Source organism: Kluyvera sp. CHPC 1.251, assembly GCF_036759945.1.
Taxonomy (GTDB): domain Bacteria; phylum Pseudomonadota; class Gammaproteobacteria; order Enterobacterales; family Enterobacteriaceae; genus Kluyvera; species Kluyvera sichuanensis.
Map to the genome: position 1 here is coordinate 1 of NZ_JAPKIC010000010.1, position 178,684 is coordinate 178,684.

At 55.3% G+C, this 178,684-nt stretch carries 160 protein-coding genes and 2 pseudogenes; 68 read left to right on the forward strand and 94 right to left on the reverse strand.

Features of this window, described 5'->3' with window-relative positions:
- Positions 1-170 precede the first annotated feature (170 nt).
- Entirely contained in the window at positions 171-512 is a 342-nt protein-coding gene (locus V6940_RS17905; RefSeq protein ID WP_185669920.1) for a FlxA-like family protein, read from the forward strand.
- Here the strand turns inward: V6940_RS17905 and V6940_RS17910 are convergent.
- Entirely contained in the window at positions 503-1,429 is a 927-nt protein-coding gene (locus tag V6940_RS17910) for a LysR family transcriptional regulator (RefSeq protein WP_333496758.1), read from the reverse strand. The two genes, V6940_RS17905 and V6940_RS17910, sit on opposite strands and share 10 nt — an antisense overlap.
- Before the next feature lie 89 nt (positions 1,430-1,518).
- Between V6940_RS17910 and V6940_RS17915 the strand changes: the two genes are divergently transcribed.
- Positions 1,519-2,514 (forward strand): bile acid:sodium symporter family protein, encoded by a 996-nt coding sequence (locus V6940_RS17915; protein ID WP_052282372.1) that lies wholly within the window; start codon positions 1,519-1,521, stop codon positions 2,512-2,514.
- Here V6940_RS17915 and V6940_RS17920 read toward each other — a convergent pair.
- From V6940_RS17920 to zipA, 3 genes are all read right to left on the reverse strand, one after another.
- Positions 2,511-2,723: a DUF3820 family protein gene (locus tag V6940_RS17920; protein WP_035896906.1), complete on the reverse strand. Its 213-nt coding sequence runs from the start codon at positions 2,721-2,723 to the stop codon at positions 2,511-2,513. The two genes, V6940_RS17915 and V6940_RS17920, sit on opposite strands and share 4 nt — an antisense overlap.
- A gap of 1 nt (position 2,724) precedes the next feature.
- The gene (gene ligA, locus V6940_RS17925; RefSeq protein WP_333496759.1) at positions 2,725-4,740 is read right to left on the reverse strand and encodes an NAD-dependent DNA ligase LigA; all 2,016 of its coding nucleotides are present in this window, start codon (positions 4,738-4,740) and stop codon (positions 2,725-2,727) included.
- 70 nt (positions 4,741-4,810) lie between these two features.
- Entirely contained in the window at positions 4,811-5,821 is a 1,011-nt protein-coding gene (gene zipA, locus V6940_RS17930; RefSeq protein ID WP_333496760.1) for a cell division protein ZipA, read from the reverse strand.
- 230 nt (positions 5,822-6,051) lie between these two features.
- Between zipA and cysZ the strand changes: the two genes are divergently transcribed.
- The 5 genes from cysZ to crr all read left to right on the forward strand — a co-directional run bounded on the left by cysZ (position 6,052) and on the right by crr (position 10,907).
- The gene (gene cysZ, locus V6940_RS17935) at positions 6,052-6,813 is read left to right on the forward strand and encodes a sulfate transporter CysZ (RefSeq protein WP_333013095.1); all 762 of its coding nucleotides are present in this window, start codon (positions 6,052-6,054) and stop codon (positions 6,811-6,813) included.
- 156 nt (positions 6,814-6,969) lie between these two features.
- On the forward strand, positions 6,970-7,941 hold the full coding sequence (gene cysK, locus V6940_RS17940) for a cysteine synthase A (RefSeq protein ID WP_035896911.1): 972 nt from the start codon (positions 6,970-6,972) through the stop codon (positions 7,939-7,941).
- A 385-nt stretch (positions 7,942-8,326) separates the two neighbouring features.
- Entirely contained in the window at positions 8,327-8,584 is a 258-nt protein-coding gene (gene ptsH / locus V6940_RS17945; protein WP_002913505.1) for a phosphocarrier protein Hpr, read from the forward strand.
- A 45-nt stretch (positions 8,585-8,629) separates the two neighbouring features.
- Positions 8,630-10,357: a phosphoenolpyruvate-protein phosphotransferase PtsI gene (ptsI, locus tag V6940_RS17950; RefSeq protein ID WP_185669913.1), complete on the forward strand. Its 1,728-nt coding sequence runs from the start codon at positions 8,630-8,632 to the stop codon at positions 10,355-10,357.
- 40 nt (positions 10,358-10,397) lie between these two features.
- Entirely contained in the window at positions 10,398-10,907 is a 510-nt protein-coding gene (gene crr / locus V6940_RS17955) for a PTS glucose transporter subunit IIA (protein WP_185669912.1), read from the forward strand.
- Between the two features lie 61 nt (positions 10,908-10,968).
- Here the strand turns inward: crr and V6940_RS17960 are convergent, their stop codons facing one another.
- Both V6940_RS17960 and pdxK read right to left on the reverse strand, forming a co-directional pair.
- Positions 10,969-11,208 (reverse strand): cytoplasmic protein, encoded by a 240-nt coding sequence (locus V6940_RS17960; protein ID WP_333496761.1) that lies wholly within the window; start codon positions 11,206-11,208, stop codon positions 10,969-10,971.
- The gene (pdxK, locus tag V6940_RS17965) at positions 11,205-12,071 is read right to left on the reverse strand and encodes a pyridoxine/pyridoxal/pyridoxamine kinase (RefSeq protein ID WP_333496762.1); all 867 of its coding nucleotides are present in this window, start codon (positions 12,069-12,071) and stop codon (positions 11,205-11,207) included. The genes V6940_RS17960 and pdxK overlap by 4 nt, the downstream gene beginning before the upstream one ends.
- Before the next feature lie 84 nt (positions 12,072-12,155).
- Between pdxK and ptsJ the strand changes: the two genes are divergently transcribed.
- From ptsJ to V6940_RS17980, 3 genes are all read left to right on the forward strand, one after another.
- Entirely contained in the window at positions 12,156-13,451 is a 1,296-nt protein-coding gene (ptsJ, locus tag V6940_RS17970; protein ID WP_333496763.1) for a MocR-like B6 salvage transcription factor PtsJ, read from the forward strand.
- A 13-nt stretch (positions 13,452-13,464) separates the two neighbouring features.
- Complete coding sequence (locus V6940_RS17975; RefSeq protein WP_333496764.1) at positions 13,465-14,169, forward strand: type 1 glutamine amidotransferase; 705 nt, start codon at positions 13,465-13,467, stop codon at positions 14,167-14,169.
- Positions 14,170-14,267: 98 nt separating this feature from the next.
- Complete coding sequence (locus V6940_RS17980; protein ID WP_333496765.1) at positions 14,268-14,669, forward strand: YybH family protein; 402 nt, start codon at positions 14,268-14,270, stop codon at positions 14,667-14,669.
- Here V6940_RS17980 and cysM read toward each other — a convergent pair.
- From cysM to V6940_RS18005, 5 genes are all read right to left on the reverse strand, one after another.
- Entirely contained in the window at positions 14,666-15,577 is a 912-nt protein-coding gene (gene cysM / locus V6940_RS17985; RefSeq protein ID WP_333496766.1) for a cysteine synthase CysM, read from the reverse strand. The two genes, V6940_RS17980 and cysM, sit on opposite strands and share 4 nt — an antisense overlap.
- A 113-nt stretch (positions 15,578-15,690) precedes the next feature.
- On the reverse strand, positions 15,691-16,785 hold the full coding sequence (gene cysA / locus V6940_RS17990; protein ID WP_333496767.1) for a sulfate/thiosulfate ABC transporter ATP-binding protein CysA: 1,095 nt from the start codon (positions 16,783-16,785) through the stop codon (positions 15,691-15,693).
- A complete protein-coding gene (cysW, locus tag V6940_RS17995; protein ID WP_185669905.1) occupies positions 16,775-17,650 on the reverse strand; it encodes a sulfate/thiosulfate ABC transporter permease CysW in 876 nt (291 codons plus the stop codon). The genes cysA and cysW overlap by 11 nt, the downstream gene beginning before the upstream one ends.
- The gene (cysT, locus tag V6940_RS18000; protein WP_185669904.1) at positions 17,650-18,483 is read right to left on the reverse strand and encodes a sulfate/thiosulfate ABC transporter permease CysT; all 834 of its coding nucleotides are present in this window, start codon (positions 18,481-18,483) and stop codon (positions 17,650-17,652) included. Before cysT ends, cysW begins: the two co-directional genes overlap by 1 nt.
- The gene (locus V6940_RS18005) at positions 18,483-19,499 is read right to left on the reverse strand and encodes a sulfate ABC transporter substrate-binding protein (protein WP_333496768.1); all 1,017 of its coding nucleotides are present in this window, start codon (positions 19,497-19,499) and stop codon (positions 18,483-18,485) included. The genes cysT and V6940_RS18005 overlap by 1 nt, the downstream gene beginning before the upstream one ends.
- A 197-nt stretch (positions 19,500-19,696) precedes the next feature.
- Between V6940_RS18005 and V6940_RS18010 the strand changes: the two genes are divergently transcribed.
- Positions 19,697-20,059, forward strand: coding sequence for an endonuclease domain-containing protein (locus V6940_RS18010; RefSeq protein ID WP_333496769.1), 363 nt, complete (start codon positions 19,697-19,699; stop codon positions 20,057-20,059).
- A gap of 84 nt (positions 20,060-20,143) precedes the next feature.
- Here the strand turns inward: V6940_RS18010 and V6940_RS18015 are convergent, their stop codons facing one another.
- From V6940_RS18015 to V6940_RS18030, 4 genes are all read right to left on the reverse strand, one after another.
- Positions 20,144-21,043, reverse strand: a complete 900-nt coding sequence (locus tag V6940_RS18015) for a Dyp-type peroxidase (protein ID WP_333496770.1) — start codon at positions 21,041-21,043, stop codon at positions 20,144-20,146.
- 96 nt (positions 21,044-21,139) lie between these two features.
- Entirely contained in the window at positions 21,140-21,715 is a 576-nt protein-coding gene (locus V6940_RS18020; protein WP_333496771.1) for an RpoE-regulated lipoprotein, read from the reverse strand.
- Positions 21,716-21,776: 61 nt separating this feature from the next.
- Positions 21,777-22,226, reverse strand: coding sequence for a DUF2919 domain-containing protein (locus V6940_RS18025; RefSeq protein WP_333496772.1), 450 nt, complete (start codon positions 22,224-22,226; stop codon positions 21,777-21,779).
- Positions 22,213-22,638, reverse strand: coding sequence for a GNAT family acetyltransferase (locus tag V6940_RS18030; protein WP_035891508.1), 426 nt, complete (start codon positions 22,636-22,638; stop codon positions 22,213-22,215). Before V6940_RS18030 ends, V6940_RS18025 begins: the two co-directional genes overlap by 14 nt.
- Before the next feature lie 213 nt (positions 22,639-22,851).
- Here V6940_RS18030 and amiA point away from each other — a divergent pair, with 213 nt between their 5' ends.
- Together amiA and hemF are read left to right on the forward strand one after the other, a co-directional pair.
- On the forward strand, positions 22,852-23,721 hold the full coding sequence (amiA, locus tag V6940_RS18035) for an N-acetylmuramoyl-L-alanine amidase AmiA (protein WP_185669899.1): 870 nt from the start codon (positions 22,852-22,854) through the stop codon (positions 23,719-23,721).
- Positions 23,721-24,623, forward strand: a complete 903-nt coding sequence (hemF, locus tag V6940_RS18040) for an oxygen-dependent coproporphyrinogen oxidase (RefSeq protein ID WP_333496773.1) — start codon at positions 23,721-23,723, stop codon at positions 24,621-24,623. The genes amiA and hemF overlap by 1 nt, the downstream gene beginning before the upstream one ends.
- A gap of 78 nt (positions 24,624-24,701) precedes the next feature.
- On the opposite strand, the gene maeB is transcribed toward hemF, so the two are convergent.
- Both maeB and V6940_RS18050 read right to left on the reverse strand, forming a co-directional pair.
- Positions 24,702-26,981 carry an NADP-dependent oxaloacetate-decarboxylating malate dehydrogenase gene (gene maeB / locus V6940_RS18045; RefSeq protein WP_220438257.1) on the reverse strand — a complete coding sequence of 760 codons (2,280 nt, stop codon included), beginning with the start codon at positions 26,979-26,981 and terminating at the stop codon, positions 24,702-24,704.
- Between the two features lie 245 nt (positions 26,982-27,226).
- Complete coding sequence (locus tag V6940_RS18050) at positions 27,227-28,138, reverse strand: LysR substrate-binding domain-containing protein (protein ID WP_333496774.1); 912 nt, start codon at positions 28,136-28,138, stop codon at positions 27,227-27,229.
- 215 nt (positions 28,139-28,353) lie between these two features.
- Here V6940_RS18050 and V6940_RS18055 point away from each other — a divergent pair, with 215 nt between their 5' ends.
- Positions 28,354-28,680 (forward strand): EthD family reductase, encoded by a 327-nt coding sequence (locus tag V6940_RS18055; protein ID WP_333496775.1) that lies wholly within the window; start codon positions 28,354-28,356, stop codon positions 28,678-28,680.
- Here V6940_RS18055 and V6940_RS18060 read toward each other — a convergent pair.
- The 3 genes from V6940_RS18060 to aegA form a co-directional block, all read right to left on the reverse strand.
- The gene (locus V6940_RS18060; RefSeq protein ID WP_333496776.1) at positions 28,677-29,726 is read right to left on the reverse strand and encodes a DUF1176 domain-containing protein; all 1,050 of its coding nucleotides are present in this window, start codon (positions 29,724-29,726) and stop codon (positions 28,677-28,679) included. The two genes, V6940_RS18055 and V6940_RS18060, sit on opposite strands and share 4 nt — an antisense overlap.
- Positions 29,727-29,828: 102 nt before the next feature.
- Positions 29,829-30,407 carry a GDP-mannose pyrophosphatase NudK gene (nudK, locus tag V6940_RS18065; protein WP_333496777.1) on the reverse strand — a complete coding sequence of 193 codons (579 nt, stop codon included), beginning with the start codon at positions 30,405-30,407 and terminating at the stop codon, positions 29,829-29,831.
- A 57-nt stretch (positions 30,408-30,464) separates the two neighbouring features.
- Complete coding sequence (gene aegA, locus V6940_RS18070) at positions 30,465-32,447, reverse strand: formate-dependent uric acid utilization protein AegA (RefSeq protein WP_333496778.1); 1,983 nt, start codon at positions 32,445-32,447, stop codon at positions 30,465-30,467.
- A gap of 328 nt (positions 32,448-32,775) precedes the next feature.
- Here aegA and acrD point away from each other — a divergent pair, with 328 nt between their 5' ends.
- Positions 32,776-35,889, forward strand: coding sequence for a multidrug efflux RND transporter permease AcrD (gene acrD / locus V6940_RS18075; RefSeq protein WP_333496779.1), 3,114 nt, complete (start codon positions 32,776-32,778; stop codon positions 35,887-35,889).
- 141 nt (positions 35,890-36,030) lie between these two features.
- Here the strand turns inward: acrD and ypfM are convergent, their stop codons facing one another.
- On the reverse strand, positions 36,031-36,090 hold the full coding sequence (ypfM, locus tag V6940_RS18080) for a protein YpfM (protein ID WP_001386977.1): 60 nt from the start codon (positions 36,088-36,090) through the stop codon (positions 36,031-36,033).
- A 357-nt stretch (positions 36,091-36,447) separates the two neighbouring features.
- On the opposite strand from ypfM, the gene V6940_RS18085 reads away from it, so the two are divergent.
- The 3 genes from V6940_RS18085 to V6940_RS18095 are packed head-to-tail and all read left to right on the forward strand — an operon-like array spanning position 36,448 to position 38,215.
- Positions 36,448-36,807, forward strand: coding sequence for an ArsC family reductase (locus V6940_RS18085; protein ID WP_185669890.1), 360 nt, complete (start codon positions 36,448-36,450; stop codon positions 36,805-36,807).
- Positions 36,808-36,861: 54 nt separating this feature from the next.
- Positions 36,862-37,989, forward strand: a complete 1,128-nt coding sequence (gene dapE, locus V6940_RS18090) for a succinyl-diaminopimelate desuccinylase (protein ID WP_333496780.1) — start codon at positions 36,862-36,864, stop codon at positions 37,987-37,989.
- Positions 37,990-38,014: 25 nt separating this feature from the next.
- Positions 38,015-38,215: a YpfN family protein gene (locus V6940_RS18095; RefSeq protein ID WP_333496781.1), complete on the forward strand. Its 201-nt coding sequence runs from the start codon at positions 38,015-38,017 to the stop codon at positions 38,213-38,215.
- Positions 38,216-38,305: 90 nt separating this feature from the next.
- On the opposite strand, the gene ypfH is transcribed toward V6940_RS18095, so the two are convergent.
- The 6 genes from ypfH to dapA all read right to left on the reverse strand — a co-directional run bounded on the left by ypfH (position 38,306) and on the right by dapA (position 44,936).
- Positions 38,306-39,004 (reverse strand): esterase, encoded by a 699-nt coding sequence (gene ypfH / locus V6940_RS18100; protein ID WP_185669887.1) that lies wholly within the window; start codon positions 39,002-39,004, stop codon positions 38,306-38,308.
- Between the two features lie 76 nt (positions 39,005-39,080).
- Positions 39,081-41,081: a tRNA(Met) cytidine acetyltransferase TmcA gene (locus V6940_RS18105; RefSeq protein ID WP_333496782.1), complete on the reverse strand. Its 2,001-nt coding sequence runs from the start codon at positions 41,079-41,081 to the stop codon at positions 39,081-39,083.
- Positions 41,082-41,097: 16 nt separating this feature from the next.
- Positions 41,098-41,970 (reverse strand): KPN_02809 family neutral zinc metallopeptidase, encoded by an 873-nt coding sequence (ypfJ, locus tag V6940_RS18110; RefSeq protein WP_333496783.1) that lies wholly within the window; start codon positions 41,968-41,970, stop codon positions 41,098-41,100.
- Positions 41,971-42,183: 213 nt separating this feature from the next.
- The gene (gene purC, locus V6940_RS18115) at positions 42,184-42,897 is read right to left on the reverse strand and encodes a phosphoribosylaminoimidazolesuccinocarboxamide synthase (protein ID WP_035891480.1); all 714 of its coding nucleotides are present in this window, start codon (positions 42,895-42,897) and stop codon (positions 42,184-42,186) included.
- A gap of 109 nt (positions 42,898-43,006) precedes the next feature.
- Positions 43,007-44,041, reverse strand: a complete 1,035-nt coding sequence (bamC, locus tag V6940_RS18120; RefSeq protein WP_333496784.1) for an outer membrane protein assembly factor BamC — start codon at positions 44,039-44,041, stop codon at positions 43,007-43,009.
- 16 nt (positions 44,042-44,057) lie between these two features.
- Entirely contained in the window at positions 44,058-44,936 is an 879-nt protein-coding gene (dapA, locus tag V6940_RS18125; protein ID WP_185668933.1) for a 4-hydroxy-tetrahydrodipicolinate synthase, read from the reverse strand.
- 154 nt (positions 44,937-45,090) lie between these two features.
- On the opposite strand from dapA, the gene V6940_RS18130 reads away from it, so the two are divergent.
- Together V6940_RS18130 and bcp are read left to right on the forward strand one after the other, a co-directional pair.
- Positions 45,091-45,663 (forward strand): glycine cleavage system transcriptional repressor, encoded by a 573-nt coding sequence (locus tag V6940_RS18130; RefSeq protein WP_035891472.1) that lies wholly within the window; start codon positions 45,091-45,093, stop codon positions 45,661-45,663.
- A complete protein-coding gene (gene bcp, locus V6940_RS18135) occupies positions 45,663-46,133 on the forward strand; it encodes a thioredoxin-dependent thiol peroxidase (RefSeq protein WP_333496785.1) in 471 nt (156 codons plus the stop codon). Before V6940_RS18130 ends, bcp begins: the two co-directional genes overlap by 1 nt.
- An 80-nt stretch (positions 46,134-46,213) precedes the next feature.
- Here the strand turns inward: bcp and V6940_RS18140 are convergent, their stop codons facing one another.
- Complete coding sequence (locus tag V6940_RS18140; RefSeq protein WP_333496786.1) at positions 46,214-47,287, reverse strand: AI-2E family transporter; 1,074 nt, start codon at positions 47,285-47,287, stop codon at positions 46,214-46,216.
- 216 nt (positions 47,288-47,503) lie between these two features.
- Here V6940_RS18140 and bepA point away from each other — a divergent pair, with 216 nt between their 5' ends.
- Together bepA and arsC are read left to right on the forward strand one after the other, a co-directional pair.
- On the forward strand, positions 47,504-48,967 hold the full coding sequence (bepA, locus tag V6940_RS18145) for a beta-barrel assembly-enhancing protease (RefSeq protein WP_333496787.1): 1,464 nt from the start codon (positions 47,504-47,506) through the stop codon (positions 48,965-48,967).
- A gap of 12 nt (positions 48,968-48,979) precedes the next feature.
- Positions 48,980-49,339 carry an arsenate reductase (glutaredoxin) gene (gene arsC / locus V6940_RS18150; protein ID WP_333496788.1) on the forward strand — a complete coding sequence of 120 codons (360 nt, stop codon included), beginning with the start codon at positions 48,980-48,982 and terminating at the stop codon, positions 49,337-49,339.
- 6 nt (positions 49,340-49,345) lie between these two features.
- On the opposite strand, the gene V6940_RS18155 is transcribed toward arsC, so the two are convergent.
- Entirely contained in the window at positions 49,346-50,203 is an 858-nt protein-coding gene (locus V6940_RS18155; protein WP_333496789.1) for an XRE family transcriptional regulator, read from the reverse strand.
- A 166-nt stretch (positions 50,204-50,369) separates the two neighbouring features.
- Here V6940_RS18155 and celB point away from each other — a divergent pair, with 166 nt between their 5' ends.
- Genes celB through V6940_RS18170 form a run of 3 tightly spaced genes read left to right on the forward strand, consistent with a single transcriptional unit; the run spans position 50,370 to position 54,108 of the window.
- Positions 50,370-51,686 carry a PTS cellobiose transporter subunit IIC gene (gene celB / locus V6940_RS18160; RefSeq protein ID WP_333496790.1) on the forward strand — a complete coding sequence of 439 codons (1,317 nt, stop codon included), beginning with the start codon at positions 50,370-50,372 and terminating at the stop codon, positions 51,684-51,686.
- Positions 51,687-51,693: 7 nt separating this feature from the next.
- Complete coding sequence (locus V6940_RS18165) at positions 51,694-52,647, forward strand: N(4)-(beta-N-acetylglucosaminyl)-L-asparaginase (RefSeq protein ID WP_333496791.1); 954 nt, start codon at positions 51,694-51,696, stop codon at positions 52,645-52,647.
- 3 nt (positions 52,648-52,650) lie between these two features.
- Complete coding sequence (locus V6940_RS18170) at positions 52,651-54,108, forward strand: leucyl aminopeptidase family protein (RefSeq protein WP_333496792.1); 1,458 nt, start codon at positions 52,651-52,653, stop codon at positions 54,106-54,108.
- Positions 54,109-54,197: 89 nt separating this feature from the next.
- Here the strand turns inward: V6940_RS18170 and V6940_RS18175 are convergent, their stop codons facing one another.
- The 5 genes from V6940_RS18175 to bglK form a co-directional block, all read right to left on the reverse strand.
- Entirely contained in the window at positions 54,198-54,899 is a 702-nt protein-coding gene (locus tag V6940_RS18175) for a DnaA inactivator Hda (protein ID WP_074398749.1), read from the reverse strand.
- A gap of 94 nt (positions 54,900-54,993) precedes the next feature.
- Entirely contained in the window at positions 54,994-56,283 is a 1,290-nt protein-coding gene (gene uraA / locus V6940_RS18180; protein WP_333013077.1) for a uracil permease, read from the reverse strand.
- Between the two features lie 87 nt (positions 56,284-56,370).
- On the reverse strand, positions 56,371-56,997 hold the full coding sequence (gene upp, locus V6940_RS18185) for a uracil phosphoribosyltransferase (RefSeq protein WP_035891452.1): 627 nt from the start codon (positions 56,995-56,997) through the stop codon (positions 56,371-56,373).
- A 186-nt stretch (positions 56,998-57,183) separates the two neighbouring features.
- The gene (locus V6940_RS18190; protein WP_333496793.1) at positions 57,184-58,614 is read right to left on the reverse strand and encodes a 6-phospho-beta-glucosidase; all 1,431 of its coding nucleotides are present in this window, start codon (positions 58,612-58,614) and stop codon (positions 57,184-57,186) included.
- Between the two features lie 12 nt (positions 58,615-58,626).
- Positions 58,627-59,517, reverse strand: a complete 891-nt coding sequence (gene bglK, locus V6940_RS18195; RefSeq protein ID WP_333496794.1) for a beta-glucoside kinase BglK — start codon at positions 59,515-59,517, stop codon at positions 58,627-58,629.
- 287 nt (positions 59,518-59,804) lie between these two features.
- Here bglK and purM point away from each other — a divergent pair, with 287 nt between their 5' ends.
- The 4 genes from purM (at position 59,805) to ppx (ending at position 65,343) form a co-directional block, all read left to right on the forward strand.
- The gene (gene purM, locus V6940_RS18200) at positions 59,805-60,842 is read left to right on the forward strand and encodes a phosphoribosylformylglycinamidine cyclo-ligase (protein WP_270503056.1); all 1,038 of its coding nucleotides are present in this window, start codon (positions 59,805-59,807) and stop codon (positions 60,840-60,842) included.
- Complete coding sequence (gene purN / locus V6940_RS18205; protein WP_220438277.1) at positions 60,843-61,481, forward strand: phosphoribosylglycinamide formyltransferase; 639 nt, start codon at positions 60,843-60,845, stop codon at positions 61,479-61,481. It abuts the gene before it with no gap.
- Between the two features lie 250 nt (positions 61,482-61,731).
- Positions 61,732-63,792 carry a polyphosphate kinase 1 gene (gene ppk1, locus V6940_RS18210; RefSeq protein WP_185668922.1) on the forward strand — a complete coding sequence of 687 codons (2,061 nt, stop codon included), beginning with the start codon at positions 61,732-61,734 and terminating at the stop codon, positions 63,790-63,792.
- Positions 63,793-63,795: 3 nt separating this feature from the next.
- The gene (gene ppx / locus V6940_RS18215; protein WP_185668921.1) at positions 63,796-65,343 is read left to right on the forward strand and encodes an exopolyphosphatase; all 1,548 of its coding nucleotides are present in this window, start codon (positions 63,796-63,798) and stop codon (positions 65,341-65,343) included.
- Here ppx and V6940_RS18220 read toward each other — a convergent pair.
- Positions 65,296-67,578 carry an EAL domain-containing protein gene (locus tag V6940_RS18220; RefSeq protein ID WP_333496795.1) on the reverse strand — a complete coding sequence of 761 codons (2,283 nt, stop codon included), beginning with the start codon at positions 67,576-67,578 and terminating at the stop codon, positions 65,296-65,298. The two genes, ppx and V6940_RS18220, sit on opposite strands and share 48 nt — an antisense overlap.
- A 353-nt stretch (positions 67,579-67,931) precedes the next feature.
- On the opposite strand from V6940_RS18220, the gene V6940_RS18225 reads away from it, so the two are divergent.
- Both V6940_RS18225 and mscS read left to right on the forward strand, forming a co-directional pair.
- Positions 67,932-68,135 carry a YfgG family protein gene (locus V6940_RS18225; protein ID WP_333496796.1) on the forward strand — a complete coding sequence of 68 codons (204 nt, stop codon included), beginning with the start codon at positions 67,932-67,934 and terminating at the stop codon, positions 68,133-68,135.
- Between the two features lie 368 nt (positions 68,136-68,503).
- Positions 68,504-69,382: a small-conductance mechanosensitive channel MscS gene (gene mscS, locus V6940_RS18230; RefSeq protein WP_333496797.1), complete on the forward strand. Its 879-nt coding sequence runs from the start codon at positions 68,504-68,506 to the stop codon at positions 69,380-69,382.
- A gap of 21 nt (positions 69,383-69,403) precedes the next feature.
- Here the strand turns inward: mscS and V6940_RS18235 are convergent.
- A pseudogene (locus V6940_RS18235) lies at positions 69,404-70,307 on the reverse strand (LysR family transcriptional regulator).
- Positions 70,308-70,379: 72 nt separating this feature from the next.
- On the opposite strand from V6940_RS18235, the gene V6940_RS18240 reads away from it, so the two are divergent.
- Both V6940_RS18240 and V6940_RS18245 read left to right on the forward strand, forming a co-directional pair.
- Positions 70,380-71,573 (forward strand): MFS transporter, encoded by a 1,194-nt coding sequence (locus V6940_RS18240; protein ID WP_333496798.1) that lies wholly within the window; start codon positions 70,380-70,382, stop codon positions 71,571-71,573.
- Positions 71,574-71,577: 4 nt separating this feature from the next.
- Positions 71,578-72,093 (forward strand): GNAT family N-acetyltransferase, encoded by a 516-nt coding sequence (locus V6940_RS18245; RefSeq protein WP_333496799.1) that lies wholly within the window; start codon positions 71,578-71,580, stop codon positions 72,091-72,093.
- Here V6940_RS18245 and V6940_RS18250 read toward each other — a convergent pair.
- The 3 genes and pseudogenes from V6940_RS18250 to guaB form a co-directional block, all read right to left on the reverse strand.
- Positions 72,090-72,200, reverse strand: a pseudogene (locus tag V6940_RS18250) (VapC toxin family PIN domain ribonuclease); the annotation flags it as partial. The gene V6940_RS18245 and the pseudogene V6940_RS18250 overlap by 4 nt on opposite strands.
- Before the next feature lie 121 nt (positions 72,201-72,321).
- Positions 72,322-73,899, reverse strand: coding sequence for a glutamine-hydrolyzing GMP synthase (guaA, locus tag V6940_RS18255; protein ID WP_185668911.1), 1,578 nt, complete (start codon positions 73,897-73,899; stop codon positions 72,322-72,324).
- Positions 73,900-73,967: 68 nt separating this feature from the next.
- A complete protein-coding gene (guaB, locus tag V6940_RS18260; RefSeq protein ID WP_185668910.1) occupies positions 73,968-75,434 on the reverse strand; it encodes an IMP dehydrogenase in 1,467 nt (488 codons plus the stop codon).
- Between the two features lie 160 nt (positions 75,435-75,594).
- Between guaB and xseA the strand changes: the two genes are divergently transcribed.
- Positions 75,595-76,971, forward strand: coding sequence for an exodeoxyribonuclease VII large subunit (gene xseA, locus V6940_RS18265; RefSeq protein ID WP_333496800.1), 1,377 nt, complete (start codon positions 75,595-75,597; stop codon positions 76,969-76,971).
- A gap of 95 nt (positions 76,972-77,066) precedes the next feature.
- Here the strand turns inward: xseA and V6940_RS18270 are convergent, their stop codons facing one another.
- The 4 genes from V6940_RS18270 to V6940_RS18285 form a co-directional block, all read right to left on the reverse strand.
- Positions 77,067-77,288 (reverse strand): zinc ribbon domain-containing protein, encoded by a 222-nt coding sequence (locus V6940_RS18270; protein ID WP_333496801.1) that lies wholly within the window; start codon positions 77,286-77,288, stop codon positions 77,067-77,069.
- Between the two features lie 51 nt (positions 77,289-77,339).
- A complete protein-coding gene (locus tag V6940_RS18275; protein WP_333496802.1) occupies positions 77,340-78,431 on the reverse strand; it encodes a Gfo/Idh/MocA family oxidoreductase in 1,092 nt (363 codons plus the stop codon).
- A gap of 89 nt (positions 78,432-78,520) precedes the next feature.
- The gene (gene metC, locus V6940_RS18280) at positions 78,521-79,702 is read right to left on the reverse strand and encodes a cystathionine beta-lyase (protein ID WP_333496803.1); all 1,182 of its coding nucleotides are present in this window, start codon (positions 79,700-79,702) and stop codon (positions 78,521-78,523) included.
- Between the two features lie 51 nt (positions 79,703-79,753).
- Positions 79,754-81,034 (reverse strand): amino acid permease, encoded by a 1,281-nt coding sequence (locus tag V6940_RS18285; protein ID WP_333496804.1) that lies wholly within the window; start codon positions 81,032-81,034, stop codon positions 79,754-79,756.
- A 385-nt stretch (positions 81,035-81,419) separates the two neighbouring features.
- Here V6940_RS18285 and V6940_RS18290 point away from each other — a divergent pair, with 385 nt between their 5' ends.
- Positions 81,420-82,397 carry a LysR family transcriptional regulator gene (locus V6940_RS18290; protein ID WP_333496805.1) on the forward strand — a complete coding sequence of 326 codons (978 nt, stop codon included), beginning with the start codon at positions 81,420-81,422 and terminating at the stop codon, positions 82,395-82,397.
- A 4-nt stretch (positions 82,398-82,401) separates the two neighbouring features.
- On the opposite strand, the gene V6940_RS18295 is transcribed toward V6940_RS18290, so the two are convergent.
- From V6940_RS18295 to V6940_RS18305, 3 genes are all read right to left on the reverse strand, one after another.
- Complete coding sequence (locus V6940_RS18295) at positions 82,402-82,647, reverse strand: DUF2543 family protein (RefSeq protein ID WP_123650323.1); 246 nt, start codon at positions 82,645-82,647, stop codon at positions 82,402-82,404.
- A gap of 45 nt (positions 82,648-82,692) precedes the next feature.
- Complete coding sequence (locus tag V6940_RS18300) at positions 82,693-83,169, reverse strand: cold-shock protein (protein ID WP_333496806.1); 477 nt, start codon at positions 83,167-83,169, stop codon at positions 82,693-82,695.
- A gap of 168 nt (positions 83,170-83,337) precedes the next feature.
- Entirely contained in the window at positions 83,338-84,321 is a 984-nt protein-coding gene (locus V6940_RS18305; protein ID WP_333496807.1) for a GlxA family transcriptional regulator, read from the reverse strand.
- A gap of 110 nt (positions 84,322-84,431) precedes the next feature.
- Here V6940_RS18305 and V6940_RS18310 point away from each other — a divergent pair, with 110 nt between their 5' ends.
- Positions 84,432-85,073, forward strand: coding sequence for an HD domain-containing protein (locus V6940_RS18310; protein WP_333496808.1), 642 nt, complete (start codon positions 84,432-84,434; stop codon positions 85,071-85,073).
- Between the two features lie 94 nt (positions 85,074-85,167).
- Here the strand turns inward: V6940_RS18310 and der are convergent, their stop codons facing one another.
- From der to V6940_RS18360, 10 genes are all read right to left on the reverse strand, one after another.
- Positions 85,168-86,643, reverse strand: coding sequence for a ribosome biogenesis GTPase Der (gene der / locus V6940_RS18315; protein ID WP_333496809.1), 1,476 nt, complete (start codon positions 86,641-86,643; stop codon positions 85,168-85,170).
- Positions 86,644-86,740: 97 nt separating this feature from the next.
- Complete coding sequence (gene bamB / locus V6940_RS18320) at positions 86,741-87,919, reverse strand: outer membrane protein assembly factor BamB (protein ID WP_185668899.1); 1,179 nt, start codon at positions 87,917-87,919, stop codon at positions 86,741-86,743.
- Between the two features lie 10 nt (positions 87,920-87,929).
- Complete coding sequence (locus V6940_RS18325) at positions 87,930-88,547, reverse strand: YfgM family protein (protein ID WP_185668898.1); 618 nt, start codon at positions 88,545-88,547, stop codon at positions 87,930-87,932.
- A 33-nt stretch (positions 88,548-88,580) separates the two neighbouring features.
- Positions 88,581-89,855, reverse strand: coding sequence for a histidine--tRNA ligase (gene hisS, locus V6940_RS18330; protein WP_333496810.1), 1,275 nt, complete (start codon positions 89,853-89,855; stop codon positions 88,581-88,583).
- 91 nt (positions 89,856-89,946) lie between these two features.
- A complete protein-coding gene (gene ispG / locus V6940_RS18335) occupies positions 89,947-91,065 on the reverse strand; it encodes a flavodoxin-dependent (E)-4-hydroxy-3-methylbut-2-enyl-diphosphate synthase (RefSeq protein ID WP_333496811.1) in 1,119 nt (372 codons plus the stop codon).
- A 26-nt stretch (positions 91,066-91,091) separates the two neighbouring features.
- Positions 91,092-92,111: a cytoskeleton protein RodZ gene (rodZ, locus tag V6940_RS18340; protein ID WP_333496812.1), complete on the reverse strand. Its 1,020-nt coding sequence runs from the start codon at positions 92,109-92,111 to the stop codon at positions 91,092-91,094.
- 279 nt (positions 92,112-92,390) lie between these two features.
- Entirely contained in the window at positions 92,391-93,557 is a 1,167-nt protein-coding gene (locus V6940_RS18345) for a bifunctional tRNA (adenosine(37)-C2)-methyltransferase TrmG/ribosomal RNA large subunit methyltransferase RlmN (RefSeq protein WP_333496813.1), read from the reverse strand.
- 167 nt (positions 93,558-93,724) lie between these two features.
- Positions 93,725-94,156 carry a nucleoside-diphosphate kinase gene (gene ndk, locus V6940_RS18350; RefSeq protein ID WP_035891385.1) on the reverse strand — a complete coding sequence of 144 codons (432 nt, stop codon included), beginning with the start codon at positions 94,154-94,156 and terminating at the stop codon, positions 93,725-93,727.
- 229 nt (positions 94,157-94,385) lie between these two features.
- The gene (gene pbpC, locus V6940_RS18355) at positions 94,386-96,704 is read right to left on the reverse strand and encodes a peptidoglycan glycosyltransferase PbpC (protein WP_333496814.1); all 2,319 of its coding nucleotides are present in this window, start codon (positions 96,702-96,704) and stop codon (positions 94,386-94,388) included.
- 1 nt (position 96,705) lies between these two features.
- Positions 96,706-101,652 (reverse strand): alpha-2-macroglobulin family protein, encoded by a 4,947-nt coding sequence (locus V6940_RS18360; protein ID WP_333496815.1) that lies wholly within the window; start codon positions 101,650-101,652, stop codon positions 96,706-96,708.
- Positions 101,653-101,855: 203 nt separating this feature from the next.
- On the opposite strand from V6940_RS18360, the gene sseA reads away from it, so the two are divergent.
- Positions 101,856-102,701, forward strand: a complete 846-nt coding sequence (sseA, locus tag V6940_RS18365; protein WP_333496816.1) for a 3-mercaptopyruvate sulfurtransferase — start codon at positions 101,856-101,858, stop codon at positions 102,699-102,701.
- Between the two features lie 97 nt (positions 102,702-102,798).
- Here the strand turns inward: sseA and sseB are convergent, their stop codons facing one another.
- The 11 genes from sseB to trmJ all read right to left on the reverse strand — a co-directional run bounded on the left by sseB (position 102,799) and on the right by trmJ (position 111,637).
- Complete coding sequence (gene sseB / locus V6940_RS18370) at positions 102,799-103,575, reverse strand: enhanced serine sensitivity protein SseB (RefSeq protein ID WP_333496817.1); 777 nt, start codon at positions 103,573-103,575, stop codon at positions 102,799-102,801.
- A 117-nt stretch (positions 103,576-103,692) separates the two neighbouring features.
- A complete protein-coding gene (gene pepB / locus V6940_RS18375; RefSeq protein WP_333496818.1) occupies positions 103,693-104,979 on the reverse strand; it encodes an aminopeptidase PepB in 1,287 nt (428 codons plus the stop codon).
- A gap of 52 nt (positions 104,980-105,031) precedes the next feature.
- Positions 105,032-105,232 (reverse strand): Fe-S cluster assembly protein IscX, encoded by a 201-nt coding sequence (iscX, locus tag V6940_RS18380; protein WP_185668888.1) that lies wholly within the window; start codon positions 105,230-105,232, stop codon positions 105,032-105,034.
- 9 nt (positions 105,233-105,241) lie between these two features.
- Positions 105,242-105,577: an ISC system 2Fe-2S type ferredoxin gene (gene fdx, locus V6940_RS18385; RefSeq protein WP_035891374.1), complete on the reverse strand. Its 336-nt coding sequence runs from the start codon at positions 105,575-105,577 to the stop codon at positions 105,242-105,244.
- A gap of 1 nt (position 105,578) precedes the next feature.
- Positions 105,579-107,429: a Fe-S protein assembly chaperone HscA gene (gene hscA / locus V6940_RS18390; RefSeq protein ID WP_333496819.1), complete on the reverse strand. Its 1,851-nt coding sequence runs from the start codon at positions 107,427-107,429 to the stop codon at positions 105,579-105,581.
- A gap of 15 nt (positions 107,430-107,444) precedes the next feature.
- Positions 107,445-107,960: a co-chaperone HscB gene (gene hscB, locus V6940_RS18395; protein WP_333496820.1), complete on the reverse strand. Its 516-nt coding sequence runs from the start codon at positions 107,958-107,960 to the stop codon at positions 107,445-107,447.
- Between the two features lie 78 nt (positions 107,961-108,038).
- A complete protein-coding gene (iscA, locus tag V6940_RS18400) occupies positions 108,039-108,362 on the reverse strand; it encodes an iron-sulfur cluster assembly protein IscA (protein ID WP_035891367.1) in 324 nt (107 codons plus the stop codon).
- 18 nt (positions 108,363-108,380) lie between these two features.
- Positions 108,381-108,767, reverse strand: coding sequence for a Fe-S cluster assembly scaffold IscU (gene iscU / locus V6940_RS18405; protein ID WP_004866383.1), 387 nt, complete (start codon positions 108,765-108,767; stop codon positions 108,381-108,383).
- A gap of 25 nt (positions 108,768-108,792) precedes the next feature.
- Complete coding sequence (iscS, locus tag V6940_RS18410; RefSeq protein ID WP_035891364.1) at positions 108,793-110,007, reverse strand: cysteine desulfurase; 1,215 nt, start codon at positions 110,005-110,007, stop codon at positions 108,793-108,795.
- Positions 110,008-110,171: 164 nt separating this feature from the next.
- Positions 110,172-110,663 carry a Fe-S cluster assembly transcriptional regulator IscR gene (gene iscR / locus V6940_RS18415; RefSeq protein ID WP_035891361.1) on the reverse strand — a complete coding sequence of 164 codons (492 nt, stop codon included), beginning with the start codon at positions 110,661-110,663 and terminating at the stop codon, positions 110,172-110,174.
- Positions 110,664-110,902: 239 nt separating this feature from the next.
- Positions 110,903-111,637 carry a tRNA (cytosine(32)/uridine(32)-2'-O)-methyltransferase TrmJ gene (trmJ, locus tag V6940_RS18420; RefSeq protein WP_333496821.1) on the reverse strand — a complete coding sequence of 245 codons (735 nt, stop codon included), beginning with the start codon at positions 111,635-111,637 and terminating at the stop codon, positions 110,903-110,905.
- Between the two features lie 121 nt (positions 111,638-111,758).
- Here trmJ and suhB point away from each other — a divergent pair, with 121 nt between their 5' ends.
- Complete coding sequence (gene suhB / locus V6940_RS18425; protein WP_333496822.1) at positions 111,759-112,562, forward strand: inositol-1-monophosphatase; 804 nt, start codon at positions 111,759-111,761, stop codon at positions 112,560-112,562.
- Positions 112,563-112,711: 149 nt separating this feature from the next.
- Positions 112,712-113,140, forward strand: a complete 429-nt coding sequence (locus tag V6940_RS18430) for an OsmC family protein (protein WP_333496823.1) — start codon at positions 112,712-112,714, stop codon at positions 113,138-113,140.
- Between the two features lie 55 nt (positions 113,141-113,195).
- Here the strand turns inward: V6940_RS18430 and V6940_RS18435 are convergent, their stop codons facing one another.
- Together V6940_RS18435 and V6940_RS18440 are read right to left on the reverse strand one after the other, a co-directional pair.
- A complete protein-coding gene (locus tag V6940_RS18435; RefSeq protein WP_333496824.1) occupies positions 113,196-114,176 on the reverse strand; it encodes a nickel/cobalt transporter in 981 nt (326 codons plus the stop codon).
- Positions 114,167-114,805 (reverse strand): DUF1007 family protein, encoded by a 639-nt coding sequence (locus V6940_RS18440; protein ID WP_333496825.1) that lies wholly within the window; start codon positions 114,803-114,805, stop codon positions 114,167-114,169. Before V6940_RS18440 ends, V6940_RS18435 begins: the two co-directional genes overlap by 10 nt.
- Before the next feature lie 116 nt (positions 114,806-114,921).
- Between V6940_RS18440 and csiE the strand changes: the two genes are divergently transcribed.
- On the forward strand, positions 114,922-116,199 hold the full coding sequence (gene csiE / locus V6940_RS18445) for a stationary phase inducible protein CsiE (RefSeq protein ID WP_333496826.1): 1,278 nt from the start codon (positions 114,922-114,924) through the stop codon (positions 116,197-116,199).
- Here the strand turns inward: csiE and V6940_RS18450 are convergent.
- A complete protein-coding gene (locus V6940_RS18450) occupies positions 116,196-117,332 on the reverse strand; it encodes a 3-phenylpropionate MFS transporter (protein WP_333496827.1) in 1,137 nt (378 codons plus the stop codon). The two genes, csiE and V6940_RS18450, sit on opposite strands and share 4 nt — an antisense overlap.
- Positions 117,333-117,535: 203 nt before the next feature.
- On the opposite strand from V6940_RS18450, the gene V6940_RS18455 reads away from it, so the two are divergent.
- Together V6940_RS18455 and V6940_RS18460 are read left to right on the forward strand one after the other, a co-directional pair.
- The gene (locus V6940_RS18455) at positions 117,536-117,730 is read left to right on the forward strand and encodes a ChiQ/YbfN family lipoprotein (protein WP_333496828.1); all 195 of its coding nucleotides are present in this window, start codon (positions 117,536-117,538) and stop codon (positions 117,728-117,730) included.
- Between the two features lie 200 nt (positions 117,731-117,930).
- Positions 117,931-118,353 carry a DoxX family protein gene (locus V6940_RS18460; RefSeq protein WP_333496829.1) on the forward strand — a complete coding sequence of 141 codons (423 nt, stop codon included), beginning with the start codon at positions 117,931-117,933 and terminating at the stop codon, positions 118,351-118,353.
- An 82-nt stretch (positions 118,354-118,435) separates the two neighbouring features.
- Here the strand turns inward: V6940_RS18460 and glyA are convergent, their stop codons facing one another.
- Positions 118,436-119,689 carry a serine hydroxymethyltransferase gene (gene glyA / locus V6940_RS18465; RefSeq protein ID WP_035891344.1) on the reverse strand — a complete coding sequence of 418 codons (1,254 nt, stop codon included), beginning with the start codon at positions 119,687-119,689 and terminating at the stop codon, positions 118,436-118,438.
- Between the two features lie 330 nt (positions 119,690-120,019).
- Here glyA and hmpA point away from each other — a divergent pair, with 330 nt between their 5' ends.
- The 5 genes from hmpA (at position 120,020) to dtpD (ending at position 128,299) form a co-directional block, all read left to right on the forward strand.
- Positions 120,020-121,210, forward strand: a complete 1,191-nt coding sequence (gene hmpA / locus V6940_RS18470) for an NO-inducible flavohemoprotein (RefSeq protein WP_333496830.1) — start codon at positions 120,020-120,022, stop codon at positions 121,208-121,210.
- 134 nt (positions 121,211-121,344) lie between these two features.
- Positions 121,345-122,850 carry a lysine decarboxylation/transport transcriptional activator CadC gene (gene cadC / locus V6940_RS18475; protein WP_333496831.1) on the forward strand — a complete coding sequence of 502 codons (1,506 nt, stop codon included), beginning with the start codon at positions 121,345-121,347 and terminating at the stop codon, positions 122,848-122,850.
- 353 nt (positions 122,851-123,203) lie between these two features.
- On the forward strand, positions 123,204-124,535 hold the full coding sequence (gene cadB / locus V6940_RS18480; protein ID WP_333496832.1) for a cadaverine/lysine antiporter: 1,332 nt from the start codon (positions 123,204-123,206) through the stop codon (positions 124,533-124,535).
- Positions 124,536-124,623: 88 nt separating this feature from the next.
- Positions 124,624-126,768, forward strand: coding sequence for a lysine decarboxylase CadA (gene cadA, locus V6940_RS18485; protein WP_185668936.1), 2,145 nt, complete (start codon positions 124,624-124,626; stop codon positions 126,766-126,768).
- 67 nt (positions 126,769-126,835) lie between these two features.
- The gene (gene dtpD, locus V6940_RS18490; RefSeq protein ID WP_333496833.1) at positions 126,836-128,299 is read left to right on the forward strand and encodes a dipeptide permease DtpD; all 1,464 of its coding nucleotides are present in this window, start codon (positions 126,836-126,838) and stop codon (positions 128,297-128,299) included.
- Between the two features lie 90 nt (positions 128,300-128,389).
- Here dtpD and glnB read toward each other — a convergent pair whose 3' ends face one another.
- From glnB to purL, 5 genes are all read right to left on the reverse strand, one after another.
- The gene (glnB, locus tag V6940_RS18495; RefSeq protein WP_002914032.1) at positions 128,390-128,728 is read right to left on the reverse strand and encodes a nitrogen regulatory protein P-II; all 339 of its coding nucleotides are present in this window, start codon (positions 128,726-128,728) and stop codon (positions 128,390-128,392) included.
- Positions 128,729-128,796: 68 nt separating this feature from the next.
- Positions 128,797-130,134 carry a two-component system response regulator GlrR gene (gene glrR, locus V6940_RS18500; protein ID WP_333496834.1) on the reverse strand — a complete coding sequence of 446 codons (1,338 nt, stop codon included), beginning with the start codon at positions 130,132-130,134 and terminating at the stop codon, positions 128,797-128,799.
- A complete protein-coding gene (qseG, locus tag V6940_RS18505; RefSeq protein ID WP_442910829.1) occupies positions 130,127-130,819 on the reverse strand; it encodes a two-component system QseEF-associated lipoprotein QseG in 693 nt (230 codons plus the stop codon). The genes glrR and qseG overlap by 8 nt, the downstream gene beginning before the upstream one ends.
- Before the next feature lie 17 nt (positions 130,820-130,836).
- The gene (locus V6940_RS18510) at positions 130,837-132,273 is read right to left on the reverse strand and encodes a sensor histidine kinase (protein ID WP_333496836.1); all 1,437 of its coding nucleotides are present in this window, start codon (positions 132,271-132,273) and stop codon (positions 130,837-130,839) included.
- A 592-nt stretch (positions 132,274-132,865) separates the two neighbouring features.
- On the reverse strand, positions 132,866-136,753 hold the full coding sequence (purL, locus tag V6940_RS18515) for a phosphoribosylformylglycinamidine synthase (protein WP_333496837.1): 3,888 nt from the start codon (positions 136,751-136,753) through the stop codon (positions 132,866-132,868).
- A 245-nt stretch (positions 136,754-136,998) separates the two neighbouring features.
- Between purL and mltF the strand changes: the two genes are divergently transcribed.
- The 9 genes from mltF to V6940_RS18560 all read left to right on the forward strand — a co-directional run bounded on the left by mltF (position 136,999) and on the right by V6940_RS18560 (position 148,527).
- Positions 136,999-138,540, forward strand: coding sequence for a membrane-bound lytic murein transglycosylase MltF (mltF, locus tag V6940_RS18520; RefSeq protein WP_333496838.1), 1,542 nt, complete (start codon positions 136,999-137,001; stop codon positions 138,538-138,540).
- A gap of 265 nt (positions 138,541-138,805) precedes the next feature.
- Positions 138,806-139,294 (forward strand): PTS N-acetylgalactosamine transporter subunit IIB, encoded by a 489-nt coding sequence (gene agaV / locus V6940_RS18525; RefSeq protein WP_333496839.1) that lies wholly within the window; start codon positions 138,806-138,808, stop codon positions 139,292-139,294.
- Positions 139,295-139,348: 54 nt separating this feature from the next.
- On the forward strand, positions 139,349-140,116 hold the full coding sequence (agaW, locus tag V6940_RS18530) for a PTS N-acetylgalactosamine transporter subunit IIC (protein WP_333496840.1): 768 nt from the start codon (positions 139,349-139,351) through the stop codon (positions 140,114-140,116).
- A complete protein-coding gene (locus V6940_RS18535; protein WP_333496841.1) occupies positions 140,106-140,984 on the forward strand; it encodes a PTS system mannose/fructose/sorbose family transporter subunit IID in 879 nt (292 codons plus the stop codon). Before agaW ends, V6940_RS18535 begins: the two co-directional genes overlap by 11 nt.
- 39 nt (positions 140,985-141,023) lie before the next feature.
- A complete protein-coding gene (locus tag V6940_RS18540; protein ID WP_333496842.1) occupies positions 141,024-142,073 on the forward strand; it encodes a glycoside hydrolase family 88/105 protein in 1,050 nt (349 codons plus the stop codon).
- A 59-nt stretch (positions 142,074-142,132) separates the two neighbouring features.
- Positions 142,133-143,617: a DUF2264 domain-containing protein gene (locus V6940_RS18545; RefSeq protein ID WP_333496843.1), complete on the forward strand. Its 1,485-nt coding sequence runs from the start codon at positions 142,133-142,135 to the stop codon at positions 143,615-143,617.
- Positions 143,618-143,801: 184 nt separating this feature from the next.
- Complete coding sequence (locus tag V6940_RS18550; RefSeq protein WP_333496844.1) at positions 143,802-145,355, forward strand: sulfatase family protein; 1,554 nt, start codon at positions 143,802-143,804, stop codon at positions 145,353-145,355.
- Between the two features lie 43 nt (positions 145,356-145,398).
- A complete protein-coding gene (locus V6940_RS18555; protein WP_333496845.1) occupies positions 145,399-146,109 on the forward strand; it encodes an oligogalacturonate-specific porin KdgM family protein in 711 nt (236 codons plus the stop codon).
- Between the two features lie 111 nt (positions 146,110-146,220).
- Positions 146,221-148,527 carry a polysaccharide lyase 8 family protein gene (locus tag V6940_RS18560; protein WP_333496846.1) on the forward strand — a complete coding sequence of 769 codons (2,307 nt, stop codon included), beginning with the start codon at positions 146,221-146,223 and terminating at the stop codon, positions 148,525-148,527.
- A gap of 63 nt (positions 148,528-148,590) precedes the next feature.
- Here the strand turns inward: V6940_RS18560 and tadA are convergent, their stop codons facing one another.
- The gene (gene tadA / locus V6940_RS18565) at positions 148,591-149,082 is read right to left on the reverse strand and encodes a tRNA adenosine(34) deaminase TadA (RefSeq protein WP_333496847.1); all 492 of its coding nucleotides are present in this window, start codon (positions 149,080-149,082) and stop codon (positions 148,591-148,593) included.
- A 65-nt stretch (positions 149,083-149,147) separates the two neighbouring features.
- Positions 149,148-149,783 carry a phosphatidylglycerophosphatase C gene (yfhb, locus tag V6940_RS18570; RefSeq protein WP_333496867.1) on the reverse strand — a complete coding sequence of 212 codons (636 nt, stop codon included), beginning with the start codon at positions 149,781-149,783 and terminating at the stop codon, positions 149,148-149,150.
- A 215-nt stretch (positions 149,784-149,998) separates the two neighbouring features.
- Between yfhb and V6940_RS18575 the strand changes: the two genes are divergently transcribed.
- A complete protein-coding gene (locus tag V6940_RS18575) occupies positions 149,999-150,847 on the forward strand; it encodes a MurR/RpiR family transcriptional regulator (RefSeq protein WP_333496848.1) in 849 nt (282 codons plus the stop codon).
- Between the two features lie 93 nt (positions 150,848-150,940).
- Complete coding sequence (locus tag V6940_RS18580; RefSeq protein WP_333496849.1) at positions 150,941-151,201, forward strand: YfhL family 4Fe-4S dicluster ferredoxin; 261 nt, start codon at positions 150,941-150,943, stop codon at positions 151,199-151,201.
- Here the strand turns inward: V6940_RS18580 and acpS are convergent.
- From acpS to rpoE, 11 genes are all read right to left on the reverse strand, one after another.
- Entirely contained in the window at positions 151,198-151,578 is a 381-nt protein-coding gene (gene acpS, locus V6940_RS18585) for a holo-ACP synthase (RefSeq protein ID WP_333496850.1), read from the reverse strand. The two genes, V6940_RS18580 and acpS, sit on opposite strands and share 4 nt — an antisense overlap.
- Complete coding sequence (pdxJ, locus tag V6940_RS18590; RefSeq protein ID WP_333496851.1) at positions 151,578-152,309, reverse strand: pyridoxine 5'-phosphate synthase; 732 nt, start codon at positions 152,307-152,309, stop codon at positions 151,578-151,580. Before pdxJ ends, acpS begins: the two co-directional genes overlap by 1 nt.
- Before the next feature lie 95 nt (positions 152,310-152,404).
- Entirely contained in the window at positions 152,405-153,112 is a 708-nt protein-coding gene (gene recO, locus V6940_RS18595; protein ID WP_185670086.1) for a DNA repair protein RecO, read from the reverse strand.
- Positions 153,113-153,124: 12 nt separating this feature from the next.
- Complete coding sequence (gene era / locus V6940_RS18600; protein ID WP_035891297.1) at positions 153,125-154,030, reverse strand: GTPase Era; 906 nt, start codon at positions 154,028-154,030, stop codon at positions 153,125-153,127.
- Entirely contained in the window at positions 154,027-154,707 is a 681-nt protein-coding gene (rnc, locus tag V6940_RS18605) for a ribonuclease III (RefSeq protein WP_015963393.1), read from the reverse strand. Before rnc ends, era begins: the two co-directional genes overlap by 4 nt.
- 220 nt (positions 154,708-154,927) lie before the next feature.
- Positions 154,928-155,902: a signal peptidase I gene (gene lepB / locus V6940_RS18610; protein ID WP_333496852.1), complete on the reverse strand. Its 975-nt coding sequence runs from the start codon at positions 155,900-155,902 to the stop codon at positions 154,928-154,930.
- 16 nt (positions 155,903-155,918) lie between these two features.
- Positions 155,919-157,718: a translation elongation factor 4 gene (gene lepA, locus V6940_RS18615; RefSeq protein ID WP_333496853.1), complete on the reverse strand. Its 1,800-nt coding sequence runs from the start codon at positions 157,716-157,718 to the stop codon at positions 155,919-155,921.
- 174 nt (positions 157,719-157,892) lie between these two features.
- Positions 157,893-158,369, reverse strand: coding sequence for a SoxR-reducing system protein RseC (rseC, locus tag V6940_RS18620; RefSeq protein ID WP_333496854.1), 477 nt, complete (start codon positions 158,367-158,369; stop codon positions 157,893-157,895).
- Entirely contained in the window at positions 158,366-159,319 is a 954-nt protein-coding gene (gene rseB / locus V6940_RS18625; protein WP_333496855.1) for a sigma-E factor regulatory protein RseB, read from the reverse strand. Before rseB ends, rseC begins: the two co-directional genes overlap by 4 nt.
- Complete coding sequence (gene rseA, locus V6940_RS18630; protein ID WP_333496856.1) at positions 159,319-159,969, reverse strand: anti-sigma-E factor RseA; 651 nt, start codon at positions 159,967-159,969, stop codon at positions 159,319-159,321. Before rseA ends, rseB begins: the two co-directional genes overlap by 1 nt.
- Positions 159,970-160,000: 31 nt before the next feature.
- On the reverse strand, positions 160,001-160,576 hold the full coding sequence (rpoE, locus tag V6940_RS18635) for an RNA polymerase sigma factor RpoE (RefSeq protein WP_035893821.1): 576 nt from the start codon (positions 160,574-160,576) through the stop codon (positions 160,001-160,003).
- Between the two features lie 416 nt (positions 160,577-160,992).
- On the opposite strand from rpoE, the gene nadB reads away from it, so the two are divergent.
- Entirely contained in the window at positions 160,993-162,612 is a 1,620-nt protein-coding gene (gene nadB / locus V6940_RS18640) for an L-aspartate oxidase (RefSeq protein WP_333496857.1), read from the forward strand.
- Here nadB and trmN read toward each other — a convergent pair.
- Positions 162,597-163,334 (reverse strand): tRNA(1)(Val) (adenine(37)-N(6))-methyltransferase TrmN, encoded by a 738-nt coding sequence (gene trmN / locus V6940_RS18645; protein ID WP_333496868.1) that lies wholly within the window; start codon positions 163,332-163,334, stop codon positions 162,597-162,599. The genes nadB and trmN overlap by 16 nt on opposite strands.
- A gap of 132 nt (positions 163,335-163,466) precedes the next feature.
- On the opposite strand from trmN, the gene srmB reads away from it, so the two are divergent.
- Both srmB and V6940_RS18655 read left to right on the forward strand, forming a co-directional pair.
- Entirely contained in the window at positions 163,467-164,801 is a 1,335-nt protein-coding gene (gene srmB, locus V6940_RS18650; RefSeq protein WP_185670079.1) for an ATP-dependent RNA helicase SrmB, read from the forward strand.
- Positions 164,802-164,859: 58 nt separating this feature from the next.
- Complete coding sequence (locus V6940_RS18655) at positions 164,860-165,579, forward strand: GntR family transcriptional regulator (RefSeq protein ID WP_333496858.1); 720 nt, start codon at positions 164,860-164,862, stop codon at positions 165,577-165,579.
- A gap of 1 nt (position 165,580) precedes the next feature.
- Here the strand turns inward: V6940_RS18655 and V6940_RS18660 are convergent, their stop codons facing one another.
- Positions 165,581-166,780 (reverse strand): enolase C-terminal domain-like protein, encoded by a 1,200-nt coding sequence (locus V6940_RS18660; RefSeq protein WP_333496859.1) that lies wholly within the window; start codon positions 166,778-166,780, stop codon positions 165,581-165,583.
- 272 nt (positions 166,781-167,052) lie between these two features.
- Here V6940_RS18660 and V6940_RS18665 point away from each other — a divergent pair, with 272 nt between their 5' ends.
- Complete coding sequence (locus V6940_RS18665; protein ID WP_333496860.1) at positions 167,053-168,420, forward strand: PTS transporter subunit EIIC; 1,368 nt, start codon at positions 167,053-167,055, stop codon at positions 168,418-168,420.
- Positions 168,421-168,506: 86 nt separating this feature from the next.
- Here V6940_RS18665 and grcA read toward each other — a convergent pair whose 3' ends face one another.
- Complete coding sequence (gene grcA / locus V6940_RS18670; protein WP_185670077.1) at positions 168,507-168,890, reverse strand: autonomous glycyl radical cofactor GrcA; 384 nt, start codon at positions 168,888-168,890, stop codon at positions 168,507-168,509.
- 319 nt (positions 168,891-169,209) lie between these two features.
- Here grcA and ung point away from each other — a divergent pair, with 319 nt between their 5' ends.
- On the forward strand, positions 169,210-169,890 hold the full coding sequence (gene ung, locus V6940_RS18675; protein ID WP_333496861.1) for a uracil-DNA glycosylase: 681 nt from the start codon (positions 169,210-169,212) through the stop codon (positions 169,888-169,890).
- Between the two features lie 104 nt (positions 169,891-169,994).
- Here ung and V6940_RS18680 read toward each other — a convergent pair whose 3' ends face one another.
- Positions 169,995-171,095, reverse strand: coding sequence for a tRNA/rRNA methyltransferase (locus V6940_RS18680; protein WP_333496862.1), 1,101 nt, complete (start codon positions 171,093-171,095; stop codon positions 169,995-169,997).
- Positions 171,096-171,299: 204 nt separating this feature from the next.
- Here V6940_RS18680 and trxC point away from each other — a divergent pair, with 204 nt between their 5' ends.
- The 5 genes from trxC to V6940_RS18705 all read left to right on the forward strand — a co-directional run bounded on the left by trxC (position 171,300) and on the right by V6940_RS18705 (position 177,021).
- Complete coding sequence (gene trxC, locus V6940_RS18685) at positions 171,300-171,725, forward strand: thioredoxin TrxC (RefSeq protein ID WP_123650357.1); 426 nt, start codon at positions 171,300-171,302, stop codon at positions 171,723-171,725.
- Between the two features lie 76 nt (positions 171,726-171,801).
- A complete protein-coding gene (locus V6940_RS18690; protein WP_333496863.1) occupies positions 171,802-172,500 on the forward strand; it encodes a tRNA-uridine aminocarboxypropyltransferase in 699 nt (232 codons plus the stop codon).
- A gap of 35 nt (positions 172,501-172,535) precedes the next feature.
- The gene (locus tag V6940_RS18695) at positions 172,536-175,187 is read left to right on the forward strand and encodes a bifunctional acetate--CoA ligase family protein/GNAT family N-acetyltransferase (protein WP_333496864.1); all 2,652 of its coding nucleotides are present in this window, start codon (positions 172,536-172,538) and stop codon (positions 175,185-175,187) included.
- A 108-nt stretch (positions 175,188-175,295) separates the two neighbouring features.
- A complete protein-coding gene (gene pssA, locus V6940_RS18700; RefSeq protein WP_333496865.1) occupies positions 175,296-176,651 on the forward strand; it encodes a CDP-diacylglycerol--serine O-phosphatidyltransferase in 1,356 nt (451 codons plus the stop codon).
- A gap of 43 nt (positions 176,652-176,694) precedes the next feature.
- Positions 176,695-177,021, forward strand: a complete 327-nt coding sequence (locus V6940_RS18705) for a YfiM family lipoprotein (RefSeq protein ID WP_220438339.1) — start codon at positions 176,695-176,697, stop codon at positions 177,019-177,021.
- A 4-nt stretch (positions 177,022-177,025) separates the two neighbouring features.
- Here V6940_RS18705 and V6940_RS18710 read toward each other — a convergent pair whose 3' ends face one another.
- Positions 177,026-178,324: an MFS family transporter gene (locus V6940_RS18710; protein WP_333496866.1), complete on the reverse strand. Its 1,299-nt coding sequence runs from the start codon at positions 178,322-178,324 to the stop codon at positions 177,026-177,028.
- Positions 178,325-178,684 lie beyond the last annotated feature (360 nt).

Sequence of the window (178,684 nt, forward strand, 5' to 3'; positions counted from 1 at the left end):
ACGGCCCGAAGGGCGAGCGAAGCGAGTCATCCTGCACGACCCACCAATGTAAAAAGGCGCCCTAAAGGCGCCTTTTTGCTATCTGCGTTTTATGTACGCCACCGGGAAAAGCTCAAGTCTCCTCCCGTTCTGCCGATACTCCTTATATTTCTCCCAATAAGGCGTATACCATGACCACCATCAGCGCTCCCTCTATCGCTTCACTCAAAACCACCACCAGCACTGCCGCACCGAGCGGTAACGACGCGGCATCACAAATGGCACGTATCACCCAGCAGATCGTTAAGCTGACTCAGCAGCTCAAAGAAATTGCGGACGGCAGCGGCAGCACGGAAGAAAAGCAAAAGCAGGCCGAGATGATTCAGGAGCAGATAGCCATGCTGGAAGCGCAACTGGCGCAGCTCCAGAATCAGCAGGCAGAAAAAGCACAGGAAAAACAGGAAGCCTCTTCTGCCGCCATCACCGGCGTGAACAAGCCCAGCGACGATCATCAGATTGATATTTACGTCTGATACAGCGGATCCTGTAGCCGCTCATCCATTAACTGCTGGCTTTGCTCCCGCACCACATCCCACAGCGCCTGGGCGGCGGTGGAAAGCGAACGATTTTTCCGTCTCGCCAGCATTAGCTGACGCTCTACGCCCGGCGACATCCGCTTCACCACCAGCGGGCTCCCCTCCGGCAATGGTAGCGCCAGCGCCGGAATGATGCTGATACCAATGCCCGCCGTCACCATAGGGAACAGCGTTGCCGGGTGACCAATCTCCTGTACGATGTCCGCTTCAATCTTATGCAGCTGGAGCGCCGCATCAATCAGCATCCGGCTGCCGGAAGCATAGTCCTGCAGCACCAGCTTCGCACCCTGCAACGCCTGCCAGTCGACCTCCGGCATAACGGCAAACGGGTGATCGCTGCGGCACAGCAGGAAAAATGGCTCAGAGAGCACTGTTTCGCACTGCAAATCCCCCACTACGCCGGGATCGATAACGATACCGAAATCAACGTCGCCCTGACGAATACTCTCCAGCACCCACTGCTGCGGCCGGTCATGCAGCACAAAGCGAATATCCGGATACCGACGGTTGCTTTGGGCGATACACTGCGGGATAAGATGCGCTGAAATCGTCTGACTGGCCGCCACCCTGACCGTTCCACTTAGCTGCTGTCCCGTGCGCCCGGCTTCCCGTAGCGTGCCCTGTAGCTCATCCAGTAACCGTTCCAGCCGAGCGGCAAGCTGCTGCCCCGCTTCCGTCAGCACCACTTCACGTGTGGTGCGGTCAAGTAAACGGACGCCCGTTTGGCTTTCCAGCTCCTTTACGCTGTGGCTGACCGCCGACTGGCTCAGGCCGATTATCTCCCCTGCCCGGCTAAAACTCTTCGCCTGGGCCACCGTTACAAACACCTTCAACTGTCGCAGCGAGTAATTCATCTGTTTTATTCATGAATGGATGCAATAAATCAATTTTATTTCTCAAAAATAAAAAAGCAAAATGTGTGCATCGATCTTCAGGAGTCTTTATGAAACTTTTCCGCATTTTAGATCCGTTTACGCTGACGCTTATTGCGGTCGTTCTGCTTGCCACCTTCTTCCCAGCGCGCGGCGACTTCGTTCCCTTTTTTGAAAATCTGACCACCGCCGCCATCGCGCTGCTGTTCTTTATGCACGGCGCCAAGCTGTCGCGTGAATCGATTATTGCCGGCGGCAGCCACTGGCGGCTGCACCTGTGGGTGATGTGCAGCACCTTCGTGGTCTTCCCGGTGCTGGGCGTACTGTTTGCCTGGTGGGCACCGATTAACGTCGACCCACAGCTTTATGCCGGTTTCCTGTATCTGTGCATTCTGCCCGCTACCGTGCAGTCTGCCATCGCTTTCACCTCGCTGGCAGGCGGTAACGTTGCAGCCGCCGTCTGCTCTGCGTCAGCGTCCAGCCTGCTGGGGATCTTCCTGTCGCCGCTGCTGGTTGGCCTGGTGATGAACGTCCACGGCGCGGGCGGTAGCCTTGAGCAGGTGGGCAAAATCATGCTGCAGCTGCTGCTGCCGTTTGTGCTGGGGCACCTTTCCCGCCCGTGGACCGCGGCGTTTGTGACCAAACACAAAAAATGGATTGCCAAAACCGACCAGACCTCGATTCTACTGGTGGTCTACTCCGCCTTCAGCGAAGCGGTAGTCAACGGTATCTGGCATAAGGTCGGCGTAGGGTCACTGCTGTTTATCGTGGTGGTGAGCATCGTGCTGCTGGCGCTGGTGATTCTGATTAACACCGTGGTTGCCCGTCGTCTGGGCTTCAATAAGGCGGATGAGATTACGATCGTCTTCTGCGGATCGAAAAAGAGCCTGGCCAACGGTATCCCGATGGCCAATATTCTCTTCCCGACGTCTGTATTGGGGATGATGGTGCTGCCGCTGATGATCTTCCACCAGATTCAGCTGATGACCTGCGCAGTGCTGGCCCGTCGCTACAAAGCGCAGGCCGAAAAACTGCAGGCCAAAGAGCAGGCCCGCGTAGGCAGCTAGCGCTTAAGGGGCTGAACCAGCTGGCTCAGCCCTTCTGTTTTGATGAGCAGCGTCAGCTGCATCAGCTCGCCAAGGTGCCCGGCCGGAAACTGATCCTTACGGGCAAACCACAGCAAATACTCTTCCGGCACATCAATGAGACGCCGTCCTTTGTACTTGCCGAACGGCATTTCGGTGTTGGCAATTTCAATCAGCTGCGCTTTATCCACCTCAGACTCCTAACAGACGCAGCATTTCGGCTTCATCGATCACCGCAATGCCAAGCTCCTGCGCCTTAACCAGCTTCGAGCCCGCCGCTTCACCGGCAATCACCAGATCGGTCTTCTTCGACACGCTACCGGCAACTTTCGCTCCCAGCTCAATCAGACGCGCTTTGGCATCGTCACGGGACATCTGGCTCAGGCTACCGGTCAGCACTACGGTTTTACCGGCAAACGGGCTGTCTATCTCTTCGGCGTTGATCACCACCGGCGCAGGCCAGCTCACGCCCTCTTTCAGCAGTTGCTGAATAACGTGACGGTTGCTCTCTTCGGCAAAGAAGTTGAACACATGATTCGCCACCACCACGCCGACGTCCGGCACCTTTTGCAGCTCTTCAATAGAAGCGGCTTCCAGTGCTTCAAGCGTACCAAAGTAGGCCGCCAGACCGGCTGCCGTTGCCTCGCCCACTTCACGAATACCTAACGCGTAGAGGAAGCGAGCGAAGGTGGTCTGTTTGGCTTTTTCCAGTGCGCTAACCACGTTCTGTGCCGATTTCGGCCCCATACGGTCAAGCCCGGTCAGTTTGCCTGCGGTCAGGGTGAAAAGGTCGGCCGGGGTATGGACGTATTCTTTTTCTACCAACTGGTCGATGATTTTGTCCCCCATGCCGTCTACGTCAAGCGCACGGCGGGAGACGAAGTGCTTGAGCGCCTCTTTACGCTGCGCACCGCAGATAAGGCCACCGGTACAGCGGGCTACGGCTTCACCTTCCACGCGCTCCACGTCGGAGTTACATACCGGGCAATGGGTTGGGAAGACGATTTCCTGAGTGTCATCCGGGCGCTCAGAGAGCACCACGTTGACCACCTGCGGAATCACATCACCCGCGCGGCGAATCACCACTTTGTCACCAATACGCAGGCCAAGACGTTCGATTTCATCGGCGTTATGCAGCGTCGCGTTGCTGACCAGCACACCGGCTACCTGCACCGGCTCAAGGCGCGCCACCGGTGTAATTGCCCCGGTACGCCCAACCTGGAACTCTACGTCGCGCACAAAGGTCATCTGCTCCTGCGCCGGGAACTTAAACGCCACCGCCCAGCGCGGCGCGCGGGCTACAAAGCCCAACTGTTCCTGCAACGCCAGCGAGTTCACCTTGATCACCACGCCATCGATATCAAAACCGAGCATCGGACGGTCAGTTTCAACTTTATGATAGTAAGCGAGTACTTCCTCCGGGGAGTCACAGAGCGTGACCCGGTCGCTCACCGGCAGCCCCCATTCTTTAAACTGCAGCAAACGCCCCAGATGGGTGTCCGGCAGCTCGCCCCCTTCCAGTACACCCACGCCGTAGCAGAAGAAAGTAAGCGGTCGCTTCGCGGTGATGCGCGGGTCAAGCTGACGCAGCGAGCCTGCGGCGGCGTTACGTGGGTTAGCAAACACCTTATTGCCGGTGCGACGGGCTTCGTCGTTGATTTTTTCAAACCCGGCCTGCGGCATAAACACTTCGCCACGGACTTCCAGACGAGCCGGGATATTGTCACCGCGCAGCTTCAGCGGAATGGCGCGAATAGTGCGAACGTTAGAGGTGATGTCCTCACCGGTGGTACCGTCACCGCGCGTTGCCGCGCTGATGAACACACCGTTTTCATAGAGGATGCTGACCGCCAGACCGTCCAGCTTTAGCTCACAGCACCAGGTTAGTTTATCCGTGCTCTTGAGACGGTCCTGGACGCGTTTGTTAAAGGCAAGAAAACTCTCTTCGTCAAAGACGTTGTCCAGCGACAGCATCGGCACTTCATGGCGAATCTGGCTGAATGCCGCCAGCGGTTCGGCGCCGACACGCTGCGTGGGGGAGTCGGAGGTAATCAGCTCCGGGTGCTGCGCTTCCAGCTCACGCAACTCGCGCATCAGACGGTCATACTCCGCATCCGGCAGCTCCGGGGCATCTAAAACATGATACAGATATTCATGATGGCGAAGCGTCGCTCGCAGTTCATTCAGTTGTTGTTCTATAGGTTGCATATCACACCATCAATGATAAAAAACCCCCGACAGGCGGGGGTTCAGGAAGGATTGGAAACGCGCGAGCCTATCAGGCGTTGGCGTCTTTAACTTCGCGGATGCGGTCCTGATACTCACGCAGTTTTTGCGGGGTCATCATGCGGCGTTGGTCATCCAGCACTACACCACCCACTTCGTCGGCAATGTACTGCGCCGACTGTAGCATCAGCTTGAAGTTTTGCAGCTCGTCGCCGTAGGACGGCACCTGCATGAAGATGGTCACGCCAGTGGTTTCCATCTCACCCATCGTTTCCGGGTCAAAGGTGCCAGGCTTGAGCATATTGGCCAGGCTAAACAACGCCGGCCCACTGCCGTCCGGGCTAAGATGGCGATGGAAAATGTTCATGTCGCCAAATTTAAACCCGGCCTGCTGAATGCTGTTCAATAGCAGTTCGCCGTTAATCTGCGTGCCCTGATGCGCAGAGACGTTCATGACGATAACCGTCTCTTTACGCTCTTTTTTCTCAGGCTGAGCTGGTTCAGGCGCTGGCTGTGCGGCAACCGGTTCTGGCTGCACCGGCTGAGCGACTGGCGCTTCTACCGGCTGCGGAGCCTGAGGCGCTACAGGCTGCTGAGCAACGTGCTGCGGCGCTTGAACTACTGGCTGAGGTTCGGCAACCGGCGGACGCGGAGGCTGCTGAACAGGCTGCGGCGGCGGTACCGGCGCGGGCTGTGCAGGCTGATAAGGCTGTTGCACATGCGGTTGCTGTACCGGCTCAGGCGCACGCGCAGGCTGAGGCGCCTGACGCTCATAAGGCGGCTGGTACTGGTGTTGAGGCGCGTGACGAGGGGCTTCATGCTCCCCAGCTGCCCCAGGGGCGTGATTGACCTTGTGGACCCGTACTTCACCCACGCCTTCAACATTGTCATCAGCATCGTCTTCCGACTCATCGTCGGCATCACGAGACTTCATTCGCTTTATTGGTCGATCGCGGAACATCGATGAACGTTCTTTACGGCTCGTCCAGAAACCATGAACCAGTAAAGCAAGTATGGCGATCGCGCCAACAATGATTAATATCAGACGCAAATCCTGCATCATTATATTCTCTGTTGTTCTAACACCTTGCCACCACGGCAAACATTTACTCACTAAGAGTATTTGCCCATCACGTCAAGTGCAAGTGTGCACATGACATTCACCGCATAAAGATGCGTTAAATCGTACTTTTTGCTGTTTTTTCGAACATTTCCTAACTGGTCATTGTCCAACAACCCGATAATATATAGTCGTCTTTTCAATGTAGTCCGTAAAAGGAGCTTCACCTGACCATGGTTTCATCGTCCACCCCTGCCGCACGTAGCGGCGTCTACTATTTCTCTCAGGGCTGGAAACTGATCGGCTTGCCGGGCATCCGCCGATTCGTCATCTTACCGCTGTTGGTCAATATCATCCTGATGGGCGGCGCCTTCTGGTGGCTATTCAGCAAGCTGGAAAGCTGGATCCCATCCTTAATGAACCGTATCCCCGACTGGCTGCAGTGGTTGAGCTATCTGCTGTGGCCGGTGGTGGTGATTTCAATTCTGCTCGTGTTTGGCTACTTCTTCTCGACCATTGCCAACTGGATTGCCGCGCCGTTCAACGGCCTGCTGGCGGAACAGCTGGAAGCGCGCTTAACCGGTGCGACGCCGCCGGATACCGGCGTGGTTGGCATCATGAAAGATCTGCCGCGCATCATGAAGCGTGAATGGCAGAAGCTGGCGTGGTATCTGCCGCGCGCGATAGTGCTGCTCCTGCTGTACTTTATTCCGGGCATTGGTCAAACGGTCGCGCCGGTGCTGTGGTTCCTGTTTAGCGCGTGGATGCTGGCTATCCAGTACTGCGACTACCCGTTCGACAACCATAAAGTGCCGTTTAAAACCATGCGCCAGGCCTTACGCACCCGCAAGGTCACCAATATGCAGTTTGGTTCACTGGTAAGCCTGTTCACCCTGATTCCGGTGTTGAATCTGGTGATTATTCCGGTCGCCATCTGCGGCGCGACGGCGATGTGGGTTGACTGCTATCGCGACAAACACGCGATGTGGAAGTAATCTTCTCCCCAGGCGGGGCTTATGCCCTGCCTTATTCCATCCCGCTTGCCATTATTTCCCTTCAGTATATAGATATGCGAAATCCTTACTTCCGCAGAATCTTTAAGCAGGTATGCTGGACCAGTACCCCAAATTTCATACAGTTAAGGATAGGCCATGAGTAAGATTTTTGAAGATAACTCCCTGACTATCGGTCATACACCACTGGTACGACTGAACCGCATCGGTAATGGGCGCATTCTGGCGAAGGTTGAGTCACGTAACCCAAGCTTCAGCGTCAAATGCCGTATCGGTGCCAATATGATTTGGGATGCCGAAAAACGCGGCGTGCTGAAGCCTGGCATCGAACTGGTTGAGCCAACCAGCGGCAACACCGGTATTGCTCTGGCCTATGTCGCTGCCGCCCGTGGTTATAAGCTGACGCTGACCATGCCTGAAACCATGAGCGTTGAACGCCGTAAGCTGCTGAAAGCGCTGGGTGCCAACCTGGTGCTGACCGAAGGCGCGAAAGGCATGAAAGGGGCGATTCAGAAAGCCGAAGAGATTGTTGCCAGCAACCCGGAAAAATTCCTGCTGTTGCAGCAGTTCAGCAACCCGGCTAACCCGGAAATTCACGAAAAGACCACCGGCCCGGAAATCTGGGAAGATACCGACGGTCAGGTTGACGTATTCATTGCAGGCGTCGGCACCGGTGGTACGCTGACCGGCGTAACGCGCTACATCAAAAATACCAAAGGCAAAACGGATCTGATCTCAGTCGCCGTTGAGCCAACCGATTCTCCAGTTATCGCTCAGGCGCTGGCGGGTGAAGAGCTGAAGCCAGGGCCACATAAGATTCAGGGGATTGGCGCAGGTTTCATCCCTGGCAACCTCGATCTGAAGCTGATTGATAAAGTTGTCGCCATCACCAACGAAGAGGCTATCTCCACGGCGCGTCGCCTGATGGAAGAAGAAGGCATTCTGGCGGGTATCTCTTCCGGTGCAGCAGTTGCCGCTGCGTTGAAACTCCAGGAAGATGAAACCTTTACCAATAAGAATATTGTGGTTATCCTACCATCTTCGGGTGAGCGTTATTTAAGCACGGCGCTGTTCGCAGATCTCTTCACCGAGAAAGAACTGCAACAGTAATGCCAGTTGGTTAAAATCGTGTAAAAAAGCACCCAAATGGGTGCTTTTTTGTGGCATGCATCAAACTTTTACCCCCCCTGGCATTGATTCACCTTCCTAGGTCTGGTATTTAACCTCTCATATTTATTTTGAGCCGCGAAATTATTCTTAACAGGTTTTCCATAAGCTGAATCGATTTTATGATTTGGTTCAAATCCTGCTTTCACGGCATAATGTTTAATGATAAGCGAAACGTCAAAGGCCAGAAGCGTCTGCGTCGGATGGTTTGTCGCCGATGGTAGTGCTGATTTTGTGGGCGTCGCTTGATTCGTAATACAGGCTAAAGTCTATCCACCAGGCTAGACTTTAGTTCCACAACACTAAACCTATAAGTTGGGGAAATATAATGTTCCAGCAAGAAGTTACCATTACCGCTCCGAACGGTCTGCATACCCGCCCTGCTGCTCAGTTTGTTAAAGAAGCGAAAGGCTTCACTTCCGAGATCACTGTGACCTCCAACGGCAAAAGCGCTAGCGCAAAAAGCCTGTTCAAACTGCAAACTCTGGGTCTGACCCAGGGCACCGTTGTTACCCTGTCCGCAGAAGGTGAAGACGAGCAGAAAGCAGTTGAACATCTGGTTAAACTGATGGCTGAACTCGAGTAAGTTCAACGAGTTCTTTTAAATATCAGTCACAAGTAAGGTAGGGTTATGATTTCAGGCATTTTAGCATCCCCGGGTATCGCTTTCGGCAAAGCACTGCTGCTGAAAGAAGATGAGATTGTCATCGACCGGAAGAAAATTTCTGCCGATAAAGTTGAGCAGGAAGTTGAACGTTTTCTGAGCGGCCGTTCTAAAGCGTCAGCTCAGCTGGAAGCTATCAAGACTAAAGCTGGCGAAACTTTCGGTGAAGAAAAAGAAGCCATCTTCGAAGGGCACATCATGCTGCTCGAAGATGAGGAGCTGGAGCAGGAAATCATAGCCCTGATTAAAGATAAGAACATGACGGCTGACGCAGCTGCGCATGAAGTTATCGAAGGTCAGGCAACTGCCCTGGAAGAACTGGATGATGAATACCTGAAAGAACGTGCGGCTGACGTACGTGACATCGGTAAGCGCCTGCTGCGCAACATCCTGGGTCTGGCCATTATTGACCTCAGCGCTATTCAGGATGAAGTTATCCTGGTTGCCGCAGACCTGACGCCGTCTGAAACCGCACAGCTGAACCTGAAGAAGGTGCTGGGCTTCATCACTGACGTCGGTGGCCGTACTTCCCACACCTCCATCATGGCGCGTTCCCTGGAACTGCCAGCGATCGTGGGTACCGGTAGCGTCACCACTCAGGTGAAAAATGGCGACTATCTGATTCTGGATGCCGTAAACAACCAGGTTTACGTCAACCCAACTAACGAAGAAATTGAGCAGCTGCGTGCCATTCAGGAACAGGTTGCCAATGAGAAAGCCGAACTGGCTAAACTGAAAGACCTGCCGGCAATCACCCTTGATGGCCACCAGGTTGAAGTTTGCGCCAACATCGGTACCGTTCGTGATATCGACGGTGCTGAGCGTAACGGCGCCGAAGGTGTTGGTCTGTACCGCACCGAATTCCTGTTCATGGACCGCGACGCGCTGCCAACTGAAGAAGAGCAGTTTGCGGCGTACAAAGCCGTTGCTGAAGCGTGTGGCTCTCAGGCGGTTATCGTCCGTACCATGGACATCGGTGGCGACAAAGAGCTGCCGTACATGAACTTCCCGAAAGAAGAGAACCCGTTCCTGGGCTGGCGTGCCGTGCGTATCGCAATGGATCGTAAAGAGATCCTGCGTGACCAGGTTCGCGCTATCCTGCGTGCCTCTGCTTTCGGCAAACTGCGCATCATGTTCCCGATGATCATCTCTGTTGAAGAAGTGCGTGCACTGAAGAAAGAGATCGAAATCTACAAACAGGAACTGCGCGACGAAGGTAAAGCGTTTGACGAAACGATTGAGATTGGCGTGATGGTAGAAACCCCTGCCGCTGCGACTATCGCTCGTCATTTAGCCAAAGAAGTTGATTTCTTTAGTATCGGTACCAATGATTTAACGCAGTATACTCTGGCAGTTGACCGTGGTAATGATATGATTTCACATCTTTACCAGCCAATGTCACCGTCTGTCCTCACCTTGATCAAGCAAGTTATTGATGCTTCTCATGCTGAAGGCAAATGGACTGGCATGTGTGGTGAGCTTGCAGGCGACGAACGTGCTACACTTCTGTTGCTGGGTATGGGTCTGGACGAATTCTCTATGAGCGCCATTTCTATCCCACGCATTAAGAAGATTATCCGTAACACGAACTTCGAAGATGCAAAGGTTTTAGCAGAGCAAGCACTTGCTCAACCAACTACAGACGAACTGCTGGCGTTGGTGAACAAGTTCATTGAAGAAAAAACAATCTGCTAATCCACGAGATGCGGCCCAAATTACTGCTTAGGAGAAGATCATGGGTTTGTTCGATAAACTGAAATCTCTGGTTTCTGATGATAAAAAAGACACCGGAACCATTGAGATCATTGCACCGCTCTCTGGCGAAATCGTCAACATCGAAGACGTGCCGGACGTAGTGTTTGCTGAGAAAATCGTTGGCGATGGCATTGCTATCAAACCGACCGGCAACAAAATGGTTGCGCCGGTTGACGGCACCATCGGTAAAATCTTTGAAACCAACCACGCTTTCTCTATCGAATCCGATAGCGGCATCGAGCTGTTCGTTCACTTCGGTATCGATACCGTTGAACTGAAAGGCGAAGGTTTCACTCGTATCGCGGAAGAAGGCCAGCGCGTTAAAGTTGGCGATACCGTGATTGAGTTCGATCTGGCTCTGCTGGAAGAAAAAGCCAAGTCTACCCTGACTCCGGTTGTTATCTCCAACATGGACGAGATCAAAGAACTGATCAAACTGTCCGGTAGCGTAACTGTGGGTGAAACCCCAGTTATCCGCATTAAGAAGTAATGCTTAATTGCATATAGAAATGGCGCCGATTGGCGCCATTTTTTTTTGCCTGTGAACCGATTTACAGCTGCGACGTCACCGGGCGGAAACACGGCTCGCGCATCAGAATTTTCATCCCTTCCGGCCCGCTTTCCAGCATTCGACGTTCAGAATCAGACACCAGCAGTTCACACTGATAGCCACCGGTCACGCCAAACATCGCCCGCGCAACGCAGGCATCTTCAAGGGCATCCTGCCCGCTGGTATCAAAATGCCCTACCAGACGGCCATTATGCCGAATAACCAGACGATAACACTTCATCGCACCTCCCCTGCCGGTGGCAGTATTAATTCATCACAACCGCGTTGCTGCGTCCAACTCATCACTGCCAGCACCCTTTCTGCCGCCGCATGCGCCGCTGCAGCCAGCGGCTGTTGCCGCACAATGCCGCTAATGAGCTCAGCGCAGAACAGATCCCCCGTCCCTTTCAGGTCCGTTTCCAGTCTCGGATGCTCAATCACCTCCGTCGATTCCGGCGTCACTACGGCGACCGTAATATTGTTATCCGTCTGCCCCGGCGCGCTGGTAATCACCACCCACTTCAGCGTGTCGCTGAGCAGTGATTTCGCCGCCAGAATCGCCTCATCCAGCGTACGGCACGGCTTGCCGCTCAGCATTTCCAGCTCGAACACGTTCGGCGTCAGCCCCTGGGCCAGCGGCAAAAGATGATTACGGTAGGCCTCCGGGATTTCCGCCTTCACGTAGATACCGCTGTCGACATCGCCAATCACTGGGTCGACCAGAATGCAGATATCCGGGTGCGATACCTGCACCGTTTTCAGCCACTCGGCTAGCAGCGCAATCTGCTCCGCGCTGCCCATATAGCCCGTCGTGACCGCCTTCAATTCGCGCAGCGCATCACGCTCATTCAGCGCCTTCAGATAGCCGCCGAACCACTCACCGGGAATGACGCCACCGTAGAACGTCTCGTAATGCGGCGTATTGCTGAACAGCACCGTCGGCACCGCGGTCACCCGCAGGCCGTGGGATTTTATTGCTGGCACTGCAATGCTGTTGCCTACGCTACCGTAGACCACCAGCGACTGAACGGCCACGATGTCCGTCTGTAATGCCCGGTGCGTATCGTTGAAGAGCACCGACTGTATTTCACTATCCTGCCCCATCTCCTTCTCCTCTGACTCTGGACAGCGGGCTAACGCCTCACTATTATCGTCATATGCTAAAATTCATTTTGTCATAGGTCAATAATGATCGACGGAAAAAGCGCCAACGAAATCTTTGACAGTATTCGTCAGCATATCACCAGCGGAACCCTAGCGAAGGGTGAAACGCTGCCGCCGGTACGTGAACTGGCCGCCCAGCTTGGCGTTAACCGTAATACGGTGGCGTCTGCCTATAAGCGGTTGGTCACCTCCGGGCTGGCGCTGAGCCTGGGTCGTAACGGTACCGTAGTTAAAGAGACCGCCGCTCCGGTGGCCCTGGAGGGCGGTAACCCGCATACACCGCTTACCGATCTCTCCAGCGGCAATCCCGCCACGGCACGGCTGCCAAACCTGGCCGAATATCTCTCCCACATCAGCAGCTCGCCGCGCCTGTATGGCGATACGCCGGTGTCGCCAGCGCTGGCTGACTGGGCGGCGAAGTGGATGCAGGACGCCATGCCCACGGCGGGAGAAATTGACCTCACCAGCGGGGCGATTGATGCCATTGAGCGCCTCCTGAGCGCCCACCTGTTGCCCGGCGATAGCGTTGCCGTTGAAGACCCCTGCTTTCTGAGCAGCATCAGCATGCTGCGCTACAGCGGTTTTGCCGCCAGCCCGGTTACCATCGACCGGAAAGGTATGCTGCCGGAAAAGCTGGAGCAGGCGCTGAGCAAAGGCGCTCGCGCGGTGATTCTGACGCCGCGCGCCCATAACCCTACCGGGTACAGCCTGAGCGCCGACCGCGCCGCCGCCTTACAGCAGGTGCTGAACCGTTATCCGCAAACGCTGGTGATTATCGACGACCACTTTGCCCTTCTCGCCGAAGCGCCCTGGCACCCGGTGATTGCAACGCAAACGCAGCACTGGGCGGTGGTGCGTTCGATGTCAAAAACGCTGGGTCCGGACCTGCGGCTAGCCTTTGTCGCCAGCGATAAAACCACCTCAGCGAAGCTAAGACTGCGCCTGAACGCCGGTAGCCAATGGGTCAGCCACCTGTTGCAGGATCTGGTCTACGCCTGCTTAAGCGACGCGGACTTCCAGCATTCCCTTGAGCAGACTCGCCAGTTTTACGCCGGGCAGCAACAAAAGATGGCCGAGGCGCTTCAGGCGCAAGGCGTCGCCAATATTGCCCCCGGCGACGGTCTGAACTTCTGGCTGCCGCTCACTGGTTACAGCCATGAAACGGCCTTTGCGCTTGCCAAATCCGGCTGGCTGGTGCGCGAGGGGGACGCTTTTGGTGTGCAGGCTCCAGCGCAGGGCCTGCGCATTACGCTTTCAACACTCAACGACAACGACATTAACCGGCTGGCTGGCGATATTCGTCAGGCGCTGGGCCACTAACAGGAGAACATCCGTGCGAGTCCATTTTGTTATTCATGAATCATTTGAGTCTGCGGGCGCCTACCTGCCCTGGGCTGCTACGCGCGGCCACATCGTGAGCGAGACCCACGTGTATACCGGGGAAGCGGTGCCGGAGAGCGCCGACGGTTTTGATATGCTGGTGGTCTTTGGCGGCCCGCAGTCGCCGCGTACCACGCTCGCCGAATGCCCTTATTTTGATTCAAAAGCCGAACAGCGGCTGATTCGTCAGGCGATTGAAGCCGGGCGTATTGTGGTAGGGATCTGCCTTGGCTCACAGCTGATTGGCGAAGCGCTGGGCGCAGAAGTGCAGCAGAGCCCGGATAAAGAGATTGGTCACTACCCGATTACGCTCACCGCAGCAGGTCTTGAACATCCGCTGTTCAGCCATTTCGGCTCACCGCTGACCGTAGGCCACTGGCACAACGATATGCCAGGCCTGACCGCAGAGACGGTGATTCTGGCCGAAAGTGCCGGCTGCCCGCGCCAAATCGTTCAGTATCGCGATAAGGTTTATGGCTTCCAGTGTCATATGGAGTTCACCGCCGATGCGGTTGAGGGGTTAATTCTGCACTCTGAACAGGAGCTGGCAGAGGCCAGGGGGAAACCGTTTATCCGTTCGGTGGAGGAAATGCGCGCGCACGATTATCGCGAAATGAACCAGAAGTTATGGGAATTCCTTGATAAGCTGACCCAGTAGTTCCCCGGAGTCAGCTTCGCCTCGTCCGGGCTACGCGTTTTCCCCTGTAGCCCGGCCAAGCGCAGCGCCGCCGGGGAAGCCCCAGCCAAGGAGAACCCATGTCTGCAACATCGCTAAAAGCCGTTATCGAAGCCTGCGACCGCGCTATCTCGCAGGAAGACTACGCCACGCTGATGGGATACTACGCCGACGACGCCACTCTGGTGGTTAAGCCGGGGATGGTCGTCAGCGGCAAAGAGAATATTCGCAAAGCGTTTATTGCCATCGCCGACTACTTTGAACATCGACTGGTGGTAACGCAGGGTCGGATGGAGATTATTGAAGGTGGCGATAACGCGCTGGTGATCATGGAAACCCGGCTGGATATTCCGCTAGCAGAGGGAGGGTCTACGCAGGTCACGCGACGCGCCACCTACGTTTTTCAAAAGCTTGCAGGCCGCTGGCTCTGTACCGTAGATAACTCTTACGGCACAGATTTGCTGGATAAGCCCGAGGTTTAGATCCCCGCCCCCTGGCTGAAGTGCTCTTCGCCAAACACGCCGGTTGAGAGGTAGCGATCGCCGCGATCGCAAATGATCGCTACCACTACGGCTCCAGGATGTTGTTCGGCTACGCGAATTGCCCCGGCTACCGCACCGCCGGAACTCACGCCGCAGAACACGCCTTCTTTCACCGCCAGCGCACGCATGGTGTTTTCCGCGGCGTTCTGGTGGATATCCAGCACCTGATCGACAAGACTGGCATTGAAAATACCCGGCATATACTCTGCCGGCCAGCGGCGAATGCCCGGAATACTGCTGCCCTCTTCCGGCTGCAGACCAACAATAGTGACCGCCTTGTCCTGCTCGCGTAAAAAGCGCGACACGCCGGTAATGGTGCCGGTGGTTCCCATACTGGAGACGAAATGGGTAATGCGCCCCGCCGTCTGCTGCCAGATTTCCGGGCCGGTGGTGGTGTAGTGTGCGTACGGGTTATCCGGGTTGTTGAACTGATCCAGCAGCTTGCCTTCGCCGCGCTGGGCCATTTCAAGCGCTAAATCGCGCGCCCCTTCCATCCCCTGCTCTTTGGTGACCAGAATCAGTTCGGCACCGTAGGCACGCATCGCCGCACGACGTTCCTGACTCATGTTGTCGGGCATCAACAGCTTCATCTGGTAACCCTTGAGCGCGGCAATCATCGCCAGCGCAATACCGGTATTGCCGCTGGTAGCTTCAATCAGCACGTCGCCCGGCTTAATTTCGCCGCGTTTTTCTGCTTCGACAATCATTGACAGCGCGGCGCGGTCTTTGACCGAACCCGCCGGGTTGTTGCCTTCCAGCTTGATCCAGATTTCGCTGCCGTTATCCGGCCCCAGACGTTGTAATTTGACCAGCGGCGTGTTGCCGATCGTTTGTTCTAATGTATTCACTTCTGCTGTCCAATAAAAAGCCCGGCTGCGTTTCGCTTACCGGGCCTGTCAATATTGTCTTGTAGGCCGGGTAAGCGTAGCGCCACCCGGCAAAACCACGTGCGATTAAGCTATCAGGCCGTTTCTGCCAGAGCAAGCGTCTCATGGGACTCAATACGCTGGTCGCCATGGTACAGGCGCGCATTCTGCAGACCGACAAACAGGCGATCGCCTCGCAGCGGCGCGTCGTCACCGCGCATCACCACCGTTAATGGATCCTGATACCACCCCAGAGGCTGAACAACTAATTGGGTGTAGTGACCTTTCGGGCTGGCTTCCAGCACCTGTACCGGCAGCGGAGAATCGAGGCTGGTACGACGGCTCACGTCCACTTCCCACGGGCGCAGGAACAGATCCACCGGCCCCTGATAGGACGGCGTATAGCCCAGCGGCCAACGGTGCGCGCCAACGTGGAACTGCCCGCCACGAATGGTGCCCTGCAAACGGTTCACTTCGCCCATAAACTCCAGTACGAAGCGAGTCGCAGGCTCGCGCCATACCTGATCCGGCTCATCAGCCTGTTCAATATTGCCCTGGCTCATCACCACCACGCGGTTGGCAACTTCCATCGCCTCTTCCTGGTCGTGGGTAACGAAGACGCTGGTGAATTTCAGCTCTTCATGCAGCTGGCGCAGCCAGCGGCGCAGCTCTTTACGCACCTGCGCATCCAGCGCGCCGAACGGTTCGTCGAGCAGTAAAATCTGCGGTTCTACCGCCAGCGCGCGGGCCAGCGCCACGCGCTGTTTCTGCCCGCCGGAGAGCTGTGCCGGGTAGCGGTCTGCCAGATGGGCAAGCTGTACCATCTCCAGCAGTTTGGTCACTTTTGCCTTAATGGTCGCGGCGTTCGGTCGTTCGCGACGCGGCAGCACGGTCAGGCCAAAGGCGATGTTGTCGAACACCGTCATATGGCGGAACAGCGCGTAGTGCTGGAAAACAAAACCTACCTTGCGGTCACGGGCGTGCAGACGACTGACGTCGGTACCGTGGAAGCGAATATGCCCGCTGGTCTGGTGTTCCAGCCCGGCGATAATACGCAGCAGCGTGGTTTTCCCGGAGCCGGACGGCCCCAGCAGCGCGACCATCTGGCCGGAAGGGATATCCAGAGAGATATCATTCAGCACCTGGGTGCGACCAAAAGACTTCTTAATATTGGCAATCTCAATGCTCATGATTTCCCTCCTGTTGCGCGCGTTTTTCTTGATTATGCAAACGCCACTGCAACGCACTCTTTAAGAACAAGGTCAAAATAGCCATCAGGGTCAGCAACGCGGCGGCGGTAAAGGAACCGACGGTGTTGTAGTCCTGCTCCAGCAGTTCAATCTGTAACGGTAACGACAGGGTCTCGCCGCGAATGGAGCCAGAGACTACCGACACCGCGCCAAATTCACCGATTGCGCGGGCGTTGGTCAGCACCACGCCGTACAGCAGCGCCCAGCGAATGTTCGGCAACGTAACGCGTTTAAACATCTGCCAGCCGGAAGCACCAAGCAGCACCGCCGCTTCGTCTTCCTGGCTGCCCTGGCTCAGCATCACCGGCACCAGTTCACGTACCACGAACGGGCAGGTCACGAAGATGGTGACCAGCACCATGCCCGGCCAGGCAAACATAATCTGCAGGTTATGCGCTTCCAGCCAGCCACCGAGCGGGCCGTTGGAACCGTAGAACAGCAGATAAACCAGACCCGCCACCACCGGCGAGACGGCAAATGGGATATCCAGCAACGTCAGCAGTAATTGACGTCCCGGGAAGTTAAAGCGCGTCACCAGCCAGGCGAGCAGCACGCCGAACACCAGGTTCACCGGCACGGTAATCAACGCAATCATCACCGTCAGCCAGATAGCGTGCAGCATGTCCGGGTCGGCCAGGTTATGCAGCACCGGCATCAGCCCTTTGCTGAACGCCTGGACGAAGATATAAATCATCGGCACCAGCAGGATAAAGGCCGAAACCACCATCCCGATGCCAATCAGCACCCATTTCCCCCAGTTGATGCGGGGGGCGTCATAGCGTTTCAATTGAGTAACTTCCGCCATTAGTGACCTACCACACGTCGACCAAAGCGACTTTGCAAGGTGTTGATGGAGAACAGCAGCAGCAGAGAGGCCGCGAGGATCACCGACGCAATCGCGCTCGCCGCCGGATAATCAAACTCCTGCAGGCGAATAAAGATCATCAGCGAGGTCACTTCCGTCTTCCATGCAATGTTACCGGCGATGAAAATCACCGCACCAAACTCACCGAGGCTGCGGGTGAACGACAGCGCCACGCCCGCCACCAGCGCCGGAGACAGCTCCGGCAACACCACTTTACGGAAGCTCTGCCAGCGCGTGGCGCCCAGGGTTTCCGCCGCTTCTTCATACTCGGGACCTAACTCCTCCAGCACCGGCTGTACGGTACGCACCACGAACGGGATGCTGGTAAACGCCATCGCCACCGCAATACCAAGCCAGGTATAGGTCACCTTGATATCAAACTTCGCCAGCCACTCACCGTAGAAGCCGTTCACTGAGAACAGCGACGCCAGCGTCAGGCCAGCCACCGCCGTTGGCAATGCAAACGGCAGATCCATCAGCGCATCCAGCAGCGTGCGGCCCGGGAAACGGTAGCGGGTTAAAATCCACGCCATCAGCAGGCCAAACACGCCGTTAAAAATTGAGGCCACAAACGCCGACAGCAGCGTCACTTTGTAGGCCGCTACCACCTGCGGGTTGGTGATGACTTCCCAGTACTGCGACCAGCTCATCTGCGCCAGCTGCATGACCAGCGCGCTCAGCGGCAACAATAGTATTAAACACACAAACAGCAGACTGGTGCCGAGGCTCAGGGTAAAGCCCGGCAGCACGCGTCTGGAGGAGACTGCAAACATTACTTACGCCCCGCCGCTAACAGCTTGTCTAACTCGCCACCGCTGGCGAAATGCGTTTTCATCACTTCAGGCCAGGCACCGAACTTGTCTTCCACGCGGAACAGCTCGGTCTGCGGGAATTTGTCTTTCAGCTTGTCCATCACCTGAGGGTTGTTCACGCGGTAGTAATAGTCAGTGATGATGGTTTGCGCCTGCGGGCTATACAGGTAATTCAGGTAGGCTTTCGCCGCCTTCTCGGTACCGTTAGCTTTGACGTTTTTATCCACCCACGCGACCGGGAACTCCGCCAGAATGTTGACCTTCGGCACCACCACTTCGAAGCCCTGATCTTCATACTGCTTACGAATGTTGTTCACTTCAGATTCAAAGGTGATCAGCACGTCACCGAGACCGCGTTCCACGAAGGTGGTGGTTGCCCCACGGCCGCCGGTATCAAACACTTCGACGTTTTTCAGGAACTGGGTCATAAACTGCTGGGTTTTGGCTTTATCGCCACCGTCGGCCTGATCCGCCGCGCCCCACGCTGCCAGATAGGTATAGCGGGCGTTACCAGAAGTTTTCGGGTTCGGGAAAATCAGCTTCACGTCCGGACGCACCAGATCATTCCAGCTCTCGATATGCTTCGGGTTGCCCTTACGCACCAGGAAGGCCATAGTCGAGTAGAACGGCGAACTGTTGTTGGGCAAACGAGACTGCCAGTCAGCCGGGATCAGGTTGCCTTTGTCGTGCAGGATCTGCACATCGGTCACCTGGTTATAAGTTACAACGTCAGCTTTTAAGCCCTGCAAAATCGCCAGCGCCTGCTTGGAAGAACCGGCGTGAGATTGCTTGATGGTCAGCTTGTCACCCGCGTTATCCTTGGCCCATTGCTGCTCAAACGGCGTATTCAGGGCGGCAAACAGCTCACGGGAGACGTCATAAGAGCTGTTTAACAACTCTGTCGCCTGTGCTTGTGCCACCAGCAGCATTGAAGCAGCCAGCGCCAGGTATCTTTTTTTCAGTAACGTAATAGCCATTGCGCACCCTATCGTTTGAAGACTCTTTGAGCATCAGTGTATTTATAACGGGGACGAAAGGAGTAACGGTTTTATATACCGTTTGGTGATTTGGAAGTTGAAAAGAGAATAAGCGCCAGGATGGTGCTTTCTGAAGCGAGATTCCAGAATCGTAACAGCATTCTGACAAAGCGAAAACATACAGGCAAAGTGCCTGAATGGAAAATACCTATGATTTTGCTCGTCAGTTAAGGCGAGGACTTACGCCCCATGAACGCCGCTTGTGGTATCAGCTCCGAGATCGTCGGTTTACGCAGTTTAAGCTCCGTCGTCAGCATCCGGTTGGGCCCTATATTCTTGATTTTGCTTGCTGTGCTGCTCGCCTGGCAGTGGAGCTGGATGGTGGGCAGCATGATGAAAGGGCGGGATATGATGCAAGGAGATCAGCATGGCTTGAGCGGCAAGGGTGGAGAGTATTACGGTTCTGGAATAATGAGTTGATGGGGAATGAGGAGGCGGTGTTGACGCAAATTCTGGAGGCATTGTTGTCGCAATTACCCTCACCCCGGCCCTCTCCCTGAAAGGGAGAGGGGGAATAGCAAACCGCACCTAACGGTCCCCTCTCCCCTGCGGGGAGAGGGTTAGGGTGAGGGGGCAGCACCAAACTACAACGCCACCAGCTTATCCAGCGAAGGCGCAAAGTAATACCCACCGGTCACCGGCTTAGTAAAGCGCAGCATCGCATCACGCTTACCGTCGGTGTCGCCAAACATGCTCAGCAGCTGCTGCTCAATGTTGTGCAGGCGCGCGCAGTAGGCGCAGAAATAGAGGCCGTGGGTGCCGCTTGCGGTGCCGTAAGGCAGGCTCTGGCGCACAATTTTCAGCCCTTTACCGTCTTCTTTCAGGTCAACGCGGGTCAGGTGAGAGGTTTCCGGGCGCTCGTCGCCGTCAATCTCTTCGTTGGCTTCTTTGGTACGGCCAAACATCATTTCCTGATCCGGCACGCTCATGCGATTAAGCTGCTTGAGGTTGTGCTCCCAGCGCTGTACGAAGACGTAGCTGCCGCCTGCATCAACACCATCTTTAATGACCGCAACTTCGCGGCGCGTCTCTTCACCCGCCGGGTTTTCGGTACCATCAACAAAGCCGCTCAGGTCACGCTCTTCAACCCAACGGAAACCGTGCACTTCTTCCTGCACGTCCAGGGAATCACCGAACGCCGCCAGCGCAGCCTGGGCAACGGAGAAGTTAACGTCGTGGCGCAGCGACAGAATGTGGATCAGCACATCAAACTGCGTGGAAGGCGCAAGTCCTTTACCGTACGGAGGGAAGTCTTTCAGCTCTTCTGCACCTACGCCGCCGCTCAGCTCACGCCAGGTGTTGTGACCAAACGCCACTACCGCGCCTAAATGTGCATCCGGGAATTTATCCTGAAACGCCGCCAGCTTTTCGGCAAAAATTTTGCTGCCAGCACGCAGGGCGTTTACGTCCCCTTTAACATTGGCTTCAATCCAAATCGCCGCACGGCAATGTTCCGGCAAAATGCCGCTCTGAACCTGAGACATCGCTCCTCCTGAAATAAAATGCCACGACATCGTGGCATATAAAAACCTCACATATTGTACCCGCTTTTGGCATCCACGGGCTATCTGGCGTCAAATTTAGCGACGCCAGATAATTTTCTTCAGCGTCCAGTTTTTCAGCGTATCGTCCGGCGGCATCAGACCCTGCGGCCCCTGCCAGTTGCCCGAGAACTGATAGCTGATGTGCTCACTACCTTTGGCCTTGCACTCGACGACGTTGCTGTCGTCTCCCGTTGTCGCCTGACAGTTGCCGAAGGCTTTATCGTAAACTTTATTGAACGGGGTGCCGACCTTCACGTCATCAGCGGCTTCAATACTGTCATCAAGAACATCAATACGGCTGACGGTGCCGCTATCGCCGTTAATCACCAGCGCCAGCGTATCGCCGCGCAGCGCTTCAAAGTAGTGAACGATATTTCCGCCGTTCGCTTTCATCCCGCTACGCAGACGGTAGCTGCTGCCGAGCGCGTCGCTAATCGCCTGCTCGTTCAGCGCCGTTGAGCCGCTAAGCCCGCCCACGCCCTGCTCCGTCACGCCGGCAGAGGAACCAAACCAGTTCCACGGATAGGCGGCAGACCAGTTCACCGACGACAGCGTAGAGCAGCCGGTCAGCGCCAGCGGGAGGGCACACAAGAGTAAACGCAGCGATTTCATTGATACTTCCTATATATTCAAGTCAGGCCTATTGGAGTCCAGTAAACACAAAAAGTGCCGTCTATTCTGCGACATCCGTAAAACAGGCGCGTAAACGCCGGTTGGTGATAAGCCACCATAAGGCAAAAATATCGAGTAAAAACAGGCTTAAGCCTATGCCAGAGAGCGTTTCACCGCTCAGCCAAAGGCAGGGCTGCCAGAGCAGCAAAATCAGCTGGGCGAAGATCAGCACCGGGCGCAGCCATTGCCAAAGGCGCGGATACAGATGCCGCCGCCCGCTCAGCAAAAAAGCCAGTACCGCCGGTACGCCGGGGATCAGACCAATCCAGAAAAGGCTATGGTCGGGATAAAACAGATTCAGCAGCGCATCGCCCTGGTCGCGCGATGCGCCCGCCATCAGGAACAGTACCCACGTCCGCGCCTGCAACAGCAGCAGGCACCAGAACAGGAAAGGCAGACGCAGACGGCCCTGCGGGTCGTAATCAGCGGGCGAAAACTCAGTACTCTTCATCTTCTATCAGGCGCTTACCTAAACTTTGTGCGTCGGCATGTTCATAGCCTAAACGCTCATACATCCCAAGCACCACGTCGTTTTCTTCGCGCACCATAATCTGGATTTTCGGGCAGCCGCGGGCAATCAACTTCTTCTCAAGGCGATTAAGCAGCGCGTTGGCGATGCCGCGCCCCCGGTATTCCGGGTGTACGCCGAGATAGTATGCAGAGCCACGGTGGCCGTCGTAGCCACCCATAATAGTGCCCACCACTTCACCGTTCACTTCGGCGACCAGGAACAGGCTGACGTCGTGGTTGACCTTGCGCTCAATGTCCATCTCCGGGTCGTTCCACGGCCGCAGCAGATCGCATCGCTCCCACAGGGTGATGACCTCTTCAAAGTCCGACTGGCGAAAAACGCGTATCTCCATGGTATTACCCGCCTTTTCAGGTTTAAAAACAGTGATTATGGCGTGAACGGGCAATTTAGCCAATATCTGACGCGGCACAGTGAAAAAAATGGCATAATACGGTACAGACACGTATTGAAATGAAAAGTAAAACAATTCTCATCACGAACAGTCGTAACGAAAATCGCGATACGATATAACATATGGATTCTTGTTTTTACAACTCAGGCCGGAATGAGCACTTTTAAACCCTTAAAAATACTGACTTCGCGCCGCCAGGTGCTAAAAGCCGGATTGGCTGCACTCACGCTGTCGGGGATCGCCTCCCAGGCAGTCGCTAAAGAGACCAATTTAAAAACCAGCAACGGTCACAGCAAACCGGCAAAGAAATCGTCGGGCAGGCGCTTAGTGATGCTGGACCCAGGCCACGGCGGTATTGATACCGGAGCCATTGGGCATAACGGTTCGAAAGAGAAACACGTGGTGTTGGCGATAGCCAAAAACGTGCGCGCTATTTTGCAGAAGAACGGTATCGATGCCAAATTGACCCGCTCTGGTGACACCTTTATTCCACTGTACGACAGGGTCGAGATTGCCCATCAGCACGGTGCGGATCTGTTTATGTCGATTCACGCGGACGGCTTTACCAACCCTTCTGCGGCGGGCGCATCGGTATTTGCTCTCTCGAACCGAGGGGCCAGTAGCGCCATGGCAAAATACCTGTCGGATAAAGAGAACGCCGCCGATGAACTCGCCGGCAAAAAGGCCAAGGATAAAGACCACCTGCTCCAGCAGGTGCTGTTTGACCTTGTCCAGACCGACACCATTAAAAACAGCCTGACGCTCGGCTCGCACGTGCTAAAGAAAATTAAGCCGGTGCACAAGCTGCACAGCCGCAGCACGGAACAGGCCGCATTTGTGGTGCTGAAGTCACCGTCTATTCCGTCGGTGCTGGTGGAAACCTCATTTATTACCAACCCAGGTGAAGAAAAGCTGCTGGGTACCACCGCGTTCAGGCAGAAAATTGCCGATGCGATTGCCTCAGGCATCATCAGCTATTTCCACTGGTTTGATAACCAGAAAGCCCACGCGAAGAGACGTTAATGACCATCAACGTACAGCAGGTGAAAGCCTTTCTGCTTAAGTTACAGGACGATATCTGTCAGCAGCTTGAGCGCGTAGATGGCGGCACCTTTATTGAGGATAGCTGGCAGCGTGAAGCGGGCGGCGGCGGTCGTAGCCGGGTGCTGCGCGACGGCAGCGTCTTTGAACAGGCCGGAGTGAATTTCTCCCACGTCCACGGCGACGCGATGCCCGCATCCGCCACCGCGCATCGCCCGGAGCTTGCCGGGCGCAGCTTTGAAGCGATGGGCGTGTCACTGGTGGTACATCCGCGTAATCCGTATGTCCCGACAAGCCACGCCAACGTACGCTTCTTTATCGCCGAAAAGCCGGGTGCTGAGCCGGTGTGGTGGTTTGGCGGCGGCTTCGATTTAACGCCCTACTACGGTTTCCAGGAAGATGCAGTGCACTGGCATACCGTCGCTCGCGACCTGTGTCAGCCGTTTGGCGAGGATGTCTATCCACGCTACAAAAAATGGTGCGACGACTACTTCCACCTCAAGCACCGCAACGAGCAGCGCGGCATTGGCGGCCTGTTCTTTGACGACCTGAATACGCCTGACTTCGACCACTGCTTTGGCTTTATGCAGGCCGTGGGGAAAGGCTTCACCGACGCCTACCTGCCGATTGTTGAACGCCGCAAGGCAATGCCGTACAGCGAGCGCGAGCGTGATTTCCAGCTCTACCGCCGCGGGCGTTACGTGGAGTTTAATCTGGTGTGGGACCGCGGCACGCTATTCGGCCTGCAGACCGGTGGGCGCACGGAGTCGATTCTAATGTCGATGCCGCCGCTGGTGCGCTGGGAGTACAACTACCAGCCGGAAGAAGGCAGCCCGGAAGCCGCCTTGAGCGAATTCATTAAAGTAAAAGACTGGCTCCTGTAGCCCGCCAAGCGAAGCGCCGCCGGGATCAGCTCGGAGCCACCCCGGGGTCAGCGTAAACGCCTCGCCCGGGCGACATGGTTACAGCGGCTGGGTTTGCGCTTCGACTACCGCCAGCGCCACCATGTTAACGATACGGCGGACGGAAGCGATCGGCGTCAGGATATGTACCGGCTTCGATACCCCCATCAGCACTGGCCCCACGGTTACCCCTTCTGAACTGGATACGCGCAGCAGGTTGTAGCTGATGCGCGCCGCTTCCATATTTGGCATCACCAGAATGTTCGCAGAGCCTTTCAGCGGGCTGTCCGGCATACGGTCATTGCGAATGCTTTCCACCAGCGCGGCATCGCCGTGCATCTCACCGTCAATCATCAGCTCAGGATCACGCGCCTTCACCAGCTCCAGCGCATCGCGCATTTTGCTGGCTGACGGGCAGTCGGACGAACCAAAGTTAGAGTGTGACAACAGCGCCACGCGCGGTTCGATACCGAAACGGCGCACGCTTTCCGCCGCCATCAGGGTGATTTCAGCAATCTGTTCCGGCGTCGGATCGTTGTTGACGTAGGTATCGGCAATAAAGGTGTTGCCGCTTGGCAGCAGCAGCGCGTTCATTGCACCGGCGGTATGAACGCCTTCACGGTAGCCAAACAGCGGCTGTACGGCGCTGAAGTGCTCGTGATAGTCGCCAATGGTGCCGCAGATCATGCCGTCAGCTTCGCCGCGCAGCACCATAATGGAGCCAATCGCGGTGGTGTTGCTACGCATTTCACGCTGCGCCTGCTCCTGAGTGATGCCACGGCGCTTCATCAGGTTGTAATATTCCTGCCAGTACTCTTTAAAGCGCGGGTCCGATTCGTTGTTAACGATTTCGAAGTCTACGCCCGCTTTGATTTGCAGCCCCAGCTTCTGCAGGCGCATTTCAATAACGCTTGGGCGACCAATCAGAATCGGCTTCGCCAGACCCAGCGTGATCAGCTCCTGCGTCGCGTGCAGTACGCGGTTATCTTCCCCTTCTGCCAGCACGATACGCTTCGGCTCTTTACGCGCCTGAGAGAAAATCGGCTTCATAAACAGGTTGGTTTTGTAGACGAACTCGCTCAGTTTTTCGATGTAGGCATCAAAATCGGCAATCGGGCGATTCGCTACGCCGGAGTCCATCGCGGCTTTGGCTACCGCAGGGGCGATCTTGACGATCAGACGCGGATCGAACGGCTTAGGAATAATATATTCCGGGCCAAAGCTCAGGTCCTGGTCGCCGTAGGCGGAGGCCACTACTTCACTCTGCTCAGCGTGCGCCAGTTCCGCAATGGCGTGGACTGCCGCCAGCTTCATCTCTTCATTAATCGCCGTTGCGCCAACGTCCAGCGCACCGCGGAAGATGAACGGGAAGCACAGCACGTTGTTTACCTGGTTCGGATAGTCAGAACGACCGGTACAGATAATCGCATCCGGACGCACTTCTTTCGCCAGCGGCGGCAGGATCTCCGGTTCTGGGTTTGCCAGCGCCAGAATCATCGGCGCACGCGCCATCTTCTTGACCATCTCCTGGGTCAGCACTTTCGGGCCGGAGCAGCCAAGGAAGATATCGGCATCGGCAATCACGTCGTCGAGGCTGCGTTTACCGTCATCTTTCACCGCATAAGCGGCTTTGGTTTCCGCCATATTCGGCTCGCGGCCTTCGTAAATCACGCCCTTCGAGTCGCAGACCACAATGTTGTGCTTCTGCATCCCCAGTGCCACCAGCAGGTTCATACAGGCGATCGCCGCCGCACCCGCGCCGGAAACCACCATGCGAACGTCGGAGATATTTTTCTCGACAACGCGCAGGCCGTTGAGGATGGCCGCGGTGCTGATAATTGCTGTACCGTGCTGATCGTCATGGAACACAGGAATGTTCATACGTTCACGCAATTTCTGCTCAATGTAGAAACATTCCGGTGCTTTGATATCTTCCAGGTTGATGCCGCCGAAAGTCGGCTCCAGCGCAGCAACCACGTCGATAAATTTGTCAGGGTTGGTTTCATCCACCTCGATGTCGAAAACATCAATACCGGCGAATTTCTTGAACAAAACGCCCTTGCCTTCCATTACCGGTTTACCGGCGAGCGCGCCGATATTCCCCAACCCGAGTACCGCGGTACCGTTTGATACCACCGCCACCAGGTTGCCGCGCGCCGTATATTTGTACGCCGCCAGCGGATCTTTTTCGATTTCCAGGCACGGGGCCGCTACGCCCGGAGAGTAGGCCAGCGCAAGGTCACGCTGCGTTGCCAGCGGCTTGGTCGGGGAGACTTGAATTTTTCCTGGGATAGGGAATTCATGGAAATCGAGGGCACTTTGTTTTAATTGGTCGTCCATTTAGGGTTCCTTTCACGTATCGAACTAAAAAGGTGAAGCGCAATTACGTTCCTGATGCACTCCCGAAGGAAGCGCCTAGTATCGCCTTTGGCAGCCCGGCAAACTTTGAAGGCCGCCATACTCTTGCGAACACGCTTTGCTTTGTTATTTATTTATTGCTCGCATGTTACCAACTATCGATAGCAAGATCATGATTTCCATCTATGCTTTTTCGTTATGTTCACCATAACCAAATCGTTATGGGCTTAATCCAACCGCCCCTCCTGACCCGCTCGTACCAGCTCATCCACCGCATAGCGAATCTTCGGCAACAGCTGGCGATTTTTCGGCCAGATGGCGCTGATGGGCATCTCCGCACCCGCGCTTTCCGCCAACACTTCAACCAGCAACCCCTGGGCCAGCGCATCTGCCACCAGCCAGCGCGGCAACTGCGAGAGCCCGCAGCCGGCAAGCGTTGCAGCTAACATCGCATCACCATCGGCCATCTCAAAGGTTGGCGGCGGCGTGAAGCGCGTTATCATTCCGTCCGCCGATTTTAGCAGCCATGAAATCGGCTGATTCCGCCGAAAACCAACCACGCAGCGATGGCGAGCCAGCGCTTCTGTGCTCAGCGGCTCGCCGAATGCCGCAAGGTAAGCCGGGGCCGCGCAGATAACCAGCTTCTGCGCCGTCAGTCGTCGAGCGACCAGCCCGCTGCTGTCGGCCAGCTCACCGATGCGCACCACCAGATCGATCCCCTCCTCAATCAAGTCAACAAAGCGCTCGCTGAAGGTCACCGTCAACGACAGTTCAGGGTAGCGTTGGGTAATGGCTAACAGGATCGGCAGCACGCGCTGGCGGCCAAAAGCCGACGGTAGATCAACCCGCAGCCGACCGGATGGATGAATCACGTGCGAAGTGAGCTCAGCTTCCGCCTGCTCAAGAATATCGATCGCCTGCTGACAGCGTGAAAGGAAGGCTTCGCCGTCGGGGGTCAGGCTCAGTCGGCGGGTAGAACGCTGAAACAGCGTTAGCCCGAGGCGTGCTTCGAGGCGGCTCACGCTCTTACCTACTGCCGATTTGGTCAGCCCCAACTGCTCTGCGGCGGCAGTAAAGCTGCCCTGCTGTGCCGTTGTCACAAAAGCGGTGATCCCGCCGAGGTTGTCGGTTTTTCGCATCGTTCCGCGTCCACTGAATTAAGTCCCCTCAAGCTGTAGCGCATTGGAGAATTTATGTCTACAAAGAAGCGACCGAAACCCCATTTATCGCCAGAATAAAATCAATCATAGTATTCAGCGTGATGACGAATCGCCATCATGTGGCAAAGCAGGCCTGTTAAGCCATCATCCGGAATCGTTAAATTAATCATTACGTTGATAAACTGGAGAATATTGTGACGACGGCAAATGGTTTTAAACACGTCGGTCTGCTGACGAAAAAAGAGACGCAGAGTTTTGAAGAATTTGTAGCCCACTGGCAGGCCGTGCACAGCAAGATTGCCCTGGCGTTGCCGGGTCTGCGCGGCTACGTGCTGAACCCTATCGATCGCCGCGTCTACCCTGACTCACCGATCGACGGTTTTTCCGAACTGTGGTTTGATTCGCTGGAAGATGCGGTGACGGCCTTTGCTTCCCCGGTGGGTCAGGAGGCGTTTGACGACGTGCCGAACTTTGCCGCTCACGTAGCCGTCACCTATATTACTGAAATCAGAAAGCGTTAACCGGAGACCCACTGCGTCGCCCACGCATCCGCGCTCTGCCAGCTGTCGCATTCCGGCTGCGCAGCATAGCGCACCAGGCGGAAGCGTTGGCCGTCGTAGCGCCAGCGCGTTTGCACGCCACAGTCGCCCAGGCCACGCCCTTTATCCAGCGTCACCAGCTCCCGGGCGTTTTCATTGAAGGTCAGATTGACCAGTTCAATATCACGGCTGTCGCTGCCGGCAGGCAGGAATGGCAGGCGCAGACGTATTGGCGTAGTGATGAACGGCTTCTGACGCGATACCAGCCAGGCGAGATAGATAGTGTTGTAGGCGCCGGATTCACAGCTGGTCATGATCAGCGCTTTATCATCGCTTAAGGCGGTAACCCACACTTCGCGGCGGATAGGGTCCAGAGAACACTGGTTGTTGTTCATGCGCCAGGTGGCGAAGTCGAGCAGATCGTTGTACTCATCATGGTTCAGCGGTACGGGCGCGGGAATCGCTTTCACCGCCGATTTCAGCGCCGGTGCCGGCGGCACGCTCATTGGCGGTTCGTCGCCTTTACGCACCCATGCGGTTTCATTACCCACGCGCTTTTGCTGAGCGTCGATAAACAGCAGCGCCGCCTTCAACCCCTTCAGCGACATCACCTGCACGCCTTTATCCAGCGTAATGGTATCGGCATCCTGAACCTGCTGGAGAAACGCATCGATGGTAACGCTATCGCCAGTAGTCAGAAGCTTAGGCTGCACTTTCCAATGTTCGCCGGAGAGCTTCAGCGGTTTACCATCCAGCAGCAGCCGTGGCTCAATCGCCGGGACGGCAGCTACTGGGTTCACCAGACCACCTAGTTCGATACGCAGTTGTGCGTCGGTGTGCGCCCCGGCGCTACGGCTTAACGTCATCACCAGACCGTGGTGCAGACCCACGTTGCGGGTGACGCAGAAATTCTGGTTATTACAGGTCACTAACCAGTCGGAAAACAGCTGCTGCGCTGGCGCGGCCCACGTCACCGACGTCGGGAGCCACCCGATGCAGAAGAAAAACAGGAGAACGTGGTAACGCATGGACGGTACAACCCCAGAAGAAAAAAGCATCAGCATACTGGGGGTATCTTCACTATCGAAGCGGCGAGGCTCAATCGGATTTATCGGATTGAGCATTGCCTCTTATTGCGCCATAAGGCCGGAGTTTTGCAGATACTGGAGCAAAATCACCGTCTTACCGTCGCAAATTTCGCCACTACGAATCATCTCAATTGCCTGTGTAAACGGCAGCTCCAGCACATCAATATCTTCATCTTCCACCCCACCACCGTCATTCTGCCGCAGACGTTCGTCATACTCGGCGATAAAGAAGTGGACGATTTCAGTGACGCCGCCCGGCGACATATACAGCTGAAACACTTTACGCACGTTGCTGACCTGGTAGCCGGTCTCTTCAATCGCCTCTTTACGGATGCAGGCCTCCGGCTCGTCATCGTCCAGCAGGCCCGCGCAGGTTTCAATCAGCATGCCATCGAGATTACCGTTAACCCAGGTGGCGACGCGAAACTGGCGCACCAGCACCACGCTCTGTTTCTGGCGGTTATACAGCAGTACCGTCGCGCCGTTACCGCGATCGTACACTTCACGCTTATGCTGGACGACCTCACCGTTTCGCTGGGTTAAGTTGTAGGTGATATTGCGCAGGATAAAGTAGTTTTCGGAGAGGATTTTATCTTTGATAACGGTGATATTCAGGGACATGCGGGCTCCACGGCGGAATACGAATAGCACATATTACGCCGCCGAGCCCGGCTACCGTCAATGCACTGGGGTGATTTTTACCCCCAGCCAGTCGAGAATCCCCTGCGCGGCGTGCCGCCCTTCGGCCATGGCGGTCACCACCAGATCGGCCCCGCGAACCGCATCGCCGCCGGCAAAAATCTGCGGGTTGCTGGTCTGATAGCGGTAAGGCGAATTGACGTTGGCGCGGATACGCCCCCAGTCGTCGACATCAACGCCTTTGGCATTAAGCCACGGCATACTGTGCGGATGGAAACCAAAGGCCATGATCACCGCATCGGCGGGCATCACAAACTCGCTGCCGGGGATCGGCATTGGCCGACGGCGGCCTTGAGCATCCGCCTCACCAAGCTGAGTGCGCAGCAGGCGAATGCCGCAAACGTGGCCTTTCTCATCCAGTTCAAGGGTTACCGGCTGAACGTTAAACTCAAACTCGGCCCCCTCTTCTTTGGCATTCTTCACCTCTTTTTTCGACCCCGGCATGTTGGCTTCATCGCGACGATAGGCGCAGGTCACCTTCTGCGCGCCGTGGCGCAACGCGGTACGCACGCAGTCCATCGCCGTATCGCCGCCACCGAGCACCACCACGTTCAGCCCTTTGGTATTGATGTAAGGCTCGTTCGGCAGCTCGCTGATGCCCATCACATTTTTGGTGTTAGCAATCAGGAACGGCAGCGCATCGTAAACGCCGGGCGCCTCTTCATTCGGCAAATCCGCCTTCATCGAGCGATAGGTACCGACGCCGACAAACACCGCATCGTAATCCGCCAGTAGCGTCTCCAGCGCGATATCTTTACCAATCTCGCAGTTCAGCTCGAAGCGAATGCCCATCCCGGTAAAGATCTCACGGCGGCGCGCCATCAGCGATTTATCCAGCTTGAAGGAGGGAATGCCAAAGGTCAGCAGGCCACCAATTTCCGGGTGGCGGTCAAACACCACCGGCTCCACGCCCTGACGCACCAGGATATCGGCGCACGCCAGCCCCGCCGGGCCAGCGCCAATAATGGCGACCCGCTTGCCGCTGCTGGCAACGTTACCGACCGTAGGCCGCCAGCCTTTGGCCAGCGCACGGTCAGAGATATAGCGTTCGATATTGCCGATGGTTACCGCGCCGTGTTCGTCGCGAATGGTGCAGGCTCCTTCGCACAGCCGATCCTGCGGGCAGACGCGGCCGGTAATTTCCGGCAGCGGGTTGGTTTGATGCGACAACTCTACCGCGGCGTCGATATCCCCGGCGTTCACGCGTTCAATCCACTGCGGGATATGGTTATGCAGCGGGCAGGTCCATTCGCAAATGCTGTGTTCACCGCAGGTCAGGCAGCGTGAAGCCGCCTGCTGCGCCTGCGCTTCTTTTAGCGGCAGATAGATTTCAGCAAAGCCCGTTTTGCGGGCGTCGATATTCAGCTTATCCGCCTCACCGCGTGCTGGCGTCTGCGCCATCTGCTCGACTTTACTGCGCGATACCTCAGGGGCAACGGCACGGCTGTCGCTGTGCCACGGCTGCGCTTCCCGGCAGGCGGTTTGCAGGCGGCGGTTTTTGGCGATATCGGTAAGCTGTTGGCTGGTCATCAATTGCAGCGCATCTGCCGGGCAGTTTTCCACGCACGCCGGCCCCGCCGCGCGGCCATGACACAGATCGCATTTGTGGGCACTGGCTTTGACGCGCCCCTCTTTGGTGGGCGTCAGTACCATCTGCATGGTGCCGAATGGGCAGGCCACTACGCAGGATTTACAGCCGATGCATTTTGCCTGATCGACCAGAATAGCGTCATCGCTTTGGCGTATCGCGCCGTTCGGGCAACTGCGGGCACAGGGAGCATCTTCACAATGGTGGCAGGTCGCCGCCCCTCGTTGATTATTCATCTTCACGGTGGTAATGCGCGGAATAAACTGCGCTGAAGTCAGCACATGTTGCTCGTCGTTATGCGACATTACGCAGGCTACTTCACACGCCTTGCATCCAATGCATTTTTGGCTATCTACCCTAATAAAACGGTTCATACATTCTCAGCCTATGGTTCAAATTAACCTTATATTTATAAGTCCTATTTATTAGCCGAGTATTCCTCACCCAGGCAATGTCCATTTGCCCAGAAACGGTGACTATTTATCAGTATGATGTGGCAGATCAAAAAATTTCAGCTTAAATGAAATTACGTTTCAGAGGACCGGAGGCCGATAGCGTAAGGATGTGCAAATCGTGTCAGAAAAGCGGAATGATAATTTACATTATCTCCTTATTTTCTCCACGATTGTTGGGAGCCTTACCGCTACAGTATTTCACGCAATTCAGTACATAAAAAATGAACAACACGAGGTTCGGATCCTGATGGCGAATTTCTTTATTGATCGCCCCATTTTTGCCTGGGTGCTGGCAATCCTTTTGTGCCTCACAGGGGCCCTGGCGATATTTTCTTTACCTGTAGAGCAATACCCTGACCTCGCCCCACCAAACGTGCGCGTCACCGCGAACTATCCAGGTGCCTCCGCGCAAACGCTGGAGAACACCGTCACGCAGGTTATCGAGCAGAATATGACCGGTATCGATAACCTAATGTACATGTCCTCACAAAGCAGCGCCACCGGACAGGCGACGATTACCTTAAGCTTCGTTGCGGGCACTGACCCCGACGAAGCGGTGCAGCAGGTACAAAACCAGCTGCAAACCGCCATGAACAAACTGCCGCAGGCGGTACAGACTCAGGGCGTCACGGTTCGTAAAACCGGGGATACCAACATCCTGACCATCGCCTTCGTCTCAACCGATGGCAGCATGGATAAGCAGGATATTTCCGACTACGTCGCCAGTAACATTCAGGACCCTATTAGCCGCGTGGACGGAGTGGGTGATATCGATGCCTACGGCTCGCAGTATTCAATGCGCATCTGGCTGGACCCGGCCAAGCTTAACAGCTATCAGATGACCACGGCCGACGTGACAAATGCGATTAAATCCCAGAACGCCCAAATTGCGGTCGGCCAACTTGGCGGCACGCCGTCGATCGATAAACAGGCGCTGAACGCCACGATTAACGCCCAATCGCTGCTGCAAACGCCGCAGCAGTTCCGCGACATTACGCTACGTGTCAACCAGGACGGTTCAGAAGTTACCCTTGGCGATGTGGCAACCGTCGAAATGGGTGCCGAAAAATACGACTACCTCAGTCGCTACAACCGCAACCCAGCCTCCGGCTTAGGGATTAAGCTCGCCTCCGGTGCCAACGAAATGGCAACCGCCGAGCGCGTGATTCAACGTCTGGATGAACTCAAGCAGTACTTCCCGCACGGGCTGGAATATAAAGTCGCCTACGAGACCACCTCATTCGTCAAAGCCTCAATTAAGGACGTAGTCAAAACGCTGCTGGAAGCCATTCTGCTGGTATTCCTGGTGATGTACCTCTTCCTGCAGAACTTCCGCGCGACGCTGATTCCAACGATTGCCGTTCCCGTGGTATTGATGGGCACCTTCGCCATTCTCTACGCCTGTGGATACAGTATTAACACCCTGACGATGTTCGCGATGGTGCTCGCCATCGGCCTGCTGGTGGATGACGCCATCGTGGTGGTCGAGAACGTCGAGCGAATAATGAGTACCGAAGGGCTCACGCCGCGGCAGGCGACGCGCAAATCAATGGGGCAGATTCAAGGGGCGCTGGTGGGTATCGCCATGGTGCTGTCGGCGGTCTTTATCCCGATGGCCTTCTTTGGCGGCACCACCGGGGCTATCTATCGTCAGTTCTCTATTACCATTGTTTCAGCAATGGTGCTGTCGGTGCTGGTGGCAATGATCCTCACCCCGGCGCTGTGCGCCACCCTTCTCAAGCCGATTCATAAAGGCGAAGTGCACGGCACCAAAGGCTTCTTCGGCTGGTTTAACCGTCATTTTGATGCCAGCGCGCGTCGCTACGAATCCGGCGTGGCCAGAATTCTCCATCGCAGTATCCGCTGGATGCTGATTTACGTGCTGCTGCTGGGCGGCATGGTGTTCCTGTTCCTGCGCCTGCCCTCTTCCTTCCTGCCGCTGGAAGACCGCGGCATGTTCACCACGTCCGTACAGCTGCCGAGCGGTTCAACCCAGCAGCAGACGTTGAAGGTAGTAGAACAAGTTGAAGACTATTTCTTCAAGAATGAGAAGGACAACGTAACCTCGATTTTTGCCACCATCGGCTCCGGCCCTGGCGGTAACGGCCAGAACGTGGCGCGTATGTTTGTGCGCCTGAAAGATTGGGACGAGCGTGACAGTAAAACCGGCACCGCATTTGCCATTATCGAGCGCGCCACCAAAGCGCTGAACAAAATTAAAGAGGCCCGCGTTTACGCCAGCAGCCCGCCGGCCATCAGCGGCCTGGGCAGCTCTGCCGGTTTCGATATGGAGCTACAGGATCACGCCGGTGCCGGGCACGACGCGTTGATGGCCGCCCGCGATAAGCTGCTGGAGCTGGCGGGTAACGACCCACAGCTGACGCGCGTACGCCACAACGGCCTGGATGATAGCCCGCAGCTGCAGGTTGATATCGACCAGCGTAAAGCGCAGGCGCTGGGCGTTTCTATCGATGATATCAACGACACGCTGCAAACCGCGTGGGGTTCAAGCTATGTGAACGACTTTATGGATCGCGGGCGCGTGAAGAAAGTTTACGTTCAGGCGGCGGCGAAGTACCGCATGCTGCCGGAAGACATGAACCTATGGTACGTGCGCAATAATTCCGGGCAGATGGTGCCATTCTCCGCCTTCGCCACTTCACGCTGGGAGACCGGTTCACCACGTCTGGAGCGCTATAACGGCTACTCGGCGGTTGAGATTATCGGTGAAGCCGCACCGGGCGTCAGTACCGGTACCGCCATGGACGTGATGCAAAACCTGGTGCAGCAGTTGCCAACCGGCTTCGGCCTCGAATGGACGGCGATGTCCTATCAGGAGCGGCTGTCAGGGGCACAGGCACCGGCTCTGTACGCTATCTCGCTGCTGGTCGTCTTCCTCTGCCTGGCGGCGCTGTATGAGAGCTGGTCGGTACCGTTCTCAGTCATGCTGGTGGTACCGCTGGGGGTTATCGGCGCGCTGCTGGCGACCTGGATGCGCGGGCTGGAAAACGACGTTTACTTCCAGGTGGGGCTGCTGACGGTTATCGGCCTATCAGCCAAAAACGCCATTCTGATCGTCGAGTTTGCCAACGATCTGAACCAGAAAGGGGAAGATCTGATGACGGCAACGCTGGAAGCCTGTCGCCAGCGTCTGCGCCCTATCCTGATGACTTCGCTGGCGTTTATCTTCGGCGTACTGCCGATGGCGCTCACCACTGGTGCAGGTTCTGGCGGGCAGCACGCGGTGGGTACCGGCGTGGTCGGGGGGATGGTTTCCGCGACGATTCTGGCTATCTTCTTTGTACCGCTATTCTTTGTGCTGGTGCGCCGCCGTTTCCCGCTAAAAGACAAGCCTGAATAGCAGGTAGAGGCCCAGAAACAGAAAAGGCGACATGATGAATGTCGCCTTTTGACCTTTATGTGATGCAACGACTCTGTACCGCAAACAACACCATCATGGTTATTGAAAGAACACAGCGCTTTTAAATCACATTGCTGAAAATTATTTACGAAGCATCACTTCAATAAAATCTTTCCAGTTCCCCAGTTCACGTTCGATCATAACTACCTCTCTTATTATTATGCGTATTTTACGTACAAATGTATGACCTGTGAATACGGTTAATCCGATTACTTTGATTGACGCTGCCAACCTTTGTTTACTGCTTGAGGTCACTATGGGCCGGAATTTTGACATTTAATGTGACCAACAGCAACATTCTGAAATAGTTATCAGAATGTGAATCATATGATACATATTTAACCTATGACAACGCAAACCCACTACGCCAAAGCGCGTAGACAGCATGATAAACTGTACGCTTTTCAGCCACTTTAGCCGGATAAAATTAAAACAGGCAGCCGCTGGAATTACGTGTATATTCGAGTCCCCTAAAACCTGCAGATATAAAGGTGCAACATGACCATCCTCTACGGAATAAAGAATTGCGACACCATCAAGAAAGCCCGTCGCTGGCTGGATGAGCATCAGGTTGAATATCGCTTTCACGACTATCGCGTCGATGGCCTGACGCCAGAGCTGCTGGCAACCTTTATTGGCGAGCTGGGCTGGGAAGCGCTGTTGAATACCCGTGGCACTACCTGGCGTAAGCTGGATGAACAGGTGCGTGCCGGCATCAACAACGCCGATGCCGCTGCGGCGCTGATGCTGGAAATGCCGGCAATCATCAAACGTCCATTGCTCTGCGCGCCCGCACAGCCTATGCTGCTGGGTTTCAGTGATGCCAGTTATAGCCAATGGGTCGCCCAAACGCGCTAACGCCGTTGGCCCTGTTGTACAGTTTCAGATAACGAAAATAACGAGGTCTAGTTTATGTCTTGCCCAGTCATTGAGCTGGCTCAGCAGCTTATTCGCCGCCCTTCTCTTAGCCCGGACGATGCGGGCTGTCAGGCGTTAATGATTGAACGTCTACGCGCAGCAGGTTTTACCATTGAGCCGATGGATTTTGGCGATACCCAGAACTTCTGGGCCTGGCGCGGCAAAGGAGAAACCCTGGCATTTGCAGGCCACACCGACGTGGTACCTGCAGGCGATGCTGACCGCTGGATTAACCCACCGTTTGAGCCTACGATTCGCGACGGCATGCTGTTTGGCCGTGGTGCTGCCGACATGAAAGGCTCGCTGGCGGCGATGGTCGTGGCGGCAGAGCGCTTCGTCGCGCAGAACCCGAACCATAAAGGCCGTCTGGCGTTCCTGATTACTTCCGATGAAGAAGCCAGCGCTACGCACGGCACGGTAAAAGTGGTTGAAGCGCTGATGGCGCGTAATGAGCGCCTGGACTACTGCCTGGTGGGCGAACCGTCCAGCACCGAAGTGGTTGGCGACGTGGTGAAAAACGGCCGTCGTGGCTCAATGACCTGCAACCTGACCATTCATGGCGTACAGGGGCACGTAGCCTATCCGCATCTTGCCGATAACCCGGTCCACCGCGCCGCGCCGTGGATGAACGAACTGGTGTCGATTGAGTGGGATCAGGGCAACGAATTCTTCCCACCGACCAGCATGCAAATTGCCAACATTCAGGCTGGTACCGGCAGCAACAACGTGATCCCAGGCGATCTGTTCGTCCAGTTTAACTTCCGCTTTAGCACCGAATTGACGGACGAGATGATCAAAGAGCGCGTTATTGCCCTGCTGGACAAACATCAGCTGCGCTATACCGTTGATTGGTGGATTTCCGGGCAGCCGTTCCTGACCGCACGCGGTAAACTGGTCGATGCGGTAGTGAACGCTATCGCGCACTATAATGAAATAGAACCGCAGTTGCTGACCACCGGCGGCACGTCAGATGGTCGCTTTATCGCCCAGATGGGCGCGCAGGTTGTTGAACTGGGTCCGGTGAATGCCACCATTCATAAAATTAATGAGTGTGTGAACGCTGCAGACCTGCAGATGCTGGCGCGGATGTACCAGCGCATCATGGAACAACTTGTCGCCTGACGGCACAACATAAGGGGTAATGCACATGGATTGGCTGTCAAAATACTGGTGGATTCTGGTGCTGGTGTTTCTGGTAGGGGTAATTATCAACGTGATCAAAGATCTCAATCGCGTCGATCACAAAAAATTCCTCGCCGATAAACCGGAGCTTCCGCCGCACCGCGATTTTAACGACAAGTGGGATGACGACGACGACTGGCCTAAGAAGGACCAGCCGAAGAAATAGTTCGGTGTCGATCCCGGCGTCACTTCGTTCGGCCGGGCTACCAGATGAGTAGCCTGGCCGAACGAAGTGACGCCGGGGAACACACAAGATTTACATCATCTCAATAAGATCGTCATTTTTCGGCGTACTGCCGCTCAACGCTTCATCGAAATAGTGCTTCGGCACGGTATAACGCAGGTGATCCAGTGCAAACTGCATGCTGCGATCGTCTATCGCGTGGCCTAAATCCTCAACGATATCCAGCGTCACATCGCCGCCTGCGGCCTGTAGTGCTTCCTGGCCTTTCACCGCCCAGGCAAGATCGATAACCCGGTCTTCCCCGCCGTGAATCAGGTGGATGGTCGTGGCAGTGTCCGCTTTTTCCGGCATCGTCGCGTAGCGGCCGTTAAAGGCAATCACCCGTGACGCCAGCCCCGGCTGTGCTTTAATCCCCTCAAGCGACATGATTGCCCCCTGAGAGAAACCAATTAATGCCGTCGCCTGTGGACTCACGCCGCTCTGTTTTTGCCAGTAGCGTACGGTCTCAATAAAGGTCGGCATAATGGCATCGATGCGCGCCTGACGGTTTTCTTCCGTCACACCCGCCACCGAGAACCACTGGCGGCCCGGTGCCGGACCACAAGGCTCTGCGCCGCCTACGCTAACAATGAGCGCATCCGGAAACAGCGGCGCAAACCAGCTGCCGATCTGGCCCATTGCCACCGGATTATCGCCCACGCCATGAAACAACAGCAGCAGCTGTTGAGCGGGCTTCGCGGGGCTTTGAACAACAAAATGATCGTGTGTCATGGCTGTCTCCTTGGTTTTGACGGTCAGTTTACGCCGCGCCAAAATAATGACCATGCCATTTAACTGAATGAGTCAGTTAAAAAAATTGCAGTTGTTGAACCTGTTTCATGAGCTGATTTGTCCGAACCTCGTCGAGGTTCAGCATCGCCAGCGCCGCTTCTTCCCGCAACCTGACCAGCAGCGCTTTCCGCCCATGCAGGCCCAGGCGATGACAGAGCACCTGCTCATTCTCACCGGATAAACGCCCGCGCAGCGCCGGAAGCGCCAGTTCGCAAGTGCCACAGAGCAGGTGCAGGCTCCCCAGCGCCGCCAGCATCGGGCGATGAGCAAAGGCAAACCCGGCCAGATCCCACCAGTCATTCTCAGTAAGAATAGCCTCTGACACCTCGGCTAGCGGCACTTTTTCATCGACCCACTGCGAGAGCCAGCGCCACTCACGACACAGCCGATGGTGCTCACGCAGCATCAGCGCTTCTCCCGCCGCCGTGAGTGGACGCAGCGCCATCGCCGCATAGCAGCCGCTGCTCGCCTCCCGCTGGGTGCCAATGCGCACCAGCGTAAAGCCACAGCGCTGCCAAAAGCGCCACAGTTCCTCGGTGTAGCCAAAACTCACCGACAGGTAATCGCATTCCGCCGCCGTTGCCCACGCCTGCGCAATCAGCCGCTGGCCTATCCCCTCGCGCTGACGCTGTGGATGAACCGCAATTCGGCTAATGCGCCGCCCGATAAGCGTCGCCGCCAGCGGGCTACCGCCGTGCGCCGCCATCGACTGCGCCACCAGATTCCCGCGAGGACGACGGTAGCCCGCCCATACGGCTTGACTCAGCTCAGGCGACAGTCCCCCTTCATCCACCAGCCATAGCGCACCGGCTGGCCCCTGAGGCGTTTGTGCGCTGATAAAATGCTGCCCCGGCGCATCCATCATCCGCCGAAGATCGAGCGGAGAGGTGCGGTAATGCGCGCCGGAAAGCAACTGGTACAGGGCGACAGGTTGTTCAGGATGGGGAAGCCAGGTTGATTGCGAAACGGGGAGCAGTGACACTTCGCCTGTTGGCGACGTGGTAAACGCCTCATCATGGAAAATCAGCGCATCGTTAACCAGCGCTTCCAGCGGGCATCCTACCGCCCAGCGAATAGGCTGGTTGAGGGTGAAAACGCGACGTTCGGGAAATGCAGCACAGAGTTTAAGTAAAAAACCGCGTCCGGTGCCCTCGTACCCCTGCACGGTGGTGGTCAGCAGCGTACGGGGAAAGCGAGCAATAAGCTTCTGGAGGAGTGGCGCAGGGATAGCGGCGGCTTCATCCACCACCAGCCAGTCGGCACATTCATCTGAGTCCAGCAGCGCATCGGGGGCCATAAAGCGAAAACGCTCACCGGCAAAGGCGGCAATCACCTCGGCCGAAGCCCGGGAAGGTGCAGTGACGATCGCCTCGCCGTGCAGGCGCTGAATATGCATCCCCGCCAGCGCAGACTTCCCTCGCCCGCGCTCTGCCGTCACCACCGATACGGGTGCGGTCGTCTCCTCCAGCGCCGCCAGAACCGCCTGCTGCTCACGCTCAGGCTCACCGCTGGCGCGATGCCAGTCAGGCCGTAGCGGGGACGCGAGGGTCGGCAGCGGTGCTCCCTGTTGCCAAAGTACCGTTTGCGGATGTCGAGAAAGCGCCCGGCAAAAGTGAGCGACAAAATTCGGTGCGGCAATCGGTTCCGGCGTATCGCTCCAGCGCAGTGAATCCGCATCGGCCTGATGAAGCCACTTCGCCCATTCCGGCACCAGCAGTATCAGCCAGCTACCGGCCCGGAGCGTGCCCGCCAGCGCGGCAAAGGCCGAGGCATCAAAGCCATCGCGGGCATCGAAGATTGCGTGCTGGAATTCGCGCCCCAGCAGCGTGACCAACTTAGAGGACGGGCAGAACGGCGCGGCGGCCGGGTTCAGGCCAACCCAAAGCACCTCTTCCCCCGCCGCTGCGCGAAACGCCGTGGCCTGCCGTTCGCTCCACGTGCGTTCGCCGCTTATCACCAGCAGGCGGCGAATGCCTTCCTGCGCCATGCGCTCAGCATGCGCCAGCAGTTCATCCATGACTCTGGGCCCGCCGTCAGAGTGATTTGCTAAAGGTGTTGCACTGCGCTGGGTCACCGCTATCAAAGCCGCGTTTCAGCCAGGTATAGCGCTGCTGCGAGGTGCCGTGCGTAAAGCTATCCGGCACCACGCGCCCTTGCCCCTGCTGCTGCAGGCGGTCGTCGCCAATGGCTTCGGCAGCATTCAGCGCCTCTTCCAGATCGCCAGCTTCCAGAATGCCCTGTTTCTGCATGCTATGGCCCCAGACGCCCGCAAAGCAGTCTGCCTGAAGCTCCATGCGCACGGAAAGTCGATTCACCTCGGCCTGCGAAGCGCCCTGCTGCATCTGGCGCACTTTCGGTTCGATACCCAGCAGTTTTTGTACGTGATGGCCGACTTCATGCGCAATCACGTAGCCCTGAGCGAAATCACCGCCCGCGCCAAGCTTGTTTTTCATGTCGTCGTAGAATGAGAGGTCGATATAGACCGTGCTGTCTGTTGGGCAGTAAAACGGCCCCATCACCGACTGCCCGGTACCGCATCCTGTGCGCGTCGCACCGCGGTACATCACCAGACGCGGCGGCTGATAGGTTTTGCCCATCGCCTTAAACTCCTGCGCCCAGGTGTCTTCCGTGGTAGCGAGGATTACCGAGGTGAACTTCGCGGCTTCGTCATCTTTCGGGCCGCTCACCCGCTGGGAAGTTTGCTGCTGGCCGATGGGTTCGCCGGTCATCAGGCCGGTCAAATCCACGCCGTAGTAGCCCGCCACCAGCACGATAATCAGCAGGACAATGCCGCCCTTACCGCTCGGGATGCGAAAACCTGGGCCACGTCCGCCCATCATCGGGGATTCAGAACTATTCCGCCGGTCTTCTACATTGTCGCTTTCGCGACGACCTTGCCAACGCATAACTACCTCAGTCTTATTCTCAGAAATACTGAGATGATCGTAGGCGGTTACGGGGGGGATTACCACTGGAAATGTTGTGCGGGGCTTTCCCGCGATGAGGATGTAGGCTTGATAAGCGCAGCGCCATCAGGCAAGCAACGCGCACATTGCCGGATGGCGGCGTAAACGCCTTATCCGGCCTACGCGCAGGGCGAGGCCGGGGAGTGCATCAACTTAGTCGAGCTTCACGCCTAAACGATGCGCCACTTCTTCGTACGCTTCAATCAGGCCACCCAGGCTCTGACGGAAACGGTCTTTGTCCATTTTATCCATGGTCTTTTTATCCCACAGACGGCTACCGTCCGGGGAGAACTCATCGCCCAGCACCACTTCGCCTTTGAACAGACCGAACTCCAGCTTGAAGTCGACCAGGATCAAACCTGCATCGTCGAACAGCTTTTTCAGCACGTCGTTCGCTTTGAAGGTCAATTCCTGCATACGCGCCAGGTTCTCTTTGCTCACCCAGCCAAAGGTTTCGCAGTAGGATTCGTTAACCATCGGGTCGTGCATCGCGTCGTTTTTCAGGAACAGGTCAAACAGCGGCGGGTTCAGCTCGATGCCTTCTTCGATTCCTAAGCGTTTCACCAGCGAGCCAGCCGCACGGTTACGCACCACGCATTCCACCGGCACCATATCCAGCTTTTTCACCAGACATTCGGTATCGGACAACAGCGCTTCCATTTGGGTTGGAATACCTGCTTCTGCCAGTTTGCTCATAATGAAATGGTTGAACTTGTTGTTCACCATGCCTTTACGATCGAACTGCTCAATGCGGGCGCCATCCCCTGCTGACGTATCGTTACGGAATTCGAGTACCAACAGATCCGGGTTTTCGGTGCTGTATACGGTTTTCGCTTTACCACGATACAACTCAGCTAGCTTTTGCATCTTTGTCACTCCAGTGATGATTACGATAAATATTTGTGCATTTTCTGCCGACGCACACGATTGCGTCACTATACAGAAAAAAGGGCCGGATTGCTCCAGCCCTGTTTAATTACTTGCTAAATGCGGCCTGGAATGCGGCTACCAGGGCGTCATTCTGCGACTGCGTCAGCGTATGACCTTTCGGATCGATGAACTGCAGGCTACTACGGTTGTCCAGGTCGCCGACCTGAAGTTTGTAGTCACCGGAGACCAGACCAGGATCGCTCGCGCCCAGATCTTTCCAGCTGCTGTCAGACAGCGGCTTGTAGGTCACCGCGATGCTGCCCTGAGAACGGGTGCTATCGGTCACTTTCATGCCCACTTTTTCCAGTGCGCCAGGCAGACGTTGCCATACCTGGTTAAACGGACCGCGTACCACCAGCATTGGCAGGCCGGTATCGTCGGAGGCGCTCTGCACGTCGAAGGTTGCACCAGCAGTGCCTCTGGAACTGTTCGCGGCATCCGTCGCGTTCTTATCCAGGCCTGCGGAAATCACGTTCAGCATTTCAGCGCTATAGCGCTGCAGAGAAGCACGGTCAGCAACCGGCTTGCCAGCCTGTTCCAGGTTAACCAGTTTCACCATGACGGCCTGCTGGTAGCCCTGCGGCTGTACGGAGATCTGATAGCGACCACGGTACTGCTGGTCTTCATCAAGACGGTTCCACTCAACCCAGTCTGTCGTCAGCGTCTGGCTCGCATCATCACGTTTGGTGATGGTGTAGTTCTTCGCCTGAACGATGCTGACAACCTGCGGCCACAGAGAACCGCTACGGCCATTTTCAACCAGCAGCATGGCGGTATCACCCGTGAACTGGGTACGTGCACCAGAAACCAGCGCCAGCGGCTGAGCCGGCGGACGGATATCCAGCGCTTTACCGACGGCACCGCTGCCGTTAGCGACCGGAATGTTATAGTCGCCATTTTCAACCGGCAGAATCATGCCCGCAGGGGCGTGAAGTTCACTCAACGGAGTGGCTTGCAGGTAGGATTCATCACCGCTGACCTGGCGCTTATAGCGCGAGTCGGAACTACAGGCCGCAAGCAGTAAAACCAGCGATACCCCCGCAACCTTCGCCAGGCGCGACTTCTGTACTGAGTAAGCCATCAAATCTCCCTAAACTTTACAGCAAACCGGCATGCTTTAATGCAGATGCCACAACATCACGACCGTGGTCGGTGATAGGGGTCATCGGCAGACGCATGGTGTCGGTCGCCACAAGTCCCAATTCCTTACATGCCCATTTCACTGGGATAGGATTGGGTTCGACAAATAATTTATTGTGCAGCGGCATCAAACGCTGGTTAATGATCCGCGCCTGGTCAAACTGGCCATCAGCTGCCAGTCTGCACATTTCCGCCATATCACGCGCCGCAACGTTTGCCGTCACTGAAATAACGCCATGACCGCCGAGCTGCATGAAGTCCAGACCGGTTGCATCATCACCGCTCAGCAGGATGAAGTCATCTGAAACCAGCTCTTTGATCTGATGAACACGGCTTAAGTTCCCCGTGGCTTCCTTAATCGCGATAATATTTTTAATTTTCGCCAGGCGACCTACGGTTTCCGGCAGCATATCGCAACCGGTACGGGACGGCACATTATACAGAATTTGCGGCAGGTCAGTATGCTCAGCGATCGTTTTGAAGTGCTGGAACAGACCTTCCTGGGTTGGACGGTTGTAATACGGGGTGACGGTCAGGCAACCCACCACGCCGGTATTATTGAAACGTTGGGTCAGGCTAATCGCCTCTGCGGTTGCATTTGCCCCCGTTCCTGCGATCACCGGAATGCGGCCGTCGGCCAGCTCCAGCGTAGTCATCACGACATCGCCATGCTCTTCGTGGCTGAGCGTCGCCGATTCGCCGGTCGTTCCTACCGAGACAATCGCCGAGGTTCCGCTGGCGACATGGTAATCAATCAGTTTTTTCAGGCTTGAACGGTCGACATTACCTTTTTCATCCATCGGCGTGACAAGCGCTACAATACTTCCCGTAAACATGGGCCATCCTCTGTGCTGACGTGCGGACATGAATCTCAATGGTACGTTTGGTCTTGTAATAAAAGCAAGAGACTGAGGGCCTTCAGGATGTTGTATGCCGGTTTTTTTTATGCTTTCCTAAGGAATACCGCACCTTTTTAAAGGAAGAACAGGTTTGACAGCCTCATTACAACACTATCTGGTCATTACAGCCCTGGGCGCGGATCGCCCTGGCATCGTCAATACGATTACCCGTCACGTGAGCAGCTGCGGCTGTAACATCGAAGACAGTCGCTTGGCCATGCTGGGGGATGAGTTCACTTTTATTATGCTGCTTTCCGGTTCATGGAATGCGATTACGCTGATTGAATCCACCCTGCCGCTGAAAGGCGCGGAGTTGGATCTGCTGATCGTGATGAAGCGCACCACCGCGCGTCCGCGTCCGGCGATGCCTGCTACCGTCTGGGTACAGGTTGAGGTGCCTGATTCACCGCATATTATTGAGCGCTTTACCGCGCTGTTTGATAGCTGGGAAATGAACATTGCCGAACTGGTGTCGCGTACGCAGCCTGGCGATAACGAAGGCGTCGCGCAGCTGTTTATTCAGATAACCGCCCACAGCCCCGCTACGAAAAATGCATCAAATATTGAGCAAGCGTTCAAAGCCCTATGTACAGAACTGAACGCACAAGGCAGTATAAACGTGATCAATTATTCACAGCATGATGAACAGGATGGAGCTGAGTAATGAACCCACTGAAAGCCGGTGATATCGCACCGAAATTTAGTTTGCCCGATCAAGACGGCGAGCAGGTAAATTTAACCGACTTCCAGGGACAACGTGTTCTGGTCTATTTCTACCCGAAAGCAATGACCCCTGGCTGCACCGTGCAGGCCTGCGGCCTTCGCGACAATATGGATGAGCTGAAAAAAGTTGGTGTGGAAGTGCTGGGCATCAGCACCGATAAGCCAGAGAAGCTCTCCCGCTTTGCGGAAAAAGAGCTGCTGAACTTCACGCTGCTCTCCGATGAAGATCACCAGGTTTGCGATCAGTTTGGCATCTGGGGTGAGAAAACCTTTATGGGCAAAACCTATGACGGCATTCACCGCACCAGCTTCCTGATTGACGCCGACGGTAAAGTCGAGCACGTCTTCGACGACTTCAAAACCACCAACCATCACGACATCGTGCTGGGCTGGCTGCAGGCAAACGCCTAACCCCATAATGTAGCCCGGCCGAGCGCAGCAACGCCGGGGTTCCCCCGGGGTCGGCGTAACCGCCTCGCCCGGGCTATACGTCAATTCGACACGTCCTCTTCCACCACCAGCCCATCCGGCCAGGCGTGTACTACCGCTTTGATCAACGTCGCCAGCGGAATGGCAAAGAACACGCCCCAGAAGCCCCACAGCCCACCGAAAATCACCACCGACAGAATAATCACCAGCGGGTGCAGGTTCACGGCTTCGGAGAACAGCACCGGCACCAGCAGGTTACCGTCGAGCCCCTGAATAATCAGATAGACCGCAAACAGGCTCCAGAACTCGGTACCAAGGCCAAACTGGAACAGCGCCACGCAGACCACCGGAATAGTGACCACGAACGCGCCAATGTAAGGAATAAGGACCGATAGCCCCACCAGCACCGCCAGCAAAAGCGAGTAGTTAAGGCCAAACATCAGGAAGCCAAGCCAGGTAGCAACGCCAACGACGATCATCTCCAGCACCTTACCGCGAATGTAGTTGGTAATTTGCTGGTTCATCTCTTTCCACACCTGCCCTGCCAGACCGCGGTTGCGCGGCAGCACGCGACGCACCGCGTTCAGCATCTGCTCTTTATCCTTCACCAGGAAAAAGACCATCAGCGGCACCAGCACCAGGTAGACTGCCAGCGTCAGCAGCCCCACCAGTGAGGCCACGGAATATTTCACCACCGAGTCACCGAGCGTCAGCATCCGGGTACGCATATTTTCGGCCATCGCATCAATGATCCCGGCGTCCATCAGCGCAGGATAGCGGCGCGGCAGCGTGGCAGCGAAATCAGAAAGTTTGTTCAGCATGCCCGGCATATCGTGGATAAGGTTAATCCCCTGCTGCCAGGCAATCGGCATCACCACGAAGGACATCAGCAGCAGAATGCCGATAAACAGCACCATCACCGCGGTGGTGGCCCAGGTACGCGACCAGCCCAGTCGCTCCAGGCGGACGGTTGGCCACTCCAGCAGATAGGCCAGCACCAGCGCAACCAGCAGCGGCGCCAACAGGCCGCTGAAGAAGAACAGAATGCAAAAACCTGCCACCAGAATGACCAGCAGCGCGATCGCCTCCGGGTCACTAAATCGGCGGCGGTACCACTGCATCAACATCTCGAGCATAAATCGATTCCCTGAACCCTTTGCTTTCATTGAGGGAATGAATTGTATCGAAGTGTCACAAAAAAGACTCCGCTTTTTATATTTATCCCAACAATCTCGCGATTATCATTTTCATCCCATGAGCAGATAGATACACTCCCAGAGCAGCGTAAAATGGAACGTAAGATTATGCTGTTGGTCAAAACAGGCACATCCCCACATTACAGGACAGAGGTTATGTTCAAGCAGTTGAAAAAAACGCTGTTGGCATCCCTTATTGCAACGCTTGCGCTCGGGCAAATCGCTCCGGCGTTTGCGGATTCGGCTGATACTCTCCCGGATATGGGCACCTCAGCAGGAAGCACGCTCTCCATCGGTCAGGAGATGCAGATGGGGGATTACTACGTCCGTCAGCTGCGCGGAAGCGCCCCGCTGATTAATGACCCGCTGCTGGTTCAGTACATCAATTCACTGGGGATGCGTCTGGTTTCGCACGCCTTTTCCGTCCGTACGCCGTTCCACTTCTATCTGATTAACAACGACGACATCAACGCCTTCGCCTTCTTTGGCGGCAACGTGGTGCTGCACTCGGCGCTGTTCCGTTACTCCGACACCGAAAGCCAGCTGGCGTCGGTGATGGCGCACGAAATCTCCCACGTCACCCAGCGTCACCTTGCGCGAGCAATGGAAGACCAGAAGCGTAACGCTCCGCTGACCTGGGTAGGCGCACTCGGCTCAATTTTGCTGGCGATGGCCAGCCCGCAGGCCGGTATGGCAGCGCTGAGCGGCACGCTGGCCGGTACCCAGCAGGGCATGATCAGCTTTACTCGTCAGAATGAAGAAGAGGCCGACCGTATTGGCATTCAGGTGCTGCAGCGCGCCGGTTTCGACCCGCAGGCCATGCCGGCCTTTATGGAAAAGCTTCTTGACCAGTCGCGCTACTCATCGCGGCCACCGGAAATGCTGCTGACTCACCCCCTGCCGGAAAGCCGTCTGTCGGATGCGCGTAACCGCGCCAACCAGATGCGCCCGGTGGTGGTGCAATCCTCCGCCGATTTCTACTTCGCCAAAGCGCGTACTCTGGGCATGTATAACTCCGGCAAGAACCAGCTTGGCAGCGACCTGCTGGATAACTGGTCGAAGGGCAATATTCGCGAACAGCACGCCGCACAGTACGGCCGCGCGCTGCTGGCCATGGAAGCAAAAAACTACGCCGAGGCGAGCAAACAGCTACAGCCGCTGCTGAGTGCCGAGCCGCAAAACGCCTGGTATCTTGACCTGGCAACGGATATCGACCTCGGGCAGAAAAAAACCGCCGAGGCCATTAGCCGCCTGAAAAATGCCCGTGAACTGCGTACCAACCCGGTGCTGCAGCTTAACCTGGCGAACGCCCTGCTTGAGGGCGGGCAGCCTGCTGAAGCGGCAACCATTCTTAATCGCTACACCTTTAACAATAAAGACGATACCAACGGCTGGGATCTGCTAGCCCAGGCGGAAGCCGCGCTGGGTAATCGTGATCAGGAGCTGGCGGCGCGCGCCGAGAATATGGCGCTGGTAGGAAGACTCGATCAGGCGATTTCCATGCTCAGCTCGGCCAGCGGTCAGGTGAAACTGCGCAGCCTCCAGCAGGCGCGCTACGATGCCCGTATCGATCAGTTGCGCGAGCTGCAGGAACGCTTCCGCCCTTATCAGAAAATGTAAACAGGAGAGACGATGACGGATTCGGTCACGATTTATCACAACCCACGCTGCTCAAAGAGCCGTGAGACCTTAACCCTGCTGAAGGATAACGGCATCGACCCTGAGGTGGTGCTGTATCTCGACACGCCGCCGGATGCCGCGACGCTCGGCAAGCTAATTAAGATGCTGGGTCTTGGCAGCGCGCGCGAGCTGATGCGCCAAAAAGAAGATCTCTACAAATCGCTGAACCTCGCCGATAGCCAGCTCAGCGAAGAGCAGCTTATCCAGGCGATGGTTGAGAACCCGAAGCTGATTGAACGCCCTATCGTTGTTCACAACGGGCAGGCGCGCATTGGTCGCCCGCCGGAGCAGGTGCTGGAAATCGTCCGCTAATCCCCCCTAAGGCCGCAGCGCTTCCAGAAAAGCCTGCGGCGTCATATTCCCCAGCTTTTTCTGCTCCTTTCCGCCGTTGAATAATGCACAGAGCTTCACCACAAGTTCATCCGGCGTCTGGGTTCGAAGCGCGGGGATAATCTCCACCAGCGGTACGGTTACCGCCACCGCCTGACGCTTTTTCCCGGTCATCGTGATGCTGACGTGTATCCCTCGTTCCGCCAAATGCTGACTTAGTGCGGTCACCTGCGCCTCGCTTAACCACTCGTCGCTTTTAATCTCAACAGATTGGATATCACCCGGACACTGCGTGAGCACCTCATCGAGCCAGTGAATGACCAACGGCGATGACATACCCGAGTATACGCGTGCCGCACACCAACCGCTCACGGGCTCCTGGGCCCACAGCAGATGGTGGTCACCGTCATCATCCATATGCAGCGACAAAAAACGATAATGCAGCGTCAGCGTCTGCGGCCGAACGCCCGCCTTAAGCGCCCTCTTGCCGTGCAGTATCGCCTCATTGTTTTTCGGGTACGACGGCATCAGATAGCGGCTAAGCGTTGCACGGGACAGCGACATGCCAAGCCCTTCCCCTGCAATCGACAGCAAATCGTCTAACGGCGCGCGGAGGATTTCGCGCAGAGCATTAATGAGCACAATTTGTTCTTGTCTCATCGCTTTGTGTACGACCTTCGGCATCGTACTTCTGTCAGCCGTCTGCTCGCGCTTGCGCCAGCGACGTACCGTTGTCACAGAGATCCCCAGTTCAAGCGCCAGTTCCCGGTCGCTTTTGTCCGAATCCTGGAGATATTTACGAATTCTCGGTGTCGTTGTGGCGTTAGCATGCAGCTTAATTTCCATGGCTTTCCTTAAGAAATTAATAACTAATCATATGAGATTTATATTGATTAAGTCGATGCATTGTGACCCGTTTCACCTTTCTGCACCAGGCTTTCTCCCATAATCCTTTCGTCGTTTTCTATTACATAACACACACAATGTCCGTTAATCTTATACGGAGTTCACAATGAACAATGTTCTGGGATTTTTAGAAGAGAAATTGATGCCAATTGCGGCAAAAACCGCACAACAGCGTCATCTCGGTGCCATCCGTGGTGCATATGTGTCCTTTATGCCGTTTATTATCGTCGGCTCTATTCTGCTGGTTATCTCGTCGTTCCCGAATCAGGGCTATCAGCAATTTATGTCCAGCACCTTCGGCGCAAGCTGGAGCGCCATTATCGAGATCCCGTTTAACGCGGTCTTCTCCACCATGTCGCTGTTTATCAGCTTCCTTGTCGCCTATCGCCTTGCGGAGCACTACGGTGATGATCGAATCTCCAGCGGCATTCTGGCGCTGGTCTGTTTTCTGATCCTGACGCCGTTTATTAAAGTTGCCGAAAACGGTGGCATTACCGTGATGCCGGTGGAGTGGATTGGCACCAAAGGCCTGTTCGTCGCGATGATTGGCTCGCTGCTGTGGACCGAGCTGTTCTGCTGGCTGAAGCGCAAAAAACTGGTCATCAAGATGCCAGAAGGGGTACCGCCTGCGGTACAGGAATCTTTCGCCGCGCTGATTCCAGCGCTGGTGGTGATGATTCTGGTGCTGGCAATTCGCATCGGCTTTGAAAATACCCACTACAACACCATTCACCAGTTTATTTATGACGTCGTCGCCACCCCGGTTCGCCACTTCGGCACCTCCTATTTTGGCGCGCTGATGACCGTATTCAGCATCACTATTCTGTGGTCAGTCGGGATCAACTCCGGCTCGATGGTCAACGGCATCATCCGTCCGCTGTGGATGGAAAACCAGACCGACAATATTGCCGCCATTCAGGCTGGCGTGACGCCGCCGCACATTATTACCGAACAGTTTTTCGACATGATCTGGATGGGCGGCGCCGGGGCTACGCTGTCGCTGGTTATTGCCATGCTGATTTTCGCCCGCAGTAAAAATATGCGCGAAGTGGCCCGTCTGGGCGCGGGGGCCTCCATCTTCAACATCAACGAACCGGTGCTCTTCGGCCTGCCGGTGATCATGAACCCGATCATGCTGATCCCGTTCAACCTGGTCCCGCTGGTGCTGGTGACCATCCAGTATCTGGCGATGAAAGTAGGGGCGGTCGCCGTGACCACCGGGGTGTTTATTCCGTGGACCCTGCCGCCGGTCATCAGCGGATTTATCGTTACCGGGCATATTTCCGGCAGCGTGATGCAAATCATTAACCTGCTGATTGGCGCGATGCTGTACCTGCCGTTTATGCGCATCGTCGATAAGCAGTACCGCAATGCGGAAATCAGTGCCGTTGAGGAATCCAGCACGCTAGCAAAACAGGAGTAACAACAAGATGTGGGGAATTATTGCAACCTGGCGTATGGCGCTGGAAGGCGTAGATGAGTCGGCGTCCGCGCTGGCTGCAGGCAGTGCGGCGGCGACATCCGTGGTGGATGCCGTGGTCGCGGTAGAAGATTTTCCGTTCTACAAATCGGTGGGTTATGGCGGCCTGCCGACTGAGAATGGCGAGGTAGAACTGGACGCCGCCTGGATGGACGGCGACACGCTGGCCTTTGGCGCGGTGGGCAATCTGGTCGATATCGCTAACCCGGTGAAAGTGGCGCAGGCGCTGGGTCGTCAGCGCTACAACTCGCTGCTGGTCGGTCAGGGCGCACGTGAATGGGCGCTGAGCCAGGGCTTTGCCGAGAAAAAAATGCTCACCGAACGCGCGATGCAACACTACCGTAAACGCTGTCGCGAGACGCTGGATAAAGGGTTAAGCCCCTACGACGGCCACGACACCGTCGGCGTTATCGCCCTCGACAAGCAGGGCTCGATGAGCGTCGCGACCTCCACCAGCGGCCTGTTTATGAAAAAGCGCGGGCGAATTGGCGACTCACCGATTATTGGCTCCGGCTTCTACTGCGACAGCCAAATCGGCGCAGCCACCGCCACCGGCGTGGGGGAAGATTTAATGAAAGGCTGCACCAGCTACGAAATCGTCCGCCGGATGGAACAGGGCATGACCCCACAGCAGGCGGCTGATTCGGTGGTGTATGAACTGGAAGATAAGCTGATGTCCCGCTTTGGCCGTGCGGGCGATCTGTCCGTAGTGTGCATGAACCGCAAAGGGGAGTTCGGCGCAGCAACCAACATCAAAACCTTCTCTTTTGTCGTGGCCACCGCCACTCAACCGCTGACGGTGTTCCGTGCCGAGCGCGTTAAAGAGAAGACCCATTATCAACCGGTAGACGACGCCTGGATGCAGGCCTACGCCGACCGCATTCGCGCCCCTATCGAGGAGTAAACGATGATTAACTACCGCTTAGTGACGGCGCTGCCCGGCGAACTGGCACAAAGTCACCTCATCACCAGACCTGACAGCCCTTTGCTTCAGCAGGAAGCGCTGCGTAATAACCCGCTGATTGCTGAGATGACAGCACGCGCGGCCCAGGGAACATTAGCAGACACCTGTTTCGGCTGTGGACCTTTCGCCCGTATCACGATAGTGCCGCAAAGCGCCTGGCAGGACAGCCTGACTGATGCGCTGCTCACCTTCCTGCGCCCACTATTTGCTACACCGATTTGCCGTGCAGTACTGCTCGACTGCACGCACATTCACAACGCCGTGCTGGCAAAAACGCTGCGTTTCCTGTTCAACCAGGACCACACATTGACCGACCTCGGGCTAAAAACATCGGCACAAAGCGACGTGCGCCTGACACGTATTGACGCTTTCTGCTCCGACGCTGAACGGGCAGGTCTTGAGACCCTGTTCAGTCAACAGCAGGCCATCGCCAACGGCATGATTGCCGCCCGCCGCCTGGCGGATATTCCCTCTGAACAGTGCACACCACAGTATGTGGTCGAAGAGGCCCAGCGTCTGTGCGCGGCCTTCCCTACCCTGCGTTGCGAAGTGCTGGATGAGCAGGAAATTATCGAGCAAGGCCTGGGTCTGCTGCACGCAGTAGGCAAAGGTGCCAGCCGCCCGCCGCGCCTGCTGGCTATTCATTACGAAGGAGCAAGCCATGGCCCCGTGCGCAGCTATGTTGGCAAAGGCATAACCTTTGACACCGGCGGCCTCTGGCTAAAAGAAGGCGCAGGCATGTACACCATGAAGTATGACATGTGCGGCGCGGCCAACGTCCTTGGACTAATGCTAAGCATCGCCCAGCTAGGGCTACCGGTACGAGTGATGGGCGTACTGGCGCTGGCCGAAAATGCCATTGGCCCCGATGCGATGCAGCCGGGCAGCGTGGCTCGAGCCTGCAATGGGATGACGGTAGAAATCAATAATACCGATGCCGAAGGCCGCCTGGTGCTTTCCGACGCCATCGCCTGGGCCAGCCAGCGACATGCGCAAACAGAATATATTATCGACCTCGCCACGCTGACCGGTGCGGTGGTGAAAGCGCTAGGTTATGAGCTGAGCGGGCTGATGACCCAGGATAATACGCTGCGTTCGGCCTTAACCATCGCCGGGGAACAGAGCGGCGATGAAGTCTGGTCTCTGCCGCTGGATGCGCGATTGAAAAAACAAACGGAGAGCGCCATTGCCGATCTCTGCAACACGCCAACCAACAACGCGGCCATCAGCGCCTCCGCGGCCTGGTTACTGCACCACTTCTGCCCTGCAGACATTCCGTGGGCGCATCTTGACGTCAGCGGCACGGCGCTGTGGCGCGAAGGGGGTAAAAGCGTGGCATCAGGCAGGCCAATTCCGCTGCTGATGCAGCATTTGCTGAACGATATTGCGAAGGGAGCGTAACGAAAATCGACTTCAGGTAGGCCGGATAAGGCAAAGCCGCCATCCGGCAATCAGCTCGGTTCCGCCTGATGGCGCTGCGCTTATCAGGCCTACAGCTTCAGAATCTCTTTCACAAATGGAATGGTCAGCTTGCGCTGGGCAGTAATGGAGGCGTGATCGAGCTGATCCAGCGTCTGGAACAGTGTGCGCATTTCGCGATCCAGGCGTTTAAGCATAAAGCGGCACACATCGTCCGGCATTTCAAAGCCGCGCAGGCGGGCACGCAGCTGCAAGGCCTGTAATTTATCTTCGTCGGAAAGCGGCTGCAGCTTGTAGATTTGCCCCCAGTCGAGACGAGAAGCAAGATCCGGTAAACCGAGATTCAACTGACGCGGTGGGCGATCGCCGGTGATCAGCAGGCGGGTATTACCCGACTCAAGGATCCGGTTATAGAGATTAAAAATCGCCATTTCCCACGGTTCGTCCCCCGCTACGCACTCGATGTTATCGATGCACACCAACGAAAGCTGCTCCATCCCTTCCAGTACTTCCGGAACAAACCAGGTGCGTTTATCCAGCGGTACGTAGCCCACGGCATCGCCGCGCTGCGAGAGTTCGGCACAGGCAGCGTGCAGCAAATGGCTGCGTCCGGCACCTTCACGTGCCCAGATATAGATGTATCCGCTGTGCTCCTGCCGCAGCACGTTTTGCAGTGCAGCAAGTAAAGAAGGGTTATCACCTGGGAAGAAACTCGCAAAGGTTTCATCATCAGGAAGATAAAGTGGCAAAGAGAGCTGTGCCGGTGCGTTCAGAGAGACCTCAACATGGGCTTACGAAAAAACGGGAAGAGTTTACCACAGAAAATAGCGGGGAGAGAACCGGGCGGCGATCCGCCCGGCTTGAGGATCACGACTTAGAGGTTTCACTCTCATCCGCATCCAGCACCACTTCTTCCGGACGCAGGACGCTTATCAGCTTGAAGACCAGGCTCAGACAGATACCAACGATCGTCGCCAGCGCCATGCCTTTCAGCTCAGCCGCGCCGATGTGCACTTTCGCGCCGCTGACGCCGATGATCAGAATGACGGAGGTCAGGATCAGGTTCTGCGCTTTGCTGTAATCCACTTTGGATTCGATCAGCACGCGGATACCGGAGGCACCGATTACACCGTACAGCAGCAGAGAAACGCCACCCATGACCGGCAGTGGGATAATCTGAATCGCCGCCGCCAGCTTGCCAACGCAGGAGAGCAGAATCGCAATGATTGCCGCACCACCGATAACCCAGGTGCTGTACACGCGGGTGATCGCCATCACGCCGATGTTTTCACCGTAGGTGGTGTTCGGGGTGGAACCAAAGAAACCGGAGATCACGGTGGAAAGGCCGTTGGCAAACATAGAACGGTGCAGACCCGGATCGCGAATCAGGTCTTTCTTGACGATGTTCGCCGTCACCACCAGGTGACCAACGTGCTCGGCAATCACCACCAGCGCCGCTGGCAGAATGGTGAAGATAGCAAACCACTCAAAGCGCGGCGTATAGAAGGTTGGCAGCGCGAACCAGTGTGCATTTGCAATGGGTGATGTGTCCACAACGCCCATCACGAAGGAGAGCGCGTAGCCTACCAGCACGCCGATAAGAATCGGGATAATCGCCAGGAAGCCGCGGAACAGCACCGAGCCAAACACGGTGACGCCCAGAGTAACCAGCGAGATAATGATGGTTTTGGTATCCGCAGACTGGCCGTCAGGCGGCAGCAGACCCGCCATGTTCGCCGCCACGCCCGCCAGTTCCAGACCGATAACGGCAACGATTGCGCCCATCGCCGCAGGAGGGAACATCACGTCAAGCCAGCCGGTCCCCGCTTTCTTCACGATGAAGGAAACCAGGCAGAACAGCACGCCGCACATAATAAAGCCGCCCAGCGCCACTTCGTAGCCTAACGGCAGCAGCAGCAGTACCGGAGAGATAAAGGCAAAGCTGGAGCCCAGATAGGCCGGGATTTTACCTTTACAGATGAAGAGGTACAGCAGCGTTCCGAGACCGTTGAACAGCAGAACGGTGGCCGGGTTGATGTGAAACAGGACTGGCACCAGCACGGTTGCGCCAAACATGGCGAATAAATGCTGCAAGCTAAGCGGGATGGTCTGTAAAAGCGGCGGTCTTTCACTTACCCCAATGGCACGGCGTGTCATGATGTTTTCCTCGAGTGTGTTATTAGCTTCGGTTTTTTTATTCAAAAAAAAGCCGACTCTAAAAGTCGGCTCTTTTTATTTTTTCGTTTACTTGGTACCAAAAATCTTATCGCCGGCATCGCCGAGGCCCGGAATAATGTATCCGTGCTCGTTCAGGCCCTGGTCAATCGACGCGGTGTACAGCTCGATGTCCGGGTGCGCTTTTTCCAGCGCGGCAATACCTTCCGGTGCAGCAACCAGCACCAGCACCTTAATGCTAGAGCAGCCCGCTTTCTTCAGCAGATCGATGGTCGCAATGACGGAACCGCCGGTAGCCAGCATTGGGTCAACGATCAACGCCATACGCTCATCAATGTTGGAGACCAGCTTCTGGAAGTAAGGTACCGGCTCCAGCGTCTCTTCGTCACGGTACATACCGACGACGCTGATACGTGCACTTGGTACGTTTTCCAGTACGCCGTCCATCATGCCCAGGCCTGCACGCAGGATTGGCACAACGGTAATTTTCTTACCTTTGATCTGGTCGATTTCTACCGGGCCGTTCCAGCCTTCGATAGTCACTTTTTCGGTTTCCAGACCGGCGGTAGCTTCATAAGTCAGCAGGCTGCCGACTTCGGAGGCGAGTTCACGGAAGCGTTTGGTGCTGATGTCGTTCTCGCGCATCAGGCCCAGCTTGTGTTTGACGAGTGGGTGTTTAACTTCCACAATCTTCATTCTCTTTCTCCTTTAGATGGGGCAGCCACAAAAAAAATCGCGGGATTATACCGCTTTTTTACGATTGCGCCATACCTGTGATGATTGACCGGGATCAAGCAAAGCGGCGAATGGGTCCCCAGAGAGTATAAGACAGGATAAAAATAAACCCCGACTCGCGGGGTTTTATTTTACGTATTCAGCGGGTTAGAGCTCTTCGCCGTTGGTTGCAATCACCTTCTGATACCAGGCAAAAGATTTTTTACGGCTGCGCGCCAGCGTACCGTTACCTTCGTTGTCTTTATCGACATAAATAAAGCCGTAGCGTTTCTTCATTTCGCCGGTACCGGCAGAAACCAGGTCGATGCAGCCCCACGGGGTGTAGCCCATCAGATCCACGCCGTCTTCCACGACTGCTTTTTTCATTTCAGCAATATGCGCGGAGAGATAGTCGATACGATACTGGTCGTTCACCGTGCCATCGCTTTCCAGCACGTCAATCGCCCCGAAGCCGTTCTCCACGATAAACAACGGCAGCTGATAGTGGTCATAGAACCAGTTCAGCGAATAGCGCAGGCCCACCGGGTCAATCTGCCAGCCCCAGTCTGACTTCTGTACGTACGGGTTGGAGACCAGGCTGGTGGTTTCGTCGTAGTCGAGCTGCGGATTATCGTCGGTAGCCTTAGTGGCAAACGACATATAGTAGCTAAAGCCGATATAGTCGACGCAGCCCTGGGTCAGCGCCTGACGGTCTTCGTCGGTAATATCCAGCTCAAAACCGCGACGCTCGAAGTAGTTCAGCAGATGCTGCGGGTACTTACCGCGCACGTGCACGTCGGTGAACCAGTAGCGACGGTGCATGGCGTTCATCGCCATCATCATATCGTTTGGCGCACAGCTCAGCGGGTAGATTGGGCACATGGCAATCATACAGCCAACCTGCAGCGCTGGGTTAATCTCACGCGCGGCTTTTACGGCCAGCGCGCTCGCCACCAGCTCGTAGTGCGCAGCCTGATACATCACCGGCTCACGGTCTTCACCCGGCTGATACTTCAGGCCCGAGTTGGTAAACGGCGCAAAATCTTCGTGAAAGTTCGCCTGGTTGTTGATTTCGTTGAACGTCATCCAGTACTTCACTTTGTGCTGGTAACGGGTAAACACCACGTTGGCGAAGCGGACGAAGAATTCAATCAGCTTACGGTTACGCCAGCCGCCGTATTCGGTGACCAGGTGGTATGGCATCTCGAAGTGCGACAACGTGATGACCGGTTCGATGCCAAGCTTGAGGCACTCATCGAACAAGTCGTCATAAAACTGCAGGCCCGCTTCGTTCGGGGTCAGCTCATCACCGTTCGGGAAAATACGCGTCCAGGCAATAGAGGTACGGAAGCATTTGTAGCCCATCTCAGCGAACAGCTTCAGATCGTCTTTATAGCGATGATAGAAGTCGATGGCTTCGTGGTTCGGATAGTTTTTTCCTGGCAGTACGCCGTTGGTAATTTCGCGCGGCACGCCGTGCGCACCAGCGGTCATCACATCCGCCACGCTCACGCCCTTCCCGCCTTCCTGCCAACCGCCTTCAAGTTGGTGTGCGGCTACCGCGCCGCCCCAGAGAAACCCAGCTTTAAATCCAGACATATCTTTCCCTCGTTAAACAGTAAGTTGTCGCTGCGAATAGTGCTGATTGAAATGGTAAACCGCGCCGATAAGCCCGGCGTCGTTGCCGTGGCTGACGGTATCGATGTAGTCGGCAATGCCGAACCAGGCTAGATGCTCACGCATCAGCGCCAGAAAACCAGGGCGCTCAACAATGCCCCCGCCGATAAAAACGGTCTGCGGGTCAAACAGGTTCACCAGGTTGTAAAGGCCGGTGCCTATATCGTTGAGAAACTCTGATACCAGTCGCTGACAGATGGCATCACCCGCGTCAAAGCGGTCAAAAATTTCCTCACCCGTGACCTCTTCCAGCGTTTTGCCGATGTGCTGCGCGTAGCGATGGCGCAGCACGCGCAGGGTGCAGTTTTCATTCATGGAGTAACGACGGACGTCGCGTGAACCGGGGCGCATGGTTTGCATATAGCCAAACTCACCGGCACGAAAACGGGCACCGTGCACCAGTTGGTTGTTGCAGAAGATAGCGCCGCCGATGCCGGTGCCGATGGTCATCACCAGGCAGTTTGCCATGTCGCGGGCCTTGCCCTGCCAGCGTTCCGCCAGCAGCACGCAGTTCGCGTCGTTTTCAATCGCCACCGGAAGGCCGGTACGTTCTTCCAGCCACGCTTTAATCGCAAAGTTGTCGAACCGACGAATGGCGCCGCCCATTTCGATAAAGCCGGTATGCGGATTAACGTAGCCCGGTGCGCTGATAGCAATCCCGGTGCAGGCTGGGTGAGCCGTAATCCAGCGCTCAATCGCCGCCAGAATCTCGTCGCCATCGCTGTTGCTAATCGGCTCTTTTCCCTTATCGAGCAGTTCACCGCTGGCGGCAACAACGCCCATTTTTAACGCCGTACCCCCAATATCAAAGGCAGCAATCTTCATTCCATTCATCCCTTGTAGCCGTTTTTACATCGGTGATTGGCTTCGCTGAAACAAAAACAGAAACCGGTTTCATTGATATGATGTGGATTGTGCTCAGTGGATGCAAGGACAAGGGTGTACCCGGTTTCATTTTCGTGAGCAGTATCATATTTGACCGATATATTGATGGAAACGATGGAAAAACCGGGAGGTAAAAATTGGGATCAGAATAGGCTCGCAAACGTTTGCCTGGACTGATAGAATTGCGCCGATTTTTCTTGCTATCGCAAACGCGTGGAGACTTAGCAGTGACCGACAAAACCTCTCTCAGCTATAAAGATGCCGGTGTTGATATTGACGCAGGAAACGCTCTGGTTGACCGTATCAAAGGGGTGGTGAAGAAAACTCGCCGTCCGGAAGTGATGGGTGGATTAGGCGGTTTTGGCGCACTGTGCGCACTGCCGCAAAAATATCGCGAACCGGTGCTGGTTTCCGGCACTGACGGCGTTGGCACCAAATTGCGTTTAGCGATGGATTTAAAACGTCACGACACAATCGGCATCGATCTGGTGGCCATGTGCGTGAATGACCTGGTGGTACAAGGCGCCGAGCCGCTGTTCTTCCTCGACTACTATGCGACCGGTAAGCTGGACGTCGATACCGCAGCAAGCGTTATCAGCGGCATCGCCGAAGGCTGCCTGCAGTCTGGCTGCGCGCTGGTTGGCGGCGAAACTGCCGAAATGCCGGGCATGTACCACGGCGAAGATTACGACGTCGCCGGTTTCTGCGTGGGTGTGGTTGAGAAGTCAGAAATCATCGACGGCAGCAAAGTGACCGACGGCGACGTGCTGATTGCCCTCGGCTCCAGCGGCCCGCACTCCAACGGCTACTCGCTGGTGCGCAAGATTGTTGAAGTGAGCGGCTGCAACCCGGATACCACTCAACTGGAAGGCAAAACCCTGGCCGACCATCTGCTGGCACCGACCCGCATCTACGTAAAGTCTATTCTGGAACTGATTGCCAGCGTCGACGTTCACGCTATCGCACACCTGACCGGCGGCGGCTTCTGGGAAAATATCCCGCGCGTTCTGCCGGACAACACCCAGGCAGTGATTGATGAATCCTCCTGGCAGTGGCCGGCGGTATTCAACTGGCTGCAGGATGCCGGCAACGTGAGCCAGCATGAAATGTACCGTACCTTTAACTGCGGTGTAGGCATGGTAATTGCGCTGGCGGCCGATCAGGCTGATAAAGCGATTGCGCTGATGAACGAAAAAGGTGAAAACGCGTGGAAAATCGGCTATATCAAAGCCTCTGATTCCGAACAGCGTGTGGTCATCGAATAAATGAAAAATATCGTGGTGCTGATTTCCGGCAGCGGCAGCAACTTACAGGCGATTATCGATGCCTGTGAGCAGAAAAGGATTCCAGGCACCATCCGGGCGGTATTTAGCAATAAGGCCGATGCATTCGGCCTTGAGCGGGCGCGTGAGGCGGGCATTCCCCAGCACGCGCTGGCTGCCAGCCAATTTGCCAGCCGCGAAGCCTTTGACCGCGAGCTGATGCATGAAATTGACGCCTATGCGCCCGATGTCGTGGTGCTGGCAGGCTACATGCGCATTCTGAGCGCGGAGTTTGTTCAGCACTATCAGGGCAAGCTGCTCAACATCCACCCCTCCCTGCTGCCAAAATATCCTGGCCTGAACACCCATCGTCAGGCGCTGGACAACGGCGATACGGAACACGGCACCTCGGTGCATTTCGTTACCGAAGAGCTGGACGGCGGGCCGGTGATTTTACAAGCCAAGGTGCCGGTTTTCGCCGGTGACGACGAAGCGGAAATCACCTCACGCGTTCAGGCCCAGGAACACGCTATCTATCCTCTGGTGGTGAGCTGGTTCCTTAATGGCCGTCTGAAGATGCAGGATAATCATGCCTGGCTTGACGACATTAAGCTGCCGCCGGAAGGCTATGCAGCAGAATAAATCATGTCACTGTAGGCCTGATAAGCGTAGCGCCATCAGGCACGCGGCGAGCACATTGCCGGATGGCGGCGTAAACGCCATATCCGGCCTACATGAATAACTAAAGAGGGCCTTATGGCCCTCTTTTTTATGCAAATCAGGATAACTGTCATACTTAGATGACACAGTTGGACATAGCCCGGCAAAGCTAGCAATATAATCAGTAGACGACGTTGCCGCGTCCCGTGAATAAACCGGAGTGTGAGTAGTAATGGGTCAGGAAAAACTGTACATCGAAAAAGAACTGAGCTGGTTGTCATTCAACGAGCGCGTCCTCCAGGAAGCGGCTGACAAAAGTAACCCGCTTATTGAACGTATGCGTTTCCTGGGGATCTACTCCAACAACCTCGACGAATTCTACAAGGTCCGCTTTGCGGAGCTAAAGCGCCGCATCATCATTAGCGAAGAACAGGGTGTCACCACGCATTCTCGTCACCTGCTGAGCCGCATTCAGGCCCGGGTGCTGAAAGCCGATCAGGAGTTCGATGGCCTCTACAACGAACTCTTGCTGGAGATGGCCCGTAACCAAATCTTCCTGATTAACGAACGCCAGCTTTCCGTCAATCAACAGGGCTGGCTGCGTCACTACTTTAAACAGCATCTGCGCCAGCACATCACCCCGATTCTGCTGAATCGGGAGACCGATCTGGTCCAGTTCCTGAAAGACGATTACACCTACCTGGCGGTCGAAATTATCCGCGGCGACGAGATCAACTACGCGTTGCTGGAGATCCCGTCAGATAAAGTGCCGCGCTTCGTCAACCTGCCGCCAGAGACGCCGCGCCGCCGCAAACCAATGATCCTGCTGGATAACATCCTGCGCTACTGTCTGGATGATATCTTCAAAGGCTTCTTCGACTACGACGCCCTCAACGCTTACTCCATGAAAATGACCCGTGATGCCGAGTACGACCTGGTGCACGAAATGGAGTCAAGCCTGATGGAACTGATGTCCTCCAGCCTGAAGCAGCGTCTGACCGCCGAGCCGGTGCGCTTTGTGTATCAGCGTGATATGCCGGATGCGATGGTGGAAATGCTGCGTAAAAAGCTGACCATCTCCCGCTATGATTCCATCGTACCAGGCGGCCGCTACCACAACTTTAAAGACTTTATTGGCTTCCCGAACGTCGGCAAAGCTAACCTGGTCAACAAGCCAATGCCGCGCCTGCGCCACCTGTGGTTCGATAAGTTCCGCAACGGCTTCGATGCCATTCGTGAACGCGACGTGCTGCTTTACTACCCGTATCACACCTTTGAGCACGTGCTGGAGCTGTTGCGTCAGGCCTCGTTCGACCCGAGCGTGCTGGCCATTAAGATCAATATCTACCGCGTGGCAAAAGACTCGCGCATCATTGATGCGATGATCCACGCCGCGCACAACGGTAAAAAAGTCACCGTGGTGGTAGAGCTGCAGGCGCGCTTCGACGAAGAGGCCAACATCCATTGGGCGAAACGTCTGACCGAAGCGGGCGTACACGTGATCTTCTCCGCGCCGGGGCTGAAAATTCACGCCAAGCTGTTCCTGGTATCGCGTAAAGAAGGTGACGACGTGGTGCGCTATGCGCACATCGGTACCGGTAACTTTAACGAGAAAACGGCACGTATCTACACCGACTACTCGCTGCTGACCGCCGATGCACGTATCACCAATGAAGTCCGCCGGGTGTTCAACTTTATCGAGAACCCGTATCGCCCGGTGAACTTCGACTATCTGCTGGTCTCGCCGCAGAACTCCCGTCGCTTGCTCTACGAGATGATCGACCGTGAAATCGCCAACGCGCAAAACGGCCAGGCTGCAGGAATTACGCTAAAACTCAACAACCTGGTGGATAAAGGGCTGGTCGATCGTCTGTATGCGGCCTCCAGTTCCGGCGTGCAGGTCAATCTTCTGATCCGCGGCATGTGTTCTCTGATTCCAGAATTAGAAGGGATCAGCGATAATATTCGTGTGATCAGCATCGTTGACCGTTTCCTTGAGCACGATCGCATCTATATTTTTGAGAACGGCGGCGATAAACGCGTTTATCTCTCCTCCGCTGACTGGATGACCCGAAATATCGACTACCGTATCGAAGTGGCGACCCCGCTGCTCGACCCGCGTCTTAAACAGCGGATCCTCGATATTATCGATATTCTGTTCAGCGACACGGTGAAAGCCCGCTTTATTGATAAAGAACTGAGTAATCGCTATGTGCCACGCGGCAACCGACGCAAGGTCCGCGCGCAGCAGGCGATTTACGATTACCTCAAATCACTTGAACAACCTGACTAACCTATGCCAATAAAAAGCAAAGCACCCCGGCCGCAGGAGTTTGCGGCGGTTGATCTTGGTTCGAACAGTTTCCATATGGTTATCGCGCGCGTCGTCGACGGCGCGATGCAGATTATTGGCCGTCTGAAGCAACGTGTTCATCTGGCCGATGGGCTGGATGAAAACAATATGCTGAGCGAAGAGGCAATGGAGCGCGGTCTGAGCTGCCTGTCGCTGTTTGCTGAACGCCTGCAAGGTTTCGCCCCGTCCAGCGTCTGTATCGTCGGTACCCATACGCTGCGTCAGGCAGCGAACGCCACCGAGTTTCTGACGCGAGCGGAAAAGGTCATTCCCTACCCTATCGAAATCATCTCCGGGAACGAAGAAGCCCGTCTGATTTTTATGGGCGTAGAGCACACCCAGCCTGAAAAAGGCCGCAAGCTGGTGATTGATATCGGCGGCGGCTCCACCGAGCTGGTGATTGGTGAAGACTTCGAGCCGAAGCTGGTCGAAAGCCGTCGTATGGGCTGCGTTAGCTTTGCGCAGCAGTTCTTCCTCGCCGGCACCATCAACCGCGAAAACTTCCAGCGCGCACGCCTGGCGGCGGTGCAGAAGCTGGAAACGCTGGCGTGGCAGTACCGCATTCAGGGCTGGAATTTTGCCATGGGCGCGTCTGGCACCATCAAAGCGGCCCACGAAGTGCTGGTTGAGATGGGCGAGAAAGACGGGTTCATCACCCCTGAACGTCTCGAGATGCTGGTGGAAGAGGTGCTGAAGTATAAAAACTTCAATAGCCTGAGCCTGCCGGGCCTGTCGGAAGAGCGTAAAGGCGTGTTCGTGCCAGGGCTGGCTATTCTCTGCGGCGTATTCGATGCGTTGGCGATTAAAGAGCTTCGTCTCTCCGACGGCGCGCTGCGTGAAGGCGTGCTGTATGAAATGGAAGGCCGTTTCCGCCACCAGGACGTGCGTAGCCGCACCGCGCAAAGTCTGGCAAACCAGTACAACATTGACCGTGAACAGGCGCAGCGCGTACTGGAAACGACCATGCAGATGTACGATCAGTGGTTGGAGCAGAACCCGAAACTGGGCAACCCGCAGCTGACCGCGCTGCTGAAATGGGCTTCGATGCTGCATGAAGTCGGGCTGAATATTAACCACAGCGGTATGCACCGCCATTCGGCCTATATTCTGCAAAACAGCGATCTGCCGGGCTTCAACCAGGAGCAGCAGTATCTGATGTCGACGCTGGTGCGCTTCCACCGTAAGGCGATTAAGCTCGATGAGCTGCCGCGCTTTACGCTGTTCAAGAAGAAACAGTTCCTGCCGATGATCCAGTTGCTGCGCCTTGGCGTGCTGCTGAACAACCAGCGTCAGGCGACAACCACGCCACCGACGCTGAAGCTAACCACCGAAGCGAATCACTGGACGCTCTGCTTCCCGCACGACTGGTTTACCCAGAATGCGCTGGTGCTGCTCGATCTGGAGAAAGAGCAGCAGTACTGGGAGAGCGTTACCGGCTGGCTGTTAAAAATCACTGAGGAGCGTGCGCCCGACGAAGTGGTCGCCGCCTGATTCACACGTCGCTGTTTCCGCTACCGCCAGCTCCTCCAGGGGAGCTGGCTTGCCAATGCCATATCCCTGCAGATAATCAATTCCCAGCGCAATCGCCGCCGTGCGGATCTCCTCGTTTTCGACGTACTCCGCCACCACACGCATTTTCTTCATACGCGCCAGATGGCAGATAGACGAGACAATCTGGTAATCCAGGCTGCTGGTCGCAATATTACGAATAAAGCTGCCGTCGATTTTCAGGATATCGGCGCTGATATGCTTGAGACGCGCATAGCTCGCATAGCCAGTACCAAAATCGTCAATGGCCACCCGGCAGCCCAATTCCTGAAGCTCACGCAGCGTTCGCCGCGCCTGCTCGGCGTTCACCAACGAGTGGCTCTCGGTTATCTCAAAGACCAGCTGCCAGGCCTCAATGCCGTACTCTTCCAGCAGTTCCTTCACCTGATGCGCAAAGCCTGCCCCGCTCGCCGTGGAAGGCGAGAGGTTAAGCGCCAGACGCATACCTGGATTACTTTCCCGACGACTCGCCATAAAGACCAGCGTATTTTCCAGCACCCAGAGGTCAATGCGCGAGGCCATGCCAAATTCATAGGCGACCGGTAAGAACAGCAGCGGCGAGATAAGTTCGCCATCATCACCAAGCATACGCAACAGCACTTCGTGATAATCATCGCCGCGAATACCGACAATCGGCTGCGCCATCAGCCGGAAGCGGTTATTTTCCAGCGCTTGCTGCACCCGCACCATCATGGCGATCTTATCTTTCAGCTCTTGCTGCAGATACTGCGCGCCGCGGCGCTGTAAGTTTTCCGGGCGATTCGTAGCAAGCGAAAGCTCCGCCACCGTATTCAGCTCCCCCAGCATCAGCGAGAGATGGGCCACCGGCGAATGGATATAGCAATAGCTAATGCCAATCTGTGGCTGCAGCGGCATCCCGTTCCAGGTGTAGCGGAACTGATTCAGACGGTCGTAGAGCTCTTCCACTCGCTCTTTATAGGATTCGGTATGCAGCAGCACCGCCAGGTCGCTACCGGTAAGCTGGTAGACGTTCTCGCCGGGGCGGAGCATGTCGCTAAGATACTTCGCCAGATTCTGCTTGTAGTTGATACGCAGCATAATGCCGTAGTGGCGCGTCAGCACTTCAAGATCCGGCATGCGCAAAAAGCACAGAACCGACCACGGCGTATTGTTCACTGCCCGACTCAGCGCACGCATATTGGGCAGGCTGACAACCGGGTCGATAAAGGCAATGCGGCGCACGCGTTCATGAATTGCGCGCTGGCGACTGGAGAGCATTGCCATATACGCAATAATAAACGAGAAGATCAGGTAACTAGACGAGGTTATCGCCAGCTGGACGCTATAGCCTGCGCTTTTAGGTACATAGTGATAGTGATAGTGGATGGCCACAATCAGCATCAGCGTCCAGATAACCGAGATAAAGCGGTAGCCAAAACGCATCGAACCCCAGAGCATAATCGGCAGCAGCAGCGACAGCGTATAGTTGGTGCTGAATATCGTGCTGCCTTTGGTCATCGGCACCATCAGCATCGAGAAAACGCCAATCACCAGGGTGCTCCAGGCCAGCATTTCCGGCCATTTCACCTTAGGATCAAAATCGCGGCGCACCTGCGATAAGAAGCTGCGAAGATAGTTGGGGTTACGGATTAAACGCACTATCAGATAGCATAGCGGCACGCCGGTCAGATAGCCCATCAGCAACGACTGATAGTTAATCAGATTGCGCTGAGTCAACGGTGAGGCCCACTCAGCATCCCCCAGGCTTGGATACAGCCCAAGATACAGAGCAAACTGTATCAGCAGCATGAAAATCGTCGATGGGACAAACATCTGCCAGAACAGCCGATGCGCCATTAGCCGCGTATCGCCGTGTGAAATCATCTTGCGTTGCTGGTTAAAAAACTGATACCCGCCCCACGCCACAATCGTCGGAATGAGGAACTGCAACGCAATACCCAGTCTTTCCGCAAAATGAAGATCGTCAGTAAGATAGCAGCCAATACCCGCAACAAGGCCAGGCAGCGCTTTCCAGTTGAAGAACAACATCATGCAAAGCATAAAGGGCAGCGGTAGGTAATAAAGGTAGGTTTTGCCGCCGCCAATATAGGTATATGTATTAGCAAATTTGATTATTGGTAACACAAGAAGAGGCAATATCAGGGGCAGTCCCCACCACTCATCTCGATATTGCTTATATATTTTACAGAAATTCATAGATGCTCTAAGGATACCCCAAATCCAGCTGGGTATTTTCAGACAGGCATCCAACCTGGCTTAAAAAAGGCCGCGAGAGAAGATATTACGCGGGTCAGGTGGAGATTTTAGTTATCGCTTACGAATGAAGTTTGATATGAGTCAAAAAATAACGCACATAAAAACACTAATTCTCTTTTCTTTGGTCTACCCCTCGTAATCAAGGCCTGCTTGTGAATACGAATAATATCTTATATAACATTAATTAATGTTTTATCTGACGGATTTTTACATTCATCGCAATTGACCCACGCCCCGCTCTGTGCCTTAATGTACGTACCGCCCGTCTATGGGTATAACATAAGGACCCCTTTGTGAGCCAGGTTACCAGCCTACGAAAACGACACCGATTTAATGGTCGAATGACCCGTATCGTACTGCTTATCAGCTTTATCTTCTTCTTCGGACGCTTCGTCTACTCCTCCATCGGCGCGTGGCATCACCACCAGGACAAAAAAGAGTCCCAGCAGAGCAGCCTGTCGCAAAAGACCTCCCCCGCGCAAACCAACGACCGTTAACGCCCCTTTTTTTCCGACACCGAGATTCCTTACCGAATGGCTAACAGATTGATTTTTAACCATCCGGTAAGGAATTTAGTCGTGTTTCATCCCCGTTCTGCCACATTAGTTTCAATGCGTACTTTATTAGCCAAAAAATAATTTCCCGCACGATTACACAAACTTTTCCTTTTCTGCTGCCGCAACATGCCGCGCTGATTTTTTGATGTAGCAATGAGTCGTCTAAAAAAACGGCGGTAAAAGCGCAAATAATCGCTAATACATAAATCTGAAAGCCTACTACTTATAAATATATAAATTTTTTGTATATATGTTGAATATTTAATTGAATCTTCCACCATTAATTTTAAAGCGGCAGGATTTTTACCATGAAAGGTTTTACGTTATTTCCCAAAATAAAAAGTGGATTGGAGTGGATGTCAGGTCACAGCGATGCGGTTATCCAGTTTGGCTGGAACATCGTTGCGGCAATTATTCTGTTATTTATTGGTAAATTTATCGCCCGCCTGCTCTCTCGTGGGCTGGAAAAATTACTGCTAAAACGCAAAGTGGATATCACCATCGTGCAGTTCTTTACCGCACTGGTTCGCTACATCACGCTCGCGTTTTCGGTTGTCGCCGCGCTGGGACGTCTGGGCATTGAGACATCGTCCATTATTGCCGTGATTGGTGCCGCAGGTCTGGCTATCGGCCTGGCGCTGCAAAGCTCGCTGTCAAACTTCGCGGCGGGCGTAATGCTGGTCTCCCTGCGCCCCTTTCGCGCAGGCGAAGTGGTGCAGATTGGCACCATGACCGGCACCGTTGAGAAGGTACATATCTTTTCAACTACACTGCTAACCGGCGACAGCAAAGAGGTCGTTATCCCTAACGGCAAGATTATTGCCGACAATATCATTAACTACTCACGACACCCGTTCCGCCGCATCGATCTGGTGATTGGCGTAGGCTATCAGAGCCGCATTGCCGATGTGAAAAGAGTCATCACCCAGCTCATCGAGCAGGATAAACGTATCGACCAGAAGCGCGGCTTCACCGTGCGTTTAGGGGAGCTGGGCGCTTCATCGCTGAACTTTTACGTTCGCGTATGGGTGCGCAACGCCGAGTACTGGAACACTTACTACGACCTACTGGAAAACATCAAAGAGGCGATGGATGCTAACCATATTGATCTGCCGTACCCGCAGATGGATATCCGCGTAGAGAACGTAGCCAACCGGCCTCAGCAACAGCTGCAATTGGTCGACTAAGCCCGGCGCTCCCCTTTTATCTTAGAGGGGAGCGTGCTGCTGCAACAGCCGGATAATTTCCGTCATTCCTTTGCTCAAAACTTTATCCTGCCGCATCACGATACCTAACTGACGATAGAGCGGCGGTGCCAGCGACCCTACCCGTAGCCCTTCGGCATCACGATGATGTTCCACCGCCATCCGCGGAATAATGCTGTACCCCAACCCCGCCGCCACCATACGTTTAATCGCCTCTATGCTGCCCAGTTGCATCACCGGCGTCACCTGAAGCCCAGCCTGCTGGAACCAGCTATCAATCAGGTCACGCGTTCCGCTGCCCGCTTCAAACGCAATCAGCGGCAGCGTCTTTAGCATTTCCAGATTGAGTTCACCCTGTGATTCGGCGCTGATAACGACAAATTCTTCACGTAAAACCGGCATGATATCCAGGCTGCGCCCACTGGCAGGTAGCGTGACCAGCCCTAAATCGAGGCGGTTTTCTTCTACTGCACGAGTAATATCCAGCGTATTACCGGTCGTTACCCCCACCGCTAGCATCGGGTGCTGCCCGCGCAGGTGCTGTAGTATAGGCGGCAAAAGGTGGATACAAGCCGTGGCGCCAGTGCCAAGCGTAATCGTGCCGCTTACGGTCTGCTGACAGTCGTTCACCGACTGCACTGCCTCACTGACTGCTTGCTCGATACGTTCACCATGCAGTAACAGCGCCAGGCCGGCTGCGGTAGCCTTTACCCCGCGTCCGGTACGTTCGATAAGCCTCGCCTGCAGAAACTGCTCAAGCTGACGCACCTGCAGGCTGACGGCGGGTTGTGAAATTCCCAGCACGTCCGCCGCCGCCGAAAAGCTGCCGCGCTGAACCACTAAACGAAACGTTGCCAGGTATCCCAGATTCAGCGTCGTCATTCAAAGTTTCTCTTATCAGGGTCATAAAGGGAGGGCTCTGCCTGCACAATAGCGCGCAGGTTATGCTGCCAGCAACTGCATAACCTACGAGAAGATAATGAAAATACCTGCCGCATCGCTCCCCATCACTCTCGCTGCCGGAGGCAATCAGCTGATCAACTGGGGGATTTCGTTTTATATGCCGGGCACTTTTGCCCGCGCAATTGCGCAGGACACAGGATGGTCAGCAGCGCATATTTACCTGGGCCTGACGCTGGCGATGCTGATGATGGCGCTGCTCTCCCCCTGGGTTGCCCGCCTGCTGGCGCATTTTGGCGGCCAGCGCGTGGTGGTCTGCGGAACGCTACTGATTGCCTTAGGTTGCCTACTGATGTCGGTGATTCACACGCTTTTTGGCTGGTACATCGCCTGGCTGATAACCGGTATAGGTATGCGGCTGGCGCTCTACGACGGGCTTTTCGCCGCGCTGGTCAATCTGTACGGGCAGCGCGCACGCGTGACTATCTCCCGCGTGACGCTTGCCGGTGGGCTTGCTTCCGCGCTGTTCTGGCCGCTGGGCGCTGCACTGCTGACGGTAACCAACTGGCGGGGAGCGCTGTTGATTTACAGCCTGCTGGGGATAGTGAGTGCACTGCTGCTTCTGCGCTTACCTAACCAGAAGCTGCCGCCGGTTCCCGCTCGCCGTGCTGCGTCTGCGTCTGCGCACGATCGCCGTACTGGTTTACTGTATGCGGCGCTGATAGCGCTGGTGACCTTTATCTCCAATGGCACCTCAACGCACCTGCCGGAGTTCATCGCCACACACGGGTTGCCCGTTGCCGTCGGTATGCTCTGGGGCGTCGGGCAGACCGGCGCGCGCTTTCTCGAAGTTGCCTCGGGTTCAGCGCTCACGCCGATAAAACTCACCCTGCTCACCACCTTTTTAATTCCGCTTTGCTTCGCCCTCGGCATTAGCAGCACACATATTGCCTGGGCCGCCGGGGGTTTTGTCCTTGGCTATGGCGCGATCAATGGCTTAACCACCGTTTTCAAAGCGACCCTGCCACTTCAGCTGTTCGCCGCCGAAGATTACGCCCGCCGCACCGGCGTGTTGTTGATCCCGGCGCAGGTGCTCGCCGCTGCCTCACCGTTTGCCTACGCGTGGCTGAACCACCGTCTGGGGATAAATGGCAGCCTGATGATCTCCGCTGTGCTTGCGTTGATCGTTGCCGGGCTGGCGGTGTCGATTGCGCTGTGCCAGGCTAGTCGCACAATAAAAACGCACGATAAACAACCTTTTCGACAAGGATAAGCCCATGCACCTGCAATCCGAACATCTCACCCTGCGTCCAGCGACAGCAGACGATCTCGACGATCTTTATCGCATTTACGGTGACCCTGCGACCAACACTTTTAACCCAGCAGGCCCGCATGCAGATCTCGCACACTCTTGCCGGGTGCTGGCAGGCTGGCTTGAGCATCTCAACGTTTATGGTTTCGGCAACTGGGCCATCAGCCTGCGGGAAAACCCGGAGCGGGTGATTGGGTTTGGCGGGCTACGTATCGTGGAATATCCCGACTGCACGGTAAACAATCTGGGGTATCGTTTGGCGCCAGAAGCCTGGGGTAAAGGGTTGGCCACGGAATTTTCACTGACGGCGATTGATTATGCGTTCAACGTGCTGAATTTTGATGACGTAGTGGGCATCGTGCGCAAGAACCATCTTGCTTCGCAGAAGGTGCTGCTGAAATGCGGGATGACGCTAGTACGGGAGATTGATGATGTGCCGGGGAAGGAACCGAGCCTGATGTTCAGGCGCTTACGTGGCTAGCTGACGCTCCACTCTTCGAGAGGCAGCCCACTGATACGCTCAAATTCACGGGTATTATTGGTGACCATAATCAGCCCTAGCGAACGAGCATGAGCGGCTATTTTTTGTACTCACGAATAGTCTAATGGCATTCTGGGATATGTCTATGGGATATACAAGGTAGAGATAAAGCTGCATAAAAAAGCCCCTGCATAGCAGAGGCTCTTTAACATCACGACCGCAGGGAAATTATTCCCACTCAATCGTAGCCGGTGGTTTACCGCTGATGTCATACACCACGCGAGAAATACCGTTGACTTCGTTGATGATGCGGTTGGATACGCGGCCGAGGAAATCGTACGGCAGGTGTGCCCAGTGTGCGGTCATAAAGTCGATGGTTTCCACAGCACGCAGGGAGACAACCCAGTCGTACTTACGGCCATCGCCCATCACGCCGACGGAACGTACCGGCAGGAACACGGTGAACGCCTGGCTCACTTTGTTGTACAGGTCGGCTTTGTGCAGCTCTTCAATGAAGATAGCGTCCGCGCGACGCAGCAGGTCGCAGTACTCTTTCTTCACTTCGCCCAGCACGCGAACACCAAGGCCTGGGCCCGGGAACGGGTGACGGAACAGCATGTCGTACGGCAGGCCCAGCTCCAGACCAATTTTACGCACTTCGTCTTTGAACAGCTCACGCAGCGGTTCAACCAGACCCATCTTCATCTCTTTCGGCAGGCCGCCCACGTTGTGGTGAGATTTGATGACGTGCGCTTTACCGGTTGCGGAGGCCGCAGATTCGATAACGTCAGGGTAGATAGTCCCCTGCGCCAGCCACTTCACGTCTTCCAGCTTCAGCGCTTCTTCGTCGAACACTTCAACGAACACGCGGCCAATGATCTTACGTTTGGCTTCTGGGTCGTTTTCGCCTTTCAGCGCGTCGAGGAAGCGCTGCTCGCCTTCAACGTGAACGATGTTCAGGCCGAAGTGGTCACCGAACATGTCCATCACCTGCTGTGCTTCATTCAGACGCAGCAGACCGTTGTCGACGAACACGCAGGTCAGGTTTTTACCGATTGCGCGGTGCAGCAGCATCGCGGTAACGGAGGAGTCCACGCCGCCGGACAGGCCGAGGATCACTTTATCGTTGCCAACCTGCTCGCGGATGCGGGCAACGGCGTCGTCGATGATTTTCTCTGGGGTCCACAGCGCTTCACACTGGCAGATGTCGCGTACAAAACGCTCCAGCATACGCAGGCCCTGGCGGGTATGGGTCACTTCCGGGTGGAACTGCACGCCGTAGAAGCGTTTTTCTTCGTGCGCCATAATGGCGAACGGGCAGGTCTCGGTGCTGGCAACGGTGACGAAGCCTTCCGGGATAGCGGTAACTTTGTCACCGTGGCTCATCCACACGTCCAGCAGCGGTTTGCCTTCAGCGGTCAGGGAGTCTTCGATGCCGCGGATCAGTGCGCTGTCGGTCTGTACTTCAACCTGTGCATAGCCAAATTCACGCTCGGTGGAGCTCTCAACGTGGCCGCCCAACTGCATTGCCATGGTCTGCATGCCGTAGCATACGCCGAATACCGGCACACCTGCGTTGAACACGTACTCTGGCGCACGTGGGCTGTTTGCTTCGGTGGTGCTTTCCGGGCCGCCGGAGAGGATGATACCGCTCGGATTGAACTCACGGATTTGCGCTTCAGTAACATCCCATGCCCACAGCTCGCAATAGACGCCCAGTTCACGTACGCGACGTGCAACCAGCTGGGTGTACTGGGAACCGAAATCAAGGATGAGAATGCGATGTTTATGAATATTGTCTGTCATTTGACGTTAATTCCGAGGCAAGTGAAACAATAACAAAGCGCCCGGTGAAAACCGGGCGCGGAAACTTATCAGGAGCCCATGCGGTAGTTCGGGGACTCTTTGGTGATGGTCACGTCGTGAACGTGGCTTTCCTGGATACCCGCACCGCTGATACGCACGAATTCAGCCTTCGTACGCAGCAGGTCGATGGTACCACAGCCGGTCAGACCCATACAGGAACGCAGGCCGCCCATCTGCTGGTGAATGATCTCTTTCAGGCGACCTTTATAGGCTACGCGACCTTCGATACCTTCTGGTACCAGTTTGTCAGCAGCGTTATCGCTCTGGAAGTAACGGTCGGAAGAGCCTTTGGACATCGCGCCCAGGGAGCCCATACCACGGTAAGATTTGTAAGAACGGCCCTGGTAGAGTTCGATTTCACCCGGGGATTCTTCAGTACCTGCCAGCATGGAGCCTACCATCACGGCAGCAGCACCAGCAGCGATCGCTTTGGCGATATCACCGGAGAAACGAATACCGCCGTCGGCGATAACCGGAATACCGGTACCTTCCAGCGCTTCAACCGCGTCGGAAACGGCGGTGATCTGCGGTACACCGACGCCAGTGACGATACGGGTAGTACAGATGGAGCCAGGGCCGATACCGACTTTAACCGCGCTGCAGCCAGCGTCTGCCAGCGCACGAGCGCCTGCGCCGGTAGCCACGTTGCCGCCGATGATCTGCAGGTCTGGGTATTTTGCACGGGTTTCACGAATACGCTGCAGAACGCCTTCGGAATGGCCGTGGGAGGAGTCGATCAGCAGGACGTCAACGCCCGCTGCAACCAGCGCATCAACGCGATCTTCGTTGCCCGCACCCGCACCAACCGCCGCGCCTACGCGCAGACGACCTTTCTCGTCTTTACAGGCGTTTGGTTTACGTTCTGCTTTTTTGAAGTCTTTAACGGTGATCATGCCCAGCAGGTGGAAGCTATCGTCAACCACCAGCGCTTTCTCTACGCGGCGTTCGTGCATCTTAGCGAAGACCACTTCACGGGATTCGCCTTCGCGAACGGTAACCAGACGATCTTTCGGGGTCATGTAGACGCTTACCGGCTGACTCAGGTCGGTCACGAAGCGCACGTCACGACCGGTAATGATACCGACCAGTTCGTTGTCTTCGGTCACAACCGGATAGCCTGCGAAGCCGTTACGCTCGGTCAGTTCTTTCACTTCGGCAAGCGTGGTGGTTGGCAGGACGGTCTGCGGGTCGGTAACCACGCCAGATTCGTGTTTCTTCACGCGGCGAACTTCTTCCGCCTGGCGCTCGATGGACATGTTTTTGTGGATAAAACCAATGCCGCCTTCCTGTGCCAGGGCAATTGCCAGGCGCGCTTCAGTCACGGTGTCCATTGCCGCAGAGAGCATAGGAATGTTCAGGCGAATTGTTTTGGTCAGCTGGGTGCTGAGGTCAGCAGTGTTCGGCAGAACGGTAGAATGAGCGGGAACGAGGAGGACGTCGTCAAACGTCAGGGCTTCTTTTGCGATACGTAGCATGGGCAATATCTCACCTGGGAGGTTATTAAATATTGCCGCGGCATTATACAGAGCGTAAGCGATTGCATCCACACTTTTTTGCACAAAATGCTTGCACTCACCTGTTAGCAGGTTACTATCGACTGAATAACCTGCTGATTTAGAATTTGATCCCGCTCACATGTTATCCTCACAAAGCCCCTCAATTTTTACCGTTAGCCGCCTTAACCAGACGGTGCGTCTACTGCTTGAGCAGGAGATGGGCCAGGTGTGGATTAGCGGCGAGATTTCGAACTTCACCCAGCCCGCTTCCGGCCACTGGTACTTCACCTTAAAAGACGATAACGCCCAGGTGCGCTGCGCGATGTTCCGCAACAGCAACCGTCGGGTGACGTTCCGTCCGCAGCATGGGCAGCAGGTGTTAGTCCGCGCCAATATTACGCTGTACGAGCCGCGCGGTGATTATCAAATCATCGTCGAAAGCATGCAGCCAGCGGGCGAAGGTCTATTACAGCAGAAGTACGAACAACTGAAGGCGAAGCTCCAGGCTGAAGGCCTCTTCGACCAGCAGTTCAAACAACCGCTCCCCTCTCCGGCACACTGCGTTGGGGTCATCACCTCGAAAACCGGGGCGGCGCTACACGATATTCTGCATGTACTGAAACGCCGCGATCCGTCGCTGCCAGTCGTGATTTACCCTACCGCCGTCCAGGGCGAAGATGCGCCGGGGCAAATCGTTCGCGCCATTGAGCTGGCCAACGCCCGCGGCGAGTGTGACGTGCTGATCGTCGGACGCGGCGGCGGTTCGCTGGAAGATTTGTGGAGCTTTAATGATGAGCGCGTGGCACGGGCTATTTTTGCCAGCCGCATTCCGGTGGTGAGCGCCGTCGGCCATGAAACCGACGTCACTATTGCCGATTTCGTCGGCGACCTGCGCGCACCCACGCCGTCCGCCGCTGCAGAAATGGTCAGCCGCAATCAGCAGGAGTTAGTCCGCCAGATCCAATCCGCCCAGCAGCGTCTCGGTATGGCGATGGACTACTACCTTGCCAACCGCAGCCGTCGTTTTACTCAGCTTTTCCATCGTCTCCAGCAGCAGCATCCGCAGCTGCGTCTGGCGCGCCAGCAGACGACGCTTGAGCGTCTTCGCCAACGCATGAGCACGGCGCTGGAAAACCAGATGAAGCAGGCCAATCAGCGCCAGCAGCGCATGATGCAGCGCCTGAATCAGCAGAATCCGCAGCCGCGCATTCATCGCGCCCAGTCGCGCATTCAGCAACTGGAATATCGCCTGGCCGAGAATATTCGCGCCCGCCTGAGCGAGCAACGCGAACGCTTTGGCAATGCGGTCACGCATCTGGAAGCCGTTAGCCCGCTGGCAACGCTCGCGCGCGGCTACAGCGTCACAACCGCCAGCGATGGCAAAGTGCTGAAGCAAACGAAGCAGGCAAAGGCGGGAGAGATGCTGACGACGCGTCTGGCCGACGGCTGGGTGGAGAGTGAAATCCGCACGGTCACCGCGCAGAAGAAAACGCGAGCGCGTAAAAAAGCGGAGTAAGAGGCCGATAACAAAGCCAGTGCCTGATGGCGCTTCGCTGATCAGGCCTACACGCTGAGAATGACCGGGCATTCACGCCCGGTCTGAGACATCCATTACTCGCCGACCGGCAGCCACTCCACCCGTTTTTTCGATATCAGGCCGTGGCCGTTCTGGCAGAAGTAGTCCACCGCGCCGCAGGCTTTCAACACCTCCAGTGGCTTATGACATTCCGGGCAGCGCGCCTCCAGCGTAAAATCATGCTTGCAGTGGTCGCAGTGGGCCTGGTTACCCTGCACCTCCAGCGAGGCCTGACAGGTCGGGCAGATGAATTCCATGACGACTCCTTAACTCGGTTCTTGTGCCGCTATTTTACCACGACTCACCGCTCAATGTTCCCCACGCAGCTGCTGCTGGATACGCAAAAGCGTCTCCACTTCCGCCATCCGGCGCTGCGTCAGTTTCGCCACTTCGTCCGGAGCACGGAAAAACAGGCTGCGCTTACCGAGGATGTGCTCCACGAGACAGTGCGCGTAAATGGCGCCCGGCCGCGTCCAGCGCATCACGCTATCGCCATCAATCAGCTCCACGCTTTCACCGCCAGGAGCGCGGGTCTGGCTGATAATCCTTCCGTCGCGCAGATAAATGCGGATCCCTTTACGCTCTACGCCCGGCCCGGCGTATTTGTTCAGCCACAGATTCACCGGAATATGGCCTAGCGTACCTTTGAGATGCGCCTCCCCTTCCGCCGTTTCGGTATCGCCGCGTGCAATAGGCCGCCCCAGCCGGTCCTTAACCTGCTCCGCCACCAGCTGAATATCATCGCTACCGCCGAGATAGCGCACCGTCTCACGCATCATGGCCAGCACGTGAGTGCCAATATCGACAATCACGCCGTCAGGATGGCGAAATTCACGGGTATCCGGCTCGCCGGTGGTAAAGTTCAGGGCGATAGGCTCCCCGGCGGCGTTAAAGCCGCTTGGCTCCAGCAGAAAGCCGTCGATGCCGGCAATATCGTCCAGCGAAGTGACCAGCGGCGCAGTCACGCTCGCTGAATCCTCCGGCTGCCAGCGCTCGTCCATTTTCCCCTGAGCCAGACACCACGCGCCATCGCGCGCCATCCAGTGGTCCAGCGCCAGCACGCGCTGGGCATTATCTTTATGGGCAAGCAATTGACGCAGGCTATCAATCTGCTCCAGGGTGGCAACGACCGGTTTTTCCACCACGATGCGCGGAATATCGGCACGCAAAGCCTGCTCCAGCGCAGGCAAATGCTGCAACGAAACGGTGGTGATAAACAGCACGTCGAGCGGCTTATCCAGCAGCTCGGCCAGCGACGTACAGGCGCTCACGCCCGGCAGCGTACGCTGCGAATTCAGGTCGTATCCCCACAGCGAGGAGATAGGGAACGACAGTCGTGCTAGCGCAGGAAGATAGGCGGTTTCCACCACCGCCCCCAGGCCGATAAATCCAATATTCATAATTTCCGACTCACGTATAAGTTAACGACATTTAGCGCCATTATGCGTGAAGCGCCATCGTGAATTATTGTTCACGATGGGCTATCGGGTTACAGAACCGCGCGCAATCGCGTAAAACCTTCTGCCAGATCGGTCTTCAGGTCATCCATATCTTCAAGGCCAATCTGGATGCGCAGCGTCAGGCCACCCGGCTGCCAGGTGGTGGCGGTACGATAATCAGCGCAGTTAAACGGAATCATCAGGCTTTCGAACCCACCCCATGAATACCCCATGCCGAAAATGCCCATATGATCCAGCATGTTCGCCACACCCGCTTTGGTAAATTCCGGCTTAAGCACGAAAGAGAACAGCCCGGATGAACCGGTAAAATCACGCTTCCACAGTTCATGCCCCGGGCATTCCGGCAGCGCCGGGTGCAGCACTTTCATCACCTCAGGGCGTTCGCTTAGCCAGTGCGCCATCTCCAGGCCACGTTTTTCAGCCTCTTTCAGGCGCAGATGCATAGTGCGCAAGCCGCGCAGCGCCAGGAAACAGTCTTCGGCACCGGGCAGCATCGCCATCAAATCGTAGGTCTGGCGAAGCTGTGGCCACCAGCTTTCATTGGCCGACACCACGCCCATCAGCAGGTCGGAATGGCCGCCGAGGTATTTGGTCCCCGCCTCCAGCGACAGGTCACAGCCGTGCTCGTGGGCGCGGAAGAAAATCGGCGTCGCCCAGGTGTTATCGATAATGGTGGCAATGTTGTGCTTTTTCGCCGCCTTGGTCATCGCCGGAACATCCTGAATCTCAAAGCTTTGTGACCCCGGTGACTCCAGGAATAGCGTGGTGGTGTTGGGCCGGAACAGGCTCTCAATGCCCGCACGAATCAGCGGGTCGTAATAGGTGGTTTCAATACCCATTTTGGTCAACATCCCGGCACAGAAGTTACGGGTTGGCCGATAAACACTATCGGGCATCAGCAGGTGATCGCCCGCTTTCAGCGTGGTCAAAAGCGACAGCGCAATCGCCCCCAGGCCAGACGGCGACAGCACCGTACCCGCAGCCCCCGCCAGCGCACTCCACGCATTCTCCAGGCTGGCGATAGTCGGCGTGCCCATGGTGCCGTAGTTAAACTCAGCGCGGTTATGTTCAAGGTCACTTACCGTCGGGAAAATTACCGTCGAGCCGCGATAGACCGGTACGTTCACAAATCCCGCCTGTTTGCTGGCATCCCTGCCAAGCTGGGTGATTTGCGTGCTGATGTTAAAGTCGGATGTGGATCGATTACTCATGGATTACCTCATAAATTTCCCTGGTCGCGAAAACATCGTAACCACCGAACGTTACTCAAAGAACTTAAAGAAGGGCGATAGACACAGCAAGATGCCGAAGAAAATGATGAACCAGACCCCCGGGCCTTTAAACTGATGCAGCACCTTCACCTTATAAACCAGATAGCAAGGGATCAGGCAGGACACCAGGCCAAACAGCGGGCTGCCAAGTTGCATAAAGAACAGGATCGAAAAACGCGTCGAGATCCAGACCCACAGCGCGAGGATCACACCAATGCTAATTGCCACGTGCAGCACCTTCTGGTTGATCTTCTCCTCAGGCATAAAACGGGTGATAACGTTCACCACGATGCCCTTAATCGCCTCCTGAAAACCGAGATAGATGCCGAGAAACGCGGTGAGAATGGCAAAAATATTAAGCAGCGCGCTCATCACTTTAACCACCGAGCCGGGAATGACCTGGGCGGCGATGGCAAGCGCCGAAATATTCTGTTCAAAAGCCGATACCGCCTGCTCTCGACTGATGGCAAAGGTGAACGAGAAGGCAAAGAACAGTACCGCAACGGCAAGCACGATATAGGCCACCCGATTGGCGCGGATCGCCCGGTAGGTGGCAATGCGCTTATCCGCTTCGACTTTGCGATAGGCAATATTCATCGGACTTAGAATCTGTACGAACAAGATAGAAAACAGCGTAAACGGCAGCGTTAAGAGCACGTCGCGCAGGAAGTCAAACAGCGGCGGAAAGGCGCTGATATTGCCAAAATTCCAGTACGGCACCATCACCAGTCCTAGCACAACGATAATGGCAAACTTTACGCACACCATCGGTCCGGAGACCTTAAACAATAGCTTTTCGCCCTGCGAGGCAATACAGACCAGTATCGTTAGAATGATGAGTCCATACCAGATCGAGTCCGACAGCAGCCCTTTCGTCAGGCCAAAGGTTTGAATATAAGAGGCGCTGTCGAAAGTCACCGCCAGCGAATAGCCGAACATACCGTGCAGCAGCATCAAGAAGTAGGCAATCCCTAACCCCATCCCCCAGTTTTTTCCCAGATACTGGGTGATAACGCTGGCATAATCCTGGCAATCTTCCGTTTCAGACAGCGTTTTAAGATAGAGGCTTTGCAGGATATAAATCGCCGGATACGCAATTACCACTGAAGTGATAAAAACCCAAATACCTTTGATCCCGACCTGCACCGGCATAAACACAATCCCGGCCCCGATTGCCATCCCGATACAGAGGATCACCCAACCGACATCATATTTCGTGAAGGGCACGGATTTATATAAATTATTAGCTTTATTTTCGAGTATCTCAGCCATTAAATGCCTTCCTATTTATAAGTGTTATTTAGAATAGAAACTCAAAAAACTGGATTGAGGTGTCTGTCAGCACAAATGTTAGGGGATAAGGCAGGGATAAAGAAAGGTCCGAACGGTGTTAATCACTAACAATACCTTTGCGTTTAACGCAAAAGTTGATAATCATCCCAATCTCTGGGCATACACCAGCAACCCATTCAAAAACAGACAATTACATCATAATGATATTCTATTATTCTTTCTGAGCAGGTTCGGGTAAGGTGGCAGCAGGCGGCGTTCTTTATTGCACATGGCGAATAGGTCAGCGAGCAGCTCACCATTTCCGTGATGGTGTTCAAACTTCGAAATCTTCACGGCTATTGTTCAGCTAAAAAAAGAGGTAGAGATGTCATTAAATAAAAATACGGCGCTCGCAAAATTAAAAATTGATAACTATTCCATCTTTCATCATCTGAAAACGTTTATCAAAGTGGTGGAGTGCAATAGTTTTTCTGCCGCTGCGCAAAAGCTGAATCTGACGCCCTCTTCTGTGAGCCGAAGTGTTGCCCAGCTTGAGGATCAGCTCGGTGTCGTTCTGTTAAAACGCACCACCCGCACCTTAATTCTGACCGAACCTGGTCAATATCTACTGTCCCGCGCACAGCGCCTGCTAGAAGAACTAGACGAGTCGTTGGCCAATATCGCCAGCTTTAACCATCACCCACAGGGCAAGCTGCGCGTCACCTGCTCTATTGCCTTCGGTGTTTGTCATCTGATGCGTATTTACAGCGACTATCGTCAGGACAACCCGGACGTCACGCTCTGTGTCGATTTAAACGACCAGAACGTCAATCTTAACGAAGAGAATTTTGATATTGCCCTCAGAATTACCGCACACCCACCCACTAATTTTGCACTGCGTAAAATCTGCAAAATTAACTGGGTGTACTGCGCCAGCCGGGACTATTTCGCACGGCGTGGCATGCCGCAACGGCTTGAGGATCTTGAGCAGCACGACTGTCTGATAAATCCTAACGTTTCCGATAACTGGCGCTATCAGAACGTCAACGGCAGCTTTAGCGCGCTAAAGGTGAACAGCATCATCGAAGTGAACAGCACGCTCGGGCTACTTCACGCTGCGCTGCATCACCAGGGAATAGTCAGCCTGCCGACCTATATGTTGGGCGACTCGATTGCCCGGGGTGAGCTGGTGCCGGTACTGACGGAATATAGTGCGAGAGAAAATAATTACAGCCTGTACGCGCTGTATCATCCGGGGCATTACCAGGATCCCAAGGTCAGAAGTTTTATCGATTTTCTGGTTGAGAGCATCGGGGAAAACCCCGACTGGGATCGCTGGATGCAACGCCCCGCAGAGGCGTAACGCGTTACTCGTTGCCCCACTCATTGAGGAAGTTGGCAATCTCATCAATACGCTGCGCGCTGATACCGGCTTCGGTCGCCATCTCCTGCTGGGCTTCTTCGCTGATCTCTTCGTTATTCATTAAACGGGTCAGCAGCAGCTGGAAGTAGTGCGCCAGCGCATCCAGTTCGCTCTCGCCGACGGGTTTCGCCGATTCAGAGGCGTACTCTTCGGCAATATCATAATACTTCAGTGGAATGTCATTATTCATACATCGCTCCTGGGGTTAATCTCATTCTTCGCGGTTGAGCTAGTCTCAGACCTTGAGCATTTTTACCGTGGCTTCAATATCAATCTCATCTTCCGAGAAAATGAGCGTCGTGCCCTGGAAAGTGGTGATCGCCAATTTCTTCAGCGTGCGCATTTCACCCGTTTTCTCCGCTGATTTTGGCTTGATGCTGTTCATCAGAAGCCCAACGGATAACACCGCATTCTCTTTATCAATACGGGTATCGGCAGGCACTTCCTCGCTGTAAACCAGGAAGGATTTGATCGACGTGAGCTTGATGCGCTCGCCCGCGATATAGATATGTTTGCTTTCCGGGATAACTTTCACCGCGTAAGCAGACAGCCCTTTGTTGTTGGTGGTGGGTTCGAAGGTCACCGCGGCATCTTTTTTAATCAGATCGGGGTTGGCAACCTTAATCACATGAAAATAGCGGTTATCGCCGTTTTCATCTTTGATAAACCCAAAACCTTTATCTTTAAACCAGGTTGTGATTGTTCCGTTCATCGACCTTACCGCCTACTTTAATCGTTTGTTGACTCAATTTTTGCAGCGCGCAGTGTAAAGCACAATGCCTGTACAGACTACGTCTTTGGTTTAAGTCTGGATGATAATTTTCGGCTACGCGAGAACAACCTGCCATAAGCAGCTTCATAAAGCGGTTAAGTTCGCTGCTTACTCCGACAATTGCGCCCACGGTCTGGCCACATTCAGCCGTCGGTACATCGACGGCGTGATACCGACACGCTTAATGAAAGCCCGACGCAGCACATCGCTGCTGGAATATCCGCACTGGCTGGCGATGGTTTTCAGCGGCAGCGTGCCGCTTTCCAGTAGCATTTTAGCCCGGTCAATCCGCCCAGCCTCCAGCCACTCTCCGGCGGCCATATTCATTTCCTGCCGAAACAGCCTGCCCAGATGGCGTGCGCTAAGACCAATATGGTCAGCCATATCCTGCAGGCTCAGCACCGTCGGCAGGTTGGCAAGCGTCCAGCGCTGCAAATCCTGAAAGGCGTTGCGGCCGGTCGTAGAGACCGCGCTGTGGCGTATGAAATGCCCCTGATTCACCGGGCGGCGGAAAAACATAACCAGATTACAGGCTATCTCCTGCGCCACCTCGCGCCCCAGATCTTCTTCCACTAATCGAATGGCTAAATCCATACCCGAAGTCACCCCTGCCGCCGTTCTGACCGGGCCGTCCGCGACATACAGCGCGTCGGCATCAACCTCAACGTCTGAGAACGTCGCCATAAAGCGGGACGTCATGGCCCAATGGGTGGTGATTTTACGCTGGGCCAGCAGTCCCGTTTGCGCTAATAGAAACGCACCGGTACAGACCGAGCCGTAGCGACGACTACTGTCACAAAGTCTGCGGATATGCCCGATTTGCTCCTGGTTTAACGTCTGTTGCCAGACTTCCGGCGCCCCGGCCAGCAAAAACGTATCCGGCTGTAGTTCCCTGGTTTCCGCCAGTTGCGTGTTCGCCATCAGCTTCACGCCGGATGACGCGCTTACCGTCATCTCTTCCAGTGCAATAACCGCGAACTCATACACCTTACGATGCAGGATCCGGTTGGCCTCGGCAAAGACATCCAGCGGGCCGGAAACGTCCAGTAGCTGAACGCCGGGCACGGCAAGTAGAGCAATAATGCGTTTCATGAGCGGGGTGTCCTGATTCGATGCAATGTCTTAAATCGTCTTAATACGACAATTCATGACGTACAGAATGCCCTGTAAACTCTCCTTCAACAACCCGTGAGGAGAAAAATATGACCATCAACGTGCAAGGCATCCGTATTCCCGACAGCAAACTGGCTCGCGAAACCACCGAGTTTATTCGCGATACCGAAAGTGACCTGCTGTTCCACCACTCCAGTCGCGTCTACTACTGGGGGGCGCTGGCTGGAGCACGCCGGGAGCTGAAAGTGGACCACGAACTGCTGTACGTCGGCTGTATGTTCCATGATATTGGCCTGACGCATGAGCATTGCAGTTGCGATAAGCGATTTGAAGTCGATGGCGCCAACGCCGCCCGAGCTTTCCTGGAAGGCCACGGCATCGCGGCTGCCGATATTGATAAAGTGTGGACAGCGATAGCCCTGCACACCACGCCCGGTATTCCGGAATTTATGGCCCCGGAGATAGCGCTGTTAACTGCAGGTGTGGAAATGGACGTGCTGGGAATTGGCTACGATGAGGTTAGCGATGCGAATCGTGAAGCGGTCGTCCAGCAGCACCCGCGCCTGGACAACTTTAAAGAGAATATCATTAGTGCGTTTTACGATGGGATCAAGGGTAAAACCCAGACCACCTTCGGCAATGTAAAAGCAGATGTTATTTGCGACAAAGACCCAACGTTTATACCCGGCAATTTCTGTAGCGTGATTCGTCAGTCACGCTGGAAATCATAATAACGCCGGATGGCGCTTTGCTTATCCGACCTACAACGTCCATAAAAAAACCCGCTTTCGCGGGTTTTTAGCTTTTCGGCGCTTAAAGAATCGCTTATTTGCTTTTCTTAATGTGGCGAATCAAACGCTGACGCTTACGTATCTGGGTCGGCGTCAACGTATTGCGTTTGTTCGCATACGGGTTTTCGCCTTCCTTGAACTGAATGCGGATAGGCGTACCCATCACATCCAGCGATTTGCGGAAGTAGTTCATCAGATAGCGCTTGTAGGAATCCGGCAGGTCTTTCACCTGGTTACCGTGGATAACTACAATCGGCGGGTTATAGCCACCGGCGTGGGCATATTTCAGCTTCACGCGACGACCGCGAACCAGCGGCGGCTGGTGATCTTCTGTCGCCATGGTCATGATGCGGGTCAGCATCGCGGTACCCACGCGGCGGGTAGAGCTGTCATACGCTTCACGGATAGATTCGAACAGGTTACCTACGCCGCTGCCGTGCAGTGCGGAGATAAAGTGTACGCGAGCAAAGTCGATAAAGCCCAGACGGTAGTCCAGGGTCTCTTTCACTTGCTCTTTCACTTCCATGCTCAGGCCGTCCCACTTGTTGACGACGATAACAAGTGAGCGCCCACTATTGAGGATAAAGCCCAACAGCGACAGGTCCTGGTCAGAGATACCTTCACGGGCATCAATTACCAGCAGACAAACGTTCGCATCTTCAATAGCCTGCAGGGTTTTGATGACGGAGAACTTCTCAACCGTATCCGTTACCTTGCCGCGCTTGCGCACGCCTGCGGTGTCGATGAGAACATATTCACGCTCATCGCGTTCCATTGGGATATAGATACTGTCGCGGGTAGTACCCGGCATATCGTAAACCACCACGCGGTCTTCGCCGAGGATACGGTTAGTAAGCGTAGACTTACCTACGTTCGGACGGCCCACGATAGCGATTTTGATTGGCAAGTCTTGCGGGTTGAAGTCGTCTTCCGGTTCTTCAACCGCTTCGCCATTCTCGGCTTCAAACTTCGCCCAGTACTCGGCATCTTCGTCCACTTCTTCCGGCGGGTTGACGTCGTCAACGAACGGCAGCAGAACGGTCTCCAGCAGCGTGGTTACGCCACGACCGTGAGAGGCCGCAATCGCGTGAATTTCACCGAGGCCCAGCGACCAGAAGTCAGCAATCGCCTGATCCGGGTCAATCCCGTCGGTTTTGTTCGCCACCAGGAAGGTGGGCTTTTCACGAGAACGCAGATGCTTGGCGATACCTTCGTCCGCAGGCATCAGCCCCGCACGCGCATCCACCATGAACAGCACGACATCAGCTTCTTCAATCGCCATCAGCGACTGTTCCGCCATGCGTGTTTCCACGCCCTCTTCCGTGCCATCGATACCGCCGGTATCGATACAGATAAACTCACGCCCTTCAACTTCAGCACGACCGTACTTACGGTCACGAGTCAGACCCGGGAAATCCGCAACCAGCGCATCACGAGTGCGCGTCAGGCGGTTAAAAAGCGTGGATTTTCCAACATTAGGGCGCCCGACAAGCGCGACCACAGGTACCATGTTAAAGCCTCATATACTCAAAATTTTGACAAAATCTATAAATAGCAAACGGCCCCTGAGCATTCAGGAGCCGTCCATTGCTGAACCAACGCCGCCGTTAACGCGTAATCGCGTAAACCGTACCGTCTTTCGCCTGAATCAGCAGTTTACCATCAGCCACCACTGGCTCCGTCAGGAAGCCCGCGCTGTCAACCTTCTGCTGAGCGACAAAACGCCCATCTTCCGGGTTAATCCAGTGCATGTAACCTTCTGCGTCACCCACCACGAGGCTGCCATTATACAGCGCCGGAGAGGTCAGCAGACGGTGCAGCAGATCGCTCTGCGTCCACAGGGTCACGCCACCGTCGGTGGTCAGTGCCAGCAGACGGTCGTTCTGGTCAACGATGTAGATACGATTGCCGTCAACGATGAAGTCATTCACCGAGCCCAGCTCACGTTTCCACATGATCTGGCCGCTGCGCAGATCCAGCGCCGTCAGGTTACCATTGTAGGCTAACGCATAGACAACGCCATTCACGATAACCGGTGTGGTATCCACATCGCTCAGACGATCGATTTCGGTAGAACCGGTAGCCTGAGAAATACGCTGCTGCCAGATCATCTGGCCCTGCTGCATCAGTACCGCGCTCACACGGCCATTATCGCCGCCAACAATCGCCGCGCCGAAAGCCACAGCCGGTGCAGATTCACCGCGCAGAGAGAGCGCAGGCATATCCAGGTTCACCGTCCATTTCACGACACCGCTGTTTTCATCCAGTGCCTGCAGCTGACCGTTGCTGGTATGCACCAACACCAGACCATCGCTGACAGTTGGACGAGACAGCACTTCGCCGGCCGCCGTGGTTTTCCAGACAACGGAACCGTCGCCCGCATCCAGCGCATAAACCTGCGCTTTTTCGCTGCCCACGTAAACGTGGCCGCCGGCAACGGTCAGGCCACCGGAGAGCAGCGCTGGCTTACGAGAGAACCAGCCATCTTTTTCCGCCAGGTTAACGGACCACACTTCTTTGCCGTCATCCGCGTTCAGCGCTTTCACGGTACCTTTACGGTCAGCCGCGTAAACCACGCTGTCCGCATAAGCCGGATGCAGGTTAGAGTAGAAATCACCGATACCGCTGCCGACGGAGACATCCCATGCGGTAGACGGCGTAAACTGGTTTTCTACGGTTGGCAGAGGAGACATTTTAACCACATCTTCTTCGCCGCTAAACAGTGAACAACCACTCAACAGAGTGACAGAAAGCAGTCCTGGCAAAAGTAATTTACGCAATTGCATCGGGTCCCTCTCAGACGGACAAATTATTAATTTTCATGCGCATCATTTCGCTCAGCGCGGGCGATGCATCGCTCTTAGCGCCAGCTTCCCACGCCGCACGTGCGCCCTGCTTGTCACCTTTACTGAGCAGGATTTCCCCGCGTAAATCAGCAACAATTGCCGTCCAGCCTTCGCCCTTCACGCCTTCCAGCGTTTTCAGAGCAACGTCAGGCTGCTTCAGCTGTAGCTGAACGCGCGCCAGACGCAGGCTGATGACGGATTTCAGATTATCATCAGATGCGGCAGCCAGGCCCTGCTGCAGCTGTTTTTCAGCCTGAGCAAGGTCGCTTTTATCCACGAAGACCTGAGCCAGTTCCAGAGAAGCAAACGCACCATAGGTGTTTTTACTGTCGGCGGCAAATTTCTCCGCGGCGGCCAGCGCTTCCGGTTTCCCTGAACTCAGAGAAGAGACGGCGTTTTCATAAGCCGCAGAGGACTCACGGGCCGAATCTAACTGATGCGAGTTCCAGTAACGCCAGCCAACCAGCGCACCAATCCCCAGAATGACCCCAACGGCCAGCGCTTTACCATTTTCGGCAAAGAAGCTTTTAATCGCCTCAACCTGATCGTTTTCGTTATTAATTTCCACGCAGCCCTTCTCCTGATAATAATGTCCTGGAGATTAACCCAGAATAGTGCGCAAATGCGCGGCAACGCCTTCCTGCGTTACGGTTGTCTGCTCACCAGAGCGCAAATCCTTCACGACAACAGTGGCTTGCTCAACCTCAGACTCACCCAGAACCAGGGCAATACGTGCGCCCCATTTATCAGCGCGGGCAAACTGCTTCTTAAAGTTGCCGCCGCCGTGGTTGGTCATCAGCTTCACGCCCGGTAACGCATCACGCACCTGCTCTGCCAGACGCATGGCGGCTGACTGAGTATCGGTGCCTGAAGCAACCAGGTATATATCGACAACAGGATCGGCTTTAAATTCCGGATTAACTGCCTGAACTAATAAAACAAGACGTTCCAGACCCATCGCGAAGCCTACCGCAGGGGTAGCACGGCCGCCCAGTTGCTCAACCAGACCATCATAACGACCGCCTGCACAAACGGTACCCTGCGAGCCGAGGCTGTTGGTCACCCATTCGAAAACGGTGCGGTTGTAGTAGTCCAGACCGCGAACCAGACGCTGGTTAACGGTGTAGGCGATACCAGCGGCATCCAGCTGTGCGCACAGGCCAGCAAAGTGCTCGCGGGACTCTTCGTCCAGGTAGTCACCCAGCGCAGGGGCGTTGTTCAGCAGCGCCTGTACGTCTGGGTTTTTGGAATCCAGCACGCGCAGCGGGTTGCTGTACATACGACGTTTGCAGTCTTCGTCCAGCACGTCTACGTGCTGCTCAAGGAAGGCCACCAGCGCGTCACGATAGTTGGCGCGGGCTTCCAGAGAACCGATGGAGTTCAGCTCCAGGTTCACGTGTTCTGCCATGCCCAGCGCACGCCACCAGCGCGCGGTCAGCATGATAAGCTCGGCGTCGATATCCGGCCCCTGCAGGCCAAACACTTCGACACCCAGCTGATGGAACTGGCGGTAACGTCCTTTTTGAGGGCGTTCGTGGCGGAACATCGGCCCGATGTACCACAGACGCTGCTCCTGATTGTACAGAAGACCATGTTCGATGCCGGCGCGTACGCAGCCCGCAGTACCTTCCGGACGCAGCGTCAGGCTATCGCCATTGCGGTCTTCGAAGGTATACATCTCTTTTTCAACCACGTCGGTCACTTCACCGATAGCGCGTTTGAACAACGGGGTCTGCTCTACAATCGGCAAACGGATTTCGCTATAACCGTAGCTGCCGAGCACCTGCTTGAGTGTGCCTTCAATGCGCTGCCAGATGGCGGTCTCGCCAGGCAGATAATCGTTCATGCCGCGAATGGCTTGAATGTTTTTTGCCACGTTAATTCTCTTTATATATAAAAATGAACCCTCGGCGCGTTTGGCACCTGGGGTTCAATCATACACAGGAAGCAAGCCGCTTCCCATCTCGTTATTTTTCAACCTGCTGAACGTCGATACGGCGCGCTTCATCAAGCACCGACGCTTTCGCGCGGATCCTTGCTTCAAGCTGGCTAATCATATCGTCGTTATCGACGCGATCTTTACGCACGCCGTCTTCATACAGGCCGCTTTTTTTGTTGCCGCCGGTCACGCCGAGCGTCGACACCAGCGCTTCGCCAGGGCCGTTTACCACGCAGCCGATGATCGATACGTCCATCGGGGTGATGATATCTTCCAGACGCTGCTCCAGCGCGTTGACCGTCCCGATAACGTCAAACTCTTGACGTGAGCAGGTTGGGCAGGCGATGAAGTTGATCCCGCGCGCGCGGATGCGCAGTGATTTCAGAATATCGAAACCGACTTTGATCTCTTCAACCGGATCCGCCGCCAGCGAAACGCGCAGCGTGTCGCCGATCCCTTCGGACAGCAGCAGGCCGAGGCCAATGGCCGACTTCACGGAGCCGCTACGCAGACCGCCCGCTTCGGTGATCCCGAGGTGCAGCGGCTGATCGATCTGTTTAGCCAGCAGGCGATAGGATTCCACCGCCAGGAAAACGTCGGACGCTTTCACGCTGACTTTAAACTTGTCGAAGTTCAGACGATCGAGGTGATCCACATGGCGCATTGCTGATTCAAGCAGCGCCTGCGGCGTAGGTTCGCCGTATTTTTCCTGCAGATCTTTTTCCAGCGACCCAGCGTTCACGCCGATACGGATAGGGATGTTTTTGTGACGAGCGCAATCAACAACCATGCGAATACGCTCTTCGTTGCCGATGTTGCCTGGGTTAATACGCAGGCAGTCAACGCCGTACTCCGCCACTTTCAGAGCGATACGGTAGTCGAAGTGGATATCGGCAACCAGCGGGACGTTAACCTGCTGTTTGATAAGCTTGAAAGCTTCAGCGGCGTCCATCGTCGGCACGGATACACGAACGATATCCGCCCCCACGCGTTCCAACGCCTTAATTTGATTAACCGTCGCTTCAACGTCTGTTGTGCGCGTATTGGTCATCGACTGTACGGCGATAGGAGCCCCATCGCCGATCGGCACGTTCCCAACGTAAATGCGTGTGGATTTTCTACGTTGAATTGGAGCCTGGTTGTGCATGAAAAATCTCCCGCATTACGCGTCTGTTATTGTGCTGGTGATTGTTCAGCACTCACGGTCAGGCGCGCAACCTGGTTAGTTCTGATAAAGCGGCTCAGATCGACCGGTTTACCCTGGTAGGCGATCTGTACTGCGGCCGGTGCACCAATTTTCAGTTTGTAAGGTGCCTGGCCGGTCAGGTTCAGGTTACCACCTTTACGCTGCAGGCCGCTGAACAGCTTTTTACCGGTAGCGTCGGTCACTTCCAGCCAGCAGTCGGCGGAGAAGTTCATCACCAGCGCGTTAGCATCAGCAACCGGTGCGGCAGTTTGCGCCGGGTCGGTTGGCAGTGCACCCGGCGTTGCGGTCTGCGGTGCAGGGGTGGTGGTTTGCGCTGCGGTACCGTCGACGTTAGCCTGAGACGGTGCCACAACGGCGTTATTCTGTGCGGTCGCGACAGGTGCGGTAGTCGCAGTCGGTGCAGCATCCGTTGGCGCGGCAGTCACGGTATCTGGTGCAGCTGCGGAATCAGCGGTTGTTGGAGCCTGGTTCGCATCCGCGCCGGTGTTCAGCGGGATATCCTGCGAGTCGTTGCCGCTCGCTTTCAGCTCAACGGAGGATTGATCGGCCATGGTGGTGATCTCTTCCTGCTGCGCTTTATGATTCTGCCACCACCAGGCGACGGTTAAACCGACTACCACGAACAGCACGAGCCAGGTAAAGCTCATCAGCCAGCCATCGCGTTTTTTGCGACGTTTGCCCAGGGAGAAGGTCTGCATCGGTGCGACTTTCGCCGCGCGTACCGGTGCTTGCTTTTCCATCATCGGCAGCAGCTCTTCCTCGGGAATATGCACGAGGCGAGCGTAGGAGCGGATATAACCACGCAAGAATGTTGAAGCGAGTTCAGCAGGCGCCTTATCTTCTTCAATATCACGAACGGTGGAAACCTTCAGGCACAAGCGTTCTGCAACGGCTTGCTGGCTGAGTCCGAGTTGTTCACGGGCAGTACGCAGACGGACACCCGTGGTTTGTGCTTCTTGTTGGTCGTGGTTGGTTTCAGTATTCATTCGCTACAACTGCTGATTCGTGAAATTTAAGGTTCTGATGCGGAACCGTACCCGCACCGCGAAACATCCGATCGTTGCTATCGGACAGACCGACAAGCTGCCCGGTATACCCAACTTCAAAACAGCGTCAAAGGCCGTCGTTACGCTGTTGTTGCAACGCTACATACTGCCTCAATACTTATCGAAACGCACCGTAATTATTATCCAAATCAGTACGTTTCGCCTAATCCTTAAGCACTTGGCTTTGCGTGCGCCTTTTCAGGCGCACGCCACGCTGAATTACAGCGCTTTCACGTCGATCGCTTCACCCTGCATACGCTTACGCATTGTACGCTTGGTGCGGTCGATAACGTCACCGGCCAGCTGGCCGCAGGCGGCGTCAATATCATCACCGCGCGTTTTACGCACAATGGTGGTAAAGCCATAGCCCATCAATACTTTACAGAAACGATCGATACGGCTGTTCGAGCTGCGGCCATACGGCGCGCCCGGGAACGGGTTCCATGGGATCAGGTTGATCTTACATGGCGTATCTTTCAGCAATGCCGCCAGTTCATGCGCATGCTCGGTACCATCGTTGATATGGTCCAGCATGACGTACTCGATGGTCACACGACCCTGGTTGGCGTTGGATTTCGAGATATAGCCGCGAACGGATTCCAGGAAGGTGGCGATATTGTACTTTTTGTTGATAGGTACAATTTCATCACGGATGGTGTCGTTCGGAGCGTGCAGGGAAATCGCCAGCGCCACGTCAATCATATCACCCAGCTTATCCAGCGCAGGCACAACGCCTGAGGTAGACAGGGTTACACGACGTTTGGAGAGACCAAAACCGAAATCGTCCAGCATGATTTCCATCGCTGGAACCACGTTGGTCAGGTTCAGCAGAGGCTCGCCCATGCCCATCATCACCACGTTGGTGATGGGACGTACGCCGGTCGCTTTGACGGCACCGACGATTTTCGCCGCGCGCCAGACCTGGCCGATGATTTCCGATACCCGCAGGTTACGGTTGAAGCCCTGCTGGGCCGTAGAGCAGAATTTACACTCTAACGCGCAGCCGACCTGTGAAGAGACGCACAGGGTCGCGCGGTCGTCTTCCGGGATATAGACGGTTTCAACGCGCTGATCGCCGACGGCAATCGCCCATTTAATGGTGCCGTCAGATGAACGCTGCTCTTCCACCACTTCAGGGGCGCGAATTTCAGCGACTTCTTTGAGCTTGCCACGCAGCACTTTGTTGATGTCAGTCATCTCATCAAAGTCGTCGCAGCAGTAGTGGTACATCCACTTCATCACCTGATCGGCGCGGAAGGGTTTTTCGCCTAAGTCTTTAAAAAACTCGCGCATCTGCGGACGGCTAAGATCCAGCAGGTTAATTTTTCCATCTTTGTTGGGAACCGCCGGGATGGCGCTCTCAGGCGTGACAATTTGTTCAGACATTTTCTATTCCGGCCTCGTTGTTACACGTTATGGCCCCTGGAGGGTTGATAAAAAGAAGCGCCCCAGGAAAGCGGTCTGCTCGTCCGGGGGCGCTGCATTGTACAAATTCTGGCGCATGGATGCCACGTCTGCACGCGGCATTCGCTAAATAAAGTGTAAACGTGCCCTTAGCGGGTACGTGGGCACACTTCGCCTTCTGCGAAGAAGAAAGCGATTTCGCGCGCGGCGGATTCTACGGAGTCAGAACCGTGGGTGCCGTTTTCGGTGAAGCTGTCCGCGTAGTCAGCACGCAGAGTGCCAGCCAGCGCGTTGTCTGGGTTGGTTGCGCCCAGCAGGTCACGGTGACGCTGAACGGCGTTTTCGCCTTCCAGTACAGAAACCACGATTGGGCCGGAGGTCATGAACTCAACCAGACCGTCGAAGAATGGACGACCATCGTGCTCAGCGTAGAAGCCACGAGCCTGCTCAACGGTCAGGTGCAGCATTTTGGTGCCAACAATCTTAAACCCTGCTGATTCAAAGCGAGAGAAGATGCTGCCAATAACGTTTTTTGCCACCGCGTTTGGCTTGATGATGGAAAAAGTACGTTCAATAGCCATGATTACCTCTAATTTTATGTTGTCGTGCATACAGCTGTTGTATGACCTGGCGCGGATTATAAAGACCGGATGCGTCGTTGCCTATGGATGAAGGTAACATTTTTTTAAAATAAAACACTTTTAAGCAACACATTTTGTAACAAGCCCGGTTTGTCTATTGTGCGCCGGTTTTGCCCGATGTCGCTGCGCTTATCGGGCCTACAACACGGTATCCGCCCGGCAATATCACTCACTGCAGCGTAAAGTTCACCACCGAGGTCTGCCCGGTCTCATCCATCACCACCAGTTGATAGCGCGTCGGGTTCGTCAGCGTTAAGGTCAGGCTATCCCCTGCGCTCGTTTGCGGGTCACCGTTGAGGAACCACCAGCGCCGCCCTTCCCCGCCGCTTGCCTGCAAAACCACCTTTGCGCTCGGTTCTCCGGGCAAGCGTCGAATCACGGCATCTTCACGAATACCGGAAAGCATCAGCGGGGCAGCGTTCTGTAATTGGCGCGGTGGGCAACGCGTCGAAACCGGCGGCAACCGTGCGGCGCGTCGCTCACCGACGGGCAGCCACGGCTCCAGCGGCAGCGGCCAGACGTCGAGCGTGATTTCACGGGCATCAGGACAATCCGCCGCAACGCGCTTGCCTTCGCTATCCAGCCACAGCGGGAAACGAATCCCCTGCATCCCTTCCTGCTCCGGCAGCAGCAGCGTCGGCGGCAGGCTATTATCCAGCACCCATGTCGACAGACGTCGGCGACAATTGCTGTCTCCGGCAGGTAACGACTGCCCGCCCGGCCAGCAAATTTCCGCTGAACTGACCGAGGCAGGACGCGGATCGCGACCTTCCTGCTGGCGCGCAGTATTCGCAAGCAGCAGGTTACTCACCTGATTTAGCAGCGGGATCGCGCTGGCAAACCCAAACTGCCCGGCAACCGGCGTGCCGTCTGGCCTGCCCGTCCAGATCCCGATGCTGTAGCGAGCATTTACGCCGATAGCCCACGCATCGCGATAGCCATAGCTAGTGCCGGTTTTCCACGCCAGCGGCACCACCTGAGGCAGGGATGCGTCCGGCACCGGCTGGGCTTCACCGGCGAGGATACGGCGAATGATCCACGCCGCACCGGGTGAGAGCAGCGGTCGCTCCACCAGCGGGTCACTCACCAGCATGCGTAATTTTCCGACCTTGCCATGGCGAGCCAGAGCGCTATAGGCCGCGGTGATATCCGCCAGTCGCGCGCCTGCACCGCCGAGGATCAGCGACAGATTCGGCTCCGCGCCCGCAGGCAAAATCAGCGGCAGCCCGGCATTACGCAAACGCGCGGCAAACTGCTTCGGTCCGTAGGCGTCCAGCACCTGCACTGCCGGGAGATTCAGCGAGCGCACCAGCGCCTCGCTCATGCTGACCGGGCCGTGGAAACCGCTATCAAAATTGCCAGGACGATAGTCGCCCACGCGCCGGGGGACGTCCTGTAGCAGCGATTCAGGGTGAATTAACGCGCTATCGAGCGCCATGCCGTACAAAAACGGTTTCAGCACCGATCCCGGCGAACGTACCGCCGTCACCATATCGACATGGCCAAAACGGCTGTCGTCAGCGATATCCGCCGAACCTACCCAGCCGCGCACCTTCATATTGCGGTTGTCCACCACCACCATCGCCAGCGAGCTACGTGGCGGCAGGCGCGATTTCCAGTTCAGCGCCATCTCTTCCAATTGACGCTGCAGCCCAGCATCCAGCGTGGTGGTGATTTTTTCATCCCGGCTCTGCGCCAGCATATGACGGGCAAACAGCGGTGCAAGCTGCGGCATCTGCCGGGGAAACAGCCACACCGGCTCCTCTTTGGCTTCTTTCACCACCGCCGCAGACCAGACCTGCTGGGCCTGCATGCGGTCCAGCACTTTGTTACGTGCCGCCTGAGCACGTTCAGGCCAGCGATCTGGGCGCAATCGGCTCGGTGCCTGCGGCAACACGGCCAGCAGTGCAGCATCGGCATAGCTTAGCTGGGCAGGTGGTTTTCCGAGATAGGCCCAGCTTGCCGCGCCAATGCCCTGCAGCGTGCCGCCAAACGGGGCGCGATTAAGATAAAGGGTGAGAATGTCACGCTTGGAGAGGTGCCACTCCAGCTGCATCGCGCGCCAGAGCTGGCGAAATTTACCGCCGAAGGTTCGCGGGTGCGGGTCGAGCAACCGTGCGACCTGCATGGTCAGAGTGCTGCCACCGGAGACCACGCGGCCAGAGGTCACATCCTGCCAGGCCGCGCGGGCAATAGAAAATGGATTCACGCCGGGGTGATCCCAGAACCAGCGGTCTTCATACTGAATGAGGGCATCAAGATATCGCGGGGACACCTCTTCGATGGTCACCGGGTAACGCCAGATCCCCTGCGCATCGGCAAATCTCCACAGCGGACTGCCATCCTCTGCTACCACCACCCGAGCCGGAGCCACCTCATGGAGCGGCAGCGGCCAGAGTTTATCCGCCAGTACAACGGCGGCCCATAACAATACGATCGCCCCGGCAAGCCATCGCCAGACGGGGCGTTTAATCCAGGCAAGACGCATCCTACGGCACAACGATCAGCATATCGTCCGCCGCCCCAACGGCGCGCCAGCCAGGAACATACATAGACTCAACCTGAGACGGCGGCACGCGGTAAGTACCCGGCATCACCGCACGGGCCAGATAGACCAGCGTGACCGGCTGATTTGCACTGACGGCAACCGCTGCCACAAAGCGATCGTCGCGGAACTCCATATGCTGGATATCCGCCTGCTGCATCTGGTTGAGCCACTCCTGCACCTCAGTACCGTTGTCCTGCAGATTAGCGCTGCTGTTCGCCAGATTCTGGTTTTCCAGCTCCAGCCCCGCTGGCAGCATATCGACGACCAACGCGTCTGGTACGTTCTGACTGGCATTAACGTCCAGCTTCACCAGCACCAGCTCGCCGCTGCGCAGAGAAGAGAGCGATTTACGCTGCCCGTCGGTGCCGTAGAATTGACGCTCAATGTGCAGCACATTGCTGGACGCCGCGGGTGCATTTTCCGGATACCCGGTGCTATCCAGGCGCAGCCACAGCGGCTGTTCCCCTTTGTTGGTCACCGTCAATGTAGCGAGCTGATCGCCGTCGAGATTCCGCGTCAGGGCTTTATCCCCCTGCAGCGGCTGGCTTGCAAACGAGGCCTGCGCCTGCCAGTTACCCGGCAGGTCCAGCACGCCTTTCGCCGCCAGGAACAGCGCATTGTTCTCCTGGGTTGACAGCCAGCGCTCGCTGAATGCCTGCTCGGAGAGTGTTTGCAGCAGCGTGTTTTGCGCGTCTGGCAGCAGCTTGTTCTCTTCCAGCAGTGAAAGCATCAGCGCGTTATCACGAAGTGCGCTGCCATAATCTGCCAGCCAGCGTCGCTGATCTTCACGTTTGGTAGTGAGTGAGAGCTGGATAGCCTGTTCGCTGCGTGGCGCATCTCCCATTGCTTTCAGCGCAATGCCCAGCTGCATTAACGGCAGTCCGGAACCCGCCTGAGCGCGACGCTCCCACAATTCGCGCAGCGCGCCAAGCGGCGCTTTTTGCTGCCGCGCCAGCACCAGACCCGCATAAGCCTGAATGGCAAAGCGGCTTGCCGCGTTATCATCGGTATAGCGTACGCTCATCAAACCCGGCTCTTGCAGATAGCGCAGCAGGCGGTTGTTGCCTTTGTTAATCGCTTCTGCCGGTACGCTATAGCCCTGTTCACCCGCGCGCACCAGGAAGTCCATCACGTAGGCGGTCAGCCAGTACTCTTCCGGGCCATCTTTATCCCACAGCGCAAAGCCACCGTTCTCTTTCTGCATTTGCAGCAGACGCGAGATACCGATATCAACCGCTGCCCGGCGTTTGTCGTCACTATCACCCACAATGCCCAACGTTTTCAGCTGTGCGGCGTTGGTATAAAGCTGCGGGAAGAGGCCGCTGGCGGTTTGCTCCAGGCAACCGTAAGGGTAGGCTTTGAGTTCGCGAATATAGCGCGCCAGATTCAGCGGCGGTTTACCGCTCAGCAGCAACTGCCCCTGTAGCGTGACCGGCGAGAAGTTCAGATGCTGATTTTCCGCAACGCTCCAGCTTTCACCCGGTTGCAGCACCGCACCGCTATTGACGGTTTGTGCCGGGTAGGCCGGACGCACGCCGATTTTCCACTGTTTGTGGAAATCGGCCAGGGTTTCACCCGGCAGCGTCATCCCCGTCACCGTAACGTTGACTTCACCATCACCGTAGCCTTCGCCAGCGCTAACCGGAACAAAAAACGTATGGCGCGCACCTGGTTCCAGCGTAACTGGCTGCGGCTGCGCACTTTTCAGCTGCAGCAGGCCGCTGGCCGCTAACTGCACGTTGGGCGTCTGCGGTTTGTCCGTCAGGTTGGTCACATCCAGCGTCAGGCGCGCGTTGTCGCCACCGGCCATAAAGCGCGGGGTATTCAACTCAACCACCACGGGCGCGGCGACCACCACTTTCGACTCGCTGCTGCCAAAATCTTCCGCCGTCCACGCCTGCGCCATGACTCTCAGCTCACCGTTAAAGTCACCGATAGGCAGCGTAACGGTACCCTCGCCGTTTTCATCAAGCGCCACGGGCTGCGCCTGTTCAGCAATAATGGTGACGTGGTTAACCGGCGGTTTGCCGCCGCGGTTAAGTTCATCGCCGTCGCCACCAAAGCGCAGGCTCGCCAGTCGCCCCTGGCCTTCAATCACCTGACCGTAGATGTCGTAGATATCCGCGCCGTAGCGTTTCTGGCCAAAGAAGGCTTGCCACGGGTCCGGCGTGATATAGTCGGTAATATTCAGCACGCCGCTATCAACCGCTGAGAGCAGCACGTTCACCTGCTTCGGCGCATCGCCCTCTTTACGCTTCACTTTGATTTTGACGGCCAGCGGCTGGTTTGGACGCATTTTCTGCGGGCCATCCAGCGTCACATCCAGCCGGCGCTGTTCGTCGCCGAGCGGCAGATGCAGCACGCCCACCGCCCGCTTCGGCGTTGCAGAACGGGATTTATCGCCCGGACGCACCACCAGCGTGCTGAGATAGAGGTCGTGACGGTTCCAGCTCTTATCCACCGGGATGGTGAGATCCAACCCTTCGGCCGGAACGTTAATTTCCTGCCACCATAGCGGGCCGTCGCTGGACTCCACCATAGCATAGCCTTTGCCTGCTGCCGGAGCAGCAACGTGCAACTTGATAGTATCGCCTGGACGATAGCTCGGTTTATCGAGTTTCAGCGTCACGCGATCCGGGCGCGCTGCGCCGCTGCCATCGCTGTTATCCTGCCAGCTATAGCCGGCCCAGAAACGCACGCTGCTCACCGCATCGTTCGGTGCCTTCACTTCTAATCGGTAAGCGCCCCACTCTACCGGGAAGCTGACTTTGCCGGTTTCGTCCGCTTTCAACGCCAGCGTCTCTTCACCTTCGACCAAATCTTTTTGATCAAAGCGGGACTGCCAGCCGTCGCTCTCCGACCAGTTCCAGTAGTAATCGCGGCGTTCGCGAATCAGCCGAACCTGAAGATCGGAAACGGCCTTTTTTTCACCCTGGGCGTCGGAGTAGACGATATCAAACGCCGCCTGACTGTTTTCTTCAACGATCGGCTGATTCACCGTGGTATCGGTGCGGTAGTCATAGACCGCCTTGCTGGCGAACTGTGGGCGAATACCCGGCAGTTCAGAGGCCGGCCAGATGGCCTGCGCGGCGCGACGAGTCACCGGACGACCGCCGGACTCGAGCAGGCTGGCCTGAAGAATCACCTGCAGCGGTGAATGTGTCTCCTGCCACTGGCTGGCGGTGGTCACTTCGCCGTGACCTTTGGCATCCAGCGTCAGGTTCATTTCATCAAGGCTACGGGTGGTATTTTGTTCGGCAATATCGCCAAACTGGAAGCCCGGCAGCGCGGCAACGGCTTCGCGCAGCGGGCGTAAAAACAGTTTCCCCTGCAGGCTATTGCCGCTGGCCGGTGCGCCGTAAAGATAGTAGCCCGACACGTCAAATTTCACGTCATCACTCGGTGCAAGCGGCGTCGGCTGCGGCGTCAGGTTGAGCGCCATACGCTCAGGCATAAAGTCTTCGACGTGGAAATCCCATTCACGCGGCTGGTTATCGCCGGTATTGGCACGAATATGCCACATGCCGGTTGCCGCGCTGCTGTCCAGCGGATAGGTAAACTGGTAGAGGCCGTTCACCGGCTGGCTGACGACGCTGCGAATCACCTGCCCGTCAGGTTTCACCACCTCCAGCTTCACCGGTTGTTCCGGTAACGCTTTGCCATCGCCATCGCGCAGCAGGCCGTTGAAGATCACCGTTTCACCGGGGCGATAAAGATCGCGCGGGCCAAACATAAAGAACTGTTTGCTGAAGCCAGGGTCACCTGCCACATTAAACTCCGCCAGATCGAGCGCCGGCAGCTTGAGGTCAAGTAACGTGGTTTGCCCCTCTTTGCGCGCCAGCAGCAGCGCGGCGTCTTTGTCAGTTTTCAGGACCGCATGCCCCTGAGCATCGCTGGTCGCCTGCGCCAGTGTTTGCCCTTTGTCGTTGAGCAGCGTGAGCTCAACCGCCGACTGGGCTCCGCCGTTTTCCAGGCTTTGCGTAAACACGTCAAGCTGGTTGTGGTAACGGTGTAACGACACGCCAACATCGCTGAGAGTAAAGAGCGTAGCGGCATTACTGTAGCTGTACTGGCCTGCCGGATTCATTACTGCGATATAGACGCCGGACTGCTGCAGCGGCGCAATATCTTTCAGCGGCAGCAGTAGTTTTTCCCGCGTGTTACGTGCCGGGTTAAGGTCGAAACGCCCGGTGTAAACCAGATCCGCCATTTTCAGCAGTTCGTCGGACTCCCAGTTGCTAAGCGAACTGCGGTACTCCCACTGGCTGACAAACGCCGCCAGCGATTCCGGCTTCACACGGAAGAAGTTGACGTCCACGTGCGGCACGTTAAGCACCATTACCGGCAGCCCATCCACCACTTTACCCGGCAGCAGCGAGCCGCGGCTGGCGAAGCCAACGCTTGGGGCAATATCACGGGTGGTCAGCGTTTTCTCCACGCTGGTGCCGAAGGTGGCCTTATTCAGCGCAGCAAGCTCTGGGTCAACGGTGACAATCAGATCGCGCTTCGGCTCCAGATGACGCAGACGCAGCTCTTTCAGATTCGGCGCCAGCTCCCAGGCTCCGTCCACCTTGCCGCTTTTCTTATCCACCACGTGGACGGTTTTGCTGAAATCCTGATCGGGGTTGAGCGCAATAGAGAACGTCAGCACCAGCGTTGCCGCACCGTCAAGTTGAACCTCTGAGGTATCCAGCAGTGTGAGTGCTTTACCCTCGCTCTGCTGGGCAAGCTTCGCTAGCTGTGCGGCATCCGGTTTAACCGGCGCAACGTTTTGTGACGCCGTCGAGGACACGGCGGGTTTGACATCCTGAGCGTTGTCGCTGTCGTCGCACCCGGACAGGAGCGAGGCGGCCAACACAGCAAGCACGGCTAAACGGAACGGTTTCATCCTTATAACCTCTGACGTTAAGTCTCTATTTCATTAATTCACACAGTATTATGCCCAAACGTGACTTTTACCAATAGCACGCTCATTTCAGGGCTGATTTTCAGATTTCATATTTAGCCTTAATCACAACCGCAGCGTTGCTAACTTGTCAGCTCTGCGGAAAACATCGACAATTCCTCTACGATTGCAAATGGAGGCACCTAATGACCACCTCTTTCTTTGTCGCCGCCGATTGGCTGGCTGAACACATAAACGATCCGGCAATTCAGATTATCGATGCCCGGATGGCCCCTCCTGGGCAGGAACACCGGGATATGGCGGGTGAGTACCGTGCAGGTCATCTGCCAGGCGCGCTGTTCTTTGATATTGAAGCGCTGTCCGACCACACCTCGACGCTGCCGCATATGATGCCGCGCCCGGAAGCTTTCGCCGTCGCCATGCGTGAACTGGGCGTAAGCAGCGATCGTCATTTAGTGGTGTATGACGAGGGCAACCTGTTCTCCGCGCCGCGCGCGTGGTGGATGCTGAAAACCTTTGGTGTGGAAAACGTCTCTATTCTGGCGGGCGGCCTTGCGGGCTGGCAGCGCGATGAACGACTGCTCGAACAGGGGGATGTTGATGCCGGTGAGGGCGAATTCGAGGTTAAGTTTAACGCCGATGCCGTTGTGCGCCTGACCGATGTGCTGCTGGCAAGCCATGAGCGTTCGGTGCAAATTGTCGATGCGCGTCCAGCCGGGCGTTTTAATGCCGAAGTGGATGAACCGCGTCCCGGCCTGCGGCGCGGTCATATTCCCGGCGCACTGAACGTGCCGTGGAACGAACTGACCTTCAACGGCGAGCTGAAGACCACCGATGAGCTGGAAATGATTTTTGCTCGTCAGGGCGTAGACCTTAATCAGCCGATTATCACCAGCTGTGGCTCAGGCGTGACGGCAGCGGTGGTTCTGCTGGCGCTGGAGACGTTGGGGGCGAAAGAGGTCGTGCTGTATGACGGTGCCTGGAGTGAATGGGGCGCGCGCGACGATTTGCCGATTGAGCCTCAGAGGTAACAGCGGGGCCGTGTCATCCCGGGGTCGGCGTATAACGCCTCGCCCGGGCTACGAATGCAGGCCGGACAAAGCGTTTACGCCGCCATCCGGCATGGTTTCAAATGATTCGGTTCTGCTTAAAATCACGCAGGAAGCTACCCCAGCGTTTTTCATAGAACGGCGTGATATGCGCCAGCATAAAGTGGCTGATGCCCTTCTCACCTTCCACCACCTGGCAGATATCAATCGGCTCGTCGCCCGGTAGGGTGTCCGTCGCGACGCTGCCCGCGGCATGAATAATCTCTTCGATATCCCCTTCCGCTTCAATACCAATCAGCAGGTTAGGCTGTTCGTCCGCATGCTCTTTAATGGAGCAGATAAACGCACGTTTCACCGTTTTCAGGGTTTTGAACAGCGTGGTCAGCGACTCCACCATCTGGGCCGGTGGCTCAGCCACTTCAGAGAGCAGCAGCGCGCTGCCACCTTCGAGTACTTCCTGCGTGCTGAGCGGATTGCCCTCTTCGCCAATCAGGTGGCTGATTTCACGTGGGGTAAACTCTTTGCCGGTCGGCAGCTTCGCGTTGAGGAACAAGGTTTCGCCAAGCGTCATTTCGAACAGCGTGCGCACCGGCATAACCACAAATGCCTGCTCGGTGGTGACCGCTCCTTTCAGGGCTTCCAGCGAGGTGAAGAACGGGATGACTGAGGTGCCGTCGTCTTTTTCCCAGTGCTGTAATTCTAAGGCGCTATCATCAACAACCTGCTGGTCATCGGCCGCACTGCCGGGCACCCAGACGGTGGACTCCAGTAAGGTGCGGAAAAAGGCTGGGCGATGAGCAGGTTCGGTTGCCGCTTGTTCCAGCAGCGTTTCGAGTTCGTTTTTGCTTTCAGACATAGTGCTTCCAGAAGGTGTGAATACCCCTCACCCCGGCCCTCTCCCCCAAGGGGCGAGGGAGAAAACCGAACGGTCCCCTCTCCCCTTGGGGGAGAGGGTTAGGGTGAGGGGAAAAAATTACTCGGCGGTCAACAGGTTCGCGATAGTCCGCACACCCAGTCCGGTCGCACCCGCCGACCACTGCTCAACGGCCGCTTTACGGTAGGTGGCAGAGCAGTCGATGTGCAGCCAACCCTGATGATAATTTTCCACGAAGTGAGACAGGAAGCCCGCCGCGGTGCTTGCGCCCGCCGGGTAGGCCGCGCTGCCGGTGTTGTTCAGCTCAGCAAAGTTAGACGGCAGTTGGTTGCGGTGGAACTCGGCCAGCGGCAGACGCCAGAAGGCTTCGTTTTCCGCACTGGCGCTCGCCAGCAGACGGTTCGCCAACTGGTCATCAAAGCTAAACAGCGCATGGTAATCGTTGCCCAGCGCGGTTTTGGCCGCCCCGGTCAGGGTTGCCGCATCGATGATAAGCTCTGGCTTCTGCGCGCTAGCGTCAATCAGACCGTCAGCCAGCACCAGGCGGCCTTCCGCATCGGTGTTCATCACTTCCACATTTTTACCGTTACGGTAGTGGATGATATCGCCAAGTTTGAAGGCGTTACCGCTGATCAGGTTATCCGCACAGCACAGGTACAGTTTTACGCGCTTGTTCAGGCCGCGAGTAATCGCCAGCGCCAGCGCACCGGTCACGGTTGCCGCACCGCCCATATCGGACTTCATAGAGTCCATGAACGCGCTCTGTTTGATGCTGTAGCCGCCGGAGTCGAAGGTAATACCTTTACCGACCAGGCAGGCGTAAACCGGTGCTTCTTTATCGCCCGTTGGGTTGTAGTCCAGCGCCAGCAGTACCGGCGGACGTTCAGAACCACGGCCTACGGTGTGCAGGCCCGCATAGCCCTGCTCACGCAGGTCTTCGCCTTTAGTGATGCGATAAGAAACGTTGTCGCACGCCACGCCGCACAGCAGGTCAACCGCGCGCTGCGCCAGCTGTTCTGGGCCCAGCTCTTCCGCCGGGGCGTTAATGGTGTCTCGCACCCAGTCGATGTAGGTCAGACGGTTGTCGAGCTCCTGGCGCTGTGCATCATCAAGCTCAGGCCATACAACCTGACGGGTGCCTTTCGGCCCTTTGTAGCCCGCCCAGAAGGCCCAGGCGAGGTCAACGCTCCAGCCTTCGCCAGACAGGTCAACGTGCTTGATGCCCATGCCGTCGATTTTACGCGCCGCGCGCTGGATAAGGCCCGCGTCGTCGCGGCCGGTCAGGTGCAAGACAATACCTTCATCATTAATGCTATAGGCCGCTTTTTCACCCCAGCGCGCATCGGCTGGCTGAGTAGAAAGGGTAATTTTCATGGCTTCTGTCATTTTTTTATCCTTATTAGCAAACGGGCCGCCGAATGGCAGCCCGTTATGTGACTTATTCTGCTTCATCCAACCAGACTAGCAGAATTGCCTCAAGGATTTTTTCATTTGATGCCTGAGGGTCATCATCAAAATCTTCGAGGTCGCAAATCCACTGGTGCATGTCGGTAAAGCGCACCGTTTTCGGATCGGTATCCGGGTAAGCATCGTACAGCGCTTCGCCGATTTCGCGGCTGTCAGTCCACTTAAGTCCCATACTATCCTCTTAGTGCTCGCGCGCGTGGTTAATTGTGTAACGCGGAATTTCGACCACCAGGTCTTCATCCGTGACGCGGGCCTGGCAGCTCAGGCGGCTATCTGGTTCCAGCCCCCAGGCTTTATCCAGCATATCGTCTTCGTCTTCGGTGCTTTCTGGCAGCGAGTCGAAGCCTTCACGCACGATGCAGTGGCAGGTGGTGCAGGCACAGGATTTTTCGCAGGCGTGTTCAATCTCGATACCGCTACGCAGCGCAGCATCCAGAATCGTTTCACCGGTCTCAGCTTCCACAACGATGCCATCCGGACACAGGTCCTGATGTGGCAAAAAAACAATCTTTGGCATATTAAACCTCGTCCACGGATTGGCCTTTCAGCGCGACACGGACGGATTGGTCCATGCGGCGAGCGGCAAATTCCTGGGTTTGTTTGTCAACGTTTTTAATGGCTTGTTCTATGGCGTCAGTGTCATTGCCCTCGGCAACCGCGCTCAGCACGGCGGCAGCTTCGTCAATCTCCTGACGCTCTGCGGCGCTTAACAGCGCGGCATCAGCGGCCAGCGCGCTGTGCAGGCTTTCCAGCACGCGAGCGGCTTCCACTTTCTGCTCTGCCAGCATACGTGCTTTCACGTCCTGCTCGGCATAGCTCATGGAATCCTGAATCATGGTGGCGATTTCGCCATCGGTCAGACCGTAGGACGGCTTCACCTGAATAGAGGACTCAACGCCGGTGGATTTCTCCATGGCGGTGACGCTCAGCAGGCCATCGGCGTCCACCTGGAAGGTCACGCGAATGTGCGCGCCGCCAGCCGGCAGCGCCGGAATACCACGCAGCGCAAAGCGCGCCAGTGAACGGCAGTCCTGCACCAGTTCACGCTCGCCCTGCATCACGTGGATGGACATGGCGGTCTGGCCGTCTTTGAAGGTGGTGAACTCCTGCGCACGTGCTACCGGAATGGTGGTGTTACGCGGGATAACCTTCTCTACCAGGCCGCCCATGGTTTCGAGGCCGAGAGAGAGCGGGATCACGTCGAGCAGCAGCATTTCGCTGTCCGGCTTGTTGCCGACCAGAATATCAGCCTGCACGGCGGCGCCAATGGCGACCACTTTATCCGGGTCGATAGAGGTCAGCGGCGTACGGCCAAAGAACTCGCCCACGCGTTCACGCACCAGCGGTACGCGGGTTGAACCGCCAACCATCACTACTTCCAGCACCTCTTCGGCTTCCACGCCCGCATCTTTCAATGCGCGACGGCAGGCCAGCAGCGTGCGCTTGACCAGCGCGGAAATCAGGTCGTTAAACTGTTCGCGGGTCACCTCGCCTTTCCAGCCAGCGACGTCAACGGTCACGCGGTCGGCATCGCTCAGGGCGATTTTGGCGGCGATGGCGGCGTCAAGCAGTTCGCGCTGTACGCGGTTGTCGCTACGATCGGCAATGCCCGCCTGTTCGCGGATATGGTCGGCCAACAGGTGGTCGAAGTCATCGCCGCCCAGCGCGGAATCCCCGCCGGTGGCCAGCACTTCAAACACGCCGCGGCTCAGGCGCAGAATCGAGATATCAAAGGTACCGCCGCCCAGATCGTAGACGGCAATCACCCCTTCCTGACCGGAGTCGAGGCCGTAAGCAATGGCCGCGGCGGTCGGTTCGTTCAGTAGACGCAGTACGTGCAGGCCAGCCAGACGCGCGGCGTCTTTGGTGCCCTGACGCTGTGCGTCGTCAAAGTAAGCGGGAACGGTAATCACCACGCCATCAAGCTCACCCTCAAGGGTTTCAGTGGCACGAGCCGCCAGCGCTTTGAGGATATCGGCCGAGACGCGGATTGGGTTCAGTACACCGGCCTTGGTCACCAGCATCGGCAGGCCATTTTCGCTTGCCTGGAACTGGTACGGCAGGTGTGGGTAACGCGCCTGGATATCCGCCAGCGAGCGGCCCATCATACGTTTTACGGAGCTAATGGTATTCGCGGGGTCAAGTGCGGCGTTGGTGCGCGCATCGTAGCCGACCACGTGGCCCTGCTCCTGATAGTGCACAACAGAAGGCAGCAGGTGACGCCCCTGATTGTCGGCCAGCGTTTCCGCCTGACCGCTACGCACGGTAGCAACCAGGGAATTGGTGGTACCTAAGTCAATGCCCACCGCCAGACGACGCTGGTGCGGCGCGGCGCTCAGACCCGGCTCACTAATTTGTAATAAGGCCATGTTAAGCTTCCAGAATCAAAAATCGAGCAGCTTTTCTTCGAGTAATTCAGCGCTGCTTTGGAGTTTATCGAGAAAACGCAGTTTACGGACGGTATCCGCCGCCGCTTCCCACGTTTGCGAATCGAGTTCCGCCACCATCTGCTGCTGGCGTTGGCTATACATTGCTTTGATGCGTTTGATAAGCCCTTCCAGACGGTCGGTATCTTTCGCCTGTTCAATCTCGTCCAGCTCTTCACGCAGTTCCAGCTGTTCCATCAGGAACGCGGTATCGCGCACGGTGTGCTGTTCGGAGGCAAGATCAAAGCCGTGCAGGGAGAGCAGATATTCGGCGCGCATCAGCGGGTGACGCAACGTTTGCCAGGCCTGGTTGATGTTCGCAGAACGCTGCACCGCCGCGAGCTGTTCAGCGTCGCTGCCGCTAGCAAATCGGTCGGGGTGGCTCTGACGCTGCAGGTCCTGGAAGCGTGCCGCGAGGGCCTGAGTGTCTACGTGATAACCGGCTGGCAATCCAAAGAGAGTGAAGTAATCCATGACGATCTCAGGGTTAACTATTTAAAACAAACCCCACGCACAGCGATAAACCATGGGTGGGGTTGGCAGGACTCAAAATCAGACGTTAAAGCTTTCGCCGCAACCGCACTCGTCTTTGACGTTCGGGTTAGTAAATTTAAACCCTTCGTTCAGACCTTCTTTTACGAAGTCGAGCTGCGTGCCATCAAGAAATTGCAGGCTCTTACCGTCGATGACAACCTTCACGCCTTTGTCTTCGAAAACGGTATCTTCTGCCGCCGGCTCGTCAACAAATTCCAGTACATAGGCCATACCTGAACAACCGGACGTTCTCACGCCAAGACGCAGACCAAACCCTTTACCACGGTTTGACAGGAAGGTATTGACTCGCGCTGCTGCACTGTCGCTTAAGGTAATCGACATAAAAACCTCAACTCTTAATTATTTTGCTTCACGTTTGCTTTTGTAATCCGCAATAGCGGCTTTAATTGCGTCTTCTGCCAGGATAGAACAGTGAATTTTCACTGGTGGCAGTTCAAGCTCGTCTGCGATATCGGTATTTTTAATGGCCTGTGCTTCGTCCAGGGATTTCCCTTTTACCCACTCGGTGACGAGGGAGCTGGAAGCAATGGCGGAACCGCAGCCGTAGGTCTTGAAACGCGCGTCTTCAATGATACCTTCATTGTTGACTTTAATCTGCAACTTCATCACGTCGCCGCAGGCCGGAGCACCGACCATGCCGCTGCCGACGCTGTCGTCGCTGTTGTCGAAGGAACCAACGTTACGTGGGTTCTCGTAGTGATCGATTACTTTTTCGCTGTAAGCCATGATGAATTCTCCTTATCGGTACCGATTAATGATGCGACCATTCAATGCTGTTCAGATCCACGCCCTGTTTGAACATTTCCCACAGTGGAGAAAGGTCACGCAGACGGCCAATGGAGTTGCGAACCAGATTGATGGTGTAGTCAATCTCTTCTTCGGTAGTGAAACGACCTAAAGAGAAACGAATGGAGCTATGTGCCAGCTCATCGGTCATGCCCAGTGCGCGCAGCACGTAGGATGGCTCAAGGCTTGCGGAAGTACATGCGGAACCGGAGGAAACCGCCAGGTCTTTCAGCGCCATGATCAGGGACTCGCCTTCAACGTAGTTAAAGCTTACGTTGAGGATGTTTGGTGCGCCCTGTTCGAGGTCACCGTTCAGGTAGACTTCTTCCATATCCTTCACGCCGTTCCACAGACGGTTACGCAGACCGCGCAGACGGGCCATTTCGGTCTCCATCTCTTCTTTCGCGATACGGTAAGCTTCGCCCATGCCGACGATCTGGTGAACAGGCAGCGTACCGGAACGCATGCCGCGCTCGTGACCGCCGCCGTGCATCTGTGCTTCGATACGGATACGTGGTTTACGACGAACGTACAGTGCGCCGATACCTTTTGGACCGTAGATTTTGTGACCGGAGAAGGACATCAGGTCAACTTTCAGCTGGCTCAGGTCGATAGGCAGTTTGCCCACGCTCTGGGTCGCATCAACGTGATAGATGATGCCGCGCGCACGGCACATTTCGCCGATGGTCGCGATATCCTGCACCACGCCGATTTCGTTGTTCACATGCATGATGGAGACGAGGATGGTGTCGTCACGCATGGCGGCTTCGAGCTCTTTGAGATCGATAATGCCGTTGCGCTGTGGCGCCAGATAGGTAATTTCGAAACCTTCGCGCTCAAGCTGACGACAGGTGTCCAGCACGGCTTTATGCTCGGTTTTGCTGGTGATGATGTGCTTGCCTTTTTTCTGATAAAAGTTGGCTGCACCTTTAATCGCCAGGTTGTCGGATTCAGTCGCACCGGAGGTAAAGACGATTTCACGCGGGTCAGCACCCACGAGGTCGGCAATCTGGTTACGGGCGATATCTACCGCCTCTTCAGCCTGCCAGCCAAAACGGTGTGAACGAGAGGCCGGGTTACCAAAGGTCCCGTCCAGGGTCAGAAACTGCATCATTTTCTCGGCAACACGCGGGTCCACCGGCGTGGTTGCGGAGTAGTCGAGATAAATCGGTAATTTCATTGCTCTTTAACTCCGTACATCACTCAATGCAAGGAGTCAGGCAACCGGCTGGATGTACGACCGTGTTGACGGGACGCTGTCCCGGCCTGACTCTGAAATCTCATTTTTATCTATAACCAGCCCTGCTACGTGCGCCCGATAAGGCACACGGCAGAGCAGGTGGATTATGCACGTAACTTAACGTCGATAGCGTCTTGTACGCGGGTATTGCGGGAGGTGTCGTGCGAATGCTGGCGACCAGACACGTCCAGAACTTCCTGGTTATTCACCAGTTCACCAAGGGTGATGTTGTTCAGGAAGCCGGTCAGACGGTCGCTCAGATCGCGCCAGAGTGCGTGGGTCAAACATTTATCGCCGCCCTGGCAGCCACCTTTCCCCTGACAGCGGGTAGCGTCAACGGACTCGTCCACTGCGCTAATTACTTCACCCACTGCGATGTGGTTTGCTTCTTTACCCAGCAGATAACCACCGCCTGGTCCGCGTACGCTGGATACTAAGCCATTTTTACGCAGACGGGAGAACAGCTGCTCCAGATAGGAGAGTGAAATTCCCTGACGTTCAGAAATATCAGCCAACGGCACCGGGCCCGCTTCGGAGTTGAGTGCAACGTCCAGCATCGCGGTTACGGCATAACGCCCTTTAGATGTCAGTCTCATGTCTTACTTAACCTCAAACTCGCCCCTGCCCGGGGTTTTTAATAATATTGTGGGTATTGCATAGCAGGGCCAAGTCTGACATTCCCGACTAAAACAGTCAACTATTTACTTGAGTAATTTAGTCAGGTATTTGGCGTTCCGTGCGGTATTGATTTGCCGGATGGCGCTTCGCTTATCCGGCCTACAGGCCGCACGATTTGTAGGCCGGATAAGCGAAGCGCCATCCGGCATTTACGCCGTTACTTGCCTTTGTTCTGCTGCTCAATAGACGCCAGAATCCCACGCAGGATGTTCAGCTCCTGGCTTTCCGGGCGCGCACGGGTAAACAGACGACGTAAACGGCTCATCACCTGCCCCGGATGGTTTTCGCGGATGAAGCCGGTAGCGAGCAGCGTCTGCTCCAGGTGGCCATAGAAACGCTCAAGATCGTCAACCAGCGGGTACGGCGTCTCTTCGTGCTCAACCTTTGGTTCCGTGCTTTCCTGCGCGGCCAGCCACGCCATGCGCACTTCATAAGAGATAACCTGCACCGCCATCGCCAGGTTCAGCGAGCTGTATTCCGGGTTAGCGGCAATTGCGACGTGGTAATGACACTTCTGCAGTTCGTCGTTGGTCAGGCCCACGCGTTCGCGGCCAAAGACCAGCGCTACTGGTGCATGTTCGGCTTCCGAGACGCTTTTCAGGCCGCACTCACGCGGGTCAAGCATCGGCCACGGCAGCGTACGGGAACGCGCGCTGGTGCCTACCACCAGGCTGCAACCAGCCAGCGCTTCGTCGAGGGTGTCGACGATCTGCGCGTTGCCAATCACATCGCTGGCACCGGCCGCCAGGGCAATGGCCTGGGAGTCTGGTTTCACCAGCGGGTTGACCAGCCACAGGTTGGTTAAGCCCATGGTTTTCATAGCGCGGGCCACGGAGCCCATGTTGCCGGTGTGAGAGGTTTCGACCAGCACGATTCGGATATTTTGCAGCATTGTCATTCTTCGTCTAAAGATTATTCGACCATATTACCATAAACCTGAGACAGAATCCGAATTCGCTGCTATGATATGCGCCGTTTTCCCCCGTTCTTTAACATCCAGTGAGAGTAACCTGATGCATCCGATGCTGAACATCGCCGTGCGCGCAGCGCGCAAGGCGGGTAACCTGATTGCCAAAAACTACGAAACACCAGAAGCTGTTGAAGCGAGCCAGAAAGGCAGCAACGATTTCGTGACTAACGTTGATAAAGCCGCTGAAGCGATGATTATCGACACCATTCGCAAATCTTACCCGCAACACACCATTATCACCGAAGAAAGCGGTGAACATGTTGGCGAAGATCTGGATGTTCAATGGGTTATCGATCCACTGGATGGCACCACCAACTTTATCAAACGTCTGCCACACTTCTCCGTCTCCATCGCCGTACGCATCAAAGGCCGTACTGAAGTGGCTGTGGTTTACGATCCAATGCGCAACGAACTGTTCACCGCTACCCGCGGCCAGGGCGCACAGCTCAACGGTTACCGTCTGCGCGGCAGCACTGGCCGTGACCTGGATGGCACCATCATCGCGACCGGTTTCCCGTTCAAAGCGAAACAGCACGCTACCGCCTACATGAACATCCTCGGCAAAATGTTTACCGAATGCGCAGACTTCCGTCGCACCGGTTCCGCTGCGCTGGATCTGGCCTACGTTGCCGCTGCGCGCGTTGACGGTTTCTTCGAAATCGGCCTGAAGCCATGGGATTTCGCCGCAGGCGAGCTGATCGCTCGTGAAGCAGGCGCTATCGTTTGTGACTTCACCGGTGGCCATAACTACATGATGACCGGCAACATCGTTGCCGGTAACCCACGTATCGTGAAAGCCATGCTGGCGAACATGCGTGACGAGCTGAGCGAAGCGCTGAAGCGCTGAAGCGCTAAGTTCGGACTCCACGTCATTAAGAAGCCCCTTTGTGGGCTTCTTTTTTTTGTACCTACCCTTCCCCAGAATTATCTCTATTCCCGTTGCTGCCAAATGCGTCGTCTATACTTAACCTTTTGTTAGCCAAAAGGAGAACGAGAATGACCATTCACAAACACGGTTCTGCACACTGGTCAGGCGATATCAAACGCGGAAAAGGGACGGTCTCTACCGAAAGTGGCGTGCTCAACCAGCAACCTTACGGCTTTAATACTCGCTTTGAAGGCGCAAAGGGCACAAACCCGGAAGAGTTGATTGGCGCAGCGCATGCGGCCTGTTTTTCGATGGCGTTATCGTTGATGCTGGGTGAGGCGGGCTATACGGCTGATGCCATTGATACCACGGCGGACGTCTCATTGGATAAAACCGACGGCGGGTTTGCCATCACCAAAATCGCTCTACAAAGTAAGGTGAGCGTGCCCGGTATCGATCCGAAGCAGTTTGACGGCATCATCCAGAAAGCCAAAGCGGGCTGTCCGGTTTCCCAGGTGCTGAAGGCAGAAATCACGCTGGATTACACGTTGAACTAACGTTATCAGGCAGCAGTAAGAACATGCTGGTCACCTTATTGACCAGCATTTCACTCTAGAACGGCCTTAATCCTCTGCCGACCGGCACAGCACTCAACCACATGACCACCGCCGCAGCGACCAGAACTGCACCACCGGCCAACGCCAGCGTTGTCCAGCCCACCTGCCGCCAGAGCACCGGCGTTTTATTGCCGCTGAGCTTCACCGCCAGGGTGCGAAAACCGTGGACCAGCAGCGCTAAAGAAGAGATGGTGAGCGATGTTCCCGCCGCCATTGCCAGAGCAGAGGCAACGCCCCAGCCAAACACGCCAATCACTTTGCTGAACAGCAGCACCATAATGGCACCGGAACAGGGGCGCATGCCCATCGACAGTATAATCATCAGCCTCGCCCGCCAGTCTTCATCACGTTCAAGCTGTTTAGGATCGGGCATGTGCTGATGACCACAGCCGCAGTGTTGGTCATGAACGTGATGTGGCGTAAAAGCAGTAAACTTCGGTTTGCGCAGCAGCATACGCAGCTTTTTCAGCGCCCGCCAGCACAGTAATAATCCCAGCACGCCCACCAGCGCATAGCTGCCCTTCTCCAGCCAGAAACTGCTGAGGTGCAATTGGCGCGCCGGAAGCCGTAGCAGCGTCAGCACGACGACCACCAGCCCAATAGCCACCAGCCCCTGTAGTAAAGATGCCGCGAGCGTCAGGCCAATACTGGATTTTAATTTTGAAGGATGGGTGGCCAGCCACGTGGTGATGACGACCTTACCGTGCCCCGGCCCCAGCGCGTGCAGCACACCGTAGACAAAACTGAACAGCAGCAGCGCCCCACCCGCCTGAGTCGGGTTTTCCGCCACGGCCTGTAGCAAACCGCTCATCTGCTGGTTCACGTCGCGTTGCCAGACCACGCTTTGCAGCATAACCTGTGGCCAGGCCTGCCAGAGCCATAGCAAGCCAATAACCGCAACCGCAAAAAACAGCAGCAACGGCCAGAGCGACAGCCAGCGGCGCGAGGTGCGACGATTAACGGAGATTACTGACATGCGATGGTGACCTTCTGCGCAAATTGTTTTCCAAGGTCCATATCTTCCGGCGGCGCATCCGCTTTATCGAGCGATTGCGCGTAGGAGAGCATCTCATCATTGGGATGCGGGGTATGGACGCTGACCTTACATGCACCTTTAAAATCGGGAGCAAACGCCACATCGCCGTCCTTCTCGTAGCTCATATCGACATAATAGGTCGGGTCGAAGGTAGAAAAGGTGTAGGTCTGCCCCGCCAGCGTCTGCGGCGTCGCCAGCGGTAAGGTAAAGGTCAGCACCGCCTGATGTCCCTGACGCGCCAGGCCGTAGGCGGTAGGCAGGTTCTCAAACTTCACCTTTTTGCCGTCGTGCCAGAACTCGGTAAAGTAGTGCTGCCCCAGCACGTTCGCCATCACCTCAGCGGCCAGCTTTTTCCAGACCTCATCGCCCGGTTTTGCGTTCCCCGCGTCATAGAGCAAATCCGCCGAGGTGAGTTCATCCATCACCCAGCGCATTTTCATACCCGTCAGCTTGCCGTCAGCCACCACCAGCTGGTTAGTGATGGTAATAAAGCTGTGCGGATGTGCGCTGGCGTTTAACGATAAAACCGTAAGAAACATCAGAACCGCGCATTGTTTCACTCTCTTCATCGGTTCCTCAGTGAAAAATTCTGTGACCGTCACCCGCATTCCTTAGCTAAAGCCCATTAGCTGCCGTTATCTTTTGTCTATTCTTATGCTCATAACCTGCTGCTGGATCCCAACAGATGATGACCGTACTCGAACCGCCATCTGTGCTTTCCAGTCCGCAGCGCCGCTGCCAGGCGCTGCTGATGCTCTATCTCCCTGGTCATTCCATCACGGCGGAATACATTGGCATCGTGAATAATGTCGATGTTTCCACCGCCCGGCAAGATGTCATTGAAGCCGGAGAGGAGGTTGAGCGTTACCATCGTCTGGCGATCGCCACTCAGGCGGATGGCTGCTATCGGATTGAAGGCACAACCCTCGACCTGCGCCTGTGCTTACTGCACTGGCTTCGCCGCGCATTGCGTCTGTGTCCGCACTTTGTGGCGCACCATTTTACACCCGCGCTGAAAACGCAGCTCAGGCAGTTGAAGATCCCGCGTACGCTGTACGATGAAACCAACCTGCAGGCGCTGGTGAACCGCTGCGCCCGCAGCCTGCAGCGCGATTTTGAATGTCGCGACGTGCAGTTTTTACGCCTCTATCTCCAGTACTGTTTATTACAGCATCATCAGGGAGAAAGCCCGATTTTTAGCACGCAGCAAAGCGCCTGGACGCAGTCCACGCTGGAATATCAGATGGCGGCGGATATTGTCCACCACTGGCAGAGGCGGGTGATGCAAACGCCAAACCGCAACGAGCAGCACTTCCTGGCGCTGCTGTTTATGCTGTTGAAGGTGCCAAATCCCCAGTTTGATGGACGCGAACAGGACCAGCAGCTACATCTGGCGATTGCCCGGCTGGTCGACCGTTTTCAACATGAGGCTCACTGCCATTTCACCAATGAACGCAGCCTGCACGATCAACTCTACGTTCACGTAGCGCAGGCGCTGAACCGCTGCGTGTTTGAGATCGGCATCGATCATCACCTGCCAGAAGAGATCCACCGCCTTTACCCACGATTAATTCGCACCACCCGTGCGGCGCTGAGTGATTTTGAAACGCGCTATACCCTGCACTTCAGCGACGATGAAGCGGCGCTGATTGCGGTGATTTTTGGCGCTGGATTAATGCAGGAGAGCGAGCTGCACGAGAAACAGGTGGTGCTGTTAACCGGCGACAACCCGGCGCTGGAGCAGGAGATTGAACAGCAGTTGAGGGAACTGACGCTACTGCCGCTCACCGTCAAGTACCTGACGGTCAACGTCTTCCAGAAAGAGGGCGCGCCGAAAAACAGCACGCTCGTGATTTCGCCGTACGCGATTGCCCTCCCCCTATTTTCACCGCCGCTGATCCACGCCGAGCAACCGCTCAGCGAGCATCAGCAGCAGCATATCTGCAAGATTCTGGAGACCTAGCGGGCGACGGTTTTCGGTCGCAGCACCAGTGCAGGCAGCGCCACCAGCGCCATCACCCAGAACAGCCCCTGGTGAAGATGCTGATAAAGGAAGCCTGAGAACATGGTCATCACCGCAATGCTGCCGCCCATCGCCACCGCCGAGTAGACCGCCTGCAGGCGGATAACTTCGCTCCCCTGACGGGCAGCAATGTAGCGCATCGCCGCCAGATGGCAGACGGTAAAGGTGCCGCAGTGCAGGATCTGAATCAGAATCAGCCACGGCAGACTGGTCGTCCAGCCCATCAGCCCCCAGCGGATAACGCCGCAAATGGCCGACAGCAGCAGCAGATCCCGGGCGCTAAAGCGGCGGAATACCTTTTTGCTCAGCGCAAAGGTGACCACTTCGGCGACCACGCCCAACGACCACAGATAGCCAATAGCCGACGCCGAGTACCCCGCCCCTTCCCAGAAGATAGCGCTGAAACCGTAATAGGCGGCATGTGCCCCCTGAAGCAGGCTCACGCAGGCAAGAAAGCGCCAGTTTTGCGTAACTAAAGAACGCCAGGCTGGCCAGCCAACGCTCTCCTGATGGCGGGATTCACCGAGCGGCATCACCGACGGTTTCAGCAACATCCCCAGCAACATTGACGCGACGCCAAGACTCAGCATCACCAGGATGACGTGGTAATCGAACAGGCTCACCAGCTTACCGGTCAGCGCGGAACCAATCACGAAAGCAATTGAGCCCCACAGCCGCACCCGGCCGTAGTCCATCGTTATCTGTTTTTGCCAGGTGTTCGCCAGCGCATCGGTAAGCGGCACCAGCGGCGAGAAGAACAGGTTGAAACCGATCATCACCACCATCAACCAGGCAACCTGCGTACCCACCCAGAAAGCGGCGGCGAACAGCAGCGTCATCAGCGCCAGAATGCGCAGCACGCTTATCAAGCGCGAAGGATCGCTCACCCGCGGCGCTATCAGCAGACTACCGAGAAAACGGGCGACCAGCCCCGCCCCTAACAGCAGACCGATGGTTTCGGGCGACAGCCCAGCGCCTTTGAGCCAGACGCTCCAGAAGGGAAGAAAAATGCCGTAGCTAAAGAAATAGGTGAAGTAACTGAGCGCCAGCCAGCGCGTGGAGTGCAAAACCATGGGTCCTCCCGTTTTGGAGCCCCTAGTCTAATGACTCAACCCACATTCTGAAGAGCACTACTCCTCACGTTAACGAGATAATTGTGATGGATATCACCTTTAGCTATTTTTACGCCAGTGATCCGTCCGCACAAACGGTTACAGCACTCGCTTTCACCGCGGTGCACACTGTCATCAGGACACCAATAACCCAGGATGGCACCATGAAAACGCTTCTTCCCGCGCTCGTTGTACTTTTATTGATGGGCTGCGCCAGCACCGCGTCAAAACCGCAAACGCACAGCAGTAACGAAACCATTTCCTCGCTGGATTATCAGGCGTGCATTCAGGCCGCAATGAGCGGTAACGGTCAGGCGAGCGATGAAAAATGCGGCAAGGTTCTGAAAGCGTCTCGCTGAATTCGTCATCAGGGCGAGCAGAAAAGCGACGAACTTCGTATTAGAAATATTCATATAACCGGGCATCAAAGCGGGGTGTTTATCCCGCTCTAACGCAGTACGTATGTTCCAGCCATAAGACTGATTTATGTGCGCACGGTGGCAGGGAGCAACATTGTGTATTACGTTTAAATCACACGTACTTACACAATGGAATGACCATGAACGCTCTCCGTTATCTCGAGTTTGGCGCATCGCGCGACCTGCTGTTGCTGATTGCGCGTATCGCTATCGTGCTGCTGTTTATTCTCTCCGGCTATCCCAAAATGCTTCACTACGATGGAACGGTGCAGTATATGGCATCCATCGGCACGCCAATGCCTGCGCTGGCGGCCATTATTGCCATTCTGATGGAAGTGCCGGCCGTTATTCTGGTGATTCTGGGCTTCTTTACTCGTCCACTGGCGGTGATTTTTATTTTCTACACTCTGGGGACGGCGGTGATTGGTCACCACTTCTGGAACATGACCGGCGATGCGGTGATGCCGAACATGATTAACTTCTACAAGAACATCAGCATTTCAGGGGCGTTCCTGCTGCTGGCGATTGTCGGGCCGGGGAAAATTTCGTTAGATAGGCGTTGAGGGTTTGCCTGATGGCGGCTTCGCCTCATCAGGCATAAAAAAGGCCGCATACGCGGCCTTTTTTGCATCTTACGGTTAGCGATTACGCGTAAACCGGGAAGCGAGCGCAGATATCCAGCACTTTCGCTTTGACGCTTTCGATAACGGACTCATCGTTGATGTTGTCCAGCACGTCACACATCCAGCCAGCCAGCTCTTTCACTTCCGCTTCTTTGAAGCCGCGACGGGTGACAGCCGGGGAACCGATACGGATACCGGAAGTCACGAACGGGCTCTTCGGATCGTTTGGCACGCTGTTTTTGTTCACGGTGATGTTCGCACGACCCAGAGCGGCGTCAGCTTCTTTACCGGTCAGGTTTTTATCAACCAGATCCAGCAGGAACAGGTGGTTTTCAGTACCGCCGGAAACCACTTTGTAGCCACGGTTCAGGAACACTTCCACCATCGCTTTAGCGTTTTTAGCAACCTGCTGCTGGTAAACCTTGAACTCTGGCTCCATCGCTTCTTTCAGCGCAACCGCTTTACCAGCGATAACGTGCATCAGAGGGCCACCCTGCGCGCTTGGGAACACGGCGGAGTTCAGTTTTTTGTACAGCTCTTCGCTACCGTCTTTCGCCAGGATCAGGCCACCGCGTGGGCCCGCCAGGGTTTTGTGAGTGGTCGTGGTCACAACGTGAGCGTGTGGAACCGGATTCGGATAAACGCCTGCGGCAATCAGACCAGCAACGTGCGCCATGTCGACGAACAGGTAAGCACCGATGCTGTCTGCGATTTCACGCATTTTTGCCCAGTCTACAACGCCGGAGTAAGCGGAGAAGCCACCGATAATCATTTTCGGTTTGTGGGTCTGAGCCAGCTTAGCCATCTCGTCGTAGTCAATTTTACCAGACTCATCAATGCCGTAAGGGATGATGTTGTACAGTTTACCGGAGAAGTTAACCGGGGAGCCGTGAGTCAGGTGGCCGCCCTGCGCCAGGTTCATACCCAGAACGGTATCGCCCGGCTGCAGCAGCGCGGTGTAGACCGCAAAGTTAGCCTGAGAACCGGAGTGCGGCTGTACGTTAGCGTAGTCTGCGCCGAACAGTTCTTTCGCGCGGTCAATCGCCAGCTGTTCAACGATATCAACGTATTCGCAACCGCCGTAGTAGCGTTTGCCTGGGTAACCTTCAGCGTATTTGTTGGTCAGCTGAGAACCCTGCGCCTGCATTACGCGCGGGCTGGTGTAGTTTTCGGAGGCGATCAGTTCGATGTGCTCTTCCTGACGTACTTTTTCCTGCTCCATAGCCTGCCACAGTTCGGCATCATAATCGGCAATGTTCATTTCACGCTTTAACATCCGCATCTCCTGACTCAGCTAACAATTAAATTTTGGCCTGAAAAGGCAGTCCAATTGGACAACGGCCAACAGTATAACTGATTAGTTCTGCGATAACAGGTCTTGACAAACGAATTTACGCAAACGTTTTCCTCCGCGCCAGACAAGGGGTTGAGGAATAAAGGCCTGAGGCAGGGAAACGGATTTCTTTTCAGGATTGTGATGTGAATAATTCATGTTGTAACCGCAATGGTGCATTCTTTCAAAGAACCATTTACAAAACAGGGGTATTTTTATAAGATGCATTTAACATGCAACATTAGATAACATTGATTGAAAGGAAGACCTGCCATGCTTGACGCTCAAACCATCGCCACCGTAAAAGCCACTATTCCCCTGCTGGTTGAAACCGGCCCGAAGCTCACTGCCCACTTTTATGATCGGATGTTCACCCACAATCCGGAGCTGAAAGAGATTTTCAATATGAGCAACCAGCGTAACGGCGACCAGCGTGAAGCGCTGTTTAACGCCATTGCCGCCTACGCCAGCAATATTGAAAACCTGCCCGCGCTGCTGCCGGCGGTAGAGAAAATCGCTCAGAAGCACACCAGCTTCCAGATTAAACCAGAGCAGTACAATATTGTGGGGGCGCACCTGCTGGCGACGCTGGATGAGATGTTTAGCCCGGGCCAGGAAGTGCTGGATGCCTGGGGCAAGGCTTATGGCGTACTGGCAGGCGTGTTTATCAACCGTGAAGCCGAGATTTATCAGGATAACGCTAATAAAACCGGCGGCTGGGAAGGCACCCGTGCTTTCCGCATCGTCAAAAAGACCCCGCGTAGCGATCTGATTACCAGCTTCGAGATGGAGCCGGTAGATGGTCAGCCAGTGGCGGATTATCAGCCAGGCCAGTATCTGGCGGTATGGTTGAAGCCGGAAGACTTCGAGTATCAGGAGATTCGTCAATACTCGCTGACCCGCAAGCCGGACGGTAAAGGCTATCGCATTGCCGTGAAACGTGAAAACGGCGGCCAGGTCTCAAGTTGGCTGCATAACGCGGCAAAAGAAGGCGATGTGGTCTATCTGGCCGCGCCTGCCGGTGATTTCTTCCTTAACGTCACACCGCAAACGCCAGTTACGCTTATCTCCGGCGGCGTGGGGCAAACCCCGATGCTGGCCATGCTGGATACGCTGTCGAAAAACCGCCATCCGGCACAGGTAAACTGGTTCCACGCCGCAGAAAACGGCAGCGTTCACGCCTTTGCCGATGAAGTGAAAACGCTGGGTAGCGCGCTGCCGAACTTCACCTCACACCTGTGGTTCCGCACCCCGACCGACGCAGACCGTCAGTCCGGCGCATTCGACAGTGAAGGGCTGATGGCGCTTTCATCGCTTGCCGATAAGCTGCAGGATCCGCAGATGCAGTTCTACCTGTGCGGCCCGGTTGCCTTTATGCAGCATGCGGCAAAACAGCTGGTTGAGCTTGGCGTTAACGCCGACAGCATCCACTACGAATGCTTCGGCCCACATAAAGTCCTGTAATCTTTTCTTTCCAGGCGGGTAGGAAACTCCCCGCCTTCCCGCCTTTCTTCGCTCGTCCCGGTCAAAAAATAGGATAGTGAGCTGTGTTATCATTACTCACTTATCTATTTCTTTTCCTTTGGTGATTCATTTTTATGCAACAACCGTTTGTGCGCGTTGGGGAATGGCTCGTCACGCCTTCAGTGAATCAAATTAGCCGCCCTGGACGCCAGCTCACTCTGGAACCTCGATTAATCGATCTGCTGATGTATTTTGCCCACCACCCTGGGGAAGTGCTCAGCCGCGACGAGCTTATTGATAACATCTGGATGCGAAATATTGTGACCAGCCATGTGGTCACACAGAGTATTTCTGAACTGCGTAAATCGTTGCGCGACGGCGGCGATAGCCACGCCGAATACATTATTACCGTGCCCAAACGCGGCTACCAGCTTACGGCCCCGGTGACCTGGCTTAGCGAGTCTGAAATACACGATGAAGCCGCAGAGATACAGCCAACTACCGCCCTTGATAGCGCGCCGGTCACGCCCACGCGTGCCGCCACTGTAGAGCCCAAACCACGCCGCTGGTTTGCCAACTTCTGGACCCAATGCGCCTTTTTACTCTCGCTTGGCGTACTGATTGCCATGGTCCTGCTGAGCGTGGTGCGCCCGCATCCGCAGGTCACGCGTGCGCACCTGTTGTTGAACCCGCGCGATATTGACGTTCGCTTTGAACCGGGATCCTCCTGTAATAACTGGGCCTCGCAGCAGTCTTATGCCATCGGCCTCGGCACGCTGATTACCACCTCGCTGAACACCTATTCCACCTTTATGGTTCACGACAAAACCAACTATAACGTCAATGAACCGAGCAGCTCCGGGAAGACGCTGACCATCAGCTTTGTGAATCAACGCCACTACCGCGCCCAGCAGTGCTTTATGTCGGTGCTGCTTATCGACAACGCCGACGGCTCAACCATGCTCGATAAGCGCTACTTCGTCACCGATAGCAACCTGGTCTCTATCCAGGGCGATCTGTTCGATAGCCTCTCCAGCGCACTGGCCCAGCCGTGGCCAGAGGGGATGCAAAAGGAACTGACCCGGCTGAAACTGCCGGAAACACAGGCGCTGGCACAGTTTTATCAGGCGCTGCAGCTGGTTTCTGTCGGCGATGCGCCGTCGTTAAACAAGGCCAGCACGCTGTTGGCAAACATTACTAAATCCTCACCTCATTTTGCCTATGCCTATGCGCAAAAGGCGATGGTGGATGTTTTACGCCAGTCGCAGCAGCCTTTTGATAACCAGCAACTGGCCGCGCTGAATGAAGAATTAACGCGCGTAGAACAAATGCCGGATATTCAGAACAGCGCCATACTGTATCGAATTAAAGCTATCGACTATTTAAGCCACGGTAGTATCGATAACGCCTTCGAGGCGGTAAATAAAAGCATTGAAATTGAGATGTCATGGCTTAACTACGTGCTGCTGGGTAAAGTTTACGAAATGAAAGGCGAGAGTCGTCTGGCGGCTGATGCCTATATTACGGCGTTTAATTTGCGTCCAGGCGAGAACACGCTGTACTGGATTCAAAATGGTGTATTCCAGACCTCGATTGAAAAAATAGTCCCGTATTTGCAGTCTTTTTTAGCTAAAGAGTAATCGTTAGCCCAACAACCCGATTATCATGGTTAAATAACCGCCCTCAAAATGTAATATTAATGTTGTCACAAGGTGTGATTTGTTACCTTGTGACAACATCATACCTCGTAAGACACCACCACCTAACCACTTGTAATTAGTCACTATTTACCTTTTCCTGATATAAAGTTTTTATCCTGATGTGTTACGTTAAAAAGGTAAAGACCTCATTTTTTCTATGTTTGTTTTTACTTCACCTTTACTTTAGGACTTCTCTTAGCCTGCTCAGTAATAATTGCCGTCAGTTGGTCGGGTCATTCGTCATTTCTCATCTCGCGATCCGGTCCTAAAAATACTGTTCAGGAGAAACGAACATGAGTTCTGCCAAAAAGATCGGGCTATTTGCCTGTACCGGTGTTGTTGCCGGGAATATGATGGGGAGCGGTATCGCGTTATTACCCGCGAACCTCGCCAGCATCGGTGGTATTGCCATTTGGGGCTGGGTTATTTCTATTATTGGTGCCATGTCACTGGCTTACGTTTACGCTCGACTGGCAACGAAGAACCCGCAGCAGGGTGGCCCCATTGCGTACGCTGGTGAATTATCTCCCGCTTTCGGCTTCCAGACCGGGGTCCTTTATTACCATGCCAACTGGATCGGTAACCTGGCTATCGGTATTACCGCCGTCTCTTATTTATCCACCTACTTCCCGGTATTAAACGACCCGATTCCTGCCGGTATCGCGTGTATCGCCATCGTGTGGCTGTTCACCTTTATCAACATGCTGGGTGGTACCTGGGTCAGCCGTCTGACGACTATCGGTCTGTTCCTGGTGCTGATCCCGGTTGTACTGACCGCCGTCGTGGGCTGGCACTGGTTTGACGTGGCGACCTACCACGCCAACTGGAACACCTCTACCACGACCGATCCACACGCGGTGATTAAAAGTATTCTGCTGTGCCTGTGGGCGTTCGTCGGCGTGGAATCTGCCGCGGTGAGCACCGGCATGGTGAAAAACCCGAAACGTACCGTACCCATGGCAACCATGCTGGGTACCGCGCTGGCCGGTATCGTTTATATCGCTGCCACTCAGGTTATCTCCGGTATGTATCCCGCTTCCGTAATGGCCTCTTCCGGCGCGCCGTTTGCCGTCAGCGCCTCAACCATTCTGGGTAGCTGGGCCGCTCCGCTGGTTTCCGCCTTCACCGCCTTTGCGTGTCTGACTTCTCTGGGCTCGTGGATGATGCTGGTTGGTCAGGCTGGCGTACGTGCCGCCAACGACGGCAACTTCCCGAAAGTGTATGGCGAGCTCGATAAAAACGGTATTCCTAAGAAAGGCCTGCTGCTGGCTGGCCTGAAAATGACCGGTCTGATGATCATCATCACCGTGATGAACTCCAACGGCGGTAAAGCGTCTGACCTGTTCGGTGAACTGACCGGTATCGCCGTGCTGCTGACCATGCTGCCTTACTTCTACTCCTGCGTTGACCTGATTCGCTTCGAAGGCATCAACGTTCGTAATTTCGTCAGCCTTATTTGTTCCGTGCTGGGCTGTGCGTTCTGCTTCATCGCGTTGATGGGTGCAAGCTCCTTCGAGCTGTCCGGTACCTTCATCGTCAGCCTCGTTATCCTGATGTTCTACGGTCGCAAAATGCACCAGCGTCAACATAACGACGACGAAAACAACACGGCTCAAGCGCTGTAATCACCCCCTAATTTCTCTAAAGGCTCCTCCTTCACCTGCCACATCGTGGCGGGAGGGGCCTTCTATATCCGGAAACATGACTATGACTATGAACGTTATTGCTATCATGAACCACATGGGCGTCTACTTTAAAGAAGAGCCTATTCGTGAGCTTCACCGCGCGCTGGAAGGCCTGAACTTCCGCATTGTTTACCCGAATGATCGTGAAGACCTGCTGAAGCTGATTGAAAATAATGCCAATCTCTGCGGCGTGATCTTTGACTGGGACAAGTACAACCTTGAGCTGTGCGAAGAGATCAGCGCGCTGAACGAGTACATGCCGGTTTACGCTTTTGCCAACAGCTACTCCACGCTGGACGTCAGCCTGAATGACCTGCGCATGCAGGTTCGTTTCTTCGAATACGCGCTGGGCGCCGCGGCTGACATTGCGGCGAAAATCCGCCAGAGCACCGACGAATACATCGACGCCATTCTGCCACCGCTGACCAAAGCGTTGTTCAAATACGTACGTGAAGGTAAATACACCTTCTGTACCCCTGGCCACATGGGCGGCACCGCCTTCCAGAAAAGCCCGGTCGGCAGCATTTTCCATGATTTCTTCGGCCCTAACGCCATGAAGTCAGACATCTCCATCTCCGTTTCCGAGCTGGGCTCTCTGCTGGACCACTCCGGCCCGCACAAAGAAGCTGAAGAGTATATCGCCCGCGTCTTTAACGCCGAGCGCAGCTACATGGTGACCAACGGTACCTCTACCGCGAACAAAATCGTTGGCATGTATTCCGCACCGGCGGGCAGCACCGTACTTATCGACCGTAACTGCCATAAATCGCTGACGCATCTGATGATGATGAGCAATATTACGCCGATCTACTTCCGCCCGACCCGTAACGCTTACGGTATTCTCGGCGGTATTCCACAGAGCGAATTCCAGCGAGCAACCATTGAAAAACGCGTAAAAGCCACGCCAAACGCGACCTGGCCGGTGCATGCGGTGATCACCAACTCCACCTATGATGGTCTGCTGTACAACACCGACTACATCAAGAAGACGCTGGATGTGAAATCCATTCACTTCGACTCAGCCTGGGTGCCTTACACCAACTTCTCGCCTATCTATGCGGGTAAATGTGGGATGAGCGGCGACCGCGTTGAAGGCAAAGTGATTTATGAAACCCAATCCACGCACAAACTGCTGGCGGCGTTCTCTCAGGCATCGATGATCCACGTGAAGGGCGACATCAACGAAGAGACCTTCAACGAAGCCTACATGATGCACACCACCACCTCTCCGCATTATGGCATCGTGGCATCCACTGAAACCGCCGCGGCGATGATGAAAGGCAATGCCGGTAAGCGCCTGATTAACGGTTCTATCGAGCGGGCAATCAAGTTCCGTAAAGAGATCAAACGTCTGAAAGGCGAATCCGAAGGCTGGTTCTTTGACGTCTGGCAGCCAGAACACATCGACGGCCCTGACTGCTGGCCGCTGCGTTCTGACAGCGCATGGCACGGTTTCAAAAATATCGACAACGAACATATGTACCTCGACCCGATCAAAGTCACCATTCTGACTCCGGGCATGAAAAAAGACGGTACCATGGACGACTTCGGTATTCCGGCGAGTCTGGTTGCCAAATACCTCGACGAGCGCGGCATCATCGTTGAGAAAACCGGCCCATATAACCTGCTGTTCCTGTTCAGCATCGGGATCGATAAAACCAAAGCGCTGAGCCTGCTGCGCGCGCTGACCGAGTTCAAACGCGCCTTTGACCTGAACCTGCGGGTGAAAAACATTCTGCCTTCGCTGTACCAGGAAGCGCCGGAATTCTATGAAAACATGCGTATTCAGGAGCTGGCGCAGAGCATCCATAAATTGGTTGAGCACCACAACCTGCCGGACCTGATGTTCCGCGCGTTTGAAGTGCTGCCAGCCATGGAAATCACCCCGTACGAAGCATTCCAGAAAGAGCTGCACGGCGAAACGGAAGAGGTCTATCTGGATGACGTGGTTGGTCGCATCAACGCCAACATGATCCTGCCGTATCCTCCAGGCGTGCCGCTAGTTATGCCGGGTGAGATGATCACCGAAGAGAGCCGTCCGGTGCTGGAGTTCCTGCAGATGCTGTGCGAAATCGGCGCGCATTACCCAGGCTTTGAAACCGACATCCACGGCGCCTACCGTCAGGCGGATGGTCGCTACACGGTTAAAGTGCTGAAAGACGCTAAAAAATAATTAAAAAAACAGAGGGAAGCGGCGAGTCGCTTCCCTTTTTCGTGCATCCACACAGCAAGGAATCGACATGAAAACACCCTCACAACCGCGCGCGATCTACTACATCGTGGCGATTCAAATCTGGGAATATTTTAGCTTCTACGGCATGCGTGCCCTGCTCATCCTTTACCTTACCCACCAGCTTGGTTTCAATGACAGCCACGCTATCGACCTGTTCAGCGCCTACGCCTCGCTGGTCTATGTCACCCCTATTCTGGGCGGCTGGCTCGCCGACCGCCTGCTCGGCAACCGAACCGCCGTCATATCCGGTGCGCTGCTGATGACGCTTGGGCATATCGTACTCGGTGTGGAATCGGACTCCACGTGGAGTTTGTACCTTGCGCTGGGAATTATCATCTGCGGCTACGGCCTGTTTAAATCCAATATCAGCTGTCTGTTGGGTGAGATGTACGCCCCCGATGACAACCGTCGCGACGGCGGTTTTTCGCTGCTGTACGCGGCGGGCAACATCGGCTCCATTGCGGCGCCTATCGCCTGCGGGCTGGCAGCGCAGTGGTACGGCTGGCACGTCGGTTTCGCGCTGGCAGGCATCGGCATGTTTATTGGACTGATCGTCTTCTTAAGCGGCCATCGCCATTTCCGCCATACGCAAGGGGTGAACAAACCGGCGCTGCGAGCGGTGAAGTTTGTCCTACCAACCTGGGGCTGGCTGGCGCTAACGCTATGCATCGCGCCGCTGTTCTTCACCCTGCTGCTGCAAAATGACTGGTCAGGCTATCTGCTGGCGATCGTCTGCGCGGCCGCCGCCGTCATCGTGGCGCGCATTATGCTGCGCTTCCCGGCACAGCGCCGCGCCCTATGGCAAATCATTTTGCTGATGCTGACCGGCACGCTGTTCTGGGTACTGGCTCAGCAGGGCGGCAGCTCTATCAGCCTGTTTATCGACCACTTCGTGAACCGTCGCTGGCTGAACGTTGAAGTGCCAACCGCTCTCTTCCAGTCGGTCAACGCGGTTGCCGTGATGACGGCAGGCGTGGTGCTGGCCTGGCTGGCGCGTCCTGAAAGCAGCGTGAGTTCTGCCCTACGGGTATGGCTGAAGTTCGCATTCGGGCTAGTGTTGATGGCGGCAGGTTTCATGCTACTGGCGCTGAACGCGCGCGGTGCGCAGCTACACGGTCTGGCGTCGATGGGCATGATGATCGCCGGGCTGGCGCTGATGGGCTTCGCCGAGCTGTTTATTGACCCGGTGGCAATGGCGCAGATTACCCGTTTGAACCTGCCTGGAGTGACCGGCGTATTGACCGGTATCTACATGCTGGCAACGGGCTCGGTCGCTAACTGGCTGGCAGGCGTGGTGGCACAGAAAACGACCGAATCCCAAATTAGCGATACGGCTATCGATGCCTATAGGCACTTTTTCTCGCAAATGGGGGAATGGACGCTGGGCGTGGTGGCGCTGATTGTGGTGCTGATCGCGTTGAAACGTCTGCTGGGTTCGTCCAGCGTAACGCTGGCACAGGCCGACGAGTAATGCTGTAGGCCGGATAAGGCGCTTGCGCCACCATCCGGCATCCTGCGTGGTGTCTGCCGGATGGCGCTTCGCTTATCCGGCCTACATCGATTAGATTGCTGCGTCGTCTTCTTCGCCGGTACGGATACGAATCACGCGCGCCACGTCGAAGACAAAGATTTTGCCGTCGCCAATTTTACCGGTCTGCGCGGTACGGATAATGGTATCCACACAGGTATCGACGATATCGTCGGTCACCACGATCTCAATTTTCACCTTCGGCAGAAAGTCCACCATGTACTCCGCACCGCGGTACAGCTCGGTATGACCTTTCTGACGGCCAAAGCCTTTCACTTCCGTTACCGTCATCCCGGTGATGCCAACTTCCGCCAGCGCTTCACGTACGTCATCCAGTTTGAAGGGTTTAATAATCGCATCAATCTTTTTCATGGTGTTCCTGTCGTTTTTATCGCGTAACCGGTTGCTCACCGTATCATAAATCAGACGTATTTCGGGTGCTACTCTTTAAAATCGTTCGCATCCAGTTCATGGCGGGAGAGCAATTTATAAAACTCAGTGCGGTTGCGCCCGGCCATACGCGCAGCGTGGGTGACGTTACCTTTGGTGATTTGCAGCAGCTTGCGCAGGTAGTTGAGTTCAAACTGATTGCGCGCTTCCACAAAGGTCGGCAGCGCCGTGTTCTCCCCTTCCAGCGCCTGCTCAACCAGCGCATCACTGATGACCGGCGATGAGGTCAGCGCCACGCACTGTTCAATCACGTTAACCAACTGGCGTACGTTACCCGGCCAGTTAGCCGCCATCAGGCGCTTCATGGCATCGGTAGAAAAGGCGCGCACGAACGGCTTATGCCGATCCGCCGACTGACGCAGCAGGTAGTTTGCCAGCAACGGAATATCTTCGGTGCGTTCGGCAAGCGTTGGGATCTTAAGGTTCACCACGTTCAGGCGGTAGAAGAGATCTTCACGAAACTCGCCGCGGGCCATCGCTTTCGGCAGATCCCGGTGGGTCGCCGAGATGATACGCACGTTGATGTCGAGATCGCGGTTGCTGCCAAGCGGGCGCACCTTGCGCTCCTGCAACACACGCAGCAGTTTCACCTGCAGCGGCGTGGGCATATCGCCTATTTCATCAAGAAACAGCGTACCGCCTTCCGCCGCCTGGAACAGCCCTTCCCGGTGGCTGACCGCGCCGGTAAACGCACCGCGCGCGTGGCCGAACAGCTCAGACTCCAGCAGTTGCTCCGGTAGTGCCCCGCAGTTGATGGCCACAAACGGCTTCGCGTGGCGCGGACTGGCATTGTGAATGGCCTGCGCCAGAATCTCTTTACCGGTGCCGCTCTGGCCGTTAATCAGCACGCTGACATCCGACTGCGCCACCATCTGCGCCTGTTCAAGCAGACGCAGCATCAACGGGCTACGGGTGACAATCGCTTCCCGCCAGCGTTCATCGTTTGCCGGTGACGTGCGCTCCAGCGCTTCGTCGATGGCTTTATACAGCGCGTCTTTATCCACCGGTTTGGTTAAGAAGCTGAACACGCCCTGCTGGGTCGCCGAGACCGCTTCCGGAATTGAGCCGTGGGCGGTCAGGATAATCACCGGCATCCCCGGCTGCACTTTCTGAATTTCGCCGAACAGCTGCAGGCCGTCCATCTCATCCATGCGCAGGTCGCTAATCACCAGGTCGATGCGCTCTTTCGCCAGCACGCGGAGCCCCTGCGGACCGCTTTCTGCCGTAACGACCCGATAGCCTTCGCTGGTCAGACGCATCCCGAGAAGCTTCAGCAGGCCGGGGTCGTCATCCACCAGCAGCAGATGCGCAGGTTTACGGTTAGTCATGCTTATCCTCGTCAGATGCCGCGCCGTGAGACATATCGGCGCCCGGTTTGCGGGTAGAGAGCTGGCGTTCGATATCCGTCAGGTTTTGCAGCTTGCGGGTGGTTAAGTCCAGCTCACCCTGTAGCTGTTGCTGTTGCAGGCGCAGCGCGTCCAGTTGACCGTCGCTGGTCTCCTGCAGTTTGCTGTAACGTTGACGTTCTTCAGATAGCGATAGCTGCAACACCTGCCCATCGCGCCAGAGTTGGTACAGTGGGCGAATGCGGACCGGAATTTGCGGGCTGAGGGTATCAATCGCCGTGACCACCTGCCGACGCTCAGTCGGGGTGATTTTGGCATTTGCCAGCAGGATGCCGCGCTTAAACGCGCCCTGCCAGGTATCCGCCGTCAGCGGACTGGCTTCAGCGCGCGCGCGCGCCGCCGACAGACGATTGGCGCAGTCCACGCTACGCAGCCAGTAAAGGGGGTTGTTCTCTGCGGTGTCGCCGTCCAGCGCCCAGATATCGTCGCAGTTAGTCGACAGATAATCCGCTACCTGCTGGCGCGGTTCGCTGCCTTCGGCGCTGCTGCCGAGACTGTGCGGCGTCAGTGCGCTATTACATCCGGAGAGCATCAGGCAGGCGAGCCCAAATAGCCCGCCGCACCACCGCCGTGGTATCCGACTCGTCCGTGCTAAGAATTGGGGCATAGTGACTCGATTTCGATTCATGTGGTTGTTTTTTCCAGCCCAGGTACCGGGAGTTCGATGCGAAAACAGACGTTGCCGTCCTGGGTGTCGAGAAGCTGTAGTTCGCCGTGCATTTTCCGAACGGAGTCGCGTGCAAGGCTCAATCCCAGGCCGCTCCCCTTCACCGCACCTTTGCGCTGATGGCTACCCTGAAAGAAAGGCTCGAAAATCATTAATTTTTCGCTATCCGGGATCGGCGTTCCGGTATTGATTACGTCTATGGCTATTCGCGAGCCGTCCCGATGGCTACGGAGATAAATGTTAGCGGATTCAGTGCCGTAGTGCACCGCATTCGAGTAGAGATTATCCAACGCATTCAGCAGAAGTGTAGGTTCCGCCAGGCAGGCCGGTGCCTGCAGGTCGACCTGCGTGTGCATCAGTTTAGCCCTTGCGGGCAGACTGTGCGCAGAAACCACTAGCTCGACTAGCGGTGCCAGTGCCACATACTCCATGCGCACGGCGGTTTCACTGAGTTTACGGTTGTAGTCCAGCAGCTGTTCAATCAGGGTTTGTAGATTGCGGCTGCTACTATCGAGAATATCCACCACCTCTTTTTGTTCAGCCGTCAGCGGCCCAACGACCTGGTCGGCTAACAGCTCAGTCCCCTCGCGCATGCTGGCGAGCGGCGTTTTCAGCTCATGAGAGAGATGGCGCAGGAACTGGTGACGCTGCGACTCTAACCAGGAGAGTCGGTCGCTGAGCCAGATAATTCGCTGCCCAACGGAGCGCAGTTCCCGCGGGCCACGGAACATCACTTCACCGTCCAGCGATTGCCCTTCGCCCAGCCGGTTAATCATGCTCTCGATGCCCTTCACCGGGCCAATGATCATACGGGTAAACAGCAGCACCATCGCCAGACTGACCAGGAACAGCACCAATGCCTGCCAACCAAAGAACTGGCCGCGTTCGGCAATCGCCTGCTGAAGCTGTTGTCCACGGGAGAAGACCACGGTACGGGTAGCCTGCACCAACTCACCGTTGGCGCTGGAGAAGGCTTCAAGCTTCGCCACCGCCTGCTTTTCCGGGCCGCTGTTGGTGCACTGGAGGGCCGTCAGATCGTGAAGGTTCTGCCGCAGTCGCTGGTAAAGCGTGTCATCTGGCAGCACGCCCGCGTGCGCCTCCAGCATATCGCTGTAGCGCTTACGTTGACTCTGGTACACCTTCGCCAGCGTCGGGTCATCCAGCACGCAGTACTGGCGGTAGCTGCGTTCCATATCCAGCGCGACGTTCGCCATCGCTTCGCTGCGTCGGGCATCCATCAGCGTGGTGCGGTTGGTTTGTTCGGCCTGCGCGCTGAGCATGTTGAGGCTCTGCCATGCCTGCCAGGCAAGTACCAGCAGCGGCAGCAGAATCAGCAGGAAAGACAGCGTCACCAGTTGGCGCAGCGATCGTGGAGAGAGCGAGGGGCGTTTCAAAAGAGGTATCTCAGTAAATCAACGTACTGGAATGCTAACTGAGGATATCGATGAGGGAAAGGCCAGAAACAACAAAGCCGGGCAGAAGCCCGGCTTTGTTATGGAATAAGGCGGTGCCTAACTCAACGTTTCGCCCGATGGTTGATAAAGCTACGCTATTATCAGTTGCTGGACGGCAGGCACCTTGTTGTGCGTCATTCGAAGTTTATGTAGCACGTCCCGAAGGGGCTGACATAAGAAGGTGAATGAGCCACTGGTTAATATTATGCATGATGCGTGCCATAATACAAAACAATAAATTAACACAATGATAAATATAGAAAATATATAAAAAAGGTCAGAAGAGAGATGAAGGCAGTTTTTGGGCATTGTGTCGCTAATTAGCAACACCTATTGGCGCATAATATAAATTCCTTATAAATCATCAAATTAAATGTCTCCATTTAGCGACAGTGCCATACCGCCAATGTCGGGGTTTCCCGACACCCCTTCGCCGTACCGAATGTAGCCCAGCCGAGCAACGCGGCATTGGGTAGGCGCAGAAACAAAAAAGCCCCTCACGAAGAGGGGCTTGATGCATTAAGGGTCTATCTTAGCCAAGCTGCTTACGCGCATTGCGGAAAATACGCATCCACGGGCTGTCCTCGCCCCAGTTTTCCGGGTGCCAGGAGTTGGAAACCGTACGGAACACACGCTCCGGGTGCGGCATCATAATGGTGACGCGACCGCTTTCGTTGGTCACAGCGGTGATCCCATTAGGAGAACCGTTCGGGTTCGCCGGATAGGCCTCGGTGACTTTACCGAAGTTATCCACGAAGCGCAGCGCCACCAGCCCTTTGCTTTCCAGCTGTGCCAGATGCGCACCGTCACGAACTTCCACATGACCTTCACCGTGAGAGACGGCGATTGGCATACGTGAACCTTCCATCCCCGCGAGCAACAGCGATGGGCTGCTGGCCACTTCGACCAGGCTGAAGCGCGCTTCAAAACGGTCGGAGTGGTTACGCACAAAGCGCGGCCACAGGTCGCTGCCTGGGATCAGCTCATGCAGGTTAGACATCATCTGGCAGCCGTTACAGACGCCCAGCGCCAGGGTCTGTGGACGGTGGAAGAAGGTTGCAAACTCATCGCGAACGCGGTTGTTGAACAGAATGGACTTCGCCCAGCCTTCACCCGCGCCCAGTACGTCACCGTAGGAGAAGCCGCCGCAGGCCACCAGCGCCTGGAAGTCCGCCAGGCCGGTACGTCCTGCCAGCAGGTCGCTCATGTGCACGTCGATGGCATCAAAGCCCGCACGGTGGAAGGCAGCCGCCATCTCAACGTGGGAGTTCACGCCCTGCTCGCGCAGTACCGCTACTTTCGGGCGCGCACCGGTGGAGATGTAAGGTGCTGCGACGTCGGCGGCGATATCAAAGGTGAGCTTCACATTGAGGCCCGGGTCGTTATCGTTGGCTTTCGCGTCGTGTTCCTGATCGGCACACTCTGGGTTATCGCGCAGGCGCTGCATCTGCCAGGTGGTTTCTGCCCACCACATACGCAGCGTAGTGCGGCTTTCACTGAATACCGGCTGGCCGTTGGCGGTCAGGGTGAAACGGTCACCTTCAACGGCTTTACCGAGGAAGTGCACGCAGTCTGCCAAGCCGTTCGCCGCCAGAATCGCTTCCACCGCCGCGCGGTCAGAGGCGCGAACCTGGATAACCGCACCCAACTCTTCGTTGAACAGCGCCGCCAGACGATCGTCGCCGAGGGTTGCCACGTCGGCTTCCACGCCGCAGTGACCGGCAAAGGCCATTTCCGCCAGGGTGACCAGCAGGCCACCGTCAGAGCGGTCATGGTAGGCCAGCAGCTTACGCTGTGAAACCAGTGCCTGAATCGCCTCGTAGAAGCCTTTCAGCTGTGCCACGTCACGGACATCGGCCGGTTTATCGCCCAATTGACGGTAAACCTGCGCCAGTGCGGTTGCGCCCAGCGCATTATGCCCCTTGCCGAGGTCGATCAGCAGCAGGGCGTTATCTTCGGTCGCCAGTTGAGGCGTGATGGTGTGGCGCACATCTTCCACGCGCGCAAAGGCGGAAATCACCAGCGACAGCGGCGAGGTCATTTCACGCTGCTCGTTGCCTTCCTGCCAGCGGGTTTTCATCGACATGGAGTCTTTGCCCACCGGAATGGTCAGACCCAACTGCGGGCACATCTCTTCGCCGATCGCTTTCACCGCTTCGTACAGACCGGCATCTTCGCCAGGGTGGCCTGCGGCTGACATCCAGTTTGCCGAGAGCTTAATGTGTTTGATGTTGCCAATCTGGGTTGCGGCAATGTTGGTCAGCGCTTCGCCAACCGCCAGACGGGCGGAGGCAGCAAAGTCCAGCAACGCAACCGGCGCACGTTCGCCGATAGACATCGCTTCGCCGTAGTAGCTGTCGAGGCTAGCGGTGGTCACCGCGCAGTTCGCCACCGGGATCTGCCATGGGCCTACCATCTGGTCGCGCGCGACCATACCGGTGACCGTACGGTCGCCGATGGTTACGAGGAAGGTTTTTTCCGCCACGGTGGGCAGATGCAGTACACGGTTCACCGCGTCGGCCAGCGTGATGTGTTCACGGGCAAGCGCTTCGCCTTTCGCTTTCAGCGTCTGCACGTCGCGGGTCATCTTCGGCGTTTTGCCAAGCAGCACGTCCAGCGGCATGTCGATCGGCTGGTTGTCGAAGTGGCTGTCGCCGAGCGTCAGATGCTTCTCTTCGGTGGCTTCACCAATCACCGCGTACGGCGCGCGTTCACGTTTGCACAGCTCGTCGAACAGCGGCAGCTGATCGGCGGCGACCGCCAGTACGTAGCGTTCCTGAGATTCGTTACACCAGATTTCCAGCGGGCTCATGCCCGGCTCATCGCTGAGGATGTCGCGCAGTTGGAATTTACCGCCACGACCACCGTCGCTCACCAGTTCCGGCATGGCGTTAGACAGACCGCCCGCGCCCACGTCGTGGATAAACAGAATCGGGTTGGCATCACCCAACTGCCAGCAGCGGTCGATAACTTCCTGGCAGCGACGTTCCATTTCCGGGTTGTCACGCTGTACGGAAGCAAAGTCGAGGTCAGCATCAGACTGGCCGGAAGCCATTGAAGAAGCAGCACCACCGCCCAGGCCAATGTTCATCGCCGGACCGCCGAGGACGATCAGCTTCGCCCCTACCACGATCTCACCTTTCTGTACGTGATCGGCGCGGATGTTGCCGATCCCGCCTGCCAGCATGATCGGTTTGTGGTAGCCGCGCAGCTCTTCACCGTTGTGGCTATTCACTTTCTCTTCGTAGGTACGGAAGTAGCCGGTCAGCGCCGGGCGTCCAAATTCATTGTTGAACGCCGCGCCACCCAGTGGGCCATCGGTCATGATATCCAGCGCGGTGACGATACGATCCGGCTTGCCGAAATCTTCTTCCCACGGCTGCTCAAAGCCAGGAATACGCAGGTTGGATACGGAGAAGCCCACCAGCCCCGCTTTTGGCTTCGCGCCGCGACCGGTTGCGCCTTCGTCGCGAATTTCACCGCCGGAGCCCGTTGCGGCGCCCGGCCATGGAGAGATAGCCGTCGGGTGGTTATGGGTTTCCACCTTCATCAGGATATGCGCAGGCTCCTGATGGAAATCGTAACGACCGGTTTTGTGGTCGGCAAAGTAGCGACCCACTTCAGAGCCTTCCATCACCGCGGCATTGTCTTTATAGGCAGACAGCACGTGATCCGGTGTGGTTTCGAAGGTGTTTTTGATCATCTTAAACAGCGATTTAGGCTGCTGTTTACCGTCGATAATCCAATCGGCGTTAAAAATCTTGTGACGGCAGTGCTCAGAGTTCGCTTGAGCGAACATATAGAGTTCGATGTCGTTCGGGTTGCGGCCCAACGTAGTGAACGCATCCTGCAGGTAGTCAATTTCGTCGTCCGCCAGCGCCAGGCCAAGACGGATGTTGGCATCGATCAGCGCCTGACGGCCCTGCCCCAGCAGGTCCACGCTGGCAACCGGTGCCGGCTGATGGTGAGCAAACAGTTTTCCGGCATCCTGCAGCGAGTCAAATACGCTCTCCATCATGCGGTCGTGCAGTTCGGCCGCCACGGCGCTCAGCTGTTCGGCGGTCAGGCTAGCGGCATCAATGTAGTACGCCACGCCGCGCTCAAGGCGCAGAACCTGCGAGAGGCCGCAGTTGTGGGCGATATCGGTAGCTTTTGAAGACCAGGGGGAGATGGTGCCAGGGCGAGGGGTGACGAGCAGCAGTTTACCGGTAGGGTTATGGCTATTGAGGCTTGGGCCATACTGCAACAGTCGCTCAAGTCGGGCTCGCTCTTCTTTATTAAGCGGCGCGTCCAGGTCGGCAAAATGGACATACTCGGCGTAAATGTTGCTTACCGGGAGGTTGGCTGCCTGAAACCGCGTCAGCAGTTTGTTAATACGAAATGCAGACAGTGCAGGCGAACCACGCAGAATTTCCATCATAAGTCTCTCGTCTTCTCAGCTTTCAGTGTGCGCAATGGGGGAGAACGGGCGCTATTATAGAGAATCCTGCGCCCCGACGAAACCGTTTGCGTCGAAATAAACACATCTCTTTTCTTTATCAATAGATGTGACACATATCTCGAATAAGTTGCCAACTGGCGCAATGTTAAGCAAAATGCCGCTCATTCTGTAACAAGGCTTTAGATTATCTGGAACAATTTCTGACAACGCAGTGAATTAACCATTTGAAAAAGCTAAAGATTAATTACCTGCTTATCGGCTTTGTGACGTTGCTGCTCGCAGCGGCGCTCTGGCCCTCTCTTCCCTGGTTTGGAAAACCAGAGAATCGCATCGCCGCTATCAAAGAGCGGGGGGAGCTGCGCATCAGTACCGTGCAATCTCCGCTGACCTACACCGTCGTCAATAATAAGGACTACGGGCTCGATTATGAGCTTGCCCAACAGTTCGCCGACTATCTGGGCGTAAAGCTAAAAGTGACGGTGCGACAGAATATCAGCCAGCTGTTTGACGATCTCGATAATGGCAGCGCCGACATGCTGGCCGCCGGTCTGGTCTATAACAGCGAGCGCGTGAAAAGCTACCAGGCGGGGCCGACCTACTATTCGGTGTCGCAACAGTTGGTGTATCGCGTTGGTAATACGCGTCCACGCAGCCTCAGCAGCGTCTCCGCAGATCAGCTCACCATTGCTCCAGGCCAGGTGGTCATCAGCGATCTGCAAAACCTGCAGGCAAACAAATACCCGGACCTCGGCTGGACCGTCGATGAGAAACGCAGCTCCGCCGACCTGATGCAGGCGGTGATCGACGGCAAGCTTGATTACACCATCGCCGATTCGGTGGCGATTGGTCTGTTCCAGCGCGTACACCCGGAGCTGGCGGTTGCCCTCGACGTGACCGACGAACAGCCGGTAACCTGGTTTAGCCTGCAGGACGACGACAATACGCTTTCCGCTGCAATGCTTGATTTCTTCGACAACATTAATGAAGACGGCACCCTTGCCCGCCTTGAAGAGAAGTATCTCGGCCACGGTGACGACTTCGACTATGTTGATACCCGCACCTTCCTGCGCGCGGTAGATAGCGTGCTACCTGACCTGCAGCCGCTGTTTGAGAAGTACGCCAGCGAAATCGACTGGAAGCTGCTGGCGGCCATCTCTTATCAGGAGTCCCACTGGGACCCGCTCGCCACCTCCCCTACCGGGGTGCGTGGCCTGATGATGCTCACCAAAAACACCGCCCAGAGTCTGGGATTGAGCGACCGTACCGATGCCGAGCAGAGCATCAGCGGCGGGATGCGCTACCTGCAGGATATGATGAGCAAGGTACCGGACAGCGTGCCGCAAGAGGAGCGAATCTGGTTTGCGCTGGCGGCCTATAACATGGGCTACGCCCATATGCTGGATGCCCGCGCCCTCACGGCTAAACAAAAGGGCAACCCGGATAGCTGGGCCGACGTGAAGCAGCGCTTGCCGTTACTCAGCCAGAAACAGTGGTACAGCAAACTCACCTACGGCTATGCCCGCGGGCATGAAGCCTATGCCTACGTCGAAAATATCCGTAAATATCAGATAAGCCTGGTGGGGTATTTGCAGGAGAAAGAAGAAAAAGAAAAACTGGCCTTAGCCCAGGGCCGGAACTATCCGGTCATTACCCTCGACGAAATCGCACAGAATCAAGACCCTTCCGGCCTATTCTCCATGCTGCAGCGCGTTGGCAAAGACTATATCAATAGCCAGCCACCGATCCTGCCTCCTGCTAAAGAGTGACGCATTGCTCACCCCCTGAAGACTCAACCTTTCTTTTTCTTTCTTTTTGGTTTCACTTTCGTTCGCAATTGTAAAAGTAGAAACATTGTGAAAGATGTCAAATTTTGCGCAACGCAATGTTGATGCAAAACGAAAGTTGAATAATAGTGAAACCACATTTCAATCTAACAAAATGAAAGATTGAGTCACATGGCGAAATTCATAGCAATTGATAATCATAACTTATCAATATGAATTAAGTCACTCATATAAAAGGAAAGAGAGTATGAATCAGCCCAACATCGTCTGGACTCGCATTGATGAGCGCTTATTGCATGGTCAAATCCGGATCACCTGGGGTAAGCATACGGAAGCCAACCTCATTCTTGTGGCTAATGATGAGGCTGCTGAAGGGAGCAGTTCCGCATTTATGCAGGCAGGCATGAAAGCCTCTGCCGGCGGTGAGTATGAGGTTCGATTTTTCACAATCAACAAAACGATAGACGTCATCCATAAAGCCTCCCCACGCCAGAAAATTTTTATCCTCTGCGATAACCCTAGCGATGTCGCCAGACTCGTTGAAGGCGGCGTGCCGATTAAAAAATGCAATATCGGCAATATGCACTTCCACGAAGGGAAGCGGCAAATTACTAAAACGGTATCGGTCAATGAAAAGGATATTGATGCTTTCCAGCGTATGGTGAATTTAGGCGTGGCCTGCACCATTCAAAATACCCCAGACCAGACACCGGTGGATATTTTGACCATGGTCTGAACAGGCGACAGAGTTTAATCGCCATGCTTTTCATATCATAGAAGGAATTGCACTATGTTTTTTGAAGCTACGCTGGTCGCAATATGGGCCTTTCTCTGCGGGATCGATAAATACGATGTCGCCCTCAACATTCACCGCCCGTTAATTACCGGCCCTGTCGTTGGCCTGATTATGGGCAACATGGAAGTCGGACTTATTGCTGGCGCCACGCTGGAACTGGCCTGGCTGGGACTGGTACCTAACGCAGGCGCGCAACCGCCGGACGTCACGATGGGGACCATTGCCGCCGTCGCCTTTGCCATCATGACCAAGCAGTCACCGGAAGTCGCCATGGGCGTCGGCATGCCAATTGCGGTTCTGATGCAAATGGTCGTGATTGGCTTCTTCGCCCTGACCGCATTCACCATGTCCAAAGCCGATAGATACGCGGAACAAGCGGATGCCGGCGGTATTTCGCGACTTCTCATTGGCACGCTATTTGTTCGCTCATCGCTCTATTTTATTGTGGCCTTCGCCACCGTCTATTTCGGCGAACATGCCGCGGAGTGGATCGATAAAAATACGCCGAAAGTCCTGCTTGAAGGACTCGGTATTGGCGCCAAAATGGTTCCGGCCATTGGTTTTGCAATGCTGCTTAAAATTATGTGGTCCAAAGAAATGGCGGGGATCTTCTTTATCGGTTTTGTCATGACAACCTATCTTGCACTGCCAATTATGGCCGTAGCCATTATCGGTGCATCACTTGCCCTGCTCTATTATTTCTTTAGCGGCAAATCCTCTCAAGAATCACAAAATAAAAAGGAGTTCGAAGATGGCATCTAATCTCCCGCAGGCAACCGAGCACGCCAAGCCAAGCCTTATTGATAATGTTGATAGCTATCAGGACAACGAAGTTCGTAAAGTCATCAGTAAAAAAGATCTCTGGAAATGCGCTATTCGCGGATTATTTATGGAAGGCAACTTTAACTTCGAAAGAATGCAAGGTGCAGGTTTTGCCTATTCCATGATTCCAGCATTAAAGAAGATTCATGGTAATAATCGCCACGATATGGCTAAAGCACTGAAAAACCATTTACAGTTTTTCAATGCTAGCCCGAAGCTTTTCACCTTCCTGCTCGGCACCGCGATTGCGATGGAAGAGAATAAAGAAAAGCCTTCAACCATTAACGTGATGAAAGTAGCGGGAATGGGGCCAACGGGCGGTATCGGTGATGCTATCGATCACATGACGCTTATGCCGCTGACGCTCGCACTTGGCGCCTCTATTGCCATGACGGGTTCCATTGCTGGCCCCTTTGTTTTCTTTATTCTTTACCAGGTCGTTCACTTCTTCGTCTATTTTGGTCTGATGTTCATGGGTTATCGTGCCGGTACCGCCGCAATGATCAATATGAGCGACGCCACCGAAAAACTGGCACGTGCGGCGAATATTATGGGGATATTTGTCATTGGCGCACTTTGCGCAAGCTTTATTCGTCTATCGACCCCAGCTGCGCTAACGCTGGGAGGAAAAAGCGTCGAGCTACAAAGTGCGCTCTTCGATAAAATAATGCCGAACCTCCTACCGCTATTACTCGTTTTCCTGATGTTCCGCCTGGTTAAGGGCACCGGTTTTTGGGCTAAACCGCCAGTGCTGATATTTTCCACGCTCGCCGCTGGCGTAATTGGTCACATGCTCGGGATCCTCTAACCCAAGACTGTCAGACATCAATGAAGCAAGGTACAGATAATGAGTTCGCTAACGCATGAAGGTATTTTGTCAGATATGCTGCGCGTTTATCGCTATCAGGCGGCAAACCAGACTCGCAGCGTATTAAGAAGCAGCGGTAAAACCCGTTTTATCAAGGACACGGACTGGGAACGCGGCGTTTTCTGGTCATGCGTTGCTGCAGCATGGCAGGCTACCGATGATAAAACCTATCTTGATGGCGTATTGAATTATACGCTCCACACCGGTTTTCGCACCGGGCCGAACGCCCGCTTTGCGGATGACATGGTGTGCTGCCAGGCCTATCTGGCACTGGCATCCTGTATTAACCAACCGGAAGCGCTGACCCCGACGATTGATGCCGTCAGCAAGATGGTTGATGCCCCGGCTCCCGGCCGGGAAGACTGGTGGTGGTGCGATGCCCTCTTTATGGCACCGCCTGTCTTCAGCACGCTGAGCGCTATTACCGGTGACAACCGCTATGTTGACTATATGGATACTGCGTTCTGGGATGCCGTGGCGTGGTTGCGCGATAAGGAAAGCGGCCTGTTCTATCGGGACTATCGCTATATTCCGGATGGTAACCAGAGCGAAATGCGTGAGCAAAACGGGGAAAAGGTATTCTGGAGCCGGGGGAATGGTTGGGTGATCGCGGCAATTCCACGTATTTTAGCCACTTTGTCTGCCGACCATCCAAGCCACGCGCGTTACATATCCCTGTTTCGCGAAATGGCCGCCGCTATCCTCCCGTTCCAGCAACAGGATGGGTTCTGGCGGGCCAGCCTGCTCGATCCCGCGCGCTTCCCCGCACCAGAAAGCAGCGGTACTGCCCTCTTCTGCTATGCGCTGGCCTGGGGAATTAAAAATAATGTTTTGCCGCGCGAACAGTACCAGCCTGCCATCGAAAAGGCATGGTTGGCTCTCCAGGGCTGTATTCAGCAAAATGGCATGATGGGGTGGGTGCAGCTACCGGCCTTTAATCCTCGTGATGTTAAAGCTGAACATAATATTGATTATGGCGCAGGCGTATTTTTACTGGCGGGCAGCGAAATGCTGGCGCTATATCGCTAAATAAAATCACCCCGCCTATCGGATCGCCAGGCAAATTGCCAGTGGAAAAGGAGTCGATAATGACAGAGCAATATACCCAGAACAGCGCAAGACCCACGATCCCGTACGAACATCCGGGGACTGCGATGTACTATCGCCTGTTTATCGAACGCCTGCACCGCCTGCGCCTGGCGAAGCGAGCTTATGAGCGAAACGATCGCCTTCTGCAGAACTGCTTTGCCGATGAGCAACTGCCGCTTGCGGTGCAGTGTGACACCCTCGTGCGTTATATCGCGGAAGCCTTTAATCACTATCGCGTTTATGACGGCAGCCATGCTTATTATCCAGGTCTGCCGAGCCAACAGAATGCGCGCACGGATGCCATGGAAGGCTGTAGCCGGGTTTTACCAACGCTGGCTGCCTGGCTGCACCACGCTCAGGCGCCCGATGGAATAATGGAAGGGCTCAACGGCCAGCGTTGGGATATCGTTGAATGGCTCAAAAAAGCCTTTCTGGCTGGGACGCAGCCTACCCACCCTGGCTACTGGGGAACGCTGCACGATTACGATCAGCGGATTTGTGAGAGCGCGGATCTGGCCCTCGCCCTCTGGCTGAGCAAACAGTGGCTCTGGGCGACGTTAACCGTGGCGGAGCAACGGCAAATTATCGCCTGGTTCCGCCAGGTCAGCACGAAAAAAACCGTCGATAATAATTGGCATCTATTCGGATTGATGGTCGATACAGTATTGAGCGACCTGGGCGATGAAAGCACCATCAACGCTGAAAAGTACCAGCGTGTGAAAGCGTTCTATTCCGGTGACGGCTGGTTTCGCGACGGCCTGCACGGAAATTATGATTACTACAACGCCTGGGGTTTTCATTACGCGCTGTACTGGATGGACCAAATAAATCCGCAGTTTGATCGTGAATTTATTCATCAAACGCTGAAAGAATTTACTACCAGCTACCGAAATTTGATCACGCCTGAAGGCATCGCATTTTTTGGCCGCAGCGCCTGCTACCGCCTGGCCGCTTCCGCACCGTTAGTGGCCCTGGCAAGCCAGGCGCCCAATGCACAGACGCTGGGCGAAGCCAAACGCGCGCTGGAAACGACCTTACGCTTCTTTATCAGCCGTGGGGCGATGAAAGCCGGCGCACCGACTCAGGGGTTGTTCGGCAATGATACAAGACTTGTCGACAACTATAGCGGGCCTGCCAGCAGCTTCTGGTCGCTGCGAGCACTCAATATCGCACTGTACAGCGCGCCATTGAATAGGCTCTGGCAGGCGGAATCACGACCGTTGCCAATTGAAAAAGGGGATATCGATGTACGCATTGAGGCAATTCCTCTTCGAATAATCGGTAGTCAACAAACGGGAGAAGTTGTCGCCCTGTTTCTTGAAGACTATTGCAAAACGAGAGTGCCGCTGAGTAATCGGTTAGCAAAACAGCGTTGGCATCACTGGCTATTAGAAAGGGTATCCGGGCGAGCCGAACGGCCTAAAAATAATTTATTACGCAAAGGGGTGAATTGCTATAGCTCAAGAATGGATCTGTTCATTTAAATACTAGTAATTACCCACCCTTAAAAAACAAGAGAGGAAAACCTTAAATAAATAATTAAAAAATAGATAGTGTCGTTTAAGAAAAATAAACAAAATAATTCCGGAGCATTGCTAAGGACGAGATGCTGCGCTCAAAATTCAGGATATAAGGCAAATCAAAAACAGATAAATACTGGAGAGATTCATGTCAATAACACGTCGTTCTTTAATCAAAGGGGTGGCCGCCGTCGGGATATCAACGGTTGCCAGTTCTCATGTAAAATCTGCTATCGCCAAAGAGAATAAACAGCCGCAAGCGTCGACAAAAAAGAAACCGAATTTATTGATTATCTTTCCAGACGAAATGCGTACACACGCGCTCGAGTTTATGCAGCAAGACCCTTCGACAACGCCTAATCTGAACGCCTTTGCGCGTGAGGGTGTGGTTTTCGATCAGGCGGTCTCTAACTACCCACTCTGCACTCCTTTTCGCGGCATGCTGATGACCGGCCAGTATCCCTATCGCAATGGATTGCACGGTAATGCGCACACCGGCGCCGACGGAAACTTTGGCGGACTGGATTTTGGCATTGAGCTAAAGGAGCAGGCCGTAACCTGGTCTGACGCCTTGAGTAAACAAGGCTACCACTTAGGCTATATCGGCAAATGGCACCTGGATGCCCCGCGCCCGCCTTTTATTCCCGGCTACAACAACCCGATGGAAGGCCGATACTGGAACGACTGGACGCCGCCCGATAAACGCCACCATTTTGACTTCTGGTACAGCTACGGTACCTACGATCTGCACATGAATCCTATTTACTGGACCAACGATACGCCACGCGACAAGCCCATCAGGGTCTCGCAGTGGAGCCCAGAACATGAAGCAGATATGGCGATTAAATACCTGCGTAACGAGCAGGGGAAATTCCGCGATAACGACAAGCCGTTTGCCTTAGTCGTGTCGATGAACCCGCCCCACTCGCCTTATGACCAGGTTCCGGATAAATATCTGGAGAAGTATAAGGACAAAACATCCCGGGATTTAAACACTCGCCCTAGCGTGCAGTGGGATAAAAAATACCAAGAAGGTTACGGGCCCATCTATTTTAAAGAATATATGGCGATGATTAACGGCGTGGATGAGCAATTCGGCCGCATTGTGGACGAACTTGACCGTCTGAATCTCAGCGAAGAAACGCTAGTGGTCTTTTTCTCCGATCACGGATGCTGTATGGGCGCGCACGGTGAACCGACCAAGAATGTCCACTATGAAGAAGCCATGCGTGTGCCGATGATCTTCCGCTGGAAAGGAGAATTACCCCCTACCGTCGATCATATTCTGTTCTCCACGCCCGATATCTACCCCACTATATTCGGCTTATTGGGACTGGAGGAGCATATTCCTGATACCGTCGAAGGGAAAAACTACGCGAAAACGGTTTATGGTGCCGCTGGTGATGAACGCCCAACGTCCCAGTTCTATACCTTTATGCCTTATGGCGGGAATGCCTACGGCAAAAGAGGGGTGCGAACCGATCAATATACAATGGTCGTCGATAGGAAAATTGGTAAACCGCTCAGCTATATTCTGCATGATAACAAGAAAGATCCCTGGCAGATGGTAAATATCGCTGACACGAATAAAGCGCTCATCGATAAGTTAATTAACGAAGAATTAATACCATGGCTTGAGTATACCGGAGATGTCTGGCGCCCTACTGAGATAAAAGACAACATACTAAAACCATATACCTGATATTGATTTAATACCTTTTATACTGGAAATCATCGGAGTAATCATGAACAAGTTATTATTTGCAACCTTACCTCTCTGCTTTTTGGCTCCGGTCATGTCATGGGCCAATGATTATAAAACCACCGTAGAATATCGCCATGAGTATCTTGATGGAAAGAAGAGCCATGGTGACCGTTATAAAGTGTACCTTGATACCGGTCAGCATATCGGTTTTGAATTTGATGCCCGATATGGTAACGAGGACGAAGAAGCATTCAACAGAATGTATCTTAACGGTTCCGAGTTAAACGCATTTTACTATACCAATCTGAATAAGAATACCGTATTCCTGGCGGGTAACTCTTTTGACTTTACCGATGATGGCGTTGTTTACATCCCATTTGTTCGTTTGAACTATAACTTTGACAATGGGTTCCGTATCAATGGACGATATAAATGGAAGATTTGGGATTACGCTATGAATGGTGATAACAATCAACCTTATCATTCAAGAATACAGGAATTTGACTCCTGGGTAGGTTATAAATGGGGAGATTGGGATTTTGAATATGAATTCGATATCTTTAAAGAAATGGCTAGCAACGGCCAACCACTTTATGACAATAAAGACTGGGACTACGCGCATAACGTTAAAGTAACCTATTCAATAAACAAGAATTGGCGACCATTTGTTGAAGTCGGCAATGTTAAGCAGAACAATTATTCCGATGACCGACAAACACGATTCCGTGTTGGTATAAAATACACCTGGTAATACCATAAGGTCATTCCTTTAATGTGAATGCCTTTCAGATAATTGATTAAAGAACCATGTACTATCTATTTGATTGGTATTCACACCTTCATCTAAATCAAGGTAATATTTATGTCCAATGATTTTGCTGTCAGCTATAACAACTGGAAAACAAACTTAACGGGAGCCCCCGTTGATGCTAGTGATACAGAGTTAATGACCCTGGTACATAATATGGATAACGCCATTTCTAATTCAGATGGCAACGGTATATGGGATACCATGAATCAGGATCCAACTCTGCCTTGGTTATGGGAGGATGCTAAAACATGGGCAACCAACTCAGCCGATATTACCAGCATGATGAAGAGAGTACGCCAAATGGCCGTACAAGGAGAAACGACGGCTTCTGCACTCTATAATAACCTTGAGCTCCAGGCGGCGATTGCTTATGCGGTCAACTGGATAATCACCCATTGTTATAACACTAGCGTGCAAAAAGAGTACACCAACTGGTGGGATTGGGAAATTGGTACGCCTGCGGCTCTGAACGATACCCTTTGCCTGGCTAAAGGCTACCTCCCAGCCCAACTTTTTAATGATTGTCTATTAACCATCAACTTTTTTGTTCCCGATCCTAAAAAGAAAAAAAGTAACGGCATTACCGAAACTGGCGCCAACTTGCTGGATAAGTGCTTTGTGGTAGCCCTCGCTGCGGTGTTAAATGAGGACAGCGCCAGAGTTACTCTTGGATTAGAAAGCGCCGGGAGTGCCTATGAGTATATTCTACAAGGGGATGGTTATTATCGGGATGGCTCATTTATCCAGCATACTAACGTTCCCTACACGGGTGGCTATGGCGAAGTACTGCTCAGCCGTACCTGCGACATTTTCATTCTGTTCAAAGATACCGCGTCTCTCGCGCTGCTGAATAACGTTGATAACGTCTATGATTTTATTGTTGAGACCTACGCGCCGACGATCTATAGCGATATTAACTTCGATATGACTCGTGGTCGTGGCATAAGTCGCGAAACGGCCCCTGCGCATAGCATCGCCCGTTCATTACTCTATTCAATCTATTTCATCTCAGGGACGCATCAGGACCAAAGTTATAGAACCGACTGGTCAATTTTTGTGAAAAGTGCAATCGCCTCAGATAAATTCTATAGCAACTATTATTTAGGTCTCTCGATTACTAAAACGCAGTCTTTACGCGAACTCATTAATAATCAGGATGTGCCTGTTAATGCTGATTCCCGCAATCAAAATATAATGATGTCAGCAATGTGTCAGATGATTCATCAAAAAGGCGCATTCGCTTTTGGCCTAAGTATGTTCTCAAACAAAATAACGGCCTTTGAGTGCGGTAATGGGGAGAACAAACACGGCTGGTATACCGGCACCGGTATGCTCTACCTCTATAACGCGAACAGTACCCAGTTCGATGAGGATTACTGGCCAACGATTAACATGCTGCGCCTACCGGGTACAACCACAGACAGCCGGGAAGGTGTATTAACGGAATGGCATCTCTACCCCAATGAAGCGCCTCAAAACTGGAGCGGTGGCGTCAGTACCGGTGTCGTTGGGCATGCGAGCCTTGTTTATACCTTAAAAGGGGTGACGGGGAGTTCGCTTGCCGCGACAAAATCCTGGTTTATGCTGGACGACCATCTTGTAGCCCTGGTCGCCGGTGTGAGCAGTACAGACAGCAACCCGGTTGAGACCATCGTTGAGAATAGGCAGCTCGCAGCCGGAACCAACCAGATCTTCCAGGTAAATGGTGCGCAGATTAATGCATCCGTATCCGAGCATTTTTCTAACGCAACATGGGCGCATTTAAGTGATGATGCTAACCAGGCTCCCATTGGCTATGTATTCTTAGATCCCGCATCGCTGCTGGCTGAGAACGTATCACGCGAGGGATCATGGAGCACGCTGAACGTTAAAGGGAGCACAACGGTACTCGCAAAACCGTATGCCACCTTAAGCATTCAGCACGACGTCATGCCGGATAACGCCGCTACGGCCTATGCGATATTACCTAACTATTCACTGCAACAGACCCAAAACTACCAACAGTCACCGCCGATCAGAGTGGTGAACAACGATACGGTTTGTCAGGCGATTGCGACGAAGGATAATCTTTTCTGGGGCGGGAATTTCTACCAGCCTGGACACCAGGAGAATATCCAGGCAATCACTACCGGCTCAATTCTGATATCCCGTAGCCAGGACCGAATCACGCTGGCGTTTTCTGACCCTACGAGAAGCCTCTCCATGCTGCAGTTTGTGATCACCAACTTCACCGCCAGCCAGGTGATTCAGCAGCCAGCAGAAATTGATTTAACGCACGATGCCGCGTCTCAGACACTTACCGTAACAGTGCACACGTCCGCGCTGACGGGAGACACCAGCACGTTAGTTATGTCTTAGCGTAAACGTAAAAACGCGGCGTCCCATCGGGGATGCCGCGCCTGATTTAATCGGATATGCCTATCAAGAGGTCTTCTTCAACATTTTTTTCTGCTGCCGCCGCTCGCGGAAGAAATCGCTCAGCATCCCCGAGCACGTCTCCGCCAGCACTCCCTCGGTAATTTCAACGCGATGGTTCATTCCAGGGTGATGCAGCACGTCAATCAGCGACCCCGCCGCACCGGTTTTGGCATCACGAGCCCCGAAGACCAGATTGCCAATACGTCCGTGCACCATCGCACCAGCGCACATCACGCAAGGTTCGAGGGTCACGTACAGCGTGGTATCAATCAGCCGGTAGTTTTGCAGCACCAGGCCGCCCTGACGCAGTGCCATGATCTCCGCGTGCGCGGTGGGATCGTGACGGCCAATCGGACGGTTCCAGCCCTCGCCTATCACCTGATTATTGTGAACCAGTACGGCGCCTACCGGCACTTCGCCTTCATCCCAGGCTCGGCGGGCAAGTACAAGCGCGTGGCGCATCCAGTATTCGTGGTTCAGTTCAGTGTCGGACAACGTGGGGACTCCAGATGAGAAAACGCCGCGCATTATACACAATATCCATCAAAGCGCAGCGCCGACTATTCCAGTTGTTCCAGCTCACCGCGCGCGGTGACCCGCCAGCGATGCTCACAAAAAAAGAGTAGCGGGTTATCCTGCTTGCTGTCGCTATAGCCGCTGTACAAGCGTAGCGGCGCACCAAGACGCTGTTCAAGCTGGGCTACTTTTTCGCGACCCAGGCAGCGAACTGACAGCACTCGCCCGCCAAACGCCCGCTGCATCTGGCTGCCAATCAGGTTGACGTGCATCATCCAGGGTGCATCAGCATAGGCGCGTTCCACCAGCGTCTGCGGCGACCCGGTGATAAGCCAGACGTCGGCATCCTGATGCTGGAGATAGCCGTCAAGGCGTTGCTGCACGGCGGGAAACGGCGTGACGGTTGCACGAAACCAGAGGATAAAACTGGCTTCCAGCGCCTTTAGCGTCGCCTCACGCCGGCCAAAGGTGCTTCCCCACAGCAGCACGCTTACCGGCCAGCGTGCCGCGCGCCCCTTCACCAGCATCGCCGCACCAACGATCGGCAACAGGGGCAAAACCAGTAAGGCGTTAAGTGGCAATCGGCGTAACAGATAGCGTAAAAAAGCGCCGAAGAGATCCTGCTGATGCAACGTACCGTCGAGGTCGAAAAATACCACGCGGCGACAATGACTGACCAAATGCATCTCCCGTTATCATCAATTTATTCGTGACCAGACTAACAGATAGCCCATCAGGTTTCGCCCGATAGCGATGAACCATAAGAATTGCTGCTATTTTACAATCACATAGCACATTTAATTCGATATATTCCGTTATAATAGAATACAAAATTCTTGCAAACGAGCAGAATGGTGGCCTGGCACATCGTGGTCATTGTGCCCGTGAGGTTATTATGAATTGTTTACTGAGTATTCGTCAGCGTTATCCGCAGCTGGCGCAAAGCGACAGAAAGCTGGCTGATTTCATTCTGGCACAGCCGGATTTAGCCCGCCATTTGAGCTCCCAGCAGCTTGCCAGCCAGGCGGGTGTGAGCCAATCCAGCGTGGTGAAGTTCGCTCAGAAGCTTGGCTTTAAAGGCTTCCCGGCGCTTAAACTGGCGCTGAGCGATGCGCTCGCCAGCAACGTCAACCCGCATTCCGTCCCGGTACATAACCAGATTTGCGGCGATGATCCGCTGCGCCTGGTCGGTGAAAAGCTGATTAAGGATAACGTCGCCGCGATGCATGCTTCGCTCGACGTGAACACCGAGGACAAACTGCTGGAGACGGTCAACATGCTGCGCTGCGCGCGCCGTATTGTGCTGACAGGTATTGGCGCATCAGGGTTGGTTGCCCGTAACTTTAGCTGGAAGCTGATGAAAATCGGTCTGAACGCCGTTTCCGAGCAGGACATGCACGCCCTGCTGGCCACCGTCCAGGCAATGACACAGGACGATGTGATGCTGGCGATTTCCTACTCCGGGGCGCGCCGGGAGATTAATCTCGCCGCCGATGAGATGCTGCGCGTAGGCGGTAAAGTGGTAGCGATCACCGGCTTTTCCCCCAACGCCCTTCAGCAGCGAGCAACGCACTGCCTGTACACCATCGCCGAAGAGCAGGCGACACGCAGCGCGGCTATCTCCTCAACCAGTGCGCAGATGATGCTGACGGATCTGTTGTTTATGGGGCTGGTGCAGCAGGATCTGGAAAACGCGCCGGAACGTATTCGTCATAGTGAAGCGCTGGTGAAAAAGCTGGTTTGATCGACGGTGCTATTACCACAGAAAAGGTATGGCCTGGCGGGAAAATGAGCGTATAATGCGCGCCCTGTTTATTTCGTTTCTGAGAATGTCCTGATGGCGCTGTTAATCACCAAAAAATGTATCAACTGCGATATGTGCGAGCCGGAATGCCCGAACGAGGCGATTTCGATGGGTGATAGCATCTATGAGATCAACAGCGATCGCTGCACCGAGTGCATTGGCCATTACGACACGCCAACCTGTCAGAAAGTGTGCCCGATCCCGAATACCATTCTCAAGGATCCGGCACATTCAGAGAGCGAAGAGCAGCTGTGGGATAAATTCGTCCAGTTGCATCACGCGGACAAAATCTAGCTTTCGATAATCACCGTTGCACAGGCGTAGTGGCGCTCATCGGCGAGCGTCACATGCATATGTGCCACCCCCATTCGCTCCGCTAACCGCTTCGCTTCACCCCAGAGCCTCAGCTTCGGTTTGCCCATCTCATCGTTGTAGACTTCGAACTGGTTGAACGCCAGACCGTTGCGAATGCCGGTGCCCAACGCTTTTGAAGCGGCCTCTTTCACCGCAAAGCGCTTCGCCAGAAAACGCACCGGCTGTTGGTGCGTCTCCCAGATAGCCCACTCGTTGTCGCTGAGCACACGTCGCGCGAGACGATCGCCACTACGGGCGATCACCCCTTCAATGCGGGCGATCTCGACGATGTCGGTCCCGAGCCCCAGAATCGCCATTACCCGCGCGCTTCCAGCATCAGACGTTTCATCTCGGCCACCGCCTCTTTCAGGCCGGTCATCACCGCGCGGCCAATAATCGCGTGGCCGATATTCAGCTCATGCATTTCCGGCAGTGCCGCAATGGCTTTGACGTTGTGGTAGGTCAGGCCGTGACCGGCATTCACTTTCAGCCCCAGGCTGGCGGCATAGGTCGCGGCTTTCGCGATGCGCTCAAGCTCTTTCGCCTGTTCAGCATCGGTGGTGGCATCGGCGTAGCAGCCGGTATGGATTTCGATATACGGCGCGCCAACATCAGCTGCTGCCTTAATCTGCGCGTTATCGGCATCAATAAACAGAGACACCAGAATGCCCGCATCGGCCAGGCGCTTGCAGGCATCGCGCATTTTGTCGAGCTGACCGGCTACGTCCAGACCGCCTTCGGTGGTCACTTCCTGGCGCTTTTCCGGTACCAGGCAGCAGAAATGCGGCTTGGTTTCGCAGGCGATGGTCAGCATCTCTTCGGTGACGGCCATCTCCAGGTTCATGCGGGTGTCCAGCGTCTGACGCAGAACGCGCACGTCGCGGTCGGTGATGTGGCGACGATCTTCGCGTAAATGCACGGTGATGCCATCTGCACCGGCCTGCTCGGCGATAAATGCCGCCTGAACCGGATCGGGATAGGCGGTGCCGCGCGCGTTACGCAGGGTGGCAATGTGGTCAATATTGACGCCTAACAGTAATTCAGCCATGACAATCCTCGTGTCTTTATTTTTAACTTTCGTTTCCCCTCACCCCGTCCCTCTCCACTAAGGCGAAGGGAAAAGCGAGATGAGTACAATAGGGGTTACCGCTTTGGCACAAACTGGCGAAACAGTTCACGGCTCTTCAACGGTTTGCCACCAAGATACGGCTTCAACGCCATGCGGGTAAAGCGTTTCGCGGCGCGCAGCGAATCCACATCAGGAAATTCCCGATTTGCCAGCGCTTTGAGGTGGTGCCCGGTAAAGGTGTTGTTATCGATGACCACGCTCGCGATAAACCCTTTCTCTTCACGGTAGCGATAGGTCATGGTGTCATCAACCTCGTCGCCGCTACCAGCACAGTGGAGAAAATCGACGCCGTACCCCAGATGCCCCAGCAGCGCTAGCTCAAAGCGACGCAGCGCGGGCTCAGGTGAGCCCGTTGCACCGGCCAGCGCCTGAATGCAGTGCAGGTAATCGAAGAACAGTTCAGAGAAGCGGGTTTCGTGCTCAAGCACGCGAGAGAGCAGTTCGTTAACGTACAGGCCGCTATAGAGCGTAATACCGCTTAAAGGGAGTGCCAGCGAGACGGCTTCCGCGCTGCGCAGCGTTTTGACTTCGCCACGCCCGCCAAAGCGAACTAATAAGGGGGTAAAGGGCTGAAGCGCGCCTTTGAGGTTGGAGCGTTTGGAACGTGCGCCTTTAGCAACAAGGCGCACGCGACCCGACTCTTCCGTGAAGACGTCCAGTATTAAACTGGTTTCGCTCCAGGGACGACTATGCAGGACGAAAGCGCGCTGCCAGCCTTCCATCGGGGGTTATTCTCAGAGATCGTCGGTATAACCGAGACTACGCAGTGCGCGCTCGTCATCGGCCCAGCCAGATTTCACTTTCACCCACAGCTCCAGGTGAACAGGCGCTTCGAACATCTCCTGCATGTCTTTACGGGCTTCGATACCGATGGTTTTAATCTTGGAACCTTTGTTACCAATAACCATCTTCTTCTGCCCTTCACGCTCAACCAGAATCAGACCGTTGACGTCATAACCGCCGCGTTCGTTAGAGACGAAGCGTTCGATTTCAACGGTAACCGAGTACGGCAGTTCCGCGCCCAGGAAACGCATCAGTTTTTCACGGATGATTTCAGAGGCCATAAAGCGCTGTGAACGGTCGGTGATGTAGTCTTCCGGGAAGTGGTGAATCGCCTCAGGCAGGTGCTTACGCACGATGCCAGCGATGGTATCCACGTTCAGACCGGTCTCTGCAGACATTGGTACGATATCGAGGAAGTCCATCTGGCTGCCGAGGAACTGCAGGTGTGGCAGCAGATCCGCCTTTTCCTGCACGTTATCCACTTTGTTCACGGCCAGAATCACCGGCGCTTTACCACCGCGCAGTTTGTTCAGCACCATCTCGTCATCAGGCGTCCAGCGGGTGCCTTCAACCACGAAAATGATCAGCTCAACGTCACCGATGGAGCTGCTCGCCGCTTTGTTCATCAGGCGGTTGATCGCGCGCTTCTCTTCCATGTGCAGACCCGGGGTATCAACGTAGATAGCCTGGTACGCCCCTTCGGTATGAATACCGACGATACGGTGACGCGTGGTCTGCGCTTTACGGGAAGTGATGGAGATCTTCTGCCCCAGCAGTTCATTCAGCAGCGTGGATTTGCCGACGTTCGGACGACCGACGATGGCAACAAATCCGCAGTAAGTTTTTTCTTCGCTCATTCCAGCTCCAGCTTTTTCAACGCCTGTTCGGCGGCAGCCTGTTCCGCCTTGCGACGACTGGAACCTGTGCCGACCACCGGTTCACTCAGGCCGCTAACCTGGCAGTGGATAGTAAATTCTTGATCGTGTGCTTCACCGCGCACCTGCACCACCAGATAAGACGGCAGCGGCAGGTGACGACCCTGCAGATATTCCTGCAGGCGCGTTTTCGGATCTTTTTGCTTATCGCCTGGGCTGATTTCGTCCAGACGCGTCTGGTACCAGGAGAGGATCAGCTTCTCAACGTTCTGAATGTCGCTGTCGAGGAACACCCCGCCAATCAGCGCTTCAACCGTATCCGCGAGAATAGATTCCCGGCGGAAACCGCCGCTTTTCAGTTCGCCCGGCCCTAAGCGCAGACATTCACCCAGCTCAAATTCACGGGCGATTTCCGCCAGCGTATTGCCGCGAACCAGCGTCGCACGCATACGGCTCATATCGCCTTCATCCACGCGAGGGAAGCGGTGATAGAGCGCATTCGCGATCACATAGCTTAAAATTGAATCGCCCAGAAATTCTAAGCGCTCGTTGTGCTTGCTGCTGGCACTGCGGTGCGTTAATGCCTGCTGCAACAGTTCCTGATGAACAAAAGTGTAGCCCAGCTTCCGTTGAAGCCGATTAATTACGATGGGGTTCATGCGATACCAAATAAATAAATGCGTCAAAAGTGCAGCACACGAAACAGACCTGAAGGAAACCAATGCGGTTTCGTGTGCCGTGTCTCAGATAAGAGACATCCGAAACTTCGGGGGGATATTCTATACGCAACGACAAGGGATGTCGTTAGTTTGAATGGATTAAAACACGAAATAATTCACGTGGCGGCTGAATAGCCGCCACGTGAAGTCAGACTAAGAATTAATGGATCCCACCGATGCGGCTTAAGCGCACGCCGGTTGGCCATTGACCCTCTTGTTTTTCGAAGCTCATCCAGATAGCGGTAGCTTTACCAACCAGATTCGCTTCCGGCACGAAGCCCCAATAACGGCTGTCCGCGCTGTTGTCGCGGTTGTCGCCCATCATGAAGTAGTGGCCTGGCGGTACGATCCAGGTCGCCAGCGGCAAGCCGGACTGGTGGTAATACATGCCGACCTGATCCTGCGCGATTGGTACCGTCAGGATACGGTGATTAACATCACCCAGCGTCTCCTGGCGCTGCGTCAGGCGTACGCCATCTGCTTTACTTTCGCCCTGCGGCATCTCAAAGAAACCGCTGGTCGCTTCACCGCCGTTGCTGCGGGAGAAGGTCTGGACGAAATCGCTCGGTTCAACGTTGGAGTAAGTGACCGGCAGCGCGCTACCGCACGCCTGACCGGAGCTGCATCCTGGCTGAATGGTCACCTGTTTGGCAATCGGATCGTAGGTCACTTTATCCCCTGGCAGACCCACGGCACGCTTGATGTAGTCAAGGCGCGGATCTTCCGGGTATTTAAACACCACGATGTCGCCACGTTTCGGATGGCCGGTTTCAATTAACGTTTTCTGGTAAATCGGATCTTTAATCCCGTAGGCGAATTTTTCCACCAGGATAAAGTCGCCGATCAGCAGCGTTGGCATCATCGAACCAGACGGGATCTGGAACGGTTCATAGATAAATGAACGTACGATCAGCACGATGGCGAGCACCGGGAAGACCGACGCGCCGGTTTCCAGCCAGCCCGGTTTCGGGCCAACTTTCTTCAACGTCTTTTTATCCAGCGTTTCGCCGGTAGCAACCTGCGCTGCCGCCTGGCGTTCCCGCCGCTTGGGCGCGAAGATAAACTTATCAACGCACCACAACAGGCCCGTGACCAGTGTGGCAATCACCAGAATCAGGGCAAACATGTTCGCCATGCCAACTCCTTAGAGATTATTTATTGTCTTTACCGACATGCAGAATGGCGAGGAAGGCTTCCTGCGGCAGTTCGACGTTACCGATCTGCTTCATTCGCTTTTTACCCTCTTTCTGTTTTTGCAGCAGCTTTTTCTTACGGCTGATATCACCGCCGTAGCATTTTGCCAGAACGTTTTTACGCAGCTGCTTAACGGTTGAACGCGCGATAATGTGCGTGCCGATAGCCGCCTGAATCGCGATATCAAACTGCTGACGAGGGATCAGCTCTTTCATCTTCTCAACCAGGTCACGACCGCGGCTCTGCGAGTTATCGCGGTGGGTGATCAGCGCCAGAGCATCGACGCGTTCGTTGTTGATGAGGACATCAACACGAACCATGTCAGAGGCCTGGAAGCGTTTGAAGTTGTAGTCCAGAGACGCATAACCGCGGGAGGTCGACTTCAGACGGTCGAAGAAGTCGAGCACCACTTCCGCCATCGGGATTTCATAGGTCAGTGCCACCTGGTTACCGTGGTAAACCATGTTGGTCTGCACGCCACGCTTCTCAATACACAGGGTGATCACGTTGCCGAGATAAGCCTGCGGCAGCAGCATGTGACATTCCGCGATTGGCTCACGCAGTTCGTAGATATTGTTCAGCGGCGGCAGTTTGGACGGGCTATCAACGTAGATAGTCTCTTTTGCCGTGGTTTCCACTTCGTACACTACGGTAGGCGCGGTGGTGATCAGATCCAGATCGTATTCACGTTCCAGACGCTCCTGAATGATCTCCATGTGCAGCAGGCCGAGGAAGCCGCAGCGGAAGCCGAAGCCCAGCGCCGTGGAGCTTTCTGGCTCATAGAACAGGGAAGCATCGTTCAGGCTCAGCTTGCCGAGCGCATCACGGAAGTTTTCGTAGTCATCAGAGCTTACCGGGAACAGACCCGCATAAACCTGAGGTTTTACCTTTTTAAAGCCTGGCAGCGGTTTATCAGCCGGGTTACGGGACTGGGTCAGGGTATCGCCCACCGGTGCGCCGAGGATGTCTTTAATGGCGCAAACCAGCCAGCCTACCTCGCCGCATTTCAGCTCGGTACGGTCAACCTGTTTCGGCGTGAAGATGCCCAGACGGTCTGCGTTGTAGACCTGACCGGTACTCATTACCTTAATTTTGTCGCCTTTACGCATGGTGCCGTTTTTAATACGCACCAGCGACACCACGCCCAGGTAGTTATCGAACCATGAGTCGATAATCAGTGCCTGCAGCGGGCCTTCCGGATCGCCTTCCGGTGGCGGAATATCGCGCACCAGACGTTCCAGCACGTCGGTCACGCCCACGCCGGTTTTCGCTGAGCAGCGTACCGCGTCGGTGGCGTCGATGCCGACGATATCTTCAATCTCTTCCGCTACGCGCTCTGGATCGGCCGCTGGCAGGTCGATCTTGTTCAGAACCGGCACCACTTCCAGATCCATTTCCATGGCGGTGTAGCAGTTCGCCAGCGTCTGCGCTTCTACGCCCTGCCCGGCGTCAACCACCAGCAGTGCGCCTTCACAGGCCGCGAGAGAACGGGAAACTTCATAAGAAAAGTCGACGTGGCCTGGGGTGTCGATAAAGTTCAGCTGATAGGTTTCCCCGTTGGCTGATTTAAAGTCCAGCGTCACGCTCTGCGCTTTGATGGTAATACCACGTTCGCGTTCCAGATCCATTGAATCCAGAACCTGGGCTTCCATTTCGCGGTCGGAAAGGCCACCGCAAATCTGAATAATGCGGTCAGACAGCGTCGATTTACCGTGGTCGATATGTGCAATGATGGAGAAGTTACGTATATTCTTCATATATTAAAATATTTATGCCTTACGAATACTTTGAGGCCGCGGTACGGAGCCTGACGTTGTTTGTCGTTCGAAAACGCCGCATTCTACACTACAACCGCGTAACCAGGAAATGCTCTTCCCGCAAGCATAGCGCTTCCTGCGAGAAGCGTTCCAAAAATAATAAAGCCAGCGTAATCACTGGCTCATTTCGGTAGAAGATGCGGTGCGAATCAGGTCAGGCGGAAGCCCCACGCTGATGATGATGGGCTGCCAGGTTTCCCTGGCGGCAAGCCGCGGTGAGAGACCTTTAGCAATCAGGAACCCGCCCACGCCGCCGAGCACCGCGCCGCACAGCGCCGCAATGTCAGTGCCGAATAGCACCTGAAACAGCGCCGCGACCACAAACAGCCCCAGCAGCGGTGACATGTAGACCAGCATCGCTGAGCCAAGCAGGCTGCCTTCGGTGATCCCCAGTTCAACCTTTTGCCCGGCCACCAGCGGCTCGGCACTAGGTACGGAAATAGTGTGGGTCGTCTGCGGCCCCAGCTTGTTCAGCACGCGGCTACCACAGCCCGCACGTGATGCGCAGCTATTGCAGGAGGCTTTTACATCGCAGCTAACCTGCGCAACGCCGTTATGCCAGGCGATAACGGTAGCCCACTCTTTAATCATTGCGCACCCTTGAATTGAATACCGTCAGCAACCCGCTTCGCCGTTGGCGGAGGAAGTTCACCAACAATCGTGATGTCGGCCTGGTTACGGATGGTCGTAGTGACCGTACGGCGACCGGTCCGCAGCATCTGTTCACTGCTGTTGGCCGTCGCGCGGCTGATGTTCACAGAGAAGCTAAACAGGCCGTCGGAATAGAGACGGGATTCAACCGGACTATCGACGCTTGGCAGCGTACGGCGGCTGCTGGAAATCTCTTTAAAGCCCTGCGGCAACCAGCTTGCAGACCAGTTAAAGGTAGCGCTGGTGCCCGTTGGCAAGGAGAGCTGCGGCGGCAGGTTGGCTTTCGCCAGCCCCTGCATGCTGGTGCTGACCTGGTCGCCCGTAGAGAATGAGACCACCCGGAACTGCTCGAGGGTTTCACCGTCACGGTCGAGGAGATCTACGCGCATTGGCAGCTTGCTTTCTGAGTCCATCCACACGATATAGCTATAGCGCGTACCGTCACGCGCTACGACACGAATCACATCGCACATGCGGTCGGCAATACGCGTACGGCCTACGGAGATAAAGTCGTAGTAAGGCGCAAGGCGTTTGAAATCGGTATAAACCAGGGAAGGCAACGAGTCGACGATATAGTCACCGTTCAGCGTGAACGGATCGAGACCCGGCTCAAAGTAGCTGATCTCGTTTCCGCGCTGGACCACTTCACGGCGTGGGCCGTCCATCTGCAGCAGTTCCGCCAGCGGCTGCCCGTTAAGACGCACGTGACGATAGCGCAGTGATTCGACGCCTGATTTGTTAATGCTGACGAACGACAGCTCGTAGTTGAGTGACTGACTGGCCAGATTCATCTCCTGCAACAACGCCCCGGACGATACATCAGCCGAGGCGTTGGCGGTGAAGAACAGGCTACCAGCCACAAGGGACATGGCACACCAAAGTTGCTTCATTACTGCGATTGCGTTCCTAGAGTTTGATAACCTGGCACTTGAACAGCCGCTTGCTGGGTTTGTGCCTGCTCAAACTGAAGCTGTTCTGAATGCAAGCGACGCTGCAATTCGTAGTCCTGCAGCATAGCGTTAATGCGACGGCGCTGTTCCTGAACCTGTTGCGGCCCGGTGCTGCCTGCCGACGCGTCCGAAGGAACCCCCAGACTGACCGGACTGGCTTTACCCATCATCGGCAGCGTGTTGAATACCGGTGATTCAGGTTGGGAGGATTCCGGTTGCCCATTATAGTGCTGAACGCCGACAATAACAGCAAGCGATACGCAAGCTGCCACGCCCATCTGGGTAAGCGAACTGGCCCATGGACGAACCTTGCTCCAGAACGGCATCTTCTGCCATTGATGCGGTGCTGGCTGGGCTTCAGGAATAAGCGGCGCTGTCTTAAGACGAACCGGCTCATTTTCGATGGCGGCCATTACGCGAGAGGAAATATCGAAGTGAAGCACGTCACCCGTGTCGCCGCGAAGCGAATCGCGGATCAGGTGATAGCTTGACCAGGTTTCCTGTAACTCTGCCGAGCGCGTCAACTCTGTCAGCAGCTCGTTGTCCAGCGTTTCACCATCCATTAAGGCGGAAAGTTTTTCTTTCTGCATGCCTAATACCTTTTCCAGTATCCCGCTTCCATCAACGCCTGATAAGCGGTTGAACTTTATTATCGATAGCTTCTCGCGCACGGAAGATACGTGAACGAACCGTACCAACCGGACAATCCATAATGGCCGCTATCTCTTCATAGCTTAGGCCATCAAGCTCCCGCAAGGTAATTGCCATGCGTAAATCTTCCGGAAGCGCATCAATGGTACGAAAAACTATCTGTCTCAGTTCTTCTGACAACATTAAGTTCTCAGGGTTCGAAATTTCTTTCAAAGCGCCACCGCTTTCAAAGTTTTCGGCATCGTTCGCGTCAACATCACTGGACGGCGGGCGACGACCCTGAGCAACCAGATAATTTTTAGCCGTGTTGACCGCAATGCGGTACAGCCACGTATAGAAAGCACTATCTCCCCGGAAAGAATCCAGCGCGCGATAGGCCTTAATAAAAGACTCTTGCACCACATCCGGCACGTCGCCAGAGGGTACATAGCGGGAAACCAGGCTCGCAACCTTATGCTGATAGCGCACTACCAGTAGGTTAAAAGCTTTCTGATCTCCTTTCTGGACCCGTTCAACCAGGACCTGGTCCGTTAACTGCTCGCTCATCCGAGGTAATGTCTCCCCAAACCTTATTCCCATGCGTAATCAGAATGCCACTCCACCACTGCATTATGAGCAAGCAGAGACTTAGAGTGTTCGAATTTCGTAAAGTTCCGTTACGCTTTGTTTTTTGTTTAGCTCAGACCGTTCATTGTCTATCATTATAAGTCTGCTGATGCTTACCAATACGTAAGTTGCGAAATAAAAACGCAAATCCCGAGCAGAGTAACGTAACCCGGCTTTTATTTCATCATAAATACGTCTTAAAACTCATAGCTTTCGTCTTAATTATCCCCCCTTATACTCGCCCATTTAGTCAGGCGATGTTTAGTCATTACAACCATAGTTCAAAAAAACCCTGCCCATGTCGCTTTTATAGTGCTACTCTCCGCTTACCGTGTTTAGTAAATTAAACAAAAACGATGAACTCACTTCCAGAACTTTCTTGTGATGTACTGATTATCGGTAGCGGCGCAGCTGGACTGTCGTTGGCACTCCGTCTGGCAGAGCACAGTTCGGTCATCGTGCTGAGCAAAGGGCCGATTAGCGAAGGCTCAACCTTCTATGCTCAGGGCGGTATTGCCGCCGTCTTCGATGAGACCGACAGCATTGAATCGCATATCGATGATACGTTGATTGCCGGTGCTGGCATTTGCGACCGTCAGGCCGTGTCGTTTGTTGCCAGCAACGCCAAACACTGCGTGCAGTGGCTTATCGATCAGGGCGTGCTGTTTGACACCCAGGTACAGGCAAACGGAGAAGAAAGTTATCATCTGACGCGAGAAGGCGGGCACAGCCATCGCCGTATTCTGCATGCTGCCGATGCTACCGGGCGCGAAGTCGAAAACACCCTGGTCAGTAAAGCGATTAACCATCCCAACATCCGCATTCTGGAGCGCAGCAACGCCGTTGATTTGATCATCTCTGATAAAGTTGGCCTGCCTGGTACCCGCCGTGTGGTAGGTGCCTGGATTTGGGATCGTAATAAAGAGAAGGTTGAAACCTGTGCGGCGAAATCGGTCGTGCTGGCGACCGGCGGTGCTTCAAAGGTCTATCAGTACACCACTAACCCGGATATCTCCTCCGGTGACGGTATCGCCATGGCCTGGCGTGCAGGCTGCCGCGTGGCAAACCTTGAGTTCAATCAGTTCCACCCTACCGCGCTGTACCATCCGCAGGCGCGTAACTTCCTGCTGACCGAAGCGTTACGCGGTGAAGGCGCACACCTGAAGCGCCCGGATGGCAGCCGTTTTATGCCGGACTTTGACGAACGTGCCGAGCTGGCACCGCGTGATATTGTCGCACGCGCCATCGACCATGAGATGAAACGCCTTGGCGTTGACTGCATGTATCTCGACATCAGCCATAAACCGGAAGATTTTGTGCGTCAGCACTTCCCGATGATTTATGACAAGTTACTGGGCCTGGGGATCGATCTGACCAAAGAGCCAGTGCCAATTGTGCCGGCGGCGCACTATACCTGCGGCGGCGTGATGGTTGACGACTACGGCCGTACCGACGTTGATGGGCTCTATGCCATCGGTGAAGTGAGCTATACCGGGCTGCACGGCGCCAACCGCATGGCATCCAACTCGCTGCTGGAGTGCCTGGTGTACGGCTGGTCGGCGGCGGAAGATATTCACAAACGCATGCCGTACGCCCGTCAGACCGAAAAGCTGCCTGCGTGGGATGAGAGCCGCGTGGAAAACTCCGACGAACTGGTGGTGATTCAGCATAACTGGCACGAGCTGCGCCTCTTTATGTGGGACTACGTCGGTATTGTACGCACCACCAAACGGCTGGAGCGCGCGCTGCGCCGTATCACCATGCTGCAGCAGGAGCTGGATGAGTACTATTCCCGCTTCCGCGTGTCGAACAACCTGCTGGAGCTGCGTAACCTGGTGCAGGTAGCCGAGCTCATCGTGCGCTGCGCGATGATGCGCAAAGAGAGCCGCGGCCTGCACTACACGCTCGACTACCCGGAGCTGTTAGCCGAATCGGGCCCGTCGGTGCTCTCTCCGCTGGTTCACATAAATAGATAGAACGCCTGGGTCAGCGCAGTGTAGCCTTCCGAGTACTGCTGCTCTGGCCCGCGGATCACCAGCCTGTCGCTAAAGCACTCGCCGCCCTGCGGTGAAAACGCGAGTAAAACCCGATGCGGCAGGCGCATCTCCGTCTCCGCCACATCGGTGCGCAGGCGCAAATGCCAGCCCATGGATAACGCCTGTTGGGTAAACGTCTGGCCGATATTTTCTGGTAGCACCACGCAGAAGAAACCATCTTCGGTAATGGCGTTCGCCGCGCAGGCCAGCAGCGCTTCATGGTCGAGCGAGGTGGTGTAACGGGCCTGCTCACGCTGCGGCGTCGCGCACTCCACCCCCTGCTCATAATAAGGCGGGTTGCTGACAATCAGGTTATAGCGCGTGGTCAGCCCGGCAACCCACTGCTGAATATCTGCTGTATGTACCTGAATACGTTCCGGCCATGGGGATTCAGCCACGTTTTCACGCGCCTGCTCCGCCGCGTCTTCATCGAGCTCAACGGCGTCGATCGCCACGCTTTCATCCGTACGCTGCGCCAGCATCAACGCGAGTAAACCGCTGCCAGCGCCAATATCGAGGATCCGGGTTACCCGTGCGATAGGCGACCAGGCGCCGAGCAAAATACCGTCCGTACCGACCTTCATGGCACAACGATCGTGAGCGACAAAAAACTGCTTAAAGGTAAATCCGTTGCGGCGCAGTGCGGATTTAGAATCAGAGATCATGGTCTACCTTGCCAGGGGAACTGCATAAGCTTTTATAGCTATGCACAATACCCGAGAACAGATAGCCATACAAACAGATGAAGATTAGAGCCGTAACGTCTATAATCAGCGCCTCACACAGAGGTAATCATGACTGTAACGACTTTTTCCGAACTTGAACTTGACGAAAGCCTGCTGGAAGCCCTCCAGGATAAAGGCTTTACACGCCCGACTGCCATTCAGGCTGCCGCCATTCCGCCTGCGCTCGATGGACGTGATGTTCTCGGTTCTGCGCCAACCGGCACCGGTAAAACAGCGGCGTATTTGCTGCCTGCGTTGCAGCACCTGCTCGACTTTCCGCGCAAAAAATCTGGCCCGCCGCGCATCCTGATCCTCACGCCTACGCGTGAACTGGCGATGCAGGTCGCCGATCATGCTCGCGAGCTGGCAAAAAACACGCACCTGGATATCGCGACCATCACCGGTGGCGTTGCGTATATGAACCACGCTGAAGTGTTCAGCGAAAACCAGGATATCGTGGTGGCGACGACCGGTCGTCTGCTGCAGTACATTAAAGAAGAAAACTTCGACTGCCGCGCCGTTGAGACGCTGATCCTCGACGAAGCAGACCGTATGCTGGACATGGGCTTCGCCCAGGATATCGAGCATATCGCCGGTGAAACCCGCTGGCGTAAACAGACGCTGCTGTTCTCCGCGACCCTCGAAGGCGAAGCGATTAAAGACTTTGCCGAGCGTCTGCTGGAAGATCCGGTCGAAGTGTCTGCAACACCGTCGACCCGCGAGCGTAAGAAAATCCATCAGTGGTACTATCGCGCCGATAACTTCGAGCACAAGGTTGAGCTGCTGAAACACCTGCTGAAGCAGGAAGATGCCACCCGTACCATCGTGTTTGTGCGTAAGCGCGAGCGTGTGCACGAGCTGGCGGAAATCCTGCGTCAGGCAGGGATCAACAACTGCTATCTCGAAGGCGAGATGCCGCAGATTAAGCGTACCGAAGGCATTAAGCGTCTGACCGACGGTCGCGTCAACGTACTGGTTGCCACCGACGTTGCCGCACGCGGGATCGATATTCCCGACGTTAGCCACGTCATCAACTTCGACATGCCACGCGGCGCAGATACCTACCTGCACCGTATCGGCCGTACCGGCCGTGCCGGTCGTAAAGGAACGGCGATTTCTCTGGTGGAAACGCACGATCACCTGCTGCTGCTGAAAATCGGCCGCTATGTCGAAGAGCCGCTGAAATCTCGCGTCATTGACGAACTGCGTCCGACGACGCGCGCGCCGAGCGAAAAAATGACCGGCAAACCGTCGAAGAAAGTGCTCGCCAAACGCGCCGAGAAGAAGAAAGAGAAAGACAAAGAAAAACCGCGTGTGAAGGTCCGTCACCGCGATGCCAAGAACGTTGGCAAACGCCGTAAACCAAGTGGCAGCGCTGCGCCAGAGCAGACTAACGAAGAGTAAAACAAACGCCGGGATAACCTCCCGGCGTTTTCATATTGGAAGGTAACGGAAGCTGACCATGAAGAAAAAAGAGTTTGTGACTCAGGATCTCCTCAGCAAAATCTACCAGCAGCACAGCGAAGGGCCGCGCAAGCTCCCGCCGGAACGCCAGCTGGCCGAGGAGTACGGCGTGTCACGCTTTACCATTCGTCAGGCGCTGGAGAAACTTGCCAGCATCGGAGTGGTTCGCATCGTTCAGGGTTCCGGTATCTGGATTAACGAGCAGACGCGCAGCAACCCGCTGGTCTATAACTCAATCACCGAAAAGCGTTTCGATCAGATGCGCTATCGTATGGTAAGCCTGCACAAGAAGCGTCCCGAGCGGGAAGACCGACAAATTTTTGGCCTCACCGACGACGACTTTATCTGGCAGTTCTGCCGGTTGCGATTTGTCGATGACGTCGCGACCCAAATTGAAATATCCCGCATGCCCGCCGCCCTGTTCAGCGACCTCAACCAGGAAGTGATTGAACGCTCGTTACAGCAGTACGTGCTGAGCAAAGGGCTGCAGATTTCCCATCTGCTGACCAGCTATCGAGCCGTCAGCGTCAGCCGCGAGCAGTCGGTGTTGTTGGGCTGCAAAAAAGGCAGCCCGGCCATGCACATCAACAACCGTGGGATCCTCGACGGCGGGGGCGTGTACGAGATAAGCGACATTATCGATATCAATTACAGCTGCACCTACGTGATCCCCCATAACCGCGACAACCTCACCTTCCGCCAGCAGCCGCAGAGTTGATTTACGGTGTGTGAATGGTGCCATCAGGAAGGCGGCTCTGCGTCCACTCGTGCGGGCGGTACATCACCGGGTGCTTCAGCGCCAGTGCCTCATCAAAACCAACGCCAATGCCTGGTGCCGTCGGCGGATAGATAAAGCCGTTTTTCACTTCAGGTGCGCCGGGGAATACCGCATCCGTCATCGCGGAGCGCGGGATGAATTCCTGAATGGCGGCATTGTGCAGATGGATATTCAGATGGGTATTCACCGCGACACCAATCGGCGTCATATCGCCCGGCCCATGCCACGCCAGCCGCACGCCAAAGGCCTGACACAGCACCGCCAGCTTCAGCGCCGGAGTGATACCGCCAATCTGCGAAATATGACAGCGGATAAAATCGATCTGTCGGTTGACGATAAGGTCATGCCACTCCGCAGGGTTATTAAACAACTCTCCCATCGCTAACGGCACGCAAGTCTGCTGGCGAATCTGTGCCAGCCAAGGGCTCTGCTGTGGCGGTAAAATATCTTCAATAAACCACGGCTGGTAAGGTTCAAGCTGCTTTGCCAGCTGCAATGCCTGCTGCGGAAAGAGGCGTTCGTGAACATCGTGCAGGATATGGAAACGGTGGCCGTAGCGCGCGCGGAGCAGCCGAAACATCTCGACCGTATTGCGCACGTATTCGTCCTGATCGAACCATGCCCCCGGCGTTGGGTTCTCCGGGGTTTGCATTTCTCGCGGCGTTCCGCCGTAAAAACCGAGCTGGCAGCGAATATAGCGGTACCCCTGCTCCAGCAGATTATCCACGGAAACGAATAGCTCCTCCGGCGTTTCACCGCTGGCATGCGTATAAGCAGAAATCGCGTCACGCGATTTTCCGCCGAGCAGTTGATACAGCGGCATGCCGGCAAGCTGCGCTTTGATATCCCACAGCGCCATATCAACGCCGGAAATGGCATTGTTCATTACCGGGCCGTTACGCCAATAGGCGTTAACGTTCATCATCTGCCAGAGGTCTTCGATATTATTGGCATCACGGCCCACCAGCAACGGCTGTAGATATTCATCTACCAGCGTTTTCACCGCCAGCGGGCGCTGCTGGAACGTCGCACAGCCCAGCCCCACCGTTCCGTTATCCGTTGTCACCCGAACCGTCACCAGATTATGGCGGTCTGGACGGGTGATAAAGCACTCAATCGCAGTAATCAGCGTAGGTTTCACCGAAAGCTCCCAGGGAGAATTAATAATGGATTCCTATTATCTTCGCCCTATTTTCCGCATGGGGTAAACCTTTTTATTGAATAAATATTTTGGTTCAAAAACTCATTAATTTATATTTAAAAAACGTACCAATTAATCCAATAAGCGCCTTCAATAGTCAAATACAGCGCAAAATGTGATTATCATCATCTTTTATTGGTTTGTTTTTATTGAATAGCTTATTTACCATTTCCACAGACAAATAAAACAACAAACATACCGCAGGAGCCGCTATGGGGACGCAAGAGGCTATCAGCCGAATTATTGGTCTGGTGGGTGGTCAGGAAAATATCAATAAAGTCTGGCACTGTATGACCCGGCTACGCTTTGATTTGATTGATGATAATAAAGTTGCGCAGGAAGACATTAAAAAGCTGCCCGGCGTGCTGGGTGCGCAGCTACAAAGCGATCAGTTTCAGATAATCATCGGGCCAAAGGTCAACAGCTGGTATGAACTGCTGCAGGAGCGCTTAGGCAACGGTGAACAGCACGTGTCTCACAGCACGCCCAAAGCGCGAAAAAGCCTGGTCTCGCTGTTTATGGATACGGTGTCCGGCGTCTTTGGCCCTATCGTCCCCGCCATCGCGGGCGCAGGGATGATTAAAGGTCTGTTGGCGGGTCTTATCGCGCTGAAGCTGGTATCGCCGAAAAGCGATACCGTGATGATTATCGACCTGATAGCGAGCGGCGTTTTCTACTTTCTGCCGTTCTTCCTCGCCGTTTCAGCGGCGAAGATCTTTAAAACCAATGAATATCTGGCAACCGCGGTTGCGGCATGTCTGATGCATCCAACGCTGATTGACGCCGCCAAAGCGCTGGCAACCCATCAGGCCGACGCCGTCTCTGCGCTCTGGTTACTCAACGCTATTCCGGTATCGGTCTTTAACTACGCCTCCAGCGTGATACCCGTTATCTTCTCGATTCTGGCGCTGAAATATATCCATCAGGCGGTCGACAGGATAATGCCAGAGGTGCTGAAAACGGTCTTTACCCCGACGCTGACGCTGTTCCTTGGCGCGCTGGCGGCCCTGGTAGTGATTGGCCCGATTGGTATCTGGCTGGGGAAAATGCTCGCGTGGTTTATTGAAGGGCTTTTTGGCGTGTCGGCAAGCTTTGCCGGACTGGTAGTGGGAGCAATTCGCCCGGTCGCGATCCTGACCGGTATGCACCACGCTATGACGCCGATTGCACTACAGAACTTTAGCGATCGTGGCTACGACATGCTGATGCCGATGATGTTTATGGCTAACATGGCCATCGCGGGATCCACATTCGCCATCTGGCGGGTGAGCAAAGAGAACCGCACGGTCACGCTTTCTGCCGCAATTTCCGCGCTGCTGGGCATTACCGAGCCCGCGCTGTTCGGCGTGCTTACCCGCTACAAAAAAGCGTTTATCGCGGCAACTATTGCCAGCTCTCTTGCTTCCGCGTTTATCGCCTTCTTTGGCGTGCGGCTGTATGGCTATATTTTGTCGAGCATCTTTAGCCTGCCCGCCTATATCGGCCCCTACTTTGTCTTTGCGCTTTCCGGCGTGGCCATCGCACTGATCCTCTCCTTTACGCTCACCACCGTTCTGGTAGGTCGCGAAGAAGCAAAATAAAAAAATCCCCCCGCAGGCACCCTGCGGGGGGATTCATCTACTGATGTCAGGCTAGCCCGACACGCCACTTTCCCACCCCTGAGAAATTACAGGCTCTCAGTAAAAGTACGCGCAATAACGTCGCGCTGCTGTTCTGGGGTCAGAGAGTTAAAGCGCACGGCATAACCAGACACACGAATGGTCAGCTGTGGGTATTTTTCCGGATGCTCAACCGCGTCCATCAGGGTTTCACGACGCAGCACGTTCACGTTCAGGTGCTGACCGCCTTCAACGCGGACTTCTGGTTTCGCTTCAACCGGGATTTCACGGTATTCGATGTCGCCCAGCGCACTGACGGCAACAACGTCATCTTCTGCGTAACCGCCTTTTGCACACAGGCAGCGTGCTTCGCCTTTCTCGCTGTCGAGCAGCCAGAATGAGTTCAGCAGATCGTTGTTTGCAGCTTTAGTGATTTGGATACCTGTAATCATTTGATGCCTCCCTAAGGCTCTTTATATTCGTTTTTAACCGGCCTGACCGCGGCCAATTGGTAAAACCATTGTTGCTTGAGTGTATATATACCCCTCAAACACCCCTGATTCTTTGATTTAAATCAACAAAAACCACACCATAAAAAAGGTCATACGGGAAAATACTTGTTTTACATCAAGTTACGCTCCGCGACTCATGTAAAAATCGTTGTAAATCTTCAACTTTTTTTATTTCACCAGCAATGTGCATCGCCTTCCGATTTTGTGATGTCGAAAGAAGCAGTTAAGCTATACCGATAGCAATTCGCAGGAGAGCGAGATGACCACCCCTTTAACCTGGCACGACGTGCTGGCCGCTGAAAAAGAGCAGCCTTATTTTGTGAACACCCTTGCTACCGTCGCCAGCGAGCGTCAGTCCGGCCAGACTATCTATCCGCCGCAGAAAGATGTCTTTAACGCCTTTCGCTTTACCGAGTTAAACGATGTGAAGGTGGTGATTCTCGGGCAGGACCCGTATCACGGCCCTAATCAGGCGCACGGTCTGGCTTTCTCTGTGCAGCCGGGGATCGCGACGCCGCCTTCTCTATTGAATATGTACAAAGAGCTTGAAGGAACCATCCCCGGTTTTACCCGTCCAAACCACGGCTATCTTGAGAGCTGGGCGCGCCAGGGCGTGCTGCTGCTCAACACCGTGCTGACCGTTCGCGCAGGACAGGCGCACTCCCACGCCAGCCTCGGCTGGGAAACCTTTACCGATAAAGTGATCGCGCTGATTAACGAACATCGCGAAGGCGTGGTGTTCTTATTATGGGGATCGCACGCGCAGAAAAAAGGCGCCATTATCGATACTCAGCGCCACTGCGTGCTGAAAGCACCGCACCCATCACCGCTTTCCGCGCATCGCGGGTTCTTTGGCAGCAACCATTTTGTGAAGGCGAATGAGTGGCTGGTGCAGCGCGGTGAAGCGCCGATTGACTGGATGCCGGTGCTGCCGGAATAGTTCGGAGGTTTTCCCGGCGTCGTGTTGCTCAGCCGGGGAATGGTGTAGATATAAAAAAACCGGTCGAGTCGCCTCTACCGGTTTTTTTTCAACATCGCGTTTGCTTACGCTTTATGCTGACGCCACCATTCGGCTAACAGCACGCCCGTCGCCACGGAGACGTTCAGACCTTCAACGGCACGCGTCCCGTCGATAGACACGCTCATATCAGCGATAGCGGCAGCTGCTTCGGAAACGCCATCGCGATCCTGGCCCAGCGCCAGAACCATCTTCTTAGGCAGCTCGGATTTGAACAGCGGCATGCCACGACCGTTGCCGCTGGTCGTTACGATGGTGTAACCCGCATCGCGGAACTGCTCCAGCGCATCGATGAAACCATCACCGGTGATTGGCTCAACGTGTTCAGCACCACCTTCTGCGGTACGGATAGCGGCACCGGATTCCAGCAACGCGGCGTCCTGCAGTACCACGCCTTTCACACCGAAGTGCGCGCAGCTGCGGATCATCGCGCCGAGGTTGTGCGGGTTACCCGCGTCTTCCAGCGCCAGTACGCAATCTTCTTCACCGCTTTTCGCAACCCACTGCTGTACGGACGTCCCGTTACGCTTTTTGATCAGGAAGCAAACGCCGCCGTGGTGCTCAGTGCCGGACGCTTTCGCCAGCTCTTCTTCATCAACCACGTGATAAGCTTTACGGTTCGCCGCCATCCAGCGCAGCGCTTCTTTAAAGCGTGGGGTAACGCTCTGTACGAACCATGCGCGAACGATCGCGTCCGGGCGGCTCTGGAACAGCGCCTGACAGGCGTTTTCACCGTATACACGGGTCTCTTCTGCGCGCTGACGACGCAGTACTTCTGGATCGATAAAGCTTTTACCGCTGATCCCGCCGTGATCGGCTTTCGCTGGAGCGTCGTCACCCGGAGCACGGGAAACCGTACGCCATGGGGAGCCTTCACCACGATCGCGATCGCGTTCTACATCGCGGTCACGGCCACGTTCACGGCCGCGTTCGCTGTTAGGACCCTTTCTCTCATCACGGGCAGGGCGACGACCGCCTTCGGCACGGGAAGCACCAGCACGGGATGTGCCAGGACGGCCTCCGCCTTTACCAGTACGAGGATTTTGGGTGCGTTTGTCCGAGTCATCGTCACTGCGGACGTACATCACTTTGACCTTGCCGTTTTTGTTCTTCAGTTCGTCGCTCATGTTTTTCTCCACCTGCGCTGCGCGAAGCGCGCAGATTACCTGATGTGTTAGCGCTTAGCCATTACTTCATAAAAAAGACCACGACTATTATATCCATCGGATAAAACGCCTTGTTGATTAATACAGTCTTGTTGATAATGTGTAACATTATAGAAACATCCGGCAACACTGCCGTTCTGCAACACGATGACCCAGAGGTGAGTTATGAATACCGTTTGTGCCCACTGCCAGGCGCTTAATCGCATTCCGGAAGCGCGTATTAACGAAGCGGCAAAATGTGGACGCTGTGGTGAAGACCTGTTCGATGGCGAAGTGATTAACGCTACGGACAGCACGCTGGATAAACTGCTGAAGGACGATCTTCCCGTTGTTGTTGATTTCTGGGCGCCATGGTGCGGCCCATGCCGTAACTTCGCGCCCATCTTCGAAGATGTCGCCGAAGAGCAAAGCGGCAAAATTCGCTTTGTGAAAGTGAACACCGAAGCGGAACGAGAACTCAGCGCCCGCTTCCGCATCCGCAGCATTCCGACCATTATGATTTTCAAAAATGGTGAAGTTGTCGATATGCTCAACGGCGCGGTACCGAAAGCGCCGTTTGAAAGCTGGCTGAACGAAGCGCTGCAGGCATAATCCCCACGGGGCACATCTTGTGCCCCGTATTCGCCTCTGCGACAATAGCGTTTTTGCCGTACGATTCCCGATTCCCATGATTGATAACGCCGTTCTTCGGTTGCGCGCCGAGCGACTTGCCCGCGCGACTCGCCCCTTTCTTGCCCGTGGTAATCGGGTTCGTCGCTGCCAGCGCTGTCTGCTGGTGCAACGCTATTGTCTGTGCGACACCATCGCCCCGCATCCGGCAAAGAGCCGTTTTTGTCTGGTGATGTTCGATACCGAACCGATGAAGCCCAGCAACACAGGCCGCCTGATTGCCGACATTTTGCCGCAAACCGAGGCTTTTCAATGGTCACGTACCGCGCCACCTCAGGCGCTGCTCGAGCTGGTTAAAAATCCGGACTACCAGCCGATGGTGGTTTTCCCATCGTCCTACGCAGACCCGGACCGTCAGGTGCTCACTACGCCACCCGCTGGAAAACCGCCGCTGTTTATTATGTTAGACGGAACCTGGCCAGAAGCGCGGAAAATGTTCCGCAAAAGCCCGTGGCTGGACAATCTGCCGCTTATCTCCGTCGACCTGTCGCGCGTATCGGCCTACAGCCTGCGCGAAGCACATGTCGAAGGTCAGTACTGCACCGCCGAAGTCGCCATTGCGCTACTGGATTTAGCCAACGACACCGGGGCAGCCTCTGCGCTCAGCGGACACTTCACTCGTTTTCGTGAGCACTACCTTGCAGGAAAAGCTCATCATCAGGGGAACATCACAACAGCCGAAGCGGAAAACGGTTAAACTCATCAGATTACTGTCGCGTAAGGAAGACGGCTATGAGTCAACGTGGGCTGGAAGCACTTCTGAGGCCAAAATCCATTGCGGTGATTGGTGCCTCGATGAAACCACAGCGGGCCGGTTTTTTAATGATGCAGAATCTGCTGGCCGGCGGCTTTGCCGGCCCCGTTCTGCCCGTTACCCCAGCCTGGAAAGCAGTGCTTGGCGTTCTCGCCTGGCCGACGATTGATAGCCTCCCCTTTTCGCCGGATCTCGCGGTGCTTTGCACCCACGCTCGCCGCAACTTTGAGCTACTGGAAGCGCTGGGGGAAAAGGGCTGTAAAACCTGCATTATTCTCTCTTCTACCCCTGACCAGTTCAGCGCGCTAAAAGCCTGCGCCGCACGCTATCAGATGCGTCTGCTGGGGCCAAACAGCCTCGGGCTACTGGCGCCATGGCAGGGCCTGAACGCCAGCTTTTCCCCGGTACCCATTCGCAAAGGCAAGCTGGCCTTTATTTCTCAATCGGCCGCCGTTTCCAATACCATCCTCGACTGGGCGCAGCAGCGGGAAATGGGGTTTTCTTACTTTATCGCGCTGGGCGACAGCCTGGATATTGATGTCGACGACCTGCTCGACTATCTGGCGCGAGACACTAAAACCAGCGCTATTCTGCTCTATCTGGAGCAGCTCAGCGATGCGCGGCGCTTCGTCTCCGCCGCCCGTAGCGCTTCACGCAATAAACCGATTCTGGTGATTAAAAGTGGACGCAGCCCGGCCGCTCAGCGTCTGCTGCACGTGAACTCCGGGATGGACCCTGCCTGGGATGCGGCCATTCAGCGCGCAGGTCTGCTGCGCGTACAGGATACCCACGAGCTTTTCTCCGCCGTTGAAACCCTCAGCCATATGCGCCCGCTACGCGGCGAGCGGCTGATGATTATCAGCAACGGCGCGGCTCCGGCCGCACTGGCGCTGGACGAGCACTGGGCGCGCAACGGGAAGCTTGCCACCCTCAGTGACGATACGCGCCAACAATTACAGCAACTGTTGCCGGACACCGTTGAGGCCAATAACCCGCTGGATCTGCGCGATGATGCCAGCATTGAACACTATTTAGCGGCGGTGAATGTGCTGCTCAATAGCCCGGACCTGGATGCCTTGATGGTGATCCACTCCCCTAGCGCGACGGCGCCGGGCAGTGAAAGCGCCACCGCGCTGATTGACCTTATCAAAAAGCACCCTCGCGGGAACTACATCAGCGTGCTGACCAACTGGTGCGGCGAATACTCCTCACGGGAAGCGCGCCGTATGTTCAGCGATGCGGGCATTCCAACCTACCGCACGCCGGAAGGGACGATTACCGCTTTTATGCATATGGTGGAATACCGGCGTAATCAGAAGCAACTGCGGGAAACACCAGCGCTACCGCATAGCCTGACGGCCAATACCAGCCAGGCACATGAGCTACTACAGCAGGCAATAGACAGCGGCATCAGCGCGCTGGACACCCACAAAGTGCGCCCGATTCTGGAGGCCTATGGGCTGAATACGCTGCCAACCTGGATTGCCTCAGACAGCGCCGAGGCGGTACATATCGCCGAGCAAATTGGTTACCCGGTGGCGTTGAAACTGCGCTCGCCAGACATTCCGCACAAATCTGAAGTTCAGGGCGTCATGCTCTACCTGCGCACCGCCACCGAGGTGCAGCAGGCCGCTGATGCGATCCTCGACCGCGTCAAAATGGCCTGGCCGCAGGCGCGCATTCACGGCCTGCTGGTGCAGAGTATGGCCAACCGTGCTGGCGCCCAGGAGCTGCGCGTGGTGGTTGAGCACGACCCGGTTTTTGGCCCGCTGATTATGTTGGGCGAAGGCGGCGTAGAGTGGCGTGCAGAAGATCAGGCCGCCGTGGCGCTGCCACCGCTGAATATGACGCTGGCGCGCTATCTGGTGATTCAGGCCATTAAGAGTAAGAAAATCCGCGGCCGCAGTGCGCTGCGCCCATTAGATATTCCGGGCTTAAGTCAGCTGTTGGTGCAGGTTTCAAACCTGATTGTCGACTGCCCGGAGATCCAACGCCTGGATATTCACCCGCTGCTGGTTTCCGGCAACGAATTTACCGCGCTGGATGTGACGCTGGATATCGCCCCGTTTAGCGGCTCGAGCGAAAGCCGGCTTGCCATTCGTCCGTATCCTCAGCATCTGGAAGAGTGGGTCACCATGAAAAACGGTGAACGCTGCCTGTTTCGCCCTATCCTGCCGGAAGATGAGCCGCTATTGCAGCAGTTTATCGCCCGGGTCACAAAAGAGGATCTCTACTACCGCTACTTTAGCGAGATTAACGAATTTACCCATGACGATTTAGCCAACATGACGCAGATCGACTACGATCGAGAAATGGCCTTTGTGGCGGTTCACGGCTCTGGCGACGATACCGAGATCCTCGGCGTGACCCGCGCGATTTCCGATCCGGATAATATTGACGCGGAATTTGCCGTACTGGTTCGTTCCGATCTAAAAGGCCTTGGGCTCGGCGGGAGGTTGCTGGATAAGCTTATCGGCTACACTCGCGCTCACGGTTTACTGCGCCTGAACGGCATTACTATGCCCAATAATCGCGGGATGATAGCGCTCGCGAGGAAGCTAGGTTTTGACGTTGATATTCAGCTGGAAGATGGCATCGTCGGGCTATCCCTAAGGCTGAGTGATGACTAAGTTGCTGGAAATGCTGCCCTTACCCGACAGAGATGGTATCATTGACCGCTTACGTCGTCTGCCAGGTACAGAGGACCCTTCACTAAACCAGAGAAGATACGCACTGTGATGTTGTCAAAATTTAAGCGTAATAAACATCAACAACACCTTGCCCAACTACCCAAGCTTTCACAGTCTGTTGATGATATTGAATTTTTCTATACTCCAGCAGATTTCCGTGAAGCTCTGCTCGCAAAAATCGCCAGCGCCACGCGCCGAATTTGCATCGTCGCGTTGTACCTCGAACAGGACGACGCCGGAAAGACGATTCTGCAAGCCTTGTACGAAGCAAAACGTCAACGCCCGGAACTTGAAGTCCGCGTGCTGGTTGACTGGCATCGCGCACAGCGTGGGCGTATTGGTGCTGCCGCGTCTAATACCAATGCGGACTGGTACTGCCGTACTGCGAAAGAGAATCCGGGCGTAGAGGTTCCCGTTTATGGCGTGCCTATTAACACCCGTGAAGCGCTCGGCGTGCTGCACTTTAAGGGCTTCATTATTGATGACTGCGTGCTGTACAGCGGCGCGAGTATCAACGATGTCTATCTGCATCAGCACGATAAATATCGCTATGACCGCTATCAGTGCATCCATAACCCACAGATGGCCGACATCATGTTTAATTGGGTGTCGGAGAATCTGGTTGAAGGCCGTGGTGTTAACCGTCTCGATAATACCGAGCGTCCGAAAAGCCCGGAAATCAAAAACGATATTCGCCTTTATCGTCAGGAACTGCGCGATACCAGCTACCATTTTGAGGGTAATGCCAGCGATGACGAGCTTACCGTTACGCCGCTGGTCGGTCTGGGCAAAACCAGCGTACTGAACAAAACGATTTTCCACCTGATGCCGTGCACTGAGGAAAAGCTCACCATCTGCACGCCATACTTCAACCTGCCTGCGCTGCTGGTGCGGAATATTATTCGCCTGCTGCGGGATGGGAAAAAGGTCGAGATCATCGTCGGCGATAAGACGGCAAACGACTTCTACATTCCAGAAAACGAGCCGTTTAAAATTATCGGTGCGCTGCCTTATCTGTATGAGATTAACCTGCGCCGCTTCCTGAGCCGCCTGCAGTATTACATCAATACCGATCAGCTGACCGTGCGCCTGTGGAAAGACGAGGATAATACCTATCACCTGAAAGGGATGTGGGTCGATAACGAGTGGATCCTGCTGACCGGCAACAACCTTAACCCGCGCGCCTGGCGCCTGGATCTAGAAAACGCCGTGCTGATCCACGATCCGAAAAAGCAGCTGGCTTCTATGCGCCAGAAAGAGCTGGATCTGATCCGCAAACACACGACGGTGGTAAATGACTTCCGCGATCTGCAAAGCATCGCTGAATACCCCGTTAAGGTGCGTAAGCTGATTCGCCGTCTGCGACGTATTCGTATCGACCGACTGATCAGCCGTATCCTTTAAATTGCAGCCCCGTTTCGACGGGGCTTTTTTTCAAGGAGCTATAATGACCCGCATCCTCGTTCTTTGTAGCGCACTCGTATTAAGCGGCTGTAGCCATATGGCAAACGACAGCTGGAGCGGGCAGGATAAAGCCCAGCATTTTATTGCCTCCGCCATGCTCTCTGCCGCCGGTAACGAATATGCGCAGCACCAGGGCATCAGCCGCGACCGCAGCGCCGCCATTGGCTTTATGTTTTCCGTCAGTCTGGGCGCATCAAAGGAGCTGTGGGATAGCCGCCCGGCGGGAAGCGGCTGGAGCTGGAAAGACTTTGCGTGGGATGTCGCCGGTGCCACAACCGGCTATGCGGTGTGGCAGCTGGCGCAGCATTAGCGTGCTACAGGCGTAACCCTTTCCCTTTGCGGTGCAGCTTCAGCGAGACGAGGAACGCCAGCGCCGCCATCACCGTAACGTACCAGAAGAAGGCCGTCTCAATCCCGGATGACTTCAGCGACAGTGCAACGTACTCAGCCGAACCGCCAAACAACGCATTCGCTACCGCATAAGAGAGCCCGACCCCCAGAGCTCGAACCTGTGCCGGGAACATTTCAGCCTTCAGAATCCCGCTGATTGAGGTATAGAAGCTGGTAATCAACAGTGCGCACATCACCAGACCAAATGCAGCATAAGGCGAAGTAACGTTTTGCAATGCCGAGAGAATCGGCACGGTAAACAGCGTCGCCAGTGCGCCGAAGCAGAGCATTGAAGTGCGGCGTCCTACCTTATCCGACAACAGGCCAAAGAATGGTTGTACCAGCATATAAACAAACAGCGCTGCCGTCATAATCACGCTGGCGAGATTAGCGCTCATGCCTGCAGTATTCACCAGATACTTCTGCATGTAGGTGGTGAAGGTATAGAAGCTTAGCGACCCGGCAGCAGTAAAGCCCAACACCATCAGGAAGGCTCGGCGGTTACGCCATAACCCTTTGAAGGAACCTGCCTCTTTTAACGTACGCGTCTCTTTTTGTGACGTTTCATCGAGTTGACGGCGCAGCCACAGTGCAACAATCGCCAGCACTGCGCCCATAGCGAACGGTATACGCCATCCCCAGGCGTGGAGGCTTTCGCTGTCCATCACGTTTTGCAGAATAACAACGACCAGCACTGCCAGTAGTTGACCGCCGATTAAGGTGACGTACTGGAAAGAAGCATAGAAGCCTTTACGCCCTTCAACCGCCACTTCACTCATATAGGTCGCACTTGTACCATACTCCCCACCAACGGAGAGCCCCTGGAATAGGCGCGCCAGCAGCAGCAGTGCCGGAGCCCAGGTGCCAATCACGCTGTAGCCCGGCAGACAGGCAATCACCAGCGAACCAAAGCACATCATGCAAACGGAGATAAGCATGGAGACTTTACGTCCACGACGGTCGGCGATGCGGCCAAACAGCCATCCGCCAATAGGGCGCATCAGAAAACCGGCGGCAAAGACGCCTGCGGTTTGCAGGAGCTGGGTGGTGGTATTTCCGGATGGAAAGAAGATGTGGGCAAAATACAGAGAACAGAATGAGTAGACATAAAAGTCAAACCATTCAACGAGATTCCCCGATGATGCCCCGACAATTGCCATGATACGACGGCGAGTATCGCTGCCGGTAAGCGTCCCTTCCGGGGTCACACTGGTTACAGCCATTTGTTAACTCCTGCCAAAAGCGATCTCCTGCCTTAACCGGGCGTAACACGTCACGCAGGCAGATATTTTAGTAAATGAAATGTTATATAATTGTTATATGTAAATTAGTGATCGATATCACGTTTTTCATTAGCAAGATCACGATTTAGGAGTAACTTCAGTTGTGAGGTTCGTTTGAAGGGAAAAACGAGCGGAGTAGATATGTATCCGGCAGTGTGCATGGCCCCAGAGTCGGCGTAAACGCCTCGTCCGGGCTACGGATTGGGCATTATCCGTACACATTATCACTGCACTTTTATTTTCTACAGACGCAAAAAAGCCCATCCGTCAGGATGGGCTTCTTCACTAAATTGATGCCTG

What these genes read in the sequence shown, in the direction of transcription:
- V6940_RS18170 (WP_333496792.1), top strand. Translation starts at nt 52,651, where the DNA reads ATGATTAACTACCGCTTAGTGACGGCGCTGCCCGGCGAACTGGCACAA.
- acrD (WP_333496779.1), top strand. Translation starts at nt 32,776, where the DNA reads ATGGCGAATTTCTTTATTGATCGCCCCATTTTTGCCTGGGTGCTGGCA.
- ptsI (WP_185669913.1), top strand. Translation starts at nt 8,630, where the DNA reads ATGATTTCAGGCATTTTAGCATCCCCGGGTATCGCTTTCGGCAAAGCA.
- trxC (WP_123650357.1), top strand. Translation starts at nt 171,300, where the DNA reads ATGAATACCGTTTGTGCCCACTGCCAGGCGCTTAATCGCATTCCGGAA.
- V6940_RS18025 (WP_333496772.1), bottom strand. Translation starts at nt 22,226, where the DNA reads ATGAAGAGTACTGAGTTTTCGCCCGCTGATTACGACCCGCAGGGCCGT.
- pdxK (WP_333496762.1), bottom strand. Translation starts at nt 12,071, where the DNA reads ATGGGGCAGGATAGTGAAATACAGTCGGTGCTCTTCAACGATACGCAC.
- iscS (WP_035891364.1), bottom strand. Translation starts at nt 110,007, where the DNA reads ATGAAATTACCGATTTATCTCGACTACTCCGCAACCACGCCGGTGGAC.
- V6940_RS18580 (WP_333496849.1), top strand. Translation starts at nt 150,941, where the DNA reads ATGGCGCTGTTAATCACCAAAAAATGTATCAACTGCGATATGTGCGAG.
- rodZ (WP_333496812.1), bottom strand. Translation starts at nt 92,111, where the DNA reads ATGAATACTGAAACCAACCACGACCAACAAGAAGCACAAACCACGGGT.
- csiE (WP_333496826.1), top strand. Translation starts at nt 114,922, where the DNA reads ATGATGACCGTACTCGAACCGCCATCTGTGCTTTCCAGTCCGCAGCGC.
- V6940_RS18710 (WP_333496866.1), bottom strand. Translation starts at nt 178,324, where the DNA reads ATGGCTGTAACCAGTGTGACCCCGGAAGGGACGCTTACCGGCAGCGAT.
- sseB (WP_333496817.1), bottom strand. Translation starts at nt 103,575, where the DNA reads ATGTCTGAAAGCAAAAACGAACTCGAAACGCTGCTGGAACAAGCGGCA.
- cadC (WP_333496831.1), top strand. Translation starts at nt 121,345, where the DNA reads ATGCAACAACCGTTTGTGCGCGTTGGGGAATGGCTCGTCACGCCTTCA.
- lepB (WP_333496852.1), bottom strand. Translation starts at nt 155,902, where the DNA reads ATGGCGAACATGTTTGCCCTGATTCTGGTGATTGCCACACTGGTCACG.
- ptsH (WP_002913505.1), top strand. Translation starts at nt 8,327, where the DNA reads ATGTTCCAGCAAGAAGTTACCATTACCGCTCCGAACGGTCTGCATACC.
- V6940_RS18430 (WP_333496823.1), top strand. Translation starts at nt 112,712, where the DNA reads ATGACCATTCACAAACACGGTTCTGCACACTGGTCAGGCGATATCAAA.
- uraA (WP_333013077.1), bottom strand. Translation starts at nt 56,283, where the DNA reads ATGACACGCCGTGCCATTGGGGTAAGTGAAAGACCGCCGCTTTTACAG.
- rpoE (WP_035893821.1), bottom strand. Translation starts at nt 160,576, where the DNA reads ATGAGCGAGCAGTTAACGGACCAGGTCCTGGTTGAACGGGTCCAGAAA.
- V6940_RS18310 (WP_333496808.1), top strand. Translation starts at nt 84,432, where the DNA reads ATGACCATCAACGTGCAAGGCATCCGTATTCCCGACAGCAAACTGGCT.
- cysT (WP_185669904.1), bottom strand. Translation starts at nt 18,483, where the DNA reads ATGTTTGCAGTCTCCTCCAGACGCGTGCTGCCGGGCTTTACCCTGAGC.
- V6940_RS18030 (WP_035891508.1), bottom strand. Translation starts at nt 22,638, where the DNA reads ATGGAGATACGCGTTTTTCGCCAGTCGGACTTTGAAGAGGTCATCACC.
- ppk1 (WP_185668922.1), top strand. Translation starts at nt 61,732, where the DNA reads ATGGGTCAGGAAAAACTGTACATCGAAAAAGAACTGAGCTGGTTGTCA.
- V6940_RS18555 (WP_333496845.1), top strand. Translation starts at nt 145,399, where the DNA reads ATGAACAAGTTATTATTTGCAACCTTACCTCTCTGCTTTTTGGCTCCG.
- sseA (WP_333496816.1), top strand. Translation starts at nt 101,856, where the DNA reads ATGACCACCTCTTTCTTTGTCGCCGCCGATTGGCTGGCTGAACACATA.
- V6940_RS18295 (WP_123650323.1), bottom strand. Translation starts at nt 82,647, where the DNA reads ATGAATAATGACATTCCACTGAAGTATTATGATATTGCCGAAGAGTAC.
- qseG (WP_442910829.1), bottom strand. Translation starts at nt 130,819, where the DNA reads ATGCCCCAATTCTTAGCACGGACGAGTCGGATACCACGGCGGTGGTGC.
- V6940_RS18165 (WP_333496791.1), top strand. Translation starts at nt 51,694, where the DNA reads ATGTGGGGAATTATTGCAACCTGGCGTATGGCGCTGGAAGGCGTAGAT.
- maeB (WP_220438257.1), bottom strand. Translation starts at nt 26,981, where the DNA reads ATGGACGACCAATTAAAACAAAGTGCCCTCGATTTCCATGAATTCCCT.
- crr (WP_185669912.1), top strand. Translation starts at nt 10,398, where the DNA reads ATGGGTTTGTTCGATAAACTGAAATCTCTGGTTTCTGATGATAAAAAA.
- V6940_RS17915 (WP_052282372.1), top strand. Translation starts at nt 1,519, where the DNA reads ATGAAACTTTTCCGCATTTTAGATCCGTTTACGCTGACGCTTATTGCG.
- V6940_RS18285 (WP_333496804.1), bottom strand. Translation starts at nt 81,034, where the DNA reads ATGGCTGAGATACTCGAAAATAAAGCTAATAATTTATATAAATCCGTG.
- V6940_RS18545 (WP_333496843.1), top strand. Translation starts at nt 142,133, where the DNA reads ATGACAGAGCAATATACCCAGAACAGCGCAAGACCCACGATCCCGTAC.
- V6940_RS18085 (WP_185669890.1), top strand. Translation starts at nt 36,448, where the DNA reads ATGACCATCCTCTACGGAATAAAGAATTGCGACACCATCAAGAAAGCC.
- V6940_RS18290 (WP_333496805.1), top strand. Translation starts at nt 81,420, where the DNA reads ATGTCATTAAATAAAAATACGGCGCTCGCAAAATTAAAAATTGATAAC.
- pepB (WP_333496818.1), bottom strand. Translation starts at nt 104,979, where the DNA reads ATGACAGAAGCCATGAAAATTACCCTTTCTACTCAGCCAGCCGATGCG.
- bamB (WP_185668899.1), bottom strand. Translation starts at nt 87,919, where the DNA reads ATGCAATTGCGTAAATTACTTTTGCCAGGACTGCTTTCTGTCACTCTG.
- glyA (WP_035891344.1), bottom strand. Translation starts at nt 119,689, where the DNA reads ATGTTAAAGCGTGAAATGAACATTGCCGATTATGATGCCGAACTGTGG.
- V6940_RS18015 (WP_333496770.1), bottom strand. Translation starts at nt 21,043, where the DNA reads ATGTCTCAGGTTCAGAGCGGCATTTTGCCGGAACATTGCCGTGCGGCG.
- nudK (WP_333496777.1), bottom strand. Translation starts at nt 30,407, where the DNA reads ATGTCCCTGAATATCACCGTTATCAAAGATAAAATCCTCTCCGAAAAC.
- V6940_RS18270 (WP_333496801.1), bottom strand. Translation starts at nt 77,288, where the DNA reads ATGGAATTCATCTGCCCGACCTGTCAGGCCTCGCTGGAGGTGCAGGGT.
- purN (WP_220438277.1), top strand. Translation starts at nt 60,843, where the DNA reads ATGAAAAATATCGTGGTGCTGATTTCCGGCAGCGGCAGCAACTTACAG.
- suhB (WP_333496822.1), top strand. Translation starts at nt 111,759, where the DNA reads ATGCATCCGATGCTGAACATCGCCGTGCGCGCAGCGCGCAAGGCGGGT.
- purC (WP_035891480.1), bottom strand. Translation starts at nt 42,897, where the DNA reads ATGCAAAAGCTAGCTGAGTTGTATCGTGGTAAAGCGAAAACCGTATAC.
- V6940_RS18220 (WP_333496795.1), bottom strand. Translation starts at nt 67,578, where the DNA reads ATGAATTTCTGTAAAATATATAAGCAATATCGAGATGAGTGGTGGGGA.
- purL (WP_333496837.1), bottom strand. Translation starts at nt 136,753, where the DNA reads ATGATGGAAATTCTGCGTGGTTCGCCTGCACTGTCTGCATTTCGTATT.
- V6940_RS18155 (WP_333496789.1), bottom strand. Translation starts at nt 50,203, where the DNA reads ATGGAAATTAAGCTGCATGCTAACGCCACAACGACACCGAGAATTCGT.
- bepA (WP_333496787.1), top strand. Translation starts at nt 47,504, where the DNA reads ATGTTCAAGCAGTTGAAAAAAACGCTGTTGGCATCCCTTATTGCAACG.
- V6940_RS18245 (WP_333496799.1), top strand. Translation starts at nt 71,578, where the DNA reads ATGCACCTGCAATCCGAACATCTCACCCTGCGTCCAGCGACAGCAGAC.
- ndk (WP_035891385.1), bottom strand. Translation starts at nt 94,156, where the DNA reads ATGGCTATTGAACGTACTTTTTCCATCATCAAGCCAAACGCGGTGGCA.
- cadB (WP_333496832.1), top strand. Translation starts at nt 123,204, where the DNA reads ATGAGTTCTGCCAAAAAGATCGGGCTATTTGCCTGTACCGGTGTTGTT.
- bcp (WP_333496785.1), top strand. Translation starts at nt 45,663, where the DNA reads ATGAACCCACTGAAAGCCGGTGATATCGCACCGAAATTTAGTTTGCCC.
- hscA (WP_333496819.1), bottom strand. Translation starts at nt 107,429, where the DNA reads ATGGCCTTATTACAAATTAGTGAGCCGGGTCTGAGCGCCGCGCCGCAC.
- trmJ (WP_333496821.1), bottom strand. Translation starts at nt 111,637, where the DNA reads ATGCTGCAAAATATCCGAATCGTGCTGGTCGAAACCTCTCACACCGGC.
- fdx (WP_035891374.1), bottom strand. Translation starts at nt 105,577, where the DNA reads ATGCCAAAGATTGTTTTTTTGCCACATCAGGACCTGTGTCCGGATGGC.
- pbpC (WP_333496814.1), bottom strand. Translation starts at nt 96,704, where the DNA reads ATGCGTCTTGCCTGGATTAAACGCCCCGTCTGGCGATGGCTTGCCGGG.
- dapA (WP_185668933.1), bottom strand. Translation starts at nt 44,936, where the DNA reads ATGTTTACGGGAAGTATTGTAGCGCTTGTCACGCCGATGGATGAAAAA.
- agaV (WP_333496839.1), top strand. Translation starts at nt 138,806, where the DNA reads ATGAATCAGCCCAACATCGTCTGGACTCGCATTGATGAGCGCTTATTG.
- rseC (WP_333496854.1), bottom strand. Translation starts at nt 158,369, where the DNA reads ATGATTAAAGAGTGGGCTACCGTTATCGCCTGGCATAACGGCGTTGCG.
- mscS (WP_333496797.1), top strand. Translation starts at nt 68,504, where the DNA reads ATGAAAGGTTTTACGTTATTTCCCAAAATAAAAAGTGGATTGGAGTGG.
- cysA (WP_333496767.1), bottom strand. Translation starts at nt 16,785, where the DNA reads ATGAGCATTGAGATTGCCAATATTAAGAAGTCTTTTGGTCGCACCCAG.
- zipA (WP_333496760.1), bottom strand. Translation starts at nt 5,821, where the DNA reads ATGATGCAGGATTTGCGTCTGATATTAATCATTGTTGGCGCGATCGCC.
- rnc (WP_015963393.1), bottom strand. Translation starts at nt 154,707, where the DNA reads ATGAACCCCATCGTAATTAATCGGCTTCAACGGAAGCTGGGCTACACT.
- pssA (WP_333496865.1), top strand. Translation starts at nt 175,296, where the DNA reads ATGTTGTCAAAATTTAAGCGTAATAAACATCAACAACACCTTGCCCAA.
- V6940_RS18060 (WP_333496776.1), bottom strand. Translation starts at nt 29,726, where the DNA reads ATGCGTTACCACGTTCTCCTGTTTTTCTTCTGCATCGGGTGGCTCCCG.
- V6940_RS18305 (WP_333496807.1), bottom strand. Translation starts at nt 84,321, where the DNA reads ATGAAACGCATTATTGCTCTACTTGCCGTGCCCGGCGTTCAGCTACTG.
- ung (WP_333496861.1), top strand. Translation starts at nt 169,210, where the DNA reads ATGACCACCCCTTTAACCTGGCACGACGTGCTGGCCGCTGAAAAAGAG.
- cysZ (WP_333013095.1), top strand. Translation starts at nt 6,052, where the DNA reads ATGGTTTCATCGTCCACCCCTGCCGCACGTAGCGGCGTCTACTATTTC.
- V6940_RS18695 (WP_333496864.1), top strand. Translation starts at nt 172,536, where the DNA reads ATGAGTCAACGTGGGCTGGAAGCACTTCTGAGGCCAAAATCCATTGCG.
- V6940_RS18190 (WP_333496793.1), bottom strand. Translation starts at nt 58,614, where the DNA reads ATGTCTGGATTTAAAGCTGGGTTTCTCTGGGGCGGCGCGGTAGCCGCA.
- xseA (WP_333496800.1), top strand. Translation starts at nt 75,595, where the DNA reads ATGTTATCCTCACAAAGCCCCTCAATTTTTACCGTTAGCCGCCTTAAC.
- V6940_RS18540 (WP_333496842.1), top strand. Translation starts at nt 141,024, where the DNA reads ATGAGTTCGCTAACGCATGAAGGTATTTTGTCAGATATGCTGCGCGTT.
- V6940_RS17905 (WP_185669920.1), top strand. Translation starts at nt 171, where the DNA reads ATGACCACCATCAGCGCTCCCTCTATCGCTTCACTCAAAACCACCACC.
- V6940_RS18440 (WP_333496825.1), bottom strand. Translation starts at nt 114,805, where the DNA reads ATGAAGAGAGTGAAACAATGCGCGGTTCTGATGTTTCTTACGGTTTTA.
- V6940_RS18005 (WP_333496768.1), bottom strand. Translation starts at nt 19,499, where the DNA reads ATGGCTATTACGTTACTGAAAAAAAGATACCTGGCGCTGGCTGCTTCA.
- V6940_RS18690 (WP_333496863.1), top strand. Translation starts at nt 171,802, where the DNA reads ATGATTGATAACGCCGTTCTTCGGTTGCGCGCCGAGCGACTTGCCCGC.
- era (WP_035891297.1), bottom strand. Translation starts at nt 154,030, where the DNA reads ATGAGCGAAGAAAAAACTTACTGCGGATTTGTTGCCATCGTCGGTCGT.
- V6940_RS18050 (WP_333496774.1), bottom strand. Translation starts at nt 28,138, where the DNA reads ATGCGAAAAACCGACAACCTCGGCGGGATCACCGCTTTTGTGACAACG.
- celB (WP_333496790.1), top strand. Translation starts at nt 50,370, where the DNA reads ATGAACAATGTTCTGGGATTTTTAGAAGAGAAATTGATGCCAATTGCG.
- recO (WP_185670086.1), bottom strand. Translation starts at nt 153,112, where the DNA reads ATGGAAGGCTGGCAGCGCGCTTTCGTCCTGCATAGTCGTCCCTGGAGC.
- hemF (WP_333496773.1), top strand. Translation starts at nt 23,721, where the DNA reads ATGACCATCAACGTACAGCAGGTGAAAGCCTTTCTGCTTAAGTTACAG.
- dapE (WP_333496780.1), top strand. Translation starts at nt 36,862, where the DNA reads ATGTCTTGCCCAGTCATTGAGCTGGCTCAGCAGCTTATTCGCCGCCCT.
- rseB (WP_333496855.1), bottom strand. Translation starts at nt 159,319, where the DNA reads ATGAAGCAACTTTGGTGTGCCATGTCCCTTGTGGCTGGTAGCCTGTTC.
- metC (WP_333496803.1), bottom strand. Translation starts at nt 79,702, where the DNA reads ATGAGTAATCGATCCACATCCGACTTTAACATCAGCACGCAAATCACC.
- V6940_RS18010 (WP_333496769.1), top strand. Translation starts at nt 19,697, where the DNA reads ATGGAAAATACCTATGATTTTGCTCGTCAGTTAAGGCGAGGACTTACG.
- V6940_RS18240 (WP_333496798.1), top strand. Translation starts at nt 70,380, where the DNA reads ATGAAAATACCTGCCGCATCGCTCCCCATCACTCTCGCTGCCGGAGGC.
- V6940_RS18360 (WP_333496815.1), bottom strand. Translation starts at nt 101,652, where the DNA reads ATGAAACCGTTCCGTTTAGCCGTGCTTGCTGTGTTGGCCGCCTCGCTC.
- dtpD (WP_333496833.1), top strand. Translation starts at nt 126,836, where the DNA reads ATGAAAACACCCTCACAACCGCGCGCGATCTACTACATCGTGGCGATT.
- V6940_RS18455 (WP_333496828.1), top strand. Translation starts at nt 117,536, where the DNA reads ATGAAAACGCTTCTTCCCGCGCTCGTTGTACTTTTATTGATGGGCTGC.
- ypfJ (WP_333496783.1), bottom strand. Translation starts at nt 41,970, where the DNA reads ATGCGTTGGCAAGGTCGTCGCGAAAGCGACAATGTAGAAGACCGGCGG.
- V6940_RS18450 (WP_333496827.1), bottom strand. Translation starts at nt 117,332, where the DNA reads ATGGTTTTGCACTCCACGCGCTGGCTGGCGCTCAGTTACTTCACCTAT.
- iscX (WP_185668888.1), bottom strand. Translation starts at nt 105,232, where the DNA reads ATGGGACTTAAGTGGACTGACAGCCGCGAAATCGGCGAAGCGCTGTAC.
- srmB (WP_185670079.1), top strand. Translation starts at nt 163,467, where the DNA reads ATGACTGTAACGACTTTTTCCGAACTTGAACTTGACGAAAGCCTGCTG.
- V6940_RS18460 (WP_333496829.1), top strand. Translation starts at nt 117,931, where the DNA reads ATGAACGCTCTCCGTTATCTCGAGTTTGGCGCATCGCGCGACCTGCTG.
- V6940_RS17960 (WP_333496761.1), bottom strand. Translation starts at nt 11,208, where the DNA reads ATGAAGTGTTATCGTCTGGTTATTCGGCATAATGGCCGTCTGGTAGGG.
- acpS (WP_333496850.1), bottom strand. Translation starts at nt 151,578, where the DNA reads ATGGCGATTCTGGGGCTCGGGACCGACATCGTCGAGATCGCCCGCATT.
- V6940_RS18705 (WP_220438339.1), top strand. Translation starts at nt 176,695, where the DNA reads ATGACCCGCATCCTCGTTCTTTGTAGCGCACTCGTATTAAGCGGCTGT.
- hmpA (WP_333496830.1), top strand. Translation starts at nt 120,020, where the DNA reads ATGCTTGACGCTCAAACCATCGCCACCGTAAAAGCCACTATTCCCCTG.
- cysK (WP_035896911.1), top strand. Translation starts at nt 6,970, where the DNA reads ATGAGTAAGATTTTTGAAGATAACTCCCTGACTATCGGTCATACACCA.
- V6940_RS18095 (WP_333496781.1), top strand. Translation starts at nt 38,015, where the DNA reads ATGGATTGGCTGTCAAAATACTGGTGGATTCTGGTGCTGGTGTTTCTG.
- iscA (WP_035891367.1), bottom strand. Translation starts at nt 108,362, where the DNA reads ATGTCGATTACCTTAAGCGACAGTGCAGCAGCGCGAGTCAATACCTTC.
- glnB (WP_002914032.1), bottom strand. Translation starts at nt 128,728, where the DNA reads ATGAAAAAGATTGATGCGATTATTAAACCCTTCAAACTGGATGACGTA.
- iscU (WP_004866383.1), bottom strand. Translation starts at nt 108,767, where the DNA reads ATGGCTTACAGCGAAAAAGTAATCGATCACTACGAGAACCCACGTAAC.
- ptsJ (WP_333496763.1), top strand. Translation starts at nt 12,156, where the DNA reads ATGATCGACGGAAAAAGCGCCAACGAAATCTTTGACAGTATTCGTCAG.
- V6940_RS18665 (WP_333496860.1), top strand. Translation starts at nt 167,053, where the DNA reads ATGGGGACGCAAGAGGCTATCAGCCGAATTATTGGTCTGGTGGGTGGT.
- cadA (WP_185668936.1), top strand. Translation starts at nt 124,624, where the DNA reads ATGAACGTTATTGCTATCATGAACCACATGGGCGTCTACTTTAAAGAA.
- V6940_RS18020 (WP_333496771.1), bottom strand. Translation starts at nt 21,715, where the DNA reads ATGAAATCGCTGCGTTTACTCTTGTGTGCCCTCCCGCTGGCGCTGACC.
- V6940_RS18105 (WP_333496782.1), bottom strand. Translation starts at nt 41,081, where the DNA reads ATGGATGAACTGCTGGCGCATGCTGAGCGCATGGCGCAGGAAGGCATT.
- cysW (WP_185669905.1), bottom strand. Translation starts at nt 17,650, where the DNA reads ATGGCGGAAGTTACTCAATTGAAACGCTATGACGCCCCCCGCATCAAC.
- V6940_RS18140 (WP_333496786.1), bottom strand. Translation starts at nt 47,287, where the DNA reads ATGCTCGAGATGTTGATGCAGTGGTACCGCCGCCGATTTAGTGACCCG.
- V6940_RS18300 (WP_333496806.1), bottom strand. Translation starts at nt 83,169, where the DNA reads ATGAACGGAACAATCACAACCTGGTTTAAAGATAAAGGTTTTGGGTTT.
- V6940_RS18345 (WP_333496813.1), bottom strand. Translation starts at nt 93,557, where the DNA reads ATGTCTGAACAAATTGTCACGCCTGAGAGCGCCATCCCGGCGGTTCCC.
- iscR (WP_035891361.1), bottom strand. Translation starts at nt 110,663, where the DNA reads ATGAGACTGACATCTAAAGGGCGTTATGCCGTAACCGCGATGCTGGAC.
- grcA (WP_185670077.1), bottom strand. Translation starts at nt 168,890, where the DNA reads ATGATTACAGGTATCCAAATCACTAAAGCTGCAAACAACGATCTGCTG.
- V6940_RS18560 (WP_333496846.1), top strand. Translation starts at nt 146,221, where the DNA reads ATGTCCAATGATTTTGCTGTCAGCTATAACAACTGGAAAACAAACTTA.
- ppx (WP_185668921.1), top strand. Translation starts at nt 63,796, where the DNA reads ATGCCAATAAAAAGCAAAGCACCCCGGCCGCAGGAGTTTGCGGCGGTT.
- V6940_RS18435 (WP_333496824.1), bottom strand. Translation starts at nt 114,176, where the DNA reads ATGTCAGTAATCTCCGTTAATCGTCGCACCTCGCGCCGCTGGCTGTCG.
- V6940_RS18680 (WP_333496862.1), bottom strand. Translation starts at nt 171,095, where the DNA reads ATGAGCGACGAACTGAAGAACAAAAACGGCAAGGTCAAAGTGATGTAC.
- pdxJ (WP_333496851.1), bottom strand. Translation starts at nt 152,309, where the DNA reads ATGGCTGAATTACTGTTAGGCGTCAATATTGACCACATTGCCACCCTG.
- ypfH (WP_185669887.1), bottom strand. Translation starts at nt 39,004, where the DNA reads ATGACACACGATCATTTTGTTGTTCAAAGCCCCGCGAAGCCCGCTCAA.
- hscB (WP_333496820.1), bottom strand. Translation starts at nt 107,960, where the DNA reads ATGGATTACTTCACTCTCTTTGGATTGCCAGCCGGTTATCACGTAGAC.
- upp (WP_035891452.1), bottom strand. Translation starts at nt 56,997, where the DNA reads ATGAAGATTGTGGAAGTTAAACACCCACTCGTCAAACACAAGCTGGGC.
- rseA (WP_333496856.1), bottom strand. Translation starts at nt 159,969, where the DNA reads ATGCAGAAAGAAAAACTTTCCGCCTTAATGGATGGTGAAACGCTGGAC.
- ispG (WP_333496811.1), bottom strand. Translation starts at nt 91,065, where the DNA reads ATGCACAACCAGGCTCCAATTCAACGTAGAAAATCCACACGCATTTAC.
- guaB (WP_185668910.1), bottom strand. Translation starts at nt 75,434, where the DNA reads ATGCTACGTATCGCAAAAGAAGCCCTGACGTTTGACGACGTCCTCCTC.
- der (WP_333496809.1), bottom strand. Translation starts at nt 86,643, where the DNA reads ATGGTACCTGTGGTCGCGCTTGTCGGGCGCCCTAATGTTGGAAAATCC.
- V6940_RS17980 (WP_333496765.1), top strand. Translation starts at nt 14,268, where the DNA reads ATGTCTGCAACATCGCTAAAAGCCGTTATCGAAGCCTGCGACCGCGCT.
- V6940_RS18275 (WP_333496802.1), bottom strand. Translation starts at nt 78,431, where the DNA reads ATGAATATTGGATTTATCGGCCTGGGGGCGGTGGTGGAAACCGCCTAT.
- amiA (WP_185669899.1), top strand. Translation starts at nt 22,852, where the DNA reads ATGAGCACTTTTAAACCCTTAAAAATACTGACTTCGCGCCGCCAGGTG.
- V6940_RS17910 (WP_333496758.1), bottom strand. Translation starts at nt 1,429, where the DNA reads ATGAATTACTCGCTGCGACAGTTGAAGGTGTTTGTAACGGTGGCCCAG.
- V6940_RS18575 (WP_333496848.1), top strand. Translation starts at nt 149,999, where the DNA reads ATGAATTGTTTACTGAGTATTCGTCAGCGTTATCCGCAGCTGGCGCAA.
- arsC (WP_333496788.1), top strand. Translation starts at nt 48,980, where the DNA reads ATGACGGATTCGGTCACGATTTATCACAACCCACGCTGCTCAAAGAGC.
- bglK (WP_333496794.1), bottom strand. Translation starts at nt 59,517, where the DNA reads ATGAAGATTGCTGCCTTTGATATTGGGGGTACGGCGTTAAAAATGGGC.
- nadB (WP_333496857.1), top strand. Translation starts at nt 160,993, where the DNA reads ATGAACTCACTTCCAGAACTTTCTTGTGATGTACTGATTATCGGTAGC.
- V6940_RS18535 (WP_333496841.1), top strand. Translation starts at nt 140,106, where the DNA reads ATGGCATCTAATCTCCCGCAGGCAACCGAGCACGCCAAGCCAAGCCTT.
- V6940_RS18655 (WP_333496858.1), top strand. Translation starts at nt 164,860, where the DNA reads ATGAAGAAAAAAGAGTTTGTGACTCAGGATCTCCTCAGCAAAATCTAC.
- aegA (WP_333496778.1), bottom strand. Translation starts at nt 32,447, where the DNA reads ATGAACCGTTTTATTAGGGTAGATAGCCAAAAATGCATTGGATGCAAG.
- glrR (WP_333496834.1), bottom strand. Translation starts at nt 130,134, where the DNA reads ATGACTAACCGTAAACCTGCGCATCTGCTGCTGGTGGATGACGACCCC.
- ligA (WP_333496759.1), bottom strand. Translation starts at nt 4,740, where the DNA reads ATGCAACCTATAGAACAACAACTGAATGAACTGCGAGCGACGCTTCGC.
- agaW (WP_333496840.1), top strand. Translation starts at nt 139,349, where the DNA reads ATGTTTTTTGAAGCTACGCTGGTCGCAATATGGGCCTTTCTCTGCGGG.
- bamC (WP_333496784.1), bottom strand. Translation starts at nt 44,041, where the DNA reads ATGGCTTACTCAGTACAGAAGTCGCGCCTGGCGAAGGTTGCGGGGGTA.
- V6940_RS18550 (WP_333496844.1), top strand. Translation starts at nt 143,802, where the DNA reads ATGTCAATAACACGTCGTTCTTTAATCAAAGGGGTGGCCGCCGTCGGG.
- lepA (WP_333496853.1), bottom strand. Translation starts at nt 157,718, where the DNA reads ATGAAGAATATACGTAACTTCTCCATCATTGCACATATCGACCACGGT.
- guaA (WP_185668911.1), bottom strand. Translation starts at nt 73,899, where the DNA reads ATGACAGACAATATTCATAAACATCGCATTCTCATCCTTGATTTCGGT.